The following is a 179,857-nucleotide window of genomic DNA, read 5'->3' on the forward strand; positions in this document are numbered from 1 at the left end:
GGCAGAAGTTGGGGGACAGAACATGACGGCGCGACGGTTTCGATCGCGCCGGCGCGCACGTCACGCGTGTACGGCGGACGTGCTGCGCCGCGTCAGCGCGGCTTGCGCGGCCGCGCCGCCTTCGCGTCGAAATCACGCGAGAGCATGCCGAGCGTGACTTCGCCGAAGCGCGCGAGCAGCGAGGCTTCGGCCTCCTTCAGGGTCGCCGACAGATGCGCGTTGACGGCCTGTTCGACCAGACATTCGGGCGCGTCGTCGGACACGAGATCGGAAAACAGCGGCGGCTCGCCCACCGCGCGATAGACGTCGAGCAGCGTGATGTCGTCGAGCGCGACGCTGAGCGCCCAGCCGCCGCCGTGCCCCTTCTCCGACTGCACGTACCCGCGATCGCGCAACCCGCCGAGCAGGCGCCGCACGACGACCGGGTTCGTGCACAGCATCGTCGCGATCGTCTCCGACGTCAGCGGGCCGTCGGCCTGGTCCATGTGGATCAGCGCATGCAGGATGCGCGACAAACGGCTGTCGGTTCTCACGGGTAGAACTCCCCTCTCTCTCGAAACTTCTGAAGTTGCATGAAGGATACCATCGCCCTATCATGCAACTTCTCATGTTTCATGAGTTGACCGTCAGCGGAGCACATCGGTCATTCACGCAGTTTCAGAAAGGAGCGGACGCATGCATTCTCATCATGAAGTGATCGTGATCGGCGGCAGCTTTGCCGGGTTGTCGGCCGCGATGCAACTGGCGCGGGCGCGCCGCCGCGTGCTCGTGATCGACGCCGGCCGGCCGCGCAACCGCTTTGCCGAACACGCGCACGGCTTCCTCGGGCAGGACGGCAAGCCGCCGGCGCAAATCGTCGCCGAAGCGCGCGCGCAGCTCGACGCGTATCCGACGGTGCGGCGCATCGACGGCGTGGTTCGCACGGCCGAGCGCGACGCGGACGGGCGCTTTCACGTGACGCTGGCCGACGGCGGCCGCGCGAGCGCCGACCGGCTGATTCTCGCCACCGGCATCCGCGACGAACTGCCCGCGCTGCCGGGGCTCGCCGAACGCTGGGGCATCAGCGTGCTGCATTGTCCGTACTGCCATGGATATGAAGTAAGCGGCCAGCGGCTCGGCGTGCTTGCCACGCATCCGCTGTCGGTCCATCAGGCGATCCTGATTCCGGACTGGGGCCCGACGACGTGGTTCACGCAGGGCGTGGTCGAAGCGAACGACGAAGAAGCCGCGTTGCTCGCCGCGCGCGGGGTGCGGATCGAACGCTCGCCGGTCGCAGAGATCCTCGGCGATGCGCCGCGTATCGACGCGCTGCGGCTCGCCGACGGCCAGGTCGTGCCGATCGACGCGTTGTTCATCGGCGCGCGCACCGGCATGGCGAGCGACCTCGCGCAGCAGCTCGGCTGCGCGTTCGACGAAGGGCCGCTCGGTCCCGTCGTTCGCGTCGATGCGTCGAAGCAGACGAGCGTCGCTGGCGTATTCGCGGCGGGCGATGCGTCGACGTCGATGAGCAACGCAACGTTCGCATCGGCATCGGGCGTGATGGCCGGAGTGGCCGCGCACCGGTCGCTGATCTGGGGGCTGCACGCGTAGGCGGGCGGGCGCCGGGCGTCACGATCGATCGGACGATTCAATGTATCGGCGAATGCGGCAGGCGGGCGCGGCCACCCCGATGGCGGCGGCACCGAATGTGCGGTTTAATGCCGGATACCCTCTGCATTAAGAGCCATGAAATGCTCGACCTCGACGACCTTCGACTCGTCCGCGCGATCGGCACGTCCCGATCCCTGGCCGCTGCCGCCCGGCTGCTCGATCTCACGCCGCCCGCGGTCACGATTCGCCTGCAGCGGATGGAAGCGCGCCTGAACGCGCGGCTCGCCGTGCGGCAACCGAAAGGCATCGCGCTGACCGACGAAGGGCAGCGGCTGTACCAGGAAGCCGTGGGCATTCTCGAGCGCGTGGAGGCGCTGCCGGTCAGCATCGCGGGCGATCACGGCGACGTGCAGGGCACGCTGCGCGTCGTCGCCCCGCTCGGCTTCGGCCGCAAATATGTCGCACGAATCGTGCGCGACGTGCAGCGCGCACATCCGAAACTCGAGATCTCGCTCCATCTGTCGGAAAGCCCGCTGACCAGCGCGGCGGGGGCCGACGTGGTCGTCCATGTCGGCAGCCTCAAGTCGTCTTCGTGGATCGGCTATCCGCTCGCGCCCAACGAGCGCTTCCTCTGTGCGAGCCCCGCGTACGCGCGTCGCATCAAGGATCTGAAGCATCCGTCCGACCTGGCGCGATACGACTGCCTGTGCCTGCGCGAGAACGACGAGGACATCCCGCGCTGGCGCTTCTCGCCTGTTGGCGGCGCCAAGGGCGATTCGCGGCGGTCCACCGTCATCCGCGTCACCGGCGCGCTGTCGTCCAACGACGGCACCGTCATCACCGAATGGGCGCTGGCCGGGCTCGGCATCGTCGAGCGCTCCGAGTGGGACGTCGCACCGCTGCTCGCGAACGGCAAGCTCGTCCGGTTGCTGCCCCGCTGGCGCCTGCCGCCCGCGCCGGTCACGGCGCTCGTGCCATCGCGTACCGGCCGCTCCGCGCGGCAGCGGGTGTTTCTCGACGCCGCGCGGCAGTTTCTCGATCCGCCGCCCTGGCGCGGCAAGGCCTGAGTCTGGATGCGATCCGTGCGATTCCGTTGATTAAATTGTGCTTAATGGCAGATTAGCCGCGCATTAAACACGGCGCTGCTCCCCTCCTCTACAGTGTCCGTATCGGCAACTTCGCAAACGGACGCATCGTGCCCCTTCACACCCTCAACACCCCGGCCGCATTGATCGATATCGGCCGCATGCACCGCAACATCGCACGCATGCAGGCGCATCTGGACGCGCTCGGCGTCCGGTTCCGGCCGCACGTCAAGACCACCAAATGCCGGCAAGTCGTCGACGCGCAGATCGCGGCGGGCGCGCAGGGCATCACGGTGTCCACGCTCAAGGAAGCCGAGCAATTCTTCGCCGACGGCATCGTCGATATCGTCTATGCGGTCGGCATGGTGCCCGCCAAGCTCGGCCAGGCGCTGGCGCTGCGCCGGCAGGGCTGCGACCTGAAGATCGTCGCCGACAGCCTGCCGGCCGCGCACGCGATCGCCGCGTTCGGGCGCGAGCACGGCGAACGTTTCGACGTGTGGATCGAGGTCGACGTCGACGGGCACCGCTCCGGCATCCCGCCCGATGCCGACCTGCTGATCGAGGTCGGCCGCGCGCTGACCGACGGCGGCATGCTGCTCGGCGGCGTGCTCGCGCACGCAGGCTCCAGCTACGAATACGACACGCCCGAAGCGCTGGTCGCGATCGCCGAGCAGGAGCGCAGCCGCACCGTGCGCGCCGCCGAGCGCCTGCGGGCCGCCGGCTTGCCGTGCCCGGTCGTCAGCATCGGATCGACGCCCACCGCGCTGGCGGCGCAACGGCTCGACGGCGTGACCGAAGTGCGCGCCGGCGTGTACGTGATGTTCGACCTCGTGATGCACAACATCGGCGTGTGCGAACCGTCCGACATCGCGCTGTCGGTGCTGACCACCGTCGTCGGCCATCAGGAAGAGAAAGGCTGGGCGATCGTCGACGCGGGCTGGATGGCGATGAGCCGCGACCGCGGCACGCAGCGCCAGGCGCGCGATTTCGGCTACGGGCAGGTCTGCACCGAAGACGGCGAGGTGCTCGGTGGCTACCTGATGAGCGCCGCCAATCAGGAACACGGGATCGTGTCGCGAACGGGCGCGCCGGATACGGACATCGCGCAGCGGTTTCCGATCGGCACGCGGCTGCGCATTCTCCCGAATCATGCGTGCGCCACCGGCGCGCAGCATCCCGAATACCAGGCCATCGGCGGCGACGGCGCCGCGCAGACGTGGCCGCGGTTCTACGGGTGGTGAGCGTCGTCCGGCGTCCATGCCGTCTCATCCACGCATTGACTATTTGTCCATATTTGGACAAACTTTAAACACCCTTGATTCATCTCGTGCCGAACAGGCGCCCCCGACCATGCCGACCGACGCCCGCCTCCTTCTCCTCGACCGCGATGCCGTCGAGCCCGCCCTGCAGGTCGAGCAAGTGATGGCGGCCGTCCGCGAAGCCTTCGTGCTGCACAGTCAACGGGCAGGACGCGTATTCCCGGTCGTGCGCGAGAAGCTCCATACCGGCGGCGTGTTCGGCATCAAGTCGGGCGACGTCGCCGGTCAGGACTTGCTCGGCTTCAAGGCGGCCGGGTTCTGGCCGGGCAACCGTGCGCTGGGCGGCGAGCCGCATCAGGCCACCGTCGCGCTGTTCGATCCGGCGACGGGACGCCCGCTGTGCATCATGGACGGCAACGCGATCACCACCGCGCGCACCGGGGCCGCCGGCGGCCTCGGGTTGCAACTGCTCGCGCGCCGCGACAGCACGCGGCTCTGCGTGTTCGGCACGGGCGTGCAGGCGCGCGTGCAGCTCGACTACGCGCTCAGGCTGCTGCCGCGGCGATGCACGGTGCAGTACGTGACCGTCGGCGGCGAGCCGGACCCGGCGTTCGAAGCGCACTTCGTCGATCGGTGCACGATCGGCGTGGCGCGCGACCGCAACGACGCGGTGGCCGATAGCGACGTGGTGATCACGGCCACGCCGGGCGGCGGCGCGTTGTTCGACGCGGATGCCGTGCAACCCGGCACCCACCTGACCTGCGTGGGCGCCGATACCGCGGGCAAGCGCGAACTTCCGGCGGGCGTGCTGGAACGCGCGCGCATCGTCGTCGATGATCACGATCAGGCGCGCGGCATCGGCGAGTGCCAGTGGGCGCCGGATTTGCCGCGCACGGAAATCGGTGACATCCTCGCGGGTGCGACATCGATCGATCGTGCCGCGCACGAGATCACCGTCTTCGACATGACGGGGCTCGCGCTGCAGGATCTGACCGTCGCGCGCTTCCTGTATCGGCACGCCCTCGACCACGGCACCGGCACTGCCGTTCCGTGGCCCTGGTAAAACGACTTCCCGCTTTCAACCGCCATGCGTCTCGCCAAAGTCTCCGCCCTCTCGTTCGACCTCGACGACACCCTGTGGCCGTTCGGGCCGTCCGTCGTACGGGCCGAGGCGGCGCTTCGCGCATGGTTGATCGAGCACGCGCCGAACACCGAGCGCGTGCTGCCCACGCAACAGGCACTCGGTGCGCTACGTGACGAATACGAACGTTTGTGTCCAGAGCTTGCCGGCGACTTTCGCGCGATGCGAATCGGGTCGATCCGGCTGGCGCTGGAACGCGCGAACGAAGATGTCTCGCTGACCGATCGTGCGTACGACGTGTTCTATGCGGCGCGCAACCGCGTCGAATTCTACGAAGACGCGCTGCCGGCGCTCGCGTGGCTGAGCGAGCGCTTTCCGTTGATCGCGGTCACCAACGGCAACGCGGATCTCCGGCTGACCGGCGGCGGCGAATTCTTTCGCACGACGCTCAGTGCGCGTGAGTTCGGCTTCGCGAAGCCGGAACCCGAGATCTTCCATGCGGCGGCGGATGCGCTCGACGTACGGCCGGGCGAATTGCTGCATGTCGGCGACGATTTTCATCTCGATATCGTCGGCGCGCTGAATGCGGGGCTGCAGGCGGCGTGGGTCGTACGCGAGCCGGTTTCTGCAGGCGAATACGCGCCGGGGTACGCCGTGGCGCCGCATCTCAGGCTGCGCGACCTGTCGATGCTTTGTCGCGTGCTCGGCGGGCCTGACGACGTGTCGTAGACGTCTGTACGACGGTCGAGTAGAACAGGCGGAGCAGATCACCATCGGCCCGGATCGCCGCCAACCACGATAACAACAACGGCCGCAACTGCGGCCCTTTCACCCATCACCAAACTCGCATATTCGGAGAACAGAATCCAGAAACGATATCCATAAGCTCCAGAATTCGCTCTTCAATATTTTAAGTTACGCCATCCCTCATAGATTCCAACAATTCACATACGGAATTCGAACTAAAACCTTTCTCCCGATATTTCACGAGAATATCTCTCAGCACGTCGAAGTCGGCGCTCGCCTCCAATGCGTCGCGCAGTTCCCGATCCAGCACGACATAAAGTTCAGCCGTCATTGCCTCACCAATTTTTCACGCGTTGAACGAAGTGCGGCTTGATAATCAGATAAAGACATACTTGTGCTTGGTTGGATCGTTCCATGCTTGGCACTATCCCGCACGCACCTCAGACTTTTCGGAAGGTTCGCTGTATTCAGCAAACAAGCACAGTCCCTTCCGGTTCCCCCTGGATTTTCGGGGCGCCTATGAGGCGGAAGATTGCGTGCTGATTCCAGAGCAACCGAAATGCCGCCAGTGCTTGGATGAACCGTTCCGTCAATGTCGACCGGGATATCTACACCAGGACGTGCGCCAAGTCCACGCGCCGTAGGTTCGGCAACCCGTCACGGAGCGTTTCATCACCATGCAGCGCAAGCGCGACATCGGTCGTTACGGACTGCAGGCCATCTATGACGAGAGCTGCGAGCCGCTGCACCTCTGGCTCAAGATCGTCGGCCGCTGGCTGATACACGACGTCGGCTTCCACGCCGGCCAGAAGCTTCACGTTCACGTTGAACACGGCAAGCTCACCATTACCGCCGCGCAAATCACCCCCGATTGCGGCTAACCACACTAACTACAAGGGCCACAACTGCGGCCCTTGGTGCTTAATGCAACCAGTCCATCGCAAGCATCAGAATTTCCTTCAAATTACTTGAACCACCATACCCAACAAATTCCTCTTTAGTAGCAGTCACACTAATCCAATCTGATTCATCACGCTCTGCATTAATATCTATCAACTTTCTCCCCGAAACACCATTTATTCTAACTTCCCATCCCGGATTGTCAATGGTAGAAATCTTCACACCGTAAGAATGCTCCCAAACATCATCGCATTGAGATGTATACCAGTGCTGCAACGCATCGATTAGATCATTCATTTGCACAACCCCTTCCGTCTTGCAAGCTCCCTTGCCACTCGCACATCCTGCTTAGTTGCCGCCGTCGTGACCTCTGTCTTTTTTGACGTAGTTATTTGGCCGTTCGGTCCGATGTTAATCGTTCGCGTCTGAACATGGGGAGTTGGAATTTTAACTTTCGTCGCCTTATCGAAGTGCGCATCACCCTGCAAATCAATATGGCCTTGCGTTGTCGGCGTAGAAAATGTTACCGAATTCCGATTAATCTGCCTAGAAAGTTCTTGCGCCATCTCGGTGGCATCCTTCGGTCCCTGAGATGCGATATCGTTGCAACTCGGCAAGCACTTCGCACATTGCTTCGACAGCCCCAGCGGATCAATCCAGCCAATTGGATTGGGTGCGTACTGCCAGACGTTCAATCCACCCTGCAACCCAATCGGGTCCTTCGAGATGAACCTGCCGCTGCCCGGATCATAGTACCGATACCGGTTATAGTGCAGCCCCGTCTCCTCGTCCCGATACTGCCCCTGGAACCGAACCGCGTTCCCCGCCTCGTTGCGCTCCGGCACCTCCCCCCACACCGTCTTCTCGCCACCCCACGCCCGATACCGCCCCAGCCACACCACCTTCCCCGAATCGTCCAGCAGTTCCTGCGGTGTCCCCAGGTGGTCATTCTGGTAGAACAGCATCGCATGCCGCGTCTTCGCCGGCACCTGCACGAACCTTCCATCCGTGCCCGTCGCCACGAACGCCGCCTCCACCAGCGTCTCGTCCAGCCGCGCCAGTGGCACGAACGTCCCCGGTTCGTGCAGGTACAGCGACGCCCCCTGCCACCGGTGCCGCTCAATGAACGTATGGACCCGCTGCGCCACCGGCACCGAGTACGGATCGGCAGGATCCTCCCGGACCATCGGCGTCGAGCGGTCCCCCACCCGCTCGCCGCGTTCCCCCGGCTCAAGCGGTGCGATATGGAACCGCTCCTCCATCAGCAGCACGTCGCCGTCCCACGTGAACACTGTCCGATCGATGTGGCCGTCCCTGCTCGTCACCTCTTTCATCCGCCGCCGGCCGAACGCGTCGTAGGTAAAGTGCACGCGCAATTCCGGCCGCACCGTGCCCGGGGTCGACGTCACGCCATGTGGCGTCCGCTCGATCCGGTCGATCTCGTTCGCCGCCGGCCACCTCGCATAGCGTTCGGCCTGCGTGAGCCGGTTCGCCGCGTCGTATTCGTACAGCCACGTCACGCCGCCCGGCTCCGTCTTGCGCACCAGATTGCCTTGCGCGTCGTGCTCGTAGCGCGTGCGGTTCAGTTCCTTCAGCACGTTGCCGATGCACTTCGGCAATGACCGCTCCCAGCCGGTCAGCGCGTCGACCTCGTCGGCAATCCGCAAGCGCCGCGCGAGCTGTTCGTCGGGCAACCGTTCGCCCGGATGGGCGTCCCACCACGCACGATCCTGCGCCATCTGCCGCTGCATCCGCGCCTTGGCCGACTCGATCGTTTCGTCGCTCGGGCGCGGCGGGATGCTGTCCGGATCCACCGGGTTGCCCGCCGGATCGAATGCGAATACCTCCTTCAGATCCCGTGTCGTCGCCTTCAGCAGACGCCCGGTCGGGTCGTACGCATACTCCGTGACGCCGCGCGTGCGATCCTCGATACGCGTCAGGTGACCGGCCGCGTCGTACTGCAACCGGCGCGTGGCCATCCAGTCCGCCAGCCGCGCACTCCCGTCACGCCGCACGGCCATGCGCTGCAATCGACCTGCCGGATCGTATTCCCGAACCTGCTCGAAGCTGCGATACCGGCGCACGATCTCACGATGCAGTTTGTCGCGCTCGAAGTCCACCAGCGGCCGGCCGTCCAGCAACACGCCGTGCAAATGGCCCGAACCGTAGCGCAGCCAGTCGATCGTGCGCGTGTTCGGCAGTTGCGTGCGGATCCGGTTGCCGAGCACGTCGTATTCGTGACGCGTCACCGTCGTGTAGGAACCGTCGCTGTCCGGGTAGATCGTCTGCTCTTCGGCGATCAGGTTATCGGCATCGTCGTAGTGCAGGTGCACACGGCTGTGATATCCCTGCGCGGTCGTTAGCCGGCCGCGGGTGTCGTAATGGAAAAGCTCGGTCACCCGGCCCCGGCCGCCCGGCCCCTTCGTTTCCCGCCGCGTCAGCCGGCCGAGCGGGTCGCGCGTGTAGGTCGTCTCGACGTCCCCGGCCTGCGAACCGATCAGTTGCCCGGCATCGTCCCATTGGTAGCGGGTCGTGCTGCCGTCGAAATCCGTCTGCTCGACGATGCGCCCCAGCCGGTCGTAGCCGAACCGCGTCCGGTCCCGGTTCTCGTTGGTCAGCGTGTCGAGCCGCCATTGCCGGTCGTATCCGTATGCCAGTTCCCCGCCTGCGGCGTCCTTGCGCCAGGTCGGCTGCCCGCGTGCATTGAACGTGTACTCGGTGACGTGGCCCGCGCCGTCGCGATACGTGCGCAGGTTGCCTTCTCCGTCCCACGTGAAGCGTTCCTCGGCGCCGTCCGGATGCACGACGCTGACGACCTGCCCTCGCGCGTCGCAGCGATAAAGCGTGTCGTGGCCCGCGGCATCGGTGACCCGCGACGGATGACCGCGCTCGTCGTAGCCGTAGCGTGTCGCGTGGCCGGAGCAGTCGGCCGCCTCCGCGAGCCGTCCACCGTGGTCATAACGGAAGCGCTTTACGCCGCCCTTCGGATCGGTCAGCGACAGCAATTCGCTGCGTACGCCCCACACGTAGCGGGTCGTGCGGCCTGCCGCGTCCGTCACGGAGACCGGCCGGCCAAGCGCGTCGTAGGCCGTTTGTGTGACGCGGCCATCCGGCCCGGTGACCTGGACCGGCAAACCGCGCGCGTCGTATTCGGTACGCGTGACATTGCCGAGTGCGTCGATCTCGGCCGTCAGCCGGCCGTGCACGTCGTACTCGAAACGCTGCGTGTGACCCAGCGCGTTCCGCATGCCGACCAGACGGTGCTGGTCGTCCCATTCGTACGATTCGGTCGAGCCGTCGGGATGCTCGACCAGCACGATCCGGTTGTGGAAATCGTAGCGGTGAATCGTCGCATGGCCGCCGGCATCGGTCGCCTTTGTGTACCAGTGGTCGCGATGGTACTCGAAGTGCATGTCGTCCTGGACATGCTGGCCGTCGTTGCCGTACCACGTCCGCACGCATCGGGCGTCGGCCGTCGCGGGCACGCCTTCGCGCCGGCCCGGCCAGTCCCATGCGAGGTTCGCGGGGTGTCCGTTGAAATCCGTATAACGCGTGAGCAGGTGTTGCTCGTACGTATACGTACGCCGGAAACCGAGCATGTCGACGTGGCCGCTCAGGTCGCCGTCGGCGCTGTACGTGTAGCGCGCGAGGGCTTCGTTGGCGAGCCCCGGAACGCCTGCACGGTAGATCGCCGAGACGCGACCGTCGACGTACTCGATGCGGATCGCGTTCGCCGCGCCATCGCTGATCGTAACGAGTTCGCCGGCGGCGTTGTACGTGAAGCCGAGACCGAGGCCGTCGCGGTTGATGCGGGAAACGAGGCGGTAACGGGCCGACGCAACGCGGCCGCTCAGTTCGTATTCCTCTCGACTACCGTCCGGATAGGTCAAATGGATTCGGCGGCCATCCGGGCGTGCAATCGTGAACTGCTCGGCCGGCAGCTCGACCGACTCCCCGAATCCCACCGGCGGCAACGGCACCGCGCGACTGTCCGGATCGAAGAACGTCAGCGTACCGTCCCGCTCCTCCAGCGACAGATGATACGCACTGCTCCAGCGCGCGCCCAGCGGGCTCGCATCGTAGGCCGCAAGGCTCGATCGATAGCGTCGCGTCCACACGATCGGCACGACACCGTCGAGCACGAAGTCGGTCTGCGCGAGGTGCTCGTCGCCCATTGCGTAATTGACGGGCTTCGCGCTCGCCGTCTTCGGACAGCCGCACCCGTCCTTCGGCGGCAGCGGGCTGGGCATCGCGCCTTTCTGCGTCGAATCGCGGTGCTCGCCCGGCTTGCGGTGCGGCGCGCGCATCGTACCCGGCGTGGCCTGCGCGACGTGCGACGGCATCCCGCGCGCCTTGCGCGCCTTGATCTCCGCGGTGATCTGCGCGGCCATGAACAGCAAACCGCCCGCTTCGTCCACGCTGCCGAACGCGCGGTCGAGCATCGGCCCGGTGTCGCGGTCGAACGCGTCGAGCCAGGCGACGATCGCATCGCGCTGACCCGACACCTTGAGCAACTGGTCGATGCCAATGAGCGCGATCTCCTCCGTCGACGGCACCCACGACAGGAAGCCCGGGTTCTTCTTGATGCGCCCCATCTGCTCGGCCGCCGAAACAGGATCGAGCACGAAGCGGCGCACCGTGCGCGACGCTTCGCGCACCCCCGCGACGATGTCTTTCTTCCACGCGTCGAGGTGCGTGTCGAGTTCCGCCATGAAGGCGAGCACGTCGCCGCCGGCCGTCGCCCAGAACAGGTCGACGAGCATCGCCGCGCCCGCACCCTTTGCAAATGCGAGCAACACTTCCTTGACGACCGCGCGCGCCGGCCGCGTCGCATTGCCCGCGGCGGGCACGACACCGATCGCATCGATCGCGAGAATACCCCAATTGAGGACCTTCACCGTGCCGCCCGGCTCGCTGCAGATCCGGTAGATGTCGACACCGACGTCGTACAGCGACATCGCATTGCCGACGAACGGCACCATGTACAGGCACTGCACGAAGATCTCGAGGCCGGGGTTACCGACCGATTCGACGTCGGTCGCGATCAGCTTCGGCGAGGTGTCCGGTGCGGGAACCGGACTGACGATCACGCGCCGTGCTTCGGCATTCTGAAGAATCGCGTTGGGTATCGGACGCTGCGGGGTCGAGGGTGCGGTGGTTCCGGCCATAAGTTGTTATCTGTTTCGAATAGGAAGCGAACACCGCGCGCGATCAGCGCGACACGGTGGTTTTGACGAGACCGGGGGCGGCGCCGGGCATCGAAGCCGCCGCGTGATTGCTTGTGGAATTCGCGACTGGCTCGCCGACAGCGTCGAGCGAGGCCCGGGCAAGCGCAGCGGCATCGCCGTTCGCGACGTTCGCCGCCCCGCCCGATGCTGCTTCCCTGACGAGCGCGGCCGCCCCGAGCGCTTGCCCGGCCGACTCCGCTACGGGAATCGCGGCCGTCATCGACGCCCCGACGAGACTCGGCACCGCGTGGCCGGCATCCCCGCTCGCCGGCGAAAATGGCGGCGTCCGTTGCGGATCGCTCCACTTGCGCGCGGTGTCCTGAAGATCGTGGTCTTCCTCGAAATACTGGACCGAGCCACCGCCGCGCGGCACATCCGCCACCGTGCCCCGGCCGTCGGCATCGAGCCGGCCTTCGCGCCACGAACCGTCCGGGAACGTCACGCGATACTTTGCGTTCCTGACCGGCTCCCCATTCGGATATGCATGCCAGAGCTTCATGCCGGTTCGCTCCTGTGCCGGCATCAGCGGCAACGCCTGCCGACGGGTCGCGGACGGCCCGGCACTCACCGGCCCACGCAACCGGATCTCGCCCGCACTGCCGATCTCCACTGTCCCGCCTTCGAGCTTGATATAGGCGCCGCCGCACATCAGCACCAGCGCCTTCTGCGCATTCAGCGTCACCGCATCCGACGTGCTCGCGATCGTCACGCCCTTCAGCGCCGTCAGTTCGAGCGCATCCGCCTGCGCCTGAACGTCGACCTTGCCCGCGCCCGCGTACAGCTTCATTCCGTGCGCATTCGCATACAGCGACACCGCATTGCCCGCTGCAACCGTATAGTTGCCGCCGATCGCCGCATCGGCGTTGCCGCCCGTCGTCGTGAAAAGATGTCCGTCAGCCGCCAATTGCATGTGTTCTCCACTGGTCACGGCAACCCCGTGCGGTGCGGATGCGAGCAGCACGGCAGCCTCGAGATCACGAACCTGCGCTTCGAGCAACGCCTGCTGCGCTTCGCAGGCCGCCATCGTCGCTCGCGCCTTCTCGACCGCGTCGCTCAGACGGCGCATGCGGGATCGCGCCGCGTCGAGTTGCCGCCGCGCGACCGTCATGTCGAAAGCGTGCCCGCCCGCACTCGATTGCGCATCGGCCGACAGGAACAGTCCCTTGCCGGCGCGCAGCGCGCCGCGCTCATCGGTCCTGACCTCGAACCCTTCACCACGCGTCTGCTGTCGGCTGTCGACGAAATGCCCGAGGTTGACCTGCGTCTTTCCTCCGTAATCCGTCGACAGCTTGATGCTTTCGCGCCCCTTCCGATCCTCGAAGCGAAGCTTGTTGTTCGCTCGCGTGCGAATCACGTTGCGCGTGTTGAAGCCATCCCGGCTCGTGACCAGGTCGACGGCCTGACTGTGATGGTGCGCATGCGCGATATACGGCCGGTTCGGGTTGCCGCCGGCAAATGCGACCGCGACTTCGGTATCGGCCAGCAGCGGAAAGTGGAATCCCGTCTGATGGCTGCCTGCGAAGGGCTTGGCGAGGCGCAGCGGCACACACTCGCCGCCGGCAGGCCATGTGTCGAAATCGAAATCGAAGCGCACGGTGTAACAGCCGTCGCTCGTCAGATGCGCATACGGCGAAGCGCCCGGAGTCGTGACCCGTGCCGGCAACGTGCCCGCAATCGCAGGCCAGCGGTGCTCGTCGAGTTTCAGTCGAAACGGCCGGCCGCACGGAATCGCGTCGAACGTATTGATATACGACGCATCCCGGCCGCCCGCATGACGTACCGACACGATCACGATCCCGTGCGGCGCGTCGGCCGGTTGCTCGTCGAGCTTCGCGACAAGGCCCGGCGCGAAGTCGACAACCGAACTCTTGCCCGAATACGTGACCTGCCATGCAAGCGCCGCGTCGCGGCGCAATTGCGCTTCACGCCGGGCTTCGTCGCCGTCGGCATGGTGAGTGCCATAGACGTAGCTCGCCCCCCATGTCGTCGGATCGTCGCGTGCGATGGTCGCCTCGGCGTTGAATCGGTCGTCAGCCTTCTCGGGGTTGTAATCGGCGACCTTGATCGAACGAGGAATCGTTTCGCTTAACGATTCGAGCGAAAGCACGGCCTCGTGACCACTTTCCAGGCCGCTTGCTTCGCGGTACGGAATGACGACTTGCGGACGATACGAATAGGCATCGACATCATCGCCGAAATGCAGTTCGTCGCCATGCTGTCCCGCGCGGAAAAAACAGAATAATCCGGTTTGTTCCATCAGCAGGCGGATGTAATCCCAGTCGGACATCCGGTACTGCATGCGAAACGCAAGACGCGGATACGCGCGCCGCAGCTTGAATGAAAACTGGTGCGCGCGGAATTCGTGCCGCCTGAGGATCGATTCGACGATTTCGGGCACGGACTGTTGCTGATAAATGCGGGTCGCCTCCACGAGGCGCAAACGGGCGACGAACGGCTCGACGACGATCCTGTACGACACGAAATCGCGCGTCTTGCGGATCTGACCGAACGCGGTGATGCAGCCGGCGAATCGACGCACCACGCCCGTCGCGGCATTCGTGCCGGGGGGCTCGATCGTAAAGATGGCGGGGCGATTGAGGTAATCGGCGCGTGCGAGCGAAACCGGGCTCGTCAGCGTCACTTCGATCCGATAAGGCTCGCCCAGCCGCTCGTCGAGCACGAACGACATGATCGACAGATCCGGCGTCGCGGGTGCGCCGGGCACCTCCAGGAAATACGACTGCCGACCGGTTATCCACTGCGCGAATGCGCGTTGCGTATCTCGTCCTCGGGCCATGCTTCTCTCTCAGCAACCGCGTTTTTTCTCGGAAACTGAAGAGATAAAGGATGGCCGGGTTCTCGTCCAGCGAATGGCAACGGTCTGCAACAATGTTCGTGGCCGATCACGTCGACGTGACCGACCACCATTTCACGCCGCCTTCCTCGCCTCCGCGATCCGCTGCGGCGCCTTCGGCCGCGCATACAGCCGTTCCAGATACGCGCGCAATTGCGGGAACGGCTCGATCAGGTGGCATTCGCTCGCCCAGTCGATCAGATAGGCCGTCACGCAATCGGCCACCGTCAGCGTATCGCCGACGATGAACGTGCGCCCTTCGAGATGCGTGTCGAGAATCGCGGCCATCGTCGTGAAATCCTCGCGCGCGAGTTCGATATCGGCCGGCGAGCGCTTCTCCGGCGGATAGAGGAACGTATGCCGCGTGATCCGCCACAGCGGCTGCTCGAGCTCCGTCACCGCGAACATGACCCATCGATAGGCCTGCGCCCGCAGCGCCGGATCGACGGGCAGCAGCGCCTTCTCCGGATACTTGTCCGCGAGATACAGCACGATCGCGGCCGATTCGGGAATCACGAGGTCGCCGTCCACCAGCACGGGCACCTTGCCGGCCGGATTGAGGCGCAGGAATTCGGGCCGCTTGTGCTCGCCCTCGAGCAGGTTGACCGACACGAATTCGAAGTCCGCATCCAGTTCCTTCAGCCCCCACAGCGCGCGTTGCGAGCGGGTGCCGGCAAATCCGTAAAGCTTCATCGCCTGTCTCCATCCAGAATGTCGGGAAGATGTCTCCATCCGGGCTACCGCGCATCGAACGACGCGACGCACGGTGCCCGGTATCACGCGTCGCTCATGCGCCGGGAATCGCCAGCACCGGCATCACGTCGACCGACACGCCCGGGAACAGCGTGAAATGCGGATGGCCTTCGAACAGCGCGGCGGCCGCGTCGTGCGACGCCGCGCGCACGACGGTAAAGCCGGTCAACGCATTGGCCGTGTCACGGATGCCGCCTGCATCGATGGCCTTGGTCTTGCCGAGCGGCCCGCCGAGCTCGACGATCGCGTCGCGATGCCGCTCGACCCACGCATGCCATGCGGCGATGCCGTCGCGCTCGCGCGTGCGCCGTTCTTCATCCGGCAGCGCGAGCCATGCCTTCATCGCCGGGCTATCCTGGGTCCCGAGAAATACGGCGAGATACAACTGTTGTTGCGCACTCATGCCTTCTCCTCCAATGACGGACGCGGCGGGTTGCCGCGCCTCGACCTTGACAAGATAGGTTGATATCAACACAATTGCAACATGGCACGAAAAGAAAAGCTTCCCTTCGAGACGACGCTGATGGTGCGCGATTGCTGCCTGTGCCTGCACATGCAGCGCGCGGCGCGCAATCTGGCGCGCATCTTCGACGATGTGCTGCGCCCGCTCGACCTTACCAACGGCCAGTTTTCGCTGCTGATGTCGTTGAACCGGCCGCAACCGGCCTCGATGAAATCGGTCGCGTCGCTGCTCGCGATGGACCGCACCACGCTCACCGCGGCGCTCAAGCCGCTCGAGCGGCGCGGCCTCGTCACGATCGTGCAGGATCCGGACGATCGGCGCAGCCGCCTGCTCGAACTGACGCCGGCCGGGCACGACCTGCTGGCCGAAGCGTTCCCGCTGTGGCGGCAGACGCATGCCGAGATCGAGCGGCCGTTCGCGCCCGGCGAAGTCGACCAGCTGCGCGGCCAGTTGCGCACGCTGTCGATCGATCCGGGTTCGCGCGGTTGAGCCGGCGCGTGGATCGCCGCGCGGCGCTCATGCCTACTTACTGCCACGCGCTGTCAGCAGACATTGCCGGCCCGCGTCGCACCGCCCGATTCGGTGGCAATATCGCTCGGCACGACAACCGATCCGGTATTCACGAGGAGACGAGCATGGGCAACAACGAGAAAGGCGCGACTTTCCGGTCGCTTCACCGCGCAGGCCAGCCGCTGGTGCTGTTCAACGTGTGGGACGCCGGCAGTGCGCGCACGGCGGCCGATGCCGGCGCCGTCGCGCTGGCCACCGGCAGTTGGTCGGTCGCGGCAGCCAACGGCTTCGTCGACGGCGAGCAGATGCCGCGCGCGCTGATGATGGACGTGCTGGAGCGGATCACGCGCGCGACGGCGCTACCCGTCACCGTCGACCTCGAAAGCGGCTACGGCGAGCGGCCGGAGGATGTCGCCGAAACGATCGCGCTCAGCATCCGGGCCGGCGCGATCGGCTGCAATCTCGAAGACAGTTTTCCGGCGACGGGCGAACTGCGCGACGCCGACGAAGCGGCGGCCCGTCTCGCGGCGGCCCGGCAGGCGGCCGATCGCGCGGGCGCCGACTACTTCATCAACGCGCGCACCGACGTGTTCTTCAAGGCGTCAGCCGATACGCACGACGAACGATTGCTCGACGCGACGCTGGCACGTGCGCGCGCTTATGCGGCGGCCGGCGCCGACGGCCTGTTCGTGCCGGGCCTGCGCGCGCCGGCGCTCATTCGCGCGCTGACGGCCGCGTCGCCGCTGCCGGTGAACGTGATGCGCGTGTCGGAAACGCCGACGCTCGCGGAGCTCGCCGATTACGGCGTGGCGCGCATCAGCCACGGGCCGTATCCGTATCTGCAGGCGATGAAGACGCTGGCGGCGCTGGTCAGGCAAGGCGGCTGACGGATCCGCGGGGGCGGCGCGGCACGCCCGCTCCCGCGCTTCGGTCGTCGCGCCGCTTGCTGCAGCCCGTGCATCGCGCATCGGCCGGCCATATGAGCGGCGACGGCACGCGGCCCGCTGGGCGCGCATGCCCCGGGGCGCGGTCGAACGCTCAGGATGCCTTGATGAAATCGATGAACGCGCGTAGCGCCGGCGGCACGAGACGCCGCCCGGGATAATACAGAAAGGGCCCCGAAAACGGCCGCCACCACGGTTCGAGCACGGGTTCGAGCGCGCCGCTATCGAGATGCGGACGCAGCCAGTCTTCGAACAGATGCACGATGCCCGTCCCGGCGATCGCCGCGTCGACCAGCAGCTCCGTCGCCCCGCCGATCTGGACCAGCAGCGGCCCGGCAGCCGGCTCGACCCGCACGACCTCGCCGTCGCGCTCGAACTCCCACGGCGGCATCGCGCCGCTCGCGAAGCGCCCGCGCAGGCACCGATGGCCGAGCAGGTCGCGCGGATGCCGCGGCCGGCCGTGCCGGTCGAGATAGCCGGGCGCCGCCGCGGTCGCGAACCGCTGGATGCGCGGGCCGATCGGCACCGCGATCATGTCCTGTTCGAGCCGTTCGTCGTAGCGGATGCCCGCGTCGCATCCGGCCGCGAGCACGTCGACGAAATTTTCGTCGGCAGTCACTTCCAGCCGGATGTCCGGATACGCATCGAGAAAGCGCGGCACGATCGCCGGCAACACGAGCCGCGACGCACTGACCGGCACGTTGAGTTTCAGCGTGCCGGCCGGTCGGCCGCGGAATTCATCGATACCGTCGAGCGCGGCCGCCACTTCGGTCAGTGCGGGCTCGAGACGCGCGAGCAGGCGCTCGCCGGCCTCGGTGGGCACGACGCTGCGCGTCGTGCGGTGCAGCAGCCGCACGCCGAGCCGCGCTTCCAGCCGGCGCACGGCCTCGCTCAGCCCCGACGCGCTGAGGCCCGTCATGCGTGCGGCGTCGCGGAATCCGCTCGCGCGTGCGACGGCCATGAATGCGTTCAGATCACCCAGATCGGTTTGCATTGTTCGCCTTTTCGTACAACCCGTGCGAATTATGCCCGCTTATCGCGCAGCCGACTCGTCCTTATGCTGAACGCATTCATCTCTTCGACAGGAGTAAGGTCATGCCCGATATTCGCCATACCGCCACCTTCAGGCTCGGCGATCGCGCCGTCAGACGAATCGGCTACGGCGCGATGCAGCTTGCGGGCCCCGGTGTATTCGGCCCGCCGAAAGATCGCGAAGCCGCGTTGAACGTGTTGCGCGAAGCCGTCGCATCCGGCGTCGACCATCTCGACACCAGCGACTTCTACGGCCCGCACGTGACGAACCGGCTGATTCGCGACGCGTTGCATCCGTATCGCGACGATCTCGTGATCGTCACCAAGATCGGCGCGCGCCGCGGCGACGACGCGTCGTGGCTGCCCGCCTTCGCGCCCGACGAACTCGAACGGGCCGTGCACGACAACCTGCGCAACCTGGGGCTCGACGTGCTCGACGTCGTCAACCTGCGCATCATGTTCGATACGCACGGGCCGGCCGAAGGATCGATCGAGGCGCCGCTGGCCACGCTCGCCGAGCTGCAGCGGCGCGGGCTCGTGCGGCACATCGGCCTGAGCAACGTCACGCCCGCGCAGGTCGCGCAAGGCCGGCGGATCTGCGACATCGTGTGCGTGCAAAACCACTACAACATCGCGCACCGCGGCGACGATGCGCTGATCGACACGCTCGCCCGCGACGGCATCGCCTACGTGCCGTACTTCCCGCTCGGCGGCTTCTCGCCGCTGCAGTCGTCGACGCTGTCCGGCGTGGCCGCGCGCATCGGCGCGACGCCGATGCAGGTCGCGCTTGCATGGCTGCTGCGCCGCGCGCCGAATCTCCTGCTGATTCCGGGCACGTCGTCGGTCGCGCATCTGCGCGAGAATCTCGCGGCAGCCGACCTCGATCTGCCGGCCGACGCGCTCGCGGAACTCGACCGCATCGCGGGCACCGACGCCGCGTGACGCGCGGATAATCCGCCTGGCAGCCCGTGCAACGCGGGCCGCCACGCCGGTCAGGACGCGGCCACGCCGACGCGCTTCGGCACGCCGGTGACGATCGTCGCGACCGCCACCGCCAGCACGATCGCCGCGCCGACGAACACACCCGCCGCGCCGTTCGCGTCGAACACGACGCCGCCGGCCGCGGCGCCCGTCGCGATCGCGAGCTGGATCGCCGCGACGATCAACCCGCCCGCGCTCTCGGCCTCGTCGGGCACGGTGCGCGTCACCCACGTCGACCACGCGACCGGCACGCCGCCGAACGCCATCCCCCACAACGCGACCAGCACCGCGTCGATCATCGGCGCACGGCCGAGCACGACGAGCGCGATGCCGAGCACGACCATCAACGCGGGCATGCCGATCAGCATCGGCCGCAACCGGTGTTCGAGCACGCGGCCCGCGAGCGACGTGCCGACGAAGTTCGCGATGCCGTAGCCGAGCAGGATCGCCGACAGCCCGTTCACGCCGACGCCCGCCACCTGTTCGAGGAATGGCCGCAGATACGTGAAGAACGCGAAATGGCCGGTGAACACGAGGATCGTCGCGAACATCCCGAGGCCGACGGTCGGCCGGCGCAGCACGTCGATCAGCGTGCGCAGCCGCGTCGTGCCGCTCGGCGGCATCGACGGCAGCGTGAGAAGCTGCGACACGAACGCGATGCCGCCGAGCAAGGCCGCGATCAGGAACACGTTGCGCCAGCCGATCAGGTGCCCGAAGTAGCTGCCCATCGGCGCGGACGCGATGGTCGCGACCGCCACGCCGCTGAAGATGATCGACAGCGCGCGCGGCACCATCGCCGTCGGCACGAGCCGCATCGCGGTGGCGGTGGCCATCGTCCAGAAACCGCCGAGCGCGATGCCGAGCACGACGCGGCCGAACAGCAGCACGCCCAGGTTCGGCGCGAACGCGACGGCGAGGTTCGACGCCACGAGCAGCACCGAAAACACGAGCAGCACGCGCCGCCGGTCGATCGTGCGCGTGAGCGCCGAGATCAGCAGGCTCGTGACGAGCGCGACCGTGGCGGTGGCCGTGACGGCCTGCCCGGCCACGCCTTCGGTCACGCCGAGGCTCTCGGCCATCGGCGTGAGCAGGCTCGCCGGCAGAAATTCGGCCGTGACGAGCCCGAACACGCCGAGCGCCATCGCGAATACCGCGCCCCAGGCCGGTTCGCGGGGGGCCGCCGTCGAGGCGGCCGAGGAGATTCCGGGATTCATGCGGGATTCCGTGTCGGTTAGGGAAAGTACTGATGAGGGCGTATCGTAAGGAACAGCGGCAGGACGGTCTATGACATACAATCCGTTCCTGTTGATCGATCGTCCGTATCTCACGATGTCCGAACCCCTTCTGCCGCCGATTCCCGATGCGCACGACCTCGTCAGCGAGTTGCTGCTGGGGATGCGCCTGAGCGGCGTCCAGTACCGCCGCATCCAGGTCGCGCGGCCGTTCGGGCTGAATTTCGGCCATGCGCCGGGCCGCGCGCAATTCCATTTCGTCGTGCGCGGGCCCGTGCTGCTGCGCGACGTGTCGGGCGAGACGATGCGGCTCGAGGCCGGCGACGCGATCCTGTTGCCGCACGGCGGCATGCATGCGCTGGTGTCCGATCCGGATGTGCCGTGCCGCGAGATCAACGGCTTCGAGGCCAGGAAGATCTGCGATACGGTCGCGTCGGTGGCGTCGGCCGGCATGTCGCCCCCGACCTGCGCGACGACGGAACCCGGCGCCGGCGATGCGCTGATCTTCAGCGCGTGCATGGAACTCGACCTCGGCGGCATGCAGCCGCTCGTCGGCACGATGCCCGCATTCATGCACGTGGGCACGCTGCTCGCGCGCTACCCGGAAATCCGGCCGATGCTCGACGCGATGGAGCGCGAGGCGTGCACGGCGCGCGCGGGCTTCGCGGGCATCCTCGCGCGGCTCGCGGACGTGGTCGCGGCGTTCATCGTGCGCGGCTGGGTCGAGTGCGGATGCGGCGATGCGACCGGCTGGGTGCAGGCGCTGCGCGAGCCGAAGCTCGGCCGCGCGATCGTCGCGCTGCATCGCGACCCGGGCCGCAACTGGAGCGTCGCGGAGCTCGCGACCGAAGCGGGCGTGTCGCGCTCGGTGTTCGCCGAGCGTTTTCTCGCGGCCACCGGGATGACGCCCGTGCGCTACCTGACCGAGCTGCGGATGCGGCTCGCCGCGCAATGGATCGCACGCGACCGCGAGACGATCGAAGCCGTCGCGTACCGGCTCGGCTACGGTTCGCTCGCCGCGTTCAGCCGTGCGTTCAAGCGCGTGGTCGGCAAGCCGCCGGGCGCCGTGCGCGCGGACGGCAACGTGCACGCCGAAGCGTAACGCGCCGACGCGCGGCGCCGGTGGTGGTGGCGGCCCGCGGGCGTCACTTCAACGCGTCGAGCCGGTCGACCAGCGCCGTCGCGCACCGCACCGCGAGCGCCGCGCACTGCTCCGCGTCGACTGCCGCGCCGGTCGCGACCGTGCCCTGCACGATCCTGCCCAACAATTCCTTCGAGAGTTCGGCGATCTCGTGATCCCGTTCCGTCATGATGTCCTCCTTCGCGTCGGCGATTCCGGTGATTCGCCCGTTCGGAGCGAATGCCGTGCCCGCGCCGCTCAACGCTGCTTCGCCCGCACGACGATCTGCGCCTGCGTGTCGCGCTCGATGCGCTCGAGCGACGCGCGCAGCGCCGTGAATTCGGCCGGCGTACAGACCTGCCGGCCGAAATCGGCGTTCATCCGCCGCGTGACCTGCACGACCCGCGCGGCCGCATCGAACACGTAATGCGACGTGAAGTCGACGAAGCGGTCGTGCACGGCCGTATCGGCCGGCAGGTCGGTCACGGCGACGCCCGCCGGCAGCGCGATCTGGCCGCTCTCGTCGAACGTGCCGCCGAGGCAACCCCACGGCTGCGTGCGCACGGGCTCGGCCAGCCACGTCTCGACCTGTGTCGCGATGCCGCCCGTGACGCTCGACAGCGCGGGCAACGCGGTCGTGCCGTCGGGCCACACGAAATGATCGAGCGTGCCGGTAATCATCACGTCGAACGGGCCTGTCGACCCGCGCCGGTCGCTGGTCGACAGTTGCGCGCGGCCGCGCAGGCCGCTTTGCCGCAGGCGCTCGTTCGCGAGTTGCGCGATGCGCTCGCGCGACGCGCGGCGAAACAGGTTGCGCTCGAGCTCGGCCGTCCAGCCGTCGTCCTCGACATAGGCCTGAACGCGCGCGGGGCCGGGCTGCGCGGCATCGATCGCGATCCGTGCGATGCGGCCGCGCGGCTGCGTGGCCGGCGTGCGCGACAGCACGCCCGTATCGACCAGCAGCGCGGGGCGGTCCATCACGATCGGCGGCAGGTAGCCGAACGCGATGCCGGCCGTCGTCGTATCCGCGTAGAGGCCGAGATCGGGCAGCCACGTGATCGCATGATTGATCGCGCCGGCGCCGTAGCCGGGCACCGACGGCAGCGTGTACACGGCGCCGAGATTGATCAGCACCGGTTCGCTGCGAATGCCGACCGCCGCGAGCAACGCGCCGAACAGCGCGACGTGATCCTTGCAGTCGCCGTAGCGGTTGCGCAGGATGTCGGCGACGCGATGCGGCGCGGCGGCCGTTTCGCCGAGAAACAGCCCGACGTAGCGCACGTTCGCCTGCACCCAGTCGTACAGGATGCGCGCCTTGTCGCGCGGAGCGACGGCATCCGCCGTGAGCGCACGCGCCAGTTGCACGACGGCCGGATCGTTCGCGCCCGGATCGACGGCCGCGTTGCGGTAGCGCGCGGCGAACGCCGCGTAGTCGGGCAGCGTCGACACGACGAGCCGGTCGCCGTAGGTCGGGTAGCCGACCGCGCCGCTCTCGATGCGATCGTACGCGCCGTGCCGGTAGTCGAATTCGTAGCGCGTGCGGCCGTTCGCCGTGACGGGCGGCAGCGCGACGTAGCCGCGCGCATCCGCGTACAGCGGCATGTCGGCCGGCACGTCGAAGATCAGCCGCTGGTTGTCGACCGGCTCGCGCGACGGCTCGACGGTGTAGCCGAAATAGCCGCGATTGACGGGCTTCGTGCGGGTCTTGCGGAACGCGACGCGCGTGCTCGACCCGGCTTCGACGCCGGGGAACACGACGGTGCGCAGCAGCCCGTCCTGGAACGTCGGCGCGCCGGCCGAGCGCGGCTCCTGCACGTCGCGGATGCCGTCCGCGCCGACCGGGTGCGCGACGCCGTCGCGGTCGATCGTCTCGGCCGCGAGCAACTCCACCTTTTCGAGATTCTTGTCGAACCACACGTAGCGCTGCGCGACCGCGTCGATGCCGTTCGCGTCATTCGCGCGCAGCGTCGAATCGTCGTGCTCGTCGAGCGAGCCGTCGCGCTGGATCACGAATTCGTGGACGTCGCTGACGAGCGTGACGGGCGCCGTATCGCCCGCGTCGCGAGCATCGCGCGTGTCGTGTGAGTCGCGCGTGTCGGCCGCGGCCGCCCCCGCGCCGAACGCCATGGCGCACGCGAGCAGGCAGCCGGTCCATCGGGAAGGAAAACGCACCACGTCGAAGCTCCCGCGCGTTCGTTGCCGGGCGTCAGCACCGCGCGCCGGCACGGCAGCCCGACCCGCATGACGCGCGCATGACGGCCGCCCGCGCCACCCTCACGCGTGGCCGTCGTGCGACCCAGTGTGGGCGACGTGCCGGCGAGCGTCAAGCCGCGCCATCGGGAAGCAGACATCATGCGGAGCAACACCGATTTCAAAATCGGCGACCTCGTGATTGCGTTCGCATGGCTGCGCGTGATCCCGTTCGGCCTCTTGCCGACGGCGCCGCATCTCGAACGGCGGCACCCGACACCGATCGGCGCCGCACGGTCATGCGCGCTGCGCGATCGCTCACGCCGATCGGCCCCACCCGCTACCGTCGATCGGCGTCCCGACGTCATATTCGGCGCGCAAGCGACCGGCGACGCCGGCCGCCTCGTCGCCGGCGCGCCGCTCCGCTCGCGCCGCCTTCCCCCGCCGACCTCGGCCCCTCATCCTCATCCGCCGCCCCCCGCCCCGTCGCGCGGACGCGATCCGCACCGGCGTCCCGCTCGTGCGTTGTTCCCCGCATTTCGACATTTGTGCGCGCGCAACAATGGCGATGCCTCGCGCCTGGCGCCCGGCGGGCAACCCGATTCCCGCAGGGCGCCGGGCGCGATGGTCTTCAAAAACCACATCTCACGAGGACATACCATGCAACTCCAATCCCATCCGGCGTGCCGCCCGTTTTACGAAGCCGGCGAACTCTCGCAACTGACGGCCTTCTACGAAGAAGGCCGGAACGTCATGTGGATGATGCTGCGATCGGAGCCGCGGCCGTGTTTCAACCAGCAACTCGTCACCGACATCATCCATCTCGCGCGCGTCGCGCGCGACTCGGGCCTCACGTTCGACTTCTGGGTGACGGGCTCGCTCGTCCCCGAGCTGTTCAACGTCGGCGGCGACCTGAGCTTCTTCGTCGACGCGATCCGCAGCGGCCGGCGCGATCAGCTGATGGCCTACGCGCGCTCGTGCATCGACGGCGTGTACGAGATCTACACCGGCTTCGGCACCGGCGCGATCTCGATCGCGATGGTCGAGGGCAGCGCGCTCGGCGGCGGCTTCGAGGCCGCGCTCGCGCATCACTACGTGCTCGCGCAGAAGGGCGTGAAACTCGGGTTCCCGGAGATCGCGTTCAACCTGTTCCCGGGCATGGGCGGCTATTCGCTCGTCGCGCGCAAGGCGAACCGCGGCCTCGCGGAATCGCTGATCGCGACCGGCGAGGCGCATGCGGCCGAGTGGTACGCAGACCAGGGGCTGATCGACGAAACGTTCGACGCCGGTGACGCGTATCTGGCGACGCGCACCTTCATCGACGTGACCAAGCCCAAGCTGAACGGCATCCGCGCGATGCTGCGCGCGCGCGAACGCGTATTCCAGTTGTCGCGCTCGGAGCTGATGGACATCACGGAAGCGTGGGTGCATGCGGCGTTCACGATCGAGCCGAAGGATCTCGCGTACATGGAACGCCTGGTGATGCTGCAGAACCGGCGCGTGTCGAAGCTGCGCACGGTGTAATGCGACGGCGCCGCCGGCCGTCGGCGGCGCCTTTTTCCGGAACGAAGCTCAGGCGATCAGCCTGAGCTTTCTCGTCTCCGCGAGCCACGCCTCGAACGCCTGCGCCGGCATCGGCCGCGCGTAGTAGTAGCCCTGCGCGTGATCGACGTCGAGTTGCTTGAGGAATTCGGCCTCCGCATGCGTTTCGACGCCTTCGGCGATCACCGCGAAATTCAGCGCCTTCGCGAGCGACACGACGGAGCGCACCAGCGCCTGCGAGCGCGGATTGCGGTCGATGGCCGTGATGAAGGTGCGGTCGAGCTTGATCGCGTCGAGCGGCAGGCGCGACAACTGCGACAGCGACGAATAGCCGGTGCCGAAATCGTCGAGGTGGATTTCCGCGCCGAGCTGGCGGAACTGCCGCATCAGCCCGATCGCCGCTTCTTCGTCCTCGATGAAGCTGCTCTCGGTGAGCTCGATGTCGACGAGGCTCGGCTTGAGCCCCGCGCCGTCGAGAATCGACGCGAACTGGTGCACGATGTTCATGTCCTGCAACTGCCGCGCGGACACGTTCACCGCGATCCGGATGCCGAGCCCCTTCGCCTTCCACGCGGCGGCCTGCGCGGCCGCGGTACGCATCACCCAGCGTCCGAGCGGCGCGATCAGCCCCGACTCTTCCGCGAAACGGATGAACTCGACCGGCGCGACGAGCCCGCGATCGGGCGACTGCCAGCGGATCAGCGCCTCGACGCCGTGCACGTCGCCCGTCGCGATGTCGACGACCGGCTGGTAGTGCAGCACGAACTGCTCTTCCTCGAGCGCCTTGCGCAGGTTCGTGTCGAGCCACATGTACTTCGCGACCTTCTGGTTCATCTCCAGCGAGAACACGCGGTACGTATGCTTGCCTTCTTCCTTCGCGACGTACATCGCGGTATCGGCGCTGCGGATCAGCGTCTCGAGCGAATCGCCGTGCTGCGGATACATCGCGATGCCGATCGAGCAGCTCGTGTAGACCTCCACCAGCCCGAGGTGGATCGGCGTGCGCAGCCGCTCGAGGATGATCTGCGCGGTCGCCTCGAGCAGCGGCCGCGTGCCGTGCTCGAACAGCACCAGGAACTCGTCGCCGCCGAGCCGCGCGAGCGTCGCGCCGGACGGCAGGCAGCCGCCGATGACCGCGGACACGTCCTGCAGCAGCCGGTCGCCGGTGATGTGCCCGTAGTGATCGTTGACGCGCTTGAAGTTGTCGAGATCGAGGAACAGGATGCCGACCTGGCCGCGCGTATTGGCGTCTTCCTCCGCGATCGCCGCGCGGATGCGCTCGCTGATCGCATGGCGGTTCGGCAGCCCGGTGAGCACGTCGGTGTTCGCGAGCTCGGTGAGCCGCTGCTGCGCGTTGCGCTCCTCGGTGATGTCGATGCCCGAGCAGATCAGGAACTGCTCGTCGACGCCGCTGCCGCTCTGCACGAACTTGTTGCGGAACTGGAACAGGCGCGGCCCGTTGACCGTGTTGATGTAGCGCTCGACCGCGAACGACTGGTTGCTCGCGAAGAAGCCCGTGATGTTGCTGCGCGACTGCGCGCCCTGCTCCGGGCTCATGAACAGCTCGAACGCGCTGCGGCCGATCACGTCGACCTCGCGCTTGCCGGTCACTTCCTCGCACAGGCGGTTGAAGCGCTGCACCATCCCGTTGCGGTCGAGGATCACGACGAGCGAATTCACCTCCGACACCACCTGCTCGGCGAACGCGAGCCCGTGCGACAGATCGCCGGCGACGGATTCGGTATCGGAATAGGCGGACGCCGTGCCGGCCCAGTCGACCGTGTTGACCTTCCTGCCGACGAGATGGAGGCTGACCGGACTGCCGTACAGCACGATGTCGAGCACGAGGTGCGACGTGACGCCGGTCAGCGCGCGGATGCGCGCGGCCTGCTCGGCCGTCAGCGCGACCGCGACGTTGGTCAGGCCGCGCACCGCGGCGAGTTCGAGCGCGTTGCTGTCGCTGCCGAGACGCCAGCAGGGGCTGCGCGTACCGACATGCGCCTCAAGCACCGCGCTATCGTTTTCGTCATCCATGGACACGCCCCGATCCAGAAAAAACGCACAGTGTAGACGGAGGCGAGCGGGCCGGCCGCCTTCCCGGGACGCGCGGTGCGCGGGCCGGCAGGGCGGACGTGATTGCCGTGACGGCGAGTCTCGTCCCGTACTTGTTTGCAGCTGATGCGACCGGCGTTCGCGCGTGATGCGCAGGTTCTGCCTTACGAATGAATGATGAGAGCCATCTTATCAAATGACGATGAGGATTGGCACTCACATTTAGAGCAGAGTGTCAAGGAATTGGGACTCGATTGGCAAGCCGGATTTTTCATGATTGGCAGCGTGCGAATGGGCGGGCGTCGCGGCGCGTGCCGGGCGCCGCGTGCCACGCCGCGCGGCCCGACAGGCGGGCGGTTGCGGCCGATCCGCGAATATCGGGCCAGATCTTTTGGCGACGCCGTGGCGGCTGGGTCGACCCGGATGCCGCGATCCCGTTTTTTGCTGTTTTTGATTCAATTTGTGCGCGAATGCGCGGTTTTATTCCACAGTTCGTTGCAATATCGTCCACCCGCCGCCGGAAACCCGGCGCGGGATGTTCGCGCCGGGTGCACAGCTCAGCCTGCCGCGCCGTAGCCGCCGCCGCCCGGCGTTTCCACGACGAACACGTCGCCCGGCGCCATCTGCGCGCGGCCGATGTGATCGAGCGTCTCGACGGTGCCGTCCGCCCGCTCGATCGTGTTGCGGCCGAGCGCGCCGGCCTCGCCGCCCGCCGCGCCGAACGGCGCGTGGATCCGGTTGTTCGACAGGATCGACGCCGTCATCGGCTCGAGGAAGCGAATCCGCCGCACCGCGCCGTCGCCGCCGCGCCAGCGCCCGCCGCCGCCCGAGCCGGCGCGGATACGGTGCGAATCGAGCCGCACCGGGTAACGCCATTCGAGCACCTCCGGATCGGTGAGCCGCGAGTTCGTCATGTGCGTCTGCACCGCGCCGACGCCCGCGAAGCCGTCGCCCGCGCCGCTGCCGCCCGCGATCGTCTCGTAGTACTGGTAGCGATCGTTACCGAATGTGAAGTTATTCATCGTCCCCTGGCTCGACGCGACGCAGCCGAGCGCGCCGTACAGCGCGTTGGTGATCGCCGACGACGTCTCGACGTTGCCCGACACGACGGCCGCCGGATACTCGGGGTTCAGCATCGAGCGGGCGGGCACGATCACGGTCAGCGGCTTCAGGCAGCCGGCGTTCAGCGGGATGTCGTCGCCCACCAGCGTGCGGAACACGTACAGCACGGCGGCCATGCAGACGGCCTTCGGCGCGTTGAAGTTGTTGTCGAGCTGCGCGGACGTGCCGGTGAAATCGATCTCCGCGCGCCGCGCCGCGCGATCGACGCGGATCGCGACGCGAATCTGGGCGCCGTTGTCGAGCGGGTAGCGGTACGCGCCGTCCTGCAGCGCGCCGATCACGCGCCGTACGGCTTCTTCCGCGTTGTCCTGCACGTGCCCCATGAACGCGAGCACGACGTCGCGGCCGAACTGCGCGACCATCCGGCGCAGCTCGTCGACGCCCTTCTGGTTCGCGGCAACCTGCGCGCGCAGGTCGGCCATGTTCTGCTCGACGTTGCGCGCCGGGTAGCGGCCCGACGCCAGCAGTGCGCGTGTCTCGGCATCGCGCAGTACGCCGGCCGACACGAGCTGCCAGTTGTCGATCAGCACGCCTTCCTCGTCGATATGGGTCGAATCGGGCGGCATCGAGCCCGGCGTCGTGCCGCCGATGTCCGCGTGGTGGCCGCGCGAGCCGACGTAGAACAGCGGCGCGTCCGAGCCGTCCGCGAACACCGGCGTGATGACCGTCACGTCCGGCAGGTGCGTGCCGCCGTGGTACGGGTCGTTCAGCATGAACACGTCGCCGTCGCGCATGCGGCCGCGGTTGCGCTCGATCACCGTGCGGATGCTCTCCCCCATCGAGCCGAGGTGCACGGGCATGTGCGGCGCGTTCGCGATCAGGTTGCCGTCGCCGTCGAAGATCGCGCACGAGAAGTCGAGCCGCTCCTTGATGTTTACCGAGTACGCGGTGTTCTGCAGCCGCAGCCCCATCTGCTCGGCGATCGACATGAACAGGTTGTTGAAGATCTCGAGCCGCACCGGGTCGGCGTCGGTGCCGAGCGAGCGGCGCGTCGGCAGCGGCGTCGTGCGCGTCAGCACGAGGTTGCCCTGCGCGGTCATCCCGGCGCGCCAGCCGGGCTCGACCACGGTCGTGCCGTTCTGCTCCGCGACGATCGCCGGGCCGTCGATCGCGTCGCCGGCGAGGAGCGTGTCGCGCACGTACAGCGCCGCGTCGTGCCACTGGCCGCCGGAATAAAAGCGCACGGCCGCGTGCGCTTGCGGCGCCGCGCCCGCCTCGCGCGGCGCGAGCGGCGCGATATCGACCGGTGCGTCCGAGCGGCCGATCGCCTCGACCGACGCAAGTTCGGCCACGAGCGGCGTGCCGGGCATCAGGAACGCGTAGCGCTGCCGGTACGCGGCCTCGAACGCCTGCTGCATCGCGGCGACGCTGCCGGCCGGTACGTCGAGCGCTGAATCGGTGCCCTGGTAGCGCAGGTGCACGCGCCGTTCGGTCGCGATCCGCTCCGGCGGCACGCCCTGTTCGAGCAGCGCGCCGACGGCCTCGTCGGCCAGCCGGTCGAGCGCGGCATTCAGCGCCGGCAGCGATTCGTCGGACAGCACGGCCTCGACCGCGCGCTCGCGCATGGCCGTCTGGTCGGCAAGCCCCATCCCGTACGCGGACAGCACGCCCGCGAGCGGATGCGCGAACACCTGCGTCATCCCGAGCGCATCCGCCACGCCGCACGCATGCTGGCCGCCCGCGCCGCCGAACGTCGTCAGCACGTAGCGCGATACGTCATGGCCGCGCTGCACGGAAATCTTCTTGATCGCGTTCGCCATGCTGCCGATCGCGATCTCCAGGAACCCTTCGGCAAGCGCCTCGGGCGTCTCTCGCCGCCCGGTCGCCGCATGGATCTCGTCGGCGAGCGCCGCGAACTTCGCGACCACGCCGTCGCGGTCGAGCGGCTGGTCCGCCTGCGGGCCGAACACGCGCGGGAAATGATCGGGCTGGATCTTGCCGAGCATCACGTTGCAGTCGGTCACCGTCAGCGGGCCGCCGCGCCGGTACGCGGCCGGCCCCGGGTTCGCGCCGGCCGATTCGGGCCCGACGCGCAGCCGCGCGCCGTCGAAGCCGAGCACGGAGCCGCCGCCCGCCGCGACGGTATGGATGCTCATCATCGGCGCGCGCATCCGCACGCCGGCCACCTGCGTCTCGAACACGCGCTCGAATTCGCCGTTGTAGTGCGACACGTCGGTCGACGTGCCGCCCATGTCGAAGCCGATCACCTGGTCGAAGCCGGCCGCGCGGGCCGCGCGCACCATCCCGACGATGCCGCCGGCCGGGCCCGACAGGATCGCGTCCTTGCCCTGGAACGCATCGGCGCGTGTCAGCCCGCCACTGCTCTGCATGAACTGCAGGTTCACGCCCGGCATCTCGTGCGCGACCTGCTCGACGTAGCGGCGCAGGATCGGCGACAGGTACGCGTCGACGACGGTCGTGTCGCCGCGCGACACCATCTTCATCAGCGGCGACACCTCGTGCGACACCGACACCTGCGTGAAGCCGATGCGGCGCGCGAGTTCGGCCAGCGCGCGTTCGTGCGCGATATGGCGGTAGCCGTGGATCAGCACGATCGCGAGCGCGCGCACGCCGCCGTCGAACACGCGGCGCAACGACGCTTCGGCACCCTGAACATCGAGCGGCACGACCACGTCGCCATGCGCGCCGACGCGCTCGTCGATCTCGACGACCGTCTCGTACAGCGCGTCGGGCAGCACGATGTCGAGATCGAACAGGCGCGGCCGGTTCTGGTACGCGATGCGCAGCACGTCGCGAAAGCCGCGCGTCGTCGCCAGCGCGGTACGCTCGCCCTTGCGTTCGAGCAGCGCGTTGGTCGCGACCGTCGTGCCCATCTTCACCATGTCGACGCGCTCGGGCGTGATCGGCTCGCCGGCCGCGAGGCCGAGCAGGTGGCGGATGCCGGCCACGGCCGCGTCGCGGTATTGCTCGGGGTTCTCCGACAGCAGCTTGTGCGTGACGAGCGTGCCGTCCGGCCGGCGCGCGACGATATCGGTGAACGTGCCGCCGCGGTCGATCCAGAATTGCCAGCGTGCGGCGTCGGAGGAAACGGGGGAAAGGTGTCGATCGGTCATGATGTCGGGTCGATGCGTCGTTGATTCGAGGGACGAGCGCCGCCGCACGGCGCGCGTCGCGCGCCGTGTCACGGTGTCGATGAAAGGGGAAGAAAAACGAACGGCCGGCCGCCGCCGTCGGTCAGGCGGCGTCGAGTTCGCGGCCGCGGGTCTCGGGCAGCGTCAGCGCGGCGACGATCACCACGCCGTAGGCGGCGACCGCGAAGATGCCGATGCTCGTGCCGAGCCCGTACTGCCTGGACAGCGCGCCGATCAGGAACGGGAACAGCGCACCGATCGCGCGGCCCACGTTGTAGCAGAAACCCTGGCCGGAGCCGCGCACGCGGGTCGGGAACAGCTCGGTGAGAAACGCGCCCATCCCCGAGAAGATGCCCGAGGCGAAGAAGCCGAGCGGGAAGCCGAGCCACAGCATCGACGCGTTGGTCAGGTTCAGCGACGTGTACGAGAACGCGATCACCATCGAGCCGACCGCGAACAGGATGAAGTTCGGCTTGCGGCCGAGGCGATCGGTCAGGTACGCGCTCGTCAGGTAGCCGACCCACGAGCCGAAGATGATCATCGCGAGATAGCCGCCGGTGCCCATCACGGTGAGATGCCGCTCGGTCTTCAGGAAGGTCGGCAGCCACGTCGTGATCGCGTAGTAGCCGCCCTGCGCGCCGGTCGTCAGGAGTGCCGCGCGCAGCGTCGTCGTGATCAGCTTCGGCGCGAAGATCTCGGTGAGGCGCGGCGCGTCGGCCACTTTCGCCTGCGCGGCCTTTTCCTTCTCGTAGACGTCGGGCTCCTTCACGTAGCGACGGATCGCGACGACCAGCAGCGCGGGCGCGAGCCCGACGAGGAACAGCGCGCGCCACGCCTGCTCGGCCGGCAGCACCGAGAACAGCAGCGCATACAGCAGCGCGCAGAGCCCCCAGCCGATCGCCCAGCCCGATTGCACGAGGCCCACGGCCCGGCCGCGGTCGCGCGCGCGAATCACCTCGCCGATCAGCACCGCGCCGGCCGTCCATTCGCCGCCGAAGCCGAAGCCCATCAGCGCCCGCGCCGCGACCAGCTGGTGGTAGTTCTGCGCGAGCCCGCACAGCGCGGTGAACACCGCGAACCACAGCACCGTGAGCTGCAGCGTGCGCACGCGGCCGATGCGGTCGGACAGGATGCCGGCGATCCAGCCGCCGAGCGCCGACGCGAGCAGCGTGACCGTGCCGATGAAGCCTGCGTCGGCGAGCGAGATGCCCCAGGTCGCGACGAGCGTCGGGATTACGAACGACAGCATCTGCGTGTCCATCCCGTCGAGCATGTAGCCGACCTTGCAGCTCCAGAATGCGCGGCGCTCGCGCGGCTGCGCATCCGCGTACCACGAGAACAGGCCGCTGCGCTCGCGGCTCGCGGGCTCGGCGGCGGGCGCCGCGAAGGTCTTGCTTTCCATGGTGGTGCTCCTGTCGTTGTGCGCCGTCAAAGGGCGTGGGGTGCGGTGTGTCGTATATGCGTGGCGTACCGGATGCCGGCCGGTCAGAACACGGCCAGCGACGCGTTCGGGATGTCGGTCATCAGCATGTGGCCGGGCGTATGCGCGATCGCGATCGGCAGCTTCGCGTCCATCAGCGCGGTTTGCGGCGTCACGCCGCACGCCCAGAACACCGGCAGTTCGCCGTCGCGAATCGTCACCGCGTCGCCGAATTCGGGCGCGTTCAGATCCTCGATGCCGAGTTCCCGCGGGTGGCCGATATGGATCGGCGCGCCGTGCACGCCGGGGAACCGGCTCGTGATCTGCACCGCGCGGATCGCGTCGGCGCCGCGCAGCGGCCGCATCGACACGACCAGCTGGCCGCCGAAGATGCCCGCGCGGCGGTTCGCGATCGACGTGCGGTACATCGGCACGTTGCGACCTTCTTCGACGTGGCGCAGCCCGATGCCTTCGCGGGCGAGCATGTCCTCGAACGAGAACGAGCAGCCGATCGCAAATACGACGAAATCGTCGCGCCACAGCGCTTCGAGCGACTCGACGCGCTCGGTCAGGCGCCCGTCCCTATATATGTTGTAGCTCGGCACGTCGGTGCGGATGTCGAGATCCTCGCCCAGCGCGTCGATCCGGAACGCACCCGGTTCGCCGACGCCCAGCAGCGGGCAGGCCTTCGGGTTGGCCTGGCAGAAGCGCAGGAAATCGTGCGCGTACGCATCGGGCAGGATCGCCAGGTTCGCCTGGGCAAACGGGCCGCAATGGCCGGCGGTCGGGCCGCGGAACGCGCCGCGGCGCACGGACTGGCGGAATTCGGAAGGCGTCATGAGAATCGGTCTCGGGTCGGGATGACGTGGCGATGACGGTGGTGTGTCATCGGATACGGCGAAGAATAGAAAGGAAAAAATTTTGTCGCCAACGAGTTTTTTTGCGCCCGCTGTATAGAATTTCTTAACGTATCCGCGGGTTTTCCCCGGTCCCGTTCATTTTTCGTCGGCGGCAAGCTGCGCATCCACTGCTCGCCCGTCCACCATGAACACGCGTTTTCTCGAAACCTTCGTCACGCTCGCGAAGCTGCGCAACTTCCGCACGACCGCGGCTGCGCTGCACGCGACGCCGGCCGCGATCTCGCAGCGCCTGAAGGCGCTCGAGGACGAACTGCACACGGTACTCGTCGATCGCGACAGCCGTGAATTCCGGCTCACGCCGAACGGCGAATACCTGCTCGGCTATGCGAAAGCCGTGGTCGAGGCGACGCAGGAGCTGCAGGCCGCCGCGTCCGGCGAGAGCGCCCTGCGCGGCAAGCTGCGGCTCGGCGTGATCGAGACCGTCGTGCACAGCTGGCTGCCGCACTACATGCGGCGGCTTGCGGCCGACTATCCGCAGCTCGAGATCGACCTGACCGTCGACGTCAGCGTCGTGCTGCAGCGCCGGCTGATGGCCGGCGAGCTCGACCTGATCATCCGCGTCGAGGGCAGCGACGAGGCGTCGGTCGTATGCGATGCGCTCGCGAACTACCCGGTGCGCTGGATCGCGCGCGCCGGGCTGCTGCCGAACACGCGCACGGGCCTCGCGCGGCAGGTGCTGCGCCAGCCGATCCTCACCTACGGGCGCGGCACCGCGCCCCATCGCGCGCTGGAAGACATCGTGCGCACGCTCGCGCACGCGCACGGCGTGCCGCTGTCGGAGACGCGCATCACCGGGTCGCCGTCGATCTCCGTGATCGTGCAACTGGTGCGCGACGGCTTCGGCGTCGCCGCGATTCCGGTGCTGTTCGTCGACGCGCTGATCGAAAGCGGCGAAGTCGTCGAGCTGCCGCTGCAGCCGTCGCCGCCGTCGATCGTCGTGTCGATGTCGCGGCGGGCCGACGCGCCGCGGTTCGTGCACGGCGCATCGATCGCCGCGCGCGCGGCATGTCACGAGTATTGCGAGAAGAGCACGCGGTTGCTGGTCGAAGCGCTTTGACCGTGACGCGCCGGATATCGCGTGTTCGACATCGCGGCGCGAATCGCCCACAATCGCGTTCGGCGCGTCGCCACATCGGCGCCGCGCGTCGTGAATGACGGCCCGGCCGTCCGGCATTCGTCGCTTCGCATGATCGTGCACCACGGGAAGGCAACATGCAGATTCGCTCCGCTTCGCCCCGCCTGACCCTCGCGCGCATCGTGATCGTCGCGCTGTATGTCGCGTCGCTGCTGCTGCCCGTCGCGGCCGAACCGCCGAATGCGGCCGGCGCGGTGAGCTGGTGGCACGGCTACACCGTGCTCGCGCTCGGGCCGCTCGCGATCCTCGACCTGCAATTCGCATGGCTCGGCAACCCGCTGCTCGTCGTCGCGCTACTCAGGCCGAGCCGTACCGTGTCGGCGCTGCTGGCCGTGGTCGTGGTCTTTGCGCTCGGGTGGCATACGATCCCGACCGACGCGAACTACGAAACGATCCGTACGTTCGGGGCCGGATACTACTTGTGGATTGCAGCGATCGCGGGCGCCGCCGCGCTACCGTGGATCGACGGGCGGGGGGCGCAGGAGGGCGGTGCGCCGGGCCTTGCCGCCGGCGCCGCGGATGCGGCCGTGCCGACGGGCACCGGCCGCCGCACCGCGGCCCGGCCGAATGCCCGGCCGCGCGGCTGGACCGTGACGGCAACCGATACGCGCATCGAGTCGACCGACCGGACCGGAGCGACGCGTGGCATCGCGCTGTCCGACCTCGGCGCGATCCTGATCGAAACCAACGACCAGGGGCCGTTCGCGTCGGATGTCTGGTGGGTCCTGTTCGATACGAGCAGGCAATTCGCGTGCGCATTCCCGCAGGATGCGGAGGGCGCGAAGGCGGCGGTCGACCGGCTGCTCGACCTGCCCGGCATCGATCACCGCAAGGTCATCGACGCGCAGACGTCGATCCAGAACGCGACGTTCCCGATCTGGGAGCGCCCGGCGCGCGAACCGGCCACGCCGGGAGACACCGGCGCGACCGCCTGACCGGCAGCCGTTACGCGGAGGGCCCCGCATGCGGCGGCGTCAGCTTGCCGTCGCCGTACTCGCGAAGCACCTGCGAAATCACGACGCGATACCCGTCCAGCCAGCGCGCGTGCTTCGCCTTGGCTTCGAGATGCGCGGGATGCTGCATCAATTGCCGCAGCGCCGCCTCGGATTCCCAGTAGTAGACGTTCTGGATCAGGCCAGTTTCCGCGTTCTCCCACGTTTCCTCGCCGAGATAGCCGGGCGTCGCACGCGCCACGTCGGCGATCTGCCGGTCGAGCCGGTGGAATTCGTCGTCGTACTGCCCGGCACGGAAAATGAAGGTCGACGCGTACATGTCCGCTCGCTCTGCAACGATTGAAAGAGCGCAAGTGTAAGGCACGCGCGGCGTACCGCGATCGTCAGGCGGCGAGCGAATCGGTGTCGACGCGATCGTCGAGCCACGCGTCGATGCGCGGCGCGTCCTCATGCGTTGCGGCTGCCGGAGCCGGCATGGCCGCAAGCGCGCGTCGCGCCCGTTCCAGCGCCTGCGCGAAGCCGCGCAATTCGCTCGTCGCCGGCCGGTCGTCGGCTCGTCGGCGCGCGAGCGCCGCTTCGATGCGGGTGCCGATCAATGCGAGTTGAGCATCGATCAAGTCGATGCACAGTGCGCGACAACGTGCGGAAACCGGTGCGACGGCCAGCAACACCGGCACGATCGACACGGTCAGGTAGCCGCCGGGCGCAAGCCGCGACAGCGCATGACGCACGTCGTGCCCGCCGTCGGTCAACGATGCGAACACGGCGTCGCGCCACACCGCACGCTCGAACACGAGCGCATCGCGATGCGCGTCGAGCGCCGCACGATCCGCGACCTGCCCGGCCGTCACCAGCGGAATCGGAAACGCCCGCTCGCGGGCGGATTGCCCGCTTCCCGCCTCGACGATGCAGTTCGCGCCCAGCCACGCCGCATCGTCGCGCCGTGCCACGAGCACGCGCGACTGCAACCGGTCGGGCAGCATCGGATCGAGCGGCACCGCGCGGCAGATCGACGGCTTGTTCGCGTGCACGCCGCAACGGCCGTCGTCGGCGAGCGCCGCGCAGCGGCCCAGCGACGGATAGTCGTAGCCTTGCAGCGTCAGTGCGAGCCATTCGCCATGCACGCCGCCGCGGTGGAACAACCGGTCGGCCAGCGCATCGGCGGCCGCGACGTCGGCCGCATCGAGCGCATGCTCGCGCCCGCCAGCCTGCCAGCGTTCGCCGATCCGCCGCTTCGGCACGCGGCGAATCGTCAACGCGCCGACGAAGCGATGCCGATGCCGGAACAGCTCGCGCAACGACAACGTGGGCGCGCTGTTGCAGCAGCGTCCGCACGCGTTGCACGCGAGCAGCCAGGTGTCTACCACGGCCGCCGCACCGAATCCTGGTAGCGCGTGAGGATGAAGCGCGCGACGTCGTCCGAGTGATACGCGGCGACGAGCTGCGCGACCCACGGCTTCGCGCGATCGGCGTCGCGCACCGTCAGCACGTTCGCATACGGCGAGCGGGCGTCCTCGAGGCTGATGCTGTCGCGCGCCGGCTGCAGCCCGAAGCGGGCCGCGTCGTCGCTGTCGATCGCGACGAACGCGGCCGTGTCGAGCGCCGCGTAAAGCCGGTCGCGGCGCAGCGCGACGAATTTGAGCCCGAGCCGGTTGCCCGTCACGTCGCGCAACGTCGCATGCAGGCCGGCTTTTTCGCGCAGCGTCACCAGCGTGTCGTTCTGCAGCAGCACGAGCGCGCGCGCCAACCCGCGCGGATCGGCGGGAAGCGCGACCGTCGCGCCGGGTTGCAGTTCGTTCAGGCGCTTCAGCTTGCGCGAATAGAACGCCATCGGCAGCGTGACCGTCGGCGCGACTTCGGTCAGCGCATAGCGCTTGCGCGCACGCGTCGCGGCAAGCTGTTGCGCATCCTCGAAGCTGGCCGCGTCGATGCGCCCGTCGGCCAGCGCCGTGTCGATGCGCGACGCATCGTCGAATTCGACGACGTCGACGCTCAACCCACGCGCGGCCGCCACCCGCTTCACTTCGTCGAGAATCTGCGCATGCACGCCGCGCGTGACGCCCACGCGCACGGCCGGAGCGGCGGCTTCGGCGGCTATCGCCGCGCCGTGATGCACGACGCCACATGCGGCCAGCAGCCAGGCCGCCACCCAACGCCCGATGCGCGTCGTCATGACGCGTCCCTCAGGATCGTGCGGAAGCCGATATGCGACGCGCCGAGATCGGCTTCCTGCTGTTCGCGCGACGATGCGCGATAGCGCACGCAGTAATCGCGCGAGCACAGGAACGAGCCGCCCTTGATGACCATCGGCGTATCGTGCCGGTGCGTCGGCGGGGCGACGGCTGCCGTGTCGCCGTTCGTGTGCGACTGATGCGGGCCCGTGTACGCGTCCTTCGTCCATTCCCATGCGTTGCCGATCATGTCGTAAAGACGAAAGCCGTTCGCCGCATAGCAGCCGACCGGCGCCAGCCCCGCATGGCCGTCCTCGGCCGAGTCGAGCACCGGAAACGCGCCCTGCCAGTAGTTCGCGGCCGGCTTGCCGTGCGCATCGCGCGGCGCCGCATCGAGCGATGCGTCGTCGCGGCCGGCCTTGCCCGCGTATTCCCATTCGGCCTCGGTCGGCAGGTCGCGGCCGAGCCAGTGCGCATACGCGAGCGCATCGCGCTGCGTGACGAGCGTCACCGGCAGGTTGCCGAGCCCGTCCACGTTGCTGCCGGGCCCGCGCGGATGCCGCCACGACGCGCCCTTCACCCACGACCACCACGCGAGGTCGCGCGCATTCAACTCGTCGCGCGTCGGCACATGGAACACCGCCGCGCCGCCCTGCTGCTCGGCCTCGGTCACGTAACCGGTCGCCTGCACGAATGCCGCGAACTGCGCGATCGTCACGTCGGTCTGGTCGATCCAGAAGCCGCCGACACGCGCGCGCCCGTCGCCCGCCGGACGCTCGTCCGCATAGCCGCGCGTGCTGCCGAACACGAACGCGCCGCCGCGCAGATGCACCATTCCGGCCTTCGGATCGTCGCGCCACTTCGCGGGCAGCCCCGAATAGCGTTCGCACGCGCGCTCTGAACCGAGCGGCGCGAGCGCGCGGCCGCGATTCAGATCGTCGAACGCGTCGCCTGCCGGCGCCGCCGGATTCGCATAGCCCGCCGCGAACGCGGCGGCGAACAGCGTGGCGGCCAGCGCCGCGCCGATCGTCCAGAAACGCAACCGCATCGTGTCGCCCCGCGATCAGTAATAGCCGCGCGGACGCAGCGGCTCGACGCCGCCGACGTTGCTCATGTAGGCCTTCCACTGGTCGACGAGCGTGCCGATCACCGACGGGTTCTGCGCGGACACGTCGGTCGTCTCGCCGCGATCCGACGCGAGGTCGTACAGTTGCCAGTGACCGTCGAGCGGCCCGAGCGGCGGCTCGGTCCACAGCGCCTTCCAGCGGCCGTCGGCGCTGCGCAGGTACGCGCGGCCGTACGCTTCGTCGCCGAACGGCGTCGTGTGCACCTCGCCCGTTGCCGAGCCGGTCAGCACCGGCAGCAGCGACTGGCCGGTGACCGGATACACGTAGCGGTTGTTGTAAACGACCTTGCCCTTGTTCTGGTCGACGCCCGTCAGCGTGTTGACGAGCGGCGGCGCCGGCTGCGACGGCGGCGTGACGCCCGCGACCGCGAGGAACGTCGCCGTGTTGTCGGTCACGTGCGTGAACGCGCGCAGCGTCGGCAACGGCTGCGACTGGCCCGGCAGGTGCACGATCGTCGGCGTCGATACGCCGCCTTCGCCCGAATAGCCCTTCGTGAGCCGGAACGGCGCCGCGCTCACTTCGGCCCAGCGCAGCCCGTACTGCAGACGCTGCGCATTCTGCTTGCCGTTGTCGGTGCCGAGCGCCGAATAGGCCGGCTCCTGCGCGTTCGCGGTATCGGTTGCGGTCGGGTCCGCGCCGGAATCGATCGGCCAGCCTTCCGCGCCGTTGTCCGACTGGAACATGATGAACGTGTTGTCGTATTCTCCGATGTCCTTCAGATGCTGGATCAGGAGTCCGATGTTGTAGTCGAGGTTCTCGACCATCCCCGCGTAGATCTCCATGTAGCGCGCCTGCGCCTTCCGCTCGGCCGGCGACAGGCTCGACCACAGCTTGTCGACCTTGCCGGTGCCGTAGTCGCTGTAGCCGTCCGCGGCCGAATGTACCGCGCTGATGTACTTCGCGTTCGCGGTGCCGTTGTTCGCGGTCGCGGGCGATGCCGTCGTCGCCTCGGGCAGCCCGTCGAACGGCTTGAAATCGGCCGGAATCAGGCCGAGCGCCTTCTGTCGCGCGATCCGCGCGTTGCGGATCGCATCGTAGCCGGCGTCGTACACGCCCGCGTATTTGTGCAGCCACGGATCGGGCACCTGCAGCGGCCAGTGCGGCGACGTATAGGCCGCGTACGCGAAGAACGGCTTGCCGTCCTGCCTGTTCGCATCGATGTACGAGATCAGCTTCTGCGTATAGAAATCGGTCGAATAGAACACGGCCGGGCTGCCGCCCGCGCCGCCCGGCTGCCCGGGCTGGCCCGGCTGCACATAGCGGCCGTCTTCCGTGTAGTTCGACGAGCCGGCCGGCTCGTGCGCGAAGTGGTTCGTCGCCGCGCCGCCGAGCAGCACGTAGCTGCGCTCGAAGCCCCACTGGTCGGGCGTCTGCCCGCTGCCCGTCGCACTGCCGACGATTCCCGAGCCGATGTGCCACTTGCCCGCGATATAGGTGTGATAGCCGGCGTCCTTCAGCAATTGCGCGAACGACAGCGAGCGATCGTTCAGGTAGCCCTCGTAGCCGGGCAGGCCGCGCCGCTCGTCGGTCGGCACGCCCATCGTGCCTTCGCCGACGAGATGGTGATCGGTGCCCGACACCAGCATCGCGCGCGTGATCGCGCAGACGGTGCCCGTGTGATGGTTCGACAGGATGCGGCCCGATGCGACGAGTGCGTCGAGGTTCGGCGTATTGATCTCGCCGCCGAATGCGTGGATGTCTGAATAGCCGAGATCGTCGGCCATGATGTACAGGATGTTCGGGCGCTTGGCCGACGGCGTCGCGCTGGCCTGCGGCGGCGGATTGCTGTCGACGCCGCCGCACGACGCGAGCGACACCGCGCCGGCAATCGCGGCGCAGACGACACGGAAACGAACGGCATGCAACGGCGACGCGGACTTTTTCATTTTTGTTGACGCTCGAGCTACGGGAGCGGCGATCTTAGCGTTGCTCGCGCGGCGCCCAAAGTCGGATTCGTCACATGCTAACGGGGTGCGGGAATATGTAAGGTGGCCAGTATTCCGCCACTCGCACGACGATCGATTCGCCGCGTCAGGTTGAATCACGTCGCATCAGCTTCGGGCGAATCGTGATTGCGGCGGACGTTTGTCCGGCACCGCGCCTTTTACGGGGACGTCCGCGCTTCTTCTCGTCGTAGACCATCACGACGGCATGATGCAGGCGCCCCACCCCAATTCTCAGTCGGTGTCCGGGCGCTGAACGGGGGACCAGTCGATGGAACCTGACTCTGCGAACTTGAGCCGTTCGCGCAATTCCGGATGTACACCCGCCTGCATCAGCAGCGCCATGCCGCCCAATCGCCGCGCGTCCTCATCGGTAATCGGGCACCCGTCGTTCGGTTCGGCATGCGGCGGAATCGTGACGGCGACACCTGCATTCATTTCGCGGTCAAGAACGGCCTGCACGTCGCGGCGAAACACCGTGCACAGCGTAACCTGTTCCGTCTCCTCGTCGTAAAACACGATGGTGGCGCGTCTCGGTTTGCTCATGTCACATTCCTCTACAAGTCTGGAATTTTTCGAAAGCACGTTGCCTGCACAGTGCGTAGGTCCTGGGGTCTTTATACATCGCGCCAGCGGCCGCACACATTTCCATGTCGATTTCGTATCGTGCGAAACACTGTTCCTCTTGAAACGCGTCGACAGCCGCCATGGTCATGGCGTCGCCCCACGGTGAGTCGTCGAGCGAGAACGGTGTCGCGTCGCTGAGCAGCGCGCTATCAACCCGTACGGACGAGAGGTCGGCAGGTCCCCTGCCTGTGCCAGCTATGATGCTCTCCAGGTATCGTATCAACTCATCAGCCGATACATCGCTCGGCCGTGCCCAGCTCGGGATTGGCTTGTCCGCAGACCGCGATGCCATTGGTGCCACTCTATCGAACCGGTTCCCACGAGGGAAAGGGGGCGTGGACCGCTGACCACCAGAAGCGCCGCCATTCACCGCCACGCGCTCGATCTCGACGGCGACCCGCCCATCTTCGATGGCAGACCTGAGCACGTCGAGCGGTGCACCACGAACGGCACCAAGGCCCAACTGCCGCACGTACATCACCGCATTCGTCGTCAGGCCTGCATACTTCGGCCAGTGAAGCATCAGTTCGGAGATCGCGGCGCGCTGACCGGCCAACAACGTCCCACGTCCCGCGCGCGTCAGCGTCGCGCGCTTTCCCGAACCCAATTCGATTGCGATTGAAGCCATTCGAAACCCCGGCGTTACCGTCGGGAGAATCTACTTTTCGCAACACGACGTCACAAGCTCGCGGTTTTCATGGAACACGCAAAACGCCGCGCTCGGCGGGACTGACGGCTCGCATTGTTTCCCCGAGACATGCCGCCGAGGCGCTGCGGCTCGCTGTTTGGCGCCAGCAGACGCCCGCATTCCGGATGTGTGCACGTATGTGCGCCCTGCGTCGGAAACCTTTAAATTCTGTTACCTGCCCCAGGTAGTCCCTGTAGTTCGCTCAATACCGCATCACCCGATATAGACCGGCGGCCGCGAGCGCCATGCCCCAGCACGCGAGCCCGCCGCTCTTCTCGCCGAGCACGACGAGCGCGATCAACGCGGTGGCGCGCGGTATCGGGAAAAACAGCGCCGACACACACGACGTGTCGCCGTAGCGCACCAACGCGCTCCATACGCTTGCCATCCTTGGCGCGAAAACGTTAGAAAAAGTCTCATGACGGCCAACAAGATCTGCAAAACTACACCGATCGTGGCAATAGCGAAGGTTACCGCGACCGGTCGGCATGCCAGCATCAGCGCTACCCGGCACGATGGGCGGGATATCACCGGCGCAATCACCCGATCTAAACTCGATCGATCTGCTCGACAACCTGCTAGAGTTGCCGGTCAATCTGGAGAAAGGGATATGCAAGAATTGCACGACTTATCCCGAGAAAGTCCAGCTGTCGAAATGTCCGAGTTTTTCCGCAGCCTTCCATGCAAACATGACCGCGTTGCACATGCCCGCTCCAACCACGCTGTTCGCAACGCTACAAACGTCCATCGTCAGCGTTGCCGCGATGATGGATGTCTTGAAAACATTAGGTGCGGATGCAACGGTCGGTGAACTGATTGGCGCCACGACGAAGTTGGAAGGCGTCACCATCGGCAGTTCGATTCTTGCCAGCATCTACCTGGGCGCAGTCATTGGCAGCTTGATGGTCGCAACCGATGCGTCATTGGCATGCGGAGTCGGCAAGCGAGGAATCAATATGTCTTTGGCGGTCGCTCGATGGGGCACACGTTACGGACTCGCGATTCACCCATGGGTCATGGCTCAAATTCTGCGCCATCCCGAAGTGCTTGCACCAGGCTCGCACAGCTATCTCGGCCTGAAGGCGAGCACTGCGATCCGGGGTGCGCAATGAAGTGGCTTGCAGACCGATTGCTTCTCATCGTCACGGCACTGATCGCCACGGCCGTAGGCTGGGCGATCATCAGCGTGACAGGCGAATGGTTTCCGATCCTGATGACGGTGACCGCGTTCGCTTCACTGTGGATCGAAAACTCGCGGCTGCGCAAGCTGCTCGAACAAAACGGCATCGATCCGCGACGACGCAAGCGCTAATCGCCCGAAAAAAGCGGCTTGCCAGCTTTTCCCCACTCGGTTCTGCCGTCTATGCGAGACGCGCGCGAGCGCGATGCGCATCCAACCAGATTACTGCGTCGTCATCGGAGAATCGGCCGCCGTCATGCGCGCTCCCCATTCGCGTCGTCCGACGCCAGCATCCGCGGAATCTCGTCGACCAGCGCATCGACGACCACCCGCACCTTCGACGGCACGTGGCGCGCAGCCGGCCGCACCGCGAACACCTCGGCGCCCGACACGCTGTCGCTGTCCATCACGAGCGCGAGACGGCCGTCGCGCACGTACGGCGCCATCAGCCAGCACGGCAGCCACGCGAGGCCCGCACCGGCGGCGGCCGCGTCTGCGATCGCCTGCAGGTCGTCTAACCGCAGGCGGCCGGCCGCGCGATGGTCGTGCACCGCGCCGTCCGCGCCGATGATCCGCCACGGCGCCGGCTGTCCGCCGCGCGAATACGCGATGCCGACGTGCGACGCGAGTTCGGTGAGCCCCGCTGGCCGGCCGTGACGCGCGAGATACGCGGGCGATGCGCAGATGCCCATGCGCTGCACGCCGAGCTTGCGGCCGACCAGCGCGCTCGTATCGGCCAGTTCGCCGATGCGCACCGCCAGGTCGAAACCGTCGTTGACGAGGTCGGCCACGCGATCGCTGAACGACACGTCGATTTCGAGCCGCGGATGACGCTCGACGAGGCGCCGCACGACGGGCGCCACGCATTGCCGCCCGAACAGCACGGGCACGCTGATGCGCACGCGCCCGACCGGCTCGCGGCGGCCCGCGTCGAGCGCGGCCTCCGTCTCGCCGAGTTCGGCGAGCAGCCGCCGGCACTGCTCGTAATAGACGTGCCCTTCGTCGGTCAGGCCGAGCTGGCGCGTCGTACGCTGCAGCAGCCTCGCGCCGAGACGCTGTTCGAGCCGCGCGACGATCTTCGCGACCGCCGAGCGCGTCATGCCGAGGCGCAGCGCCGCCGCCGCGAAGCTGCCCGATTCCACCACGTCGACGAATTCGGCGACGCCTCTGAGCCGTTCGTCCATGTCGTTCCGCTCCGATGAAATGGGATGACAGGGTTGTTTCCGCACCGGCGACAATCGTTGGCCGAATTCTCGCCAATGCGTCCCCGGGCGCGACACTATGATAGTCCCGACTATCTCGAAAAGGAGCCGACATGCATGCATGGCAAATCAAACCGGGCGACGGCATTGCCGGGCTCGGTCGCGTCGATGCGACGGAACATCCGGTCGGGCCGACCGACGTCGTCGTGAAGATCCACTCGGCCGCGCTGAATTATCGCGACCTGATGTTCGCGCGCGGCGACTATCTCGGCATCGGAAAGGACGCGCTGATCCCGGTCGCCGACGGCGCCGGCGAAGTCGTCGAGACCGGCCGCGACGTCACGCGCTTCAAGCCGGGCGACCGCGTGATCAATACCTATTTCCCGCGCTGGATCGACGGGCCGCCGACGCCGTACAAAGTATCGGGCTCGCCCGGCGCGCAATTCGACGGCGTGCTGGCCGAACGGTTCGTCGCCGACGAAACGGCGCTGGTCGCGATTCCCGCGCATCTCGACTACGACAAGGCGGCGACGTTGTCGTGTGCGGGCGTCACCGCGTGGAACGCGCTGTTCGTCGACGGCGGGCTGGCACCGGGCGCGACCGTCGTGCTGCTCGGCACCGGCGGCGTGTCGATCATCGCGCTGCAGCTCGCGCAGGCGGCCGGGCTGCGCACGATCGTGACCTCGTCGAGCGACGCGAAGCTCGAACACGCCCGCGCACTCGGTGCGAACGCAACGATCAACTATCGCGCGAAACCCGAATGGCAAAACGAAGTGCTGCGGCTCACCGGCGGCGCCGGCGCGGATCTGGTCGTCGAAGTCGGCGGCCGCGACACGCTACCGCGCTCGGTCGCCGCAACGAAGCTGGGCGGCCTCGTATCGGTGATCGGCGGACTCAGCAGCTTCGGCGGCCCGGAACTCGCTCTATTGCCGCTGATCGGCGGCTTCCGGCGGCTGCACGGCTTCATGGTCGGCAGCCGCACGATGCTCGACGACGTCGTGCGGCTCGTCGACGCGAAACGGATCGAGCCGGTGGTCGATCGCGTGTTCGGCTTCGACGAAGCGCCGCAGGCGTATGCGTACCTGGAGTCGGGGCAGCACTTCGGCAAGGTCGTGATTCGCGTCGCTCAATGAGCGACGCGAGATGCACGGGCGGCGAGCGACGGACGGCCTCGTGCCGCGCTCGCCGCTTCCCGGATCACCTCGTCAGAACTTGTGACGAATCCCGGCATGCACCATCAATTGCTTCGACGTCGACGACAGATCCGCCGCACCGGGAATGTAAGCCTGGTCGAGCGACGAGCCGGTCGCGTCGCCCGCCACGCGCTGGTATGCGCCCATCAGGTACACGTCCGTGCGCTTCGACAGGTTGTAGTCCGCCATCAGCCCGATCGAATGGATCTTCGGTTTCGCGGAGCCCGTCGTCGCGTCATAGCGCACTGTCGTGTACACGTACTGCGCACCGACGAACAGCGCCGGCGTGAACTGATACTTGCCGTTCACTTCGAAGTTCTGGTACTTGATCGACGTGACCGTGCCGCCCGCGAGCGGGCCCGTCACCGGCTCGATCGTTTCGTCGCCGAACAGGTAGCCGACGTTCGCGCCCGGCCGCGTGACGTTGCTGTTCGTGTAAGCGAAGCCGACCGTCGCGGGCCCCGCCGTGTAGTTGATGCCCGCGCCGAAGATCCGCAACCGCGCCGACGCGAAATTGGCATCGGCGCCGACCGACCCCGAACCGGCGATCGCACCGCCCGACGTCGCACCCGGGTTGTCCGCGTTGAGAAACGCCGCGCCGACGAGCAGGCCGCCGTGCTCGTACTGCGCGCCGACGCTCCATTGCCGGTTGTTCGCGAAGCCCGCGTCGTTGCTGAAGCTGTACGTGCCGCCGAACGAAAAGCCGGAAAAATCCGGGCTCGCGTACTTGACCGTGTTGTTCACGCGAAACGTGTTGCCGGTATTGTCGTTGTCGAACGGATGCGCGAACGGATAGACGCCCCAACTGCCGTTCGCGGTGGTCGGCGCGAGATAGTCGACGAGCGCGTCGTACTGCCGGCCGAGCGTCAGCGTGCCGAACCGTGCGCTGCCGAGCCCGACGTACGCCTGCCGCCCGAACATGCGACCGCCCTGCGCGAGGGTGCCGCTGTTGACGTTGAAACCGTTCTCGATCTGGAACAGCGCGCTGTAGCCGCCGCCGAGGTCCTCGGTGCCCTTCAGCCCCCAGCGGCTACCCTGTGCGAAGCCGCTCGCCATCTGCCACGCGCCGTGCCCGCCGACGTTGTTCGTATAGTCGATACCCGCATCGACGAGGCCGTAAAGCGTGACGCTGCCTTGCGCGAACGCAGGCGCCGCGCACAGCGCCGGAATCGCGACGAAAACGAATCTCCATTTCATTATATGTAATCCTTATCGATATGATTTATCGTGGCGAGCCGGCGGTTCATGGTCCGCCGCTCGCACAGGTGCGATGCTGCTTCCGTTTCCGGTGCGCGGCTCGCCGTGCACCATCCCCTCGTGCCGGTCCCGCGCGCTACTTCGCGCCGTAGATGTCGAAGTCGAAGTACTTCCGGTTGATCCGTTGGTACGTGCCGTTCGCGAGAATCGTCGCGAGCGCGCGGTTGAATGCCTCGCGCAGGTCATTGTCCTGCTTGCGCAGCCCGAGTCCGTCGCCCTGCCCGAAGTACTTCACGTCGTCGATCGCCTGGCCGACGAACGCGAAATCCTTCCCCTGCGGCTTCTTCAGGAAACCGTCGCTGGCCGCGATCGCCGCCTGGAATGCCGCGTCGAGCCGGCCCGTCACGAGATCGGCGTAGACCTGGTCCTGGTTCTGATACGACACGATCTGCACGCCGGCCGGCTGCCAGTTCGCAATCGCGTAATCGGCCTGCGCGGAACCCTGCTCGACACCTACCCGCTTGCCCTTCAGCGCAGCGGCCGTCGGCAGCAGCGGCGAACCCTTGCGCGCGATCAGCCGCGCGGGCGCGTTCGAGATCCGGTTCGTGAACGCGATCTGCTGCATCCGCTTCGGCGTGATCGTCATCGACGATGCGATCACGTCGAACTTGCGGGCGAGCAGCCCGGGGATCATCCCGTCGAAGCTCGACTCGACCCACACGCAGCGCGCACGCAACTCCGCGCACAACGCGTTCGTGATGTCGATCCCGAAGCCCGTCAGCGCGCCGTCGGGCAGCTTGTATTCGAGCGGCGGATAAGTCGGATCGACCGCGAGACGAATCTCCTTGCCCGCCCAGTCGCCCGCCTGCGCCGTTCCTGCCGCCAGCGCCACCGCGAGCGCCGCCATCCATGTCTTCATTGCCAGTCTCCTTGCGTGTGTGAATCGTCGATCGAAAGCGTGCGGGCGCCTCAGGCGAGGTAGCGCTCCGCCAGCGCAATCCAGTAGCTCGCGCCGATGGCGACGCATGCGTCGTTGAAGTCGTAACCCGGGTGATGCAGCCCGCAACCGCCGACACCGTCGCCGTTGCCGATCGACAGGTAGCTGCCGGGGCACGCTTCGAGCATGAACGCGAAATCCTCGCTGGCCGCGATCGGCTTCAGGTGCGGAATCAGCGCCGCATCGCCGCCCCATTCGCGGGCGACGTCGCGCGCGAACGCGGTCTCCGCCGCGTGATTGACCAGCACCGGATAGTCGTGGCGGTAATCGATCTCGGCCGTCGCGCCGTAACTCGCGGCCTGCCCGTGCACGATCTCGCGAATGCGCGTTTCGAGCAGCGCGCGCACGTCGGGCGAAAGCGCTCGCACGCTGAGCGCGAGCTCCGCATGCGCGGGAATCACGTTCGATGCCGTGCCCGCATGAATCGACCCGGCCGTGACGATGGCCAGATCCTGCGGATTGACGTTGCGCGACACGACGCTTTGCAGCGCCATCACGATCGACGCGCATACGACCACGGGATCGACCGTCAGGTGCGGCGCCGCGCCATGCCCGCCGCGCCCGGTCACACGCACGCGCACCTCGTCGGCCGACGCCATCGCCGGGCCGTCGCAGAAGCCGAGCACGCCGGCCGGCAGGCCCGGCACGTTGTGCATCGCGAACACCGCGTCGCAGGGAAAGCGCACGAACAGCCCGTCGTCGATCATTCGCTTCGCGCCGCCGAGCCCTTCCTCCGCCGGCTGGAAGATCAGGTTCAGCGTACCCGTGAAGCGTGCACGTTCCGCCAGACAGCGCGCGGCCGCGAGCAACATCGTCGTATGGCCGTCGTGACCGCACGCGTGCATCACGCCGTCGTGCCGGCTCGCATGCGGCAGCCCGGTGGCCTCGCGAATCGGCAGCGCGTCCATGTCGGCGCGCAGCCCGAGCCGCTTCCCGGCGCCGCGCGTGAGCGTGCCGACCACGCCGGTGCCGCCGAGCCCGCGCGTTACCCGATAACCCCACGTTGTCAGATGCTCGGCCAGGAGATCGCTCGTCGCATGCTCGTCGAAACCCAGCTCCGGATGCGCGTGCAGCCGGCGCCGCAGCGCGATCATCTCCGCCTCGATCGCCGCCATTTCCGGCTGAATGGATGAATGGTCCAACCCGATTCTCCTCGATGCATTCCGGTTGCCGATCGCCCGAATGACCGATCGTGCCCTAATCGTAGGTAGCGAAAATCCCGTCGAACAGCCGCGGTTTCGTTATGATGACAACCTTTCGTTGTCGGGTATCGCACCATGAGCACGATCAAGCTGCATCAGTTACAGGCGCTCGTCGCCAGCGCGGAGGCCGGAAGCATTCGCGGCGCGGCACGCTCGCTCGGGCTGTCGCAGGCGGCCGTCACGCGTGCGCTGCGCGAGCTGGAGGCGAGCGAGCGCCTGCCGCTGCTCGTGCGCGCGCCGGAGGGGATCGGCTTCACCGACTACGGCAAGACGCTGCTCACGCACGCGAGGCTCGTGCTGAAACAGCTCGAACACGCGCAGAGCGATCTCGAACGCATGCGCGGCCGCGTCGAGGGCCGACTGAGCATCGGTGTCACGCCGTGGCTCACGATGACGTTCCTCGCGGAAGCGGTGCTGCGATTTCGCGAGCACATGCCCGACGTGCGGCTCGAACTCTACGACGCGCTGATGGCCGTCGCGCAGCCGCTGCTGCGCGACGGCAGCATGGATTTCGCGCTCGGGCACGTGCAGCCGGGCGGCACGCAGGAATTCGCATGCGAGCCGATGTTGCGCTACGAGACGTCGGTCATGGTGCGCGCCGGCCATCCGCTCGAACGCGCGCGGTCGATCCACGACCTGCTCGACAACGACTGGGTGCTGAACTTCGCGGCCGACGGGCAGGCCGCGCTCGTCGACTATCTGTTCACGCGCCACGGCGCCCGGATCGACGAGCGGCGCATCGTCCGCGCGCAGTCGGTCGCGATGTTGCAGACGATGCTCGAACAGGCCGACATGTGCACGTGGTGCCCGACGATACTCGCGGCCGTGCCGCCGTCCGGCGACCGGATGCGCGCGTTGTCGCTGAAGGAGAAGTTCGAACCGCGCGAGCTCGGCATCGTCACGCGCCGCAGCAGCACGCTCAGCGACGCCGCGCGCTGCTTCATCGATTGCCTGCTGCATGTCATCCGCCGGCACGCGCGATCCGCGCGCAAGGAGGACCTCGCGCTGTTCAAGACGGTGTCGCTGCTGATCTGACGGCCTGCACCGGCTGCTGTTCGTCCATAGCGCATTCGCGCAAATGCTTTTCGAAATCCGTTATTGGATCGCGTCGCCACGCGTTTTTATACTCGTCAGCACTCTCTGCCAAAGAGTGCCAGCCAATTTCGACAGAACCGCACAGGACGAACCAATGAGCCTACGCCCCTTGCACGATCGCGTGATCGTGAAGCGACTCGATCAGGAAACCACCACCGCGTCGGGCATCGTGATCCCCGACAGCGCCGCCGAAAAGCCCGATCAGGGCGAAGTCATCGCCGTGGGCCCCGGCCGCAAGGACACGGACGGCCAGCGCATCGTGCCCGACCTTCAGGTCGGCGAGCGCGTGCTGTTCGGCAAGTACGCGGGGCAAGCCGTCAAGGTGGACGGCAACGAGTTTCTCGTGCTGCGCGAGGAAGACATCGTCGCGGTCGTCAATCAATAACGGAGCGCAATCATGGCAGCCAAGGAAATCATTTTCAGCGACATCGCCCGGTCGAAGCTGACCGAAGGCGTGAACATCCTCGCGAACGCGGTGAAGGTCACGCTCGGGCCGAAGGGCCGCAACGTCGTGCTCGAACGCAGCTTCGGCGCGCCCGTCGTCACGAAGGACGGCGTGTCGGTCGCGAAGGAAATCGAACTCGCGGACAAGCTGCAGAACATCGGAGCCCAGCTCGTGAAGGAAGTCGCGTCGCGCACCAGCGATGCGGCCGGCGACGGCACGACGACGGCCACCGTGCTCGCGCAGGCGATCGTCCGCGAAGGCCAGAAATACGTGGCGGCCGGGCTCAATCCGCTCGACCTGAAGCGCGGCATCGACAAGGCCGTCGCATCGGCCGTCGACGAACTGAAGAAGATCAGCAAGCCGACCACCACCAGCAAGGAAATCGCCCAGGTCGCGACGATCTCCGCGAACGGCGAGGAATCGATCGGCCAGCGCATCGCCGAGGCCATCGACCGCGTCGGCAAGGAAGGCGTGATCACCGTCGAGGACGGCAAGTCGCTCGCCGACGAGCTCGACGTCGTCGAAGGGCTGCAGTTCGACCGCGGCTACCTGTCGCCGTACTTCATCAACAATCCGGACAAGCAGATCGCCGAGATCGAAAACCCGTACATCCTGCTGCACGACAAGAAGATCTCGAACATCCGCGACCTGCTGCCGGTGCTCGAACAGGTCGCCAAGTCGGGCCGGCCGCTGCTGATCATCGCCGAAGACGTCGAAGGCGAAGCACTCGCGACGCTCGTCGTGAACAACATCCGCGGGATCCTGAAGACGGTCGCGGTCAAGGCGCCGGGCTTCGGCGATCGCCGCAAGGCGCTGCTCGAGGACATCGCGATCCTGACCGGCGGTCAAGTCATCGCGGAAGAAACCGGCCTGACGCTCGAGAAGGCAACGCTGGCAGAACTGGGCCAGGCGAAGCGCATCGAGGTCGGCAAGGAAAACACCACGGTGATCGACGGCGCGGGCGATGCGAAGAACATCGAGGCGCGCGTGAAGCAGATCCGCGTGCAGATCGACGAGGCGACCTCCGACTACGACCGCGAGAAGCTGCAGGAACGCGTCGCGAAGCTCGCGGGCGGCGTGGCGGTGATCAAGGTCGGCGGTGCGACCGAAATCGAGGTGAAGGAGAAGAAGGACCGCGTCGACGACGCGCTGCACGCCACGCGCGCGGCCGTCGAGGAAGGCATCGTGCCGGGCGGCGGCGTCGCGCTGATCCGCGTGCGGCAGGCGATCCGCGAACTGAAGGGCGCGAACGCCGATCAGGACGCGGGCATCAAGATCGTGCTGCGCGCGCTCGAGGAACCGCTGCGCCAGATCGTCACGAATGCGGGCGAGGAAGCGAGCGTCGTCGTCGCGAAGGTCGCCGAAGGCACGGGCAACTTCGGGTACAACGCGCAGACGGGCGAGTACGGCGACCTCGTCGAATCGGGCGTGCTCGATCCGACCAAGGTCACGCGCACCGCGCTGCAGAACGCGGCGTCGGTGGCCGGGCTGCTGCTGACGACGGATGCGACCGTGTTCGAAGCGCCGAAGGACGCGGCGCCGGCCGCCGCGCCGGGCGGCCCGGGTGCGGGCGGGCCGGGGTTCGATTTCTGACGACGCGGCAGCGTGCGCGCCGGTTTGTCGGCGTGCGCGCGGTTGGGCAGAATCCTGCAACAACGCGTGGCGACGGAAGTCGTCACGCGTTGTTTGCTTTGGCGCCACGGAATGCCGGGTTCGACGGAGCCGCCTGCCGCGCTCGGGTAAGATCAAGATCCGTTCCGCCACGCCGCTTCCGCCCCATGTCGCCCATCGCCAACACCCTGCTGCCGCTCGCCGGCGTCCTGCTGCTGAGCGTCGCCAGCCCGGGCCCCAACTTCGTGATCGTCACCTCCACCGCGGTCGCGTCGCGTCGCGCCGGCGTGATGACGGGGCTCGGCCTGGCCGCGGCGTCCGGCACCTGGGCCGCGATCGCGATCGGCGGGTTGAGCCTGCTCGTCACGCACGTCGCATGGGTTCACACCGCACTGCGGCTGGCGGGCGCCGCGTACCTGATCTGGCTCGGCCTGAAGATGATCGCGACCGCGCGCAAGCCGCTGCCCGTTTCCGCGCCGGCCGCGATGTCCGACTGGCACGCGGCGAGAAAGGGCTACGTCGTCAGCATGACGAACCCGAAATCCGTCGCGTTCTACGGCAGCATCTTCGCGCTGATGGTGCCGGCCCACGCGCCGGCGTGGCTCGATCTGTCGGTCGTCGTGCTGTCGGTCGCGATCTCGGCCGCGTGGTATTGCACGATGGCGCTGCTCGCGTCGCACCCGTCGGTGCGCCGGCTGCTGGTCCGGCGCAAGGCCGTGCTCGATACGGCGGCCGGGCTGTTGCTGATAGGGGTCGGCGGGCGGATGCTGGCCGGACGTTGATTCGCTGCGTATTTGTCCGTTTCGAATGCTCGCCGTTCACCTGCCATGCCGCCCCGGCGGGCATTCCCGCGCACGCCTGAACACGAGGTCGATACGGTCGTCGCGCATCGCAACGCGTGCGTTCGATCACGGGCATGCTGCGCGACGGATTCAACGTCGAGAAGAAGCCGGTCGTGCGCTTCTGAGCGGGTAGCATGAAAACGCTTGCGGCGGCCCGCGAAGGCCGCCGCAAGTGGACAACATCGGCGCAACGAGAACGACGACGTCAACGTCGCGCCGCCAGTCTCCTGACGACACTCACCAGCGCATCGACTTCGTCGCACGTGTTGTAGAACGCGAGCGACGGCCGCACCGTGGCCTCGAGCCCGAAACGCCGCAGAATCGGTTGCGCGCAGTGGTGCCCCGAGCGCACCGCGATGCCCTCTTCGTTCAGCGCCTGCCCGACTTCCTCGGTTTCATAGCCCTTCAGCACGAACGACAGCACGCTCGCCTTGTCGCGCGCGGTGCCGACGAGCCGCACGCCCGGCACCGGCGCGAGCACGCTCGTCGCATACGCGAGCAGATCGTGCTCGTAGCGCGCGATGTTCTCGATGCCGACGCGGTTCACGTAATCGAGCGCGGCACCCAGCCCCACCGCATCCGCGATGTTGCCGGTACCGGCTTCGAAGCGGTTCGGCGGCGGCTGGAACACCGTGCGCTCGAACGTCACGTCCGCGATCATGTTGCCGCCGCCCTGCCACGGCGGCATGTCGTCGAGGATCGCGCGCTTGCCGTACACGACGCCGATCCCGGTCGGCCCGTAGATCTTGTGCCCGGAGAACACGAAGAAATCCGCATCGAGCGCCTGCACGTCCACCCGCATGTGCGAGATCGACTGCGCGCCGTCGACCAGCGCCTTCGCGCCCGCGCGATGCGCGAGCTCGACGATCTCCTTCACCGGCACGACCGTGCCGAGCGCGTTCGACACCTGCGTGACGGACACGATCTTCGTGCGATCGTTGAGCAGCTTCCGGTATTCGTCGAGCAGTACCTGCCCCGAATCGTCGACCGGAATCACGCGCAGCTTCGCGCCTTTCTGCGCGGCAAGCTGCTGCCACGGCACGATGTTCGCGTGATGCTCGAGATGCGACACGACGATCTCGTCGCCTTCGCCGACGTTCTGCACGCCCCACGTCTTCGCGATCAGGTTGATCGCCTCGGTCGTGCCGCGCACGAACACGATCTCGTCGGGCGACGATGCGCCGATGAAGTGCTGCACCGTTTCCCGCGCATGCTCGTACGCATCCGTCGCGCGGCCGGCCAGTGCGTGGGCCGCGCGGTGGATGTTCGAGTTCTCGTGTGCGTAGAAGTACGCGAGGCGGTCGATCACGGCCTGCGGCTTGTGCGTCGTCGCCGCGTTGTCGAACCAGACGAGCTGCTTGCCGTTCACGCGCTCCTGAAGGATCGGGAAATCGCGGCGGATCGCGTTCACGTCGAACGGCGGGTGGGCGCCGCGATACGGCTGGCCCTGCGGCTCGGCCGCCTGCGCGTCGTCGATGAAGTAGCGCGGCACGTCGGCCCCCGACCCACGCGACACCGGCACGTCGCGACGCACGGCGAGCAGTTCGCGCAGCGCGTCGTCGCCCGGCAACCCGAACGCTTCCGGCGACGCGAGGCCGTTCGACGGCACGACGATGTCCTGCGGCGTCGCCTGCCAGCCCTGCAGCGAACCGTCGGTGAAGTAGTACGGCGACGCCTTCGTCGCGCCTTCCGGTGCGGCCGCGTTCACCTGCGGCACGCCGAGCGCCGCGCCGCCGACCCGCGGTTCGAGCGCGGGCGCGATCGACACGGCGTTGTCGGGCAGCCCGTTCTGCGCGGCCGCATGCGGCGCGAGCGCGGGTGCGCGGTTGCCGAGCGACAACACATGCGTCGGCGCGGACGGCGCGAGGTTCGCGCCCGGTACCTTGCCTTGCGGCAGCGCGAGCCCCGGCACGCCGGTGCCCGCTCCGCCCGGGCCTGCAAGCGGAGAGCCGCCCGGCACCGGGTTGCTGACCGACGCGAGTATCGGCGCCGCCGCCGGCAATGCCGACGGCACGCCGCCGACCGCGCCGCTGCCCGCCGACAGCCCGGGCGCGGTGGCCTGCCCGGGCGGCGTCGCGAAGAACTCGGACGCGAGCCGCGCGAGCGTCGCCGGATCGGGCAACCCGGCCGGCAGCGGCGCGTGCGGCAACGCGTGCGCGTCGCCGGCGGCCGCGCCGGGATTAACGATAGGTGTCGGGATAGTCATGGAACTTGGCGATTTCGACGTCATCGAGGACAGCCAGCGCATCCGGCGAATGGACCGCGAGCGAGCAATACAGCGAGATCAGGTACGACGCGATCGCCTGGTTGTTGATCCCCATGAAGCGCACCGACAGGCCCGGCCCCTGCTCGCCCGCGACGCCCGGCTGATACAGGCCGACGACGCCCTGACGCTTGTCGCCGACGCGCAGCAGCAGGATCTTGGTCTTGCCGTCCGCGACCGGCACCTTGTCCGACGGGATCAGCGGAATGCCGCGCCACGTGAGGAACTGCGAGCCGAACAGGCTGACCGTCGGCGGCGGCACGCCGCGCCGCGTGCATTCGCGGCCGAACGCGGCGATCGCGAGCGGGTGCGTGAGGAAGAACGCCGGCTCCTTCCACACCTTCGTCAGCAGCTCGTCGAGATCGTCCGGCGTCGGCGCGCCCGTCAGCGGGAAGATCCGCTGTTCGTCGGTCACGTTCGCGAGCAGCCCGTAATCGGGATTGTTGATCAGCTGGCTTTCCTGCAGCTCCTTGATCGTCTCGATCGTCAGGCGCAGCTGTTCCTTGATCTGGTCGTGAGGACTGCTGTAAAGATCGGAGATCCGCGTATGCACGTCGAGCACCGTGCTCACCGCGTTCAGGAAGTATTCGCGCGGCTGTTCCTCGTACGGCACGAAGGTCTGCGGCAGCACGCTTTCGTCCTCGAGCTGCGTGCACGCGGCGCGCACGGCTTCCGGGTTCTTCACCTGGTTCAGCCGATAGATGCCGGCCTCGACCGGCACCCATTGCAGCAGATGGGTCAGCCAGCGCGGCGTGATCGTGGAAAGCTGGGGGACGGTCTTGGTAGCGTTCGCTAGTTGGCGGGCGGCGTGATCGCTCAGCGCGGCCGTGCCGCTTGCAACGGTCGACATGTGTGGCTCCGGGTTCTTAAGATGAAAAACGGGATTGCTTATGACGCTCGGTGATTATCGGAAGCACACCCGTGCCGGCTCAACATGCTATAGCCGTCAGGGGCGTGCAACCGAAGGGGAAACGATGCGGCGCGAGCTCAGGTGACGTACGCGCCCGGCAGCAGCGTCGAGATCGACACGTCGAACGCGCGCGCGATCTTGTCGGCCGTGACGATCGACGCGATCGCCTCGCCGCGCTCGATCTCGCCGACGTACGAGCGGTTCAGCCCCGCATGCTCGGCCAGTTGCTCCTGCGACCACGTGCGCGCCTCGCGCAGCTTGCGCACGTTGGCGCCGAAGTGATGGATGAGGTCGCTCATCGCGCCTCCTAGGCGACGCGCGCCGCCGTGCGCGGCGCGGCATTCGCTTCGCTGCGCAGCACGGCCTGCGTGACGTTTTCGCCGGGCGGCACGTCCTGCGTGAGCCACACGTTGCCGCCGATCACCGCGCCGCGTCCGATCGTCACGCGGCCGAGAATCGTTGCGCCTGCATAGATCACCACGTCGTCCTCGACGATCGGATGGCGGGCCAGCCCTTTCTCCAGATGGCCGGCCGCATCACGCGGGAAGCGCTTCGCGCCGAGCGTGACGGCCTGGTACACGCGCACGCGCTCGCCGATGATCGCCGTCTCGCCGATCACGACGCCCGTGCCGTGATCGATGAAGAAACCCGCGCCGATGCGCGCGCCCGGATGAATGTCGATGCCCGTTTCCGCATGCGCCTGCTCGGCGATGATCCGCGCGAGCAGCGGCAGGCCGAGCCCGTACAGCTCGTGCGCGAGCCGGTGGTGGATCATCGCGAGGATGCCCGGGTAGCACAGCAGCACCTCGTCGACGCTGCCGGCCGCCGGATCGCCGTGGAAGGCGGCCAGCACGTCGCTGTCGAGCAGCCGGCGAATCTCCGGCAGGCGCGCGGCGAATGCCTGCACGGCCTTCGACGCGACTTCGTCGAGGTTGTCGAGCGGCCCGTCGGCATTGCGCTGACGCGCCGCGTAGCGCAATTCGAGCGTCACTTGAGTGAGCAACGCATTCAGCGCCGCGTCGAGCGCGTGGGCCACGTGAAGGTTCTCGCTTTCTTGCCGCAGGTCGGGCGGCCCGAGCCGCATCGGGAACAGCACGCCCTTCAGCGCGCCGACGATCTGCGCGAGTGCCTCGCGCGCCGGCAAATCGCGCCCGCCCGGTTCAAGCGAGCGCCGCTGCTTTTCGCGCCATGCGCGGCGCACCGTCTGCAGCGATTGAACGATGTCGTCGATGTCGAACGCGGCCATGCTGCTTTCTCCCCGTAACGGCCGTGAATCAATCCTGCGCCCAGGGCAGGCCGCGAAAGCGCCAGCCGTTGCGGCCGCCGCGATGCTGCCGGTCGTCGAGGTCGCCCTCGAAGCCTTCGAGCACGTTGAATACCTGCGTGAAACCGCCCTTCGTGGCAGCCTCGGCCGCCTGCGCCGAGCGGTTGCCGCTGCGGCACAGCAACAGCACGACCGCATCCTTGCCGGTCTTTGCTTCCAGCTCGCGCACGAAGCGCGGGTTGCGCGTCAGGCTCGTGCCGGTCGCCCACGGCACGTGCAGCGACTCCGGCACGTAACCGACGAATTTCCGTTCCTCGGCCGTGCGCACGTCCACCAGCAACGCATCGCCCGCCGCGAACAGCGCCCACGCGGCTTGCGGCGCGACGCGGCCCGCGTAGGGCGTGCCGGCCGCCACGGCTGCCGCGCGCGCGTCTTCGAGCGCCTGCTGCGCAGCGGTTCGTTCTTGCAGTTCAACCGTCATGACACTTCCTCGTTCTCGCAGATTCGTATGAACAAAAACACCGGGAATGCGGCCGTCGCAGCTTGCGTGCTGTCTATAGCCGTCAGCGCCACTATGCGAGTGCGGTCGGGGAAGCAGAACCAATAAAAATTCATTTCCTAATCAGCGCCGCGGGGAATGCAATAGCGGACGCGCGCTATCGGCGCGCGGTCAATCGCAGGCTGGAGATGGAGAGCGACGCCGTTCGATGCTGTGCATCGAAGGGGTTTGAAAGAAAGGAGGGGGACGATCGACGCGCATTTCGCGCGTCGTCATGGAATCCGAAATGACACGGGCCACGCGATGCACCGACGAAGCCGCCGAGCCTCGCCGATGCACGCGCCGTCAACACATCACGCCACCGGATCGACCGGCGCGACCGGCGCGCCACGCGCCTCGATATCGCGCCCGGCAAGCAGGCACAGATCCTCGCGATGATGCGTGGCCACCACCTGCACGCCCACCGGCACGCCGTTCACGAGCGACGTCGTGACGGCCAGCCCCGGCAGCCCCATCGCAGGCAGCGCGCGCAACGTGAGCTGCGCTTCCCACACGCGCTCGAACCCGTCCGGCCCTTGCCGGTCGAGATCGTCGGGGAACGGCAGTTCCGCGGAAACAGGCAGCAGCAACACCGCATACTCATCGAGAAACAGCCGCCACTGCCGCGTCAGCGTCGTGCGTCGAACCAGTGCGCGACTGATCACGTCGGCCGGCAGGTCGCGCACCTTGCCGCGCACCGCGGCGATCACCGCGGCCGCGCCCGGATCGCCGTCTTGCTCGACCGCGTTCGCCAGCGCGTCGAACCCGTCGCCCAGCCACAGCTGCTCCTGCAGCAGCGCCGCCTCGCGCATCGGCGGCGTATCGTCGATCTCGTCGACGGTCCAGCCTGCATCGACGAGCCGACGCGCGGCATCGCGCAACGCGGCCTCGACTTCGGGCACGACCTCGAGGCCACGTGGACGCACGCACAACGCCGCGCGCTTCGGCACCGCGCGCCCGTCGAACGGCGCCGCGACGTGCCACGGATCGCGCGCGTCCGGTGCGGAGAACGCCCGCAGCGCGAGCGATAGATCGTCGATCGTGCGCGCGATCGGCCCAGCCGTCGACATCAGTTGCGCGCCGATCGCCCGCTCGGGCGACGACGCATTGAACGCCGGCACGCGGCCGAGCGACGGCCGGATTCCGTGTACGCCGCACGCATAGGCCGGGTAACGCACCGAGCCGCCGATGTCGGTGCCGACCGCGAGCGGGCCGATCCCGGCCGCCACGGCCGCCGCCGCGCCGCCGCTCGATCCGCCCGGCGTCAGCGACGGATTACGCGGATTGCGCGTGCGGCCATGCACGAGATTCGACGTGAACCAGCGCAACGCGAACGTCGGCGAATTGGTGCGGCCGAGCAGCACCCCGCCGGCCTTGCGGATGTTCGCAACCACCGGGCTGTCGGCTTGCGCGATCAGGCTCTCCTGCAAGCGCGTACCGTTGGTCGTCGCGAAGCCGGCCTGGTCGACGTTGATCTTCACGGTGACGGGTACGCCCGCGAGCGGCCCCGGATCGTCGCCGCGCGCGATCGCACGATCGACTTCGTCGGCCTGCCGCCGCACGTCGTCGGGGCGATGCTCGACCACCGCGTTGATCGCCGGATTCACGGCGTCCAGCCGGTCGAGCACGGATTCCGCCACGTCGCGCGCGGATACTTCACGCTGCCGCACGCGTTTCGCGAGTTCGGTTGCCGACAGTTGCCAGAGTTGCGTCATCACTTCTCCTGGTGGAAAGACATCGCCATCACTCAAGGCGCCGCGCATCCTCACGAAAGCGCGGCGCCGTGTTCGCTCACTGCGTATCGTGCTTCGCGCGCTCGGCGGCGGCGATGATCGCGTCGGCCACGGCTTTCGGCTGGCTCAGCATCGCGACATGGCTCCCGTTCACGCGCGCGACCGTCGCGCCGATCCGCTTCGCCATCGCTTCCTGCAGCTTCGGATCGATCATCCGGTCCTGCGTCGCGACGACGAACGTCGACGGCTTCGTATGCCACGCGGCCTGCGTGACCTTCTCCGAGATGCAGCCACCGTACCACGGCCCTTGCGTCGCCGCGACGATGCGCTGCTGCGCGGGCGGCAGATCCGGCGCGAAATCCTGCGCGATCGCCTTGTCCGACAGCCGCGCGAAACCACCCGCGTCCTTGCGCAGCTCGCCCGCCCACGACGGCGCCGGCAGCCCTTGCGTGACGTCCGCGATCGACTGGCCGTTGTCGGGCGCGAACGCCGCGACGTACACGAGCGACTTCACCTTGTCGTCATTGCCGGCCTCGCTGATCACGACGCCGGCCCACGAATGGCCGACCAGCACGACCGGTCCTTTCTGTTCGTCGATCGTGCGTTTCGTCGCGGCCGCATCGTCGGCGAGCGAACTCAGCGGATTCTGCACCGCCACCACGTGCAGCCCGCGCGCCTCGAGCAGCGGAATCACGCGGTTCCAGCTCGACCCGTCGGCGAACGCGCCGTGCACGAGCACGACGTTGGTGCCCTTCAGGTCTTCCTTCGGTGCGGCCTGCGCCGCGACCGCACCGAACAGTCCGCCGACTACCGCGGCGGATACCAGAACGCGTTTCATCAAACCGGCCATCGTCATGCTCCTTTCTTTGTCGTGTTGTTCAAGTGAAGTGCTTCAGCGCGCGCCACACCTACGTGAGGCGGGCGCGGCGACCGATCACGAATGCGCGTACAGGTCGTCGGCGGCGTTGCGATGGCCGGCCGACGTCGAAGCATCGGCCACGTTGTCGCCTTGCGACTTCGACGGGCCGTTCTGGTCGGAGCGTGCGACCTGCTGCGCGGCGGCGACGGCTTGCTCCGCGGCCGCGATATCGTCCGGGTAGTGCGCTTCGCTGCCGGCCGGGTTGTAGCCGGCCTGCTCGAGACGGATGAGGTCGGCGCGCACTTCGGCACGCGTGAGGCCGTGGCCCGTATCGGCGAACGACAGGGCCGGAGCGACGGCGAGGACGGCAACGGCGAGGATTCGAGCGGCTTTCATGAGAGTTCTCCTTGAAGGAAGTTGGGGTGTCGATCACTTGGCATTCGGCGTGAACGTCTGGCGCTGAACGCTTGCTGCATGTCGACAGTAGAACCCGCGCACGTATCCGGCATGTTTCCGAAACCGGGGCGTTCTGCATGCCAGTTTTTCAGGAACGACCGCAGATACAGTGCGATACAAACGCGCGTGATCCGTTTCGCCCCCCCGCCGCGCACCCATGAAAAAAGGCGTGCCTCGCAAGGCACGCCTTTCCCTCCACTTCACGCCGCCGTGTCACGTCACGGCGCGAGCCGCGTGAACACGTAATCGTGATTCTTCACGCGCGCCTGGTGACACGCAAAGCACGTCTGATGCTGGCCAATGTCGGCGGGCACGCCGTTGATGAAGCGTCCGAAGCCCCAGCCGCCCGTCGATGCATAGCGGCGCGAGTCCTTCACCATCACCTGCACGGTCGTCGCCTGCCCGGGCACCGTCGCCGGCGGAAACTCGTCGGACTGCTTGCGCTTGTACGCGAGCTTCACGAGGATCGTGCCATCCGGAAACGGCAGCGTCGCCTTTTCGAGCGCGCGGATCGCGACCGGATTGCCGAGCACCACGCGCAACTCGTCGAGCGGCGCGGCTTCCTCTGCCGGCGCAACCATTTCCCACTTGCGATAGCCGGGCGGAATCGTCACGCCGTAGATCGGCGACGCGGCCGCGGCCGGCTTCGGCTGTTCCGCGAACGCGGCCGGCCCGCTCGCCGACCACGCACCGGCCAGCAGCACGCCCGCGGCGACCACCCGGCGCGCACCGCGCCGCCACACTCCCACGCGCGCCCGCATCACAGATGCTCCACTTGCAGGATCGCATCGGCGAATGCCTGCGGCGCTTCCTGCGGCAGGTTGTGGCCGATGCCGCCGGTGATCGTCCGGTGCTGGTACTTGCCGGTGAACTTCTTCGCGTACGCGGCCGGCTCCGGATGCGGCGCGCCGTTCGCGTCGCCTTCCATCGTGATCGTCGGCACGGTGATCGCGGGGCCTGCCGCGAGACGCCGCTCGATGTCGTCGTATTGCGCTTCGCCCTTCGCGAGCCCGAGACGCCAGCGATAGTTGTGGATCACGACGGCCACGTGGTCGGGATTCTGGAACGACGCGGCCGTGCGCGCAAAGGTTTCGTCGGAGAACTGCCACTTCGGCGACGCGAGCTGCCAGATCAGCTTGTTGAACGCATCGCGGTTCTGCGCGTAGCCGAGTTCGCCGCGCTCCGTCGTGAAATAGAACTGGTACCACCACTGCAGCTCGGCCTTCGGCGGCAGCGGCTTGGCGTTCGCCGCCTGGCTGCCGATCAGGTAGCCGCTCACCGACACCAGCGCCTTCACGCGCTGCGGCCACAGCGCCGCGATGACGTCGGCCGTGCGCGCGCCCCAGTCGTAACCGCCGAACACCGCGCGGTCGATCTTCAGTGCATCCATCAGCGCGACGATGTCGACGGCCGTGACGGCCTGCTGGCCGTTGCGCACCGTGTCGGCCGAGCGGAACGTCGTCGAGCCGTAGCCGCGCAGGTACGGCACGATCACGCGATAGCCGGCCGCGACGAGCAGCGGCGCGACTTCCGCGTAGCTGTAGATGTCGTACGGCCAGCCGTGCAGCAGGAACACGGCCGGGCCGTTCTTCGGGCCGAGATCCGCATACCCGACGTTGAGCACCCCCGCGTCGATCTGGTGGATCGTGCCCAGCGACGCGGCGCCGGCCGCACGCTTGCCGGCCGATGCATCGGGCGCGGACTGCGCATGCGCAAGCGCGCTGAAGCCGAGGTCGGCCAGGCTGAGGCTCGCCAGCGTCGAGCCCAGGATCAGGCGGCGGCGGGTGTTCACGTTATCGGACATGAGTCGTTCTCCATTGTCGATCGCTAAGGAAGGGGCCCGCGGCACGTGCGGGCATTCGGGTATCGTCGTTCGCAGCGGCGGCGCATCGCACCGCGCCGTCGTGTGAATCGCTTCACCGGTTTTATATCCGAACCGACCGGGCGCTTTGTATCCCAACGTATCTGTGTGCGAACACGACAAAAAGCGATTCAAAAATCGTCGGAAAAGCGACGTTTCGCCGCGATGGCCGGGCATCCGCGACCGGCGCCGGCGCGTCAGAACAGTTTGGCGATCGCGGGCACGCTGAGCACCGCTACGTAATAGCCCATGAACTGCACGCCCGTGTTGAACGCGAACAGGCGCGACAGCATTCCGCCGAACAGGCCGATCGTCACGATCACGGCGAGCCCGAGCAGTTGCCCTTCCCACACGCCGATCACGACGATCAGCCCCGCGAAGGTCGCGATGATCGCTTCATGGCTCAGCTTGCGCGCGACGAACGACGCCGCGCGGTGCGCGTGGTGCATCGCGAGCGGATACGCGATCAGCGCGGCCAGCACGATCGACAGCAGCCCGTAGCCGAGGAACGCCGGCCAGCTCATCAGCGTATGCAGGTTGTTGATCTGCCCGCTCGCCGCATCGACCGTGAAGCGCGGCGGCGCATTGAACAGCGGCGCCGCGGGGCCGGCCGCCACCGGGCTCAGCGGCAGCCCGAACGCGATCAGCGGAATCAGCGCTTCGGCGATGTAGGTCGCCTCCGTCACGCCGTTGCGCGCGGCGATCACCGTCGTCAGGCGCTGGTACGCATGACGCACGCGGGCACCGACGATCTCGCCCATCAGCACCGTCATCGCGACCGGGCTGAACACGAACGTCGCGCTCGACACGGCGGCCGTGCCGACCGTCCATGCGACCTGCTCGCGGTCGAGCACCTTCAGCGGATTCGGGAAGTAGCCGCGCCAGCTTTTCACGTCGGGCGCAAGCACGAACGTCGACGGCCCGTCGCGACGCATGCGCCGCCGCTCGGCCGGCGACAGGATCGAGAACAGGTCGGCCACCAGCGGCCCGATCGCGATCCCGAGGAAGTAGCTGACGCTCAGCTTCACGCCGTAACGACCGGTGAGCGCCTGCAAGCCGACCACCAGCATCACGAACGGCACGAGCAGCAGTACCGACGCCCACCGCCCCGCCGAGAAGTACGCGATACCCACGGCCGCCGCGAGGAACACCCACGGCGCCGCCTTCGCGATCGCCGCGCCGAACGGCGCGAGCAGCGACGCGAACAGCACCGCGAGCGGCAGTGCGACGAACGCCGCGACGATCGCGCCGGAGATCATCTTGCGCAGCGCGATGTGCGGCACGCCGAGCGCGCGCAGCAGCGTCGCCTGTTGCAGCAGCGGCGCGGCCATCGTGTCGCCGGGAATACCGAGCAGCGCGGTCGGGATCGCGTGCGTGATGTGCTTGGCCACCGCGCCCGCGAGGAAAAACGTGAACACGCCGGCCGGCGGCACGCCGAGCAGCGCGACGAGCAACGTGAGCGGCGCGATCGTCGTCGTTTCGTCGGTGCCGGAGATCAGGCCGATGGCGGAGAACACGATCGCGCCGAGCAGCCCCATCGCGAACGCGGCCGGCAATGCATGCAGCAGCGCGTCCATCAGCGGCCTCCCGCGCGGGCGCGCCCGGTGGAGGCGTCGTACGACGCGAACAGGTCGAGCAACCCGAGTTCCTCCATCTCGGCGCGCGCGGCGGGCGACAGGTCGTTCGTCGAGCCGAGCCCGCCCGATGCTTCGGCGAGTTGCCGCAATGCGTCGTCGCGCTCGGCGCCGCCCGCCGCCTGTTCGATCACCGTGCGCTTCGGCTTGAACAGCCGCGCGCAGATCGCACCGCCCAGCAGGCAGCCGCCCAGGCCGATCAGCATCGCGTAAGCGCGTGCGATCGCCGCGTCGTGCACGAACGACGCGAGCGCGATGCGGCCGACCTCGAACGCGCCGAGGCTGATCGCGATGCCGAGCAGCACCGACCACGCAAGATGCTTCGTCGCCACCGTATCGCCCCATACCTCGACGAGCGTCGTGGCCGCCGCATCGGCGCCGGCCAACGGCCGGGCGCGATGCGGCGCGGGTGCGACGGCGCTTGAACCGGTCTGTTCCATGTGTCTCCTCCTGGTTTGATATGTCGCCGGCCATGCCGGCGCGGCGCGCAGCGCGCCGCCTGTATCGCGCGGCGTGCAGCGCGCGGGTCAGCCGCCGCTGCGGCCCGCGAGCAACGCGACGGCGAAATCGGTACGCACGTCCTTCGCCGCGACCATCTGCTGCGCGATCCGGTCGATGTCGGCCCCCGTCGCACCGGCCGCGACGGCGATGTTGCGCGCATGCAGCGCCATGTGTCCGCGCTGGATTCCTTCGGTCGCGAGCGCGCGCAGCGCACCGAGATTCTGCGCAAGCCCGACCGCGACCGCAATTTCGCCGAGTTCCTGCGCCGACGTCACGTTCATGATCTTCAATGCAAGGCGCGCGAGCGGATGCGTCTTCGTCGCGCCGCCGACGAGCCCGACCGGCATCGGCATCTCGATCGTGCCGACGAGGTCGCCGTTGGCGGCCTTCTCCCACGTCGTCAGCGACGTATAGTGGCCGCTGCGGCTCGCGTACGCATGCGCGCCGGCCTCGACCGCGCGCCAGTCGTTGCCGGTCGCGACCACCACCGGATCGATGCCGTTCATGATGCCCTTGTTGTGGGTCGCCGCGCGGTACGGATCGGTCGCCGCGAACACGTATGCGTCGATCACGCGGTCGATCACGTCCTCGCCGGCGTAATCGTCGGTCGCGAGCGTCGCCGCCGAGTACCGTACCTGCGCGCGCGCCAACCGCAAATCGGCGAGGTTGGACAGTATCCGCAACCGTACCTGGCCGCCGGTAATCGCCTCGATGCGGGTCGCGACGGTTTCGGCCATCGTGTTGACCGTGTTCGCGCCCATCGCGTCGCGCACGTCGACGATCAGGTGCGCGACGATCATCGCGCCGCGCGGCGTGTCGGGGAACACATGAACCTCGATGTCGCGACAGCCGCCGCCGAGGCCCACGAGCACCTTGTCGCGGCTGTTCGCGAGGGCGATCAGTTCGGCCGCGTGCCGCAGGATCGCGAGCCGCGCGCCGTACGGATCGCCGACGCCGATCACCTGCACCTGCGCACGCATCAGCGGGCCGCTGCTGGACGTACGGAAGCCGCCGGCCGCGCGGGAGAGCTTCGCCATATACGATGCGGCCGCGACGATCGACGGCTCCTCGACGGCCATCGGCACGATCACGTCGCGATCGTTGATCCGGAAGTAGCCGGCCACCGCCATCGGCAGCTCGAACGTGCCGATCACGTTCTCGATCATCCCGTTCGCAGTGTCGAGCGGCAGCGCGCCCGGTTTCGCGAGCAGCGCGTGCTCGGCGTCGTCGAGCCCGACGATGCGGGACAGGTGGGACAGGCGTTGCTCGGGCGTGAGCGAGCGGAAGTTCGGCAAGGCGGAATCGATCGGCATGATGGGTCGGCTGTTTCGGGGTGGCGGTGTGGCCCGTCGGCGCTTGCGGCAGGCAGCGGATAGCCGAATAATAGTCACACTGTACCCATTGAAAAGGTACAGACGGCGCAGACAGTCATCCACCCGTACCCATGACAGCGGGCCGGCCCCGACGGAACATTCCGATGAAACAGCGTGCGAAAGCCAGCCTGTCTGGCGCAATGGCGGACAATCTGGCCAGACAGATAGAAGAAGGGGTGTTGCCGGCCGGTGCGAAACTGCCGTCGATCAGGGAATACGCCGAGGCGTCCGGCTGCTCGAAGAACACCGTGATCAGCGCGTTCGAGATGCTCGCGGCCGATGGCCTGATCGAGCCGCGCCGCGGCTCGGGCTTCTTCGTCACGCGGCGCGCGGCCGCCGTGCCCGACATCGACGAGCCGAGCTCGCTCGACCGCGCGATGGACATCGTGTGGCTGATGCGCGAGCAACTGCACGTGAAGCCCGACGTGCTCAATCTCGGCGAAGGCTTCCCGCCGATCGAGTGGCTCGAGGAAACGCGGCTGAACCAGTACCAGCAGCGCATCATGCGCACGAGCGCCGCGTCGCTGTTCCGCTACGGCAGCCGCTTCGGCTATCTGCCGCTGCGCCAGTCGCTGCAGCAGAAGCTCGCCGGCTACGAGATCGAGGCGCCGCCCGCGCAGATCGTGCTCACGCACGGCGCGAACCAGGCGATGGACCTCGTGCTGCGCTACTTCGTGCGTCCCGGCGATACCGTGCTCGTCGACGATCCCGGCTACTACCCGCTGTTCGGCAAGCTCAAGCTGAGCGGTGCGAACATCGTCGGCGTGCCGCGCGAGATCGACGGCCCCGACGTCGCGAAACTGGCCGAGCATGTCGCCGCGTACCGGCCGAAGCTGTTCTTCACGCAATCGGTCGGCCACAACCCGACCGCGACCGATACGAGCGCGGCCAAGGCACACCGCATTCTGCAGCTCGCCGACGCGCACGATCTGATCATCGTCGAGGACGATGCGCTCGCCGACCTGCGGCCGCGCTCGCTCACGCGCATCGCGACGCTCGACCAGCTGCGCCGCACCATCTATATCGGCAGTTTTTCGAAATCGGTGTCGGCGGCGCTGCGTGTCGGGTTTCTCGCGTGCAATGCGGCGCTTGCCAGCGATCTCGCCGACGTGAAGATGCTGACGCACGTCAGCAGCTCGGAATACTGCGAACGCACGCTCGACGCGATCGTCAGCGATGGTCATTTCCTCCGGCATACGAACCATCTTCAGGAGAAGTTGCGGCGCGCGACCGGCACCGCGCTCGATGCGCTCGGCCGCCTCGGCGCGGAGGTCTATCGGCCCTGTGACCAGAGCCTGTATCTGTGGGCCGCGCTGCCCGGCTGGCCCGATTCGATGCAGCTCGCGCAGGCAACGCTCGAGCGTGGCGTGATTCTCGCGCCCGGTGCGGTGTTTTCGCCGCAGGCCGATCGTCCGTCGAAGTATTGCCGCTTCAACGTTGCGTATCTCGCGGACAAGCGGTTTGCGCAGGCCTTGCAGGCGGTTACCTGAAAACGAACACGGGCCGCGCCACCGCCTGGCCCGCATTCGTCGTGTCACTCTGGTTACACGCGCCGCAACGGCCGGAACCCGGCACGCACTTCACGCGCAAACAGTTCCGGCTCCTCCCATGCGGCGAAGTGCCCGCCCTTGTCGACTTCGTTGAAGTAGATCAGGTTGTGATAGCTGCGCTCCGCCCAACTGCGCGGCGCCTGGTAGATCTCGCCCGGAAACACCGTGATCGCGGCCGGCAGCGAGATATCCACCGCGTTGAAGTTGTTCGAGTGATCCTCCCAGTAGATTTGCGCAGCGGACGTCGCGGTGTTCGTCAGCCAGTACAGCGAAATGTCGTCGAGAATCTCGTCGCGCGGAATCGAGCGTTCGGGCACGCCGCCGCTGTACGTCCACTGCGAGATCTTGTCGTACATCCACGCGGCCTGTCCGGACGGCGAATCGGCCAGCGCATAGCCGACCGTCTGCGGCCGCGTGACCATCATCGCCGAGTAGCCGCAGTTGTCGCGGTAGAACGTCGCGAGCTTCTCGTACGCGGCCTTCTCCTTCGGCGACAGCGACGCCGGCGCCGGCGCATCGACCTGGAGCAGCGTCGCGATGTCCGGCGGCACCGTCGCCGGCATGTTCACGTGAATCCCGACGAGGCCCTGCACGCGCTGCATCGCCATCCGGTGCGAAATCACCGAGCCGCAGTCGCCGCCCTGCGACACGAAGCGCGTATAGCCGAGCCGCGCCATCAGCTCGCCCCACGCGCGCGCGATGTGATCGGAACCCCAGCCGGTCTTCGTCGGACGGCCCGAGAAGCCGAAACCCGGCAACGACGGCACGACGACGTGAAACGCGTCGTCCGCGCTCGCGCCGTGCGCGGTCGGGTCGGTCAGCGGGCCGATCGCCTTCAACAGCTCGAAGACCGAGCCGGGCCAGCCGTGCGTCATGATCATCGGCATCGCGTTCTCGTGCCGAGAGCGCACGTGGATGAAATGAATGTCGAGCCCGTCGATTTCCGTGATGAACATCGGGAAACCGTTCAGGCGCGCCTCGCCCTTGCGCCAGTCGTAGTCGGTGCCCCAGTAGCGCAGCAGCGCCTGCATGCGCGCGAGCCGCACGCCCTGCGACTCGTCGGCGACGGTTTCGCGGCCCGGCCAGCGCGTCGCGGCAATGCGGCGGCGCAGGTCGGCCACGGCTTCATCGGGAATGTGCGCGGTGAACGGGCGTATGCCGCTCGCGCCGGTCGCGGCATGCAGCGCGGTGGGCAGCATCGCCGAGACCCCGGCGGCCACGGAAGTGGCCAGCAGGTGGCGACGCATCGGGGAAAACGGTGTGGAAGACATCGTTCGGCATCCTTTCGTGAAGTGGAAAGTGAAGATGCCGCGCGCGGGATCGCGCCCAGGCTTTCGATCCGGCGCGCCCTCGTCGCGCGGCGTCGCCCATTTGAAAGGTCTGATGTATCCGGGATTTGTCTGATTTGTACGCGTTTGTAGCGGCTGCACCGCGAGCGGGCGGCCCGCGCCGCCGCTCGCTCGCCGCTGCGGCGCTCAGAGCGCCTTGACGATTGCGCCGTCGACGCGAATGTTCTGCCCGGTGATGTAGCCCGCGCCGTCCGACAGCAGGAACGCGACCGTCTTCGCGATCTCACCGGTCTTGCCGAAGCGGCCGGCCGGAATGCGCGCGACGATCTCCGGCGTTTCCGGCCAGCTGTCGATGAAGCCCGGCAGCACCGCGTTCATCCGGATGTTCTCGGCCGCATAGCGTTCCGCGTACAGGCGCGTCCATGCGCTGAGCGCCGCGCGCAGCGCCGACGACACCGGCATCGGCTGCTCGGGCGCATCCGCCGCGAAGCTCGAGATGTTCACCACCGCGCCGCCGCCCTGCTTCTGGAAGATCGGCGTCACGCGGCGCATCACGCGCACCACGTTCAGCAGGATCAGGTCGAGCCCCGCATGCCAGTTGTCGTCGGTGATCGCCAGCAGTTCGCCCTTCGGCGGATGGCCGGTATTGTTCACGACCGCGTCGATCCGCCCGTAGCGGGCGACCGTTTCCTGCACGAGCGTGTCGATATCGGCTTCGTCCGTCACCGATCCCTTGATGCCGAACCCGCCCAGTTCCTCGCCGAGCGCCACCGCGCTGCCCGACGGCGACATCAGCGCGACGCGATAGCCCGTCGCCGCCAGTTCGCGCGCGATCGCCGCGCCCATGCCCTTGCCCGCCGCCGTGATCAACGCCACTTTTTCTACAGTCACGATGTGCTCCTTGCTCCGATTCCGCCGCCGCGCAGCCGCCATTCGGCGCGCCATGGTGGTAATGTAGGCGCATCGATTCCGGCTGTCGAACCAGTATTTCTGCCGCCAGCCGATAGTTTTTCTACAGTCTGACGATGCCGCCACGCCCTTCCCGCCTGCCGCCGCTGAATGCGCTTCGCGCGTTCGAAGTCTCGGCGCGACACCTCAATTTCCGCGCCGCCGCCGACGAGATCGGCGTCACGCAGGGCGCCGTCGCGCAGCAGGTGCGCCACCTCGAGGACGTGCTCGGCCTGAAGCTGTTCGAGCGCTTGCCGCGCGGCCTTGCGCTCACGCACGACGGCGCCGCTTATTTTTCCGACGTGCAGCGTGCGCTGCATGCGATCGCCGGCGCCACCGACAAGCTCGTGAAACGGCGCGCGGCGCTGACGATCAGCACGACGCCGTCGTTCGCGTCGAAGTGGCTGATCCCGCGGCTCGCGCAGTTCACCGACGCGCATCCCGACTACGACGTGCGCGTGATCGCCGACCCGCAGATCGCGACGTTCCGCCACGACGGCGTCGATCTCGCGATTCGCTACGGCAAGCCGCCGTTCGGCAAGCATCTCGTCACGCATGCGCTGTTCCCGCTCGACGTGTGCGCGGTGTGCAGCCCTTCGCTGCTGACCGCGCCGGCTTCGCCGCGCGCGCTTGCCGGCCAGGTGCTGCTGCACGACGCGCATGACCTGTGGCCCGAGTTCCTCGCGGCGATGCCCGAACCGGTCGACGTCGATCCGCACAAGGGGCTGCGCTTCAACCAGACGTCGCTCGCGATCGATGCGGCCGTCGCCGGCCAGGGCATCGCACTCGCGACCGAGCCGCTCGTCGAGCGCGACATCGCCGCCGGACGGCTGTGCAAGCCGTTCGACTTCGCGTTTCCGCTGTCGATGGGGTTCTATCTCGTGTATCCGGCCGAGCGCCGCGACGACGGTGCGATCGCGGTGATGCGCGAGTGGATGATTCAGGCCGCGTCGGACGGGCAGCCTTGAGCGGCTCGAGCGCGTTCGGCCCGCTTCAGGGCGCGATCCAGCGGGCTTCGTAGCGGTTTTCGTTCAGGTCGAATACCGCTCGGCGATGGCCGGCGCGCGCGAGTTCGAGCCAGTCGATGCGTGTGACCGTCATGTGGATCAGGCAGAAGTTTTCGTAGCCGTCGCCGGTTGGTGCGGTGCTGTCGACATGTGCGGCTTCCGGAGACGCGACCGGCGTGCCGGGCGGCAACGGCGCGCGATACAGCAGCAGCGTATGCGGGCGGCTCGATGCCCAGAGCGCGCGCCGTTGCGTTTCGTCATCGCAGACCGATGCAATTCCTTCCGCGCGAATCTGCACGAGCGCGTCGAGATCGTTCGCGACGATCGAGATACGCGGATCGCGACGCAACTCCGCGACCTTCGCCGAGCGCGCATCGGTATGAAACGACAGCACGCGCTCGACGCGGTTCACCTGACGCAACACGATCGTCCGGACCTTCGGTGCGCCATCGAGACCGAGCGTCGCCGCCTGCAACATCGTGAACGGCGAGCGCTGAACGCTGACGCCGGATTCGAGGCAGGACCAGATGCGGTCGTACGTTTGCGCGAGCGATTCGGAGGTCGAGTCGGACATGGGGCGGCGGCGATCGTCGGTGTTTCGATCGCGCAAGCTTAACCGTTCGTTTCGCCGACGGCTCGCATCCAGTGCGCCGCCGCGCCTGTGCCAGTCAGTTGTAGCCGAGCACCACCGGCGCCGCATCGCCGGCATCGGTCGCCGGCTCCGCGCCGAAGCGGCCGAGCACGTCGGCCACATACTGCGGCCCGGCGCTGATCTGCGACGAGCGATGCTTCGCCGGCCGGTTGTCGCCGCCGCTCGCCGCTGCGCCCGTCGATGCCGTTTCGTTGACGGTGATGGTCATGCCGATGTCTCCTTACGCGGCCCGCGCCGCACCATACGCACGCACGAGGCGCGCGACGCCTTCCCGGATCGCGTCGACGTCCGGCGCGGCGAACGACAGGCGCAGCGACGCCGCGTCGACGTTGTCCGCGAAGAACGCCTTGCCGGGGACGAACACGATCTTGTGCGCGATCGCCTGTTGCAGCAGCACGTCCGACGACACCGCACCGATTCGCGCCCACACGAACATCCCGCCTTCGGGACGATGGAACTCGATCGCATCGCCGAACCCGTCGCGCAGCGCGTCGCACATCGCGTCGCATTTGATCCGGTACGCGGCCGTGATGCGTGGCAGATGGCGTTCGAGCGCGCCGTCCGCCAAATATTCGGCGGCGGTGGCCTGCGTCCACGGTGCGCTGCACAGATCGACCGTCTGCTTCGCGATCACGCAGCGCCGCGCGATCTCGGCCGGCGCGATCGTCCAGCCCACGCGCAGACCCGGCGCGACGATCTTCGACAGGCTCGCGAAATGCACGAGCCAGTCGCGTGCGCCGTCCACCTCGCCGGTAAGCGCGAGCATCGACGGCACCGGTTCGCCCGCGAAGCGCAGGTCGCCGTACGGGTCGTCCTCGACGATCAGGAAACGGTATTGCACCGCGAGACGCAGCAGCTTCAGCCGGCGTTCGCGCGTGAGCGTCGCGCCCGTCGGGTTCGCGAAGGTAGGGACCGTGTAGAGCAGCTTCGGCTGCGCGATCGCGCCGGACGCGAGTTGTTCGCCGAGACGATCGACGTCGAGGCCTTCGCCGTCGACGGGAATCGTCACGATGCGCGCCTGTTGCAAACGCATGGCTTGAAGCGTGGCCGGGTACGCCGGTTGTTCGGTCAGCACGACGTCGCCGGGCGACACCATCACGCGCAGCAGCAGGTCGAGGCCTTGCTGCGAACCGGTCGTGACGAGCAGTTCGGCTGGCGTGCATGCGACGCCGCGCCGCGCCATCAGCGCGATCAGTTGCTGCTTCAGTTCGGCGAGGCCGTCGGTCGGGCCGTATTGCAGGCAGCGGACGGGCTGGGCATACGCGCGTTCGGCGGCCGCGTTCAGGCCGGCGACGTCGAACAGGTCGCTGGCCGGATAACCGCCCGCGAAGGAAATCATGCCCGGTTCGGACAGGTACTTGAACAACTCGCGGATCGGCGAGCCGGCAGGGTTTTGGAATGAGGGGGTGAACGCGTACATGTCGTCGTGAGCGGGTGGGCGCGGACGGCCGGGATAGCCGTCGAGTGCCGGCCGCCAAGGCGCTTCTGGCGCCGCGGCGGTGAATTCGAGCCACGATTGTCGATAGTCATTAAGGGCTCGGCAAACGATATCTATGCACTAGGTCTTGCGGTTTGGTCATTACATCGCGGTGGGGTGCGTGTTGGCGGTGCGCGGATGATGCGGGGTTCCGGGGCGGTTTGCCGAACGAGTGTTTGATTCGGGTGGTTGTTTCGCCCGGGTGGTCATGATGATCGCTACGGCTTTCTTGGCTTGGGCGGTTCAGCAAGAATCGTGAATCGTGGGCGGCGCCGCTTCAACGCGACGACCACCACGGCATCGAGAGCGCTCTCAGCGAAGCCAAATCGGAATTCTCGCCGCGATCCAATCGAGCGTGGTCGGGGGCAGCGAGATCGACCTTTCACTGTCGTACTCATCCGATGCGTCGAAATAAATCAACTTGTTCTTACGGATGATGGTCGATTCTTCCCCCGGCCGGCCGTCCCAAAAAACGAAAAATAGTCGAGTGGCGAGCGTCGAGCCGTGTGCATCGCTGACGACGAGTTTGACCTGCTCATTCTGATCCACGAAAAAACCATTGCCCGGAGCACCACTCCCGCAGATGTTGATGATGTAGGTTGTGCCGTCAACGTGCTTGACACCGCCATTCATCTTGACGTTGTAGTTGAAGCGCTGACAATCGGTACGGTCAGCCATGATCCCGCGAAATCCTACCAGGTAGACGAACGCAAAAAAAACGAGCGTGACGATCGCGAGGCCTGCGCGCTTCGCTCGGCTGAAACGGTTGAAATTTCTGACGCGCCGGTACAGGTAGAAACCGAAGATGATCGACGTGATGGCGAAGATCGCCGGCTTCGTATTCATCGCCGAGACAAGTACGATTCCGTTCCTCACGTTGAGTGGCAAGAACAGCCACGCGATATCGACAACGAGGTATATGGCGCTCACGGACAAGACTACTTTGAGGATGGTCATGGCCCCTTTCATTGCTCGGCCGGAATGGATCTGCATACGGTGTCAATTTTCAAAATGATCGGCTTGTCCAGCTTGATGAGCTTTGGCTTGCTGTAGACCATGAAGTCGCCACCACGATTATGCACCGACCTCCAGTCCCGGTACGTCTTGTTATGCACCGGCCAGTAGACATCTTTCACTCGAAATTTCCGAAAGCGACTGGTTCGTTTGTCGATCGGCTTATCGATCTCTTCTCCCTCAGGGAGATAGCGCCACTCCTCAATGGTCGAGCTCCCAACGTTAAAGTTACTGCTCTTAAAGAGATCGTTGATGGCCGCGGCATAGGACAAAACCATCCCGCTCTTGTTCCAGTGACCGAGGTACTGGCTCTTGGAAGGCGAGTCGTCGTTGAACGAGTAGCTGTCCTTGATGTAGACATAGATGTGGGTCATCTGTGCAACCGGTTCGAGACAGAATATTGTGTTCTTACCCTCGTACTTGTAGTAGCGCTCACCGGTAACGGTCGCCCTCCCAACAGCAGCGTAGAAATTGAAGTTTCCCAGAGCGCCGGTTAGATCGGTCAAAGCCGTTCCGTCGAGGGTGGCAAAGGATGATACCGACTGGAACTGAAATCTCCAGGCGATATGAAACTGAAGCAGATCCGTCAGAAACGGAGCAGTGTCGATCACGATACCCGCTGCGTTCATCTTTCCGGCAGAAAAAACCCTCTCGATCACGGGCACCAGCGCATTCTTGACTGCTTCAGCAGCTTTCTCCGTGTAAATCGCTTGCCGGACGAGTTGCTTGAATCGCCAGGATGCACCACTAAATCTCAACGCCCACTCCAGAGTGACTGTCGTGTCGTCGATCGGCTGCGGTGAGTTGAGCTTGTTGTTGTAGATATGCTTGGGACTCGCCAACCACTTTCGCGCCAACTTAGCCGAAATTGGCCACCCCGCCCTGTCCATCGCGTTGGGGATATCCTGCAGATCGAACTCGGGCAGTTTGTCGGCTTGCTCTGCGTCTTGAGGCTTGTCGCTCGGCTGTGGCTTGGCGGGTGACTTAACCGGTGCTGGAGCCGGGGCTCGCGGCTTCTGCGCTGCGGCTCGATCGGCTATCTTGGGCGGAGGCGGCGGTGGCTGCTCATTTGGCGCAAGCCTAGCGAACGAGATCTTTTGCTGCGTGTCGATGGGAACGCACCCGACGATGCCTGAATAGCATTTCCAATGCTTTCCGGAATATAAAAGGCGCGATTCCATCTGGTAGTACGGAACTTTTTTGACAACTGACATGGGTAGATAGCACCTCTGAACGAATCGGCGCCAAAATAATCGATACCCAAGCAATTCCGCAATAGCAATGAAAACAACTGTTAAATCAATTCGATTACGAGAAAATCGCGAAGATTGGGACAATTCTCAATGGGGTGATTGAATAGGAGGACTTGTCACGAGTTGCTCCAAGATTCTTGGCTTGGGTGCCAGCTTAGGGCAGACATTGCTTGGCACCGTCACGACGGCCGCTCATGGCCGAATCTGACAAACAAAGGGCGGCCTCAGCCGCCCCACGAAGCCATTCAATCACCCACCCACACCCCGATTCGCCTCGATCACGGTCAACGCAGCCATATTCACGATCCGCCGCACGGTGGCGCTGGACGTAAGGATGTTCACAGGAGCATTGACGCCCAACAGGAACGGCCCCACCGCCACATTGCTCCCCGCCTCGGTCTTGAGGAGGTTGTACGCGATGTTGCCGGCATCCACATTCGGACAGACCAGCAAATTCGCCGCCCCCTTCAACGGCGACATCGGCAGCAGCTTCGCCCGCAGCCCTTCATCGAGTGCGCAGTCGCCATGCATCTCGCCATCGGCCTCGATATCCGGCGCCTGCTCCCGCATGATCTCCAGCGCCCGGCGCATCTTCACGCCCGAAGCCGCACTCCCCGACCCGAAATTCGACCGCGACAGCAGCGCGACCTTCGGCGTCAGGTTCAACCATTCCATCTGCCGCGCCGCCGCGATCGTGAATTCGGCGATCTGCTCCGCATCCGGGTTGTCGTTCACGTGCGTATCCACCAGCGCCACCGTCCGCTGATCGAGCAACAGGATGTTCATCGCCGCGTAGGTCGACGCACCCGGCTTCTTGCCGATCACTTCGTCCACGAACCGCAGGTGATTGTGATACTCGCCCACCGTCCCGCAGATCATCCCGTCCGCGTCGCCGAGTTGCACCATCATCGCGCCGATGAGCGTCAGGCGGCGGCGCATTTCCACGCGCGCCATTTCCTTCGAGATACCGTCGCGGCAGCGCATTTCCCAATACTTCGTCCAGTACTGCGGGAAACGTTCGTCGTATTCCGGATTGGTCACTTCGACGTCCTGACCGAGCCGCAAACGCAGCCCGAACCGCTCGATGCGCGCGAGCAGCACCTCCGGACGCCCGACCAGAATCGGCCGCGCCAGCTTCTCGTCGACGATCACCTGCACCGCACGCAGCACACGCTCGTCCTCGCCTTCGGTGAACACGATCCGCGCCTTGCCGCCGTCGCGCACGAGCTGGCGCGCGGTCGCGAACAGCGGCTTCATGAATGCGCCCGAGTGATAGACGAATTGCTGCAACTGCTCGACGTACGCATCGAGATTCGCGAGCGGACGGGTCGCCACGCCGCCTTCCATCGCCGCCTTCGCCACGGCCGGCGCGATCCGCACGATCAGGCGCGGGTCGAACGGCTTCGGAATCAGGTATTGCGCGCCGAACGACACGTCGTATGCACCGTAGGCCGCCGCGACGACTTCGTTCTGCTCTTCCTCGGCCAGCCCCGCGATCGCGTGCACCGCGGCGATTTCCATCTCGCGCGTGATCGTCGTCGCACCCACGTCCAGCGCGCCCCGGAAAATGTACGGGAAGCACAGCACGTTGTTGACCTGGTTCGGGTAGTCCGAGCGGCCCGTCGCGATCACGACGTCGTCGCGCGTCTCGTGCGCCAGTTCCGGGAAGATTTCCGGCGTCGGGTTGGCCAGCGCCAGAATCAGCGGACGCGCCGCCATCTGCTTGAGCATCTCCGCGGTGAGAATGCCGCCGACCGACAGCCCCAGGAACACATCCGCGCCGTCGATCACGTCGGCGAGCTTGCGCGCGTCGGTTTCCTGCGCGAAGCGCGACTTGGCCGGGTCCATCAGCGTGGTGCGGCCGCGATAGACGACGCCTTCGATGTCGGTCACCCACACGTTTTCCACCGGCAGCCCGAGGTCGACCAGCAGGTCCAGGCACGCCAGCGCGGCAGCACCGGCGCCCGACGTCACGACCTTCACTTCCTTGATGGATTTCCCGACGACCTTCAGCCCGTTGATGAACGCGGCGGACACGGTAATGGCCGTGCCGTGCTGATCGTCGTGGAAGACGGGAATCTTCATGCGCTCGCGCAGCTTCTGCTCGACGGTGAAGCATTCCGGCGCCTTGATGTCTTCGAGGTTGATGCCGCCGAACGTCGGTTCGAGGCCGGCGATGATGTCGACCAGCTTGTCCGGGTCGGTCTCGTTGATCTCGATGTCGAACACGTCGATCCCGGCGAACTTCTTGAACAGCACGGCCTTGCCCTCCATCACCGGCTTCGACGCGAGCGGGCCGATGTTGCCGAGGCCCAGCACGGCGGTGCCGTTCGTGATCACGCCCACCAGGTTGCCGCGGCTCGTGAAGCGGTGCGCCTTCAGCGGATCGGCGGCGATCGACTCGCACACGCTCGCCACGCCGGGCGTATAGGCCAGCGCCAGATCGCGCTGGGTCACCAGCGGCTTGCTCGCGACGACCGAGATTTTCCCGGGGGTCGGAAATTCGTGATAGTCGAAGGCGGCCTGCTGCTGTGTCTCTGTCTGTTTCATGTTTTGGTCCCGGCGTGGGCGCCAGGCCAGTCCCGGCGCGATCCATGAGGGTGATTCTAGGGATCCGCCATAACGCGATGATTCTGTTTTAATATCGGCCCATCACTTTTTTCTGATGAATACATGACCAGTCAATGAATTTTGACGCAAACGACGTGGTCAGGCGGCTCGGCGCGCGTCTGAAGATTCGGCATCTGGTGCTGTTGCTGCAGATCCAGCAGCACGGATCGCTGACGCGCGTCGCCGAGCACATGGCGAGCAGCCAGCCGGCCGTGACGAACGCGCTGTCCGAGCTGGAAAGCATGTTCGGCACGCCGCTGTTCGAGCGCTCGTCGCGCGGCATGCGGCCCACCGCGCTCGGCGCGGTCGTGCTCGAGCGGGCGAAGGCGATGATCAAGGATCTCGACCACCTCGCTCGCGAGATGGAGGCCGTCGCCGCCGGGCATGCGGCTCATCTGCACATCGGCGTGATTCCGTTCATCTCCGGCCAGATGCTGTCGGCCGCGCTGAAGCGGCTGCAAGCGCGCATGGAGCGGCGGCTGACCGTGACGATTCACGAAGGCACCAGCGATCAGCTGCTGCTGCAACTCCGGGATCACAGTGTCGACATCGTGATCGGGCGCGCGTCGTCGGCGATCGATCTCGGGCAGGTCTCGTTCGAAGTGCTGTACCAGCAGCAGCCGCGCATGATCGCGAGCCGGCGGCTGGCCGCCAAGCTCGCCCGTACGCCGCTGGACTGGCACAAGCTGCACGCGCTCGACTGGATTCTCGGCGCGCCGCATACGCCGATGCGCGAACAGGTGACCGACCTGTTCCTGTCGGCCGGCATCGCGCCGCCCGTGCCGATCGTCGAAAGTTACTCGTCGAAGCTGATCGGCGAAATGATCGCGTCGAGCGACGAGGCCGTGTCGATCGTGCCGGCCGATATCGCGGAGGAACTGGTGAGGATCGCCGGCGTGGCGATCGTGCCTTATTCGCTGGTGTGGACGCTGCCGCCGATTGCGCTGTTCACGCGCTCCGCCGATTCGCAGTCGCCCCCGCGCGATCTGCTCGTCGACGCGCTACGCGAGGTGTGCAAGGAAACGTACGGAGAAATGCGTCGATAGCGGCGTTACTTGCCGGCGGCAAGGCGCCGCAGGATCTCCGGACGCTCGGCGGTCAACACGTGGTCCGCGCCCTCGCCCCTGTCGTAGCGTTTGCTCGTGCGGTAGGAAAAGCGCTTCACGTATTGATTGGCGGCGGGATCGAACATCCACGCGTCGACGTCGAAGAAGTGCTGACCGAAATGGTCCTCGTCCTTGCCCCACACGTAATCGGCTCGGACGAACAGCGGATACGGCGACACCTCCGGCAAGCTCCACATCGCGCGGTCGGCCATTTCCGTTTCGGTGACGATCGGCATCAGGTTCTCGATCTTGCCGTTCGCGCCGACACGCAGCACGGCCACGCGTTCCAGCATCCCGCTGCCGCCGCCCGAGAACATCCCCGAGAAGAATACCCACGAGCCGCCCGACGCAATCGGCAGCCGCTCGGACCGTGGATTCAGGCCGAACTGGTACCACTCCTTCGAAGAATGGGGAAGCGGCGCCGGCGGCATCTCGAAGCACGGCGCACGGTCGGGCAGCACGCAGAGCTTCACGCCGGAAAGCGGAAGCCCGTCGCCGTCGAGCTTGCCTTCCGTCTGTGTGAAGCGCGGGAATGCCGTTTCGCGGGGCGCTGCTTGAACGCAGGCGATGCCGACGAGCGCCATGCTCGCGATCGCCGCGAGCGTTTTACCGATCCAGCGCATCACCCCTCCGCCCGATGACACACCACCTCGATATTGTGTCCATCCGGACCGATGACGAATGCGGCGTAGTAGTTCGCGTGATAACGCGGCCGCAGCCCCGGCGCGCCATTGTCTTTGCCGCCCGCCTCCAGCGCCGCGCGATGGAACGCATCGACTTGCTGCCGCGTGTCGGCCGCGAACGCGATGTGAAGAGGCGCCGGCTTCTCGTCGGTCGGGAACAAACACAGTGAAGACTTGCTGGGCAGTCCGATCTCGATCCCGTACGACGGCTCACCTTCCCCGACAATTTCGGCGCCCAGCGGTTCAAGTGCCTTCAGGAAAAACGCCTTGCTGGCGGCGTAGTCGCTGACGCCGAACTTGACGTGGTCGAACATGAGTTCCCTCCGATGGATCGATCAGTCATCACGGTGGTGTGATGTAGCGATGGCCGCAATGTTGCCACATGCGGCGGTGGTCCGGTGCCGGCTCCAAAGGACCCTGAGCGGCGCTTCGCATCGTTCGCGCCAATGGCCCTTGTTCACCATGAACCGGTCCTCCGATGTTGAGCCGCCGCAGTCTCCCGTTGGTATTGGGGCAGCGCTTGCTCTTCACGAAGACCAACAGCCGAATGACCAGGAGGAGATCTCGACTGCCGATATGCTTGCTCAACGTGTACACCCCGGCTACGGCGCAAACGAAGCGGATCTTACTGTTCGTGAGCGCTTGTGGCTTGCCTCCATACGCCTTCCAGCATCGCGGGCACCCATTGCCCGGCCGGACAGTGACTCGCGGTGTCGGCAGGAAAAATCATCGATTCGTCATCACTCGTCTGCCGAGCCTTCAGTTCGCCGACGTCATGTATCGCCCGCCCGCATCCAGATCCCATAGCACGGATTTCGCATGGCGCATCCCCGCCGCGCCGGCATCCATGCGTTGCACGTTCCGCCCCGAACGGTCTAGCCCGCTGAGTGCGCAGCGTGTCTTCCAGTCCACGTATCTGCTGCGACAGCGTGGACTGCGAAACGTGCAGTGCCTCGGCGGCGCACGTGAATTTGCCGTGTTCCGGGACGGCCGGGAAGTAACGGATACCACGCAGCAGCACGGCGAATTTCTTCGTGCCCGACAACAATTGGTCTTTCCTATGGTTAGCATCATAAACCCGTCTTGGACACTATGACGGAACGGGCCCATTCTCTGTTCAACGCATCGCACTGACCGACGCGGCGGCGAACGCCAGACTGAATGGAGCTGACCATGCAAGAGATCATCGACGGTTTTCTGAAGTTTCAACGGGACATCATGCCCGCGCGCAGGGAGTTGTTCCGCAAGCTGGCCACCAGCCAGACGCCGCGCACCCTATTCATTTCCTGTTCCGATAGCCGCATGGTTCCCGAACTGGTTACTCAGCGCGAACCGGGCGATCTGTTCGTGATCCGCAATGCCGGCAACATCGTGCCTTCGTTCGGTCCCGAGCCGGGCGGCGTTTCGGCGACCGTCGAATATGCAGTGGCCGCGCTCGGCGTGACGGATGTGGTGATATGCGGCCACTCGGACTGCGGCGCGATGACGGCCGTCGCGACGTGCAAGTGCCTCGACCATATGCCCGCCGTCGCGAACTGGCTGCGCTACGCCGACTCGGCGAAGCTCGTCAACGAGGCGCGTGAACATGCGAGCGAGCGCGAGCGCGTCGATTCGATGGTGCGCGAGAACGTCATCGCACAGCTCGACAACCTCAAGACCCATCCCTCCGTTGCACTGGGACTCGCGCAAGGCCGCCTCAATTTGCACGGATGGGTCTACGACATCGAATCCGGCTCGATCGACGCGCTCGACGCCGCGACTCGCCAGTTCGTGCCGCTCGCCGCGCATCCCGATGTCACCGCGACGCCCGCCGAGTGTGCGGCTGCGCTCTGATTCCCGGCTCGTCACACCGACTGCCGATCTCACCAGGTTGATTTACTCAAGGAGCAACATCATGACCCAATCGCAAGTCACACCGAACGCACGCGAAGCTTTGACGGAAACGATCGTCGACGCGAAGGTGCGCAAGAACCTCACGTTCGAAGCCATCAACGAAGGCACGGGCCTGAGCCTCGCATACACGACAGCCGCGCTGCTCGGTCAGCATGCGCTGCCGGAGAATGCGGCGAAGCTCGTCGCCGAACGCCTCGGGCTCGACGACGACGCTGTTCGCCTGCTGCAAACCATTCCCGTGCGCGGCAGCATTCCGGGTGGCGTGCCGACCGATCCGACCGTCTACCGCTTCTATGAAATGGTGCAGGTGTACGGCTCGACGTTGAAGGCGCTGGTTCACGAGAAATTCGGCGACGGCATCATCAGCGCGATCAACTTCAAACTCGATATCCAGAAGGTTCCGGACCCGGAAGGTGGCGAGCGTGCCGTCATCACGCTCAACGGCAAGTATCTGCCGACCAAGCCGTTCTGAACCGATGATGCAAAGACGAAAATTCTTGCTGAGCACCGGTGCCGCGCTCGCTTCGGGCGGCCTAGCCCTCTCGGGCTGCACGATGACGGGGCCCCGTTCCACGTCGAGCACCAACAACGCGCTGTCCCCCACAAGGAGATCCGAAATGACTTCACCCGCCGCTATTCGCCCGCCGCTTCCGCCGTTCACGCTGGAGACGGCCATCGGAAAGTCCGTCTCGCGGAAGACGGCTGGAATTCGCGCGATGCCGCCAAGGTCGCGCTCGCCTATTCGCTCGACACGAAATGGCGCAATCGCGCAGAGTTCGCGAACAACCGAGCGGAAGCGCAGGCGTTCCTCGAGCGCAAGTGGAAGAAGGAGCACGAGTATCGTCTGATCAAGGAACTGTGGGCATTCGGCGGCAATCGCATTGCCGTGCGCTACGCCTATGAATGGCACGACGACTCGGGCAACTGGTTCCGCTCCTATGGCAACGAGAACTGGGAGTTCGGCGAGGATGGCCTGATGCAACGCCGCTATGCGTGCATCAACGATATGCCGATCAAGGAATCCGAGCGCAAGTATCACTGGCCCTTGGGCCGTCGGCCGGACGATCATCCGGGACTGAGCGAATTGGGGCTTTGAAGCCCGGATCGTCACAGCCACGGTGAGCGATCAGCGCCCGACGATTCGGTAGCGAAGAACGACGGATTGTTGGGCGTGCGTCGAAGTTCACTGGTACTGCTGGTTTGGTCGGATGGTGCACGAATCTCGTCCGGTGGTTCCACTAATGCAGTCCGGCGAAGGCCAAGCGGAGGAAGTGAGCCGCAGCCTCGTGAACCACTTCTGACATTGCAAGCTTTTGAAGGCGCAATCGCAGAACCTTCGCGCGGACATCCGTCTTCTGTTACGCGAACGCATCGCGTACGGAAACGAGGAGAACGTCGCTATCAGGGTTTACCTACGGCGTTGCCGCCGGTTTGCCCGTTAGCAGTATCTGGTCGCTGTTAGCAGAAACGTCGAACCGCAACAACACTACTATTAGCGATACTTATTATTTATATAGAAACAAGGAAAACATCATGAACAAGAGCATCCGTCATATTTCCCACGCCCTGTCGGCGCTCGCGCTGGCTGCTTCCACCATGACCGCGTTTGCTGCCTCTGCCGCAGAAGCGGCTTCACCGGCTTACCACTCCTCTGCGCCGTTGATTCAGCGGAATGCGACGCCGCAGGCCCCGCGCGCACTGACCCGCCGCGACGTGATCAACGAGCTGATCCAGGCCGACCAGGACGGTACGCTGCAACGCCTGAACGATACGGTTTTCCACGGCTCGTGACGCCGTCGATGTCTTTGTCAGCGTCGATGAAGGTCACGTCGGCTTTCCGAACCGCTCAGTCAGCAGTTGTAAGAACGCCCTGCTTGCCGCAGTGCGATACGCACCCTTGCGCTCTAAAACGGCGGCCGTGCGCGTTGGCAGAGGGGGATCAAGCGGCACGCGATGTAGGCCCTCTTGTACGTGTGCGATGTGATCAGGGAGAACCGTCGCAAGCTGCCCGCGACGCACGATTTCAACGATTGCACCGATCGTATCCACTTCGATTACGACAAGCGGTCGAATGGAGTGACGCGCAAAATGCTCGTCGATGAACCGACGTGTCGCGAATGTGTCGTTCAGCAAGACCAACGGCTCCTTGCCAAAGTCATGCCCCGCGAGTGCTTTGCGGCGTGTGGCATGCGGGTGGCTGCGGCCTACCACCAAGCTCAGCGTCTCCGCGAAGAGGGGTTGGCTTTCGATGTCGACCGACAAGGCCGGATGGAATGCGACACCGATATCAAGTTTGTCGTCTGCAAGCTGCGCCTCCATCTGATCCTGTGTGAGTTCGCGAATATCGATCCTGATGCCAGGATGCAGTTGGTGGAAGCCATCGACGATCGGCCCGACCAAGGATGCCGTATAGGTCGGCGTTACTGCGAAACGCAGGCTGCCCCGGCTCAGTTCCGCCACGTCGTGTATCGCCCTCACCCCTGCGTCAAGGTCCTGTAGCGCGAGCTTGGCGTAACGCATCCACGCTTCTCCCGCGTCGGTCAGTTGAACGGTTCTGCCTGAACGATCGAACAGCTGTGTTCCCAAGGTGTCCTCGAGCTGCCGAATCTGCTGCGATAGGGTCGGCTGCGACACATGAAGCGCCTCGGCAGCGCGCGTGAAATTCCGCTGTTCTGCCACTGCAAGGAAGTAACGGATATGACGTAGTAGCACGGGACTCCACCTAACTATTGGATCTTCCTATCGACTCTATCGCAATCCGGTCTTGGACACTATCGAAATTCGCGTCCATTCTTGATGCATGAAATCAGCGCACACGACGAGGCCGATTCTGAAGGAGATCGTCAAAGGGTTCTCAGGTTTCAACGAGATATCTGCCGGCCAAGCCGGTCTGAGTTCATCGCATCGCGGGTCGGGCGATCCGCGACGCACGCAGTGCAATCGCTAATCTGAAAAGGAGAGCCGTCATGTCGACTCAACAGCAGGGAATTCGTCCGCCGCTTCCGCCGTTCACGCTGGAGACAGCCATCGAGAAAGTCCGTCTCGCGGAAGACGGCTGGAATTCGCGTGACGCCGCCAAGGTCGCGCTCGCCTATTCGCTCGACACGAAATGGCGCAATCGCGCAGAGTTCGCGAACAATCGAGCGGAAGCGCAGGCGTTCCTCGAGCGCAAGTGGAAGAAGGAGCACGAGTATCGTCTGATCAAGGAACTGTGGGCGTTCGGCGGCAATCGCATTGCCGTGCGCTACGCCTATGAATGGCACGACGACTCGGGCAACTGGTTCCGCTCCTATGGCAACGAAAACTGGGAGTTCGGCGAGGATGGCCTCATGCAACGCCGCTATGCGTGCATCAACGATATGCCGATCAAGGAATCCGAGCGCAAGTATCACTGGCCCTTGGGCCGTCGGCCGGACGATCATCCGGGACTGAGCGAATTGGAGCTTTGAAGCCCGGGGCGTTACAGCCGCGATGAGCGATCAGCGCCCGACAATTCGGTAGCGAAGAACGACGGATTGTTGGGCGTGCGCCGGCGGCGCCGTCAGGATGTGGCAACTTGAACGTCGTTGAATTGTTCGTGCCTTTCGTCGCTCCTCCTGCGGTTTCGCTGAACCGGCCCGTGAGCACGCTCGCGCTGAGTGAAATTGTCGTGGTTCGTAGATCTTCCCAATGATGTTCGAGCGCTGATCGTGTCTGTTTATTCTGCCTGCCATCGACCTCCCGCTCTCTATCGGGCTCGCGCGCGCGCCTTCGACCGTTCCTTCGCTCGGCGGCGAAACGCCGGGCGATGGGTTGCCCGCATCTTGCGCGCGACTGCACGACAGTGACGGGCACCGGTGAACAATTGTCCATCATGGTCGATGGCCAACGGCATCATGTGCATGGTGTTGTGGTGCAGCCTTCCGCGTGGCCATGAACAGCACGCCGGTCGACGTCAAGGCGCACATGTTATGCACGCTTCGGTGCACTACCGATGGGGCATCGCGGGCTTCATCTGCATGGTTCAGTGTCGTGACGTCACCGTGATTTTGGGTGTGACCGCCAAGAACGCGCTGAGCAATGCAATGCCCCGTTGGCCGGTCGGTCAACGTCTGTTCGCCCCTCTAGCGGCCGAATGGGCGTAATGGGCGTACCAGCTCGACCGATTGCAACCAGCCTGAAGCGGTCGTCCACGGAAAGACACCCACCCGCCACTTCTGGCCGGACGCTGCGTCAATCGTCCGTGCTGCAAACTCGATATATTACGCGGACTTGCCGATTTCAGCCGCCCCCTTCAGCAGCATTCCACACGACCTTGGAAGTTCGATGCCATGCTGCTATCGTCGAGCATTCCTTGACGACTTCGGAGTGGCCGAACCATGCCCCTGATCTTGCGTCGCGCGACGATGGCCGATGCCGCGGCGGTGGCCGACGTCTATCTTCGGTCGCGCGACACGCTGGCATCCTACGCGCCACTCGCGCACGCCGAAGCGGCCGTCCGCGATTGGGTTGCCAACATGCTTGTTCCGTCGGGCAATGTTACCGTTGCCGTGAACGATGGCCACATCATCGGCATGGCCGCACACGCTGCCACCGACGGCGTGACATGGCTCGAGCAATTGTACGTGTGCCCCGAATTCAAACGGCAAGGGATGGGCACTGCCCTGCTGGAATCGGTGAAGTCGCAAACGGACGGCTCGCTCCAGCTCCATACGTTTCAAATGAACCACGATGCTGCTGCGTTTTACGAGCAGCACGGGTTCGTTGCCATTGCGTACAGCGACGGAAGCAGAAACGAGGAGCGTTGTCCCGATGTTTTGTATCGCTTGACGCGGTAGCGCGCTCGTCCGTTCGCTCGCCTCATCCGCCCGTTATCGACCGACGCAGGGGCAGCTCAGGCCAGCATCGCAAACACCGGCTGGTTCCTGACGCTCTCGCGCTCCAGCATTCTCGCGTACCAGGCTCGAAGTGCTTCGCATTCCTCATGCACTGGCAGCTTCACGAGCATCGCAAAGATCAAACCACCGATGACGGTGATGTCGGCCATCGAGAACGTCTCGCCCGCGACATACGGTTGCCGTTGCAGAACGGCATCGAAATAGCGCATGCCCCTCAACGCCTTGTCGCGTTGACGGAATCCCCACTCCGGATTTTGATACGTCTCCACGTCGGGCCCCAGCCCCGGCGTGCCGTGATGGAAATAGACGCTGATCGCGTCGAGCAATTCCAACTCGGCGCGCTTGCTCATCATGTGGATGACCCCTTTTTCGCGTGGCGTGGTGCCGGTGAGCGTGGGTACGCCGTCGAGCGCGTCGAGGTATTCGGTAATGGCCGTGCACTCGGCAATGCACGTTCCATCATCGAGTTCCAGAACCGGCAACGTACCCGAATAATTCTTGCTGGCGATGAACTCGGGCTTTTTATGCTCGCCCTTGTAAAGATCGACCATCACGAACTGGACGCGCGATTGCAGCCCCTTTTCGGCCAGTGCAATGCGCACACGTGTCGGATAGGGCCCTGTCGGGAAATCGTGGATCTTCATCATGGGCAGTTGGGCTGTGTCGAAGTCGACGTTACTGGAAGTCATTGCAGGGGCGCTCCGTAGTCGGTTGCACTGGATCGGACGACGCGGAAACACGTCTCCGGCGAAACTACCTAACGTTTGTTAGGTTAACCATATAAGGTAGAATCCGGAGTGTCAACACCCATTTCCCGTGCGCGGAGACTGAAGCAGTGACGAACGACGCGAGCTCGAACTCGAGAGAAAGAATTCTGGCAGCCGCCACGAGGCTCGCGCAGACGCACGGCTACGGCGGGTTGAACTATCGGGATCTCGCCAGCGAGGTGGGGATCAAGGCCGCGAGCATCTACCACCACTTCGAAAGCAAGGCCGATCTCGGCGCCGCGGTGGCGAGGCGTTACTGGGAGGATTCCGCGGCGGCGCTGGACGACATGCTGGCCCGATCGCGCGATCCGCTGGACTGCCTGCGCCGCTATCCGGATACCTTCCGCAAGGCGCTCGAGACCGGCAACCGCCTGTGTCTTTGCAGCTTCATGGCCGCCGAAACCGACGATCTGCCGGAAGTCGTGATGAAAGAAGTCCTGGCCTTCGCAGACGTGAACGTGGCGTGGTTGAGCAAGGTTCTATCCGCAGCGGCGGTGGTCAGCGCCCGGGAGAGCAAACAGCGGGCGCGGGCAATCTTCGCCGCCATCGCCGGCGCTCAGCTCATCGCGCGGAGTCGCGCCGATCTCTCCCTCTACGACGCGCTGATCGACAATTATCGTAAAGCGGGCCTTTTGCCGGCGTAGCAGGGTAACGGTGACGCGGCTTCGGACGACGTCGATCGTTCGTGAACGCATGATGTTCGATCGTGTGACCCCGGCTGACGTGGAATCCGTCGCCGATGTTTGCTGCTGGACCCCCGCGATCACCGGCGGACCGAACTGACGGGTTTTTCGTACAGGGACCAGGCAATACCGTCCGTTTGCAATCCGACGCGGACAAAGCCCAGCGACTCGTAGTAAGCGCAGAGCGTCATGTTTTCAGCGCCGCAGTCGAGTCGAAGCAAACGCCGGTTCAAGCGGCTCACCTCATGAGCGCACCCGTCGAGCATGAAGCTGCCGAGCCCGTTGAAACCTTTCCGCACGCAGGGCCGTGCACGTAGCCCGCAATCGGCGCTTGGGCCCCCAGTGCCTGTCATCGTCGAAGTCGGGCGAGAACGTTCCGACCAGCGTGCCATCCTGTTCGACGACGTACACGGCTTTCTCTGCGACGTGGTTTCGTACCCACCGTTCAGAGAAGCCGTCGCGTTCCTTGCCCCATACGTGGTCGCCATGCGCGACCTTCTTTGCATGTGCATCGTTCCGGATCTGTGTCAGTACCGGGACATCGTCTGCCGTCGCTCTGCGGACGCTTTTCGACACCATCGCTCGTTTCCCCCGTTATATCCGAGCTACCATCCCGGCGCACCACGTAACAAGCCTGACGCTAGCCGCGCTCCCGGCACTCATTCTGTCTTTATCTAGCGCCGCACTAACCATGGCTCACTTGTTTGAGCCACGCGTTCAATTGACGCGTACGATCACGTGTTCTGTCGATTTCGCAAGTCAGTAGATCAAGATTACGATCCGCGCCTGCCTCGTTTATCAGATACCAAGCGGAACACTCGTCGCCGAGAAAACGGATCCATTGCCGCTGAGCCGCGACAAATTTCACCTTGAGTGCTGGATAGTCGACGTACTCGTCACGTGGACGAGACAGCGACTTCAATACCTTTTGGTAAGTGCGGTTCAATTCGTCGTCTGCTTGCAGAAATTCATCTTGACTACGTTGCAGCAAGCACTCGGGAGCTACGCTATCCGGTGCGCAGCCCTGCGCTTGCGCAGCGGTGAACCACGACAATGTCAGCGCCATGGCGGCGCCCAGCGCCGCGCGACGAAAGCTGAACGCCGATGCACGGATATGCATTCTTGCTCCCATTCCCGTTTTCCCATTCATATGGCGATCGGAACAATTCACGCGCCGATCGCGTTCGACGAAATCTCCGTCGGAAACCCACCCTCTACGGATGAAAAGTCTCGCCCCGCTTCAGCATGTCGATGAATTCCGCGATTTTGCGCGCCCGTGATTCCGGCTTCCTGGCGTTCTGTATCCGAAACAGGATCGCATAGCGATTACGGCTGTTCAGTGTCGCAAAAAACTTCCCGGCTTTCGGATCGGCGTCCAACGCCGCCTGCAAGTCGTCCGGCACGATCGAGTTGCTGGCCGACGTATAAGCCGCCTCCCAACGGCCGTCCTTCCTCGCCTTCTCGATTTCGCCCATGCCGGCCGCGCGCATCCTGCCTGCGGCGATCAGCGCTTCGGCCTTGTCCTTGTTGAGTTTGGACCAGATGCTTTTCGCGGTGCGCGGGGTGAAGCGTTGTAACCAGTATTGCTCGCTCTCGGCCTTCTTTTGACCATCGATCCAGCCATGACAAAGGGCACTCTCCAACGCCTCTTGGTAGGTGACGGTTTGCTGCCCAGTACCTTTTTTCGCGAGACGCAGCCATACTCCGGTCGACGTGCTGCCGTTCTGCCCCAACCAGCTTTCCCATTCGGCTTGACTGGTAAAGGTGAGAGCGCTTTCGGCCATGTCATGATCCTGAATAGTTGCGTTTTCAACGACTCAGAGCCGCCGCTCAATGAATGAGCGGCGGCCACCGAAGCACTCCATCCCGCACAACCGCCTCAAACAATCCGGTTCAACGCATCGGCAAACCGCTTCACCGCACCATCGACATCATGCAGCTTGTCGAGACCGAACAACCCGAGCCGGAAAGTCTTGAAGTCCTCCGGTTCGTCGCATTGCAACGGCACGCCCGCCGCGATCTGCAAACCGACATCGGCAAACTTCTTCCCGGTGCGAATCCCGTCATCGTCGGTGTAACCGACCACGACACCCGGCGCCTCGAACCCCTTCGCGGCCACGCTCCTGATCCCCTTCTCCGTCAGCAGCGCGCGAATGCGCTCGCCGAGTTCGAGCTGTTCCGCCTTCACCTTGTCGAAGCCGTATGCGTCGGTTTCCTTCATCACGTCGCGCAGGGTCGTGAGGCTGTCCGTGGGCATCGTCGCGTGATACGCGAACCCGCCGCCCTCGTACGCTTCCATGATCTGCAGCCACTTGCGCAGATCGCACGCGAAGCTGGTGCTGGTGGTCGAATCGATGCGCTCGCGCGCAAGCGGGCTGAACATCACCATCGCGCAACACGGCGACGCACTCCAGCCCTTTTGCGGCGCGCTGATCAGGATATCGACACCGCTCGCCTGCATGTCGACCCACACGGTGCCCGACGCGATGCAATCGAGCACGAACATGCCGCCGACCGCATGCACGGCATCGGCCACCGCGCGCAGGTACGCATCGGGCAGCATGATCCCGGACGCGGTTTCGACGTGCGGCGCGAACACGAGATCGGGCTTGTTTTCCTTGATGGCGGCGACCACTTCGTCGATCGGCGCCGGTGCGTAGGCGGCCTGCCTGCCCGCTTCGACGGGGCGCGCCTTCAGCACCGTCGTCTCCGACGGAATGCTGCCCATGTCGAATATCTGCGACCAGCGGAAGCTGAACCAGCCGTTGCGGATCACGAGGCACTTCCTGTTCGTCGCGAACTGCCGCGCCACGGCTTCCATGCCGAACGTCCCGCTGCCCGGCACGATCGCGACCGACTTCGCGTTGTAGACTTTTTTCAGCGTGGCGGAGATGTCGCGCATGACACCCTGGAAGCGCTGCGACATATGGTTGACCGAGCGATCGGTGTACACCACCGAATATTCGAGGAGCCCCTCGCGGTCAACATCGGGAAGTAAACCTGGCATGCTCGCCTCCGGCGAAAGATGAACGATGGAATCAGGACAAGCAGCGTCTTCGATTCGATACTGCTCTGCACCATGCAACTGCGTCATTTCCTCGACGAAAGCAGATTCTAACGAACGCCGCCGGCCGCTTGGCGCCTATTTTGCCTGCCGCCGCGCCCGGTACCGCGCACATCGCCCTGTTCCGTGTAAGGGTTAACGACGCGTGCGGCCGCAGCCGCCTAACATGTCGATCGGCCCCCTTCACGACGGAACTTTCGATGACCTCTTCTCCCGCATCGTCACTGCAGTCGTCAACCGATCCCGCGCTCGCCGAGCGCATCGACGCGGTCCTGTCCCGCCAGCTCGACACGCAGCGCCTCGTCGGCGCGGTGGTGCTCGTCGCCCGCGACGGCGAACTCGTCTATCGCCGCGCGGCCGGATTCGCGGATCGCGAATCGCGCACGCCGATGCGCGAGGACACGCTGTTCCGGCTCGCGTCGGTCACCAAGCCGATCGTCTCGGCAGCGGCGATGGCGCTCGTCGCGCAACGCAAGCTGTCGCTCGACGAAGACATCACGCGCTGGCTGCCCGAGTTCCGTCCGGCGCTGCCCGACGGCCGCGTGCCGACGATCACGGTGCGCCAGTTGCTCGTGCATACCGCCGGCCTCGACTATCGCTTCAACGAAACCGACGCGAACGGCCCCTATGCGCGTGCGGGCGTCTCCGACGGGCTCGATGGCGCATCGATCACGCTCGCCGAAAACCTGCGCCGGATCGCGAGCGTGCCGCTGCTGTTCGCGCCCGGCACCAACTGGAACTACTCGCTGTCGATCGACGTCGTCGGCGCGCTGATCGAGGTCGTCTGCGACATGCCGCTCGCCGATGCGATCGATGCGCTCGTGCTGCGCCCGCTCGGGGCGCACGATACGGGCTTCGTCGCGCGCGATCCGGCGCGGCTCGCCACGCCGTACGTCAACGACACGCCGCGGCCGCACCGGCTCGCCGAGAACGAAACCGTGCCCATCGACGAAGGGTTCGTCGGCGTCACGTACTCGCCGTCGCGCGCGCTCGATGCGCATGCGTTCCCGTCGGGCGGCGCCGGAATGGTCGGCACCGCGGGCGACGTGCTGACGGTGCTCGACACGCTGCGCGCGGGCGGCGGCGCGATCCTGCCGGCCGAGTTGGTCGACGAGATGGGCCGCGTGCAAACCGGCGATCTCGAATTGCCGGATCTGCCGGGCGCGGGGTTCGGGATCGGCTTCTCGGTGCTGCGCGACCCGCGGGCGGCCGCGTCGCCGGAATCCGTCGGCACGTGGCGCTGGGGCGGCGTCTACGGTCATTCGTGGTTCGTCGATCGCGCACGCGGGCTCACCGTCGTGTCGCTGTCGAACACGCTCTACGAAGGGATGAACGGGCAGTACACGCTCGATCTGCGCGACGCCGTCTACGGCGTTGGCTGACGCACGCGGCGAAAAAAGGCCCGACAAAGTCGGGCCAACGGGTTTGAGACACAAGGAGAATCCCGCCCACCCCATACCGGGCGGTTACGCCGCACTACACTACACGACGTTCTTCTCGACGATCGGCCGGTTTTCGAGCACGCGCGCCCAGCCGAGCGACGACAGGTCGAGCGTGTCGTAACGCCCGCCCAGAATGAGTTCGCTGACGCCCCGCCCCGTCGCCGGCCCTTGCTGCAGCCCGTGGCCGCTGTAGCCGTTCGCGAACACGACGTTGTCGAGTTCGGGGTGGTAGCCGATGATCGCGTTGTGATCGAACACGTTGTACTCGTAGTACCCGGACCAGCAATGCTCGACGCGCAGCGCCTCGAATTCCGGCACGCGGTGCGCGAGCGTCGGCCAGATCACGTCGTCGAACAGGTCGTGGTCGACTTCGTCGAGCGGCAGGTCGTCCGGGTCGCGATCCGGGCTCGGCGACGTGCCGCAGATATACGTGCGCCCTTCCGGCCGGAAATACACGCCGGTCGGATCGATCAGCAGCGGGCAATCGGCGAGCTTCGCCGGCGACGATACGTTGAAGATGCTGCGCCGCCGCGCATACACGGGGATGTCGATGCCCATCATCGACGACAGCGTGCGCGTCCACGCACCGGCCGCGTTGACGAGCGTGTCGCACGCGTAGCGCTCGCCGTCGCCCGTCACGACATGCGTGATCCTGCGGCCGTCGCGCACCACGTCCTTCACGTCGGCCGGCACGTAGCGCGCGCCGAGCGCCTGCGCCTTCTTGCGCAGCGCCTGCACGAGCCCGTAGCCGTCGAACCAGCCTTCGCCGCTCACGCCGTACGCGCCCGACGCGAGATCGTCGACGTTCAGCCACGGGAACTTCGCGCGCAGCGCGTCGCCGTCCATCAGCCGGATATCGGCGCCGAGGCGCGTCTGCAGCGCATGGTTCTCGCGCAGCGTCGCGTCGCCAGCCGGCGTCGCGAGGAACAGGTAGCCGCCCTCGTGCAGGTCGATCGACGGGCGGTGGCCGTCCACTTCGAGCCGCTCGCCGATCGTGCGCAGGAAGTCGATGCCGAACAGCGACATCTCGATCGACAACGGCGTGGAAAACTGCTGGCGAATCGACGCGGCCGACAGCGCCGACGACGATTTGGCATAGGTGGGGTCGCGTTCGATCACGGTCACGGCGACCGTGGGATCGGTGGCGCGCAGGAAATAAGCGATCGAGCTGCCGATCACACCACCGCCGACGATGACGACTTGAGAACTCACGACTGACTCCGGTTGCACGTAAAAGGCTCAGGGCCTGAAAATGATGCGTGCCGCGACTCGCGGGCATCCCGCGAGCAAACTTCGCGGGCGATCGCCCCGGCTATTTCAGCACGTCCGGCATCGCCGCGAAAGCCTGCTCGCGCGCTGCGTTCAGTCCGCCGATTTCGTCGTGACGGGCTGCCACGCGGCGTTCTTCACTTCGTACAGCGTCGAGCTCGGGTTCTTCAGGTCACCCGTGTTCGTGAACGCGATCGTGCCCGTGATGCCGTCGTAGCGCGTGCCCTTCAGCGCGCCGTTGAAATCGCCCGGCTTCGTCGAGTTCGCCTTCTGCATCGCGTTGATCGCGATCCACGTCGCGTCGTACGCGAACGGCGCATACGCGAGCATGTCGACGCCGTACTTCTGCCTGAATTTCGTTTCGAACAGCTTGCCCTTCGCGAGACGCGACAGCGGCTGCCCGTACTCCCATACCGATGCGCCTTCCGCCGCATTGCCGGCGAGCTTGATGAAGTTCGCGTTCATCACGCCGCCGCCCGCGAGGAACTGCGCGCGGATGCCGAGCTGGCGCATGCGCTTCACGAGCATCGCGGCCTGCGCGTCGAGGCCGCCGAAGAACACGAGATCGGCATTGGCGCTCTTGATCTTCGTGAGCTGCGCGCTGAAGTCGACGGCCTTGTCGTTCGTGAATTCGCGCGCGACGATCGTGCCGCCGTTCGCCTTCACGGCCTTCTCGAATTCGTCGGCTTCGCCCTGGCCGAACGCGGTGCGATCGTCGATGATCGCGATGCGCTTCGCCTTCGTCACGCTCGCGGCGTACGCACCGGCGTTGCCGGCGTTCTGCGTGTCGGTCGCGATCACGCGGTACACGGTGTCGAGCCCCGCGCGCGTGATGTCGGGATTGGTCGCCGACGGCGTGATCATCGGAATGCCGGCCTTCGCATAGATCTTCGACGCCGGCAGCGTCGTGCCGGAATTGAAGTGGCCGATCACGACGGCCACCTGCGCGTCGGCGAGCTGCTGCGCGGCCTGCACGCCGGTGCGCGGATCGCTCTGGTCGTCCTGCGACGCGACGACGAACTTCACCGGCTTGCCGCCGACGGTCGTCCGCGCCGCATTCGCTTCGTCGACGGCCATGCGCACGCCGTTCTCGATGTCCTTGCCGTATGCCGCGCCGCCGCCCGTCAGCGGGCCGGCCACGCCGACCTTGACGATCGTCTCCTGCGCATGGGCCGCGCCCGTCTGGAATGCGAAAAGCGCGGCGGTCAGCGCGACGCCGGAAAGCGAACGAATGCGGAACGTCATGGCAATCCTTCTTCTATGGGTCGGGATGCAACGCGAGACTGGCACGCGTCGGCAACCTCCTGCGCGCCGGTGATGCCTTTCCGTGCCGGAGCGCGTGCGACACGCCGATCCGGCCGGACGATCACCGCGGCTCCGTCTCCGAAGAACCTTTCATCGCGAAAGAGGTGAAGGGATTGTGGGTAGCCAATACCCGTCCAGCAAACGAAATATCGGAACTATGTCGTGAGGATTTGTCATCAAGTTCCGTGCTGATGGCCGATCGACGGCCGTCCGGCGGCGGCCGTGGATGGCGGTATTCCGTGGGGAATGGCGGCCGCGCCGCAGGGTAAAGGCCGGTCGTCGTCATGCCGGCCGCGCATCATCGTCGCGGCGCCGGCCCGGCCGGCCTTCGCGACGCCCACGGCCGGCGCCGCGTCATCGGTCAGTGCCGATCGGTGCCCGTATGCTTGCGCACCGCATCGGCGGCCTCGCCCGCCTTCTCCTGGAGCTTGCCGGCCTGCTGCTCGGCCACGCCTTGCGCTTCGGTCTCGCGGTCGCCCGTCACCTTGCCGAGTGCTTCCTTGACCGAACCCTTGACCTGCTTGAGCTTGCCTTCGATGCGATTCCTGTCCATGGTCGTCTCCTGCGATGGTTGAGGAAAGCCGGCAATGCAGCGGCCTGCGCGGCACCGCCGAGCGGACAGGATCGCAAGCGGCGGCCGCGGGCGGCAGATGCGGATGCACCAGTGCGCATGGTGCATTCGCACCGATCCCGTCAGTCCGTGCCTTTCGCGCCGCCCTTGTCGGCGCGCGCGCCGTTCGTTTCGGCCGCGCCGACGATCCCCCGCTCGCGCGCCCAGACGATCGCCTCGGCGCGGCTGTGCACGTCGAGCTTCGCGTAGATCGTCGCGACGTGATTGCGCACGGTGTTCGGCGCCAGCCCGAGGCGGCCGGCGATCTCCTTGTCGGCGAGGCCGTGGCACAGCAGGTCGAACACGTCGCGCTCGCGCGCGGTCAGGTCGGACAGTTGGGCGCCCGCATCGGGCGCGTTCGCGCGCCGCACGTTCGCGAGCTTCTCGATCAGCGTGCGGCTGAACCACGACGCGTCCTGCATCGCGGTCTCGATCGCATAGACGAGCTCCATCTCCGTGCGCTTGCGGTCGCTGATGTCCAGCAGCGCGACGAGCAGGCAGTCGCGCCCGTGAATCGCGACGGGGTCGGCCGACACGACGCAATCGCGCACGTCGCCGTCGCGCGTGCGGATCTGCACGTCCACGTTGCGCACGTGGCCGTCGCGCGCGAGCCGGCCTTCGATCCGCGACCACGCGCCGCGTTCGGCCCACAGCCCGATCTCGTCCGCGGATTTGCCGAGCAGGTCGGCCTGCGCGTGGCCCGTCATCGCGGCAAACGCATCGTTCACGTCGAGCAGCTCGAAACGGTCGGCCGTGACGATCGCGGTCGCGACCGGCGCCATCCGGAAGGCCGTCGCGAAGCGTTCCTCGCTTTGCATCAGCGCGCGCTCGGCCTGCTTGCGCGGCTCGAGATCCATGAACGTGAACAGCATGCACGCCTCGCCGTTCATGTCGATCGGCTGCCCGGCGACGACCACCGCCTTGGTGCTGCCGTCGGCAAGTTTGAGCACGGCTTCCATCTGCGGGATGGTCGCGCCTTCGCCGAGCCGCTCGATCGCCAGCTCGCGCCGCTCGGCCTGATCCAGCACGTCGACCTCGTACACCGAGCGGCCGAGCACGTCGTCGCGCGCGTGGCCCGTCATGTCGAGAAAGCCCTGGTTGACCTTCACGTAACGCAAGTCGTCGAGCCGGCAGATCACGGCCGGCGCCGGATTCGCGTTGAAGGTGCGCTCGAAGCGCTCTTCGGCGCTCGCCCATTCGGTCGCGTCGTGCAGCACCAGCGCGAGGCAATCGGGTTCGCCGGCCGCGTTCGTCAGCACGAGGCTGCGGATGCGGTGCACCCAGCTCACCGACTCGTCGGCGGCCGATTCGACCTCGACCGTCACGTCGCTGAACTCCTCGCCGGCGATCACGCGATCCATCGGATAGTGGCCGTCGCGCACCGGATGGTTGTTCCGGTAGCGCAGCCGGAATCGCTCGCGGTATTCGGTGACGTCCGCGCCGAGCGCCTTAAGCTCGGTCACGCCGTGCATCGCGAGCGCGGCCTCGTTCGCCCAGACGATCCGCTGGTCCGGCTCGATCAGGATCACGCCCTCGGTGAGCCCCGCGATGATCTGGTGCAGCTGGCGCCGGTCGGTATGCGACTTGAGCACCTGTTCGTCTACTGGTTCGTTCATCGAATCGTCGTCCCTGTCGTCAACATGAGCGGTCAACATGCGCGCCGGCCGCGCGGCCGTGGCGGCGGCACCTGCCAGCCGCCGCGTGCGGCGATGATCGTGTGCCGGGCAACGGCGCGACAGGCGCGGACGCACTACCCCGAATAGTACATTCGCACGCCACCGCCGATCGTGCGGTGCCCCGCCGAACGAGGCGGCGCGGCCTGCGCGCCCGCCACGGCGGGTTGCCCGGGTCGTGGTGCATGTGCCGTTCCCGCCCGTGTGCTCCGTCCCCCGGTGCAAACGCACTAGCCAACCCGGTGAATTTGCGCGATGTCCGCTCGCGTTCGCGTCGGTACGCTGGTACTGCATCGGCGCTCATGCGCTGCCCTTTCATACCGCAGAGGGAGGACACCAGGATGGAATTGCATCAGACACCCGATCCGACGCGGCCCGAGCCGGCCCCGGACAACCCGCCCGAACCGGCGCCGGGCACCGATCCGCCGGTGCCGCTGCCGCCCGACGTGCCGCGCCCGGACATGCCGCCGCGCGAGCCCGGTTACGACACGCCGATCGCGCGATAAGCCGCGCGATGCGCCGGAATGCACGGGAACGATCCGTGCTCGCCCACCGATTGATTCAACCCGCCAATCGAAGGAGGACATCAATGAACAAGACCTCGCACCTTTCGACCCTGCTCGCCGTCAGCGCGGCGTTCCTGCTTTCCGCGGCCCCGCTCACGAACGCGCATGCCCAGGCATCGTCGACCGACAGCGGCATGGCGACCGAATCGAACCAGCCTGTCACCGACACGTGGATCACGACCAAGGTAAAGAGTGAACTCGCGACCACCAAGGGCGTGGAAAGCACTGACATCAGCGTGAAGACGGTGGACGGCGTCGTCACGCTGACGGGTGTGCTGCAGACGAAGACCGCCGTGAAGAAGGCCATCGCCGTCACCCGCGCGATCAAGGGCGTGAAGCACGTCGACGCGTCCGGCCTGAAGGCCAAGGCCTGAGCTACCCCGCGGCCGAGCGCCGCACTTTTCTCCCCTTACGAAAGGAGTACACGATGAACGAGGACAAGATCCAGGGCCAGTGGAAGCAGCTCACCGGCAAGCTGAAGGCCAAGTGGGGCAAGCTGACCGACGACGATCTCGCGGTCGCGGAAGGCAACCGCGACTATCTGGCCGGCAAGATCCAGGAGCGTTACGGGATCGCCCGCGACGAAGCCGAGAAGCAATTGAAGGAATTCGACCGCGAGCTGTAACGCGCCAGTCGTCTCACCCTGCCGCGACGCACGCCGCGTCGCGGCCACGAGGAGGACAACGACATGGGCAAATATCTGATCGCATGGCTGCTCGGCGTACCGATCGGGCTGCTGGTGCTGTTTTATCTGGTCACGCACCTGTTCTGACGCACGCGACGCCCCGTCGACGCAAACGGGCCGGCGGCTGAAACCAGCCGCCGGCCCTTCTGCTTTCCTCCCTGCCGCGCGACGCGAAGCGCTTACTTCGCCGCGTTCGCCGTCATCTTGAAGATGCCCTGCGCGTTGCCCGCATCGAAGCGCAGGTCGGTCACCCAGCGACGCGACGTCTGGTCGAACGTGCGCTTGCGCGTGATGAACTCGTAGAACGAACCGGGCACGTTGCGCTTCACGGTGCCGCCGTCGCGCGTGCGGAACTCGCGCTCGACGGTATCCGCGCGATAGGCCGTCTGGAACACGCGGCCCGAGCGCGAGCGCTCGACTTCCGGCTTCATCGGCCGGCCCTTCGCCTTCTCGTCGTCGGACAGCTTGAACACGTCCGGGACGCGATCGGTCGCGTGATTGAACGCATTGCCCTCGGTCGCGATCCACGCCATTTCCGCCGATTCCATCAGCAGCGTCTCGTAGTCGAGTTCGTTCGGCACGTCGTGCTGGCGCGCGAACGCGCCGACGATCTCCGGCAGCAGCGCGTGCGCGGCTTCCAGCGGCAGCCAGCCTTCGCGCTCGACCTCCCACAGCAGCGCGACGGCCGCCGGCGACAGCGGGTCGCGCGACGAGCTGACCACGTTCGTCACGGCCTGCTGGAATTCCTTCGAAAAGCGCTCCGGATGCAGTTCGCTGACGAAGAACTGCGCGATTTCGTCCGGCGCGTCTTCATGCGCGTACGCGCGGCCCGTCATGCCGAGCTTGTCGAGCGGATAACGGCCGTTCAGCCGGAAGCCGAGCGGACGCAGGATACGCGTGAATGCGGCTTCGCCCGGCGGCAGCGCGCCCGTATGCGGCCAGCGCACCGTGCGTAGCGCGCCGTGGTCGAAATAGACCGAGCCGCCGCTTTCGATCGCGTCGGCCGTGTACGCGCGGCCGTTCGCCGAACGCTCGAGCAGCCCTTCGAACAGCGCCATGTTCATCGCCTGCGCGATTTCCGCGCGCGTCACGACGCCGTCCTCCCACTCCTCGAGGATGGCCGGCATGTTCAGGGTCGAGAACAGGGCGTCGGTCTTCGCCTGTCCCAGCAGCTTCGTCAGCAAGCTGTCGATATTCGGATTGCGCATCGGGATTCTCGTCTCGGGGGACCCGCCGGCAAGCGCGCCGGCCACTCGTCGGCCGGCCGCCCACGGGCGCCTGACCTTGCATGGCAAGCATTATTCAAAGGGTTGCAGCGGCGCGTAAAGCGAGATTAAATTGATATGTGATGAGTTTTTGGAATTATCGATCGTTCTTCGCCGGCATCGCCCCGGTGCCGGGCGGCTCCGTCCATCAGACAAAACGAGCATCATGCGCAAATTCAAGATCCCCAACATGGGTGCGCTCGTGGCCTTCGAAGCCGCTGCCCGCCATGAGAGCTTCACGCACGCGGCCAAGGAGCTGTTCCTGACCGAAAGCGCCGTGTCGCGGCAGATCGCGACGCTCGAAGCGAGCCTCGGCGTGCGGCTGTTCGCGCGCGTGAAGCAGCGCGTCGTGCTGACGCGCGCCGGCAAGCTGTACGGCACGCAGGTGCGGCGCGCGCTGGAGGCGCTCGACCGCGACACGCTGTCGATCATCGCGCACGGCAGCGGCGGCGGCTACCTGGAACTCGCGGTGCTGCCGACCTTCGCGTCGCACTGGCTGATCCCGCGCATCAAGAGCTTCTACGACCGCACGCCCGACGTGCGCGTGAACATGGGCAGCCGCACCGACCTGTTCTCGTTCGAGGACACGCACTTCGAAGCCGCGATCCACTACGGCAAGCCGACCTGGCCCGGCACGTCGTCCGACTACCTGTTCGGCGAGGAAGTCGTGCCGATCTGCTCCCCCGCGCTGCTGAAGGGGCCCGTCGAGCGCGTCGAGGATCTGCTCGCGTATCCGCTGCTGCACTCGACCACGCGCCCCGGCGCGTGGGCGCAGTGGTTCGAGACGCACGGCGTCGAGGACATCCGCACGATGCAGGGCGTGCGCTACGAATTGCATACGATGCTGATCAGCGCGGCGGCGGCCGGGCTCGGCGTCGCGCTCGTGCCGAAGTTCTTCGTCGAGGAACAGTTGCAGCAGCTCGGCCTCGTCGTACCGTGCGATGCGGCCACCGTCGGCGATTCGGCGTACTACCTCGTATATCCGACGGAGTTCAGCCACAGCAAGCCGCTGGAATCGTTTCGCGGGTGGCTGCTCGAACAGGCAAGCGCGTATGCGGCGCCCGAGCGCGACGCGCACGACGCCGACGAGGCGGACGACGAGGACGTCGAGTAAGGGCGCCGCCGCGCCGGCGTCATGGCGCGGTGGCGCCGCAGGCGTGCCGCGCCGGCACGTCGGCTGCCACGACCCTCAGCAGCCGCGCGCGATCGGGCGTTTCCAGCCCCGGGCACGCGGTCTCCAGATCGCGAATCACGAGCGTTGCGCGCCCGTCGAACCGGCATACGCCGCGCGGCTGCGCCGCGGGTAGCCGCAGCCCGCGGGCCGCCTCGCGCTGGTTCGTGAAAACGATCACGCCCGCGCGTTGCGAGCGATCAGGCAAGCGCCGGGCGGACGCATCGTCCTCTTCGAACCACACGTCCGACCCGAGCGATTCGTCGCCGTAGTCGAGCGCGTAGCGCCCCGACAGCGTGATCGTCCGGTCGACATGCATCGCGTGGCACCCCGGCTCGGCATCCGCCGCGATCGTCTGCGCACCGGCCGCGACCGGGCCGCATACCAGCAACGATAGAAACAGCGCGCGGGCGCAGCCGGTCAGGCTCGATACATCGATCGTGTGGCGGATCATGGGCAGTCAGGGGCGCGGGTCGTCGTGACGAAGACCCGCATTGTCGCGCACCGCGTGCGTTACATGTGCCACTTCACCGTGGCGGTCAGCGTGCGCGGATCGCCCGGCATGTTGTACAGGTCCGCGTTGCCGTGCGCGGCGATGAAGTAGCGGCGATTGAACAGGTTGTCGAGCGTGAGCGTCACGTCGACCTTCTTGCTGCGATAGCCGGCGCCCAGGTTGAACACCGTGAACGACGGCAGCGTGACGAGATCGCTCGCCGACGTATAGCGCGCCGACTGGAACTGCATGCCGGCCGCCGCATAGAAGCCGTACGGCAGCTCGCGCTTGAGCCACAGGCTCGCGCTGTGGCGCGGCATCAGCCCCGGCGTGTTGCTCGACAGCGAGAGGCCGGCCGCCGTCGATTGCGCGGAACCGTCCACAGTGCCGTTCAGGTACGCGTAACCCGCATACACCGACCACTTCGGCGCGATCTCGCCGGTGAAGCCGAGCTCCATCCCGCGCACGTGCTGCGTGCCGATCGGCAGCGCATAGCCGGGATTCGCCGGGTCGCCGATCTGCTGGTTGGTCTGGCGCATGTCGAACAGCGCGACGCTGGCCGTCGCCTTGCCGCCAAGGTCGAAGCGCGAGCCGACTTCATACGCGGTGGTCTTCTGCGGTGCGAGCGCGGCGCCGTTCGAGAACGCGCCGGAACTGATCAGCGTGTCGGCCAGCGGCGAGAACGACTGGCTGAACGACCCGTACAGCGTGAGCCAGTCGAGCGGTTCGTAGATCAGGCCGACACGCGGGCTCCACGCGTGATCGGTGCGGTCGAGATTGACGTTCGACGACGTGTAGTCGTGGCGGATCTGGTTCAGGTAGTCGAAGCGCAGGCCGGCGAGCACCTTCCAGTGTTCGGTCAGCGAGATCAGGTCCTGCGCGTACACGCCCGCGAGCCCGACGACGGTCGACGCGTTCGTCTTCGCACGCGCGCCGATCGGCACGCCGGGCAGGACGACCGGCTGCGGATTGAAGAGATCGTAGTTCGCGACCTTCGTCACGCTGTAGATCGTGTCGAACTTCTGCTGCTGCGACAGCTCCAGCCCGTACAGCAGCTCGTGGCGCATGCCGAACAGCGACGTCTTCTGCGTGAGCTCGAACAGCCCGTCGATGCCGTGGTCGGTGCGCTGGCGCGTCGACTGGTCGAGCGTGACGACCGGGTGCGCGGCGGTCTTGATCGGCTCGTACGTCACGTAGTTCTTCCGCTCGAGCGAGAAGTCGTACGCGCGGATCGCGCCGTGAAACGACAGCGAATCGTTGAAGCGGTGATCGAGCGACACCGTCGCGCTTTTCGCGGAGACGTCGTTGTACGAACTGTTCCCGCCGTCGGCCGACCCGTAGTACGTGTTGATCGGCACGTCGACCGGCCGGCCGCGATACGCGGGAATCCCCTGGTCGGACGTGCGGCGGTCGTGCAGGTAGTCGAATTCGACGTTCAGCACCGTGTCGCTGTCGAGCTTGAACTGCGCGGACGGCGCGATCGCCTGCCGGTTGAGCTGGAATTTGTCGCGGAAGCTGTTCGAATTCTCGGCCGCGCCGGTCATGCGAAAGCGCGCCGCGTCGTTCGCGTTCCAGCCGAGGTCGAACTCGCCGCGCCGCTCGCCGCGCGTGCCGAGCGTCACGCCCACGTCGTTCACCGGGTTCGCCTGCGGCCGCTTCAGCACGCGGTTCACGATGCCGCCCGCCGAGCCGCGCCCGTACAGCACGGCCGCCGGCCCCTTCAGCACCTCCACGCGGTCGACGTTCGACAGGTCGCGGTAGTAGAGCGCGTCGTCGCGAATGCCGTCGACGTACTGGTCCGTGATGCTGTTGAAGCCGCGGATCGTGATCTGGTCGCGCTGGCCGTCGCCGACCGAGAAGCCGACGCCCGGCACGTTGCGCAACGCGTCCTGCAGCGACGTCGCGTTCTGATCCTCGATCACCGCGTGCGGCACGACGTTCACGGTCTGCGGCACGTCCATCAGCGACATGTCGGTCTTGGTCGCCGCGCGCGAATGGCCGCCGTCGTACGACGCGTGCTCGGCGGCCGCGTTGACGGAAATCGCGGGCAGTGTCGCCGCGGCGTCGCTCGCCTGCGCAAACGAAGTGCGGGCGCCGGCCAGCGACGTGGCGATCAGAAGCGCATGGCACGCGCTCTTGTTGAGTTTCATCGTGAACGTAGAGGTAGTGAAGAAAGCGACGAACGGGGCACGCCGGCCGCGCACCCGGCACGAAAAAAGCCGTGACGTCCGGTCACGGCTCGTAATGCGGCGAAATAATAAACGAGAATGATTCGTGTTTTTAATTAATTTGCGGCATGTCGCCTGCCCGCAACGCGGACGTGGAGCGCGCTCTGTATTCCTGACGAATACCTTTCCGTTTCAGGCCGTCGAGCGGCTTGATTCGTAACGTAAACGAAAGAATTGAATCGATCGTCTCGTGTGGCGACGATCGGTAAAAGGCGGGATTCGGGATACGGCGATGGAGAAGCTGGAGAGGATCACGAAGGATCGAGACAAGCAGGCGCGACCGATTCAATCGTCCGGTGCGCGCCGGACCGGGCAACCCCGACCCGGCGCTCCGGGCAGCCGACCTCGTATCGGCGGCGCGGCGGATCTTCTTCTGTTCTTCACTGCGTCTGCTCTCAGGTTCACTGCATTTTTTTCCTCACCGCGTCGCGCCATTATCCGCTCAATTCGGCCGAAGTAAAACGTTTGCGATTGCACCCGCACGGCTATGCCGGCGATTCGGAAACAGTCTTTCTAAATACTTACGGTAATTGCGACGTGATTCCGCGTTGTTGCATTCGCTGCGGCGTTCCTTTTAAATGGAACTGGTTCCATTCGCCGGATCGGCCACATTCGCGCGTGACGTGCAGCCGCGTGCGCGTCATGATGCCGATTCAGGATCGAGGATCATTCCGCTCAGGATTCGCATCGCCCGTCCTTCCCGGACACCCCGTCAAACGAGACCGTCATGCCCGATTCCGCCTCCCTGCAGCACCTGTTTCCCGCGTTACAAGAGATTCCCGCCGAATTCCGGCTGGCTTCGCCGATCCACCAGCGCGTGTCGCTCGTCGACGGCGAATTGCGACCGTGGGACGGCGCCACCAAGACCGTGCTGTCGCCGGTATGCGTGCGGCAGGCGGACGGCAGCGTCGAGCAGGTCGAGATCGGCAGCTACCCGGTGATGGGCGAAACGGAAAGCGACGCGGCGCTCGACGCCGCGGTGCGCGCGTACGACGCCGGCCGCGGCGAGTGGCCGACGATGAAGGTCGAGCAGCGCATCGCGTGCATGCAGGACTTCATCAAACGGATGGTCGCGCAGCGCGAACTCGTCGTGAACCTGATCATGTGGGAGATCGGCAAGAGCCTCGCCGATTCGCAGAAGGAGTTCGACCGCACCGTCACCTACATGACGCAGACGATCGACGCGCTGAAGGAGCTCGACAACGCGAACTCGCGCTTCGTGATCGCGGAAGGCACGATCGGCCAGATCCGCCGCACGCCGCTCGGCGTCGTGCTGTGCATGGGCCCGTACAACTATCCGCTGAACGAAACCTTCGCGACGCTGATCCCCGCGCTGCTGATGGGCAACACCGTGGTGTTCAAGCCGCCGCAGTACGGCACGCTGCTGTTCGAACCGCTGCTCGAGGCGTTCCGCGACGCGTTCCCGAAGGGCGTGATCAACACGATCTACGCACCGGGCGCGGTGGTCGTGCCGCACATGCTCGCGTCGGGCAAGATCAACGTGCTCGCGCTGATCGGCTCGAGCAAGGTCGCCGATCACCTGAAGAAGCAGCACCCGAAGTCGCACCGGCTGCGCGCGATCCTCGGCCTCGACGCGAAGAACGCGGCGATCGTGCTGCCCGACGCCGATCTCGACCTCACCGTGAAGGAGTGCCTGCTCGGCGCGCTGTCGTTCAACGGCCAGCGCTGCACCGCGCTGAAGATGCTGCTCGTGCATCGCTCGATCGTCGACGAATTCCTGAAGCGCTTCACCGCCGCGCTCGAACAGCTGAAGATCGGCATGCCGTGGGAAAAGGGCGTCAGCATCACGCCGCTGCCGGGCATGCATCGCACCGCGTACATGACCGACGCGATCGACGACGCGAAGGCGAAAGGCGCGCAGGTCGTCAACCACCAGGGCGGCGAGTTCAGCAAGACGCTGTTCTACCCGGCCGTCGTGTATCCGGTGTCCGAAGGAATGAAGCTGTACCGCGAGGAGCAATTCGGGCCGATCATTCCGGTCGCGCCGTTCGACGACGTCGATACCGCGCTCGACTACGTGACGACGTCGGAGCACGGCCAGCAGGTCAGCATCTTCGGTTCCGATCCGGCGCAGATCGGCGCGCTCGTCGATCCGCTCGTGAACCAGGTGTGCCGCGTGAACATCAACTGTCAGTGCCAGCGCGGGCCCGACGTGTTCCCGTTCGCGGGGCGCAAGGATTCGGCGGAAGGCACGCTGTCGGTGAGCGACGCGCTGCGCGCGTTCTCGATTCGCTCGATGGTCGCGGCGAAGCAGACCGACAGCAGCAAGCAGTTGCTCGACTCGATCGTGTCGGATCACCACTCGAAGTTCATCAATACGGGCTTCATTTTCTGAAGCCGGCTTGATCGATGCCGGAACCTCCGTCGCACGCCGGTGCGGCGCAGGCTCCGGTACACGCTGCACGGCTAAACGTTCGTCGCCAGCAGCCGAACGCCCGCCACGCCGAACACGACGGCCAGACACGCTTCCATCGCACGCCGCCCGCGCACGTACAGCCGGCGCGCACCGTCCATCGAGAACACCAGCGCGTAGCCGCCGAACACCACGCAACCGATCGCGAGGCAGCCCGGCACGACGGCGCCGTGCGCGCCGCCCGCGCCGTTCGACGACAGCGCGACGATCGACACCCACACGAGGATCGCCTTCGGATTGGTCAGGTGCAGCATCGCGCCGCGCACGTAGAAACGCGACAGCCGCTGCTCGCGCGCCGCGTTCGCGGTTGCAGCCGGCGGGCCCGACAGCGCCATGCGCCCCGACTTGAACGCGAGCCACAGCAGGTACAGCCCGCCGAACACCTTGATCGCGACCAGCAGCTTCGACCACGCGAGCAGCGCGGCCGAGACGCCGAGCGCCGCCACCGTTGCCCAGAACATCGACCCCGAAATCACGCCGAGCGCGAACGCGAGCGCCGCCTTGCGGCCCTGGTTCGCGGCGACCGACATGATCGCGAGATTGCTGGGGCCGGGGCTGGCCGTGCCGATGAAATAGGCGGTGTAGGCAAGCAGCAGGTTGGCGGAGAAGAAGGCGTGGGCGTTCATGTCGCACCTCGGGAGATGATCGGGAGATTGTCGGCAAACCCGCACCGTGTGCCCATGGACAATTGCGCGGCGATTCGCTGGGCCAGTTGCGTGACCATGCAACCGATCGCCGCGCGCCGGACCGTCTCTGTTTTGAAACAACCGGCGCATTCGCCGCCGGTTCGCGCGATGCGGCGGCGCGCGCTCCATGCAGCCGTTTCCCGTCGGCGAACGCACGGCGGGCATGGCGAACCGCCCGGCACGCGCCGGGTCGGCCGTTCGCCGGCGCGAATGCGCGACATGCCGGACGCCCGCGTTACGTTACATCCGTGAAGCATTTCGCGTCGTCGAGTCGCTTCGGGCGCCCGACGCTGCCCACCTCCCGCCCGTAGACACCCTCCTCGATCGCCTGCGCGATCCAGTCCCGGCGGGACTCGCCGACCGATGCCGTATCACGGCTCAACATTGCTCAACAATCGTCCGACGGGGCTGGTACGGAATCTGCATTCCGTTCGGGCAGAAGCCGCGCCCCATACCGCGCGGACATGATTCACCCTCGGGCGCTCCACGGATCCGCCCGTACGATATGCACACGCAACGAGGCTCTTCATGGATGCGCAGCCCAACTCGTCCGATTCGTCGTTCCAGCTCTTCCTCGCGAAGGTGCTCGAACAGCCGCTGCCCGACTGGACCGAAAAACAGCAGATGGAACTCGAGATGGCGCGCACGCTGTCGACGCAAATGGTCACGCTCGCCGAAGACATGCGCGGCCGCGCGCCCGATCTCGCACGCTGCCTCGTGCTGCTCCGCTACGCGAAGGTGCTCGACTTCATGCTGACGTCGCTCGCCGCGCACCGCGACATCCATCCGCAGACGCTGCGCACGCTGTTCCGGCTCGCGAACCTGAAGGTCGACGACGCGTATCCGGTGTGAGCGGGCGCAACCGACCGGAGGTCGCGCAGGACCGGCGCGGCCACGCCGGCCATGCGTGATTCGCCCCACGGCACACGCACGGCCCGCCTGCCCCTCCGCGCAAACGGAGGTACAATCGCGCGCCATGAACGCACTTCGCCGCTTCCTGCTCCGGCCAGGCGTCGCGCGACAGTTGCTGTGGGGGTTCCTCCTCGTGACGCTGCTGTCCCGCGCGCTGATGTCGGGCGCCGTGATGCTCGATCCGGACGGTCCGGATGCGGGCTCGGTGGTGCTGTGTTCCGGCCAAGGCCCGCTGATCGTCACGAGCGCCGCGCTGGCCGCCCGCTTCGACGCGAGCGCGCCGATCACGCCGGCCAACGATGCGCGCGCGCTCGTCGACGCGCTCGAGCATGACGCGCACGCCGACAAGGCCGCGCCCTCCGGCCACGGCGACGGCCTGTGCGCATTCGGCGCCGCGCTGTTCACCGCGCTCGCATCGTTCGCGCTGCTGGTGCTGCTGTTCCCCGCGGCGCCGCCGCGGCGCTTCCGCGTTCAATTCGACAGCCTTCCTTTCGTGCGATCGATATTCGACGATCGCCCGCCCTCCCGCGCGCCTCCTCTGTTCTGCTGAACGTTCCGCCCCGTGGCGCGTGCACGTCGACGTGCATGCGCGTTCACGCCGTTCGTTTCACCCGACCTGATTCACGCGTTCACTCGCATGCCCGCCTCGCGCGGGCGGCGCCGCCCCGCGCACCGTTTGCGCGGCGGGCCGCGCCGCCTGCCTGCGGCGATGCACGCACGCGGGTGTGACGCACGTCGACGGCAGCCGGCCCACGCCGCTCCCGCCGCTCGACGAACCCGAGGAGTTCACACCATGTCGACCACCGTCGATCGGGCCATCTCGCCCGCCCGTTCCGCCAGCGCCGGTTACCGGACGCTCTGGCGCTGGCATTTCTATGCCGGCCTGTTCGTGATGCCGTTTCTCGTGATCCTCGCGATCACGGGCACGCTCTATTGCTTCCAGCCGCAGATCGAGCCGCTGCTGTATCCGCACCGGCTGATCGTCGAGCCGCGCGCGACGCCGCGACTCGATGCCGACACGCTGCTCGCCCGCGCCCGCACCGCGATGCCGGCCGGCGCGACGCCGATTTCCGTGCAGGTCGCCACCGCGCCGGATCGCAGCGCCGAGTACGTTTTCCGGCTGCGCGACGGCAGCCGCGAGAGCGTGTACGTGAACCCGTACGACGGCAGCGTGCTCGGCACGCTCAGCGTCGAGAACCGCTTCATGCAGGTCGACCGGATGCTGCATCGCAAGCTGCTGCTCGGCAAGACCGGCGAGTTGCTGCTGGAACTCGCCGCCTGCTGGACCTTCGTGATGATCGGCACCGGCATCGCGCTGTGGTGGCCGCGCGGCGCGGCACGCGTCGGGCGCGCGCTGCGGCCCGACCTGTCGCTGCGCGGCCGGCCGCTGTGGAAGAACCTTCACGCGACGGCCGGTATCTGGCTCGCGGCCGGCACGATCGCGTTCATCCTGTCCGGGCTGCCGTGGTCGGGCTCGTGGGGCAAGAACTTCAAGGCGCTCGCCGCGACCGTGAACCTCGGCGCGCCGGAAGGCGCGTGGGGCGGTGCGTCGGTACGCTCGACGCGCCCCGGCGCCGCAGCGACGCCCGAGACTGCGCGTGCGCAGGCGGCCGCGCCGTCCGGCCATCACCACGATTCCGGCGAAGCGATGCCGGGAATGGTGATGGACGACCTGCCGTTGCCGCAGACGCCGTGGGCCGTCGGCAACGTGCCCGTGCCGCATTCGCCGTCCGCGCCGACGCCCGCGCCGCTGCCGCTGGCCCGCGCGATCGCGATCGTCGCCGGGCTCGGCGTGACGAGCGGCTACACGCTCGCGCTGCCGTCCGGCGCGGACGGCGTGTTCACCGCGTCGTACTTTCCGGCCGACCCGAAGGCCGAACGCACGATCTACGTCGACCAGTACAGCGGCGCCGTCTTGAAGGACATCCGCTATGACGACTACGGCGCGGTATCGCGAGCCGTGTCGTACGGCACGTCGCTGCACATGGGCCGATATTTCGGGCTCGCGAACCAGATCATCTGCGCGGTGCTGTCGCTCGGGCTGGCCGCGATGGCCGTCACGGGTACCGTGATGTGGTGGAAGCGCCGCCCGGCCGGGACGCTGGGCGCACCGTCGCGCGAACGCGGCACGCCGCCGATGCGCGGCTGGATCGCCGGGCTCGTGCTGCTCGGCATCGTCTTCCCGTTGATGGGGCTGACGATCGTCGCGGTCTGGTTGATCGATCGGCTGCTGTTCGGCCGCGCGGCTGCCGCCGCGGCGTGATCGATGCAAGCGCTTCCCCCATTCGAAGGAACCCGAAACAATGAAGTTCAGATTGATGCTGCCTGCTGCCGTGCTCGCGGCGCTGTCGCCGGCCGGGCAGGCACAGGAAAGTGGCGTTGACAGCACCGGCGCCACGCTCGCACCGATTCGCGTCGACGCGCAGAAGGCGCCCGCCCTGACGCAACCGCTCGACACGGGCAGCCATCTCGGGCTGTCGCCCCTCGAAACGCCCGCGAGCGTCGAACAGATCAGCCGCGCGACGCTCGACACGCGCGGCGACAGCTCGATCATCGACGCCGTGAGCCGCGCCGCCGGCATCAGCGCGTCGCCGCATCCGGGCAACGGCAACTCGGAGCTCGCCGCGCGCGGCTTCGTCGGCGCGTCGTCGGTCACGCAGCTGTACGACGGCGTGCGCCCGTACGGCGCGATCGGCGTCACGTTCCCGTTCGACACGTGGTCGGTCGACCATATCGACGTGCTGCGCGGCCCCGCCTCGGTGATCTACGGCGAAGGCGCGATCGGCGGCGTGGTCAACATCGTCCCGAAGAAGCCGACGCGCACGCCGATCCGCAACGAACTACAGATCGGCGGCGGCACCGAGGGTACGGCGCGCGCCGCATTCGGCAGCGGCGGCGCGATCAACGACAAGCTGTCGTACCGCTTCGACATCAGCGGCAATCGATCGTCCAACTGGGTCGATCGCGGCAATTCGCGCAACCTGTCGGTCTCCGGCGCGCTGCGCTACGACGTGACGTCCGATCTGTACGTGACGGCGTCGTACGCGCAGGGCTTCATGCATCCGATGCAGTATTTCGGCGTGCCGCTCGTCAACGGCGCGCGCGATCGTGCGCTCGACAAGAAGAACTACAACGTCGGCGACGCCGACATCGCGTTCCGCGACAGCTGGGCCACCGTATCGGCGAACTGGCAGCCGAGCGACGGCCTGAACGTGACGAGCACGCTGTACCGGATGAAGAGCAACCGTCACTGGAAGGATGCGGAGTACTACACGTATCTGCCGTCGAGCGCGCAAGTCCGGCGCAGCAGCTACACCGAGATCTTTCACGACCAGGAGCAGTACGGCAACGTGACGACGGCCACCGTCGGCAGTGTGCTGCTCGGGATGCGCAACACGTTTTCGGCGGGCGTCGAGTTCAACCACACGACGTTCCAGCACGACAACAACTCGCCGTATGCGGGCACGTCGACGGTTGACCCGTTCGACTTCGATCCGGGCCGTTTCATCAATACGGCTGGCACGTTTCCGAAGTACCGCAGCCAGTCGAACCAGTACGCGCTGTTCGCGGAGAACCGGCTCGAGATCACGCCGCGCTGGTCGGTGATCGGCGGGCTGCGCTACGACCATGCGAGCGTGAACCGCGACGATCTCGTGAACGGCGGCGCATTCACGAAGGTGTTCGCGAATACCGGCTGGCGCATCGGCACCGTGTACGACGTGCGGCCCGGCCTCGCCGTGTACGGCCAGTATTCGGTCGCGGCCGATCCGGTCAGCTCGCTGCTGTCGCTCAATGCGTCGAAGGCGAATTTCACGCTCGCGACCGGCCGGCAGATCGAGATCGGCGTGAAGCAATCGTTTCTCGACGGCAAGGCCGAATGGACGCTTGCCGCATACCGGATCGTCAAGAGCAACCTGCTGACGGCCGACCCGGTGAACCCGAACCAGTCGATCCAGGTCGGCCAGCAGTCGTCGCGCGGGCTGGAAGCGACGGTCGGCGCGGAGATCGCGAAGGACTGGCGCGTCGATGCGAACGTGTCGATCCTGCGCGCGAAATACGACGATTTCCAGCAGTCGTCAGGCGGCGCGACCGTGTCGCGCGCGGGCAACGTGCCGGTGTCGGTGCCGCAGCGGCTCGCGAACCTGTGGGTGAGCTGGCGCTTCGCACCGGACTGGACGGGCATCGCGGGCGTCAAGTACGTGGGCAAGCGGTTCGCCGATACCGCGAACCAGCTCGTGATGCCGTCGTACACGACCGTCGACCTCGGCCTCGCATGGAAGCCGCGCAAGGACACGACGATCACCGCACGCGCGTACAACGTGTTCAATCGCCGCTACGTGCAATCCGCGTACTACAACGAGACGCAGTATCTGCTCGGCAACGACCGGCGGTTCGAGGTGCTGGCGAACTACCGCTTCTGAGCGCGCACGCCGCCGCGCAACGTGCAAAGCGGCACGGGCACGGGCGCGGTGGCGCGCCGGTCAGCCTTCGGCATCGCCGCCGCCGATCCGGAGGCGCCGTCACGCACGCGGGCCGGCCATCCATTTCCGGTAGCGCCGCGTCTGGCACTGCGCGGCCAGTTGCTCCCGCACCAGCGCGCGCAACGGCGACACCCGCGGGTGCGGGCGGCGCCCTTCGCTGAGCCGCGCGAGCTGGAACTTGACGACGGCCATGTTCGCCAGCGCGCCCAGCGCCTTGTTTTTCCAGCGGATCGGCCGCAGCACCGGCGCGCTGTCCTTGCCGGCGCGCCAGTCGCGCGGCAGGTTCGGGTCGATCGACAGCGCGGTCGCGATGCCGACCATCGCCACCCCGCTGTCCACCACCTGCTCGGCCACCGCACGGCGGCGGATCCCGCCCGTGACCATCAGCGGCATCCGCGCGACGGCGGTGATGTCGCGCGCGAATTCGAGGAAATACGCTTCGCGCGCGAGCGTGCGCCCATCGCGTGCCTCGCCTTGCATCGCCGGCACTTCATAGCTGCCGCCCGACAGTTCGACGAGATCGACGCCGAGCGGATTCAGCAGCTCGACCACGCGCTTCGCGTCGTCCGCGCTGAAGCCGCCGCGCTGGAAATCCGCCGAGTTCAGCTTCACCGCGACGACGAAGGCCGGCGACACCGCCGCGCGCACCGCCTTCACGATGTCGAGCAGCAGACGCGCGCGATTCTCGATGCTGCCGCCCCATTGGTCCTGCCGGCGGTTCGTCAGCGGCGACAGGAACTGGCTCAGCAGATAGCCGTGCGCCGCGTGCACCTGCACGCCGGTGAAGCCGCTTTGCTCGGCGAGCTGCGCGGCGCGCACGAAGCGCTGCCGCACGTCGGCGATATCGGCTGCGGTCATTTCCTTCGGCACCGGAAACTGCTTCGACAGCGCGCCGAGCGCGAGCGGCACGGCCGACGGCGCGAGCGTCGTCTGGCCGAGCGCCGCCTGCATCTGGCGCCCAGGGTGATTGATCTGCATCCACACGTGTCCACCGCCCGAGCGCGCGATCTGCGCCCAGCGGCGGAAGCGATCGAGATGCGCGTCGCTTTCGAGCACGACGCCGTTCGGCCCCGTCATCGCGCGGCCGTCCACCATCACGTTGCCGGTCAGGATCAGGCCGACCTGACCGTCGGCCCACGCCTGGTACAGGCGCAGCAACGCGTCGGACGGCGCGTGGTCCGCGTCGGCCATGTTTTCTTCCATCGCGGCCTTGGCCAGACGGTTCGGAACCACCGCCCCGTTGGGCAGTGTCAGGGGCGCAAACAGATTCATGGTGAGCATCCTCGATTGACGATGCCCAACGATAACTTTAAAGTCAACTTTAAGGTCAAGCCCTTTTGGAGCCCACCATGAAAATCGGCGAACTGGCGAAGGCGAGCGGCCTCGCGGCGTCGCGCATCCGCTTCTACGAGGCGAGCGGCCTGCTCGAACCGGCCCGCCGGCAGGCGAACGGTTATCGGGAATACGGGCCGGAAGCGTTGACGCGGCTCGCGATCATCGATCGCGCGCAGTGCGCGGGCTTCTCGCTCGACGAAATCCGCGCGGTGCTGCCGCCGGATCTCGGCGCATGGCCGCACGACGAACTACTGGTCGCGCTGCGGCACAAGGTCGATGAAATCGCGCTGCTCGAACGGCGTCTCGCGCAGAACCGGCAGCATCTGGAAACGCTGATCGACGCGATCGAAAACAAGCCGGCCGGCGAGGATTGCACGGGCGCCGTACAGCGGATGCTCGACCGGCTGTGCGAGCAGGCCAGCGAGCCGCTGGAACCGGCGCCCGTCGTGCGGCCTGCGCGCAAGCGGGCGTGATGGAGTGTGCTGCGGGATTGCGTCGCGGGATTGCGTCTGTCGTCCATCGATCGATGCGCTCGCGGCCGGAAGCGCGACACGGCGCGGTTGTCGCGATTTGCTTACGTCGCAGGTAATCGACGCGCGCTACCCGCGCCGCGATCATGGCCCCATCGACTCACGCACCGCATCCCGCCAAGGAGCCCGCCATGACCGCCTACGCCATCGCCCACCTGCACGACGTCGAGATGTGCGACGACATCGTCGAATACCTCGAACGGATCGACGGCACGCTCGCGCCGTACGACGGCCATTTCGTGATTCACGGCGCACGGCCCGAAGTGCGCGAAGGCGTGTGGCGCGGCGACCTGATCGCGATCGCGTTTCCCGATCTCGACGCGGCGCGCGCGTGGTACGACTCGGATGCGTACCGGCAAATCCAGCCGCTGCGCGCACGCCACGCGAGCGGCCCGTTGATCCTGATCGACGGTGTCGACGAACGGCACAAGGCAACCGATATCCTGCGTTGACGATTGACGCCGGCGACGCCGGCAGCGCTTACGACACCTTCCGCTCCATCGGCTCCCCGACGACGAACCCGCCGCCCTGGAACCGCTGCGCGGGATCGTCGTACTCGGCGGTCGGCGCCGTCACCGGGAACAGCCCGGCGAACTGCTCGGAGCTGTCGCGCGGGCGGAAGCCGAGGAAGCCGACCTTCGTGTTGTCCCACCACTTCACCGGGTTGTCCGACGCACCGTAGACGATCGCGTGCCCGACGCGGTTCGTCAGCAGCGAGCAGCGCACGAGCTCGATGAAATCGCGATAGCTGAGGAACGTGACGAGCATGCGCGGATTCTTCGGCACCTCGAACGACGAACCGATCCGCAGGCATACGGTTTCGATCCCGAAGCGGTCGAAGTAGTAGCGCGACAGCGATTCGCCGAAGCATTTCGTCACGCCGTACAGGCTGTCCGGGCGCAGCGGCGCATCGGCATCGAGCACTTCGGTGACCGGATGGAAACCGATCGCATGGTTCGAGCTCGCGAACACGACGCGCTTCACGCCATGCTTGCGCGCGGCTTCGTACAGGTTGTACGTGCCGGTGATGTTCGCGCCGACCAGATCGTCGAACGGCGCATCGACGGAAATGCCGCCGAGATGGACGATCGCGTCGACGCCTTCGACGAGCTGCATCACGGCCGGCCGATCGGCCAGATCGACGACCCGGAGCTCTTCATGGGCGGCCGCGTCGCCGAGCGCCGCGATGTCGCTGACGCGCACGACGTCGGCCCAGTCGGCGAGCGCGCCGCGCAACTGGCGGCCGAGGTTGCCGGCCGCGCCCGTCAGCAGCAGGCGGCCGAACGGTTTGCGCGCGGCGGTGGATGAGGCGTTCATCGAATCTCCTTGGATCTGATCTAAATCGGAAAACGTTTTCCAACTATACGCGGACGCCCCGCCGAACGTCAATGGTCGGGCCTGCTCGCGGCCATCCGCATTTTCCCGATATCGCCGTACGGCCGCGGGCGGGCTTTTTCTGCCACAATCCGGCGTTATCGAACGAAAACGTTACCCTTCGGATGAAAAAAGTTTCCCCGACGATCCGCGACGTGGCCGCGGAAGCCGGCGTGTCGGTCGCGACGGTATCGAAGTACGTGAACGGCACGCAGCGCTTCTCGCCGACCGTCGAGGCACGGCTGAAGGAAGCCATCGAGCGGCTCGGCTACCGATCGAACCCGCTCGCGCGTTCGATGATCACCGGCCGCACGCGCACCATCGGCCTCGTGATCCTCGACATCAGCAACCCGCACTTCACGAACGTCGTGAAAGGCGCGAACCGCGTCGCGCTGCAACACGACTACACGCTGCTGCTCGTCGACACCGAGGAGAACCAGACGCGCGAACGCTCGCTGATCGAGGCGCTCGCGCAGCGCGTCGACGGGCTGATCGTCAGCACGCGGATGCCCGACGAGGAAGCCGGCTGGATGCTCGACCTCAACAAGCCGCTCGTGCTGCTGCGTCGCAGCCCCGGGCTGCCGATTCCGAGCGTCGGCATCGACAACCGGCTGTCGACCTACATGCTCGCGCGTCACCTGCTCAACCTCGGCCACACGCGCATCGCATATCTCGGCTTCGGCACCGCGCGCGTGAACGACGAACGGATCCAGGGCGCGCGCGACTGCCTCGCCGAAGCGGGGCTCACGCTCGACGTGCACGACGCGCACGCACCGACCGCCGAGGCCGGCGAGCGCGCGTGCTCGCGCGTGATGCTCGGGCCGCAGCGCCCGCAGGCCGTGATCTGCTACAACGACCTGATCGCGCTCGGCTTCATGAAGGAGGCCGCGTCGCTCGGCTTCCGGCTGCCGCAGGACGTGTCCGTCGCCGGCATCGACAACGTGCCGTATGGCGCATACGCGGCGCCCGCGCTGACGACCGTCGACATCCAGAGCGAGAACATGGGCGAGCTCGCGATGCAGAAGCTGATCGACGCGCTCGCCGGGCGCACCGACGCGAGCTATTCGACGTTCGAGCCGCGGCTGATCATGCGCGCGTCGACGGCCTCGGCGAGCTGACGCGGTCGCGACGCGCCCTTTCCCCCAACGCAAAAAGGAAGCGCCGCCCAAGGGCGGCGCATTCGTTTGCCGGAATGCGCTTACGCGTCGAGTTTCGCGGGCTTCATCTTCGGCGTGAGCGCATGCATCACGGCCAGCGCGATCAGATAGGCCGATGCGCCGATCGCGAACAGCACCCAGTAGTGGCCGGTGCGCTGCAGCACCTGGCCGATCACTTCCGAGAACAGCACGCCGCCGATCGAGCCGGCCATCCCGCCGATACCAACCACCGACGCGACCGCGCGGCGCGGGAACAGGTCGGAGGCCGTCGTGAACAGGTTCGCCGACCAGCCCTGGTGCGCGGCGGCGGCGAGGCCGACGATCAGCACCGCGATCCACAGGCTCTGCACCTGCGACACGAACGCGATCGGCAGCACGCAGCATGCGCAGATCAGCATCGCCGTCTTGCGCGCACGGTTCACGCTCCAGCCCGCACGCAGCAGCATCGACGACAGCCAGCCGCCGCCGATGCTGCCGACCGTCGTCAGCGCATAGATGCAGACGAGCGGCAAGCCGATGTGCTGCATGTCCATCCCGCGCGACTCGTTGAGCCACTTCGGCAGCCAGAACAGGTAGAACCACCACACCGGATCGGTCAGGAACTTGCCGACCAGAAAGGCCCACGTCTCGCGCTTGCGGATCAGTTCGCCCCAGCGCGGCGCGCCGGCGTTCGCGTTCGCCGCGTCGAGCGCTTCGGCTTCGTCGCGCGGCTCGTCGTATTCCGCGGCGAGCGCGCGCGTATCGGCCGTGCGATACATCACCAGCCACACCGCGAGCCACACGATACCGATCGCGCCGATGATCACGAACGCCGCGCGCCAGCCGTAGGCCACCGCGATCGCCGGGATGATCGCCGGCGCGAACACCGCGCCGATGTTCGCGCCCGAGTTGAAGATGCCGGTCGCGAGCGCGCGTTCGCGGCGCGGGAACCATTCGGCCGTCGTCTTGATCGCGGCCGGGAAGTTGCCGCCCTCGCCGATCCCGAGCAGCGCGCGCACGAACGCGAAGCCCGCCACCGAGCCGACGGCCGCGTGCAGCATCGCGGCGATGCTCCACACCAGCATCGCGACCGCGTACGACACGCGCGTGCCGAGCCAGTCGACGATGCGCCCGAAGCCGAGCAGGCCCAGCGCATAGAACGCGGAAAACGCCATCACGATGCGGCCGTACTGCACCTGGCTCCAGCCGATGTCGTGCTGGAGCATCGGCGCGAGCAGGCCGAGGATCTGCCGATCCATGTAGTTGATCACGGTCGCGAAAAACAGCAGCGCACAGACGGTCCAGCGGTAGCGGCTCGCGGCCGCGCGCACGGCGCCGACGACGGCAGAGGGCATGAATGTCTCCGATGCGCGGTCGCGCCCGTCGCGCCGCACCAAGTTCGTTGACCGGCGACCGGCGCCGGGGCGAACGGCCCGCGCGCTCGCGCACAGGCCCTTTCACCAACCAATCTGGAAAACGTTTTTCAAAGGATAGGCCGCCTACCGGCACCGTGTCAGTCGGGGATTTCGATGAGTCATCTCAAATTGGTCGCGAGAAAAGAGACGACTGTTTCGCAGAGTGGTATTAACCGTTTTTCCGCTGATTTTCCCGCCGTGGCGTGGCGGCCCCGCGGCCGCCGAAACGCACGACCGATTCCGGCCGGAATCGACGTCGAGGATGGTTTACAGTCGTCACATGCGGCGCGCCGGGCGCCGTGACGCGCGTATGCCGCACTGCATGTGTGGCGCCTTCATGGAGATGTGTCGCGATGACTCCCGCTCACCTGATTCCGAGCCCGCTGGGCGACATCGCCGTACGCATCGAGGACGATGCGCTGACCGGCCTGTACTTCGTCGGCCAGAAATACTTTCCGTCGCTCGCGATCACGACCGAAGCGGACGCGCACGCGATGTCGCCCCTCGCGCGCCAGGTCGCGGAAGAAATCGCCGAGTACTTCACCGGCGCGCGCGACACGTTCTCGGTGCCGATCCACCTGCGCGGCACCGCGTTTCAGCAACGCGTATGGAAGGAACTGCTCGCGATTCCGTTCGGCGAACTCGTGTCGTACGGCGACATCACCGAGCGCGTCGGGCTGCCGATGAGCGGCGCGCGCGCCGTGGGCGGCGCGGTCGGCCGCAATCCGATATCGATCATCGTGCCGTGCCACCGCGTGGTCGGCGCATCGGGCAGCCTGACCGGCTATGCGGGCGGCATCGAGCGCAAACGTGCGCTGCTGTCGCTCGAAGGCGCCGGGTTTTCGCGCGGCATGCATCAACCGATGCAGCAGGCGCTCGCGTTCTGACGCCATTCGGTGAACGACAGCCCCGCGTCCTGCCGGAACAGCCGCGACAGCGCTGCCGGTCACCCACGCTATGTGCGCTTGCGCATCGCATGCGCGACCCGCGCGTTCGCCTCGAATTTCGCGCGATGCGTCGAGAAAAACGTCCGCACGTTGCGGACGTTCGACGCGCCGGTGAACAGCCGCCGCGCGAATTCGTCGTATTCGGCCACGTCCGCCAGATCGGCGATCACGACGAAATCCGGCCCCGGCGACACGCGGTAGCACTGCGTGACGGCCGGCTCCGCGCACACGTACGCTTCGAACGTGTCGTAGTCCTCGGCCGTCTGCCGGTCGAGGCTGATCTCGATCAGCGCGGTGACGGCCGTGCCGATCGCGACCGGGTCGAGCACCGCAACCTGCCGGCGGATCACGCCGGCCTCCGTCAGCCGCCGCACGCGGCGCATGCAGGTAGGTGGCGACGACAGCGCGCGCTCGGCCAGTTGCAGGTTCGACACCGACGCATCCTCCTGCAGGATCGCGAGGATGCGCAGGTCGAGATCGTCGAGGGTGATGCCGGGCATCGGCTGCTCCTTTCACCTGGATGGTGAAATTTAATTTCAACATGATAGTCTATCCACGGTTAATTTCACCTATCACTATTTTTTGAAATTTAATTCCATTTCGCTGGCTCTACCATCGCTCTCACTGATCCAGACAGGACATTTACGGAGCGCGATATGTGTGGAATTGTCGGGGCGGTAGCCCAGCGGGACATCCTGCCGAACCTCGTCGACGGCCTGAAGCGGCTCGAATACCGCGGCTACGATTCGTGCGGCGTCGTGGTCTACCGCGACCGCGCGCTGGCGCGCGCCCGCAGCGTCGATCGTGTCGCGAATCTGCAGCGCGAGATCGCCGCGCAGGCGTTGTCCGGTTACACCGGCATCGCGCATACGCGCTGGGCCACGCATGGCGCGCCCGTCACGCTCAACGCGCATCCGCACTTCTCTCCGAGCGACGCGAACGCGCGCATCGCGCTGTCGCACAACGGGATCATCGAGAACTGCGATCAACTGCGCGCGGAGCTGCAGGCGCACGGCTATGTGTTTGCCAGCCAGACCGACAGCGAGGCGATCGCGCACCTGATCGATCATCTGTACGACGGCGATCTGTTCGAGGCCGTGCGGCTTGCGGTCGCGCGACTGCGCGGCAGCTATGCGATCGCGGTGATGTGCCGCGACGAGCCGCACCGGATCGTCGGCGCGCGCGACGGGATGCCGCTCGTCGTCGGGGCCGGCGAAGGCGAGAATTTTCTGGCGTCCGATGCGATGGCGCTGTCGGGCATCACCGATCGCATTGCGTACCTGGAGAACGGCGACGTCGCCGATATCCAACTGCATCGCTACTGGATCGTCGATGCGGCCGGCCAGCGCGTCGAGCGCGCGGTGCAACGCGTCGCCGCGCATAGCGGCGCGGCCGATCTCGGGTCGTACCGCTACTACATGCAGAAGGAGATCTTCGAACAGCCGCAGGCCGTGGCCGATACGCTGCTCGACGTTTCGTCGATCATGCCCGAGCTGTTCGGCGACGGCGCGTGGAGGGCGTTCAACGACGTCGATTCGGTGCTGCTGCTCGCGTGCGGCGGCAGCTATCACGCGGCGCTGACCGCGAAGTACTGGATCGAGAGCATTGCGAAGCTGCCGGCCAGCGTCGAGATTGCCAGCGAGTTCCGCTATCGCGACAGCGTGCCGAATTCGCGCACGCTGGTGGTTGCGGTGTCGCAGAGCGGCGAGACGGCCGATGTGCTCGGGGCCGTGCATGTCGCGAAACGCAGCGGGATGATGCACACGCTCGCGATCTGCAACGTCGCGACGAGTGCGTTGATGCGCGAATGTGCGTTGCAGTTCGTGACGCGTGCGGGAATCGAGATCGGGGTGGCTTCGACGAAGGCATTTACAACGCAGCTCGTCGCGCTGTTCCTGCTGACGCTGTCACTGGCGCAGGTGCGCGGGCGGTTGAGCGACGACGAAGAAAAGGAACATCTGCGTGCGCTGCGGCACCTGCCCGACGCGATGTCGAAGGTGCTCGCGCTGGAACCGCAGATCATGGCGTGGTCGGAATTGCTCGCGCGACGCGACAACATGCTGTTTCTCGGGCGCGGGATGCATTATCCGATCGCGCTCGAAGGCGCGCTGAAGATGAAGGAGATTTCCTATATTCATGCGGAGGCTTATCCGGCCGGCGAGCTGAAGCATGGGCCGCTGGCGCTCGTCAGCAACGAAATGCCGGTGATCGCGGTCGCGCCGAACGACATGCTGCTCGAGAAGCTCAGGTCGAACATGCATGAGGTCAGTGCGCGCAATGGGCGGCTGTTCGTGTTCGCGGATGTGGACTGCGGGTTGGTGCCGAGCGAGGGGATCGAGGTGATTCGGCTGAACGAGTACTACGGGCCGTTGTCGCCGATCCTGCATACGGTGCCGATGCAATTGCTCGCGTATCACGCGGCGCTCGCGCGGGGGACGGATATCGATAAGCCCAGGAATCTGGCTAAGTCGGTGACGGTGGAGTGAGGGCGGGGCCGCGTCCTATTGAACATGCGTCATCAGCTCTTGTGAACCAAACATGGCGGGTGCGAATTGCCGCGCGCCGCCGCTGCCCGCTCGCCCAAACGTCGTGAAAAGGTCAGGCGTACTCGCTTCCTGGTTCTCAGTGATTGTGGACCATGCGTCACGGCGCACCACCCCACGCCGGAAATAGACAATCACATTCCTCAATTCACTGTATAAATATACAGGATCGGTTCTTCTCTATATACTTCGAGGGTTGAAGTGCGGGAGATTATGTGTCTGCGCTTTCGAGCACCGAGAAAACGTGAGCACATGACAGAAGCATGGCTATTTCGCAACAGCCGCCGGAAGCCCGATAAAATCGCAACCAAATTGAGAGGTCGAATAATGAGCGGCGGGCAAAGCAAGATTGAGTGGACGGAACGCACCTGGAACCCAACGGTTGGATGCACGAAAGTTTCCAAGGGCTGCAAGAACTGCTACGCCGAAGGCATGGCGAAGCGATTGCACGCTATGGGCACTCCTGGCTATGAGAATGGCTTCAAACTGACGATTCTACCGAATCGCCTGGACGAACCATTGAAGCGCAAGATTCCAACGGTGTATTTCGTCAATTCGATGTCCGACCTGTTCCACCGCTCAGTCCCTGACGCCTACATCACCCAGGTATTCGACGCGATTCGCGCATGCCCTCAGCACACGTTCCAGATTCTCACGAAGCGCGCTGAGCGGCTCGCGAACTACTGCAGCCGTCGCGATATTCCGGGAAACGCCTGGCTCGGTGTGACTGTAGAGGACCGTCGGTATGGGGTACCTCGCATCGATGAGCTGCGGGCGGTGCAAGGCGGTGTGCGCTTCCTGTCCGTCGAACCGCTACTCGAAGACCTCGGAACACTGAATCTCGAGAACATTGACTGGGTCATCGTGGGTGGCGAATCAGGCGCGAAGGCACGCCCAATGCTCGAAGAGTGGGTGCAGGGCGTCAAGCTCCAGTGCGAGGAGCAAGGCGTGAAATTCTTCTTCAAGCAGTGGGGTACATGGGGCAGCGACGGCGTACGTCGCTCCAAGGGCGCGAACGGGCGGCTCCTCGAAGGACGTACCTGGGACGATATGCCCGACCGCGTGCAGCTTACGTAAAGAACTTTCGCTGCGGCGAGTATTCGATGATATCGGAGGGCTTGTAGTGCTTTGACGGCCGCCGCACTCTGTCGTCTTTATTCGACACCACAATACTCCCTGATGTATGCAAGCCCCGGATAACCATTTGCAGCCGAGTTTCGTCTGCGATAGTGTTGGAAATGTGGTCAGTGAGCAGTTGCCGGACGGTGAGCGGCTGCTGGCGGTCTGACAAGATGCGGCCGAGGTCTTCCTTCAATGTCTCGATGCAGAGTTCTGCCCCACCAGCATCGAAGAGGATGGACTGACCAGTATATTGCTCATCCCGCTTCGGATCGTAGCCCAGTATGAAGAGTCCCGGTTCAAGCTCGTGTCCGAACTCGCTTGAGTGCGCCCAGTGCAGCGACTTCATCACGTCGTGGGCCTTGTATTGCTGCGACAAGTGCACAAGCCAGTAGCTCCACGGATTGGCCGAGTCTGGCCGAACAAAGAACAGTGTCATGTACGGCGCGCCTGTTTCGGTTTTGATCCCATGCGCGACGTAACGTTGGAGCGCCACCCGTCCAGACTCCGCCTTAATTTGCCCCAGTTGTTTCCATGGGATGTACTGCTCAATGCCGATACTGCGCACTGCCTTCCGATTTGCCTCTCTGTCACTGATATAGGTAAGAAGCGAGTCGACATTGAAGGTCATGATGACTTCTGCGTTCGGCAGTTCGGTCATCAGCCATCGAAGCTTGTCCATCGGAACGGCGTTGTAGCTGTACTGGTCAAGCAGAAAAATCGCCCGGCCGCCGCCTCGGCGTGCCTTGATACGCTCCACAATTCTCGGTAGCTCATCGAGAAATCCACTATTCAGTACTCTGGACCGCTCGAAGTCCTGCTGCGCGATGGCGCCTTCCGCTCGCCGCCTTTCCAAGTGCTGACAAAGATACTCCGCAGATTCCCGCTTCTTCTCCACGAAGAAAAATTCAGTGTCCACTTCACGCAGCGTGCGCCGACCAACATTGAGAGCGGCTCGCGCCAGATGCGTCCCCCGCATCATAAGCAGAGGCGTGCCATCAACTGATTTTGCCTGTTCGTTGAGGTACTCGCCGCCGCCGGCAAACCCATCGACCAATGTCAAAGTTAGTTTGGGCATGGTCGGCAAACTCATCAGGGTCTCGATGTATTGCTGAACATACTCCTCGACAATCGCGTGCTTAACGGCGCTGTGCTGGTCAAGAAGCGGCGGGGGATGTCCAACCTGCCAGAAATACTTGTCTTCTGTTTTTGCCATGCTTGGTGTAATGCGGGCTCTTGGTCTACCGAAAGATTATCAGGTTTTAGTAAATATTTCGAAATAGCGGCATACTATTTGACATCACCATGCCTCCCCAAAATACGAGACAAAGCGTGGCCCCAAAAAATGACGACAAGTTTGTCATCGATCCGGCGGATGGTCTGCCGGTCATGAAGGTTGGTCCTTGGTCGGAAGACAAGCATGTAGCGCTGTCTCGTTATGTCGACGCAGCCCGCAAAGCTCGCGCCAAATGGCCATATGCTTCGTTTATCGACCTTTTTTCGGGTCCCGGACGAGTCATGAACCGTGAATCGGGAGTTATCTCCGATGGCGGTGTGTTATCAGCGTGGCGCATGTCGGAACGCGGCGGAGCGCCATTCGACGAGATATACATCGCCGATGCCGATCCCGGAAGCGTGGAAGCTTGTAGCTCGCGACTTCGCGCAGCAGGCGCGAAAGTACAGGCACGTGTAGGCAACGCATCCAAGACCGTTGACTGGGTGCTTGGGACGCTTCCGAGGGGCTTACACTTCGCCTTCCTCGATCCGTTCAACATCGAGCACTTGGACTTCGAGATTATCCGCAAGCTTGCCGCTCGGCCGAACATAGATCTCTTGATTCACTTCAGCGTAATGGACGTTCAGCGAAACATCGGTACCGACTTCAATCTAGCCTGTTCTCGGTTGGATGCGGCCGCGCCGGGGTGGCGCAACAATTTGCGGTTGAAAGAGATTCCCAAGCACGCACAAGTCAGCGCGTATCTTGAGTATTGGGAATCGCTGGTCACCGACCTCACTAAGATGCAGGTTGCCCAGTCCAAGCCACTATTCGTCAATTCGAACAAGGGACCGCTATATCGCCTCATCCATCTTGCCCGTCATCCGCTCGCTACAAAGCTTTGGAATGACGCTGCGTTGCCGGCATCGCATCAGCAGTCTTTCCCTGGTATGTGACTGCTGGTTGCGTGGATGACTGCGTCCGCTACAACGGGTAATAGGTAGCGCCATGTACCTATCGCTGTACCACGGTGACCTCCCAAGGAACTGCGTTGCCCAGACAACGACTTGCAGCCAGACTAACGACCATCCTCCGACACATGTCCGGCCCGTGGCGCCCCTACCCGAACGAAATGATGCTCGACCCTCGTCCGGAGCACGCCATCGAGCGCCGCAAGCCGTTCACGCAGCCGAACCGCTTGCCCTTCCGTCATCTCGCCGAGCACGATCTTTTGTTCGAGCACGTCGCCACAGCGGGTGATGGCCCACCGGTCGACCGTCGCCGTTTCGCCTTCGAGTACGGCAGCCGCGGTCGAAACAATGCCCGGATTCCGTCTCGAAACGAGATGAACCGTATGCGTCAACGTGAAACCGGGAAGAAAACACGACCAGTCTTCGCAGACCGTCGGATGGGAAGCGGAGGAAACTTGGCTCATGGTTGCTCCGGATGAATGGTTATCGAACCGGTGCCAGCCATGCTGTTCCCGTTTCGTTGCCGTCAATCGGCCGCATCGCCTCGAGGGCGTCCACCTTGCCCGGGAGGGCAGGTTGGCGTCGGAAAACCCGACTCTGGATGCTTGAATTCTCACGTTCGACATTCCGAACGTGGGTCCATTATACCGAAAACCCGGCGTTGAACAAGCGGCCCCCGAACGCGCCACTTCGGCCGGATGGCTCCGCTGATCCGGCCCTTCCCTATCCGGGCGCCTGCATGACCGGCCCGCCGGAAACCGCTACTTCGACAACCGCAGCTTCTTCGACACCACGACGCCGCTCGACGGACTCACCAGCCAGATATCGCGGAGATCCATGTGCAACGTGGAGATTCTCGTCGAAATGTCCGTCGGCTCCTCGATACTCGGATCGGCGTGTTCGGTTTGTTCGGTCAGGTAAGGCCGAACCAGGCGCCCGGAAAAAACGAGTGCGAAGTCGCCTTGCGTCCGCGCGTACTCGGCGGCCGAGAGCCGCATGCGGCTCCTGACCGTGGTCTTTTTGCCTTGTCCGGCGTCGAGTTCGATGATGTCGACGTGCTGGATGTACCCTTTTGCCTTCGCTTCCGGCGCAATCACGAGCCCGCGCCCTCGCGGCCCCGTCGTCACCCTTCTGAGCAGGATGCCTGCCCGGCCGTCGCGCTCCGCATCGAACAGGTCGACATCCAGCGTCAGCAGGTGCTGCCGTGACCGGTATCTCAGCCCGTACCGCACCGGCACCACGAACGTCACGTCACGATCCAGACCGACGGCCGCCAGGTCGGGATCCGGGCCGTGCCGGCCGGCGGCGCCGGAGACCGCGCCGCGAATCCGATCACGCAACGAAGGCGGGAGCGTATTGACGTGCAGCTTCTGCAACGCATCGCGGATGGCAACCGGATCGTCGCCGACGATCGGTCGTGCCGCGGACGTGCCGTGATCGACAGCCGCCGCGACGTGCGTCGCGCCGTCGCCAGCCTCCACTTGTGCATGCGCCGCGACTGGCGCCAGCATCGCCACGGCGACGATGCACGCGAAGCGTGAACAACCCAATTTGAATCTCCGGTGAAACACGACGAACTCCCAAACGCGTCCAGATCGATCAACGACGAGCACTATAGGGTGGAATGATCGGCCACGCACCAGCCATTTGAAATTGGCCGATGCCGGCACGCGTCGCCACAGATTCATTGTCGGCCCGGCGGCACGTCAATGGGCAACACTACCGTGTTGCCTTGGCGACAACAACCGACGCAAAGCGCGCGGCGGCGCCCGTCGCGCATCCGCAAACGCATCCCGCGCCATCGCCTGACTCGCGAAACACGTTCGGAGCCGGCTCGCCATTCACGCGCGCATTCGCGCCGCGACTCGCCCGCCGATAGTCCGGCGACGCATACCCGCATCGCCCGCTTCGACAACCGGTAGTGAAGCGCGGCGCTGATCAAATCAGCGTGCATTTTCGACATTCGATCGGCGGGTGGGCATATCGCGCGCCAGTGCGCAAGCCCGCCCGCATCGATTTCAATGGCATGACATATCGCTGCCCGCATTGAGTCGGGACAATTCCGATTTTTCAACCTCCCACTCAATCATGTCCGGGCAAAAAAATCCTTACTTCAGCGATATTGGAAAACGAGTCGAGACAAATACCAATCCCGAATAGTCGAATCGACATATTCTCATTCAAACAAAATCCCCGCCTAAACCAAACAAACATTAACCATTGTTTCAAAAGAACTTATCTTCCATCTCAAAATAAAAATATCAGTTAAAGATAGAAATAGCTTGCTATTCTTCGCACCGAAATCCCAAAGACCATCGCCTTATCACTCTGAGAGGCGGATTCGAACCCATCCGAATCCGGAACAAAAAATAACGAGATTGTCGTTATGTCGATAGCAGCAACTTTGCGAAACTTTGCGTCGGGTCTGGTCGACCGGAACAAGCGACCGGTCGCCCTTCATTTCGGTCAGGCGCAACGCGCAGTCGGTCATCTGCTGGCGCTCCATCATGCCGATATCCGCGAGGGGCTCATGTCGGGCATCGAAGGGCAATTGACCTGCGTGTCCACCTACGATCATCTGCCGCCTGCGCTGTTTCTCGGTTTGCCCGTATCGGTCCGGCTGACGACCGATCGAGGCGACATCCGGGCCATCAACGCAATCGTGCACGAAGTGCGGGCCGGTCAATCCGACGGCGAACTGACCGTCTATCAGTTGCATGTGTGCGACGCCCTGTCGCTGATGGACCGTCGCACGAACGCCCGCCTGTTCCGCTCGCGCAGCGTGCCGGACATTCTGGCGACGCTGATGAACGAGTGGAAACAGCGCAGCCCCGCGCTCGCGCGAGCGTTCGATTTCGACCTGTCGACCTTGCGGGCCGATCGCTATCCGGCACGCGAGCTGACGCGGCAGGTCAACGAATCCGACGCACGCTTCATCCGGCGCCTGCTGCGCCGGGAAGGCATCACGGTCTTTGCGAAGGCCGCCCCGGCCGGCGGCAGACGCGGCGTGACCGACGAGCGGCCGATTCACACGCTCGTGTTCTGCGACGATCCGCATCGTCTTCCGGACGCACCGGCGGGCACCGTACGCCTTCACCCGCGCGACGCCGGCGTCGAGCAACGCGACACCGTGACGCTCTTCGCGTACGACCAGCGTCTGTCCGCGGGCAAGGTCCGCCGCCCGTCGTGGGATTACAAGACCGCGCGCGTGGACGATTTCGAGGCCTTCACCGGCATCGACCAGGGCGAGTCGGGGAACGATCTCGCGCGTTTGCTGACCGACGTCGCGATCGACATCCCGCACGTCGGCGACTCGTGGAACGATCACGCACGCATCGCGCACGACCGGATGCTGGCCCATCAGTTCGAAGCCGCGCGCTTCGAAGGCATCGGCACCGTGCGCGACATGCTGGTCGGATACGGATTCACGCTCGCGGGCGACCCCGAGCTGGATATGAAGTCGATCGATCGCCGTCGGTTCGTCGTCACGTCGATTCGACACGTCATCTGGAACAACCTGCCGAAAGACCTGTCGGGCCGCGCAAGCGGGCTGTTCGCGGCAAGCCGCAACCTGACGCCAACCGTTCCGCCGCCCGATGCATCGGGACAAACGGACACGCGCTACGAAAACAGCTTCACGTGCGTGCAACGCGGTGTACCGCTCAAGCCGGCCTACGATCCGACGATCGACGTGCCGCCGGTTCACCTGCTGACCGGCACGATCGTCGGCACGCAGGGCGAGCAGGTGTTTTGCGACAAGGCCGGCCGCGTGCGTGTGCAGCTTCACGGTCTCGATCCGGCGGACCACGCTCATGCGCAAGGCGCCGGTACGAACGGCCTGGCCGGCGACAGCGCGCCGATTCGCGTCGCGGCGAGTCTCGCGGGCGAATGCTTCGGCGCGCTGTTCCTGCCGCGCGTCGGCATGGAGGTCCTGCTGGGGAGCCTGTCGGGCGATCCGGACCGTCTGGTGATCATCGGCGTGTTGAGCAACGGTGCGAACCCGCCGGCGACCTTCAGCGATACCGGCGCGCTTCCAGGCAATCGCTACGTGTCCGGCATCAAGACGCGGGAAATCAGGGGTCGCCGGCACAACCAGCTTCGCCTCGACGATACGCCGTCGCAGATCTCCGCGCAGTTGGCAAGCGAACATGCGCACACGCAGTTGAATCTCGGCTACCTGACGCAGCCGCGCATCGACGGCCACGGAGACGATCGGGGCGAAGGCGCGGAGCTGCGCACCGACGCCGCCGCGGCGTTGCGCGCCGCCCAAGGCATGCTGTTGACGACCTATGCGCGTTCGCACGCAACCGGCGGTCAGCTCGATCGCGACGAGCTGATCCACTTGCTCGATCAATGCACGACGCTGTTCAAGTCGCTCGGCGATCATGCCGGCCAGCATGGCGGGCATTCCCCCGACACGGCCGGCCAGGACACCCTCGCCGATGCATTCCGTCACTGGAAACCCGGCGGTTCCGAATCCGGCGCTACCGGCGACGCCCGCGCATTCATGGCGTTCGGCGCGCAAGCGGGTTCGCTGAACGTCACGCCGAAAACGCACGTCACGTATGCGGGCGAGAACATCGATCAGATCGCGCAGCAACACGTGCAAATCGCGAGCGGCGAGCGAATCAATCTGCATGCCGGGCATGGCGTCGCGATGTTCGCGCACGGTAATGGCGTATCGGCGATCGCGCATCAGGGGAAAGTGGCCATTCAATCGCAGCACGACGACACGCAAATCGAGTCCGGCAAAAGCATTCAGTTGACCGCGGCCGGTGGCAAGCTTGCCGGCACGGCGAGCGACGAAGTCGTATTCGTCACGGCGGGCGGCGCGTATCTGAAGCTGCGTGGGAGCGATATCGAACTCGGATGCCCCGGCAAGTTCACCGTGAAATCCGATGGTCACGCATGGGACGGCCCCGCCAGCATGAGCGCCGATCTGCCGGCCTTCGATCGACATACGCTCGGCCGTGTCCCGAAGCTGATCCGCCCCACGGACGGCAACGCGGCGCCGGGGTTCGAAGGGCAAGTTCGAAAGGCTTCGGGAACGCTGTCGAATTTGACGACCGACACGGCCGGGGAACTGCCGGCGGTCGACACCGACCGGTTCGAGAGGCTGGCGGTGCAGTTCACCAAGAAGAATGTTTAACGAAAGCGCAGGATTCCGGATGAATCAGTCATCTCTCGATCCTCGACCGGAAGAGGACATCCGCACCAACGAGCACGCCGCGAAGGCCGACGTGCCCGACGCGGCCGCGTCGCGCCCGGAGGCGCCGCAGATCGTCGTCGGCCGGACCGACGGGGTTGCGATGTGGACGAAAGACACCCGCCTGATCTGCGTCAAGCAAATGCCGTTGCCCGGTGTCGTCATCTTCGTGCATGGCGTGAACTCCGAAGGCGAATGGTTCGAGGCCGCCGAGCAGGGGCTGTGCGATGGCCTGAATCGCCGGCTCGGGCGGCTGGACGATCAGTTGAAGTATCACGGCATCGATGCCGGGCAACTGGTGCCGGCGAAGTACACGGAAAGCGTGACGCCGGACGGGTTTTTGAATCCGAAGCTTTGGTCCGGCAACTACATCAAATCCGACCCGTCCTTCTCTCCCGTCATTCATTTCCGATGGGGCTATCGGGCGACCGCCGCTGAGCTGAAAGAGTACGGCGACAAGATCTTCCTGAACGAGAAGGACTACTGGGGCGGCGGCCCGTTCACGAACGGTTGCGCGAGCCTGCCCGATCTCTGGCACGGCGGCCTCGACGACCGCGCGGCCGGGTGGTTGACCGTCCAGGGGATCAACCCGACCAATCGACCGCTGTATCGCGCGCCACCTCGCGCATATGGCGTGCTCGCGGCGTTGCGCCTTGCGAAGCTGATCGAGTCGATTCGCCGCATGCAGGCCGACGTGCCGATCACCGTCGTGTGCCATAGCCAGGGCAACATCGTGGGCCTTACCGCGGCCTTCTTCGGCGATGCACTGCCCGATGTCGAAGATCCGTGGGGACGTAGCGGGCATTGCGTGGCCGACGCCTACGTACTGGCGAATGCGCCGTACAGTCTTGCGCGCGCGGACGGCCCAAATCCATCCGATACGTTCATGGATACCTGGTCGCAACGCGCGACCCGGGACGGTGGCGGCCGTCGCGGACGGCAGACCTACACCGCCCGCACGAAAACGTTCGGCAAGTTTCTGTCGATCATCGGCACGCGGAAGGCCTACGAACTGCCCGCCGACAAGATCGATGAAGACATGGCGAACGAACGGGTATCGCCGACCAGCAAGAAATCTTATGCAGCACAAGAGGATCGGATACGCCACGGCCTGAACGGATCGACGTATGGTCGGGTCACCGCGTATTGCTGTCCGCATGATCAGGTGATTTCGGCGGTCACGGTTCAAGGCATCGGCTGGCGCGGCATCGACAAGAACGAGCTGAACGATATCGGTGTCCCTGGCGTGCTGACGCAGCGCGTCTTTGCGTCCGGCTTCCGGGTTGGCGTGCAGAAACACTATCGGTATTGGGAAGACGACTGGCGGCATGGCAAAAAGGGAACGACTTCGGGCTTCTGGTATCCGCCTTCGCCACCCGCCAAGTTCAATCTAATCGGTGCACTCAAGGGAAACGAGTCCGTGTTCGGGGTGGCGGCCACGCTTGCATCCGCGCCGATCATGTTTTTCGTCACCCAGATCAGCTCGGCATTGAACATGTTCCGCGTGAACGCCGTTCCGCCGCAGGGCTGGACCGTGGTGGCGGACGCGCCGGCACTCGACGAACCGTTCGCGCCGAAGGCGTTTCGGTTCGGCAAGCCCATCGAAACGAAGGACGGCAATGCGACAAGCGACTTCAACGAAGGCAACGATCCGCCGGCCGCATGGCGCGACGCAGGCAAAAGCGAGGCAGACAAGCGCGCGGACGATCCCTACGATCAGTACGAGGCGAAGAACGCGGACAGTGTCGCGCAAGGGACGGCAGAGAGCGAAGCCGGACAGCGTTATGAGGATCGCGCGTTGATGCGGATGGAGGCGCGGCGCACGCTGAATACGGAATGGCTCGATGGTGATGGCCACGTGATCGGCGAGGACGGCAAGAGCGAAATGCCGGAGGGCTACAAGGAATGGCGCGATCAGCAGATTGTCGATTGGCTCGATCGTGGCGCGACCAACAGCCCGACGAATCACTCCACGACGATGACGAATCCGAAGCATGCCGAAAAGGCGCTTGCGTACGACGTGGCGATCGGGGTTTGCTATCTGACGCCTGAGCAAATGAATGCGTTGCGGATTGAGGCCGATTGGCGAATGGGAAAAGGCATCCCTGAACATCATCCAAATAGGAAGTACTACGACTATTTCGCACGCGGTGAACTTGACGATCTTCCTATGGATGAGTGGGTACATGACGAGAAAAGCGAAGGTAGGATGCCGGCCTTGATCGTAGATGAGCGTGAAGATCAGCTCTATTTGAAGATCGGTGGAGCGATATGAAAGTGCTTATCGCTAAATGGCCGCGGCGTGTCGCCGTTTCAGTGGCCTCTTGGATGATCGCGGCCGCACTCATGGCCTCGCTGATGGCGCACGTAGAACAGCCGGACCCGACACAATTGGAAATAGGAGATTGGATGAAACGATTTGTCGTTGTACCCAGCCTCGTGGCGCTCGCGGTGTTTGTGTTCACCACAGCCATGATGCGCTCGGCACATTCCTCACCAATCCCTGAGCCAGTAGCAAGTGCAACTCTAACCGCAGAAGAGCCGGTGAAGCCATTTATTGCTCAGGTTGTTGGCTTGATTTGGTTGAATCCGTTGCAACGGATGGACTATCCGACCGAATGGCAATTGTTGTGGACGCAAGGACTCGCATCCCCGAACAAGAACGACGACATGGTGCGAACCGATCCGAATTCCTTTACGACGCTCCAGTCGGTGGCGGGTATCGCATACGGCAACGAAGGCGCAGAAACGTTTAGAGGGTTCTATCGCAAGTACATGTTTGAGTTCCCTCTACTGCTTCGATCGCGCTATGCATCCAATCCTAGGTATTTCTATACTGTTAATCCAGATAATAAAAACAACTGGCGCGAGTTGGCTGGAATCCGCGTCGAACTTGCAATTCCGGAACGGCTTGACGCAGCCGAATCGCAAAGCTACTTGCAGGACTCGATTCGAAAGACGTTCTCGATCGGCAACCCACATTTCCCGACGATGTGGAGCCGCAACGAACTCCCTGACGTACAAGTCACACAAGGCGGCCCAAACACCGGATTCACATCGCTGAACAAAGCCCTGGACTACTTGCAGGCGAACCCTGACAAGAGCGTCTGGGTAGTGAACTGGGACGCCCCCAACTTCCCCCCCACGGACGCACAGATCAACGAGAACCTTGTCGTGCTGTTCCTCGCCGGCCCGACCTTCAACACCGAGCGTGAACCGCTCGCCTGGATCGGCAAGGCCGCGACCGGCAACACGCATGATTTTCCGAAGAAGACCGGTACGACGCGAATCGTGCAGGCCTGGAAGGCAACCATCGACCAAGCCGCACGCAACGCCGGCATCGCGGCCCCCGACCTCAACTACATCGTCCACGACGCAGGTAAAGGCAGCGACGCATCGTCGGCACGCCTTGCTGCGCTCGCGCAGACGTTGACCGAAACCCTTCCCGAATACGACCACCGCAAGCAGACCTTCAACACGGCCGCCCTGCTCGGCGACATGGGAACCGGCAGCGCATTGACCGACGTCGCGCTCGCCATCGGCCGAATCAATCACTTCGGCGGCAACGCACTCGTCGCCGGCACGACCGACCCCGAGCACCCAGTCGCGGTCGTTGTCCGGCCACCGTCGAAGCTCACGCCGATCGATCCCGACAAGGACTGGTTCCGCGCACGCGGCGGCAACAACGCCTACCTGCCGTGGTGGGGACGCCGACACGATACGAATTACGGCATGCAAGGCTATTCATGGTGATGCACACCGGCACGGCAAATCGCTTCGTCCGAACGTGATCGCCGCGTCAGACCTCAAACCATTTGGAGGAGGAAATCCCATGCGGGGAATTATCCGGGTAGAAGATACGCACACCCACGGCGGCCGGGTCGAATCCGGCGCCCGAACAAGCACGGTGATGGGGCGCGCGGTCGCGCGTATCGGCGACGCGTGCTCGTGTCCGATTCATGGCGCCTGCGAGATCGCCGAAGGCGACCCGAGCTTCGACATCGAAGGCCGGGCCGCCGCGTTCGACGGCCACAAGACTTCGTGCGGCGCGGAATTGATCTCGTCACTTCAACATTCGGGGCGGATCTGAATGCAAACGACCCGACGCATGACTGCCGAACAGTTCCGGCTGTTGCGGCTTCAGGATACGCGGACCAAGCCGCTGAACCAGTGGGCCTTGCACGAGATTTTCGTGAAAGGCAGATCCCAACGGGCGCTGGCCGCCGAACTCGGCATGACGGACTCCGCGATGTCGCAACTGGTGCGAAAAACCTGGCGGCGCTATCTGGAATTGCCCAGCAGCGCCACCCGCCTCACGACGCTCACGGTCACGATCCCGTCGAAGTACGAGCACGCGCTGCTGGCGTGGGTGCGGGATGCACACCGGTTGTCGACCCAATCCGGCCCCGATACGGCGACGTGATCGGGCCGGCGTGCCCATATAAAAACAAATTCCCCAATTTCGCAAAAAAACAAAACGTTATTCCACGTTAGATCGAATCGTCAGCCAACTTTGGATCCTTTTTCCCTTCTGTCCCCCGTATCATTCCGTCACCACGCAATGAGCAAGAGACGGACATGAGCGACATCCCCCCGCTGCACTACCTCGACTACGCAGCCACGACCCCTGCCGACCCCCGTGTGATCGAAGCGATGACGGCCTGCCTCGGCTTCGACGGCATCTTCGGCAACCCCGCGTCCAGCTCGCACGCGGCCGGCCGACGGGCGAAAGACAAGGTCGAGCATGCCCGTGCGCAGGTCGCCGCGCTGATCGGCGCGGATGCCGACGAGATCGTCTGGACCTCGGGCGCCACCGAATCGAACAACCTCGCGCTGAAGGGCTATGCGGAAAACGCGACCGGCAAGCGCCACCTGATCACGAGCCGCCTCGAGCACAAGGCCATTCTCGACACGATGGCGAACCTGTCGAAGCACGGCGCGCAGGTCACCTTCCTGGCGCCCGACGCCAACGGCGAAATCACCGCCGACGCAGTGGCGGCCGCGATCGGCCCCGACACGGGCCTCGTGTCGCTGATGCTCGTGAACAACGAGATCGGCACGCTGACCGACATCGGCGCGATCGCCCGCGTCGTCCACGCCGCCGGCGCGCTGCTTCATGTGGACGCCGCGCAGGCGCTCGGCAAGACGCCGATCGACGTGCACGCGCTCGGCATCGACATGATGTCGATGTCCGCCCACAAGGTGTATGGCCCCAAGGGCATCGGCGCGCTGTTCGTCCGCCGCGAGATCGCGAGCCGGATCGCGCCGCAGATTCATGGCGGCGGCCACGAGCGCGGGCTGCGCTCGGGCACGCTCGCCACGCATCAGATCGTCGGCATGGGTGTAGCCTGCGAACTCGCCGCTGAAAAGCTCGACGGCGAGGCCGCGCGGATCGCGGCGCTCGGCGCGCGGCTCACCGGCGCGCTGTTCGCGCTCGGCGACGTCACGCAGAACGCGGCCGCCGCCCGCCGTATCCCGCACACGCTGAGCCTGACGGTGCATGCGCCGGGCTTCTTCCCGTTCATGCTCGGTGAAGCGCTTGCCGTGTCGTCCACCTCCGCATGCAATTCGACCAGCGGCGCACCGTCGCACGTGCTGACCGCGATCGGCCTCGATGCCGAAACGGCCGGGCGTACCGTACGCATCAGTTTCGGCCGTTTCACGACGGAAGAGGACGTCGACTTCGCGATCGCCTGTTTCACGCGGGCGATCGAGCAATGCCGGGCGGCGGCGGCGACCGGCTTCACCGCGTCGCGGCAGATCACGCCGGCCGACCTGAAGGCGATCCGCAATGCCGGCTTTCGCGCGGTGATCTGCAACCGGCCCGACGGCGAAGGCGCGGATCAACCGGCGTTCGAGGAGATCGCCGCCGCCGCGCGCGAACTGGGCATGGATGCGCGTTACCTGCCGGTCGAGCGCGACCGCATCGGCGAAGCGGAAGTCGACGCGTTCGGCGCACTGGTCGACACGCTGCCGAAGCCCGTGCTCGCGTATTGCCGCAGCGGCAGCCGCTCCGGCCTGCTGTGGAATCGGCTGTCCGCTCGGCGCACGGCCTGAGTCGCCGCTGTCCCGCCATGACGCGTGACGACCCGCGTTCACGCACGAAGCCGATGCTTCGCTGCGTGGCCGTCGGCGGGCGCCCTTCACATCCGCATCACGCCTCGTCATCGCCGTTTACCGGCGTATGGATCGCCAGCTTCAGCGCGGGATCGTCATTCTTCGCATAGAGATCGTGGCTCGTGTGAAACAGCGCGATCATCCGCGGCGCCTCGTCGGCCCGGCTCGCGGCGAACAGCGCACGCGCGTGCGGCGCCTCGAACATGTAGACAAGGATGTTGCGATCGGCTGGCGCCGGCCGGTCACGTAGGCACGCCGCCGAAAATGCGCGACGAGCTGCGCGATGATCGGCGGCCCGCGCGAGGGAAAGCCGCGCCGGCCGCCGCCCTGCGTTGCTACGTCACTCGTCTTGCTGTTCCTGCTGCGCCTGCACCTGTCGCTGCCGGATGAACTGCCGTACATCGCTCATCGTCACGCGGCCGGTGTGCTTCGCATCGATCTCGTCGAAGTGCTGCGACACGAAGCCGAGCCCGCTGCTCTGCGCCTGCGCCTTCGTCACGGCCGCGCCGTTGCTCAGCACGGTATTGCCGCCGAGCCGCGCGTCGACGCGCTGCTGCGCCTGCTGCTGCAGGGCCGCACCGGTCGACGGCAACACCGGCGCCGCCCGCGTGGCCGGGAAGAACGGGCCGTCGACGCCGCGCCCGCCGTGCGGCAGCTTCACCGGCGCCACCGCCTGCGGCGGCAACGCGTAGGCACTGCTCATCACGGCACCGAGCACGATCAACGGGGACATACGCCGCATCAATTGGATTAGGGACATGATCGCTCGCATTCAATGGATGAATAGAGGGTTCCTCTGACAAGGAGTCCGTCGCTCAGGGGGCGGCCGCCAGCGTCGTCGCCGCTGTCGCGCCCGGCGCGCTGCCGGTCGGTACGCCCGGCGGGTTTTCGTCCGGCCACGGCGGCGGCAGCGTATGCAGCGTCAGCGCCGTCGGAATCCGCGCGCCCTTGTAGAACGTCTGCAAGTCCCGCTTCATCTGCGGACGGGCAACGTCGTCCAGATAGATCATGTGGCCGCCCTGGAAGAAGTTCACCTGCAGCTTCGGATTCAGGCCCTTCACCGTCTGCAGCCGCGCGAGTTGCTTCTCGGTGTTGAAGAACGGCGTCGCGAGATCGTGGTAGCCGTTCTCCGCGAGCACGCGCAGCTTCGGGTTGAGCTGCAGCGCACCGAGCAGATCGGGGATCGTGTCGGGCATCGGCTGGCCGTCGTGCGAGAAATCCCAGACGCCGATGATGTCGTCGTTCAGCGGCAGGTACGTCGCGTTCGGGGCCGTATAGCCGAGATAGTCCGGCATCTGCGTCGCGAGCGCGTTCGTGAACGGCTGCGAGATCAGGATGTCGGACGGATCGCCGTCGGTCTGCAGCCGCGGGTCCGAATTCGGCAGCGACACGCGCCCGTCGTAGCGGCCGATCGTCGCGCCGGGCACCAGGCTCGTGCCGAACGGATTCGCGTTGAAGTAGTCGCGCAGCGCCCGCTGCGTGAGGCTCGACGGAATCGACCACAGCCTGAGCGTCGCATCGCTCGGGAACACCGGCGTGCCGAGCGCATCCGGAATGCCGAGCTGGCTCAACACCCACGACTGCGAATACTTCTGCAACTGGCTGTAGATCAGCGTCGTGAACAGTTCCGTCTGCAGTGCGTACAGATCCTGGTTCACCGGCGCCGGCGACACCTGGTTGAAGTACGCCGCGACCGCCGCGTAGCCGGGCAGGTAGCCGGCCACCGTATCGGTATCGAGCAGCAGCCCTTCGGTCGACTGCGTGATCGCCACCGCTTCCACCGCGTCCGCGAAGTAGTTGAGGATCGACGACTGCAGCACGATGCCCGTCAAGTGCACGCCGGCCGATTCGAGCGCGAGCGCGAGCATGTCGGTACGCGGCGTGCCGTACGATTCGCCGTACAGGTAGATCGGCGACGTGCCGCGGCCGTTGACGTTCAGGTAGCGCTGGATGAAGTCGCGCATGATGTTCACGTCCACGTCGGAGCCCCAGTACTTCTGGTTGGTGTTCGGCAACACGGCTTCCGACAGCCCGGTGCCGGGCGGGTCGATGAACACGAGGTCGGTGGTGTCGATCAGGCTGTCCGCATTGTCGACGAGCGGATAGTTCGGCCAGTTGGTGCCGAACAGCGGATCGGGCGTGGCCACGCGGGTCGGCGCGAACGAGCCGAGCCGCAGCCAGATCGACGACGAGCCGGGCCCGCCGTTGTAGATGAACGTGACCGGGCGCGGCTTGCCGTTGGTGCTGGGCGCCGTGTACGCGACATACGACATCGACGCTTCCGGATTGCCGTTCGCATCCTGCGCGGTCAGGTGGCCGGTGGTCGTCGTGTAGTCGATCGTCTTGCCGCCGCCTTTCCACTGGTAATGCATGACGGCCGCTTTCTCGGACACCTGCGACGGCGCGAGGCCGTCGGTCGCGTTCATCGAGTACGCGACCGGGTCGACGTACGGCTGGTTGGCCGCCGACGCCTGGGTGCCGGCCGCCTGCGCGCTGGCCTGCTGGCTCGCGGTGGCCTGCGCGAGACTCGACGCGCCGACGGACGACGAATCGTCGCCGCCGCATGCCGCGAGCGCCAGCGTCATGGCGGTCATTGCGCCTAGCCCGGCCAGCCGGCCGCGACGAACACGGCGGCTGCCGGTACTGCTCCTGTCTGGTTTCATCTCTTTCCTTTGGCTTCGGATACCGCATCACAAAGGCCGCCAACGCCCGCGACACGCGCAGGCCTACCCCGCGACTCGCGTTGCAAGGTCGGCAGTCGGCGGTTGGGAATGGGACTTCTCAGAGACTGAACTTGATACAGACACAGCAAACTGCTGGCGAGAATGATGCCCGGACGCGCCCCCTGCAGTTTGGCCAACTTTTGTATTACCGAAATTTACGACATGACAAAAATAGGCGGTGCTGCGCCGCGTTGTCAAAGATCATTCGGATATTAAAAATCCCGCGATGATGCGAAGGGCAGATAGTGTCTGGGATTTGAAAGAAAACGGAATTATTCGTGCAAGGTGCGCTTTATCAGCTATGTCGCGCCGACTATTTTACTTTTTCAGCACGGCGCGGAAGCCGCTTCCCGTATTGGCGCAACGCATCGAAAGCCTTCATATCGACAGGATCATTCTTTCAATTTTATTATCGCCAATCGATTAAGACGATGCGGCATCATGCACACGCCATTCGATGATTCTTTCCACTTCAATCGCGTTTCAATCGAAGTGCCGATGTGCACTGCGTCATCCATAAAATACCGGTTCGACGAATTATTCGCGGCATTATTTACCCGGTATTCGAACGGCTTTCCGGGACGGGCGCGACGCGCGGCATTGCCGCACATCGCGCCCGTCGTCGCAAAGACTCAACCCACGATTACTTCCCGCCGCCCGGCAGCGCGATATCGATCAGCACCGGATCGTGATCCGACGAACGATACGCATCGGCCGCGTAGAACGTCTTCTGCTGCTCGGCCGACTTGTACGCGAGCGTGTATTGCAGCGCGAGCGGCTCGTCCGCGTTGATGTGCCATTCGTGCACGGCCTTCACGTGCGACGCGAGCGGCAGCGTCGCGAGCGCGTGGTCGAGATAGCCGGCTTCGCCGTTGTACACGTAGCTGTACGCGTTCGCGCCGATCCAGCGCGCGACGAGGTTGCGATAGCCGCGCGATTCGAGCGTGCGGATCGGGTCTTCGTACGTGTAGCTGTTGAAGTCGCCGATCAGCAGCACGCCCTGACTCTTGACGCCCGTCGGGTTGCCGGCCAACCAGTCGGCCACCTTCGCCGCCGCGCGCGTGCGCGTCGGGTTCCAGCAGCCCTGGCCATCGCCCTGGTCGAGATCGTCGTTCGCGGCGTCCGGGCAGTTCTTCGACTTCAGGTGGTTCACGGCCACCGTCAGCGCCTGCTTGTTGCCGCCGACCAGCCGGAACGACTGCGCGAGCGGTTGGCGGTTCTTGTCGTCGATCGCGAGCGTCGCCGCGCGGCCGACCGGTTCGACCTTGCGGCTGTCGTAGATCATCGCGACCGCGATCGCATCGCCGCCGAGCCGCGACGTGCCCGGATCGACCACGCGCCACTGATTGCCGAGCTTCGCCGCGAGCTGGCGCACCGCGCTCAATTCGCCGTAGCCGTTGTTCTGGATTTCCATCAGGCCGATCACGTCGGCGTCGATGGCCTTCAGCGCGCTGACGATCTTCGCTTCCTGGCGCTGGAATTCCTGGAACGTCTTCGCGCCGCGGTTGTCCGGATCGTCGAAGCCGCCGCCGAGACCGTTGCCGTTGAAGTAGTTGAGCACGTTGAACGACGCGACGCGCAGGTTCGATTTCGGGTCGCGCGCGGGTGCGTTGGTGCGCGGGTTCTCGCGCTTGTCGAACGCCGGCACGGCCGCGCCCGGCAGCGGCTGCACGCGCCATGCGCCGTAACGCACTTCGAGCACGCCCTCGACGTCGCGCACGGTGTAGCCCGCGCGCAGCGTGTTCGCGGCCGACAGGCCCGGCGCCGGATATGGCACGGTCGCGGGGTTCTGCTTGTTCGAGCCGTCGTCGAGGATCAGGCGGTTGCGCGCGTTCGCGTCGATCTGCGTCTGCGCCTGCGCGGGCGGCACGACGCTCGTCGGCGTACGCAGGCGGCCGTTGCTGAGCATCACGCTGCCGTAGCGGCCAAGCTCGTAGTTGTCGGTGACGCTCAGCGTCTGCGGCAGGCGCACGCGCATCCCTTCGTATGCGGCGAACGCGTTCGGGCCGTCGACCGGCAGCGTGAGCGTCGCGGGCGTTACGGTCTGGCCGTTCGCGCACACCGCGATCGCGCCCGACAGCGTGAGCTGCGTCTGCCCGTATTTCTCCTCGACCTTGCCCGTCACGTGCACGAGATCGCCGGCCTTCGCACGCACCTTCGGCGCATAGACGAACAGGCCTTCGGACACGCCCGGCTGGTTGCGGCGCTGCGCGTCGGCCTGCTGGACGAAGAAGCCGCCAAAGCCGTCCGTGCCGCCGAAATCGGCGGTGACGACGGCCTCGATCGACGCGTTCTGACCGGCGAGCGGCGACGGCGCGCCCGGTCCCTGGATATCGGCGATCGGCGTCGTGCTGCCGCCGCAGTTCGGGCTGACGGGCGCGGCGGTGGCGCCGAATACCGGCGCGGCGAGCGTCGGGAGCAGCAATAGCGGGGCAAACAGGCGGATTGTCGAGCGCATGGCGGGAATCCCGGTTGTGAGGGTGGCGAAAGCTTAGCGGCGCTCAATGACAGTTTTTGGTAATCGCGAGACAGGCGTATGTAATTTACGGCAACCGTCGGACGACGACCGTTACTCGGGCTCGGCTTCGATCCTTCATCGAGTCCCGCGACAGCTGCAGCATCGCCTTGCTCGCCTGTTTCGTCTGTTTCGCATGGCCACATGCTTGCAAGGCGCACCTCGCAACGACACGGAGCGCGAGGACCGCGGAATGACGATGCGCCCCGCATTTGCTCCCGGTTCACACCGCTTCTCGCCACCGCGTTCGGCGCTAGCGATCCCGCACGGCGCCGAACGACGTGCGAACGCACACGAGCAGCACGATGGTCGCCGCGCTGAATACGGCTCCCGCGTAGAACGTGGCGGCGGCGCCTGCCCGGTCCCACAGCGCGCCCGCGACGACGCTCGATACGAGCGTCACGACCCCGCTGATCAGGTTGAACACGCCGAACGCGGTCCCTCTCAGTTCGGCCGGCGCGGCCTGCGCGACCATCGTCGCGAGCAGCCCTTGCGTCATCCCCATATGAAGCCCCCACAGCGCGACGCCGACGAGCACGGTCGGCCAGTGCGCGCCGTGCGCCAGCACGACATCGGCGGCGATCAGCAGCACCAGCCCGATCACCATCAGTTTCGTGTGGCTCGTCGTATCGGCGAGCTTGCCGAACGGGTAAGCGGACAACGCATACACGACGTTCATCGCGACCATCACGAGCGGCACAAGTGCGACGGGCACGCCGCTGCCCATCGCGCGCAGCACCAGGAACGCCTCGCTGAAACGCGCGAGCGCGAACACGCCGCCCACGGCCACGACCCACCAGTAGCGGGTGCCGAGTTGCGCGACGACCGCACGGCGGATCGGGTTCACGCGCTTCTCGCCGGATACACGCGCCGGTTCGTCGATGCCGAACGCGAGCAGCGCCACGGCCAGCACGCCGGGGATCACGGCGAGCCAGAACGCGAGGCGGAAATCGTCGCGCCACGCCAGCATGATGACGACGGCCAGCAGCGGCCCGAGGAACGCGCCCACCGTGTCGAGCGCCTGGCGCAGTCCGTACGCGGCGCCGCGCAGGTGAACGGGCGTGACGTCGGCGACGAGCGCATCGCGCGGCGCGCCGCGAATCCCCTTGCCGACGCGGTCGACGATCCGCGCGGTCACCACGACGCCGATCGTCGGCGCGATCGCGAACAGCGGCTTGCTGAGCGCGCCGAGCGCATAGCCGGCCACCGCGAGCCATTTGCGATTGCGCAGGTAGTCGCTCAGCGTGCCGGAGAACACCTTGACGACCGGCGACGTCGCCTCGGCGATCCCTTCGATCAGGCCGATCGTCGTCGCGCTCGCGCCAAGGCCCGCCATCAGGAACATCGGCAACAGGCTGTGGATGATTTCGGACGACACGTCCATCAGCAGGCTGACACAGCCGAGCACCCACACGCTGCGGGGAATCTGCCGAAGAATGCCGGTCGATGCGTCGGTCTGCATGGGTCGCTCCCCGGTTCAGGAATCCTGAAGCTGAATGCCCGTGATGCTACCGCACGCCCGCGATGCCGAGCCGGGGAACGCGTGCCCTTGCTATTCCGCCGTATCGCGCTGGAGCTTCGCCTGCCGGCGCTTACGATCGTTCAGTATCTGATGCCGACGATGATCGGTCAGCTTCTTCCAGTCGCGCGCCTCGTCGCGCGTGCGCAGGCAGCCGACACAAAAACCCGTGCGGCCGTCGAACGCGCACAGGTCGATACACGGCGATTTCACGGCCACGATCAGGCCGCCTTCGCAGGTGTCATCACTTCGACCGTCACGTGCGACATGCCGTCGAAGCCCGCGAGCAGCGCATGGTAGAAACGCGCATCGCGCGCGGCGTCGCCCGATTGGACCGACACGATCGCACTCATGTGCCCGGGGCCCACGCGCCACACATGGAGATCGTTGACCGTGTCGCCGAGCGCCTCGATCGCGCGACGCACGTTGTCCGTCAGCGGGCGATCGACGTTGACGTCGAGCAGGATCTCGCCCGTATCGCGCATCAGCCCGTACGACCAGTTGGCGATCACCAGCGCGCCGACGATGCCCGCGAGCGGGTCCATCCAGCCCCATCCGAACGCACGCGCAAGCAGCAGGCCGACGATCGCCAGCACCGACACGGCCGCGTCGGCGATCACGTGAACGTAGGCCGACCGGATGTTGTGGTCGCGATGCGCGGCCGAGTGCGAACCGCGATCATGGTGCGCGTGGTCGTCGTGGTCATGGTCATCGTGGTGGTCGTGCCCGTGCGCGTGGTGATGGCCGTGACCATGCCCGTGATGGTGGTCGCCGCTCAGCAGCCACACGCTGGCGAGGTTCACGGCGAGCCCCAGCACGGCGATCGGAATCGCTTCGTCGAAATGGATCGGCACCGGCGCCAGCAGGCGCGCGATCGCCTCGTAGCCGATCAGCAACGCAATCATCGCCAGCACGATCGCGCTCGTGAAGCCGGCCAGGTCGCCGAGCTTGCCGGTGCCGAACACGAAGCGCGGATCGTCGGCGTACCGGCGCGCATAGGTGTAGGCCAGCGCGGCGATCAGCATCGCGCCCACGTGCGTCGACATGTGCAGCCCGTCGGCGACCAGCGCGAGCGAGCCGAACAACGTGCCGCTGACGATCTCGGCGATCATCATCGCCGTGCACAGGCCGATGACCATCCACGTCTTTCGCTCATTGCGCGTGTGCGCGGCGCCCAGAAACGCGTGGCTGTGCGCACCGCCGGCCGGCGAGCCATTGAATTCGTTCATGTTCCGGCCCGGTTACTTGAAATAGCTGTGCACGACGTCGATCAGTTGCTCGGTCGCGCTGCCCTCGTGCGCGTCGGCCGTGTCCGCATCGACGAGATGCGACCGGATGTGGTCTTCCAGCACGACGGCCAGCAAGCCGTTCATTGCGCCGCGGCAACTCGTGATCAATTGCAGCACGTCGTTGCAGCCGCGCTCTTCTTCCAGCGCCCGCTCGATCGCCTCGACCTGCCCCTTGATACGGCGCACGCGGTTCAGCAGCTTCTGTTTTTCGCGAACGGTATGACTCATCGGCGGCTCCGGTATAGGGTAGGGGAGTATATATCCGGAAGGCTGACCCTATAGGGTGGAGGGGTATATTTTTCGAGACGAAGGCTTGTCGAAGGAAAACCGCTCGGCTAGACTGATTTCCGTCTTTGGGGAGTAGCCTGCTTTCCGTCCGCCGGAAAGCGAACGCGTCAACACACTCGGCCTGCGGCCGTGGCGCGTTCAGCCTGATCGGCCTGGCGAGACCATCGGCACGTCGCGTCGTTCCTGGTCGGACGGCGGCGGATGTGTCATGGTTCGTCAGCGTCCGACCACGGAGTCCCCATGTCCCTCCCTGCTCACCTCCCCCGCGCCACCGCTGCCTGCGGAGGTGCCGCATGACGTTCATGTTCGTCGAACTGGCGTTCATGCTGATCGTCATCCTCGTCGCGGCCGAACTCTTCACCAATGCGCTCGAACATCTCGGCGAACGCCTGAAGATTTCCGAAGGCGTGACCGGCTCGCTGTTCGCGGCCGTCGGCACCGCGCTGCCCGAAACGATGGTGCCGCTGCTCGCGCTGGCCGGCGGCACGTCGAACCAGGCCGTGAACGAGGAAATCGGCGTCGGCGCGATTCTGGGCGCGCCGCTGATGCTCACGACGCTCACCACGTTCCTGATGACGCTCGCCGTGATCCGCTCGCGCGGGCTGCGCGGCACGATCGCGCCAGAACGCACGGGCTTCGTGCGCGACATGAACACCTTCCTCGCCGCATTCTCGCTGGCGACCGTCGCGATGTTCGTCCCGCATCACAACTGGGCCATGCGCGCGCTGCTCGCCGCGATGCTGGTCGGCCTCTACGTGATGTACGTCGTGCTGACGTTCCGCGCGTCGACCGGGCTCGTCGACGCCGGGCACGGCACCGAGGCGCCGCACGCGATGTTCCTGTCGCGCGTCGGCCTGCCGACCAACCTGGCGACGATCGTGCTGCAACTGCTGATCGGCGTCGCGCTGCTGGTCGGCGGTGCAAAGGGCTTCATTCACGGCGTGGAAGGCGTGTCGCACGTGCTCGGCGTGTCGGCGCTGCTGCTGTCGCTGATCATCGTGCCCATCGCGACGGAACTGCCGGAGAAGGTCAACAGCGTGCTGTGGATCCGCCGCGGGAAGGACACGCTCGCGTTCGGCAACATCACCGGCGCGATGGTGTTCCAGGGCACGCTGCTGCCCGCGATCGGCATCATGCTGACGCCGTGGGAGCCGCGCCCCGAAGTGCTGACCGGTGTGATCATCACGCTTGCGGCGGCCGCCTGGCTGCGCGTCAATGCGCGCACGCGCGGGCTCGCGATCTGGGCGTTGCTCGCGAACGGCGCCGGTTATGCGGGATATCTGGTGCTGACGCTCACGCGCTGAATGCGCCGGTGGGGCGCACCGGCCGACCGACACGTCGGCTCGGTGCGCGTCGCTGCATGCGATGCGGGCGACGGCAACGCCCGCATCCGGACGCTCAGGAAGCCTTGACGAGCTTGACGATCGTCAACGTGCCGTCGACCTTCTCGATCCGCACCTTGACCTTGTCGCCCGCATGCGCGTGCGCGAGCATCGCCGCGTCCTTCGCCTTGAACGCCATCGTCATCGGCGGCATCCCGACATTCTCCAGCGCGCCGTGCTTCAGCGTGATCTTGCCGCTCGCGGCATCGACCTTCTTCACTTCGGCGTCGGTCAGCGCGCCGTTCGAATCCGCCGCGCCGCCCGACGACATCTTCATGCCGGACATGTCCATGCCCGACATGTCGCCGGCGGCGGACGCCGGTACCGCGAAAGCACTCAGCGCGACGACAGCGGTTGCAGTGGCGATCAGTTGATTCATCTTCATCGTGATTCTCCGGTGGGAAGGGATGGCACGTTCGTGCCGGAAGGAACTGCATCGGAATGCCGCGCGCGGCCCGCGCTTCGCGCACGACGGCGCTGAAGCAGAAGCCACGCGGCGGGAATGACGAACATCGACAGCAGCGGCGCCGTGACCATGCCGCCGACCATCGGCGCGGCGATCCGCTGCATGACTTCGGAACCGGCGCCGTGGCCGATCATGATCGGCACGAGCCCGGCGAGCACGACGGCGACCGTCATCGCCTTCGGCCGCACGCGCAGCACCGCGCCTTCGCGGATCGCATCGAGCAGCAACGCATCGGTCGGCGGTTCGCCTGCGTCGAGCCGGCGCTGCAGCGCACCCTTCAGGTACAACAGCATCACGACGCCGAATTCCGCGGCCACGCCCGCCAGCGCGATGAAACCCACCGACGTCGCGACGGACACCGCATGGCCGAGCGCCCACACGAGCCAGAACCCGCCGACCAGCGCGAACGGCACCGTCGACATCAGCAGCAGCGCGTCGGCCGCCGACTCGAACGTGACGAACAGCAGCACGAAGATTACGACGAGCGTGACGGGCACGACGGTGCGCAGCGTCGCCGCCGCGCGTTCGAGATACTCGAACTGCCCCGACCATGCGATCGAATAGCCGGGCGGCAACGCAACCTGCCGCGCGACGGTCTGCTGCATCGCGCGCACGGCCGTGCTGAGGGCGGTACCGCGGAGATCGACGTACACGTAGCCGGACAGCCGCGCGTTCTCGCTGCGGATCATCGGCGGCCCGTCGGCGATCGCGATACGCGCGACGTCGCCGAGGCGGATCTGCGCGCCGCGCGCGGTGACGATCGGCAACTGCCGCAGGTTCTCGAGCGAATCGCGGATCTCGCGCGGATAGCGGATGTTGATCGGGAAGCGCTCGCGTCCCGCGATCACTTCGCCGACGTCCTCGCCGCCGATCGCCGACGACACGACCGACTGGATATCGGCCACCGACAGCCCGTAACGCGCGGCGGCGAGCCGGTCGATGTCGACGTCGATGTAGCGGCCGCCGTTCAGCCGCTCCGCGAGCGCGGACGTCACGCCCGGCACGCGCTTCACGGCGGCCTCGACCTGCGTCGCGATCGCGTCGATCCCCGCGAGGTCCGGCCCGGAAATCTTCACGCCGACCGGCGTCTTGATCCCGGTGGACAGCATGTCGAGCCGGTTGCGGATCGGCGGCACCCACACGTTCGACAGGCCCGGCACCTTCACCGTCCGGTCGAGTTCGTCGATCAGCTTCTCCGGCGTCATGCCCGGCCGCCACGCGCTGCGCGGCTTGAAGCGGATCGTCGTCTCGAACATCTCGAGCGGCGCCGGGTCGGTCGCCGTATCGGCGCGGCCCGACTTGCCGAACACCGTGTCGACCTCGGGCACGGTCTTGATCAGCCGGTCGGTCTGCTGCAGCAGCTCGCTCGCCTTGTCGGCCGAGATGCCCGGCAGCGCGGTCGGCATGTACAGCAGATCGCCTTCGTCGAGCGGCGGCATGAATTCGCCGCCGAGCCGCGACAACGGCACGGCCGTCACCACGAGCGCGACGACCGCGACGCCGATCGCGGCCCACGGGCGCCGCAGCGTCGCGTCGAGCAGCGGCCGGTACAGGCGGATCAGCACGCGGTTGATCGGGTTCGCGTGCTCGGGCGGAATGCGGCCGCGCACCAGATAGCCCATCAGCACCGGCACCAGCGTCACCGACAGCCCCGCGGCGGCCGCGATCGTATAGGTCTTCGTGAACGCCAGCGGCGCGAACAGTTTGCCCTCCTGCCCTTCCAGCGAAAACACTGGAACGAACGACAGCGTGATGATCAGCAGCGAGAAGAACAGCGCGGGCCCCACCTCCGCGGCCGAGGCCGCGACGAGTTCCCAGCGGCGCGCGGCCGTGATCGGCTCGCCGGGATGCGCGCGGTCGTACGCTTCCAGATGCTTGTGCGCGTTCTCGATCATCACGATCGCCGCGTCGATCATCGCGCCGATCGCGATCGCGATCCCGCCGAGCGACATCAGGTTCGCGTTCACGCCCTGATAGCGCATCACGATGAACGCGGCCAATACGCCGAGCGGCAGCGACAGGATCGCGACCAGCGCGCTGCGCAGATGGAACAGGAACACCACGCAGACGACGCCGACGATGACGAATTCCTCGACCAGCTTGTCCGTCAGGTTGTCGACCGCGCGCGCGATCAGTTGCGAACGATCGTAGGTCGTGACGATCTCGACGCCGGCCGGCAGCGAACGCTTGAGCTCGGCGAGCTTCGCCTTCACCGCGTCGATCGTCGTCAGCGCGTTCTTGCCCGAGCGCATCACGACGACGCCGCCCGTCACCTCGCCCTGCCCGTTCAGCTCCGCGATGCCGCGCCGCATCGCCGGGCCGACCTGGATGCGCGCGACGTCGCCGAGCAGGACCGGCGTGCCGGCGTCGTCGGTGCGCAGCACGACGCGACGGAAATCGTCGAGCGTGCGCAGGTAGCCGGACGACCGCACCATGTACTCCGACTCGGCCAGCTCGACGACCGAGCCGCCGGATGCCTGGTTGGCCTTGCCGAGCGCCTCCGCGACCGCCGCCTGCGTGATGCCGTACGCGCGCAGCCTGTCGGGATCGAGCACGACCTGGTACTGGCGCACCATGCCGCCGATGCTCGCGACTTCCGATACGTCCGGCACGGCCTTCAGCTCGAACTTCAGGAACCAGTCGTTGAGCGCGCGCAGTTGGCCGGGATCGTGATGGCCGGTGCGATCGACGAGCGCGTACTCGTAGACCCAGCCGACACCGGTCGCATCCGGGCCGAGCGACACGGTCGCGCCCGCCGGCAGGCGGCTCTGCACCTGGCTCAGGTATTCGAGCACGCGCGAGCGCGCCCAGTACGGATCGGTGCGGTCGTCGAACAGCACGTAGACGAACGCGTCGCCGAACGACGAATACGCGCGCACGGTTTTCGCGCCCGGCACGCCGAGCAGCGTCGTCGTCAGCGGATAGGTCACCTGATCCTCGACGATCTGCGGCGCCTTGCCCGGATACGACGCCTTCACGATCACCTGGGTATCCGACAGGTCGGGCAATGCGTCGAGCGGCGTCTGTCGCAGCGAATGCACGCCCCATGCCGCGAGCAGCACGGTGGCCAGCAGCACCAGAAACCGGTGGTGGACGGACCAGTGAATGATGCGCGCGATCATCGCTCACCTCGCTGCGGCTCGACCTTCGTCAGCCGGTAGCCGTCGTCGGTCTGCGTGAACGCGAAACGCACGGTCTGGCCCGGCTTCACGTCGGAAAACGCGTGCGCCGACGGCTTGCCGAACGCCATCGTCATCGCGCCCCAGCCAAGCGCCGGCACGGGCTGATGCGAGAACGTGATGTCGTCGGCCGTGACTTTCTCCACCTTGCCGGTGGTTTCGTAGACCGGCGCGGTTGCCGGCACGGACGATGCGGCCGCGCTTGCCCCGGCCGCCCGCTCCAGCCGCGGCAACACGCTTTTCAGGCTGGCTTCCGAATCGATCAGGAATTGCCCCGACGCGACGACCGTGTCGCCCTCGTTCAGCCCGTCGAGCACTTCCGTTTCGCCGCCGACGTCGTTGCCGACCGTCACCGACGCCGGCTGAAGCCGGCCGTCGCCGTGCTTCACGATGACGATCGTGCGCCGGCCGGTCGCGATCACGGCCTCGGAGGGCACGAGCAGGCGCGACACCGTCTCCTTCTCCGCGACCCGCACGCGCATCAGCATGCCGGGCGTGAGCGTCAGCGATGCGTTGTCGATCTCCACGCGCGCCTGCAGCGTGCGGCTGCCCGTGCTGATGCCCGGCAGCACTTCGCGGATGCGTCCGCTGAAATGCCGCGCCGGATCGCCGGCGAACGTCGCATCGACCGACATGCCCGGGCGCACGTTCAGGGCCAGCGCTTCCGGCACCTCGACGATCAGCCACAGCGTCGACAAGCCGGCGATCTTCGCAAGCGTCTGGCCGGGCGCGACCATCGCGCCGTCGCGCACGTTCAGCTCGCTGACGACGCCGGCCTCCGGCGCACTCAGCACGACGTGCGTCTGCGCGCGGCCGGTGCGGTCGAGGGCCGCGATCATGCCGTCCGGAATCGACAGCGCCCGCATCCGCGCGCGCGCCGCGTCGAGCAGGCTGCCGTCCATCCCGCCGCGCTTCAGCGCGAGATATTCCTCCTGCGGCGCGAGCCAGTCGGGCACGAACAGCGATGCGACCGGCGCGCCCTTCGCGATGCGCTGCATCGGCGCGCGTGCATACAGATGGTCGATGTAGCCGGTCACGCGCGACTGCACGACCGCCGCGCGCGCTTCGTCGAACTGCGTGGCGCCCACCGCGTCGAAGCCGGCCGCCGTCTGCTGCCGGCGCACGGTCGCATAGCGAATGCCCAGGTTCTGCTGCAGGCCCGGATCGATCCGGACGCCCGGTGCGTCGCCGCCTTCGTCCGCATAGACGGGCTGCAACTGCATGTCCATGAACGGCGATTTGCCCGGTTTGTCGAAGTGCTGGTTCGGCACCATCGGGTCGTGCCAGTACAGGACCTTGCGCGCGGCCTGCGGCGCCGGCGCGCCCGACGGCGCGGCAGCGGGCTCGGCGGACGCCGCCGCGCCGTTCATCGCATGGCGGACGCCGACGACATAGCCGGCGCCGACGAGTATCGCGCCGGCGGATGCGATCAGCGCCGCACGCATCAGTGATTGCCTTGTCATGAGCGTCTCCTTCACTGAGCGGCGGCCATCGCCGACGGCACGACCTGATATTCGAGCTGCGCCCAGGTCTGCGACACGTCGCGCCTGAGGTCGAGCACCTGCAACTGCGCTTCGAGTTGCGCACGCCGCGCGGCGAACGTGTCGGCGAGCGACCCCGTGCCGGCCCGGTACGCGGCCGTCGCGAGCTGCACGCGCTGATCGGCGGCGGGCAACAGCGCGGCGCTCAGGTTCGCGATACGTTCGCGGCCGCTCGCCAGCGTGTCGGATTGCGTACGGATGTCGGCCTGTACCTGACGCAGCGTGTCCTCGTACATCAGGCGCGCCTTCGTCGCGAGCGCCGCCTTTTCGGCCACGTCGCGGTTCTGGCGATTCTTGCGATTGAGCGGCAGCGGGATCGAGACGCCCACCGACACCATGTTCGAATACGCGCCGCCGCGCTGCTGGTACGCGATTTCCCACGTCCAGTTGGGGCTGCGCTCGCTGTTCGCGACCGCGGCGTCGGCTTCGGCCACCGCGATATCGTCCGCGGCGGCGACGAGCGCCGGCTGCGACACGCGCAGCTCGTCCGGCGGCAATGCCGATACGACGGATTCGGGCGCGGGCGGTGTACCCGTCACGTCCGTCACGGGCGCCGCCGTCCAGCGGGCCAGCGCGACGAGCGCGGTGCGATACGCCTGCTGCGCCTTGAGCACCTGGTCCTGCGTCTGCGCGAGCATCGCGCGGGCCTGCACGACGTCGCCCGCGCTCGCCTTCGCGCCGCGATACGACGCTTGCGTCGCGTCGAGTTCATGGTTCATGTGACCGAGCAGCGCCTGCTGAAGCGCGAGCGCCTGCTTCGCGTAGACGGCATCGAGCCACGCGGCCGCGGTCTGCCGGCGCACGGCCGCCAGCTCCACGAGATAGCCCGCGCGCTCGCGGCCGACCTGTTGGTCGGCCAGCGCGGTACGCAGCCGCCGCTTGTCGCCGGACACCCACTCCTGCTCGATGCCGATGCGGCGCATCGTCATGAAGTCCTGGCCGACGGTGAAGCGCTGCCCGCCGTTGATCGGCAGGTTGTCGATGCCGGCCTTGAGCATCGGGTCCGGCAACTGGCCGGCCCTGACGGCCGCTTCGGCACGCGCGAGCACGGCAGCCTGCGCGGCCTGCATCGACGCGGAATGATCCGTGGCGGACTGCAGCGCGGCGTCCAGCGTGAGCGGCGACTGCTGCGCGTGAACCGCGCCCGCCATCAGCAGCGCGGCCCACGATACGGGCGCGCGCCGGCATGCACGCGGCATGCGCGGCGTGCGGAAAGCGAATGACATGGTGTAACCCCAAATCGGAACCCAAAGGGATTCCACGTCCTGCGCACAGGACGAAACCTCACCGCGTGCGCGGTGAACCGGTCAAATCGGGATCAGCTGATGCGTGGCGGGCGCCACAACCCGTTCGGGTCGCGAGCCGGGACGGACTGCGTGTAGTGGAAGACGATCGTGCTGGCGAAGGCAGCGGGACGGCTGACGTCGACGCGGGCGGCCGGGTGGTAGAGACTGCCGAACTGGCATTGGGCCGTCACCTTGCAGGCCATGCCCTTGGCTTTGGCCTTCGCGTGATCGGCGGAGGGCGGCTGCATCGAATCGCAGTTGCTCATGTCGGCGGACATGGCCATGTTCATGCCCGTATCCGCGTCCATCGACATCGTGTGCTGCATCGGACATTCACCGGTCAGGCCGCTGGCTGCCAGCCCAGTGATGGGCAGCACCGCGCACAGCAGCAGCAGGATGAAAGTCCGAAACAGTTTCATGGCGGCGATTATAGCGCGGCCCGTCGCGGCATGGCGCGGCGTCGCGACGAAGAAACGACGCGTTTCCCGCGGCGGCCGCCGCGCGTCATCGCGGCAGGTCGTCCGCCGCCAGCACGGCCTGCACGGCCGGCCGCTCGCGCACCCGCTCGTACCACGCCCGCAGATGCGCATGCCGGCTCAGGTCGATATCCGCGTTGTACACCGAACGCATCCAGCCGGCCTTGCCCCAGCCCGTCAGCGCGAACAGGTACGCATCCGCGACCGTGAACGTGTCGCCGGTGACGAACGTCCTGCCGTCGAGCTGGCGGTCGATCCACGCGAAGCGGCCGTCGAGCTTCTGCCGTACGGGCTCGACGTACTTCCCCGCCTGCACCGCATACAGCAGCGGGATGAAACCCTTGTGGATCTCGGTGCCGAGAAAGTTGAGCCATTCCATCAGCCGGTAGCGCGCGAGCGTGCCGTAAGCGGGCGCGAGCGCGGCTTCCGGGCGCTGGTCCGCGAGGTACTGGGCGATCACCGGCCCTTCGCGCAGCATCGTGCCGTCGTCGAGTTCGAGCAGCGGCACGTAGCCGAGTTCGGTCACGTCGTAGTAATCGCGGCCGTCCTCGACGACATGCTTGCGCGCGTCGACCTTGACGATCTCGGCGTCGAATCCGCCTTCGCGCAGCACGATGCAAATCGCCTGCGAACAGCTGCCGGGAGCGTGATAGAGCTTCGTGCGTTTCCTTCGTGGGTTGTCCATGTATCGATTCGCCGCGACGCGGGCGCTAATATCTCGCATCGGCACGGCACCGGGAAGACGCGAGCCTCGTGCGGCGCACCGTCTATCCGGAAGTGCCGGTGCGCGTCGAGTACGATCTCACCGCGGACGGCGACCGGCTGCGGCCGGTGGTCGACGTGATGCGCGAACTCGGGCTGTGGCTGAAGGCGCGCGACGCGCACGCCGACGCCCCGGCCGCAATCGAGCCGAAGGCGCATGCCCCCCGCTAACCCCACGCAGGAACCACGCTCATGGAACTTCACGCTACCGTCGGCGCGGCCACGTCCGACCTCGACGACGACGAAAGCTTCGCCAACATCTACTGTCACGACGCGGATCAGGACTATTGCTTCGCGCTGTCGCGCTTTCCGGACGACACGCTGATCGAAGTGATGGTGCGCGACCAGCTCAACCTGCGCGTCAAGGATCTGTCGGTGCGGCTGACCGACGACACGATCGACGTCGAGATCGAACCGGGCGTCGCCGCGCGTCTCGACGGCCACACGCGCTACGTGATCCATCTCGCGCCCGGTCAGTACGATCCGGTCACGCTGCGCGCCGCGTTGAATGAAATCTTCGTCGGCAAGGACGGCTATCGCGACGACAGCACGCGTGGTTGATCGGTCGCCTGCACGCTCTTCCTCGCCACGACAACCGCCCATGACACGATTTCCGCGATTCCACCCGCTTGCCCGTGTCGCCGCGCTGCTGTTCGCCACGTGTGCGTCGATCGCACCCGCCGCGCACGCCGCCCGACCGCTGCTCGAGTTCAAGATCGACGATGCCGTCACGGCACGCGTCGAGCGCACCGACGGCGCGCACGTCACGGTCCGCTTCCTGCCAAGCGGAACGACCCAGACGCTGGCCGTCACCGCCGCCGACGAGGAAGGCCGCTACCACCTCGCGACCGACGACTACAACTTCGACGGCCATCGCGATCTCGCTATGCGCGCGCTGCTCGGCATGGTCAACGAGAACTACGGCATCTACCTGTACGCCCCCGCGCGCCAGCGGTTCGAACCGCTGAAGATGCCGGCGGGCAACGGGCCGCACGGCAATTGCGACGACCTGATCAACGTCCAAGCGAAGCCGAAAACGCGCACGCTGTACAGCTCGTGCCGCGGCGGCCCGATCTGGTACACCGATGCGTACCGCTTCGACGGCAACGGCAAGATGTATCTGTATCAAACCAGCGAAGCGATCCCCGACGATCTGCGCGATCTGCTCGACGGCGACTCGGGCCCGTCGTCGATGCTGCTCACCTACGACGAGCACGGCAGGCGCGTGTCGCGCCGCCCGCAGGATCATGATGGCGGCACGGTCACGTTCAAGGTGCGGCCGGCGCGCCTGCCGCTGCACGTCGCGATGGCCGACGCACCCACGCGCCGCTATGTCGTCGCGGGCGACACGGTGGAGGTGATCGACGCGAGCGACGATTTCCGGTGGTTGAAGGTGCGGTATCGCAATCCGCAAGCCGGCGCCGTGCAGGGCTGGGTCAGTGCGAAGGAGGCGATGGGAAACTGAGGCACGATGCGGTGCTCCCCCGCCGCCACATATCGAGCGCTGAACATCCCATTAACGGGATGCCTGCCCAAATGTCACGCACGCCGCGCCACGGCTCCAACGTTCGCTCCAACGCCATTCGATCCGGCCGCCTCGTTCGCGCGCGCCGGCCGGCGCATAGAACACAGGAGACGACCGTGGCCCACCTGCATCGCCGCGATGGCGCTCGCGGGCAGCCATCGTACGGGCTGCTCGTCGGCGAGGTGGCACGCATCGACGCGTAGCCGCGCAAGAAAAAAGGTGGAGATGCAGTGACTCGTTTACACTGCCCCGGTATGCCCTCTTCGGGGTGACGCGCGACGTTTTACGGGACGAACGGCAAGCGCTAGAATCCAGCCGCGTCAAGGGCGTGCTCCCGCGGATGACGGGCGGGCGGTCGGCCCCGCCGAGGGCCGGCCCGACACCTGTTTTTTTCGTATCAGGGGAACGCGGGTCATGGGCGGAACAGGCCCTTCGGAACCGCATGCTGCTCAACGTGAATTCCTTCCACCGCGACAACGACCGCTTCAACGTGTCGTTCAAGGCATTGGGCGAGCTGATCGAGACGGTCGGCACGCCGCACTTCGTGCCGCGCCTCACGCAACTGCTGAACGATATCGTGCCGCTCGACGTCGCACACGTCGAACGCTCGCGCGTCGACGGCGCGATGCCCACCGGCTACCGTTGCGAATGGATCGGCAGCAGCGGCATCGGCGCCGCGTCCACCGGCGTCTCCGACGTGATGACGCTCTACTACGAGCGCTTTCTCGACGCCGACCCGCTGTTCGCGGGGCTGCGCGGCAAGACGGGCACGATGCTCGTCGTGCGCGACGTCGCGGCGATCCCGCCCGGCGAATTCCGCCAGCGGCTGTTCGACGACGTGCATATCGGGCACGAATGCGTGCTCGCACGCGGCACGCGCTATTCGCAGCATTCGATCGCGCTGGAGCGCGGCCGCGACCGCCCGCCGTTCACGCTCGCCGAGATGAACCGCTTCCGCAGCATCAGCGACATGCTGTTCCCGCTGCTCGAACTGCATGCGTCGACCACCGCCGCGCGGCGCATCGCGCACGCGACGCCCGACGTCCATCCGCTCGCGCAATTCGATGCGCGGCTCGCGGCCGACGGCGTGAAGCTGTCGAAGCGCGAATACGAAACCTGCAAGCACCTGCTCTCCGGCAAGACCGTGCCGGAAACCGCCGGGATTCTCGGCGTGCGGGTCGCGTCGGCCGAGTCTTACGTGAAGCGTGCTTTCGCGAAGCTCGGCGTACGCACGAAGCGCGAACTCGCCGCGTGGGGTTCGGCCACCGCCGCGCGCCCCGCCGCCGAAGCGCGCGACGGCGGCGCGCCGCCGGCCATCTTGCGCTGACCTGCGCCACCGCGTCGGCGTCCCGGCATCGCTGCAGGCGGTGCGCTGACGCACGGCCATCGGTCTAATCGATGCCGCGTCGTTGCCACGTTACTTGCGCGTCGCCACGATGAACAGGCGCGGAAACGGCAGCAGCACCGTGCCGTCGCCTTGCGCCGGATAACCGTCCGGTCCGGCCAGCGCGTCGCGATAGCGCGCGACGAACGCGCGCTGTTCGGACGCGTCGAGCGCCGCGAGGAACGGCCGCAGCGCACTGCCCTTGAACCATTCGACGACCGCATCCGCGCCGCCGCGCAGCGGGTGGTAATAGGTCGTACGCCACACGTCCACGCGCGAGCACAGCGGCGCGAGCAGCGCATGGTAATAACGCGCATCGAACCGCTCGGTGCGCGCCGCGCCTTTCAGCTTGTCGGCCCACGGCCCGGCCGCCGCGACTTCGCGCATCAGCCGGTGCGCGGGTTCGTCGAGATTGTCGGGCATCTGCACCGCGAGGTGGCCGCCTCGCGCGAGCCGGCCGACGAGCATCGGGAACAGCGCGTCGTGCGCGGGCACCCATTGCAGCACCGCGTTCGACAGGATCAGGTCATAGCCGCCCGGATCGTCCCAGGTGGAAACATCGGCCACGTCGAAACGCAGCGCCGGCAGGCGCTTGCGCGCGGCCGCGATCATGTCCGCCGACGCATCGATCCCGTGGATCGTCGCGTCCGGCGCGCGCGCGATCAGCGCTTCCGTCGAATTGCCGGGCCCACAGCCGATATCGATCGCCGTATGGATCGGTGTGTTCGGCACGGCGGCCAGCAGGTCGCGCACCGGCCGTGTCCGTTCGTCCTCGAACTGCACGTACTGATTCGCGTATTGATCGAGCGGGGTCGTCACGATAGATCTCCTTGTCGGCATGAGCGGCCGCCGCGCATCCGCGCGGGGGAAGCGGCTGGCCATCGGTCCAGCGCATTCTGCGACTGCCGCCGGCCTTCAGTAAAATGAATTTAATATCGTGATTGATTCAAAATTCTGATGAAAATCGATACGCTCGGTGTCCAGGCTTTCGTCGCGATCGCCGACGGCGGCAGCTTCAGGCAGGCTGCCGATACGCTCCATGTCACGCAAACGGCGATCACGCAGCGGCTGCGCAAGCTCGAGGCGTATCTCGGCGTCGCGCTGGTCGAACGCACGACGCGCCGCACCACGCTGACCGAAATCGGCCGGCGTTTCCTGCCGCAGGCGCGCCGGCTGCTGAACGAGCTCTCCGATGCGCTGACCGAAATCCGCGAGACGGGCCTGAGCCAGCGCGGCGACGTCACGATCGCGTGCGTGCCGACGGTCGGCGTTCAGTACCTGCCGCGCATCCTGCGCGCGTTCTCCGGGCACCGGCCGCACGATCGCGTGAAGATTCTCGATCACGCATCGGCGTCGGTGCTGCAGGCCGTGCTGCGGCGCGAGGCGGAATTCGGCATCAGCATCGCCGGCGACCAGCACCCGGAACTCGTCAGCGTGCCGCTCACGCATGACCCTTACGTACTCGTGTGCCGCGACGATCATCCGCTCGCGAAGCGGCGGCGCATCCGCTGGGCGGCGCTGCAGCCGCATCCGCTGATCTTCGCCGGCGAAGTGAGCGGCAATCGCGGGCTGCTCGAAGGCGCGCTGAAAACGAGCGGCGTGTCGCTGCATTCGTTCTACGAGGTGCAGCGTAGTTCGACGGCGCTCGGGCTCGTCGCGGAAGGGCTCGGCGCGGCCGTCGTACCGAAGCTCGCGATCCAGAAGAATGCGTATCCGATGGTCCGCACGATCGAGCTCATCGAGCCGTCGGTGTCGCGCACGCTCGTGCTCGTCACGCGGCGAAGCGCGCAACTGTCGCCCGCGGCGCGGGCGCTGTACGACATGATCGTCGAGCGTGCGACGCCCGGGCGGTGATTCGCGAGCCGTGCGGGGCGACCGGCGCGTCGCGAGATGTCAGGAAGCGGCCCGTTGCCGCTCACAGCACCTTGACCATGAACACCCGCGCCGCGCCTTCCGGCTCGCACGGCACTTCGCCGAACGTCTCGTAACCGTGCTTCCGGTAGAAGTCCGGCGCCTGGAACGAGATCGTGTACAGCACCGCACGCGCGCAACCGCGCCGCTTCGCCTCCGCTTCCGCCTCGCGCAGCAGCCGGCTGCCGAAGCCACCGCCGCGCAGCGATTCGGGTAAATAGAACAAATCGATGAAGAACAGGCCCAGCGACGTCCGGCCGGTGAGGCCGCCCAATACGTCGCCGGTCGCGGGATCGGTCACGTAGACGTCGAGCGCGGCCGTATCGGTGCGCCCCGTCATCGCGTGGTTGAATTCGCCGAGCTTGCGGCTGATGAAGTCCCGGGCGGCCGGCTGCTCGGTGTCGGTCAGTTGAAGGGTGACGTCGGGATGGGCTGTCATGGAAGCGAACGCGTACGTGAATAGGCCGCCGGCTGCGCAGCACACGCGGCGGATATCGCACGACTATAGCGCGTCAGGTCACAACGATCGCGGCGAACGAAACGCGCGTCAGTTGTACCCGAGAATCGCCACCGCCGCGACCTCCGGCCGGTCGAGCGTATTCCCGACGAGCGACGTCATCGGTTCCTGCAGCACGGCCTGATACGACGTCACGCGCATTTCTTCCGGCATACCCGCGTCATCCGCGGCCGGCTCGTCGAACGCGGCATCGAAACCGCTATAGAACGCCGCTTGCTTCTGCGAAAAAGTCATCTCCACTCCTTTGCCTTGATAGGTCGTTGATGTTTTAGCTGGCCCGCTTCGACGCCGCCGCGCGCACGGATTCCCCGTCATGCGCCGCCTCGGACCGCGCAAGCTGTGCCCGCGTGCGTCGCGTGATGTGGATCACCGCGAACACGACCGGCGCGATCAGCAGCCCTTCCGCCAGTTCGGGATCGACCGGCAGGTTCATCACATGCAGCGCCTTGAACGCCGCCGTCGCGAGCGACAACACGTAGTACGAAATGGCGGCCACCGACAGCCCTTCGACCGCGTGCTGCAAATGAAGCTGGTTGCGCGCGGTGCGCTCCATGCCGGCCAGCAGGCGCGTGACGTCCTTTTCCTGAGCGAGATTCACGCGTGTGCGCAGCAGGTCGACCGCACGCGCGATTCGCGCGGCGATCTGCTCGTGGCGCGCCCACACGCTGCGGCACGTTTCCATCGCCGGCGCAAAGCGCCGCTCCATGAATTCGGCGATCGTCGGCATCCCTTCGATACGCTCCTCGCGCAACTCCTGGATGCGCGCCAGCACGAGCTTTTCGTATGCGCGCGACGCGCTGAAGCGCGCCCCCGATCCCGATAACGATTCGACCCGCACCGCGAGATGCGTGAGCCTGACGAGCAGCGCCGCGTCGTCGCCGTCGGCGCCGCTCGCGTCCATCCGCTGCATCAACGCATGCAGCGCCGCATGGATCTCGTCGAGCTCGCGGCTCATCCGGCGCGCGACGGGCAACGCGAGCAGCGCCATCATCCGGTAGGTTTCGATTTCGTACAGGCGCTGCAGCAGGCGGCCGCCCTGCTCCTCGCGGAAATCCTCGTCGACGACGAGAAAGCGCATGAAGCCGTCGTCGCGTACGTGCCAGTCGCAGAACACCTTGCCGCCGCCGAGCACGTGGCTGCCGACGAGCGCGGGCCCGTCGATCCAGCGCCGCAGGTCGCCGCACACACGCTGCGCGGCATCGCCCGACAGCAGTTCCATCCGCACCGCGACGAAGCGGATGCCCGCCAGCCGCGCGAACCACGCAGCCGGAATGCCGGTGATCGCGAGATCGTCGAAATAGCCGGCGTCGCGACGCGGCGCGACGAACGTGAAGGTCGAGAATTCGGTGTGGCGCTCCCACTTCAGGTGCCAGCCGCACGGCGACTGCACCGCGTGGTGCGTCGCGCCTTCGTGCGGCGCGTCGATGCCCGTGTCGCGGCACAGCGCGTGCAGCAGCGTTTCGTGGATGTCGGCCTGGCCGTCCGCATAGATCGCGTAATGCGTGAGCGATACGGCTTCGGCGAGCCGCAGGAACGGCCGCGCATGCAATTCCGCGGCCAGTGCGGCGCGCAACGGATGGTCCATCATCGATTCACCACGCTTCCCTGTTCGGTCCCGCACGCCGGATCGTCCGGCCCGAGCGCCGCGCCTCGTCGGGCGAAGCGCCAGCGTGATCGCACTATGGCAGACACACAGCAACAATAAAAACGCATAATGCTGATCGTTACGTTCAGTTTTCCTGATACCCCATGAAGATGCTCGATCACGACGTGCTGGCCACCGTCGTCGCCGTCGCGGAAACCGGCAACATGACCCGCGCGGCCGAGGCCGTGAACCGCTCGCAGTCGGCCGTGAGCATGCAGATCAAGAGCCTGGAGGACGCGATCGGCCGGCCGCTGTTCGTGCGCAAGCCGCGCAGCATCGTGCTGACGCGCGAAGGCGAGGTGCTGCTGGGATTCGCCAGACGAATGCTGGCGCTGCGTGACGAGGCATGGGCGGCCGTGGTGCGGCCGGAAGTGACCGGCAAGGTCGTGATCGGCGTGCCGGACGACTATGCGTCGTCGCTGCTGCCATCGGTGCTGAAGAAATTCTCCGCGACCTACCCGAAGGTCGAGATTCAGGTGATGGGGCTGCCGAGCAGCGCCCTCGCGCCGCTGATCAAGGAGGGCACCGTCGATCTCGTGTGCGGGACGCGCATCAAGGGGCTGTCGGGCGATTTCATCCGCCACGAGCCGATGGCGTGGGCCGCGATGACGAACGGGCCGCGCGTGTGGGAGGAGCGGCCGCTGCCGATCGCGGTGTTCATGCCGGGCAGCGTCGCGCGCGAGAACGCCATCCGCAGCCTCGAACGCGCGAAAGTGCCGTACCGCACGTCGTATGAAAGCCCGAGCCTGCTCGGGCTGCTCAGCATGGTCGAAGCCGGCCTCGCGGTCGCACCGCTCGCGCGCTGCGCGATTCCCGCGCAACTGTCGATGCTCGGCCGCTCGCACGGGCTGCCCGATCTGCCGCCGCTCGAGCTGATCCTCGCGCGCAGCACCAAGTCGAAACGGCCGCCGTGCGACTTCCTCGCGGAACAGTTGATGGAAGACCTGCAACGGCAGACCGGGCAGACCAGCGACGCCTGAGCCCGCCGGCGCTCGCTCGCCGCGGGCTCACCCGTGGCCCGTCGCGCCATGTCCGGCCGCGCGCAACGCCGCGTTGACGATGCCGGCCACCGTGTCCACTAGCGCTTCGAGCGTGTCGCCGTGCACGTGCCGCCCTGCCGGCGGAACATGCTCGCCGCGCCGGCCGCCCCACTGCGAGCCGGCCGTGACCGACAGCGTCGCGCTGAACCGCTGGCCGTGTCGCCGGCCGAAGATGCCGATGCGCCGCTCGGCTACATAAGCCTGTTCGGGAAGAAACAACCGGATCTCGACCGCGACTTGATCGGGGTCGGCCGCATTCGCATCCCCGTCCGCATCGAACGCCGGTGCGAGTGACTTGACGATGCGGAACGTCACGTGGGAATCCCACGCGGCGAGCGGCCCGCCGGCCGCATCGACGCGTTCGGCGTCGACCGACCACTGATGGCGATCGGGCACGCGAATCGCCTGGCGCAGCAGCACGTCCGCCGCGCGAACCGTCACCATCAATTGCCGGGCAAGCTGCCTGCCCGACGGCAACGCCGCGGCGTGCGCGCGGCGGGCGGCCGGGCGCGCGATACGCACTTCTTCCGTAAGGTACATGGGCCCTCCCTGTTCAGGGGTAGCGCCGCGTTCGACGCAGCGCACAAACGGCCGCCGTGGCCGGCCGGCGGACAGCACGCCGGCCGGCGAATCGGCGGCGGATTAACCGAGCAATCGGCGTTCCCGGCTCAGCGGGCGGCGGGCGGAACGCGCAAGCGGCGCGCGACCGGCCCGATCACCGCGTCGACTTGCTGCGCGATCAGCGTGTGCAGCGTGAAATCCAGGTCTTCCGGTGCGATGTCGACGTGCACGTGGATCACGTTGCGCACGGCGCGCGCGCTGACGACATACACACCGAGCGGGGAGTGCAGCAACCCGGCGAGCCGGGCGTGCGCGGCCTCGGCGGAGTCGGCCGTCAGCGTGACGGGCAGTTGCAGGCGCGGGCGCGGCGGCGGAAACGGTGCGACGTCGTCGGGTGCGCCGGCGCGTAACCGTCGGCTGGCGACATCGAGCGCGGGAAAGGGATGAATGAAGGTCATGGCGCGGACGGAAGCCGTCCCGGCTGTTCGACACGTCCCCAGCTTAGAAGCGACCGTATAAAAGCCGTGCAAAAAAACGGGGCGGTCGTGCAAAAAACGGCATGCCGCGCGACGGACGGATCCTGCTGTTTTACGAGCCGAGCTGCCGCGTGGCGCTGCCGACGTTCGACAGGGGCAAGGCGGATACGACGGGCAATCGAGTCGACATCCGATCGGCCGTTTGGCGGACTCGGCCCGCCGGGGGCGCGGCGATATGCTGGGCGCTTTCCACTCGTCGCCCGCAGCCATGACCGTTCAGCGTGTCGATCTCAGTCACGTCCTGCCATACGAGACGATGTACTTCGACGATCGGCTCACGGTCGATCGAAACGATCTGGATATCGCCGCGTGCCTCGGCGTGGACGGCGACGTGCCGGACGAACTGCTGGTTTCGCTGTGTGGTGCGCCTGCCGGGTCGGACGTTCAGGTGTATCTCGATAGCACGAATCGACTGACGTTCTCCGTGACGCATCCAGGACTCATCCGATCCGAGAACCGCGTATCCGTGCTTCAAACCCACGAAGCGTCCATACTGGAACTTGGGATCATCGATCTCGTCGATAACGCTGTCGTCGGGCTCGGCGCGGCGATGCTGTGGCGAATCGTCAGGGCATGTGATAGGTTGAAGATCGCGCGGATCAGCGCATTCGCAATAGGCGGCCGCAAAGCACCACCCGAACCCGGCGGGCCTCGGCTCTGCGGATATTACGCGTGGCCGCGGTTTGGTTTCGATGCGCCCATTCCCGGCACGCATGGCGACGAGGCTGCACTGTTCCAGTACTTCCAGGGATATCCGGTCGGCTTGGCCGACGGATCGCTTCGGTCTCTGCATGCGCTTTACGCGACGCGATCCGGACGAGACTTCTGGCGGGCGGCCGGATCGCATCGCGTGATGACATTCAACGTTGCGCCTCATGGCGCGTCAGTACTGGCACTGCAACGATACCTGATCGAAAAAGGGATATACGGATGACTCGGAAACACCGTCCAATTGCCGGCTTTCGGATCGTGAAGCCCACGGCCGGACGCGGTCGCGCGCCGAACACCCATCTTCCCATTCGCTTCTCGCAGTTCAAGCAGTTCATCGACGCGCTCATCACGCACGAACGTCATGACGGACACTCGCAGGCGTCAAATACGGCTACCGTCGCGCCCGATACACTGCCGGCCCTCCACTCGCCCGCGCCACCGCAACGAAAAGTCTTCGACGTGGGGCCGATCGACCGATCGAAGAGCACGCTGAGCGTCATCTCGATAGCCGACGCCGAAGCGCGTTGCCGCCGCGAAACGCTCCTGCACTTCGGGTTGGATCCGGACCTGTAACGCGTCGCAAGCCCCGGGCAGCCGCCTCCCCCTGCCACCACGCGACAACCGCGCCGGTCCGCGCGAGGTGGCTTTGTCCGCCCGCAGGCACAGGACGGCCGCGAGCCTTTCATCGGCGTGACAATGCGTGTGATCGACACGAGCCGCTGGACCCGGCGAGCGTCGCCATGCGCGCCCCGTCAACCATGACAGGTCGACAGCCGGCGATCCGCCGATACACTGTGACCCACCCCGACGGCCTCGATCGCGCTCACCCATGCCGGCCGTCGGCTTCGATTGCGCACGGCCCTCCCGCTTCCCGCCCGCGCACCTTCCGCACGCTTTCCAAGGAGTTGCACTTGAAGCCCTGGCGCCATGCGCTGTTCGCCTTCGCCGGCCTCGCGGCCGCCGCGCCGTCTCACGCCCATCCCGTTTGCACCGTCGTCGCCGACGCCGACACCGGCACGGTGCTCGTGCAGCAGGGCGACTGCACGACCCGCGTGACGCCGGCATCGACGTTCAAGGTCGCAATCGGCCTGATGGGCTTCGACGCCGGCGTGCTGAAGGACGAGCACACGCCCACGCTCCACTTCCACACCGGCTACCCCGACTGGGGCGGTGCGCCGTGGCGCGAGCCAACCGACCCGGCACGCTGGATGAAACTGTCGATCTTCTGGTATTCGCAGCAGGTCGCGCAGGCGCTCGGGCAGGCACGCTTCCAGCAGTACACGAGCGAGTTCGGCTATGGCAACGCCGACGTCACCAGCAACGACGGCGAACGCCCCGGCGTGATGGGCGCGTGGGTCAATTCGTCGCTACGCATCTCGCCGCTCGAACAAGTCGCGTTCATGCGCGGGATCGCGCGACGGACGCTGCCCGTCAGCGCGCACGCGTACGACATGACCGCACGCATCACGCTGATCGACACGCAGCCGGGCGGCTGGACGGTGCACGGCAAGACCGGCACCGGCTCGCCGGGTATCAAGTACGACGCCGCGCACGCATACGGCTGGTTTGTCGGCTGGGCGACGAAGGGTGCGCGCACGCTGGTGTTCGCGAACCTGATCCAGGACGACGAGCGGCAGACGCCGAACGCCGGCCTGCGCTCGCGCGACACGTTCCTCGCGGCGCTGCCGACGCTGGCCGAACCGGCCCGGCCGCAATGAGCACCGCCCCCCGCAACGCCCGCATCGACCTGCTGCGCGGCGTCTCGATCCTGCTCGTCCTGCTGCATCACTTCAACATCGCGTATCCGCTGCGCGACACCGCGCTCGCGCGCGTGCTCGGCTGGGACACGATCCATGCGATCGCGCGCAACGGCAACTACGGCGTGACGATGTTCTTCACGATCTCGGGCTACCTGATCACGTCGAACGCGCGCCGCCGCTGGGGCGGCCTCGGCGCGCTCGACGTGCGCGCGTTCTACGTGTCACGGGTCGCCCGGATCGTCCCATGCCTGCTTCTGCTGCTCGCGCTCGTCAACGGTCTCGCGGCGGCCGGCGTGCCGATCTTCACGAACCATGCGCCGCAGGGCATCGCCGTGTCGTACTGGCTCGTGAATCTGGCGTCGCTCACGTTCTGGATGAACGTGCTGATCGGCGCGTACGGATGGGTCAATTACGCGCTCGGCGTGCTGTGGTCGCTGTCGGTCGAAGAGGTGTTCTATCTGTCGTTCCCGCTGCTGTGCATCGCGCTGCGCCGCGACACGCGGTTGTTCGCGTTCTGGCTGCTGATTGCCGCGATCGGTCCCGTGTACCGCTACACGCACCAGGGTGACGAAGGCGGCTTCCTGTACGCGTACTTCGCATGCTTCGACGGCATCGCGATCGGCTGCTGCACCGCGCTGCTGGCCGCACGCGCGCGATGGCAGAAGCTTGCGGCCGCGCCCGTGCAATGGCTCGCCGCCGCACTGATGACCGCGCTCTATCTCGCGTGGCCGATCGCCGAAAGCCATGTGTTCGGCGTGTCCGCCATGGCGCTCGGCACGGCCATACTGCTGATCGGCGCGCATGCGGAACCTACATCGGCTCACGGCCGCACGCTCGCGCCGCTGCGCTGGAGCGGCCGGCTCAGCTATGAGCTGTATCTGTTCCACCTGATCGTGCTCGGCGCGCTGCGCACGTTCTGGCCGCCGTCTGCCACGCATGGCGACGGCAAGCTGGCGCTGCTCGTCGCCTATCTGGCGCTGTCGGCCGGCGTGAGCGCGGTCATCGCACACGGCTACGCGACGCCGCTCGATCGCTTCATCAAGCGGGTCGCGTCGCGGCCCGGGGTCCAGGTGACGGACAGCGCGCGTGTCTAGCGCGTGACCGTATCGCCGGTATCGCCGACACGACACCGGCGACCTGATCGCAAGCATTGCTCACGACGCGTCGACCCATCCAGAAGCAAGAACCGGATATGACGGCACGATGAATGAAAACTGGAAGAATCGGTATGGCCGCTGCAAGGATGCGGCGCCACGCCGCGGCCAGCTCAGCCGGCGTATTCGGCGGCGGCGCAGCGCACGGTGACGATGCGTGCCGGCGGAAGATTGGCCCAGACGATCCGGCTGTCGCACGCGACGAATCCCGGATCGCCGAGCGGATGACGGCCGGGCGGGCGCAGATCGTATGTGAACTGAATCATCACGCCGTCGGCCGACAGCGCGCGTTGACATTGACCGAGGATCGCCGCCACGTCCTCACGCGGCAGCGTGCGCAGCGGCAGGCACGATACGATCGCGTCGACCGTGGCGCCCGGCGGCAGCAGCCGCTCGAGCTGCCGCGCGTCGCCCGACACGATCGAGATGCCGGGAAAGCGGCGCCGCAGATGCTGCACGAACGCCGGCGAGCGTTCGACCACGATGAGGCGCCGTGGCGCGACGCCGCGTTCGAGCAGCGCCGCGGTGACTGCGCCAGTGCCGCCGCCGAGCTCGACGACCAGCCCGTCGCCGCCCGGCACCGCGTCGGCCATCTCGCGCGCCAGATGCCGCGAACTCGGGCACAACGCGCCCACCGAGGCCGGCCGGCCAGCCCACTCGCGCACGAACAGTGCCGAGACACGCCACGCGTTCGGCCACGTCATAGGCGCGCCTCCAGCGCTTGTGCGGTCAGCGGCGGCGTGCCGACGACTGCGCGGAACAGGGTTACGGCGACACGGGCAAGGTTCATGTGCATCCTCCTGGCGAATCGGTCCGCCGCAGGACGCGCGACGGTCAATCGATTCTAGGAAACGCAAACTTAAGGCGACGTGAAGATTGACCCTGATTCGCGTGACCCATTCGTGCCCGACCACCCGCCCGTTCCACGCGCGGCGATCGACGCGCCGCGGCAAGCGCGCGGCGCAACGCTCGCCGACGATCCATACCTGATGCCGCGTCGTCTCTCGATCGCGGCGAGATCGTCGGCCCGCGACCTCGTGGTGACGGCCGAAATGGGGTCTGGACAATGATGCGGAGTGCCATTCGCCCGCGCCCCACCCGCCGATGGCGTCGACGGTGGTCTTCGATGCCATGTGCGAGCAGGCGGCACTGCCGGCGCTGTGCACCGCGCGCCATGCTGATTGCACGACGCGCAGCACACCGTCACCGCAAGTTGGTTCTCGCGAGTTCGACGATCTCGTCGCCGCGCCCGCTGAGGATCGCGCGCAGCATGAACAGGCTGAAGCCCTTCGCATGCGCGAGCTCGATCTTCGGCGGCATCGCGAGCTCGTACTTCGACGTGACGACGTCGACCACCGCCGGCCCGTCATGCGCGAATGCCGTACGCAACGCGTGCTCGACGTTCTCCGAATGCTCGACGCGCACGCTGAAAATGCCGGCGCCTTTCGCGATCGCCGCGAAGTCGGTCGGGCTCAGGTCGACGTTCGTGTCGAGATAGCCGGCCGCCTTCAACTCCATCGACACGAAGCCGAGCAGGCTGTTGTTGTACACGACGATCTTGATCGGCAGCTTGAGCTGGCGGGCGCTCAGCAGATCGCCGAGCAGCATCGACAGCCCGCCGTCGCCCGACAGCGACACGACCTGCCGCCCCGGATGCGCGCCCTGCGCGCCGAGCGCCTGCGGCATCGCATTCGCCATCGACCCGTGGTTGAACGAGCCGTGCAGTTGCCGCTTGCCGTTCATCGTCAGGTAGCGCGCCGCCCACAGCGTCGGCGTGCCGACGTCGGCCGTGAAGATCGCATCGTCGGCCGCGACTTCGTCGATGATCTTCGTCAGGTACTGCGGATGAATCGCGCGGCCCGGCGGCTCGGCCACCGCGAGATCGTCGAGCCCCTTGCGCGCGGCCGCATAGTGCTTCAGCGCATTCTCGAGGAAGTGCCGCTGCGTCTTGCGCGTCAAGCGCGGCAGCAACGCCGCGATCGTCTCCTTCACCGTGCCGACGAGCCCCAGCGCGAGCGGCGCGCGGTGGCCGAGCTGCGAGCCTTTCCAGTCGATCTGCACGACCTTCGCGTTCGCCGGATAGAACGGCCGGTACGGGAAATCCGTGCCGAGCATCAGCAGCGTGTCGCACGATTCCATCGCGTGATACCCGGAGCTGAAACCGATCAGCCCCGTCATCCCGACGTCGAACGGGTTGTCCCATTCGACGAATTGCTTGCCGCGCAGCGCATGCACGACCGGCGCGCCGAGCGTGTCGGCCAGCGCGACCACTTCGTCGTGCGCGCCCTGCGTGCCGCTGCCGCACAGCAGCGTGACGGCGTCGGACCCGTTGAGCAGCGCCGCGAGCCGGTCGAGATCGGCATCGGCCGGCACGATGGACGGCGGCGCCGACTCGCTCCAGACAGGCGCCTCGTCGGGGCCGTCGCCGAGCGCGATGTCGCCCGGCAGCACGATCACCGCGACGCCGCGTTCCTCGATCGCGGTGCGCATCGCCCGCGCCAGCACGCGCGGAAACTGCGACGCGTTCGTCACGAGTTCGGCGAAGTGGCTGCACTCGCGAAACAGATCCTGCGGATGGGTTTCCTGGAAATAGCCGAGGCCGATCTCGGTCGACGGGATGTGCGCGGCGATCGCGAGCACCGGCTGGTGATTGCGGTGGCAGTCGTACAGGCCGTTGATCAGGTGCAGGTTGCCGGGGCCGCAGCTGCCCGCGCAAACGGCGAGCCGCCCGGTCGACGCGGCATCCGCGCCGGCCGCGAACGCCGCGCTTTCCTCGTGCCGCGTATGCATCCAGCGAATCGAGCCGATCTGGCTCAGGCTGAACGACAGGCCGTTCAGGCTGTCGCCCGTCACGCCCCAGATGCGCTCGACGCCCGCTGCCGCCAGCGTCTTCGCCAGGTATTCCGCCATCGTCTGTCTTGCCATGATGCCCTCACAGTTAGGTTATCGCGATATGCGGCATCTGCCCCGCATGGGCGCATGATAGTCAAGGACGCAAACTGACGTCTGATCGGTGCAATCGCGGCCCGTTGCGCGCGGAACACCCGCGCGAAACCGGCCGTCACGCCGCGCGACAGCGGCAACGCGTGCGTGGACAGGATCTCCGCGAGCACCATGAACGCGCATCCGCTCGGCGGGCTCGGCTTCATCGGTTTCGCGGAAAAAATGCGGGCGCAGGAGGCTGCAGCCCGGCGCGGCGCCATGCGGTTCAGATGCCGGCCAATCTCGCCAGCGCGGCCTCCATCGCCGCGCGTATCTCCGGCCATTCCCGCTTGAGCGCGTCGAGACCGCCCGCAGCCAGCATGCGCTCGCCTTTCGCGCATGCTTCGCTCGACTCCGCATCGCCGGCCAGTGCGAAACCGCCTCGCATCGAATGCAGTTCGCCGCGAAGGCATGCGACGTCCCCGTGCAGCAACGCGGCATCGATCGTCGCCAGCGAGTGCAGCGTCGAGGCACGCAATTTTTCGCGTATCTCGTCCGTCATGGGCGGCACCGGCCGGGCGGCACGATCGGCCTGATGCGACGCCGCCGCGCCGCGTCCTCCGTGGCGCCGCAACACCGCGCCGAGCGCATCGATCGACAGCGGCTTGAGCACGACCTCCGCGACGCCGGTCTGCGCGCAGCGCCGCCGATCCTCCTCGGTCGCATGCGCGGTCATCGCGATCACCGGCACCTTCGCCCCCTGCTCGCGCAGGAAGTTCGCGAGCGCGAAGCCATCGAGTTCCGGCATGCCGAGATCGGTCAGCACCACGTCGAACGGATGCGCGAAGAACGCGCGCATCGCCTCGACACCGTTCGCGACGAGCATGGCGTCGCAATGCAGCACATCGAGCTGATCGCGCAGCAGCGCGCGGCTCGCCGGATGATCCTCCGCAACGAGCACGCGCAGCGGAGTCTCGCCCGCCGCGTATGCCGGCAACGACGATGCGGCGGAATCCGTCTCGTCGAACTCGGCGCGCCATCCGGACGGGGCGTCGCGCAACGGCAGCGACACGATGAACGTCGCGCCCTGGCCCGGCCGGGTCTCGACCGCCAGGTCGCCATGCATCAGCCGCGCCAGGCGCCGGCACAACGGCAGGCCGAGCCCCGTGCCGCCGAAGCGCCGGTAGATCGACGCATCGGTCTGGACATACACGTCGAACAACGTCGGCAGACTCTCTGGCGCGATACCGATACCGGTGTCGCGTACCACCACCTCGACGCCATGCGCTCGACCGTCGGCGCCCGTCGGGCGCGCCTCGATCGTCACGCTGCCGCGCTCGGTGAACTTGATTGCGTTGCTGACGAGATTCGACACGATCTGACGCAGGCGAGTGGGGTCGCCGACATAACCGTCGGCCAGTCGCGGATCGATCCTGCATTCGAGCGCGAGGTGCCGGGCGGCGGCGAGCGGACGGAAAATCGCCGCGACGTCGCGCACAACCGCACGCAAATCGAACGGCACGGCCTCCAGCACCATCTGGTTCGATTCGACCTTCGACAGATCGAGCACGTCGTTGATCACGCGCAGCAACGCATCCGACGACGACATCACCGTCTGCAGGCGTCGCCGCTCGTCGGCCGGCAACGGCGCGCGCTCCATCAACTCCAGATTGCCGACGATCGCGTTCAGCGGCGTGCGGATCTCGTGGCTCATCGTCGCGAGGAACGTCGACTTCGCCTTGTTCGCATCGTCCGCCGCCTGCCGGGCCTCGCGCAGCATGCCCTCCATCTGCTTGTGCGCGGTGATGTCGGTCAGCGTACAGAGCAACACATCGACGCCGCGATAGCGCGTACGGACGATGTGCGCGGCGAGAAAGGCCGTCCCGTCGCCGGCGAGACCGACCGGCAATTCGTGCGTGACGACACGTGGCGTCCGCCCACCCGCCATACTGTCGTGATAGGCCTGCCAGATGCGCTTGCCGAGCGGCGGCTCGGTTCGGGTGTCGTCAAATGCCTGCGCGGCCTCGTTGCGCACCATGGTGTCGCCGTTGGCGAGCGACAGCAGCATGAGCCCGGCCGGCGCCGTGCGAATCAGCGTGCGGTTCAGCGCCTCGCTTTCGATCAGCCGGATTGCACGACGGTTCATCGGGCGCAGCGCGCGTCGGTCGAACATCACGATCGCGAACCACACCATGCCGATCGCCAGCACCGCGAGACCGATCGCGATTCCGAGGCGGGCAGCCACGTCGTCGAACAGGCTGCGCCACGAGATGGTCGCGATCAACGCCGCGCGGAACCCCGCCATCTGGTCGCCGATGACGATATTCATGCCGACGCGATGGAGCGCCGCCCTTTCATCGCGCGCCCCTTGCGCAAAGTCGAGTGCGCGGGCAGTCAGCGCCGGATCCGCTTCGCGCCCCGTCAGGACATGCGCGCCCGGGGCGACCAGCGCGTAATCCTTGCCGACGGACGACGAACGCAGAAAATCGTCGATCGCAGGTCGCGTGACAAGGGCAAACCAGGCGATCGGCTTGCCCTGCGCGTCGCGTACTGCCTGCACGAACCGCAGCACCGAACGCCCGACGAGCGGGTCTTGTCGCCGGTCCAGCAGGATCTTCCGGTAATCCGATTCGGCCGCCGCCGATATGAACTCGGGCGGCGGCTGCAACTGCCGGATCAATGCCTTGATGTCGAAGCCCGCGGGCAGCGCCAGCACCTGCTTGACCAACGGATACCCGGCGACAATGACGAAATTGCCTTCCGGATCGATCAGATATCCGCCCATGCCCGGATCGCCGGGCTGTTGTGCCGGCATGGTGCCCGTGACCTCGCTCTGCGCGAGCAGCCTGCCCAGCCACGGAGCATAGGCCTTTGCCGACTGCGATGACGAAGCGACCGCGAACGCGGCAAAGGCCACCCGCCCCGCCTCGCCAACGACGACCAGCCTGCCGCGATCGTCGGCGAAGCGCCCGAGCGTATCGGGCGCCACGGCCGTGCGGTTCCTGGCGATCAACTCGATGTTCTCGACATAGCGGTTCTGCAGCGCCCTGACCACCTCCATCTCCGTGAGCAGGTCGGCCTTGCGCACCAGAAACTCCGAACGGTACTGCGTAAGCGATTCCTGCAGGTCGAGTCGCACGACAAGTGCCGCGCAAACCAGCACGAACACCGTGATCGCCACACCGCTTCCGTACAGCAGCCATTGCTGCTGGCGTCGCACGCGCCCGGGCTCGAACGGCTTGCGGCCTGGCGCGGTAGCGTGCGCAATCAGCGCTTTCAGTTTGGTGGGCATAAGAGACGCTGGCAGAATGATTTTTGAAGTTGCCGCCAGCAGAGGATGCAAGCGGCGATTTTCATGAACGCCTCGCGTATGGCAGCGAGGCGTTCGAACCGGATACGCAAGCGCCTGGAGTTGCGCAGCCATGCGAAGGGGCGCTCGACGCCCCAGCGGGTTTGTCCGAGGCCACTGCCGTGCGGCTCACGTCGACGGGCGATCTGCGCAGCGATACTTTTGTTGGATTTTCCAGGTGTCGTGGAAGTCGCGTCGGCGCCGGTGCAGCCGCCCGCGCCGCCCGGGTCACGGTTACCGCCCGCCGGTTGCTAGTCTACGCATCGGTCGCAGGCATGTCGGGCAGATGGCCCTCGCTTGCATAGCGGATCAGATCCGCGTCGCGGACGATGCCGAGCTTCTTCATCGCGCTCGACTTTTGCGAGCTGATCGTCTGCTTGCTCCGGTGAAGCTGAATGGCGATCTCGCCGACCGTCATGCCGGCCCCGTAAAGCCGCACGACCTCGATTTCGCGGGCCGTCAGCGCACGCGTGCCCGTCGATTTCTCGGTGCCCTCGAGCAACTGCTTGACGAATGGCGACAGATAGTTCGCGCCGACATAGGCCGCGTGAACCGCGCCGACCAGATGCGAAATCGCATCGGACTTGCTGAGGATGCACCCCACGCCCTGCCGCTGGATCGCATGCAGCACACTGGGATTGTCGATCATCGTGATCGTCACGAGATGAAGCGCGGGATAGCGGCGCTGCAGAAACGACAACAACGTGAGGCCGTCGCCATACTTGCCGCCCGGCATCACGTAATCGACGACGAGCACGTCGCTCTGCTGCTCGTCGAGCATCGCCACCAGATCGGTCGAATTCGAGACAGTGCCGAGCAGCTTGATCGTGCTGCTGCCCGCGAGTGCCTGCGACATCCCGAGTGCGGACGACGGATGATCGTCCGCCACCATCACTCGCACAAAAAATTCATCCATCTTTATTCTTCTCCCGATACACGCGGCCCGACGTGCCATGTTGCGCGACGCGCCGGGATTCGAATCGATCTCGCAACGGTTGGATTGCGACGTTCAGCGAACCGGGCGGTGCGCAGCGTAATTTTAAGATAATAGACGGGTTCGGCGTCGCCGCCGAGAATCGGGACGCGCGGCGCTTCCGCTGGTCCGCGCCCCGTCGAGCTTCGACGCCACCGCCGACGCGCCGGCCGCCGGCTGGAACACGGCGCCGCGACGGCACGCACGTTCGACAATCGGACGCCCACGCACACCCGATCGACGGCCCCCACACCGTCGATCCATCCCGTCCCGCAAAGCGCCTTGGGCCGTTGCCTAACGCCTGGCCACGGTCTTGTCCGGTTCATCCATCCTGTCGTCCGCAGCATGCTGCCACTCAGTGATCGCCCGCCGCTTCTGCGACGGCGACATCATCATGAACTCGTTCAGCCTCGTGAGGAAATCCCGTCTGGATTTCTCCGGTAGCGTCGCGAATCCAAGCAACAGCCCGAACACCTTCCCCATATAGCGCACGGCCTTCGCCCTCCTTGTTCAATCGAAATCACGCGGCATCCGGGCGATGCCGCGTGTCTGCCTTGCCAGTTTGGACACGGGCGTTCTACGCCGCAGTCGTATCGTTCATTTTTATCGTCCCGGCCAGTGCGCCACCGCAGTCACGACTGCGCTCGACGCCGGCCGTTCGTCCGCGGCGGCGGCGGGAAACCGTATTCCGCGCTGTCGTGCGATACGGGCCAGGCTGCGACGCAGGTCGGCCAGCGTCACCGGCTTGGTCAATACGCTGTCGATGTTCGACGCCGCGTAACGACGCGCGTCCTCGGGCGTCAAATGCGATGCGACCGCGACCATGTCGCAAGGCAACGCGCGCGCATGGACGGCTTCCGCGAGTTCGCATGCCGACATGTCGGGCAGGTCGGCGCCGAGCAGCAACACGTCCCACGCACCGCTCGCGAGCGTGTCGAGCGCGGCGCCGCCGGACGACACGCACCGGACCGCGCAACCGAGCACCTCGAGCTGCTCGCGGAAAATCGACCCGTTGACCGACGCGTCGTCGGCAACCAGCACGCGAGGCACACGCGCGCCGGAAGTTCCCGCTGGCCGATCGTCACTCCCCTCCCGCGCCGGCGGCCGCCGCTGCTCGGCCGTCGCGACGCGCGCCTGCTCGATCGCCGTGTACAACCCGTTCAACGAATAGCTCGACACGCGGATCGTGCGGCCCGCGACGTTCGGCTGCAGCGGGCCGTCCGGTGTCGCGAGTACGACCGGCGTACCGCCGCCGAGACTGTCGAGCTCGTCGCGCCGCCACTGCTCCGAATCGCCGAAGAGTACGATCGCGTGAGCACGCTCGAGGCACCCGGCGGCAATCCCGATCGGACTCGGATGCATCGCGACATCGAAACCCCATGCACGCAGATGCGGAAAGGCGAACGCGCGCCACGCGTCGTCGGGCGACACGACGATCAGTGTCCGGCGCTCGCCTGTCACCGCCCGGGATTTCGGCGCAATCTCCATGCGCAACGGCAATCGAACGGTAAACAGGCTGCCGACGCCCGGCGCGCTGTCGACCGAAATCGTCCCGCCCATCGCCGCGACGAGCCGATCGCACAGCGCGAGGCCGAGCCCCGTGCCGCCATAGCGCCGGGTGATCGACGCGTCGACCTGGGAAAACGGCTTGAAAAGTCTGGCCCGCTGCGCGGGATCGATGCCGATGCCCGTGTCCTCGATGCCGATCGCGAGTTCCGGTACGCCGCCCGTGCCTCGCCCCGCCACCACACGGGCGACGACGCGGCCTTCGCGGGTGAACTTGATCGCGTTGCCCAACAGGTTGCCGACCACCTGCGCGAGCCGCGTCGGATCGCCGCGCATGCGCTGCGCGCCGCTCGCGTCGATGTCGGCGAACAGCGGCAATCCCTTCGCCTTCGCGACGGAGGAAAATGCCGCCAGTTCGCGCTCGATCACCGCGATCACGTCGAACTCGATCGACTCGACCGACATCGCGCCGGCCTCGATCTTCGAGAAATCGAGGATATCGCTGACGATCGCGAGGAGGCCCTCCGCCGATGCGCGCAACGTCTGCACGCGGCTCTGCTGCGATGCATCGAGCGCCGTGCGCTCGAGCAATTCGAGGTTGCCGAGGATCACGTTGAGCGGGGTCCGGATCTCGTGGCTCGTCGCGGCGAGAAACGACGACTTGGCGGCATTCGCCGAATCGGCCGCGCGCACGGCTTCCTCGAGCTGATGCACGAGCCGGCGCTGGGCACTCGTGTCGGCGAAGGACGCGATCATCACGTCCTCGCCCTGATAGCGCGCGCCGTGCGCGATGACCTCCAGATGCAGCGGCGCGGCGCCGGATGCGTCGAGCACGAGCTCGGTCGTCATCGTTCGGCCGGCGCCTTCGTCCGCGACGAACCCCTCGTATTGCGCGAGGACCTGCGCCGCCAGCGCCTGTGCATCGCCGCCGTACGGCACGAGCATCTGCGCCAGCACGTCGCTCGCCAGTATCACGCGGCGATCGGATCGTGACACGAGCCCGATGCCGACGGGCGCCATTCCGATCACGCTGCGGCACAGATCCTCGCTGTCGAACACGCGTGCCGAACGCGCGTAGACGGGCACGAGCACGCGCCGGTAGAAGCGCACCAGCAGCAGCCACATCACCGCGATCGCCAGCAGCGACGTCGCGACGAGCGCCCCGGCCTGCACGCCGATCGCGGCCGCGACATCGGCCAGCGACAGCGCATAGGCGATCGTCCAGCCGGTTGCGGCGAGCGGGCCGCGGAAGACGATCGTGCCGTCGCGGAACATCGCCTCGGCCGGCGCCGCGTACTCGTGCGCGACGTCCAGCGCGAGCAGGCGCGCGTCGAGCGCCTGCGTGCGCTCGACCCCGGGATCGATCGTGATGAGCCGGTTGTCCGCGGTCGTGATGAAGAACACGCCCGCCGCGTGGCGATCCTGCAGCCACGACAGCAGATATTCAGGCGCGTACTCCGTCACGAGCACCGCGAACGGCTGGCCGTCGGCGCGCGCCTGCGCGGCGATCCGGATGCGGGCCTGCCCCGTCACCGGGTTGACGTAGGGCGGCAACCAATGCACGCGCGGCCGCCCGTCCGCGCCGACTTCGGGCGTGGGTGTGAAATCGATGCGCAACGCGTCGAGCACATGCGCGCGCGCCTCGGCCGTGGCCAGCGCCGGGTTGTCGCCCGACAGGTGCGGCACCAGACCGAACAGCCCCGTGCGCGTGCTGTAGTGGTAACCCTCCAAGGTGCGTCCGCGATTGAGCGAACTCGCCGCGCAGATACGCGACAGCATGAACGACAGCGCGAGGTAGCGCGCCACCTCGTCGCGCCGCGTCGTCTGGCCCGGCACGCCGACCACCAGCGACGGATACGGCTTGATCGCGAGTTTCTGGCCGTCGGCGAAGAATGCGTCGACGACGGACGCCGGCGCCGCATCGAGCTCTTGCCAGATCAGCTGCGTATTCGCGACGCCGTTGCGGAACGACGTCTCGCTCACCTGGATCTCGTCACCGGTTTCCTCGACGCCGTTCAGGAAATTGCGCCGCTCGCCGTCCAGATAGCCGTATACGATCGACACGATCCCGAGCCCGCAGGCGACGAGAATCAGGATCGTCACGACAATGGCGCCGCCGAACATCGAAATGCTCTGATAGCGGCGAATGGACTGAAGCGTGCTGTACGGCATGGCCTGGCGCGACGGCACGTCGGGTTCGGCGGTGAGCGGATGCTCGGCCCGGACGGACGTCACGATGGAATGAAAGGGATGGAGTTGTCCCGATCATGCCAAACGACTCGGGGGAAATCAGTCGAGTCAGGCCGATTTAGTACTCGTCTGAATAATTTGAATAATTGTTTTGGACTTGACCGAGTCTTTGGCGCGACATTTCGACCGATCCGGGCCGCGGCGTCACGCGGAGAACGGCAAAGCGCGGCGTATGCAGAAACGAAATACCGCCGGCAAGCCGGCGGCAAAAGATGCGCCCACGCATCGCGTGTCGCACCTGAGGCACTCGATGAGGCGCGCGCGGATCATTCTCGAATGAACGCCCCGCGCGGCGCGCCCGCTCAGTTCTGCGTGAGCGGATTCAGCGTCGTGCACAGGAAGCCCGTGCAGTTCTTCGGCGCGAAATAGAACGACGCCATCACGGGCGGCACGGTGGTGCCGAGCGCGATGTCGCTCAGATACGCCGAGCCCTGCGCGCCGAACGTGTTCGCCTGCTGCACGAAGTTCGCGCCGGTCGACTGGATCGCGGCCGACTGGTACGTGAAGGTCGGCGACTGCGTCTGGTCCTTCACGTAGACCCACGAGATCGCCGTGCCGAACGCCATCGCGCCCTTCGCGCGGTAGCCTTTCGCGCCTTCGCTGTTGGCCTGCGCGATGAAGTCGCCGACCGTCGACGTCGGCGCCAGCGCGTCGTACGTATAGGTTGCGTTCGACGCGTTGTTCTTCATGTAGACGTTCGCCTGCACGGCCCCGACCATCAGCGGGCCGACGAACCAGTACCCCGACTGGCCCTGGCCGTTCGCCTGTGTGAGGAACGCGTTCGCATCGGCCGGCAGCCCGGTCGTCGTGTACGTGTAGGTGGCCGACGAGCCACCGTCCTTGCGATAGAGATCGCCGTACGTGAGCGGCCCTTCGTAGCGGTAGCCGCTCGCCCCTTGCGCGTTGGCCGTATTGACGAAGGACGTCATGTCGGCCGGCGCCGTCTGCAACTGATACGTGTAGGTCTGCGCGGTGCCGTCATTCACGAAGATCGACTGCGTGCCGCCATTGCCCGCAGCGTAGAAGTAGTCGCCCAGATAACGATAGCCCTTCGCGCCTTCGTTGTTGACCAGCGTCAGGAAACTGGCCCGATCGGCCGCGACAGGCTGCGCCTCGTAGCGCCAGGTCAGCGTGCCGCCGCCCGAGCCGCCCGAGCCGCCCGAGCCGCCGTTGCCGCCGGAACCCGCGCCGCCCGTCCCGCCGCTGCCGCCGCTGCCGCCGTTGTTGGTCGTCCCCGAACCGCCGGACGACGCGGGAGATGAATTGTCGTCGCCGCCGCAAGCGGTCAGCGCGAGGCAAGTCAATGCGATCAGTGCAACGGCTTTCATCGGAATCACCTTTCCAACGAGCAGGACGAACGACGCCCGTACGCGCGGCTCACACCGCACGCACCGACCATCACGAATCAGGAATCAGGAATCAGGAATCAGGAATCGGGGCTCGACAAGCGGCCGGCGGCATCCCGCCGGCCCCGTCGGCGTCAGTTGACCTGAAGCTGGCCACCGCGGCCCAGCCCGCCCTTCACGTCCTGCGCCTTGTAGCTGCGCAGCGCGACGACCATCTTGTTC

158 protein-coding genes, 5 pseudogenes and 2 riboswitches are annotated in these 179,857 nt (G+C 66.3%); of the genes and pseudogenes, 64 read left to right on the plus strand and 99 right to left on the minus strand.

The features are described 5' to 3' along the window. Positions 1 to 92: 92 nt before the first annotated feature. A complete protein-coding gene (locus QZM15_RS17165; protein WP_059580023.1) occupies positions 93 to 533 on the minus strand; it encodes an Rrf2 family transcriptional regulator in 441 nt (146 codons plus the stop codon). Positions 534 to 675: 142 nt separating this feature from the next. Between QZM15_RS17165 and QZM15_RS17170 the strand changes: the two genes are divergently transcribed. From QZM15_RS17170 to QZM15_RS17195, 6 genes are all read left to right on the plus strand, one after another. Then, positions 676 to 1,590 (plus strand): NAD(P)/FAD-dependent oxidoreductase, encoded by a 915-nt coding sequence (locus QZM15_RS17170; RefSeq protein WP_302106860.1) that lies wholly within the window; start codon positions 676 to 678, stop codon positions 1,588 to 1,590. A gap of 140 nt (positions 1,591 to 1,730) precedes the next feature. Beyond that, complete coding sequence (locus QZM15_RS17175; RefSeq protein WP_155754806.1) at positions 1,731 to 2,657, plus strand: LysR substrate-binding domain-containing protein; 927 nt, start codon at positions 1,731 to 1,733, stop codon at positions 2,655 to 2,657. 128 nt (positions 2,658 to 2,785) lie between these two features. After that, positions 2,786 to 3,916, plus strand: coding sequence for a DSD1 family PLP-dependent enzyme (locus tag QZM15_RS17180; RefSeq protein WP_302106861.1), 1,131 nt, complete (start codon positions 2,786 to 2,788; stop codon positions 3,914 to 3,916). 109 nt (positions 3,917 to 4,025) lie between these two features. Next, entirely contained in the window at positions 4,026 to 4,997 is a 972-nt protein-coding gene (locus QZM15_RS17185; RefSeq protein ID WP_302106931.1) for an ornithine cyclodeaminase family protein, read from the plus strand. A 24-nt stretch (positions 4,998 to 5,021) separates the two neighbouring features. Continuing rightward, entirely contained in the window at positions 5,022 to 5,744 is a 723-nt protein-coding gene (locus QZM15_RS17190) for an HAD family hydrolase (RefSeq protein ID WP_104013023.1), read from the plus strand. Positions 5,745 to 6,439: 695 nt separating this feature from the next. After that, on the plus strand, positions 6,440 to 6,643 hold the full coding sequence (locus QZM15_RS17195; protein WP_099317098.1) for a SymE family type I addiction module toxin: 204 nt from the start codon (positions 6,440 to 6,442) through the stop codon (positions 6,641 to 6,643). A gap of 40 nt (positions 6,644 to 6,683) precedes the next feature. Here the strand turns inward: QZM15_RS17195 and QZM15_RS17200 are convergent, their stop codons facing one another. From QZM15_RS17200 to QZM15_RS17220, 5 genes are all read right to left on the minus strand, one after another. Next, positions 6,684 to 6,959, minus strand: coding sequence for an Imm53 family immunity protein (locus QZM15_RS17200; protein ID WP_099317097.1), 276 nt, complete (start codon positions 6,957 to 6,959; stop codon positions 6,684 to 6,686). Further along, complete coding sequence (locus QZM15_RS17205; RefSeq protein ID WP_302106862.1) at positions 6,956 to 11,830, minus strand: RHS repeat-associated core domain-containing protein; 4,875 nt, start codon at positions 11,828 to 11,830, stop codon at positions 6,956 to 6,958. The genes QZM15_RS17200 and QZM15_RS17205 overlap by 4 nt, the downstream gene beginning before the upstream one ends. Positions 11,831 to 11,873: 43 nt before the next feature. Next, positions 11,874 to 14,687 carry a type VI secretion system Vgr family protein gene (locus tag QZM15_RS17210; protein WP_302106863.1) on the minus strand — a complete coding sequence of 938 codons (2,814 nt, stop codon included), beginning with the start codon at positions 14,685 to 14,687 and terminating at the stop codon, positions 11,874 to 11,876. A gap of 132 nt (positions 14,688 to 14,819) precedes the next feature. Beyond that, a complete protein-coding gene (locus tag QZM15_RS17215; protein ID WP_302106864.1) occupies positions 14,820 to 15,437 on the minus strand; it encodes a glutathione S-transferase family protein in 618 nt (205 codons plus the stop codon). 94 nt (positions 15,438 to 15,531) lie between these two features. Beyond that, the gene (locus QZM15_RS17220) at positions 15,532 to 15,900 is read right to left on the minus strand and encodes a YciI family protein (protein ID WP_059580008.1); all 369 of its coding nucleotides are present in this window, start codon (positions 15,898 to 15,900) and stop codon (positions 15,532 to 15,534) included. Positions 15,901 to 15,981: 81 nt separating this feature from the next. Between QZM15_RS17220 and QZM15_RS17225 the strand changes: the two genes are divergently transcribed. Then, a complete protein-coding gene (locus QZM15_RS17225) occupies positions 15,982 to 16,449 on the plus strand; it encodes a MarR family winged helix-turn-helix transcriptional regulator (protein WP_104013024.1) in 468 nt (155 codons plus the stop codon). 146 nt (positions 16,450 to 16,595) lie between these two features. Continuing rightward, positions 16,596 to 17,357: an isocitrate lyase/phosphoenolpyruvate mutase family protein gene (locus tag QZM15_RS17230; RefSeq protein WP_059580004.1), complete on the plus strand. Its 762-nt coding sequence runs from the start codon at positions 16,596 to 16,598 to the stop codon at positions 17,355 to 17,357. A gap of 151 nt (positions 17,358 to 17,508) precedes the next feature. Here QZM15_RS17230 and QZM15_RS17235 read toward each other — a convergent pair whose 3' ends face one another. Continuing rightward, the gene (locus QZM15_RS17235) at positions 17,509 to 18,408 is read right to left on the minus strand and encodes a LysR family transcriptional regulator (protein ID WP_302106865.1); all 900 of its coding nucleotides are present in this window, start codon (positions 18,406 to 18,408) and stop codon (positions 17,509 to 17,511) included. 101 nt (positions 18,409 to 18,509) lie between these two features. Here QZM15_RS17235 and QZM15_RS17240 point away from each other — a divergent pair, with 101 nt between their 5' ends. Next, complete coding sequence (locus QZM15_RS17240; RefSeq protein WP_302106866.1) at positions 18,510 to 19,388, plus strand: aldo/keto reductase family oxidoreductase; 879 nt, start codon at positions 18,510 to 18,512, stop codon at positions 19,386 to 19,388. A 50-nt stretch (positions 19,389 to 19,438) separates the two neighbouring features. Here QZM15_RS17240 and QZM15_RS17245 read toward each other — a convergent pair whose 3' ends face one another. Then, positions 19,439 to 20,641, minus strand: coding sequence for an MFS transporter (locus QZM15_RS17245; protein WP_302106867.1), 1,203 nt, complete (start codon positions 20,639 to 20,641; stop codon positions 19,439 to 19,441). A gap of 70 nt (positions 20,642 to 20,711) precedes the next feature. Between QZM15_RS17245 and QZM15_RS17250 the strand changes: the two genes are divergently transcribed. Then, a complete protein-coding gene (locus tag QZM15_RS17250) occupies positions 20,712 to 21,761 on the plus strand; it encodes an AraC family transcriptional regulator (protein ID WP_302106868.1) in 1,050 nt (349 codons plus the stop codon). A gap of 43 nt (positions 21,762 to 21,804) precedes the next feature. Here the strand turns inward: QZM15_RS17250 and QZM15_RS17255 are convergent, their stop codons facing one another. Together QZM15_RS17255 and QZM15_RS17260 are read right to left on the minus strand one after the other, a co-directional pair. Further along, entirely contained in the window at positions 21,805 to 21,969 is a 165-nt protein-coding gene (locus QZM15_RS17255) for a hypothetical protein (protein ID WP_180278226.1), read from the minus strand. A 68-nt stretch (positions 21,970 to 22,037) separates the two neighbouring features. Continuing rightward, complete coding sequence (locus QZM15_RS17260; RefSeq protein ID WP_302106869.1) at positions 22,038 to 23,954, minus strand: DUF3857 and transglutaminase domain-containing protein; 1,917 nt, start codon at positions 23,952 to 23,954, stop codon at positions 22,038 to 22,040. 675 nt (positions 23,955 to 24,629) lie between these two features. On the opposite strand from QZM15_RS17260, the gene QZM15_RS17265 reads away from it, so the two are divergent. Beyond that, the gene (locus tag QZM15_RS17265) at positions 24,630 to 25,493 is read left to right on the plus strand and encodes a crotonase/enoyl-CoA hydratase family protein (protein ID WP_060315856.1); all 864 of its coding nucleotides are present in this window, start codon (positions 24,630 to 24,632) and stop codon (positions 25,491 to 25,493) included. A 48-nt stretch (positions 25,494 to 25,541) separates the two neighbouring features. Here the strand turns inward: QZM15_RS17265 and pdeR are convergent, their stop codons facing one another. The 4 genes from pdeR to QZM15_RS17285 all read right to left on the minus strand — a co-directional run bounded on the left by pdeR (position 25,542) and on the right by QZM15_RS17285 (position 34,036). Further along, the gene (pdeR, locus tag QZM15_RS17270) at positions 25,542 to 27,545 is read right to left on the minus strand and encodes a cyclic di-GMP phosphodiesterase (RefSeq protein WP_302106870.1); all 2,004 of its coding nucleotides are present in this window, start codon (positions 27,543 to 27,545) and stop codon (positions 25,542 to 25,544) included. A 575-nt stretch (positions 27,546 to 28,120) separates the two neighbouring features. Continuing rightward, positions 28,121 to 31,759 carry a hydantoinase B/oxoprolinase family protein gene (locus tag QZM15_RS17275; RefSeq protein ID WP_302106871.1) on the minus strand — a complete coding sequence of 1,213 codons (3,639 nt, stop codon included), beginning with the start codon at positions 31,757 to 31,759 and terminating at the stop codon, positions 28,121 to 28,123. A gap of 121 nt (positions 31,760 to 31,880) precedes the next feature. Beyond that, a complete protein-coding gene (locus tag QZM15_RS17280) occupies positions 31,881 to 33,179 on the minus strand; it encodes an MFS transporter (RefSeq protein WP_059579978.1) in 1,299 nt (432 codons plus the stop codon). Positions 33,180 to 33,262: 83 nt separating this feature from the next. Next, a complete protein-coding gene (locus QZM15_RS17285; RefSeq protein WP_059640380.1) occupies positions 33,263 to 34,036 on the minus strand; it encodes a putative hydro-lyase in 774 nt (257 codons plus the stop codon). A gap of 205 nt (positions 34,037 to 34,241) precedes the next feature. Between QZM15_RS17285 and QZM15_RS17290 the strand changes: the two genes are divergently transcribed. Both QZM15_RS17290 and QZM15_RS17295 read left to right on the plus strand, forming a co-directional pair. Next, entirely contained in the window at positions 34,242 to 35,174 is a 933-nt protein-coding gene (locus QZM15_RS17290) for a LysR family transcriptional regulator (protein ID WP_059579973.1), read from the plus strand. Between the two features lie 155 nt (positions 35,175 to 35,329). After that, positions 35,330 to 36,187, plus strand: coding sequence for a hypothetical protein (locus QZM15_RS17295; RefSeq protein ID WP_302106872.1), 858 nt, complete (start codon positions 35,330 to 35,332; stop codon positions 36,185 to 36,187). Positions 36,188 to 36,197: 10 nt separating this feature from the next. Here QZM15_RS17295 and QZM15_RS17300 read toward each other — a convergent pair whose 3' ends face one another. The 8 genes and pseudogenes from QZM15_RS17300 to QZM15_RS17335 all read right to left on the minus strand — a co-directional run. Continuing rightward, complete coding sequence (locus tag QZM15_RS17300) at positions 36,198 to 36,524, minus strand: antibiotic biosynthesis monooxygenase (protein WP_302106873.1); 327 nt, start codon at positions 36,522 to 36,524, stop codon at positions 36,198 to 36,200. A gap of 64 nt (positions 36,525 to 36,588) precedes the next feature. Then, positions 36,589 to 37,572 carry a YkgJ family cysteine cluster protein gene (locus QZM15_RS17305; protein WP_302106874.1) on the minus strand — a complete coding sequence of 328 codons (984 nt, stop codon included), beginning with the start codon at positions 37,570 to 37,572 and terminating at the stop codon, positions 36,589 to 36,591. Further along, complete coding sequence (locus tag QZM15_RS17310) at positions 37,566 to 38,378, minus strand: MetQ/NlpA family lipoprotein (RefSeq protein ID WP_226221586.1); 813 nt, start codon at positions 38,376 to 38,378, stop codon at positions 37,566 to 37,568. Before QZM15_RS17310 ends, QZM15_RS17305 begins: the two co-directional genes overlap by 7 nt. Further along, a complete protein-coding gene (locus QZM15_RS17315; protein WP_302106875.1) occupies positions 38,375 to 39,424 on the minus strand; it encodes a formylglycine-generating enzyme family protein in 1,050 nt (349 codons plus the stop codon). Before QZM15_RS17315 ends, QZM15_RS17310 begins: the two co-directional genes overlap by 4 nt. A 15-nt stretch (positions 39,425 to 39,439) precedes the next feature. Continuing rightward, positions 39,440 to 41,389: an arylsulfatase gene (locus tag QZM15_RS17320; RefSeq protein ID WP_302106876.1), complete on the minus strand. Its 1,950-nt coding sequence runs from the start codon at positions 41,387 to 41,389 to the stop codon at positions 39,440 to 39,442. A gap of 291 nt (positions 41,390 to 41,680) precedes the next feature. Beyond that, on the minus strand, positions 41,681 to 41,992 hold the full coding sequence (locus tag QZM15_RS17325) for a hypothetical protein (protein ID WP_302106877.1): 312 nt from the start codon (positions 41,990 to 41,992) through the stop codon (positions 41,681 to 41,683). Position 41,993: 1 nt separating this feature from the next. Further along, positions 41,994 to 42,701: a hypothetical protein gene (locus QZM15_RS17330; RefSeq protein ID WP_302106878.1), complete on the minus strand. Its 708-nt coding sequence runs from the start codon at positions 42,699 to 42,701 to the stop codon at positions 41,994 to 41,996. Between the two features lie 262 nt (positions 42,702 to 42,963). Continuing rightward, positions 42,964 to 43,131: pseudogene (locus tag QZM15_RS17335) on the minus strand (EamA family transporter); the annotation flags it as partial. 118 nt (positions 43,132 to 43,249) lie between these two features. Between QZM15_RS17335 and QZM15_RS17340 the strand changes: the two are divergent. Together QZM15_RS17340 and QZM15_RS17345 are read left to right on the plus strand one after the other, a co-directional pair. Beyond that, a complete protein-coding gene (locus QZM15_RS17340; protein WP_302106879.1) occupies positions 43,250 to 43,873 on the plus strand; it encodes a hypothetical protein in 624 nt (207 codons plus the stop codon). Then, entirely contained in the window at positions 43,870 to 44,073 is a 204-nt protein-coding gene (locus tag QZM15_RS17345) for a hypothetical protein (protein ID WP_302106880.1), read from the plus strand. The genes QZM15_RS17340 and QZM15_RS17345 overlap by 4 nt, the downstream gene beginning before the upstream one ends. 122 nt (positions 44,074 to 44,195) lie before the next feature. Here QZM15_RS17345 and QZM15_RS17350 read toward each other — a convergent pair whose 3' ends face one another. Further along, positions 44,196 to 45,125, minus strand: coding sequence for a LysR family transcriptional regulator (locus QZM15_RS17350; protein WP_059579950.1), 930 nt, complete (start codon positions 45,123 to 45,125; stop codon positions 44,196 to 44,198). 131 nt (positions 45,126 to 45,256) lie between these two features. Here QZM15_RS17350 and QZM15_RS17355 point away from each other — a divergent pair, with 131 nt between their 5' ends. After that, on the plus strand, positions 45,257 to 46,276 hold the full coding sequence (locus QZM15_RS17355; protein ID WP_302106881.1) for an NAD(P)-dependent alcohol dehydrogenase: 1,020 nt from the start codon (positions 45,257 to 45,259) through the stop codon (positions 46,274 to 46,276). A gap of 72 nt (positions 46,277 to 46,348) precedes the next feature. On the opposite strand, the gene QZM15_RS17360 is transcribed toward QZM15_RS17355, so the two are convergent. The 3 genes from QZM15_RS17360 to QZM15_RS17370 all read right to left on the minus strand — a co-directional run bounded on the left by QZM15_RS17360 (position 46,349) and on the right by QZM15_RS17370 (position 49,672). After that, complete coding sequence (locus tag QZM15_RS17360) at positions 46,349 to 47,533, minus strand: porin (RefSeq protein ID WP_124862914.1); 1,185 nt, start codon at positions 47,531 to 47,533, stop codon at positions 46,349 to 46,351. Between the two features lie 136 nt (positions 47,534 to 47,669). Continuing rightward, the gene (locus QZM15_RS17365) at positions 47,670 to 48,452 is read right to left on the minus strand and encodes an ABC transporter substrate-binding protein (RefSeq protein WP_302106882.1); all 783 of its coding nucleotides are present in this window, start codon (positions 48,450 to 48,452) and stop codon (positions 47,670 to 47,672) included. A gap of 50 nt (positions 48,453 to 48,502) precedes the next feature. After that, positions 48,503 to 49,672 (minus strand): M20 aminoacylase family protein, encoded by a 1,170-nt coding sequence (locus tag QZM15_RS17370; protein ID WP_302106883.1) that lies wholly within the window; start codon positions 49,670 to 49,672, stop codon positions 48,503 to 48,505. A gap of 135 nt (positions 49,673 to 49,807) precedes the next feature. Between QZM15_RS17370 and QZM15_RS17375 the strand changes: the two genes are divergently transcribed. From QZM15_RS17375 to QZM15_RS17390, 4 genes are all read left to right on the plus strand, one after another. Beyond that, positions 49,808 to 50,767, plus strand: a complete 960-nt coding sequence (locus QZM15_RS17375; protein ID WP_302106884.1) for a LysR substrate-binding domain-containing protein — start codon at positions 49,808 to 49,810, stop codon at positions 50,765 to 50,767. Between the two features lie 154 nt (positions 50,768 to 50,921). Then, positions 50,922 to 51,212 carry a co-chaperone GroES gene (locus tag QZM15_RS17380; RefSeq protein ID WP_011694564.1) on the plus strand — a complete coding sequence of 97 codons (291 nt, stop codon included), beginning with the start codon at positions 50,922 to 50,924 and terminating at the stop codon, positions 51,210 to 51,212. Positions 51,213 to 51,224: 12 nt separating this feature from the next. Next, a complete protein-coding gene (groL, locus tag QZM15_RS17385; protein ID WP_059579935.1) occupies positions 51,225 to 52,865 on the plus strand; it encodes a chaperonin GroEL in 1,641 nt (546 codons plus the stop codon). 185 nt (positions 52,866 to 53,050) lie between these two features. After that, positions 53,051 to 53,665: a LysE family translocator gene (locus QZM15_RS17390; protein WP_060967952.1), complete on the plus strand. Its 615-nt coding sequence runs from the start codon at positions 53,051 to 53,053 to the stop codon at positions 53,663 to 53,665. A 265-nt stretch (positions 53,666 to 53,930) separates the two neighbouring features. Here the strand turns inward: QZM15_RS17390 and QZM15_RS17395 are convergent, their stop codons facing one another. The 13 genes from QZM15_RS17395 to QZM15_RS17455 all read right to left on the minus strand — a co-directional run bounded on the left by QZM15_RS17395 (position 53,931) and on the right by QZM15_RS17455 (position 67,057). Beyond that, the gene (locus QZM15_RS17395) at positions 53,931 to 55,931 is read right to left on the minus strand and encodes a family 2A encapsulin nanocompartment cargo protein cysteine desulfurase (protein WP_302106885.1); all 2,001 of its coding nucleotides are present in this window, start codon (positions 55,929 to 55,931) and stop codon (positions 53,931 to 53,933) included. Beyond that, positions 55,906 to 56,838, minus strand: a complete 933-nt coding sequence (locus tag QZM15_RS17400; RefSeq protein ID WP_006479760.1) for a family 2A encapsulin nanocompartment shell protein — start codon at positions 56,836 to 56,838, stop codon at positions 55,906 to 55,908. The genes QZM15_RS17395 and QZM15_RS17400 overlap by 26 nt, the downstream gene beginning before the upstream one ends. 137 nt (positions 56,839 to 56,975) lie before the next feature. Next, the gene (locus tag QZM15_RS17405; RefSeq protein WP_011356215.1) at positions 56,976 to 57,197 is read right to left on the minus strand and encodes a helix-turn-helix domain-containing protein; all 222 of its coding nucleotides are present in this window, start codon (positions 57,195 to 57,197) and stop codon (positions 56,976 to 56,978) included. 8 nt (positions 57,198 to 57,205) lie between these two features. Further along, positions 57,206 to 58,144 (minus strand): serine O-acetyltransferase EpsC, encoded by a 939-nt coding sequence (epsC, locus tag QZM15_RS17410; RefSeq protein ID WP_059579927.1) that lies wholly within the window; start codon positions 58,142 to 58,144, stop codon positions 57,206 to 57,208. A gap of 28 nt (positions 58,145 to 58,172) precedes the next feature. After that, the gene (locus QZM15_RS17415) at positions 58,173 to 58,643 is read right to left on the minus strand and encodes a rhodanese-like domain-containing protein (protein ID WP_302106886.1); all 471 of its coding nucleotides are present in this window, start codon (positions 58,641 to 58,643) and stop codon (positions 58,173 to 58,175) included. Between the two features lie 371 nt (positions 58,644 to 59,014). Continuing rightward, complete coding sequence (locus QZM15_RS17420; protein ID WP_302106887.1) at positions 59,015 to 60,415, minus strand: amidase family protein; 1,401 nt, start codon at positions 60,413 to 60,415, stop codon at positions 59,015 to 59,017. A gap of 76 nt (positions 60,416 to 60,491) precedes the next feature. Beyond that, complete coding sequence (locus QZM15_RS17425) at positions 60,492 to 61,283, minus strand: alpha/beta fold hydrolase (protein WP_302106888.1); 792 nt, start codon at positions 61,281 to 61,283, stop codon at positions 60,492 to 60,494. A gap of 84 nt (positions 61,284 to 61,367) precedes the next feature. Further along, positions 61,368 to 61,688 carry a DUF4148 domain-containing protein gene (locus QZM15_RS17430; protein ID WP_099317073.1) on the minus strand — a complete coding sequence of 107 codons (321 nt, stop codon included), beginning with the start codon at positions 61,686 to 61,688 and terminating at the stop codon, positions 61,368 to 61,370. A 278-nt stretch (positions 61,689 to 61,966) separates the two neighbouring features. Next, positions 61,967 to 62,509 carry a cytochrome P460 family protein gene (locus QZM15_RS17435; RefSeq protein ID WP_059579916.1) on the minus strand — a complete coding sequence of 181 codons (543 nt, stop codon included), beginning with the start codon at positions 62,507 to 62,509 and terminating at the stop codon, positions 61,967 to 61,969. Beyond that, entirely contained in the window at positions 62,509 to 63,552 is a 1,044-nt protein-coding gene (locus QZM15_RS17440) for an alpha/beta fold hydrolase (RefSeq protein WP_059579915.1), read from the minus strand. Before QZM15_RS17440 ends, QZM15_RS17435 begins: the two co-directional genes overlap by 1 nt. Positions 63,553 to 63,806: 254 nt before the next feature. Next, positions 63,807 to 65,186 (minus strand): tripartite tricarboxylate transporter permease, encoded by a 1,380-nt coding sequence (locus QZM15_RS17445; protein WP_302106889.1) that lies wholly within the window; start codon positions 65,184 to 65,186, stop codon positions 63,807 to 63,809. Then, the gene (locus tag QZM15_RS17450) at positions 65,186 to 65,683 is read right to left on the minus strand and encodes a hypothetical protein (protein ID WP_302106890.1); all 498 of its coding nucleotides are present in this window, start codon (positions 65,681 to 65,683) and stop codon (positions 65,186 to 65,188) included. Before QZM15_RS17450 ends, QZM15_RS17445 begins: the two co-directional genes overlap by 1 nt. Before the next feature lie 87 nt (positions 65,684 to 65,770). After that, positions 65,771 to 67,057 (minus strand): hydroxymethylglutaryl-CoA reductase, degradative, encoded by a 1,287-nt coding sequence (locus QZM15_RS17455; protein ID WP_302106891.1) that lies wholly within the window; start codon positions 67,055 to 67,057, stop codon positions 65,771 to 65,773. Between the two features lie 164 nt (positions 67,058 to 67,221). Here QZM15_RS17455 and QZM15_RS17460 point away from each other — a divergent pair, with 164 nt between their 5' ends. After that, complete coding sequence (locus QZM15_RS17460) at positions 67,222 to 68,607, plus strand: PLP-dependent aminotransferase family protein (RefSeq protein WP_302106892.1); 1,386 nt, start codon at positions 67,222 to 67,224, stop codon at positions 68,605 to 68,607. A gap of 53 nt (positions 68,608 to 68,660) precedes the next feature. Here the strand turns inward: QZM15_RS17460 and QZM15_RS17465 are convergent, their stop codons facing one another. Together QZM15_RS17465 and QZM15_RS17470 are read right to left on the minus strand one after the other, a co-directional pair. After that, on the minus strand, positions 68,661 to 69,938 hold the full coding sequence (locus tag QZM15_RS17465) for an epoxide hydrolase family protein (protein WP_060967959.1): 1,278 nt from the start codon (positions 69,936 to 69,938) through the stop codon (positions 68,661 to 68,663). A gap of 204 nt (positions 69,939 to 70,142) precedes the next feature. Next, positions 70,143 to 70,847 (minus strand): SDR family oxidoreductase, encoded by a 705-nt coding sequence (locus QZM15_RS17470; RefSeq protein ID WP_059580315.1) that lies wholly within the window; start codon positions 70,845 to 70,847, stop codon positions 70,143 to 70,145. Between the two features lie 134 nt (positions 70,848 to 70,981). On the opposite strand from QZM15_RS17470, the gene gcvA reads away from it, so the two are divergent. Then, positions 70,982 to 71,872, plus strand: a complete 891-nt coding sequence (gene gcvA, locus QZM15_RS17475) for a transcriptional regulator GcvA (RefSeq protein ID WP_302106893.1) — start codon at positions 70,982 to 70,984, stop codon at positions 71,870 to 71,872. 25 nt (positions 71,873 to 71,897) lie between these two features. Here the strand turns inward: gcvA and QZM15_RS17480 are convergent, their stop codons facing one another. From QZM15_RS17480 to QZM15_RS17505, 6 genes are all read right to left on the minus strand, one after another. Then, entirely contained in the window at positions 71,898 to 72,485 is a 588-nt protein-coding gene (locus QZM15_RS17480) for a pyridoxamine 5'-phosphate oxidase family protein (protein ID WP_099317068.1), read from the minus strand. 94 nt (positions 72,486 to 72,579) lie between these two features. Beyond that, the gene (locus QZM15_RS17485) at positions 72,580 to 72,771 is read right to left on the minus strand and encodes a hypothetical protein (RefSeq protein WP_226221617.1); all 192 of its coding nucleotides are present in this window, start codon (positions 72,769 to 72,771) and stop codon (positions 72,580 to 72,582) included. Between the two features lie 12 nt (positions 72,772 to 72,783). Further along, positions 72,784 to 73,983 carry a PLP-dependent aminotransferase family protein gene (locus QZM15_RS17490; RefSeq protein WP_302106894.1) on the minus strand — a complete coding sequence of 400 codons (1,200 nt, stop codon included), beginning with the start codon at positions 73,981 to 73,983 and terminating at the stop codon, positions 72,784 to 72,786. 369 nt (positions 73,984 to 74,352) lie between these two features. Then, positions 74,353 to 74,997, minus strand: a complete 645-nt coding sequence (locus tag QZM15_RS17495; RefSeq protein ID WP_302106895.1) for a hypothetical protein — start codon at positions 74,995 to 74,997, stop codon at positions 74,353 to 74,355. An 8-nt stretch (positions 74,998 to 75,005) separates the two neighbouring features. Then, the gene (locus QZM15_RS17500) at positions 75,006 to 76,268 is read right to left on the minus strand and encodes a DUF6402 family protein (RefSeq protein ID WP_302106896.1); all 1,263 of its coding nucleotides are present in this window, start codon (positions 76,266 to 76,268) and stop codon (positions 75,006 to 75,008) included. Between the two features lie 288 nt (positions 76,269 to 76,556). Next, positions 76,557 to 78,857, minus strand: coding sequence for an NADP-dependent malic enzyme (locus tag QZM15_RS17505; RefSeq protein WP_302106897.1), 2,301 nt, complete (start codon positions 78,855 to 78,857; stop codon positions 76,557 to 76,559). Between the two features lie 134 nt (positions 78,858 to 78,991). Between QZM15_RS17505 and QZM15_RS17510 the strand changes: the two genes are divergently transcribed. Next, positions 78,992 to 79,963, plus strand: a complete 972-nt coding sequence (locus QZM15_RS17510) for a LysR substrate-binding domain-containing protein (protein ID WP_089465373.1) — start codon at positions 78,992 to 78,994, stop codon at positions 79,961 to 79,963. 5 nt (positions 79,964 to 79,968) lie between these two features. Here QZM15_RS17510 and QZM15_RS17515 read toward each other — a convergent pair whose 3' ends face one another. The 3 genes and pseudogenes from QZM15_RS17515 to QZM15_RS17525 all read right to left on the minus strand — a co-directional run. Continuing rightward, entirely contained in the window at positions 79,969 to 80,646 is a 678-nt protein-coding gene (locus QZM15_RS17515; RefSeq protein ID WP_089465372.1) for a hypothetical protein, read from the minus strand. Continuing rightward, positions 80,646 to 81,020 (minus strand): VOC family protein, encoded by a 375-nt coding sequence (locus QZM15_RS17520; RefSeq protein WP_089465371.1) that lies wholly within the window; start codon positions 81,018 to 81,020, stop codon positions 80,646 to 80,648. The genes QZM15_RS17515 and QZM15_RS17520 overlap by 1 nt, the downstream gene beginning before the upstream one ends. Positions 81,021 to 81,466: 446 nt before the next feature. Next, positions 81,467 to 81,727: pseudogene (locus tag QZM15_RS17525) on the minus strand (LysR family transcriptional regulator); the annotation flags it as partial. Between the two features lie 152 nt (positions 81,728 to 81,879). On the opposite strand from QZM15_RS17525, the gene QZM15_RS17530 reads away from it, so the two are divergent. The 4 genes and pseudogenes from QZM15_RS17530 to QZM15_RS17545 all read left to right on the plus strand — a co-directional run bounded on the left by QZM15_RS17530 (position 81,880) and on the right by QZM15_RS17545 (position 84,390). Continuing rightward, on the plus strand, positions 81,880 to 82,539 hold the full coding sequence (locus QZM15_RS17530; protein ID WP_302106898.1) for a carbonic anhydrase: 660 nt from the start codon (positions 81,880 to 81,882) through the stop codon (positions 82,537 to 82,539). 61 nt (positions 82,540 to 82,600) lie between these two features. Continuing rightward, entirely contained in the window at positions 82,601 to 83,071 is a 471-nt protein-coding gene (gene cynS, locus QZM15_RS17535) for a cyanase (RefSeq protein ID WP_124657387.1), read from the plus strand. Positions 83,072 to 83,216: 145 nt separating this feature from the next. After that, positions 83,217 to 83,695: pseudogene (locus QZM15_RS17540) on the plus strand (DUF1348 family protein). Between the two features lie 437 nt (positions 83,696 to 84,132). Next, positions 84,133 to 84,390, plus strand: coding sequence for a DUF4148 domain-containing protein (locus QZM15_RS17545; protein WP_302106899.1), 258 nt, complete (start codon positions 84,133 to 84,135; stop codon positions 84,388 to 84,390). Positions 84,391 to 84,423: 33 nt separating this feature from the next. Here the strand turns inward: QZM15_RS17545 and cynR are convergent, their stop codons facing one another. Further along, positions 84,424 to 85,311: a transcriptional regulator CynR gene (cynR, locus tag QZM15_RS17550; RefSeq protein ID WP_302106900.1), complete on the minus strand. Its 888-nt coding sequence runs from the start codon at positions 85,309 to 85,311 to the stop codon at positions 84,424 to 84,426. Between the two features lie 254 nt (positions 85,312 to 85,565). Between cynR and QZM15_RS17555 the strand changes: the two genes are divergently transcribed. Then, positions 85,566 to 86,048 (plus strand): DUF1348 family protein, encoded by a 483-nt coding sequence (locus tag QZM15_RS17555; RefSeq protein ID WP_302106901.1) that lies wholly within the window; start codon positions 85,566 to 85,568, stop codon positions 86,046 to 86,048. A gap of 909 nt (positions 86,049 to 86,957) precedes the next feature. Then, on the plus strand, positions 86,958 to 87,416 hold the full coding sequence (locus QZM15_RS17560) for a GNAT family N-acetyltransferase (RefSeq protein WP_302106902.1): 459 nt from the start codon (positions 86,958 to 86,960) through the stop codon (positions 87,414 to 87,416). Positions 87,417 to 87,472: 56 nt separating this feature from the next. Here the strand turns inward: QZM15_RS17560 and QZM15_RS17565 are convergent, their stop codons facing one another. Then, positions 87,473 to 88,165, minus strand: a complete 693-nt coding sequence (locus QZM15_RS17565) for a glutathione S-transferase (protein WP_099317062.1) — start codon at positions 88,163 to 88,165, stop codon at positions 87,473 to 87,475. Between the two features lie 146 nt (positions 88,166 to 88,311). On the opposite strand from QZM15_RS17565, the gene QZM15_RS17570 reads away from it, so the two are divergent. Beyond that, a complete protein-coding gene (locus tag QZM15_RS17570; protein WP_104013056.1) occupies positions 88,312 to 88,887 on the plus strand; it encodes a TetR/AcrR family transcriptional regulator in 576 nt (191 codons plus the stop codon). 724 nt (positions 88,888 to 89,611) lie between these two features. Here the strand turns inward: QZM15_RS17570 and QZM15_RS17575 are convergent. The 3 genes from QZM15_RS17575 to QZM15_RS17585 form a co-directional block, all read right to left on the minus strand. Continuing rightward, positions 89,612 to 90,046 (minus strand): lysozyme inhibitor LprI family protein, encoded by a 435-nt coding sequence (locus QZM15_RS17575; RefSeq protein WP_226221634.1) that lies wholly within the window; start codon positions 90,044 to 90,046, stop codon positions 89,612 to 89,614. A 94-nt stretch (positions 90,047 to 90,140) separates the two neighbouring features. Then, positions 90,141 to 90,710: a YdeI family protein gene (locus QZM15_RS17580; protein ID WP_226221636.1), complete on the minus strand. Its 570-nt coding sequence runs from the start codon at positions 90,708 to 90,710 to the stop codon at positions 90,141 to 90,143. A 95-nt stretch (positions 90,711 to 90,805) separates the two neighbouring features. After that, positions 90,806 to 91,933 carry an aminotransferase class V-fold PLP-dependent enzyme gene (locus QZM15_RS17585; RefSeq protein ID WP_302106903.1) on the minus strand — a complete coding sequence of 376 codons (1,128 nt, stop codon included), beginning with the start codon at positions 91,931 to 91,933 and terminating at the stop codon, positions 90,806 to 90,808. A 257-nt stretch (positions 91,934 to 92,190) separates the two neighbouring features. On the opposite strand from QZM15_RS17585, the gene QZM15_RS17590 reads away from it, so the two are divergent. After that, positions 92,191 to 93,372 carry a serine hydrolase gene (locus QZM15_RS17590; RefSeq protein WP_302106904.1) on the plus strand — a complete coding sequence of 394 codons (1,182 nt, stop codon included), beginning with the start codon at positions 92,191 to 92,193 and terminating at the stop codon, positions 93,370 to 93,372. A 99-nt stretch (positions 93,373 to 93,471) separates the two neighbouring features. Here the strand turns inward: QZM15_RS17590 and QZM15_RS17595 are convergent, their stop codons facing one another. The 4 genes from QZM15_RS17595 to QZM15_RS17610 form a co-directional block, all read right to left on the minus strand. Continuing rightward, positions 93,472 to 94,644, minus strand: coding sequence for an FAD-binding oxidoreductase (locus tag QZM15_RS17595; RefSeq protein WP_059579830.1), 1,173 nt, complete (start codon positions 94,642 to 94,644; stop codon positions 93,472 to 93,474). A 150-nt stretch (positions 94,645 to 94,794) separates the two neighbouring features. Further along, positions 94,795 to 95,946, minus strand: a complete 1,152-nt coding sequence (locus QZM15_RS17600; RefSeq protein WP_059640455.1) for a branched-chain amino acid ABC transporter substrate-binding protein — start codon at positions 95,944 to 95,946, stop codon at positions 94,795 to 94,797. Between the two features lie 421 nt (positions 95,947 to 96,367). Then, positions 96,368 to 96,559, minus strand: coding sequence for a CsbD family protein (locus QZM15_RS17605; RefSeq protein WP_059579825.1), 192 nt, complete (start codon positions 96,557 to 96,559; stop codon positions 96,368 to 96,370). Between the two features lie 140 nt (positions 96,560 to 96,699). After that, positions 96,700 to 98,232, minus strand: coding sequence for a helix-turn-helix transcriptional regulator (locus tag QZM15_RS17610; protein WP_226221644.1), 1,533 nt, complete (start codon positions 98,230 to 98,232; stop codon positions 96,700 to 96,702). Positions 98,233 to 98,630: 398 nt separating this feature from the next. On the opposite strand from QZM15_RS17610, the gene QZM15_RS17615 reads away from it, so the two are divergent. The 3 genes from QZM15_RS17615 to QZM15_RS17625 all read left to right on the plus strand — a co-directional run bounded on the left by QZM15_RS17615 (position 98,631) and on the right by QZM15_RS17625 (position 99,480). After that, positions 98,631 to 98,795 (plus strand): hypothetical protein, encoded by a 165-nt coding sequence (locus tag QZM15_RS17615; protein ID WP_180278224.1) that lies wholly within the window; start codon positions 98,631 to 98,633, stop codon positions 98,793 to 98,795. A gap of 83 nt (positions 98,796 to 98,878) precedes the next feature. Continuing rightward, positions 98,879 to 99,229 carry a BON domain-containing protein gene (locus QZM15_RS17620; protein ID WP_059579819.1) on the plus strand — a complete coding sequence of 117 codons (351 nt, stop codon included), beginning with the start codon at positions 98,879 to 98,881 and terminating at the stop codon, positions 99,227 to 99,229. Positions 99,230 to 99,282: 53 nt separating this feature from the next. Further along, positions 99,283 to 99,480, plus strand: a complete 198-nt coding sequence (locus QZM15_RS17625; RefSeq protein WP_059579817.1) for a CsbD family protein — start codon at positions 99,283 to 99,285, stop codon at positions 99,478 to 99,480. A 239-nt stretch (positions 99,481 to 99,719) separates the two neighbouring features. Here the strand turns inward: QZM15_RS17625 and QZM15_RS17630 are convergent, their stop codons facing one another. After that, complete coding sequence (locus QZM15_RS17630) at positions 99,720 to 100,748, minus strand: DUF1338 domain-containing protein (RefSeq protein ID WP_275906002.1); 1,029 nt, start codon at positions 100,746 to 100,748, stop codon at positions 99,720 to 99,722. Positions 100,749 to 100,971: 223 nt separating this feature from the next. Between QZM15_RS17630 and QZM15_RS17635 the strand changes: the two genes are divergently transcribed. Further along, positions 100,972 to 101,919 (plus strand): LysR family transcriptional regulator, encoded by a 948-nt coding sequence (locus QZM15_RS17635; RefSeq protein ID WP_060315994.1) that lies wholly within the window; start codon positions 100,972 to 100,974, stop codon positions 101,917 to 101,919. A 19-nt stretch (positions 101,920 to 101,938) separates the two neighbouring features. Here QZM15_RS17635 and QZM15_RS17640 read toward each other — a convergent pair whose 3' ends face one another. Together QZM15_RS17640 and QZM15_RS17645 are read right to left on the minus strand one after the other, a co-directional pair. Next, positions 101,939 to 102,430: a hypothetical protein gene (locus QZM15_RS17640; RefSeq protein ID WP_302106905.1), complete on the minus strand. Its 492-nt coding sequence runs from the start codon at positions 102,428 to 102,430 to the stop codon at positions 101,939 to 101,941. Between the two features lie 59 nt (positions 102,431 to 102,489). Beyond that, on the minus strand, positions 102,490 to 104,619 hold the full coding sequence (locus QZM15_RS17645) for a TonB-dependent siderophore receptor (RefSeq protein ID WP_059579808.1): 2,130 nt from the start codon (positions 104,617 to 104,619) through the stop codon (positions 102,490 to 102,492). Positions 104,620 to 105,424: 805 nt separating this feature from the next. Here QZM15_RS17645 and QZM15_RS17650 point away from each other — a divergent pair. Beyond that, positions 105,425 to 107,053, plus strand: a complete 1,629-nt coding sequence (locus QZM15_RS17650) for an NADP-dependent glyceraldehyde-3-phosphate dehydrogenase (RefSeq protein WP_059579806.1) — start codon at positions 105,425 to 105,427, stop codon at positions 107,051 to 107,053. Between the two features lie 71 nt (positions 107,054 to 107,124). Here QZM15_RS17650 and QZM15_RS17655 read toward each other — a convergent pair whose 3' ends face one another. Continuing rightward, entirely contained in the window at positions 107,125 to 107,757 is a 633-nt protein-coding gene (locus QZM15_RS17655; RefSeq protein ID WP_059579804.1) for a LysE family translocator, read from the minus strand. 588 nt (positions 107,758 to 108,345) lie between these two features. On the opposite strand from QZM15_RS17655, the gene QZM15_RS17660 reads away from it, so the two are divergent. From QZM15_RS17660 to QZM15_RS17675, 4 genes are all read left to right on the plus strand, one after another. Then, on the plus strand, positions 108,346 to 108,669 hold the full coding sequence (locus QZM15_RS17660; RefSeq protein ID WP_034205546.1) for a hypothetical protein: 324 nt from the start codon (positions 108,346 to 108,348) through the stop codon (positions 108,667 to 108,669). A gap of 124 nt (positions 108,670 to 108,793) precedes the next feature. Beyond that, positions 108,794 to 109,279, plus strand: coding sequence for a hypothetical protein (locus tag QZM15_RS17665; RefSeq protein WP_059579802.1), 486 nt, complete (start codon positions 108,794 to 108,796; stop codon positions 109,277 to 109,279). Between the two features lie 243 nt (positions 109,280 to 109,522). Next, complete coding sequence (locus tag QZM15_RS17670) at positions 109,523 to 110,992, plus strand: PepSY domain-containing protein (RefSeq protein ID WP_302106906.1); 1,470 nt, start codon at positions 109,523 to 109,525, stop codon at positions 110,990 to 110,992. Between the two features lie 40 nt (positions 110,993 to 111,032). Further along, positions 111,033 to 113,150 (plus strand): TonB-dependent siderophore receptor, encoded by a 2,118-nt coding sequence (locus QZM15_RS17675; protein ID WP_302106907.1) that lies wholly within the window; start codon positions 111,033 to 111,035, stop codon positions 113,148 to 113,150. A gap of 99 nt (positions 113,151 to 113,249) precedes the next feature. Here QZM15_RS17675 and QZM15_RS17680 read toward each other — a convergent pair whose 3' ends face one another. Beyond that, positions 113,250 to 114,482: an NADH:flavin oxidoreductase/NADH oxidase family protein gene (locus QZM15_RS17680; RefSeq protein ID WP_099317853.1), complete on the minus strand. Its 1,233-nt coding sequence runs from the start codon at positions 114,480 to 114,482 to the stop codon at positions 113,250 to 113,252. 77 nt (positions 114,483 to 114,559) lie between these two features. Between QZM15_RS17680 and QZM15_RS17685 the strand changes: the two genes are divergently transcribed. After that, positions 114,560 to 115,018, plus strand: coding sequence for a MerR family transcriptional regulator (locus tag QZM15_RS17685; protein WP_124862863.1), 459 nt, complete (start codon positions 114,560 to 114,562; stop codon positions 115,016 to 115,018). 188 nt (positions 115,019 to 115,206) lie between these two features. Further along, entirely contained in the window at positions 115,207 to 115,527 is a 321-nt protein-coding gene (locus tag QZM15_RS17690) for a DUF1330 domain-containing protein (RefSeq protein ID WP_059579788.1), read from the plus strand. Between the two features lie 28 nt (positions 115,528 to 115,555). Here QZM15_RS17690 and QZM15_RS17695 read toward each other — a convergent pair whose 3' ends face one another. After that, positions 115,556 to 116,392, minus strand: a complete 837-nt coding sequence (locus QZM15_RS17695; RefSeq protein ID WP_060316022.1) for an NAD(P)-dependent oxidoreductase — start codon at positions 116,390 to 116,392, stop codon at positions 115,556 to 115,558. Positions 116,393 to 116,463: 71 nt separating this feature from the next. Here QZM15_RS17695 and QZM15_RS17700 point away from each other — a divergent pair, with 71 nt between their 5' ends. Continuing rightward, positions 116,464 to 117,567 (plus strand): LacI family DNA-binding transcriptional regulator, encoded by a 1,104-nt coding sequence (locus QZM15_RS17700; RefSeq protein WP_302106908.1) that lies wholly within the window; start codon positions 116,464 to 116,466, stop codon positions 117,565 to 117,567. An 80-nt stretch (positions 117,568 to 117,647) separates the two neighbouring features. On the opposite strand, the gene QZM15_RS17705 is transcribed toward QZM15_RS17700, so the two are convergent. Further along, positions 117,648 to 118,940 carry an MFS transporter gene (locus QZM15_RS17705; protein WP_302106909.1) on the minus strand — a complete coding sequence of 431 codons (1,293 nt, stop codon included), beginning with the start codon at positions 118,938 to 118,940 and terminating at the stop codon, positions 117,648 to 117,650. 413 nt (positions 118,941 to 119,353) lie between these two features. On the opposite strand from QZM15_RS17705, the gene QZM15_RS17710 reads away from it, so the two are divergent. Further along, entirely contained in the window at positions 119,354 to 119,887 is a 534-nt protein-coding gene (locus QZM15_RS17710) for a methylated-DNA--[protein]-cysteine S-methyltransferase (protein ID WP_302106910.1), read from the plus strand. A gap of 68 nt (positions 119,888 to 119,955) precedes the next feature. Here the strand turns inward: QZM15_RS17710 and QZM15_RS17715 are convergent, their stop codons facing one another. Then, on the minus strand, positions 119,956 to 120,447 hold the full coding sequence (locus QZM15_RS17715; protein WP_059640479.1) for an Lrp/AsnC family transcriptional regulator: 492 nt from the start codon (positions 120,445 to 120,447) through the stop codon (positions 119,956 to 119,958). 156 nt (positions 120,448 to 120,603) lie between these two features. On the opposite strand from QZM15_RS17715, the gene glmS reads away from it, so the two are divergent. Together glmS and QZM15_RS17725 are read left to right on the plus strand one after the other, a co-directional pair. Then, positions 120,604 to 122,433 (plus strand): glutamine--fructose-6-phosphate transaminase (isomerizing), encoded by a 1,830-nt coding sequence (gene glmS / locus QZM15_RS17720; protein WP_059640481.1) that lies wholly within the window; start codon positions 120,604 to 120,606, stop codon positions 122,431 to 122,433. Positions 122,434 to 122,742: 309 nt separating this feature from the next. After that, positions 122,743 to 123,567 carry a DUF5131 family protein gene (locus QZM15_RS17725; protein WP_275906006.1) on the plus strand — a complete coding sequence of 275 codons (825 nt, stop codon included), beginning with the start codon at positions 122,743 to 122,745 and terminating at the stop codon, positions 123,565 to 123,567. Here the strand turns inward: QZM15_RS17725 and QZM15_RS17730 are convergent. After that, complete coding sequence (locus tag QZM15_RS17730; RefSeq protein ID WP_275906007.1) at positions 123,560 to 124,825, minus strand: three-Cys-motif partner protein TcmP; 1,266 nt, start codon at positions 124,823 to 124,825, stop codon at positions 123,560 to 123,562. The two genes, QZM15_RS17725 and QZM15_RS17730, sit on opposite strands and share 8 nt — an antisense overlap. A 116-nt stretch (positions 124,826 to 124,941) precedes the next feature. On the opposite strand from QZM15_RS17730, the gene tcmP reads away from it, so the two are divergent. Further along, complete coding sequence (tcmP, locus tag QZM15_RS17735) at positions 124,942 to 125,781, plus strand: three-Cys-motif partner protein TcmP (RefSeq protein WP_275906008.1); 840 nt, start codon at positions 124,942 to 124,944, stop codon at positions 125,779 to 125,781. Between the two features lie 122 nt (positions 125,782 to 125,903). Here the strand turns inward: tcmP and QZM15_RS17740 are convergent, their stop codons facing one another. The 3 genes from QZM15_RS17740 to QZM15_RS17750 form a co-directional block, all read right to left on the minus strand. Further along, the gene (locus tag QZM15_RS17740) at positions 125,904 to 126,260 is read right to left on the minus strand and encodes a hypothetical protein (protein ID WP_302106911.1); all 357 of its coding nucleotides are present in this window, start codon (positions 126,258 to 126,260) and stop codon (positions 125,904 to 125,906) included. Between the two features lie 42 nt (positions 126,261 to 126,302). After that, positions 126,303 to 126,406: riboswitch (SAM-I-IV-variant riboswitch) on the minus strand. A gap of 151 nt (positions 126,407 to 126,557) precedes the next feature. Continuing rightward, entirely contained in the window at positions 126,558 to 127,484 is a 927-nt protein-coding gene (locus QZM15_RS17745; protein WP_367033700.1) for a hypothetical protein, read from the minus strand. A 635-nt stretch (positions 127,485 to 128,119) separates the two neighbouring features. Next, positions 128,120 to 128,305: a hypothetical protein gene (locus QZM15_RS17750; protein ID WP_302106912.1), complete on the minus strand. Its 186-nt coding sequence runs from the start codon at positions 128,303 to 128,305 to the stop codon at positions 128,120 to 128,122. A 21-nt stretch (positions 128,306 to 128,326) separates the two neighbouring features. On the opposite strand from QZM15_RS17750, the gene QZM15_RS17755 reads away from it, so the two are divergent. The 6 genes from QZM15_RS17755 to QZM15_RS17780 all read left to right on the plus strand — a co-directional run bounded on the left by QZM15_RS17755 (position 128,327) and on the right by QZM15_RS17780 (position 137,059). Further along, entirely contained in the window at positions 128,327 to 130,945 is a 2,619-nt protein-coding gene (locus QZM15_RS17755) for a type VI secretion system Vgr family protein (protein WP_302106913.1), read from the plus strand. Positions 130,946 to 130,964: 19 nt separating this feature from the next. After that, positions 130,965 to 133,277, plus strand: a complete 2,313-nt coding sequence (locus QZM15_RS17760) for a hypothetical protein (RefSeq protein WP_302106914.1) — start codon at positions 130,965 to 130,967, stop codon at positions 133,275 to 133,277. After that, complete coding sequence (locus tag QZM15_RS17765) at positions 133,274 to 134,755, plus strand: virulence factor (RefSeq protein WP_302106915.1); 1,482 nt, start codon at positions 133,274 to 133,276, stop codon at positions 134,753 to 134,755. The genes QZM15_RS17760 and QZM15_RS17765 overlap by 4 nt, the downstream gene beginning before the upstream one ends. A 79-nt stretch (positions 134,756 to 134,834) precedes the next feature. Then, a complete protein-coding gene (locus tag QZM15_RS17770; protein WP_060316058.1) occupies positions 134,835 to 135,092 on the plus strand; it encodes a PAAR domain-containing protein in 258 nt (85 codons plus the stop codon). An 18-nt stretch (positions 135,093 to 135,110) separates the two neighbouring features. Then, positions 135,111 to 135,425: a TrfB-related DNA-binding protein gene (locus QZM15_RS17775; RefSeq protein WP_059579849.1), complete on the plus strand. Its 315-nt coding sequence runs from the start codon at positions 135,111 to 135,113 to the stop codon at positions 135,423 to 135,425. A gap of 155 nt (positions 135,426 to 135,580) precedes the next feature. Further along, complete coding sequence (locus tag QZM15_RS17780) at positions 135,581 to 137,059, plus strand: aminotransferase class V-fold PLP-dependent enzyme (protein WP_302106916.1); 1,479 nt, start codon at positions 135,581 to 135,583, stop codon at positions 137,057 to 137,059. A 97-nt stretch (positions 137,060 to 137,156) separates the two neighbouring features. Here the strand turns inward: QZM15_RS17780 and QZM15_RS17785 are convergent, their stop codons facing one another. From QZM15_RS17785 to QZM15_RS17820, 8 genes are all read right to left on the minus strand, one after another. Then, the gene (locus QZM15_RS17785; protein WP_226094112.1) at positions 137,157 to 137,324 is read right to left on the minus strand and encodes a hypothetical protein; all 168 of its coding nucleotides are present in this window, start codon (positions 137,322 to 137,324) and stop codon (positions 137,157 to 137,159) included. 135 nt (positions 137,325 to 137,459) lie between these two features. Beyond that, on the minus strand, positions 137,460 to 137,891 hold the full coding sequence (locus QZM15_RS17790) for a hypothetical protein (RefSeq protein WP_059579750.1): 432 nt from the start codon (positions 137,889 to 137,891) through the stop codon (positions 137,460 to 137,462). Between the two features lie 43 nt (positions 137,892 to 137,934). Next, positions 137,935 to 139,782 carry a peptidase S10 gene (locus QZM15_RS17795; RefSeq protein ID WP_302106917.1) on the minus strand — a complete coding sequence of 616 codons (1,848 nt, stop codon included), beginning with the start codon at positions 139,780 to 139,782 and terminating at the stop codon, positions 137,935 to 137,937. Positions 139,783 to 140,485: 703 nt separating this feature from the next. Further along, positions 140,486 to 142,300 carry an ExeM/NucH family extracellular endonuclease gene (locus QZM15_RS17800; protein ID WP_059579743.1) on the minus strand — a complete coding sequence of 605 codons (1,815 nt, stop codon included), beginning with the start codon at positions 142,298 to 142,300 and terminating at the stop codon, positions 140,486 to 140,488. A 310-nt stretch (positions 142,301 to 142,610) separates the two neighbouring features. Then, entirely contained in the window at positions 142,611 to 143,819 is a 1,209-nt protein-coding gene (locus tag QZM15_RS17805; protein ID WP_226221685.1) for an MFS transporter, read from the minus strand. A 90-nt stretch (positions 143,820 to 143,909) separates the two neighbouring features. After that, positions 143,910 to 144,095 (minus strand): DUF1289 domain-containing protein, encoded by a 186-nt coding sequence (locus QZM15_RS17810; protein ID WP_059579721.1) that lies wholly within the window; start codon positions 144,093 to 144,095, stop codon positions 143,910 to 143,912. A 2-nt stretch (positions 144,096 to 144,097) separates the two neighbouring features. Then, positions 144,098 to 145,105, minus strand: a complete 1,008-nt coding sequence (gene dmeF, locus QZM15_RS17815) for a CDF family Co(II)/Ni(II) efflux transporter DmeF (protein ID WP_226221692.1) — start codon at positions 145,103 to 145,105, stop codon at positions 144,098 to 144,100. A 12-nt stretch (positions 145,106 to 145,117) separates the two neighbouring features. Continuing rightward, positions 145,118 to 145,393: a metal/formaldehyde-sensitive transcriptional repressor gene (locus QZM15_RS17820; protein ID WP_059579714.1), complete on the minus strand. Its 276-nt coding sequence runs from the start codon at positions 145,391 to 145,393 to the stop codon at positions 145,118 to 145,120. Between the two features lie 115 nt (positions 145,394 to 145,508). Next, a riboswitch (yybP-ykoY riboswitch) is annotated at positions 145,509 to 145,677 on the plus strand. 69 nt (positions 145,678 to 145,746) lie between these two features. On the opposite strand from QZM15_RS17820, the gene QZM15_RS17825 reads away from it, so the two are divergent. Further along, a complete protein-coding gene (locus tag QZM15_RS17825) occupies positions 145,747 to 146,757 on the plus strand; it encodes a sodium:calcium antiporter (RefSeq protein WP_226221693.1) in 1,011 nt (336 codons plus the stop codon). A gap of 94 nt (positions 146,758 to 146,851) precedes the next feature. On the opposite strand, the gene QZM15_RS17830 is transcribed toward QZM15_RS17825, so the two are convergent. From QZM15_RS17830 to gstA, 6 genes are all read right to left on the minus strand, one after another. Beyond that, positions 146,852 to 147,220 (minus strand): copper-binding protein, encoded by a 369-nt coding sequence (locus QZM15_RS17830; RefSeq protein WP_124659303.1) that lies wholly within the window; start codon positions 147,218 to 147,220, stop codon positions 146,852 to 146,854. Further along, complete coding sequence (locus QZM15_RS17835) at positions 147,217 to 150,423, minus strand: efflux RND transporter permease subunit (protein WP_302106918.1); 3,207 nt, start codon at positions 150,421 to 150,423, stop codon at positions 147,217 to 147,219. The genes QZM15_RS17830 and QZM15_RS17835 overlap by 4 nt, the downstream gene beginning before the upstream one ends. After that, positions 150,420 to 151,943 carry an efflux RND transporter periplasmic adaptor subunit gene (locus QZM15_RS17840; protein WP_302106919.1) on the minus strand — a complete coding sequence of 508 codons (1,524 nt, stop codon included), beginning with the start codon at positions 151,941 to 151,943 and terminating at the stop codon, positions 150,420 to 150,422. The genes QZM15_RS17835 and QZM15_RS17840 overlap by 4 nt, the downstream gene beginning before the upstream one ends. A gap of 11 nt (positions 151,944 to 151,954) precedes the next feature. Next, a complete protein-coding gene (locus QZM15_RS17845) occupies positions 151,955 to 153,247 on the minus strand; it encodes a TolC family protein (RefSeq protein WP_302106920.1) in 1,293 nt (430 codons plus the stop codon). 92 nt (positions 153,248 to 153,339) lie between these two features. Then, on the minus strand, positions 153,340 to 153,726 hold the full coding sequence (locus tag QZM15_RS17850; protein ID WP_059579699.1) for a hypothetical protein: 387 nt from the start codon (positions 153,724 to 153,726) through the stop codon (positions 153,340 to 153,342). Between the two features lie 85 nt (positions 153,727 to 153,811). Beyond that, positions 153,812 to 154,468, minus strand: a complete 657-nt coding sequence (gstA, locus tag QZM15_RS17855) for a glutathione transferase GstA (RefSeq protein ID WP_060011773.1) — start codon at positions 154,466 to 154,468, stop codon at positions 153,812 to 153,814. 2 nt (positions 154,469 to 154,470) lie between these two features. On the opposite strand from gstA, the pseudogene QZM15_RS17860 reads away from it, so the two are divergent. The 4 genes and pseudogenes from QZM15_RS17860 (at position 154,471) to QZM15_RS17875 (ending at position 157,397) form a co-directional block, all read left to right on the plus strand. Beyond that, a pseudogene (locus QZM15_RS17860) lies at positions 154,471 to 154,716 on the plus strand (winged helix-turn-helix transcriptional regulator). Positions 154,717 to 154,737: 21 nt separating this feature from the next. Beyond that, positions 154,738 to 155,106 carry a hypothetical protein gene (locus QZM15_RS17865; protein WP_060316113.1) on the plus strand — a complete coding sequence of 123 codons (369 nt, stop codon included), beginning with the start codon at positions 154,738 to 154,740 and terminating at the stop codon, positions 155,104 to 155,106. Positions 155,107 to 155,146: 40 nt separating this feature from the next. Next, positions 155,147 to 156,010: a hypothetical protein gene (locus QZM15_RS17870; protein WP_302106921.1), complete on the plus strand. Its 864-nt coding sequence runs from the start codon at positions 155,147 to 155,149 to the stop codon at positions 156,008 to 156,010. A gap of 502 nt (positions 156,011 to 156,512) precedes the next feature. After that, complete coding sequence (locus QZM15_RS17875; RefSeq protein ID WP_302106922.1) at positions 156,513 to 157,397, plus strand: helix-turn-helix transcriptional regulator; 885 nt, start codon at positions 156,513 to 156,515, stop codon at positions 157,395 to 157,397. A 90-nt stretch (positions 157,398 to 157,487) separates the two neighbouring features. Here the strand turns inward: QZM15_RS17875 and tam are convergent, their stop codons facing one another. Then, positions 157,488 to 158,273, minus strand: coding sequence for a trans-aconitate 2-methyltransferase (gene tam / locus QZM15_RS17880; protein WP_059579686.1), 786 nt, complete (start codon positions 158,271 to 158,273; stop codon positions 157,488 to 157,490). A gap of 138 nt (positions 158,274 to 158,411) precedes the next feature. Here tam and QZM15_RS17885 point away from each other — a divergent pair, with 138 nt between their 5' ends. After that, positions 158,412 to 159,308 carry a LysR family transcriptional regulator gene (locus QZM15_RS17885; protein ID WP_226221708.1) on the plus strand — a complete coding sequence of 299 codons (897 nt, stop codon included), beginning with the start codon at positions 158,412 to 158,414 and terminating at the stop codon, positions 159,306 to 159,308. Positions 159,309 to 159,369: 61 nt separating this feature from the next. Here QZM15_RS17885 and QZM15_RS17890 read toward each other — a convergent pair whose 3' ends face one another. The 3 genes from QZM15_RS17890 to QZM15_RS17900 all read right to left on the minus strand — a co-directional run bounded on the left by QZM15_RS17890 (position 159,370) and on the right by QZM15_RS17900 (position 161,470). Continuing rightward, positions 159,370 to 159,804 (minus strand): N-acetyltransferase, encoded by a 435-nt coding sequence (locus tag QZM15_RS17890; protein WP_226221710.1) that lies wholly within the window; start codon positions 159,802 to 159,804, stop codon positions 159,370 to 159,372. Positions 159,805 to 159,912: 108 nt separating this feature from the next. Beyond that, complete coding sequence (locus QZM15_RS17895; protein WP_059579677.1) at positions 159,913 to 160,116, minus strand: hypothetical protein; 204 nt, start codon at positions 160,114 to 160,116, stop codon at positions 159,913 to 159,915. A 34-nt stretch (positions 160,117 to 160,150) separates the two neighbouring features. Then, positions 160,151 to 161,470 (minus strand): DUF3422 family protein, encoded by a 1,320-nt coding sequence (locus QZM15_RS17900; protein ID WP_302106923.1) that lies wholly within the window; start codon positions 161,468 to 161,470, stop codon positions 160,151 to 160,153. A 161-nt stretch (positions 161,471 to 161,631) separates the two neighbouring features. On the opposite strand from QZM15_RS17900, the gene QZM15_RS17905 reads away from it, so the two are divergent. Continuing rightward, positions 161,632 to 162,507 carry a LysR family transcriptional regulator gene (locus tag QZM15_RS17905; protein ID WP_302106924.1) on the plus strand — a complete coding sequence of 292 codons (876 nt, stop codon included), beginning with the start codon at positions 161,632 to 161,634 and terminating at the stop codon, positions 162,505 to 162,507. 27 nt (positions 162,508 to 162,534) lie between these two features. Here the strand turns inward: QZM15_RS17905 and QZM15_RS17910 are convergent, their stop codons facing one another. Both QZM15_RS17910 and QZM15_RS17915 read right to left on the minus strand, forming a co-directional pair. Then, complete coding sequence (locus tag QZM15_RS17910) at positions 162,535 to 163,107, minus strand: hypothetical protein (RefSeq protein ID WP_059579673.1); 573 nt, start codon at positions 163,105 to 163,107, stop codon at positions 162,535 to 162,537. A 128-nt stretch (positions 163,108 to 163,235) separates the two neighbouring features. Beyond that, positions 163,236 to 163,586 (minus strand): hypothetical protein, encoded by a 351-nt coding sequence (locus tag QZM15_RS17915; RefSeq protein WP_302106925.1) that lies wholly within the window; start codon positions 163,584 to 163,586, stop codon positions 163,236 to 163,238. Between the two features lie 253 nt (positions 163,587 to 163,839). Between QZM15_RS17915 and QZM15_RS17920 the strand changes: the two genes are divergently transcribed. The 4 genes from QZM15_RS17920 to QZM15_RS17935 all read left to right on the plus strand — a co-directional run bounded on the left by QZM15_RS17920 (position 163,840) and on the right by QZM15_RS17935 (position 167,229). Continuing rightward, on the plus strand, positions 163,840 to 164,598 hold the full coding sequence (locus QZM15_RS17920; RefSeq protein WP_302106926.1) for a hypothetical protein: 759 nt from the start codon (positions 163,840 to 163,842) through the stop codon (positions 164,596 to 164,598). Beyond that, positions 164,595 to 164,948 (plus strand): hypothetical protein, encoded by a 354-nt coding sequence (locus QZM15_RS17925; protein ID WP_089465323.1) that lies wholly within the window; start codon positions 164,595 to 164,597, stop codon positions 164,946 to 164,948. The genes QZM15_RS17920 and QZM15_RS17925 overlap by 4 nt, the downstream gene beginning before the upstream one ends. A 338-nt stretch (positions 164,949 to 165,286) precedes the next feature. Further along, a complete protein-coding gene (blaOXA, locus tag QZM15_RS17930) occupies positions 165,287 to 166,093 on the plus strand; it encodes an OXA-1043 family class D beta-lactamase (protein WP_302106927.1) in 807 nt (268 codons plus the stop codon). Next, the gene (locus tag QZM15_RS17935) at positions 166,090 to 167,229 is read left to right on the plus strand and encodes an acyltransferase (RefSeq protein ID WP_302106928.1); all 1,140 of its coding nucleotides are present in this window, start codon (positions 166,090 to 166,092) and stop codon (positions 167,227 to 167,229) included. Before blaOXA ends, QZM15_RS17935 begins: the two co-directional genes overlap by 4 nt. A gap of 173 nt (positions 167,230 to 167,402) precedes the next feature. On the opposite strand, the gene QZM15_RS17940 is transcribed toward QZM15_RS17935, so the two are convergent. From QZM15_RS17940 to QZM15_RS17975, 8 genes and pseudogenes are all read right to left on the minus strand, one after another. Continuing rightward, positions 167,403 to 167,993 (minus strand): class I SAM-dependent methyltransferase, encoded by a 591-nt coding sequence (locus QZM15_RS17940; protein WP_226221782.1) that lies wholly within the window; start codon positions 167,991 to 167,993, stop codon positions 167,403 to 167,405. Positions 167,994 to 168,492: 499 nt separating this feature from the next. Next, a complete protein-coding gene (gene poxB, locus QZM15_RS17945; protein WP_302106929.1) occupies positions 168,493 to 170,214 on the minus strand; it encodes a ubiquinone-dependent pyruvate dehydrogenase in 1,722 nt (573 codons plus the stop codon). Between the two features lie 283 nt (positions 170,215 to 170,497). Continuing rightward, positions 170,498 to 173,503, minus strand: a complete 3,006-nt coding sequence (locus tag QZM15_RS17950; protein ID WP_302106930.1) for an ATP-binding protein — start codon at positions 173,501 to 173,503, stop codon at positions 170,498 to 170,500. After that, a pseudogene (locus tag QZM15_RS17955) lies at positions 173,488 to 173,706 on the minus strand (transposase); the annotation flags it as partial. The gene QZM15_RS17950 and the pseudogene QZM15_RS17955, both read right to left, overlap by 16 nt. Before the next feature lie 110 nt (positions 173,707 to 173,816). Next, the gene (locus tag QZM15_RS17960; RefSeq protein WP_089465317.1) at positions 173,817 to 174,476 is read right to left on the minus strand and encodes a response regulator; all 660 of its coding nucleotides are present in this window, start codon (positions 174,474 to 174,476) and stop codon (positions 173,817 to 173,819) included. A gap of 351 nt (positions 174,477 to 174,827) precedes the next feature. Continuing rightward, a complete protein-coding gene (locus QZM15_RS17965) occupies positions 174,828 to 175,016 on the minus strand; it encodes a hypothetical protein (RefSeq protein WP_081059181.1) in 189 nt (62 codons plus the stop codon). 120 nt (positions 175,017 to 175,136) lie between these two features. Further along, positions 175,137 to 178,211 (minus strand): ATP-binding protein, encoded by a 3,075-nt coding sequence (locus QZM15_RS17970; RefSeq protein ID WP_302106933.1) that lies wholly within the window; start codon positions 178,209 to 178,211, stop codon positions 175,137 to 175,139. A 380-nt stretch (positions 178,212 to 178,591) separates the two neighbouring features. After that, the gene (locus tag QZM15_RS17975; protein ID WP_226221724.1) at positions 178,592 to 179,617 is read right to left on the minus strand and encodes a hypothetical protein; all 1,026 of its coding nucleotides are present in this window, start codon (positions 179,615 to 179,617) and stop codon (positions 178,592 to 178,594) included. Positions 179,618 to 179,857 lie beyond the last annotated feature (240 nt).

The organism is Burkholderia sp. AU44665 (genome assembly GCF_030504405.1).
Taxonomy (GTDB): domain Bacteria; phylum Pseudomonadota; class Gammaproteobacteria; order Burkholderiales; family Burkholderiaceae; genus Burkholderia; species Burkholderia semiarida.

What these genes read in the sequence shown, in the direction of transcription:
- QZM15_RS17440 (WP_059579915.1), bottom strand. Translation starts at nt 63,552, where the DNA reads ATGTCCGATAACGTGAACACCCGCCGCCGCCTGATCCTGGGCTCGACG.
- QZM15_RS17210 (WP_302106863.1), bottom strand. Translation starts at nt 14,687, where the DNA reads ATGGCCCGAGGACGAGATACGCAACGCGCATTCGCGCAGTGGATAACC.
- QZM15_RS17655 (WP_059579804.1), bottom strand. Translation starts at nt 107,757, where the DNA reads ATGAACGCCCACGCCTTCTTCTCCGCCAACCTGCTGCTTGCCTACACC.
- QZM15_RS17220 (WP_059580008.1), bottom strand. Translation starts at nt 15,900, where the DNA reads ATGAGTGCGCAACAACAGTTGTATCTCGCCGTATTTCTCGGGACCCAG.
- QZM15_RS17545 (WP_302106899.1), top strand. Translation starts at nt 84,133, where the DNA reads ATGAACAAGAGCATCCGTCATATTTCCCACGCCCTGTCGGCGCTCGCG.
- QZM15_RS17455 (WP_302106891.1), bottom strand. Translation starts at nt 67,057, where the DNA reads ATGCCGATCGATTCCGCCTTGCCGAACTTCCGCTCGCTCACGCCCGAG.
- QZM15_RS17285 (WP_059640380.1), bottom strand. Translation starts at nt 34,036, where the DNA reads ATGACGCCTTCCGAATTCCGCCAGTCCGTGCGCCGCGGCGCGTTCCGC.
- QZM15_RS17365 (WP_302106882.1), bottom strand. Translation starts at nt 48,452, where the DNA reads ATGAAGACATGGATGGCGGCGCTCGCGGTGGCGCTGGCGGCAGGAACG.
- QZM15_RS17215 (WP_302106864.1), bottom strand. Translation starts at nt 15,437, where the DNA reads ATGAAGCTTTACGGATTTGCCGGCACCCGCTCGCAACGCGCGCTGTGG.
- QZM15_RS17805 (WP_226221685.1), bottom strand. Translation starts at nt 143,819, where the DNA reads ATGCAGACCGACGCATCGACCGGCATTCTTCGGCAGATTCCCCGCAGC.
- QZM15_RS17275 (WP_302106871.1), bottom strand. Translation starts at nt 31,759, where the DNA reads ATGACCGATCGACACCTTTCCCCCGTTTCCTCCGACGCCGCACGCTGG.
- QZM15_RS17170 (WP_302106860.1), top strand. Translation starts at nt 676, where the DNA reads ATGCATTCTCATCATGAAGTGATCGTGATCGGCGGCAGCTTTGCCGGG.
- QZM15_RS17345 (WP_302106880.1), top strand. Translation starts at nt 43,870, where the DNA reads ATGAAGTGGCTTGCAGACCGATTGCTTCTCATCGTCACGGCACTGATC.
- QZM15_RS17280 (WP_059579978.1), bottom strand. Translation starts at nt 33,179, where the DNA reads ATGGAAAGCAAGACCTTCGCGGCGCCCGCCGCCGAGCCCGCGAGCCGC.
- gcvA (WP_302106893.1), top strand. Translation starts at nt 70,982, where the DNA reads ATGCCGCCACGCCCTTCCCGCCTGCCGCCGCTGAATGCGCTTCGCGCG.
- QZM15_RS17405 (WP_011356215.1), bottom strand. Translation starts at nt 57,197, where the DNA reads ATGAGCGACCTCATCCATCACTTCGGCGCCAACGTGCGCAAGCTGCGC.
- QZM15_RS17725 (WP_275906006.1), top strand. Translation starts at nt 122,743, where the DNA reads ATGACAGAAGCATGGCTATTTCGCAACAGCCGCCGGAAGCCCGATAAA.
- QZM15_RS17795 (WP_302106917.1), bottom strand. Translation starts at nt 139,782, where the DNA reads ATGAAACCAGACAGGAGCAGTACCGGCAGCCGCCGTGTTCGTCGCGGC.
- QZM15_RS17350 (WP_059579950.1), bottom strand. Translation starts at nt 45,125, where the DNA reads ATGGACGAACGGCTCAGAGGCGTCGCCGAATTCGTCGACGTGGTGGAA.
- QZM15_RS17710 (WP_302106910.1), top strand. Translation starts at nt 119,354, where the DNA reads ATGACTCCCGCTCACCTGATTCCGAGCCCGCTGGGCGACATCGCCGTA.
- groL (WP_059579935.1), top strand. Translation starts at nt 51,225, where the DNA reads ATGGCAGCCAAGGAAATCATTTTCAGCGACATCGCCCGGTCGAAGCTG.
- QZM15_RS17965 (WP_081059181.1), bottom strand. Translation starts at nt 175,016, where the DNA reads ATGGGGAAGGTGTTCGGGCTGTTGCTTGGATTCGCGACGCTACCGGAG.
- QZM15_RS17510 (WP_089465373.1), top strand. Translation starts at nt 78,992, where the DNA reads ATGAATTTTGACGCAAACGACGTGGTCAGGCGGCTCGGCGCGCGTCTG.
- QZM15_RS17630 (WP_275906002.1), bottom strand. Translation starts at nt 100,748, where the DNA reads ATGCGCAATCCGAATATCGACAGCTTGCTGACGAAGCTGCTGGGACAG.
- QZM15_RS17265 (WP_060315856.1), top strand. Translation starts at nt 24,630, where the DNA reads ATGCAACTCCAATCCCATCCGGCGTGCCGCCCGTTTTACGAAGCCGGC.
- QZM15_RS17915 (WP_302106925.1), bottom strand. Translation starts at nt 163,586, where the DNA reads ATGACCTTCATTCATCCCTTTCCCGCGCTCGATGTCGCCAGCCGACGG.
- QZM15_RS17450 (WP_302106890.1), bottom strand. Translation starts at nt 65,683, where the DNA reads ATGGAACAGACCGGTTCAAGCGCCGTCGCACCCGCGCCGCATCGCGCC.
- QZM15_RS17190 (WP_104013023.1), top strand. Translation starts at nt 5,022, where the DNA reads ATGCGTCTCGCCAAAGTCTCCGCCCTCTCGTTCGACCTCGACGACACC.
- QZM15_RS17185 (WP_302106931.1), top strand. Translation starts at nt 4,026, where the DNA reads ATGCCGACCGACGCCCGCCTCCTTCTCCTCGACCGCGATGCCGTCGAG.
- gstA (WP_060011773.1), bottom strand. Translation starts at nt 154,468, where the DNA reads ATGGACAACCCACGAAGGAAACGCACGAAGCTCTATCACGCTCCCGGC.
- QZM15_RS17310 (WP_226221586.1), bottom strand. Translation starts at nt 38,378, where the DNA reads ATGACGACGCGCATCGGGCGTTGGGTGGCGGCCTGGCTGCTGGCCGCA.
- QZM15_RS17975 (WP_226221724.1), bottom strand. Translation starts at nt 179,617, where the DNA reads ATGAAAGCCGTTGCACTGATCGCATTGACTTGCCTCGCGCTGACCGCT.
- QZM15_RS17680 (WP_099317853.1), bottom strand. Translation starts at nt 114,482, where the DNA reads ATGAATCTGTTTGCGCCCCTGACACTGCCCAACGGGGCGGTGGTTCCG.
- QZM15_RS17575 (WP_226221634.1), bottom strand. Translation starts at nt 90,046, where the DNA reads ATGCATATCCGTGCATCGGCGTTCAGCTTTCGTCGCGCGGCGCTGGGC.
- glmS (WP_059640481.1), top strand. Translation starts at nt 120,604, where the DNA reads ATGTGTGGAATTGTCGGGGCGGTAGCCCAGCGGGACATCCTGCCGAAC.
- QZM15_RS17480 (WP_099317068.1), bottom strand. Translation starts at nt 72,485, where the DNA reads ATGTCCGACTCGACCTCCGAATCGCTCGCGCAAACGTACGACCGCATC.
- QZM15_RS17380 (WP_011694564.1), top strand. Translation starts at nt 50,922, where the DNA reads ATGAGCCTACGCCCCTTGCACGATCGCGTGATCGTGAAGCGACTCGAT.
- QZM15_RS17295 (WP_302106872.1), top strand. Translation starts at nt 35,330, where the DNA reads ATGCAGATTCGCTCCGCTTCGCCCCGCCTGACCCTCGCGCGCATCGTG.
- QZM15_RS17495 (WP_302106895.1), bottom strand. Translation starts at nt 74,997, where the DNA reads ATGACCATCCTCAAAGTAGTCTTGTCCGTGAGCGCCATATACCTCGTT.
- QZM15_RS17875 (WP_302106922.1), top strand. Translation starts at nt 156,513, where the DNA reads ATGCTGCTCAACGTGAATTCCTTCCACCGCGACAACGACCGCTTCAAC.
- QZM15_RS17785 (WP_226094112.1), bottom strand. Translation starts at nt 137,324, where the DNA reads ATGTTCGAGGCGCCGCACGCGCGTGCGCTGTTCGCCGCGAGCCGGGCC.
- QZM15_RS17770 (WP_060316058.1), top strand. Translation starts at nt 134,835, where the DNA reads ATGCGGGGAATTATCCGGGTAGAAGATACGCACACCCACGGCGGCCGG.
- QZM15_RS17610 (WP_226221644.1), bottom strand. Translation starts at nt 98,232, where the DNA reads ATGAACGAACCAGTAGACGAACAGGTGCTCAAGTCGCATACCGACCGG.
- QZM15_RS17505 (WP_302106897.1), bottom strand. Translation starts at nt 78,857, where the DNA reads ATGAAACAGACAGAGACACAGCAGCAGGCCGCCTTCGACTATCACGAA.
- QZM15_RS17195 (WP_099317098.1), top strand. Translation starts at nt 6,440, where the DNA reads ATGCAGCGCAAGCGCGACATCGGTCGTTACGGACTGCAGGCCATCTAT.
- QZM15_RS17200 (WP_099317097.1), bottom strand. Translation starts at nt 6,959, where the DNA reads ATGAATGATCTAATCGATGCGTTGCAGCACTGGTATACATCTCAATGC.
- QZM15_RS17565 (WP_099317062.1), bottom strand. Translation starts at nt 88,165, where the DNA reads ATGACTTCCAGTAACGTCGACTTCGACACAGCCCAACTGCCCATGATG.
- QZM15_RS17960 (WP_089465317.1), bottom strand. Translation starts at nt 174,476, where the DNA reads ATGGATGAATTTTTTGTGCGAGTGATGGTGGCGGACGATCATCCGTCG.
- QZM15_RS17645 (WP_059579808.1), bottom strand. Translation starts at nt 104,619, where the DNA reads ATGAAACTCAACAAGAGCGCGTGCCATGCGCTTCTGATCGCCACGTCG.
- poxB (WP_302106929.1), bottom strand. Translation starts at nt 170,214, where the DNA reads ATGGCAAGACAGACGATGGCGGAATACCTGGCGAAGACGCTGGCGGCA.
- QZM15_RS17520 (WP_089465371.1), bottom strand. Translation starts at nt 81,020, where the DNA reads ATGTTCGACCACGTCAAGTTCGGCGTCAGCGACTACGCCGCCAGCAAG.
- QZM15_RS17360 (WP_124862914.1), bottom strand. Translation starts at nt 47,533, where the DNA reads ATGAAATGGAGATTCGTTTTCGTCGCGATTCCGGCGCTGTGCGCGGCG.
- QZM15_RS17740 (WP_302106911.1), bottom strand. Translation starts at nt 126,260, where the DNA reads ATGAGCCAAGTTTCCTCCGCTTCCCATCCGACGGTCTGCGAAGACTGG.
- QZM15_RS17580 (WP_226221636.1), bottom strand. Translation starts at nt 90,710, where the DNA reads ATGGCCGAAAGCGCTCTCACCTTTACCAGTCAAGCCGAATGGGAAAGC.
- QZM15_RS17635 (WP_060315994.1), top strand. Translation starts at nt 100,972, where the DNA reads ATGCGCAAATTCAAGATCCCCAACATGGGTGCGCTCGTGGCCTTCGAA.
- QZM15_RS17940 (WP_226221782.1), bottom strand. Translation starts at nt 167,993, where the DNA reads ATGACGTGGCCGAACGCGTGGCGTGTCTCGGCACTGTTCGTGCGCGAG.
- QZM15_RS17460 (WP_302106892.1), top strand. Translation starts at nt 67,222, where the DNA reads ATGAAACAGCGTGCGAAAGCCAGCCTGTCTGGCGCAATGGCGGACAAT.
- QZM15_RS17935 (WP_302106928.1), top strand. Translation starts at nt 166,090, where the DNA reads ATGAGCACCGCCCCCCGCAACGCCCGCATCGACCTGCTGCGCGGCGTC.
- QZM15_RS17840 (WP_302106919.1), bottom strand. Translation starts at nt 151,943, where the DNA reads ATGACAAGGCAATCACTGATGCGTGCGGCGCTGATCGCATCCGCCGGC.
- QZM15_RS17465 (WP_060967959.1), bottom strand. Translation starts at nt 69,938, where the DNA reads ATGTCTTCCACACCGTTTTCCCCGATGCGTCGCCACCTGCTGGCCACT.
- QZM15_RS17920 (WP_302106926.1), top strand. Translation starts at nt 163,840, where the DNA reads ATGCTGGGCGCTTTCCACTCGTCGCCCGCAGCCATGACCGTTCAGCGT.
- QZM15_RS17640 (WP_302106905.1), bottom strand. Translation starts at nt 102,430, where the DNA reads ATGATCCGCCACACGATCGATGTATCGAGCCTGACCGGCTGCGCCCGC.
- QZM15_RS17425 (WP_302106888.1), bottom strand. Translation starts at nt 61,283, where the DNA reads ATGGCCGGTTTGATGAAACGCGTTCTGGTATCCGCCGCGGTAGTCGGC.
- dmeF (WP_226221692.1), bottom strand. Translation starts at nt 145,105, where the DNA reads ATGAACGAATTCAATGGCTCGCCGGCCGGCGGTGCGCACAGCCACGCG.
- QZM15_RS17255 (WP_180278226.1), bottom strand. Translation starts at nt 21,969, where the DNA reads ATGACGGAACGGGATCACGAGATCGCCGAACTCTCGAAGGAATTGTTG.
- QZM15_RS17695 (WP_060316022.1), bottom strand. Translation starts at nt 116,392, where the DNA reads ATGAACGCCTCATCCACCGCCGCGCGCAAACCGTTCGGCCGCCTGCTG.
- QZM15_RS17500 (WP_302106896.1), bottom strand. Translation starts at nt 76,268, where the DNA reads ATGTCAGTTGTCAAAAAAGTTCCGTACTACCAGATGGAATCGCGCCTT.
- QZM15_RS17320 (WP_302106876.1), bottom strand. Translation starts at nt 41,389, where the DNA reads ATGAAAAAGTCCGCGTCGCCGTTGCATGCCGTTCGTTTCCGTGTCGTC.
- QZM15_RS17445 (WP_302106889.1), bottom strand. Translation starts at nt 65,186, where the DNA reads ATGGACGCGCTGCTGCATGCATTGCCGGCCGCGTTCGCGATGGGGCTG.
- QZM15_RS17755 (WP_302106913.1), top strand. Translation starts at nt 128,327, where the DNA reads ATGTCGGGCATCGAAGGGCAATTGACCTGCGTGTCCACCTACGATCAT.
- QZM15_RS17895 (WP_059579677.1), bottom strand. Translation starts at nt 160,116, where the DNA reads ATGACTTTTTCGCAGAAGCAAGCGGCGTTCTATAGCGGTTTCGATGCC.
- QZM15_RS17235 (WP_302106865.1), bottom strand. Translation starts at nt 18,408, where the DNA reads ATGCAAACCGATCTGGGTGATCTGAACGCATTCATGGCCGTCGCACGC.
- QZM15_RS17650 (WP_059579806.1), top strand. Translation starts at nt 105,425, where the DNA reads ATGCCCGATTCCGCCTCCCTGCAGCACCTGTTTCCCGCGTTACAAGAG.
- QZM15_RS17245 (WP_302106867.1), bottom strand. Translation starts at nt 20,641, where the DNA reads ATGAATCCCGGAATCTCCTCGGCCGCCTCGACGGCGGCCCCCCGCGAA.
- QZM15_RS17835 (WP_302106918.1), bottom strand. Translation starts at nt 150,423, where the DNA reads ATGATCGCGCGCATCATTCACTGGTCCGTCCACCACCGGTTTCTGGTG.
- QZM15_RS17865 (WP_060316113.1), top strand. Translation starts at nt 154,738, where the DNA reads ATGGAACTTCACGCTACCGTCGGCGCGGCCACGTCCGACCTCGACGAC.
- QZM15_RS17225 (WP_104013024.1), top strand. Translation starts at nt 15,982, where the DNA reads ATGGCACGAAAAGAAAAGCTTCCCTTCGAGACGACGCTGATGGTGCGC.
- QZM15_RS17290 (WP_059579973.1), top strand. Translation starts at nt 34,242, where the DNA reads ATGAACACGCGTTTTCTCGAAACCTTCGTCACGCTCGCGAAGCTGCGC.
- QZM15_RS17615 (WP_180278224.1), top strand. Translation starts at nt 98,631, where the DNA reads ATGGAATTGCATCAGACACCCGATCCGACGCGGCCCGAGCCGGCCCCG.
- QZM15_RS17490 (WP_302106894.1), bottom strand. Translation starts at nt 73,983, where the DNA reads ATGTACGCGTTCACCCCCTCATTCCAAAACCCTGCCGGCTCGCCGATC.
- QZM15_RS17555 (WP_302106901.1), top strand. Translation starts at nt 85,566, where the DNA reads ATGTCGACTCAACAGCAGGGAATTCGTCCGCCGCTTCCGCCGTTCACG.
- QZM15_RS17250 (WP_302106868.1), top strand. Translation starts at nt 20,712, where the DNA reads ATGACATACAATCCGTTCCTGTTGATCGATCGTCCGTATCTCACGATG.
- QZM15_RS17705 (WP_302106909.1), bottom strand. Translation starts at nt 118,940, where the DNA reads ATGCCCTCTGCCGTCGTCGGCGCCGTGCGCGCGGCCGCGAGCCGCTAC.
- QZM15_RS17925 (WP_089465323.1), top strand. Translation starts at nt 164,595, where the DNA reads ATGACTCGGAAACACCGTCCAATTGCCGGCTTTCGGATCGTGAAGCCC.
- QZM15_RS17730 (WP_275906007.1), bottom strand. Translation starts at nt 124,825, where the DNA reads ATGGCAAAAACAGAAGACAAGTATTTCTGGCAGGTTGGACATCCCCCG.
- QZM15_RS17825 (WP_226221693.1), top strand. Translation starts at nt 145,747, where the DNA reads ATGACGTTCATGTTCGTCGAACTGGCGTTCATGCTGATCGTCATCCTC.
- QZM15_RS17760 (WP_302106914.1), top strand. Translation starts at nt 130,965, where the DNA reads ATGAATCAGTCATCTCTCGATCCTCGACCGGAAGAGGACATCCGCACC.
- QZM15_RS17375 (WP_302106884.1), top strand. Translation starts at nt 49,808, where the DNA reads ATGAGCACGATCAAGCTGCATCAGTTACAGGCGCTCGTCGCCAGCGCG.
- QZM15_RS17400 (WP_006479760.1), bottom strand. Translation starts at nt 56,838, where the DNA reads ATGTCGACCGTTGCAAGCGGCACGGCCGCGCTGAGCGATCACGCCGCC.
- QZM15_RS17800 (WP_059579743.1), bottom strand. Translation starts at nt 142,300, where the DNA reads ATGCGCTCGACAATCCGCCTGTTTGCCCCGCTATTGCTGCTCCCGACG.
- QZM15_RS17340 (WP_302106879.1), top strand. Translation starts at nt 43,250, where the DNA reads ATGCCAGCATCAGCGCTACCCGGCACGATGGGCGGGATATCACCGGCG.
- QZM15_RS17910 (WP_059579673.1), bottom strand. Translation starts at nt 163,107, where the DNA reads ATGTACCTTACGGAAGAAGTGCGTATCGCGCGCCCGGCCGCCCGCCGC.
- QZM15_RS17230 (WP_059580004.1), top strand. Translation starts at nt 16,596, where the DNA reads ATGGGCAACAACGAGAAAGGCGCGACTTTCCGGTCGCTTCACCGCGCA.
- QZM15_RS17330 (WP_302106878.1), bottom strand. Translation starts at nt 42,701, where the DNA reads ATGGCTTCAATCGCAATCGAATTGGGTTCGGGAAAGCGCGCGACGCTG.
- QZM15_RS17395 (WP_302106885.1), bottom strand. Translation starts at nt 55,931, where the DNA reads ATGACTATCCCGACACCTATCGTTAATCCCGGCGCGGCCGCCGGCGAC.
- cynS (WP_124657387.1), top strand. Translation starts at nt 82,601, where the DNA reads ATGACCCAATCGCAAGTCACACCGAACGCACGCGAAGCTTTGACGGAA.
- QZM15_RS17870 (WP_302106921.1), top strand. Translation starts at nt 155,147, where the DNA reads ATGACACGATTTCCGCGATTCCACCCGCTTGCCCGTGTCGCCGCGCTG.
- QZM15_RS17690 (WP_059579788.1), top strand. Translation starts at nt 115,207, where the DNA reads ATGACCGCCTACGCCATCGCCCACCTGCACGACGTCGAGATGTGCGAC.
- QZM15_RS17670 (WP_302106906.1), top strand. Translation starts at nt 109,523, where the DNA reads ATGTCGACCACCGTCGATCGGGCCATCTCGCCCGCCCGTTCCGCCAGC.
- QZM15_RS17765 (WP_302106915.1), top strand. Translation starts at nt 133,274, where the DNA reads ATGAAAGTGCTTATCGCTAAATGGCCGCGGCGTGTCGCCGTTTCAGTG.
- QZM15_RS17390 (WP_060967952.1), top strand. Translation starts at nt 53,051, where the DNA reads ATGTCGCCCATCGCCAACACCCTGCTGCCGCTCGCCGGCGTCCTGCTG.
- QZM15_RS17775 (WP_059579849.1), top strand. Translation starts at nt 135,111, where the DNA reads ATGACTGCCGAACAGTTCCGGCTGTTGCGGCTTCAGGATACGCGGACC.
- QZM15_RS17900 (WP_302106923.1), bottom strand. Translation starts at nt 161,470, where the DNA reads ATGATGGACCATCCGTTGCGCGCCGCACTGGCCGCGGAATTGCATGCG.
- QZM15_RS17530 (WP_302106898.1), top strand. Translation starts at nt 81,880, where the DNA reads ATGCAAGAGATCATCGACGGTTTTCTGAAGTTTCAACGGGACATCATG.
- QZM15_RS17430 (WP_099317073.1), bottom strand. Translation starts at nt 61,688, where the DNA reads ATGAAAGCCGCTCGAATCCTCGCCGTTGCCGTCCTCGCCGTCGCTCCG.
- QZM15_RS17585 (WP_302106903.1), bottom strand. Translation starts at nt 91,933, where the DNA reads ATGCCAGGTTTACTTCCCGATGTTGACCGCGAGGGGCTCCTCGAATAT.
- QZM15_RS17750 (WP_302106912.1), bottom strand. Translation starts at nt 128,305, where the DNA reads ATGATGGAGCGCCAGCAGATGACCGACTGCGCGTTGCGCCTGACCGAA.
- QZM15_RS17325 (WP_302106877.1), bottom strand. Translation starts at nt 41,992, where the DNA reads ATGAGCAAACCGAGACGCGCCACCATCGTGTTTTACGACGAGGAGACG.
- QZM15_RS17485 (WP_226221617.1), bottom strand. Translation starts at nt 72,771, where the DNA reads ATGACCATCACCGTCAACGAAACGGCATCGACGGGCGCAGCGGCGAGC.
- QZM15_RS17970 (WP_302106933.1), bottom strand. Translation starts at nt 178,211, where the DNA reads ATGCCGTACAGCACGCTTCAGTCCATTCGCCGCTATCAGAGCATTTCG.
- QZM15_RS17315 (WP_302106875.1), bottom strand. Translation starts at nt 39,424, where the DNA reads ATGCGGTTGCGTTTCTGGACGATCGGCGCGGCGCTGGCCGCCACGCTG.
- QZM15_RS17950 (WP_302106930.1), bottom strand. Translation starts at nt 173,503, where the DNA reads ATGCCCACCAAACTGAAAGCGCTGATTGCGCACGCTACCGCGCCAGGC.
- QZM15_RS17435 (WP_059579916.1), bottom strand. Translation starts at nt 62,509, where the DNA reads ATGCGGGCGCGCGTGGGAGTGTGGCGGCGCGGTGCGCGCCGGGTGGTC.
- QZM15_RS17560 (WP_302106902.1), top strand. Translation starts at nt 86,958, where the DNA reads ATGCCCCTGATCTTGCGTCGCGCGACGATGGCCGATGCCGCGGCGGTG.
- pdeR (WP_302106870.1), bottom strand. Translation starts at nt 27,545, where the DNA reads ATGGATGACGAAAACGATAGCGCGGTGCTTGAGGCGCATGTCGGTACG.
- QZM15_RS17620 (WP_059579819.1), top strand. Translation starts at nt 98,879, where the DNA reads ATGAACAAGACCTCGCACCTTTCGACCCTGCTCGCCGTCAGCGCGGCG.
- QZM15_RS17830 (WP_124659303.1), bottom strand. Translation starts at nt 147,220, where the DNA reads ATGAAGATGAATCAACTGATCGCCACTGCAACCGCTGTCGTCGCGCTG.
- QZM15_RS17625 (WP_059579817.1), top strand. Translation starts at nt 99,283, where the DNA reads ATGAACGAGGACAAGATCCAGGGCCAGTGGAAGCAGCTCACCGGCAAG.
- QZM15_RS17515 (WP_089465372.1), bottom strand. Translation starts at nt 80,646, where the DNA reads ATGCGCTGGATCGGTAAAACGCTCGCGGCGATCGCGAGCATGGCGCTC.
- QZM15_RS17820 (WP_059579714.1), bottom strand. Translation starts at nt 145,393, where the DNA reads ATGAGTCATACCGTTCGCGAAAAACAGAAGCTGCTGAACCGCGTGCGC.
- QZM15_RS17850 (WP_059579699.1), bottom strand. Translation starts at nt 153,726, where the DNA reads ATGAAACTGTTTCGGACTTTCATCCTGCTGCTGCTGTGCGCGGTGCTG.
- QZM15_RS17685 (WP_124862863.1), top strand. Translation starts at nt 114,560, where the DNA reads ATGAAAATCGGCGAACTGGCGAAGGCGAGCGGCCTCGCGGCGTCGCGC.
- QZM15_RS17605 (WP_059579825.1), bottom strand. Translation starts at nt 96,559, where the DNA reads ATGGACAGGAATCGCATCGAAGGCAAGCTCAAGCAGGTCAAGGGTTCG.
- QZM15_RS17890 (WP_226221710.1), bottom strand. Translation starts at nt 159,804, where the DNA reads ATGACAGCCCATCCCGACGTCACCCTTCAACTGACCGACACCGAGCAG.
- QZM15_RS17745 (WP_367033700.1), bottom strand. Translation starts at nt 127,484, where the DNA reads ATGAATCTGTGGCGACGCGTGCCGGCATCGGCCAATTTCAAATGGCTG.
- QZM15_RS17300 (WP_302106873.1), bottom strand. Translation starts at nt 36,524, where the DNA reads ATGTACGCGTCGACCTTCATTTTCCGTGCCGGGCAGTACGACGACGAA.
- QZM15_RS17675 (WP_302106907.1), top strand. Translation starts at nt 111,033, where the DNA reads ATGAAGTTCAGATTGATGCTGCCTGCTGCCGTGCTCGCGGCGCTGTCG.
- epsC (WP_059579927.1), bottom strand. Translation starts at nt 58,144, where the DNA reads ATGGCCGCGTTCGACATCGACGACATCGTTCAATCGCTGCAGACGGTG.
- QZM15_RS17665 (WP_059579802.1), top strand. Translation starts at nt 108,794, where the DNA reads ATGAACGCACTTCGCCGCTTCCTGCTCCGGCCAGGCGTCGCGCGACAG.
- QZM15_RS17355 (WP_302106881.1), top strand. Translation starts at nt 45,257, where the DNA reads ATGCATGCATGGCAAATCAAACCGGGCGACGGCATTGCCGGGCTCGGT.
- QZM15_RS17700 (WP_302106908.1), top strand. Translation starts at nt 116,464, where the DNA reads ATGGTCGGGCCTGCTCGCGGCCATCCGCATTTTCCCGATATCGCCGTA.
- QZM15_RS17240 (WP_302106866.1), top strand. Translation starts at nt 18,510, where the DNA reads ATGCCCGATATTCGCCATACCGCCACCTTCAGGCTCGGCGATCGCGCC.
- QZM15_RS17175 (WP_155754806.1), top strand. Translation starts at nt 1,731, where the DNA reads ATGCTCGACCTCGACGACCTTCGACTCGTCCGCGCGATCGGCACGTCC.
- QZM15_RS17420 (WP_302106887.1), bottom strand. Translation starts at nt 60,415, where the DNA reads ATGACGCAACTCTGGCAACTGTCGGCAACCGAACTCGCGAAACGCGTG.
- QZM15_RS17780 (WP_302106916.1), top strand. Translation starts at nt 135,581, where the DNA reads ATGAGCGACATCCCCCCGCTGCACTACCTCGACTACGCAGCCACGACC.
- QZM15_RS17845 (WP_302106920.1), bottom strand. Translation starts at nt 153,247, where the DNA reads ATGTCATTCGCTTTCCGCACGCCGCGCATGCCGCGTGCATGCCGGCGC.
- QZM15_RS17415 (WP_302106886.1), bottom strand. Translation starts at nt 58,643, where the DNA reads ATGACGGTTGAACTGCAAGAACGAACCGCTGCGCAGCAGGCGCTCGAA.
- QZM15_RS17600 (WP_059640455.1), bottom strand. Translation starts at nt 95,946, where the DNA reads ATGACGTTCCGCATTCGTTCGCTTTCCGGCGTCGCGCTGACCGCCGCG.
- QZM15_RS17885 (WP_226221708.1), top strand. Translation starts at nt 158,412, where the DNA reads ATGAAAATCGATACGCTCGGTGTCCAGGCTTTCGTCGCGATCGCCGAC.
- QZM15_RS17590 (WP_302106904.1), top strand. Translation starts at nt 92,191, where the DNA reads ATGACCTCTTCTCCCGCATCGTCACTGCAGTCGTCAACCGATCCCGCG.
- QZM15_RS17715 (WP_059640479.1), bottom strand. Translation starts at nt 120,447, where the DNA reads ATGCCCGGCATCACCCTCGACGATCTCGACCTGCGCATCCTCGCGATC.
- QZM15_RS17205 (WP_302106862.1), bottom strand. Translation starts at nt 11,830, where the DNA reads ATGGCCGGAACCACCGCACCCTCGACCCCGCAGCGTCCGATACCCAAC.
- QZM15_RS17790 (WP_059579750.1), bottom strand. Translation starts at nt 137,891, where the DNA reads ATGCGAGCGATCATGTCCCTAATCCAATTGATGCGGCGTATGTCCCCG.
- QZM15_RS17905 (WP_302106924.1), top strand. Translation starts at nt 161,632, where the DNA reads ATGAAGATGCTCGATCACGACGTGCTGGCCACCGTCGTCGCCGTCGCG.
- QZM15_RS17660 (WP_034205546.1), top strand. Translation starts at nt 108,346, where the DNA reads ATGGATGCGCAGCCCAACTCGTCCGATTCGTCGTTCCAGCTCTTCCTC.